The 224,593-nt window shown below is 73.4% G+C and carries 212 protein-coding genes, 1 tRNA gene and 1 riboswitch (1 of these 214 cut by a window edge); of the genes, 144 read left to right on the top strand and 69 right to left on the bottom strand.

Translation table 11 applies throughout. The features are described from left to right. The 7 genes from AC4BGE_RS05760 to AC4BGE_RS05730 all read left to right on the top strand — a co-directional run. Positions 1-159, top strand: the final stretch of a protein-coding gene (locus AC4BGE_RS05760) for a type II secretion system F family protein (protein ID WP_490574644.1). Its footprint begins 603 nt before the window's first position; the window shows 159 of its 762 coding nt (coding positions 604-762); its start codon lies beyond the left edge, outside the window; the stop codon is at positions 157-159. 133 nt (positions 160-292) lie between these two features. Beyond that, on the top strand, positions 293-1,666 hold the full coding sequence (locus AC4BGE_RS05755; protein WP_490574643.1) for a condensation domain-containing protein: 1,374 nt from the start codon (positions 293-295) through the stop codon (positions 1,664-1,666). Between the two features lie 20 nt (positions 1,667-1,686). Then, positions 1,687-2,061: a DUF1330 domain-containing protein gene (locus tag AC4BGE_RS05750; RefSeq protein ID WP_490574642.1), complete on the top strand. Its 375-nt coding sequence runs from the start codon at positions 1,687-1,689 to the stop codon at positions 2,059-2,061. Positions 2,062-2,224: 163 nt separating this feature from the next. Then, a complete protein-coding gene (locus tag AC4BGE_RS05745; protein WP_490574641.1) occupies positions 2,225-2,446 on the top strand; it encodes a DUF4244 domain-containing protein in 222 nt (73 codons plus the stop codon). After that, positions 2,443-2,826 carry a TadE family type IV pilus minor pilin gene (locus tag AC4BGE_RS05740; protein WP_490574640.1) on the top strand — a complete coding sequence of 128 codons (384 nt, stop codon included), beginning with the start codon at positions 2,443-2,445 and terminating at the stop codon, positions 2,824-2,826. Before AC4BGE_RS05745 ends, AC4BGE_RS05740 begins: the two co-directional genes overlap by 4 nt. Beyond that, positions 2,823-3,191, top strand: a complete 369-nt coding sequence (locus AC4BGE_RS05735) for an Rv3654c family TadE-like protein (RefSeq protein ID WP_490570524.1) — start codon at positions 2,823-2,825, stop codon at positions 3,189-3,191. The genes AC4BGE_RS05740 and AC4BGE_RS05735 overlap by 4 nt, the downstream gene beginning before the upstream one ends. 75 nt (positions 3,192-3,266) lie before the next feature. Then, positions 3,267-3,611: a hypothetical protein gene (locus tag AC4BGE_RS05730; RefSeq protein ID WP_490574639.1), complete on the top strand. Its 345-nt coding sequence runs from the start codon at positions 3,267-3,269 to the stop codon at positions 3,609-3,611. Between the two features lie 27 nt (positions 3,612-3,638). Here the strand turns inward: AC4BGE_RS05730 and AC4BGE_RS05725 are convergent, their stop codons facing one another. Further along, positions 3,639-4,022 (bottom strand): hypothetical protein, encoded by a 384-nt coding sequence (locus tag AC4BGE_RS05725; RefSeq protein WP_490570522.1) that lies wholly within the window; start codon positions 4,020-4,022, stop codon positions 3,639-3,641. 10 nt (positions 4,023-4,032) lie between these two features. Then, a complete protein-coding gene (locus tag AC4BGE_RS05720; RefSeq protein WP_490574638.1) occupies positions 4,033-6,381 on the bottom strand; it encodes a DEAD/DEAH box helicase in 2,349 nt (782 codons plus the stop codon). Positions 6,382-6,504: 123 nt separating this feature from the next. Here AC4BGE_RS05720 and AC4BGE_RS05715 point away from each other — a divergent pair, with 123 nt between their 5' ends. The 3 genes from AC4BGE_RS05715 to AC4BGE_RS05705 all read left to right on the top strand — a co-directional run bounded on the left by AC4BGE_RS05715 (position 6,505) and on the right by AC4BGE_RS05705 (position 10,000). Further along, the gene (locus AC4BGE_RS05715) at positions 6,505-6,840 is read left to right on the top strand and encodes an STAS domain-containing protein (RefSeq protein ID WP_490570520.1); all 336 of its coding nucleotides are present in this window, start codon (positions 6,505-6,507) and stop codon (positions 6,838-6,840) included. A gap of 176 nt (positions 6,841-7,016) precedes the next feature. Then, positions 7,017-9,344 carry a sodium-translocating pyrophosphatase gene (locus AC4BGE_RS05710; RefSeq protein ID WP_490570519.1) on the top strand — a complete coding sequence of 776 codons (2,328 nt, stop codon included), beginning with the start codon at positions 7,017-7,019 and terminating at the stop codon, positions 9,342-9,344. A gap of 113 nt (positions 9,345-9,457) precedes the next feature. Next, positions 9,458-10,000, top strand: coding sequence for a hypothetical protein (locus AC4BGE_RS05705; RefSeq protein WP_490574637.1), 543 nt, complete (start codon positions 9,458-9,460; stop codon positions 9,998-10,000). A gap of 26 nt (positions 10,001-10,026) precedes the next feature. Here AC4BGE_RS05705 and AC4BGE_RS05700 read toward each other — a convergent pair whose 3' ends face one another. Continuing rightward, complete coding sequence (locus AC4BGE_RS05700; RefSeq protein ID WP_490570517.1) at positions 10,027-10,206, bottom strand: DUF1059 domain-containing protein; 180 nt, start codon at positions 10,204-10,206, stop codon at positions 10,027-10,029. Positions 10,207-10,234: 28 nt separating this feature from the next. After that, a complete protein-coding gene (locus AC4BGE_RS05695) occupies positions 10,235-11,131 on the bottom strand; it encodes a sensor histidine kinase (RefSeq protein WP_490574636.1) in 897 nt (298 codons plus the stop codon). Positions 11,132-11,214: 83 nt separating this feature from the next. Between AC4BGE_RS05695 and AC4BGE_RS05690 the strand changes: the two genes are divergently transcribed. After that, positions 11,215-12,705 (top strand): DUF7059 domain-containing protein, encoded by a 1,491-nt coding sequence (locus tag AC4BGE_RS05690; protein ID WP_490570515.1) that lies wholly within the window; start codon positions 11,215-11,217, stop codon positions 12,703-12,705. A gap of 60 nt (positions 12,706-12,765) precedes the next feature. On the opposite strand, the gene AC4BGE_RS05685 is transcribed toward AC4BGE_RS05690, so the two are convergent. Further along, a complete protein-coding gene (locus AC4BGE_RS05685) occupies positions 12,766-14,562 on the bottom strand; it encodes a carboxypeptidase-like regulatory domain-containing protein (protein ID WP_490574635.1) in 1,797 nt (598 codons plus the stop codon). Positions 14,563-14,760: 198 nt separating this feature from the next. Between AC4BGE_RS05685 and topA the strand changes: the two genes are divergently transcribed. Then, the gene (topA, locus tag AC4BGE_RS05680) at positions 14,761-17,499 is read left to right on the top strand and encodes a type I DNA topoisomerase (protein WP_490570513.1); all 2,739 of its coding nucleotides are present in this window, start codon (positions 14,761-14,763) and stop codon (positions 17,497-17,499) included. A 37-nt stretch (positions 17,500-17,536) separates the two neighbouring features. On the opposite strand, the gene AC4BGE_RS05675 is transcribed toward topA, so the two are convergent. Then, positions 17,537-20,050, bottom strand: coding sequence for a purple acid phosphatase family protein (locus AC4BGE_RS05675; RefSeq protein WP_490574634.1), 2,514 nt, complete (start codon positions 20,048-20,050; stop codon positions 17,537-17,539). A gap of 247 nt (positions 20,051-20,297) precedes the next feature. Between AC4BGE_RS05675 and AC4BGE_RS05670 the strand changes: the two genes are divergently transcribed. Further along, the gene (locus AC4BGE_RS05670) at positions 20,298-20,918 is read left to right on the top strand and encodes a hypothetical protein (RefSeq protein WP_490570511.1); all 621 of its coding nucleotides are present in this window, start codon (positions 20,298-20,300) and stop codon (positions 20,916-20,918) included. Here AC4BGE_RS05670 and AC4BGE_RS05665 read toward each other — a convergent pair. Beyond that, positions 20,888-21,511 (bottom strand): class I SAM-dependent methyltransferase, encoded by a 624-nt coding sequence (locus tag AC4BGE_RS05665; protein WP_490570510.1) that lies wholly within the window; start codon positions 21,509-21,511, stop codon positions 20,888-20,890. The two genes, AC4BGE_RS05670 and AC4BGE_RS05665, sit on opposite strands and share 31 nt — an antisense overlap. A 63-nt stretch (positions 21,512-21,574) precedes the next feature. On the opposite strand from AC4BGE_RS05665, the gene tmk reads away from it, so the two are divergent. Genes tmk through AC4BGE_RS05650 form a run of 3 tightly spaced genes read left to right on the top strand, consistent with a single transcriptional unit; the run spans position 21,575 to position 24,989 of the window. Then, the gene (gene tmk / locus AC4BGE_RS05660) at positions 21,575-22,249 is read left to right on the top strand and encodes a dTMP kinase (RefSeq protein ID WP_490574633.1); all 675 of its coding nucleotides are present in this window, start codon (positions 21,575-21,577) and stop codon (positions 22,247-22,249) included. After that, positions 22,246-23,418 (top strand): DNA polymerase III subunit delta', encoded by a 1,173-nt coding sequence (locus AC4BGE_RS05655; RefSeq protein ID WP_490570508.1) that lies wholly within the window; start codon positions 22,246-22,248, stop codon positions 23,416-23,418. The genes tmk and AC4BGE_RS05655 overlap by 4 nt, the downstream gene beginning before the upstream one ends. Beyond that, positions 23,415-24,989 (top strand): alpha/beta hydrolase, encoded by a 1,575-nt coding sequence (locus AC4BGE_RS05650; RefSeq protein WP_490570507.1) that lies wholly within the window; start codon positions 23,415-23,417, stop codon positions 24,987-24,989. Before AC4BGE_RS05655 ends, AC4BGE_RS05650 begins: the two co-directional genes overlap by 4 nt. 97 nt (positions 24,990-25,086) lie before the next feature. Here the strand turns inward: AC4BGE_RS05650 and AC4BGE_RS05645 are convergent, their stop codons facing one another. After that, positions 25,087-26,028: a TauD/TfdA dioxygenase family protein gene (locus AC4BGE_RS05645; protein WP_489965818.1), complete on the bottom strand. Its 942-nt coding sequence runs from the start codon at positions 26,026-26,028 to the stop codon at positions 25,087-25,089. Between the two features lie 216 nt (positions 26,029-26,244). Between AC4BGE_RS05645 and AC4BGE_RS05640 the strand changes: the two genes are divergently transcribed. From AC4BGE_RS05640 to AC4BGE_RS05600, 9 genes are all read left to right on the top strand, one after another. Continuing rightward, on the top strand, positions 26,245-27,411 hold the full coding sequence (locus tag AC4BGE_RS05640; RefSeq protein ID WP_490570506.1) for an ROK family transcriptional regulator: 1,167 nt from the start codon (positions 26,245-26,247) through the stop codon (positions 27,409-27,411). Positions 27,412-27,479: 68 nt separating this feature from the next. Next, a complete protein-coding gene (locus AC4BGE_RS05635) occupies positions 27,480-29,051 on the top strand; it encodes an ABC transporter substrate-binding protein (RefSeq protein ID WP_490574632.1) in 1,572 nt (523 codons plus the stop codon). Continuing rightward, a complete protein-coding gene (locus tag AC4BGE_RS05630) occupies positions 29,051-30,010 on the top strand; it encodes an ABC transporter permease (protein WP_490574631.1) in 960 nt (319 codons plus the stop codon). The genes AC4BGE_RS05635 and AC4BGE_RS05630 overlap by 1 nt, the downstream gene beginning before the upstream one ends. Next, the gene (locus AC4BGE_RS05625; RefSeq protein ID WP_489965822.1) at positions 30,007-30,810 is read left to right on the top strand and encodes an ABC transporter permease; all 804 of its coding nucleotides are present in this window, start codon (positions 30,007-30,009) and stop codon (positions 30,808-30,810) included. The genes AC4BGE_RS05630 and AC4BGE_RS05625 overlap by 4 nt, the downstream gene beginning before the upstream one ends. After that, positions 30,803-32,479 (top strand): dipeptide ABC transporter ATP-binding protein, encoded by a 1,677-nt coding sequence (locus tag AC4BGE_RS05620; RefSeq protein ID WP_490574630.1) that lies wholly within the window; start codon positions 30,803-30,805, stop codon positions 32,477-32,479. The genes AC4BGE_RS05625 and AC4BGE_RS05620 overlap by 8 nt, the downstream gene beginning before the upstream one ends. A 41-nt stretch (positions 32,480-32,520) precedes the next feature. Further along, complete coding sequence (locus AC4BGE_RS05615; RefSeq protein ID WP_490574629.1) at positions 32,521-33,450, top strand: formylglycine-generating enzyme family protein; 930 nt, start codon at positions 32,521-32,523, stop codon at positions 33,448-33,450. 12 nt (positions 33,451-33,462) lie between these two features. Further along, positions 33,463-35,808 carry an arylsulfatase gene (locus tag AC4BGE_RS05610; protein WP_490574628.1) on the top strand — a complete coding sequence of 782 codons (2,346 nt, stop codon included), beginning with the start codon at positions 33,463-33,465 and terminating at the stop codon, positions 35,806-35,808. Positions 35,809-35,926: 118 nt separating this feature from the next. Beyond that, positions 35,927-35,999: transfer RNA gene (locus tag AC4BGE_RS05605), tRNA-Thr, on the top strand. 174 nt (positions 36,000-36,173) lie between these two features. Beyond that, positions 36,174-36,680 (top strand): hypothetical protein, encoded by a 507-nt coding sequence (locus tag AC4BGE_RS05600; RefSeq protein ID WP_490574627.1) that lies wholly within the window; start codon positions 36,174-36,176, stop codon positions 36,678-36,680. 23 nt (positions 36,681-36,703) lie between these two features. On the opposite strand, the gene AC4BGE_RS05595 is transcribed toward AC4BGE_RS05600, so the two are convergent. Continuing rightward, positions 36,704-37,294 carry a hypothetical protein gene (locus AC4BGE_RS05595; protein WP_490570498.1) on the bottom strand — a complete coding sequence of 197 codons (591 nt, stop codon included), beginning with the start codon at positions 37,292-37,294 and terminating at the stop codon, positions 36,704-36,706. A gap of 175 nt (positions 37,295-37,469) precedes the next feature. Here AC4BGE_RS05595 and AC4BGE_RS05590 point away from each other — a divergent pair, with 175 nt between their 5' ends. Together AC4BGE_RS05590 and AC4BGE_RS05585 are read left to right on the top strand one after the other, a co-directional pair. Next, positions 37,470-38,006 carry a PepSY domain-containing protein gene (locus AC4BGE_RS05590; RefSeq protein ID WP_490574626.1) on the top strand — a complete coding sequence of 179 codons (537 nt, stop codon included), beginning with the start codon at positions 37,470-37,472 and terminating at the stop codon, positions 38,004-38,006. Positions 38,007-38,043: 37 nt separating this feature from the next. Then, positions 38,044-39,624 (top strand): DUF222 domain-containing protein, encoded by a 1,581-nt coding sequence (locus tag AC4BGE_RS05585; protein ID WP_490574625.1) that lies wholly within the window; start codon positions 38,044-38,046, stop codon positions 39,622-39,624. Here AC4BGE_RS05585 and mftF read toward each other — a convergent pair. The 7 genes from mftF to mftA are packed head-to-tail and all read right to left on the bottom strand — an operon-like array spanning position 39,561 to position 45,456. Beyond that, entirely contained in the window at positions 39,561-41,051 is a 1,491-nt protein-coding gene (mftF, locus tag AC4BGE_RS05580; RefSeq protein ID WP_490574624.1) for a mycofactocin biosynthesis glycosyltransferase MftF, read from the bottom strand. The two genes, AC4BGE_RS05585 and mftF, sit on opposite strands and share 64 nt — an antisense overlap. Further along, entirely contained in the window at positions 41,048-41,812 is a 765-nt protein-coding gene (locus AC4BGE_RS05575; protein ID WP_490570493.1) for a mycofactocin-coupled SDR family oxidoreductase, read from the bottom strand. Before AC4BGE_RS05575 ends, mftF begins: the two co-directional genes overlap by 4 nt. Next, positions 41,809-42,495 (bottom strand): mycofactocin biosynthesis peptidyl-dipeptidase MftE, encoded by a 687-nt coding sequence (gene mftE / locus AC4BGE_RS05570; RefSeq protein ID WP_490574623.1) that lies wholly within the window; start codon positions 42,493-42,495, stop codon positions 41,809-41,811. The genes AC4BGE_RS05575 and mftE overlap by 4 nt, the downstream gene beginning before the upstream one ends. A gap of 2 nt (positions 42,496-42,497) precedes the next feature. After that, complete coding sequence (gene mftD, locus AC4BGE_RS05565; protein WP_490574622.1) at positions 42,498-43,802, bottom strand: pre-mycofactocin synthase MftD; 1,305 nt, start codon at positions 43,800-43,802, stop codon at positions 42,498-42,500. Between the two features lie 15 nt (positions 43,803-43,817). Next, positions 43,818-45,086 (bottom strand): mycofactocin radical SAM maturase, encoded by a 1,269-nt coding sequence (mftC, locus tag AC4BGE_RS05560; RefSeq protein WP_490574621.1) that lies wholly within the window; start codon positions 45,084-45,086, stop codon positions 43,818-43,820. Next, positions 45,083-45,355 carry a mycofactocin biosynthesis chaperone MftB gene (gene mftB / locus AC4BGE_RS05555; RefSeq protein WP_490574620.1) on the bottom strand — a complete coding sequence of 91 codons (273 nt, stop codon included), beginning with the start codon at positions 45,353-45,355 and terminating at the stop codon, positions 45,083-45,085. The genes mftC and mftB overlap by 4 nt, the downstream gene beginning before the upstream one ends. Then, positions 45,355-45,456 (bottom strand): mycofactocin precursor MftA, encoded by a 102-nt coding sequence (mftA, locus tag AC4BGE_RS05550; protein WP_490570488.1) that lies wholly within the window; start codon positions 45,454-45,456, stop codon positions 45,355-45,357. Before mftA ends, mftB begins: the two co-directional genes overlap by 1 nt. Positions 45,457-45,538: 82 nt before the next feature. On the opposite strand from mftA, the gene mftR reads away from it, so the two are divergent. The 3 genes from mftR to AC4BGE_RS05535 all read left to right on the top strand — a co-directional run bounded on the left by mftR (position 45,539) and on the right by AC4BGE_RS05535 (position 48,965). Further along, positions 45,539-46,126: a mycofactocin system transcriptional regulator MftR gene (gene mftR / locus AC4BGE_RS05545; protein ID WP_490570487.1), complete on the top strand. Its 588-nt coding sequence runs from the start codon at positions 45,539-45,541 to the stop codon at positions 46,124-46,126. A gap of 177 nt (positions 46,127-46,303) precedes the next feature. Continuing rightward, on the top strand, positions 46,304-47,425 hold the full coding sequence (locus AC4BGE_RS05540) for an NDMA-dependent alcohol dehydrogenase (RefSeq protein WP_490574619.1): 1,122 nt from the start codon (positions 46,304-46,306) through the stop codon (positions 47,423-47,425). A 94-nt stretch (positions 47,426-47,519) separates the two neighbouring features. Further along, complete coding sequence (locus AC4BGE_RS05535; protein ID WP_490574618.1) at positions 47,520-48,965, top strand: aldehyde dehydrogenase; 1,446 nt, start codon at positions 47,520-47,522, stop codon at positions 48,963-48,965. Positions 48,966-48,968: 3 nt separating this feature from the next. On the opposite strand, the gene AC4BGE_RS05530 is transcribed toward AC4BGE_RS05535, so the two are convergent. Then, a complete protein-coding gene (locus AC4BGE_RS05530) occupies positions 48,969-49,571 on the bottom strand; it encodes a hypothetical protein (protein WP_490574617.1) in 603 nt (200 codons plus the stop codon). A gap of 112 nt (positions 49,572-49,683) precedes the next feature. On the opposite strand from AC4BGE_RS05530, the gene AC4BGE_RS05525 reads away from it, so the two are divergent. Next, positions 49,684-51,060, top strand: a complete 1,377-nt coding sequence (locus tag AC4BGE_RS05525; protein ID WP_490570483.1) for a GntP family permease — start codon at positions 49,684-49,686, stop codon at positions 51,058-51,060. Between the two features lie 24 nt (positions 51,061-51,084). Here the strand turns inward: AC4BGE_RS05525 and AC4BGE_RS05520 are convergent, their stop codons facing one another. The 8 genes from AC4BGE_RS05520 to AC4BGE_RS05485 all read right to left on the bottom strand — a co-directional run bounded on the left by AC4BGE_RS05520 (position 51,085) and on the right by AC4BGE_RS05485 (position 59,103). Then, a complete protein-coding gene (locus tag AC4BGE_RS05520; RefSeq protein ID WP_490574616.1) occupies positions 51,085-51,780 on the bottom strand; it encodes an Rv1352/Rv1906c domain-containing protein in 696 nt (231 codons plus the stop codon). Positions 51,781-51,903: 123 nt separating this feature from the next. Further along, the gene (locus AC4BGE_RS05515) at positions 51,904-52,419 is read right to left on the bottom strand and encodes a DUF1360 domain-containing protein (RefSeq protein ID WP_490574615.1); all 516 of its coding nucleotides are present in this window, start codon (positions 52,417-52,419) and stop codon (positions 51,904-51,906) included. A gap of 75 nt (positions 52,420-52,494) precedes the next feature. Next, positions 52,495-53,745 carry a dipeptidase gene (locus AC4BGE_RS05510; protein WP_490570480.1) on the bottom strand — a complete coding sequence of 417 codons (1,251 nt, stop codon included), beginning with the start codon at positions 53,743-53,745 and terminating at the stop codon, positions 52,495-52,497. 28 nt (positions 53,746-53,773) lie between these two features. Further along, complete coding sequence (locus tag AC4BGE_RS05505) at positions 53,774-55,621, bottom strand: N-acyl-D-amino-acid deacylase family protein (RefSeq protein ID WP_490574614.1); 1,848 nt, start codon at positions 55,619-55,621, stop codon at positions 53,774-53,776. A gap of 60 nt (positions 55,622-55,681) precedes the next feature. Continuing rightward, on the bottom strand, positions 55,682-56,479 hold the full coding sequence (locus tag AC4BGE_RS05500; protein WP_490574613.1) for a UbiA family prenyltransferase: 798 nt from the start codon (positions 56,477-56,479) through the stop codon (positions 55,682-55,684). After that, positions 56,476-57,501: an NAD(P)/FAD-dependent oxidoreductase gene (locus tag AC4BGE_RS05495; protein WP_490574612.1), complete on the bottom strand. Its 1,026-nt coding sequence runs from the start codon at positions 57,499-57,501 to the stop codon at positions 56,476-56,478. The genes AC4BGE_RS05500 and AC4BGE_RS05495 overlap by 4 nt, the downstream gene beginning before the upstream one ends. After that, positions 57,494-58,042, bottom strand: a complete 549-nt coding sequence (locus tag AC4BGE_RS05490; RefSeq protein WP_490570476.1) for an isoprenylcysteine carboxyl methyltransferase family protein — start codon at positions 58,040-58,042, stop codon at positions 57,494-57,496. The genes AC4BGE_RS05495 and AC4BGE_RS05490 overlap by 8 nt, the downstream gene beginning before the upstream one ends. Next, positions 58,039-59,103 (bottom strand): type III polyketide synthase, encoded by a 1,065-nt coding sequence (locus AC4BGE_RS05485; protein WP_490574611.1) that lies wholly within the window; start codon positions 59,101-59,103, stop codon positions 58,039-58,041. The genes AC4BGE_RS05490 and AC4BGE_RS05485 overlap by 4 nt, the downstream gene beginning before the upstream one ends. Positions 59,104-59,226: 123 nt before the next feature. On the opposite strand from AC4BGE_RS05485, the gene AC4BGE_RS05480 reads away from it, so the two are divergent. Further along, the gene (locus AC4BGE_RS05480) at positions 59,227-60,408 is read left to right on the top strand and encodes a PAS domain-containing sensor histidine kinase (protein ID WP_490574610.1); all 1,182 of its coding nucleotides are present in this window, start codon (positions 59,227-59,229) and stop codon (positions 60,406-60,408) included. A gap of 19 nt (positions 60,409-60,427) precedes the next feature. Here AC4BGE_RS05480 and AC4BGE_RS05475 read toward each other — a convergent pair whose 3' ends face one another. Genes AC4BGE_RS05475 through AC4BGE_RS05465 form a run of 3 tightly spaced genes read right to left on the bottom strand, consistent with a single transcriptional unit; the run spans position 60,428 to position 62,792 of the window. Next, positions 60,428-60,700 carry a hypothetical protein gene (locus AC4BGE_RS05475; protein WP_490570473.1) on the bottom strand — a complete coding sequence of 91 codons (273 nt, stop codon included), beginning with the start codon at positions 60,698-60,700 and terminating at the stop codon, positions 60,428-60,430. Between the two features lie 9 nt (positions 60,701-60,709). Further along, on the bottom strand, positions 60,710-62,122 hold the full coding sequence (locus tag AC4BGE_RS05470; RefSeq protein ID WP_490574609.1) for a sensor histidine kinase: 1,413 nt from the start codon (positions 62,120-62,122) through the stop codon (positions 60,710-60,712). Then, on the bottom strand, positions 62,115-62,792 hold the full coding sequence (locus tag AC4BGE_RS05465) for a response regulator transcription factor (RefSeq protein WP_490570471.1): 678 nt from the start codon (positions 62,790-62,792) through the stop codon (positions 62,115-62,117). Before AC4BGE_RS05465 ends, AC4BGE_RS05470 begins: the two co-directional genes overlap by 8 nt. Before the next feature lie 145 nt (positions 62,793-62,937). On the opposite strand from AC4BGE_RS05465, the gene AC4BGE_RS05460 reads away from it, so the two are divergent. Further along, entirely contained in the window at positions 62,938-63,945 is a 1,008-nt protein-coding gene (locus tag AC4BGE_RS05460; RefSeq protein ID WP_490574608.1) for a hypothetical protein, read from the top strand. A gap of 34 nt (positions 63,946-63,979) precedes the next feature. Here the strand turns inward: AC4BGE_RS05460 and AC4BGE_RS05455 are convergent, their stop codons facing one another. Further along, on the bottom strand, positions 63,980-64,159 hold the full coding sequence (locus AC4BGE_RS05455; RefSeq protein ID WP_490570469.1) for a hypothetical protein: 180 nt from the start codon (positions 64,157-64,159) through the stop codon (positions 63,980-63,982). A 100-nt stretch (positions 64,160-64,259) separates the two neighbouring features. Between AC4BGE_RS05455 and AC4BGE_RS05450 the strand changes: the two genes are divergently transcribed. Further along, on the top strand, positions 64,260-64,637 hold the full coding sequence (locus AC4BGE_RS05450) for a hypothetical protein (protein WP_490570468.1): 378 nt from the start codon (positions 64,260-64,262) through the stop codon (positions 64,635-64,637). A 101-nt stretch (positions 64,638-64,738) separates the two neighbouring features. Next, entirely contained in the window at positions 64,739-65,746 is a 1,008-nt protein-coding gene (locus AC4BGE_RS05445) for a hypothetical protein (RefSeq protein ID WP_490574607.1), read from the top strand. Between the two features lie 37 nt (positions 65,747-65,783). Here AC4BGE_RS05445 and AC4BGE_RS05440 read toward each other — a convergent pair whose 3' ends face one another. Both AC4BGE_RS05440 and AC4BGE_RS05435 read right to left on the bottom strand, forming a co-directional pair. Further along, positions 65,784-68,315: a GAF domain-containing SpoIIE family protein phosphatase gene (locus tag AC4BGE_RS05440; protein WP_490574606.1), complete on the bottom strand. Its 2,532-nt coding sequence runs from the start codon at positions 68,313-68,315 to the stop codon at positions 65,784-65,786. A gap of 91 nt (positions 68,316-68,406) precedes the next feature. Then, the gene (locus tag AC4BGE_RS05435) at positions 68,407-69,024 is read right to left on the bottom strand and encodes a DedA family protein (RefSeq protein WP_490574605.1); all 618 of its coding nucleotides are present in this window, start codon (positions 69,022-69,024) and stop codon (positions 68,407-68,409) included. 113 nt (positions 69,025-69,137) lie between these two features. Between AC4BGE_RS05435 and AC4BGE_RS05430 the strand changes: the two genes are divergently transcribed. From AC4BGE_RS05430 to treY, 3 genes are all read left to right on the top strand, one after another. After that, entirely contained in the window at positions 69,138-71,282 is a 2,145-nt protein-coding gene (locus tag AC4BGE_RS05430; protein WP_490574604.1) for a PP2C family protein-serine/threonine phosphatase, read from the top strand. A gap of 121 nt (positions 71,283-71,403) precedes the next feature. Continuing rightward, on the top strand, positions 71,404-73,578 hold the full coding sequence (gene glgX, locus AC4BGE_RS05425) for a glycogen debranching protein GlgX (RefSeq protein ID WP_490575072.1): 2,175 nt from the start codon (positions 71,404-71,406) through the stop codon (positions 73,576-73,578). Then, a complete protein-coding gene (gene treY, locus AC4BGE_RS05420; protein WP_490574603.1) occupies positions 73,575-77,780 on the top strand; it encodes a malto-oligosyltrehalose synthase in 4,206 nt (1,401 codons plus the stop codon). The genes glgX and treY overlap by 4 nt, the downstream gene beginning before the upstream one ends. Positions 77,781-77,790: 10 nt before the next feature. On the opposite strand, the gene AC4BGE_RS05415 is transcribed toward treY, so the two are convergent. From AC4BGE_RS05415 to AC4BGE_RS05405, 3 genes are all read right to left on the bottom strand, one after another. Further along, the gene (locus AC4BGE_RS05415) at positions 77,791-79,110 is read right to left on the bottom strand and encodes a hypothetical protein (RefSeq protein ID WP_490574602.1); all 1,320 of its coding nucleotides are present in this window, start codon (positions 79,108-79,110) and stop codon (positions 77,791-77,793) included. Further along, entirely contained in the window at positions 79,107-79,682 is a 576-nt protein-coding gene (locus tag AC4BGE_RS05410) for a SigE family RNA polymerase sigma factor (protein ID WP_490574601.1), read from the bottom strand. The genes AC4BGE_RS05415 and AC4BGE_RS05410 overlap by 4 nt, the downstream gene beginning before the upstream one ends. 73 nt (positions 79,683-79,755) lie before the next feature. Next, a complete protein-coding gene (locus tag AC4BGE_RS05405) occupies positions 79,756-79,941 on the bottom strand; it encodes a hypothetical protein (protein ID WP_490574600.1) in 186 nt (61 codons plus the stop codon). Between the two features lie 38 nt (positions 79,942-79,979). Here AC4BGE_RS05405 and ppk2 point away from each other — a divergent pair, with 38 nt between their 5' ends. Beyond that, entirely contained in the window at positions 79,980-80,876 is an 897-nt protein-coding gene (ppk2, locus tag AC4BGE_RS05400; protein WP_490570459.1) for a polyphosphate kinase 2, read from the top strand. A gap of 26 nt (positions 80,877-80,902) precedes the next feature. On the opposite strand, the gene AC4BGE_RS05395 is transcribed toward ppk2, so the two are convergent. Next, positions 80,903-81,097 carry a hypothetical protein gene (locus AC4BGE_RS05395; RefSeq protein WP_490570458.1) on the bottom strand — a complete coding sequence of 65 codons (195 nt, stop codon included), beginning with the start codon at positions 81,095-81,097 and terminating at the stop codon, positions 80,903-80,905. Between the two features lie 112 nt (positions 81,098-81,209). Here AC4BGE_RS05395 and AC4BGE_RS05390 point away from each other — a divergent pair, with 112 nt between their 5' ends. The 3 genes from AC4BGE_RS05390 (at position 81,210) to AC4BGE_RS05380 (ending at position 83,611) form a co-directional block, all read left to right on the top strand. Next, complete coding sequence (locus tag AC4BGE_RS05390) at positions 81,210-82,319, top strand: serine hydrolase domain-containing protein (protein WP_490574599.1); 1,110 nt, start codon at positions 81,210-81,212, stop codon at positions 82,317-82,319. Then, positions 82,312-82,854, top strand: coding sequence for a flavin reductase family protein (locus tag AC4BGE_RS05385; RefSeq protein WP_490570456.1), 543 nt, complete (start codon positions 82,312-82,314; stop codon positions 82,852-82,854). Before AC4BGE_RS05390 ends, AC4BGE_RS05385 begins: the two co-directional genes overlap by 8 nt. 67 nt (positions 82,855-82,921) lie before the next feature. Then, a complete protein-coding gene (locus AC4BGE_RS05380; protein WP_490570455.1) occupies positions 82,922-83,611 on the top strand; it encodes a response regulator transcription factor in 690 nt (229 codons plus the stop codon). 32 nt (positions 83,612-83,643) lie between these two features. On the opposite strand, the gene AC4BGE_RS05375 is transcribed toward AC4BGE_RS05380, so the two are convergent. The 4 genes from AC4BGE_RS05375 to AC4BGE_RS05360 form a co-directional block, all read right to left on the bottom strand. Then, entirely contained in the window at positions 83,644-85,683 is a 2,040-nt protein-coding gene (locus tag AC4BGE_RS05375; RefSeq protein ID WP_490574598.1) for a DUF7507 domain-containing protein, read from the bottom strand. Between the two features lie 97 nt (positions 85,684-85,780). Next, a complete protein-coding gene (locus tag AC4BGE_RS05370) occupies positions 85,781-86,173 on the bottom strand; it encodes a hypothetical protein (RefSeq protein ID WP_490574597.1) in 393 nt (130 codons plus the stop codon). A 15-nt stretch (positions 86,174-86,188) separates the two neighbouring features. After that, positions 86,189-86,563, bottom strand: coding sequence for an RAD1 family protein (locus AC4BGE_RS05365; RefSeq protein WP_490574596.1), 375 nt, complete (start codon positions 86,561-86,563; stop codon positions 86,189-86,191). A gap of 99 nt (positions 86,564-86,662) precedes the next feature. After that, complete coding sequence (locus AC4BGE_RS05360; protein WP_490574595.1) at positions 86,663-87,691, bottom strand: alpha/beta hydrolase; 1,029 nt, start codon at positions 87,689-87,691, stop codon at positions 86,663-86,665. Between the two features lie 104 nt (positions 87,692-87,795). Here AC4BGE_RS05360 and AC4BGE_RS05355 point away from each other — a divergent pair, with 104 nt between their 5' ends. Further along, positions 87,796-88,296: an NfeD family protein gene (locus AC4BGE_RS05355; protein WP_490570450.1), complete on the top strand. Its 501-nt coding sequence runs from the start codon at positions 87,796-87,798 to the stop codon at positions 88,294-88,296. Between the two features lie 44 nt (positions 88,297-88,340). After that, entirely contained in the window at positions 88,341-89,861 is a 1,521-nt protein-coding gene (locus tag AC4BGE_RS05350) for a flotillin family protein (protein WP_490570449.1), read from the top strand. A gap of 21 nt (positions 89,862-89,882) precedes the next feature. Here AC4BGE_RS05350 and AC4BGE_RS05345 read toward each other — a convergent pair whose 3' ends face one another. Then, positions 89,883-91,157 carry a cytochrome P450 gene (locus tag AC4BGE_RS05345; RefSeq protein WP_490574594.1) on the bottom strand — a complete coding sequence of 425 codons (1,275 nt, stop codon included), beginning with the start codon at positions 91,155-91,157 and terminating at the stop codon, positions 89,883-89,885. On the opposite strand from AC4BGE_RS05345, the gene AC4BGE_RS05340 reads away from it, so the two are divergent. From AC4BGE_RS05340 to AC4BGE_RS05315, 6 genes are all read left to right on the top strand, one after another. After that, positions 91,108-92,163 (top strand): mycofactocin-coupled SDR family oxidoreductase, encoded by a 1,056-nt coding sequence (locus AC4BGE_RS05340; RefSeq protein WP_490574593.1) that lies wholly within the window; start codon positions 91,108-91,110, stop codon positions 92,161-92,163. The two genes, AC4BGE_RS05345 and AC4BGE_RS05340, sit on opposite strands and share 50 nt — an antisense overlap. Before the next feature lie 217 nt (positions 92,164-92,380). After that, positions 92,381-93,976, top strand: coding sequence for a peptide ABC transporter substrate-binding protein (locus AC4BGE_RS05335; protein WP_490570446.1), 1,596 nt, complete (start codon positions 92,381-92,383; stop codon positions 93,974-93,976). Positions 93,977-94,074: 98 nt separating this feature from the next. Continuing rightward, positions 94,075-95,085 carry an ABC transporter permease gene (locus AC4BGE_RS05330; RefSeq protein WP_490570445.1) on the top strand — a complete coding sequence of 337 codons (1,011 nt, stop codon included), beginning with the start codon at positions 94,075-94,077 and terminating at the stop codon, positions 95,083-95,085. Next, positions 95,078-96,022, top strand: a complete 945-nt coding sequence (locus AC4BGE_RS05325; protein ID WP_490570444.1) for an ABC transporter permease — start codon at positions 95,078-95,080, stop codon at positions 96,020-96,022. Before AC4BGE_RS05330 ends, AC4BGE_RS05325 begins: the two co-directional genes overlap by 8 nt. A gap of 126 nt (positions 96,023-96,148) precedes the next feature. Continuing rightward, positions 96,149-97,084, top strand: a complete 936-nt coding sequence (locus AC4BGE_RS05320; protein WP_490570660.1) for an ABC transporter ATP-binding protein — start codon at positions 96,149-96,151, stop codon at positions 97,082-97,084. After that, entirely contained in the window at positions 97,077-98,093 is a 1,017-nt protein-coding gene (locus tag AC4BGE_RS05315; RefSeq protein WP_490570443.1) for an ABC transporter ATP-binding protein, read from the top strand. Before AC4BGE_RS05320 ends, AC4BGE_RS05315 begins: the two co-directional genes overlap by 8 nt. A gap of 18 nt (positions 98,094-98,111) precedes the next feature. Here the strand turns inward: AC4BGE_RS05315 and AC4BGE_RS05310 are convergent, their stop codons facing one another. Beyond that, positions 98,112-98,936, bottom strand: coding sequence for a helix-turn-helix domain-containing protein (locus tag AC4BGE_RS05310; RefSeq protein ID WP_490574592.1), 825 nt, complete (start codon positions 98,934-98,936; stop codon positions 98,112-98,114). 38 nt (positions 98,937-98,974) lie between these two features. Between AC4BGE_RS05310 and AC4BGE_RS05305 the strand changes: the two genes are divergently transcribed. The 4 genes from AC4BGE_RS05305 to AC4BGE_RS05290 all read left to right on the top strand — a co-directional run bounded on the left by AC4BGE_RS05305 (position 98,975) and on the right by AC4BGE_RS05290 (position 104,863). Then, entirely contained in the window at positions 98,975-99,535 is a 561-nt protein-coding gene (locus AC4BGE_RS05305; protein WP_490574591.1) for a TIGR03086 family metal-binding protein, read from the top strand. Positions 99,536-99,565: 30 nt separating this feature from the next. Next, positions 99,566-101,482 carry a penicillin-binding transpeptidase domain-containing protein gene (locus AC4BGE_RS05300; protein WP_490574590.1) on the top strand — a complete coding sequence of 639 codons (1,917 nt, stop codon included), beginning with the start codon at positions 99,566-99,568 and terminating at the stop codon, positions 101,480-101,482. A gap of 64 nt (positions 101,483-101,546) precedes the next feature. After that, entirely contained in the window at positions 101,547-102,314 is a 768-nt protein-coding gene (locus AC4BGE_RS05295; protein WP_490574589.1) for an HAD family hydrolase, read from the top strand. Further along, positions 102,311-104,863 carry a glycoside hydrolase family 65 protein gene (locus AC4BGE_RS05290; RefSeq protein WP_490574588.1) on the top strand — a complete coding sequence of 851 codons (2,553 nt, stop codon included), beginning with the start codon at positions 102,311-102,313 and terminating at the stop codon, positions 104,861-104,863. The genes AC4BGE_RS05295 and AC4BGE_RS05290 overlap by 4 nt, the downstream gene beginning before the upstream one ends. An 18-nt stretch (positions 104,864-104,881) precedes the next feature. On the opposite strand, the gene AC4BGE_RS05285 is transcribed toward AC4BGE_RS05290, so the two are convergent. After that, positions 104,882-105,832, bottom strand: a complete 951-nt coding sequence (locus AC4BGE_RS05285) for a LysR family transcriptional regulator (protein ID WP_490574587.1) — start codon at positions 105,830-105,832, stop codon at positions 104,882-104,884. 104 nt (positions 105,833-105,936) lie between these two features. Between AC4BGE_RS05285 and AC4BGE_RS05280 the strand changes: the two genes are divergently transcribed. After that, on the top strand, positions 105,937-106,131 hold the full coding sequence (locus AC4BGE_RS05280; RefSeq protein WP_490570436.1) for a hypothetical protein: 195 nt from the start codon (positions 105,937-105,939) through the stop codon (positions 106,129-106,131). On the opposite strand, the gene AC4BGE_RS05275 is transcribed toward AC4BGE_RS05280, so the two are convergent. Both AC4BGE_RS05275 and AC4BGE_RS05270 read right to left on the bottom strand, forming a co-directional pair. Continuing rightward, a complete protein-coding gene (locus tag AC4BGE_RS05275; protein ID WP_490570435.1) occupies positions 106,121-106,672 on the bottom strand; it encodes a hypothetical protein in 552 nt (183 codons plus the stop codon). The two genes, AC4BGE_RS05280 and AC4BGE_RS05275, sit on opposite strands and share 11 nt — an antisense overlap. Next, a complete protein-coding gene (locus AC4BGE_RS05270; protein WP_490574586.1) occupies positions 106,644-108,011 on the bottom strand; it encodes a hypothetical protein in 1,368 nt (455 codons plus the stop codon). The genes AC4BGE_RS05275 and AC4BGE_RS05270 overlap by 29 nt, the downstream gene beginning before the upstream one ends. 99 nt (positions 108,012-108,110) lie before the next feature. On the opposite strand from AC4BGE_RS05270, the gene AC4BGE_RS05265 reads away from it, so the two are divergent. Next, positions 108,111-109,181, top strand: coding sequence for an MBL fold metallo-hydrolase (locus AC4BGE_RS05265; RefSeq protein WP_490574585.1), 1,071 nt, complete (start codon positions 108,111-108,113; stop codon positions 109,179-109,181). Positions 109,182-109,201: 20 nt separating this feature from the next. Here the strand turns inward: AC4BGE_RS05265 and AC4BGE_RS05260 are convergent, their stop codons facing one another. Beyond that, positions 109,202-110,176: an alpha/beta hydrolase gene (locus tag AC4BGE_RS05260; RefSeq protein ID WP_490574584.1), complete on the bottom strand. Its 975-nt coding sequence runs from the start codon at positions 110,174-110,176 to the stop codon at positions 109,202-109,204. A gap of 25 nt (positions 110,177-110,201) precedes the next feature. Here AC4BGE_RS05260 and AC4BGE_RS05255 point away from each other — a divergent pair, with 25 nt between their 5' ends. The 6 genes from AC4BGE_RS05255 (at position 110,202) to AC4BGE_RS05230 (ending at position 117,786) form a co-directional block, all read left to right on the top strand. Beyond that, the gene (locus AC4BGE_RS05255) at positions 110,202-111,170 is read left to right on the top strand and encodes a sulfotransferase (protein WP_490574583.1); all 969 of its coding nucleotides are present in this window, start codon (positions 110,202-110,204) and stop codon (positions 111,168-111,170) included. 6 nt (positions 111,171-111,176) lie between these two features. Beyond that, positions 111,177-111,308, top strand: a riboswitch (TPP riboswitch). Beyond that, entirely contained in the window at positions 111,301-112,359 is a 1,059-nt protein-coding gene (locus tag AC4BGE_RS05250; protein WP_490574582.1) for a thiamine ABC transporter substrate-binding protein, read from the top strand. Its footprint overlaps the riboswitch before it by 8 nt. Positions 112,360-112,366: 7 nt before the next feature. Then, complete coding sequence (locus AC4BGE_RS05245) at positions 112,367-114,001, top strand: ABC transporter permease (protein WP_490574581.1); 1,635 nt, start codon at positions 112,367-112,369, stop codon at positions 113,999-114,001. A 1-nt stretch (position 114,002) separates the two neighbouring features. Beyond that, positions 114,003-115,034 carry an ABC transporter ATP-binding protein gene (locus tag AC4BGE_RS05240; protein ID WP_490574580.1) on the top strand — a complete coding sequence of 344 codons (1,032 nt, stop codon included), beginning with the start codon at positions 114,003-114,005 and terminating at the stop codon, positions 115,032-115,034. Positions 115,035-115,043: 9 nt separating this feature from the next. Continuing rightward, on the top strand, positions 115,044-116,120 hold the full coding sequence (locus tag AC4BGE_RS05235; RefSeq protein WP_490570427.1) for a phosphatase PAP2 family protein: 1,077 nt from the start codon (positions 115,044-115,046) through the stop codon (positions 116,118-116,120). A gap of 208 nt (positions 116,121-116,328) precedes the next feature. Continuing rightward, the gene (locus AC4BGE_RS05230) at positions 116,329-117,786 is read left to right on the top strand and encodes a C40 family peptidase (RefSeq protein WP_490574579.1); all 1,458 of its coding nucleotides are present in this window, start codon (positions 116,329-116,331) and stop codon (positions 117,784-117,786) included. Positions 117,787-117,842: 56 nt separating this feature from the next. Here AC4BGE_RS05230 and AC4BGE_RS05225 read toward each other — a convergent pair whose 3' ends face one another. Further along, complete coding sequence (locus AC4BGE_RS05225; RefSeq protein ID WP_490574578.1) at positions 117,843-118,724, bottom strand: sulfotransferase domain-containing protein; 882 nt, start codon at positions 118,722-118,724, stop codon at positions 117,843-117,845. Between the two features lie 118 nt (positions 118,725-118,842). On the opposite strand from AC4BGE_RS05225, the gene AC4BGE_RS05220 reads away from it, so the two are divergent. The 6 genes from AC4BGE_RS05220 (at position 118,843) to AC4BGE_RS05195 (ending at position 124,769) form a co-directional block, all read left to right on the top strand. Continuing rightward, positions 118,843-120,858, top strand: a complete 2,016-nt coding sequence (locus tag AC4BGE_RS05220; RefSeq protein ID WP_490570424.1) for an acyl-CoA dehydrogenase family protein — start codon at positions 118,843-118,845, stop codon at positions 120,856-120,858. Then, positions 120,855-121,472, top strand: coding sequence for a hypothetical protein (locus AC4BGE_RS05215; RefSeq protein WP_490574577.1), 618 nt, complete (start codon positions 120,855-120,857; stop codon positions 121,470-121,472). Before AC4BGE_RS05220 ends, AC4BGE_RS05215 begins: the two co-directional genes overlap by 4 nt. Positions 121,473-121,579: 107 nt before the next feature. After that, positions 121,580-121,807 carry a helix-turn-helix domain-containing protein gene (locus AC4BGE_RS05210; protein ID WP_490574576.1) on the top strand — a complete coding sequence of 76 codons (228 nt, stop codon included), beginning with the start codon at positions 121,580-121,582 and terminating at the stop codon, positions 121,805-121,807. Between the two features lie 99 nt (positions 121,808-121,906). After that, entirely contained in the window at positions 121,907-123,199 is a 1,293-nt protein-coding gene (locus AC4BGE_RS05205; protein WP_490574575.1) for an HNH endonuclease signature motif containing protein, read from the top strand. 86 nt (positions 123,200-123,285) lie between these two features. Beyond that, a complete protein-coding gene (locus tag AC4BGE_RS05200; RefSeq protein WP_490574574.1) occupies positions 123,286-123,861 on the top strand; it encodes a carboxymuconolactone decarboxylase family protein in 576 nt (191 codons plus the stop codon). After that, complete coding sequence (locus tag AC4BGE_RS05195; protein ID WP_490574573.1) at positions 123,858-124,769, top strand: RNA polymerase sigma-70 factor; 912 nt, start codon at positions 123,858-123,860, stop codon at positions 124,767-124,769. The genes AC4BGE_RS05200 and AC4BGE_RS05195 overlap by 4 nt, the downstream gene beginning before the upstream one ends. A gap of 69 nt (positions 124,770-124,838) precedes the next feature. On the opposite strand, the gene AC4BGE_RS05190 is transcribed toward AC4BGE_RS05195, so the two are convergent. Beyond that, a complete protein-coding gene (locus AC4BGE_RS05190; RefSeq protein WP_490570659.1) occupies positions 124,839-125,378 on the bottom strand; it encodes an inorganic diphosphatase in 540 nt (179 codons plus the stop codon). 157 nt (positions 125,379-125,535) lie between these two features. Here AC4BGE_RS05190 and dacB point away from each other — a divergent pair, with 157 nt between their 5' ends. From dacB to AC4BGE_RS05130, 12 genes are all read left to right on the top strand, one after another. After that, positions 125,536-127,068, top strand: a complete 1,533-nt coding sequence (gene dacB, locus AC4BGE_RS05185) for a D-alanyl-D-alanine carboxypeptidase/D-alanyl-D-alanine endopeptidase (protein ID WP_490574572.1) — start codon at positions 125,536-125,538, stop codon at positions 127,066-127,068. Between the two features lie 9 nt (positions 127,069-127,077). Then, positions 127,078-128,115, top strand: a complete 1,038-nt coding sequence (locus AC4BGE_RS05180; RefSeq protein ID WP_490574571.1) for a zinc-dependent metalloprotease — start codon at positions 127,078-127,080, stop codon at positions 128,113-128,115. 11 nt (positions 128,116-128,126) lie between these two features. Further along, complete coding sequence (tilS, locus tag AC4BGE_RS05175; protein ID WP_490574570.1) at positions 128,127-129,182, top strand: tRNA lysidine(34) synthetase TilS; 1,056 nt, start codon at positions 128,127-128,129, stop codon at positions 129,180-129,182. A gap of 10 nt (positions 129,183-129,192) precedes the next feature. Continuing rightward, the gene (hpt, locus tag AC4BGE_RS05170; protein ID WP_490570416.1) at positions 129,193-129,744 is read left to right on the top strand and encodes a hypoxanthine phosphoribosyltransferase; all 552 of its coding nucleotides are present in this window, start codon (positions 129,193-129,195) and stop codon (positions 129,742-129,744) included. Positions 129,745-129,825: 81 nt separating this feature from the next. Then, on the top strand, positions 129,826-131,892 hold the full coding sequence (ftsH, locus tag AC4BGE_RS05165) for an ATP-dependent zinc metalloprotease FtsH (protein ID WP_490574569.1): 2,067 nt from the start codon (positions 129,826-129,828) through the stop codon (positions 131,890-131,892). A 95-nt stretch (positions 131,893-131,987) separates the two neighbouring features. Next, entirely contained in the window at positions 131,988-132,506 is a 519-nt protein-coding gene (gene folE, locus AC4BGE_RS05160; protein ID WP_490570658.1) for a GTP cyclohydrolase I FolE, read from the top strand. A 32-nt stretch (positions 132,507-132,538) separates the two neighbouring features. Further along, on the top strand, positions 132,539-133,339 hold the full coding sequence (gene folP / locus AC4BGE_RS05155) for a dihydropteroate synthase (protein ID WP_490570657.1): 801 nt from the start codon (positions 132,539-132,541) through the stop codon (positions 133,337-133,339). Beyond that, a complete protein-coding gene (gene folB, locus AC4BGE_RS05150) occupies positions 133,339-133,710 on the top strand; it encodes a dihydroneopterin aldolase (RefSeq protein WP_490570414.1) in 372 nt (123 codons plus the stop codon). The genes folP and folB overlap by 1 nt, the downstream gene beginning before the upstream one ends. Next, complete coding sequence (folK, locus tag AC4BGE_RS05145) at positions 133,707-134,276, top strand: 2-amino-4-hydroxy-6-hydroxymethyldihydropteridine diphosphokinase (RefSeq protein ID WP_490570413.1); 570 nt, start codon at positions 133,707-133,709, stop codon at positions 134,274-134,276. Before folB ends, folK begins: the two co-directional genes overlap by 4 nt. Before the next feature lie 42 nt (positions 134,277-134,318). Further along, a complete protein-coding gene (locus AC4BGE_RS05140; protein WP_490574568.1) occupies positions 134,319-134,849 on the top strand; it encodes a DUF3180 domain-containing protein in 531 nt (176 codons plus the stop codon). 10 nt (positions 134,850-134,859) lie between these two features. Next, a complete protein-coding gene (locus tag AC4BGE_RS05135; protein WP_490574567.1) occupies positions 134,860-135,459 on the top strand; it encodes a hypothetical protein in 600 nt (199 codons plus the stop codon). Positions 135,460-135,564: 105 nt separating this feature from the next. Further along, positions 135,565-136,650 carry a GNAT family N-acetyltransferase gene (locus AC4BGE_RS05130; protein WP_490574566.1) on the top strand — a complete coding sequence of 362 codons (1,086 nt, stop codon included), beginning with the start codon at positions 135,565-135,567 and terminating at the stop codon, positions 136,648-136,650. Here the strand turns inward: AC4BGE_RS05130 and AC4BGE_RS05125 are convergent. Continuing rightward, the gene (locus tag AC4BGE_RS05125) at positions 136,640-137,662 is read right to left on the bottom strand and encodes an ABC transporter ATP-binding protein (protein WP_490574565.1); all 1,023 of its coding nucleotides are present in this window, start codon (positions 137,660-137,662) and stop codon (positions 136,640-136,642) included. The two genes, AC4BGE_RS05130 and AC4BGE_RS05125, sit on opposite strands and share 11 nt — an antisense overlap. On the opposite strand from AC4BGE_RS05125, the gene AC4BGE_RS05120 reads away from it, so the two are divergent. Genes AC4BGE_RS05120 through AC4BGE_RS05110 form a run of 3 tightly spaced genes read left to right on the top strand, consistent with a single transcriptional unit; the run spans position 137,661 to position 140,081 of the window. Beyond that, positions 137,661-138,377 carry an ABC transporter permease gene (locus AC4BGE_RS05120; RefSeq protein ID WP_490575071.1) on the top strand — a complete coding sequence of 239 codons (717 nt, stop codon included), beginning with the start codon at positions 137,661-137,663 and terminating at the stop codon, positions 138,375-138,377. The genes AC4BGE_RS05125 and AC4BGE_RS05120 overlap by 2 nt on opposite strands. Positions 138,378-138,387: 10 nt before the next feature. Further along, a complete protein-coding gene (locus AC4BGE_RS05115; protein WP_490570408.1) occupies positions 138,388-139,092 on the top strand; it encodes an ABC transporter permease in 705 nt (234 codons plus the stop codon). A 26-nt stretch (positions 139,093-139,118) separates the two neighbouring features. Continuing rightward, the gene (locus tag AC4BGE_RS05110) at positions 139,119-140,081 is read left to right on the top strand and encodes an ABC transporter substrate-binding protein (RefSeq protein ID WP_490570407.1); all 963 of its coding nucleotides are present in this window, start codon (positions 139,119-139,121) and stop codon (positions 140,079-140,081) included. On the opposite strand, the gene AC4BGE_RS05105 is transcribed toward AC4BGE_RS05110, so the two are convergent. After that, a complete protein-coding gene (locus tag AC4BGE_RS05105; RefSeq protein WP_490574564.1) occupies positions 140,074-141,066 on the bottom strand; it encodes a phosphatase PAP2 family protein in 993 nt (330 codons plus the stop codon). The genes AC4BGE_RS05110 and AC4BGE_RS05105 overlap by 8 nt on opposite strands. Before the next feature lie 49 nt (positions 141,067-141,115). After that, a complete protein-coding gene (locus tag AC4BGE_RS05100) occupies positions 141,116-142,264 on the bottom strand; it encodes a glycosyltransferase family 2 protein (protein WP_490570405.1) in 1,149 nt (382 codons plus the stop codon). 44 nt (positions 142,265-142,308) lie between these two features. Here AC4BGE_RS05100 and AC4BGE_RS05095 point away from each other — a divergent pair, with 44 nt between their 5' ends. The 11 genes from AC4BGE_RS05095 (at position 142,309) to AC4BGE_RS05045 (ending at position 154,275) form a co-directional block, all read left to right on the top strand. Then, a complete protein-coding gene (locus AC4BGE_RS05095; RefSeq protein WP_490574563.1) occupies positions 142,309-143,472 on the top strand; it encodes a sulfotransferase family protein in 1,164 nt (387 codons plus the stop codon). Continuing rightward, complete coding sequence (locus AC4BGE_RS05090; protein ID WP_490570403.1) at positions 143,469-144,404, top strand: hypothetical protein; 936 nt, start codon at positions 143,469-143,471, stop codon at positions 144,402-144,404. Before AC4BGE_RS05095 ends, AC4BGE_RS05090 begins: the two co-directional genes overlap by 4 nt. Before the next feature lie 217 nt (positions 144,405-144,621). Further along, positions 144,622-145,551, top strand: coding sequence for a Rossmann-like and DUF2520 domain-containing protein (locus tag AC4BGE_RS05085; RefSeq protein ID WP_490574562.1), 930 nt, complete (start codon positions 144,622-144,624; stop codon positions 145,549-145,551). Then, positions 145,548-146,465 carry a pantoate--beta-alanine ligase gene (gene panC / locus AC4BGE_RS05080; protein WP_490574561.1) on the top strand — a complete coding sequence of 306 codons (918 nt, stop codon included), beginning with the start codon at positions 145,548-145,550 and terminating at the stop codon, positions 146,463-146,465. The genes AC4BGE_RS05085 and panC overlap by 4 nt, the downstream gene beginning before the upstream one ends. Next, a complete protein-coding gene (gene panD, locus AC4BGE_RS05075; protein ID WP_490570400.1) occupies positions 146,465-146,881 on the top strand; it encodes an aspartate 1-decarboxylase in 417 nt (138 codons plus the stop codon). The genes panC and panD overlap by 1 nt, the downstream gene beginning before the upstream one ends. Positions 146,882-146,886: 5 nt before the next feature. Next, the gene (locus AC4BGE_RS05070; RefSeq protein WP_490574560.1) at positions 146,887-148,626 is read left to right on the top strand and encodes an L-aspartate oxidase; all 1,740 of its coding nucleotides are present in this window, start codon (positions 146,887-146,889) and stop codon (positions 148,624-148,626) included. Then, complete coding sequence (gene nadC, locus AC4BGE_RS05065; protein ID WP_490570398.1) at positions 148,623-149,534, top strand: carboxylating nicotinate-nucleotide diphosphorylase; 912 nt, start codon at positions 148,623-148,625, stop codon at positions 149,532-149,534. Before AC4BGE_RS05070 ends, nadC begins: the two co-directional genes overlap by 4 nt. Further along, on the top strand, positions 149,531-150,313 hold the full coding sequence (locus AC4BGE_RS05060) for a type III pantothenate kinase (protein ID WP_490574559.1): 783 nt from the start codon (positions 149,531-149,533) through the stop codon (positions 150,311-150,313). Before nadC ends, AC4BGE_RS05060 begins: the two co-directional genes overlap by 4 nt. Positions 150,314-150,463: 150 nt before the next feature. Then, positions 150,464-150,805 carry a histone-like nucleoid-structuring protein Lsr2 gene (locus AC4BGE_RS05055; protein WP_490570396.1) on the top strand — a complete coding sequence of 114 codons (342 nt, stop codon included), beginning with the start codon at positions 150,464-150,466 and terminating at the stop codon, positions 150,803-150,805. Positions 150,806-150,997: 192 nt separating this feature from the next. Next, the gene (locus AC4BGE_RS05050; protein WP_490574558.1) at positions 150,998-153,571 is read left to right on the top strand and encodes an ATP-dependent Clp protease ATP-binding subunit; all 2,574 of its coding nucleotides are present in this window, start codon (positions 150,998-151,000) and stop codon (positions 153,569-153,571) included. Between the two features lie 443 nt (positions 153,572-154,014). After that, on the top strand, positions 154,015-154,275 hold the full coding sequence (locus AC4BGE_RS05045) for a hypothetical protein (RefSeq protein WP_490574557.1): 261 nt from the start codon (positions 154,015-154,017) through the stop codon (positions 154,273-154,275). 30 nt (positions 154,276-154,305) lie between these two features. Here the strand turns inward: AC4BGE_RS05045 and AC4BGE_RS05040 are convergent, their stop codons facing one another. Together AC4BGE_RS05040 and AC4BGE_RS05035 are read right to left on the bottom strand one after the other, a co-directional pair. Next, complete coding sequence (locus tag AC4BGE_RS05040; RefSeq protein ID WP_490575070.1) at positions 154,306-155,163, bottom strand: HhH-GPD family protein; 858 nt, start codon at positions 155,161-155,163, stop codon at positions 154,306-154,308. 43 nt (positions 155,164-155,206) lie between these two features. Beyond that, positions 155,207-155,929 (bottom strand): AIM24 family protein, encoded by a 723-nt coding sequence (locus AC4BGE_RS05035; protein ID WP_490574556.1) that lies wholly within the window; start codon positions 155,927-155,929, stop codon positions 155,207-155,209. Positions 155,930-156,013: 84 nt separating this feature from the next. Here AC4BGE_RS05035 and AC4BGE_RS05030 point away from each other — a divergent pair, with 84 nt between their 5' ends. Next, entirely contained in the window at positions 156,014-156,859 is an 846-nt protein-coding gene (locus AC4BGE_RS05030; protein WP_490574555.1) for a hypothetical protein, read from the top strand. Positions 156,860-156,886: 27 nt separating this feature from the next. Here AC4BGE_RS05030 and disA read toward each other — a convergent pair whose 3' ends face one another. Continuing rightward, on the bottom strand, positions 156,887-157,981 hold the full coding sequence (disA, locus tag AC4BGE_RS05025; RefSeq protein WP_490570654.1) for a DNA integrity scanning diadenylate cyclase DisA: 1,095 nt from the start codon (positions 157,979-157,981) through the stop codon (positions 156,887-156,889). A gap of 46 nt (positions 157,982-158,027) precedes the next feature. Further along, a complete protein-coding gene (gene radA / locus AC4BGE_RS05020) occupies positions 158,028-159,449 on the bottom strand; it encodes a DNA repair protein RadA (RefSeq protein WP_490570392.1) in 1,422 nt (473 codons plus the stop codon). Positions 159,450-159,595: 146 nt separating this feature from the next. On the opposite strand from radA, the gene AC4BGE_RS05015 reads away from it, so the two are divergent. Beyond that, positions 159,596-160,606, top strand: coding sequence for a LacI family DNA-binding transcriptional regulator (locus AC4BGE_RS05015; protein ID WP_490570391.1), 1,011 nt, complete (start codon positions 159,596-159,598; stop codon positions 160,604-160,606). Positions 160,607-160,639: 33 nt separating this feature from the next. Here AC4BGE_RS05015 and AC4BGE_RS05010 read toward each other — a convergent pair whose 3' ends face one another. From AC4BGE_RS05010 to AC4BGE_RS05000, 3 genes are all read right to left on the bottom strand, one after another. Further along, complete coding sequence (locus tag AC4BGE_RS05010) at positions 160,640-161,299, bottom strand: class I SAM-dependent methyltransferase (protein WP_490574554.1); 660 nt, start codon at positions 161,297-161,299, stop codon at positions 160,640-160,642. 83 nt (positions 161,300-161,382) lie between these two features. Beyond that, positions 161,383-162,018: a VOC family protein gene (locus AC4BGE_RS05005; protein WP_490574553.1), complete on the bottom strand. Its 636-nt coding sequence runs from the start codon at positions 162,016-162,018 to the stop codon at positions 161,383-161,385. 112 nt (positions 162,019-162,130) lie between these two features. Continuing rightward, positions 162,131-162,907 (bottom strand): DUF3109 family protein, encoded by a 777-nt coding sequence (locus AC4BGE_RS05000; protein WP_490574552.1) that lies wholly within the window; start codon positions 162,905-162,907, stop codon positions 162,131-162,133. 40 nt (positions 162,908-162,947) lie between these two features. On the opposite strand from AC4BGE_RS05000, the gene AC4BGE_RS04995 reads away from it, so the two are divergent. The 6 genes from AC4BGE_RS04995 (at position 162,948) to proC (ending at position 167,994) form a co-directional block, all read left to right on the top strand. Continuing rightward, on the top strand, positions 162,948-163,880 hold the full coding sequence (locus AC4BGE_RS04995) for a Ppx/GppA family phosphatase (RefSeq protein WP_490574551.1): 933 nt from the start codon (positions 162,948-162,950) through the stop codon (positions 163,878-163,880). A gap of 10 nt (positions 163,881-163,890) precedes the next feature. Beyond that, positions 163,891-164,700, top strand: a complete 810-nt coding sequence (locus AC4BGE_RS04990) for a sugar phosphate isomerase/epimerase family protein (RefSeq protein WP_490570386.1) — start codon at positions 163,891-163,893, stop codon at positions 164,698-164,700. Between the two features lie 65 nt (positions 164,701-164,765). Continuing rightward, positions 164,766-165,473, top strand: coding sequence for an ABC transporter ATP-binding protein (locus AC4BGE_RS04985; RefSeq protein WP_490570385.1), 708 nt, complete (start codon positions 164,766-164,768; stop codon positions 165,471-165,473). Next, positions 165,470-166,207: an ABC transporter permease gene (locus tag AC4BGE_RS04980; RefSeq protein ID WP_490574550.1), complete on the top strand. Its 738-nt coding sequence runs from the start codon at positions 165,470-165,472 to the stop codon at positions 166,205-166,207. Before AC4BGE_RS04985 ends, AC4BGE_RS04980 begins: the two co-directional genes overlap by 4 nt. Before the next feature lie 10 nt (positions 166,208-166,217). Continuing rightward, the gene (locus AC4BGE_RS04975; RefSeq protein WP_490574549.1) at positions 166,218-167,165 is read left to right on the top strand and encodes a proline dehydrogenase family protein; all 948 of its coding nucleotides are present in this window, start codon (positions 166,218-166,220) and stop codon (positions 167,163-167,165) included. Positions 167,166-167,181: 16 nt separating this feature from the next. After that, on the top strand, positions 167,182-167,994 hold the full coding sequence (proC, locus tag AC4BGE_RS04970) for a pyrroline-5-carboxylate reductase (RefSeq protein WP_490570382.1): 813 nt from the start codon (positions 167,182-167,184) through the stop codon (positions 167,992-167,994). Between the two features lie 22 nt (positions 167,995-168,016). On the opposite strand, the gene AC4BGE_RS04965 is transcribed toward proC, so the two are convergent. Beyond that, positions 168,017-168,526 (bottom strand): YflT domain-containing protein, encoded by a 510-nt coding sequence (locus tag AC4BGE_RS04965; RefSeq protein WP_490570381.1) that lies wholly within the window; start codon positions 168,524-168,526, stop codon positions 168,017-168,019. Between the two features lie 342 nt (positions 168,527-168,868). On the opposite strand from AC4BGE_RS04965, the gene AC4BGE_RS04960 reads away from it, so the two are divergent. From AC4BGE_RS04960 to AC4BGE_RS04940, 5 genes are all read left to right on the top strand, one after another. Beyond that, entirely contained in the window at positions 168,869-170,056 is a 1,188-nt protein-coding gene (locus tag AC4BGE_RS04960) for an acetoin utilization protein AcuC (protein WP_490570380.1), read from the top strand. A 179-nt stretch (positions 170,057-170,235) separates the two neighbouring features. Beyond that, complete coding sequence (locus AC4BGE_RS04955; RefSeq protein WP_490570379.1) at positions 170,236-170,436, top strand: helix-turn-helix domain-containing protein; 201 nt, start codon at positions 170,236-170,238, stop codon at positions 170,434-170,436. Between the two features lie 148 nt (positions 170,437-170,584). Continuing rightward, positions 170,585-170,686 (top strand): 30S ribosomal protein bS22, encoded by a 102-nt coding sequence (locus AC4BGE_RS04950; protein ID WP_008356322.1) that lies wholly within the window; start codon positions 170,585-170,587, stop codon positions 170,684-170,686. Between the two features lie 15 nt (positions 170,687-170,701). Continuing rightward, a complete protein-coding gene (locus tag AC4BGE_RS04945; RefSeq protein ID WP_490574548.1) occupies positions 170,702-171,697 on the top strand; it encodes an NAD-dependent epimerase/dehydratase family protein in 996 nt (331 codons plus the stop codon). Continuing rightward, positions 171,690-172,832, top strand: a complete 1,143-nt coding sequence (locus tag AC4BGE_RS04940) for a lysophospholipid acyltransferase family protein (RefSeq protein WP_490574547.1) — start codon at positions 171,690-171,692, stop codon at positions 172,830-172,832. The genes AC4BGE_RS04945 and AC4BGE_RS04940 overlap by 8 nt, the downstream gene beginning before the upstream one ends. 5 nt (positions 172,833-172,837) lie before the next feature. Here the strand turns inward: AC4BGE_RS04940 and AC4BGE_RS04935 are convergent, their stop codons facing one another. The 3 genes from AC4BGE_RS04935 to AC4BGE_RS04925 all read right to left on the bottom strand — a co-directional run bounded on the left by AC4BGE_RS04935 (position 172,838) and on the right by AC4BGE_RS04925 (position 176,138). Then, entirely contained in the window at positions 172,838-174,232 is a 1,395-nt protein-coding gene (locus tag AC4BGE_RS04935; RefSeq protein WP_490574546.1) for a DUF5667 domain-containing protein, read from the bottom strand. Positions 174,233-174,368: 136 nt separating this feature from the next. Beyond that, the gene (locus AC4BGE_RS04930; protein ID WP_490574545.1) at positions 174,369-175,163 is read right to left on the bottom strand and encodes a sigma-70 family RNA polymerase sigma factor; all 795 of its coding nucleotides are present in this window, start codon (positions 175,161-175,163) and stop codon (positions 174,369-174,371) included. 87 nt (positions 175,164-175,250) lie between these two features. Further along, positions 175,251-176,138, bottom strand: a complete 888-nt coding sequence (locus AC4BGE_RS04925; RefSeq protein ID WP_490574544.1) for an HAD family hydrolase — start codon at positions 176,136-176,138, stop codon at positions 175,251-175,253. A 52-nt stretch (positions 176,139-176,190) separates the two neighbouring features. Here AC4BGE_RS04925 and AC4BGE_RS04920 point away from each other — a divergent pair, with 52 nt between their 5' ends. The 7 genes from AC4BGE_RS04920 (at position 176,191) to hemB (ending at position 183,921) form a co-directional block, all read left to right on the top strand. Next, positions 176,191-177,834: a class I adenylate-forming enzyme family protein gene (locus tag AC4BGE_RS04920; protein ID WP_490574543.1), complete on the top strand. Its 1,644-nt coding sequence runs from the start codon at positions 176,191-176,193 to the stop codon at positions 177,832-177,834. 5 nt (positions 177,835-177,839) lie between these two features. Beyond that, entirely contained in the window at positions 177,840-178,106 is a 267-nt protein-coding gene (locus tag AC4BGE_RS04915; RefSeq protein ID WP_490574542.1) for a glutaredoxin family protein, read from the top strand. Between the two features lie 148 nt (positions 178,107-178,254). Continuing rightward, positions 178,255-178,968, top strand: a complete 714-nt coding sequence (locus AC4BGE_RS04910) for a redox-sensing transcriptional repressor Rex (protein WP_490574541.1) — start codon at positions 178,255-178,257, stop codon at positions 178,966-178,968. Then, a complete protein-coding gene (locus tag AC4BGE_RS04905) occupies positions 178,965-180,275 on the top strand; it encodes a glutamyl-tRNA reductase (protein WP_490574540.1) in 1,311 nt (436 codons plus the stop codon). Before AC4BGE_RS04910 ends, AC4BGE_RS04905 begins: the two co-directional genes overlap by 4 nt. Further along, positions 180,272-181,225, top strand: a complete 954-nt coding sequence (gene hemC / locus AC4BGE_RS04900) for a hydroxymethylbilane synthase (protein ID WP_490570369.1) — start codon at positions 180,272-180,274, stop codon at positions 181,223-181,225. The genes AC4BGE_RS04905 and hemC overlap by 4 nt, the downstream gene beginning before the upstream one ends. Then, positions 181,222-182,880 (top strand): bifunctional uroporphyrinogen-III C-methyltransferase/uroporphyrinogen-III synthase, encoded by a 1,659-nt coding sequence (locus tag AC4BGE_RS04895; protein WP_490570368.1) that lies wholly within the window; start codon positions 181,222-181,224, stop codon positions 182,878-182,880. The genes hemC and AC4BGE_RS04895 overlap by 4 nt, the downstream gene beginning before the upstream one ends. Before the next feature lie 75 nt (positions 182,881-182,955). Beyond that, the gene (gene hemB / locus AC4BGE_RS04890; protein ID WP_490570653.1) at positions 182,956-183,921 is read left to right on the top strand and encodes a porphobilinogen synthase; all 966 of its coding nucleotides are present in this window, start codon (positions 182,956-182,958) and stop codon (positions 183,919-183,921) included. A 3-nt stretch (positions 183,922-183,924) separates the two neighbouring features. On the opposite strand, the gene AC4BGE_RS04885 is transcribed toward hemB, so the two are convergent. Continuing rightward, positions 183,925-185,376 (bottom strand): lytic transglycosylase domain-containing protein, encoded by a 1,452-nt coding sequence (locus tag AC4BGE_RS04885; protein WP_490574539.1) that lies wholly within the window; start codon positions 185,374-185,376, stop codon positions 183,925-183,927. Positions 185,377-185,504: 128 nt separating this feature from the next. On the opposite strand from AC4BGE_RS04885, the gene hemL reads away from it, so the two are divergent. The 6 genes from hemL to ccsB are packed head-to-tail and all read left to right on the top strand — an operon-like array spanning position 185,505 to position 191,501. After that, complete coding sequence (gene hemL / locus AC4BGE_RS04880; protein ID WP_490574538.1) at positions 185,505-186,824, top strand: glutamate-1-semialdehyde 2,1-aminomutase; 1,320 nt, start codon at positions 185,505-185,507, stop codon at positions 186,822-186,824. After that, positions 186,821-187,498 carry a histidine phosphatase family protein gene (locus AC4BGE_RS04875; protein WP_490574537.1) on the top strand — a complete coding sequence of 226 codons (678 nt, stop codon included), beginning with the start codon at positions 186,821-186,823 and terminating at the stop codon, positions 187,496-187,498. The genes hemL and AC4BGE_RS04875 overlap by 4 nt, the downstream gene beginning before the upstream one ends. A gap of 2 nt (positions 187,499-187,500) precedes the next feature. Then, positions 187,501-188,109, top strand: coding sequence for a TlpA disulfide reductase family protein (locus tag AC4BGE_RS04870; RefSeq protein WP_490570364.1), 609 nt, complete (start codon positions 187,501-187,503; stop codon positions 188,107-188,109). Next, entirely contained in the window at positions 188,102-188,863 is a 762-nt protein-coding gene (locus AC4BGE_RS04865) for a cytochrome c biogenesis CcdA family protein (protein ID WP_490570363.1), read from the top strand. The genes AC4BGE_RS04870 and AC4BGE_RS04865 overlap by 8 nt, the downstream gene beginning before the upstream one ends. Continuing rightward, positions 188,860-190,458 carry a cytochrome c biogenesis protein ResB gene (gene resB / locus AC4BGE_RS04860; protein ID WP_490570362.1) on the top strand — a complete coding sequence of 533 codons (1,599 nt, stop codon included), beginning with the start codon at positions 188,860-188,862 and terminating at the stop codon, positions 190,456-190,458. The genes AC4BGE_RS04865 and resB overlap by 4 nt, the downstream gene beginning before the upstream one ends. Continuing rightward, complete coding sequence (gene ccsB / locus AC4BGE_RS04855; RefSeq protein ID WP_490570361.1) at positions 190,455-191,501, top strand: c-type cytochrome biogenesis protein CcsB; 1,047 nt, start codon at positions 190,455-190,457, stop codon at positions 191,499-191,501. The genes resB and ccsB overlap by 4 nt, the downstream gene beginning before the upstream one ends. Here the strand turns inward: ccsB and AC4BGE_RS04850 are convergent. Next, positions 191,474-191,686 carry a hypothetical protein gene (locus tag AC4BGE_RS04850; RefSeq protein ID WP_490570360.1) on the bottom strand — a complete coding sequence of 71 codons (213 nt, stop codon included), beginning with the start codon at positions 191,684-191,686 and terminating at the stop codon, positions 191,474-191,476. The two genes, ccsB and AC4BGE_RS04850, sit on opposite strands and share 28 nt — an antisense overlap. 46 nt (positions 191,687-191,732) lie before the next feature. On the opposite strand from AC4BGE_RS04850, the gene AC4BGE_RS04845 reads away from it, so the two are divergent. Next, positions 191,733-191,993 (top strand): DUF4229 domain-containing protein, encoded by a 261-nt coding sequence (locus tag AC4BGE_RS04845; RefSeq protein WP_490570359.1) that lies wholly within the window; start codon positions 191,733-191,735, stop codon positions 191,991-191,993. A 20-nt stretch (positions 191,994-192,013) separates the two neighbouring features. Next, the gene (locus AC4BGE_RS04840) at positions 192,014-193,273 is read left to right on the top strand and encodes a GNAT family N-acetyltransferase (RefSeq protein WP_490574536.1); all 1,260 of its coding nucleotides are present in this window, start codon (positions 192,014-192,016) and stop codon (positions 193,271-193,273) included. Between the two features lie 4 nt (positions 193,274-193,277). On the opposite strand, the gene AC4BGE_RS04835 is transcribed toward AC4BGE_RS04840, so the two are convergent. From AC4BGE_RS04835 to AC4BGE_RS04825, 3 genes are read right to left on the bottom strand one after another with little or no spacing between them, the layout of a single operon-like run. Beyond that, a complete protein-coding gene (locus tag AC4BGE_RS04835; protein WP_490574535.1) occupies positions 193,278-194,147 on the bottom strand; it encodes a 1,4-dihydroxy-2-naphthoate polyprenyltransferase in 870 nt (289 codons plus the stop codon). Next, positions 194,144-194,974 (bottom strand): acyl-CoA thioesterase domain-containing protein, encoded by an 831-nt coding sequence (locus AC4BGE_RS04830; protein WP_490570356.1) that lies wholly within the window; start codon positions 194,972-194,974, stop codon positions 194,144-194,146. Before AC4BGE_RS04830 ends, AC4BGE_RS04835 begins: the two co-directional genes overlap by 4 nt. 22 nt (positions 194,975-194,996) lie before the next feature. Next, on the bottom strand, positions 194,997-196,328 hold the full coding sequence (locus AC4BGE_RS04825) for an MFS transporter (protein ID WP_490574534.1): 1,332 nt from the start codon (positions 196,326-196,328) through the stop codon (positions 194,997-194,999). A 148-nt stretch (positions 196,329-196,476) separates the two neighbouring features. On the opposite strand from AC4BGE_RS04825, the gene AC4BGE_RS04820 reads away from it, so the two are divergent. Genes AC4BGE_RS04820 through menD form a run of 4 tightly spaced genes read left to right on the top strand, consistent with a single transcriptional unit; the run spans position 196,477 to position 201,876 of the window. Then, positions 196,477-198,213 carry a M28 family metallopeptidase gene (locus AC4BGE_RS04820; RefSeq protein WP_490574533.1) on the top strand — a complete coding sequence of 579 codons (1,737 nt, stop codon included), beginning with the start codon at positions 196,477-196,479 and terminating at the stop codon, positions 198,211-198,213. A 47-nt stretch (positions 198,214-198,260) separates the two neighbouring features. Beyond that, positions 198,261-199,304: an AMP-binding protein gene (locus AC4BGE_RS04815; RefSeq protein WP_490574532.1), complete on the top strand. Its 1,044-nt coding sequence runs from the start codon at positions 198,261-198,263 to the stop codon at positions 199,302-199,304. Next, positions 199,301-200,254: an o-succinylbenzoate synthase gene (locus tag AC4BGE_RS04810; RefSeq protein ID WP_490570352.1), complete on the top strand. Its 954-nt coding sequence runs from the start codon at positions 199,301-199,303 to the stop codon at positions 200,252-200,254. Before AC4BGE_RS04815 ends, AC4BGE_RS04810 begins: the two co-directional genes overlap by 4 nt. Further along, the gene (menD, locus tag AC4BGE_RS04805) at positions 200,251-201,876 is read left to right on the top strand and encodes a 2-succinyl-5-enolpyruvyl-6-hydroxy-3-cyclohexene-1-carboxylic-acid synthase (RefSeq protein ID WP_490574531.1); all 1,626 of its coding nucleotides are present in this window, start codon (positions 200,251-200,253) and stop codon (positions 201,874-201,876) included. Before AC4BGE_RS04810 ends, menD begins: the two co-directional genes overlap by 4 nt. 83 nt (positions 201,877-201,959) lie before the next feature. Here menD and AC4BGE_RS04800 read toward each other — a convergent pair whose 3' ends face one another. After that, the gene (locus AC4BGE_RS04800) at positions 201,960-203,192 is read right to left on the bottom strand and encodes a glycoside hydrolase family 16 protein (RefSeq protein ID WP_490574530.1); all 1,233 of its coding nucleotides are present in this window, start codon (positions 203,190-203,192) and stop codon (positions 201,960-201,962) included. 144 nt (positions 203,193-203,336) lie between these two features. On the opposite strand from AC4BGE_RS04800, the gene AC4BGE_RS04795 reads away from it, so the two are divergent. Then, on the top strand, positions 203,337-203,978 hold the full coding sequence (locus AC4BGE_RS04795) for an MBL fold metallo-hydrolase (RefSeq protein WP_490570349.1): 642 nt from the start codon (positions 203,337-203,339) through the stop codon (positions 203,976-203,978). Positions 203,979-203,992: 14 nt separating this feature from the next. On the opposite strand, the gene AC4BGE_RS04790 is transcribed toward AC4BGE_RS04795, so the two are convergent. After that, positions 203,993-205,282: an isochorismate synthase gene (locus tag AC4BGE_RS04790; RefSeq protein ID WP_490574529.1), complete on the bottom strand. Its 1,290-nt coding sequence runs from the start codon at positions 205,280-205,282 to the stop codon at positions 203,993-203,995. A gap of 73 nt (positions 205,283-205,355) precedes the next feature. Between AC4BGE_RS04790 and AC4BGE_RS04785 the strand changes: the two genes are divergently transcribed. The 16 genes from AC4BGE_RS04785 to AC4BGE_RS04710 all read left to right on the top strand — a co-directional run bounded on the left by AC4BGE_RS04785 (position 205,356) and on the right by AC4BGE_RS04710 (position 222,918). Then, entirely contained in the window at positions 205,356-206,045 is a 690-nt protein-coding gene (locus tag AC4BGE_RS04785; RefSeq protein WP_490570347.1) for a demethylmenaquinone methyltransferase, read from the top strand. 217 nt (positions 206,046-206,262) lie between these two features. Beyond that, entirely contained in the window at positions 206,263-206,622 is a 360-nt protein-coding gene (locus AC4BGE_RS04780) for an NADH-quinone oxidoreductase subunit A (protein ID WP_489964370.1), read from the top strand. Positions 206,623-206,634: 12 nt separating this feature from the next. Continuing rightward, entirely contained in the window at positions 206,635-207,189 is a 555-nt protein-coding gene (locus AC4BGE_RS04775; protein WP_490570346.1) for a NuoB/complex I 20 kDa subunit family protein, read from the top strand. Further along, a complete protein-coding gene (locus AC4BGE_RS04770; protein ID WP_490574528.1) occupies positions 207,186-207,977 on the top strand; it encodes an NADH-quinone oxidoreductase subunit C in 792 nt (263 codons plus the stop codon). The genes AC4BGE_RS04775 and AC4BGE_RS04770 overlap by 4 nt, the downstream gene beginning before the upstream one ends. Continuing rightward, positions 207,977-209,323 (top strand): NADH-quinone oxidoreductase subunit D, encoded by a 1,347-nt coding sequence (locus AC4BGE_RS04765; RefSeq protein ID WP_490570344.1) that lies wholly within the window; start codon positions 207,977-207,979, stop codon positions 209,321-209,323. Before AC4BGE_RS04770 ends, AC4BGE_RS04765 begins: the two co-directional genes overlap by 1 nt. Beyond that, a complete protein-coding gene (nuoE, locus tag AC4BGE_RS04760) occupies positions 209,320-209,997 on the top strand; it encodes an NADH-quinone oxidoreductase subunit NuoE (RefSeq protein ID WP_490570343.1) in 678 nt (225 codons plus the stop codon). The genes AC4BGE_RS04765 and nuoE overlap by 4 nt, the downstream gene beginning before the upstream one ends. Continuing rightward, positions 209,994-211,313 carry an NADH-quinone oxidoreductase subunit NuoF gene (nuoF, locus tag AC4BGE_RS04755; protein ID WP_490570342.1) on the top strand — a complete coding sequence of 440 codons (1,320 nt, stop codon included), beginning with the start codon at positions 209,994-209,996 and terminating at the stop codon, positions 211,311-211,313. Before nuoE ends, nuoF begins: the two co-directional genes overlap by 4 nt. After that, entirely contained in the window at positions 211,310-213,766 is a 2,457-nt protein-coding gene (locus AC4BGE_RS04750; protein WP_490570341.1) for an NADH-quinone oxidoreductase subunit G, read from the top strand. The genes nuoF and AC4BGE_RS04750 overlap by 4 nt, the downstream gene beginning before the upstream one ends. Before the next feature lie 23 nt (positions 213,767-213,789). Continuing rightward, positions 213,790-215,148, top strand: coding sequence for an NADH-quinone oxidoreductase subunit NuoH (gene nuoH / locus AC4BGE_RS04745; RefSeq protein WP_490575069.1), 1,359 nt, complete (start codon positions 213,790-213,792; stop codon positions 215,146-215,148). Beyond that, positions 215,148-215,735, top strand: coding sequence for an NADH-quinone oxidoreductase subunit NuoI (gene nuoI, locus AC4BGE_RS04740; RefSeq protein ID WP_490570340.1), 588 nt, complete (start codon positions 215,148-215,150; stop codon positions 215,733-215,735). Before nuoH ends, nuoI begins: the two co-directional genes overlap by 1 nt. Next, positions 215,732-216,547: an NADH-quinone oxidoreductase subunit J gene (locus AC4BGE_RS04735; protein WP_490574527.1), complete on the top strand. Its 816-nt coding sequence runs from the start codon at positions 215,732-215,734 to the stop codon at positions 216,545-216,547. The genes nuoI and AC4BGE_RS04735 overlap by 4 nt, the downstream gene beginning before the upstream one ends. Continuing rightward, positions 216,544-216,843, top strand: coding sequence for an NADH-quinone oxidoreductase subunit NuoK (nuoK, locus tag AC4BGE_RS04730; protein ID WP_490570338.1), 300 nt, complete (start codon positions 216,544-216,546; stop codon positions 216,841-216,843). Before AC4BGE_RS04735 ends, nuoK begins: the two co-directional genes overlap by 4 nt. 13 nt (positions 216,844-216,856) lie before the next feature. Continuing rightward, positions 216,857-218,800, top strand: coding sequence for an NADH-quinone oxidoreductase subunit L (nuoL, locus tag AC4BGE_RS04725; protein ID WP_490570337.1), 1,944 nt, complete (start codon positions 216,857-216,859; stop codon positions 218,798-218,800). Then, entirely contained in the window at positions 218,797-220,314 is a 1,518-nt protein-coding gene (locus tag AC4BGE_RS04720; protein WP_490570336.1) for an NADH-quinone oxidoreductase subunit M, read from the top strand. Before nuoL ends, AC4BGE_RS04720 begins: the two co-directional genes overlap by 4 nt. Beyond that, complete coding sequence (gene nuoN, locus AC4BGE_RS04715) at positions 220,307-221,914, top strand: NADH-quinone oxidoreductase subunit NuoN (RefSeq protein WP_490570335.1); 1,608 nt, start codon at positions 220,307-220,309, stop codon at positions 221,912-221,914. Before AC4BGE_RS04720 ends, nuoN begins: the two co-directional genes overlap by 8 nt. Before the next feature lie 26 nt (positions 221,915-221,940). Next, positions 221,941-222,918 carry a polyprenyl synthetase family protein gene (locus AC4BGE_RS04710; RefSeq protein ID WP_490570651.1) on the top strand — a complete coding sequence of 326 codons (978 nt, stop codon included), beginning with the start codon at positions 221,941-221,943 and terminating at the stop codon, positions 222,916-222,918. Positions 222,919-222,953: 35 nt separating this feature from the next. On the opposite strand, the gene rarD is transcribed toward AC4BGE_RS04710, so the two are convergent. Next, positions 222,954-223,862, bottom strand: a complete 909-nt coding sequence (gene rarD / locus AC4BGE_RS04705; protein WP_490570334.1) for an EamA family transporter RarD — start codon at positions 223,860-223,862, stop codon at positions 222,954-222,956. Between the two features lie 114 nt (positions 223,863-223,976). Here rarD and AC4BGE_RS04700 point away from each other — a divergent pair, with 114 nt between their 5' ends. Continuing rightward, on the top strand, positions 223,977-224,363 hold the full coding sequence (locus AC4BGE_RS04700) for a hypothetical protein (protein ID WP_490570333.1): 387 nt from the start codon (positions 223,977-223,979) through the stop codon (positions 224,361-224,363). Positions 224,364-224,593: the final 230 nt, after the last annotated feature.

The following is a 224,593-nucleotide window of genomic DNA, read 5'->3' as shown; positions in this document are numbered from 1 at the left end:
CAGCTCGCCGGGCAGTCGCGCGCCGCCACCGAGGACCGAGCACGGGCGGTGGGCGTCCGGGCCGCGCTGCCCCTCGGGCTGTGCCTGCTGCCGGCCTTCCTGCTGCTGGGCATCGTTCCGGTGGTGGCTGGGCTGGCGGCACAGCTCGGGGCCGGCTGAGCCGACGAGCCTTGACAGGATCGCCCTCGCCCGCGAGCGTGTGACTCCTCGCCGGCACGGTCGGGCGTGCGGGGGTGGCGAGGACCCAGCAGGGAGGGCCGGGTTGCGTACGACGAACTTGGGAGCCGCACACGTGCGTCCCGGCAGGGTGACGGCCTGGGTGCCGACGGGGCGCTGCCTCGAGGCCCAGCGGGCCAGCCCTGCGGACCCGCGCCCGCTCACCGTCGACCAGCACCACCACCTCCTCGCCGCGCTCGGCCATCCGGGGGCGGACGCCGCCGAGGCGCCGTGGATCGGGTTCTCCTGCCGCCTGGAGAACGCCGGGCCCGAGCCCCTCGCCGCCGCCCTGGCCAGCTTCTTCGACCGGCACGAGAGCCTGCGCTGCGACTACGAGCGCGACGCCGGGCACTTCACCCGGCGCCTGCTTCGCGCCGGCGAGGTCGAGTTCGAGCCGCTCTCCTTCGGGGTGGCGCCCGACCACCACAGCGCCCACGCGTGCGTGACCGAGCACCTCTCGGCCAGTGCGCAGCCCCACGTGTGGCCGCGCGCCGGCTTCGTGACCGTCGAGGACGAGGGGCACGTGACCCTCTTCGCCGCCTTCGACCACGTCACCTTCGACCTGGCCTCGATGCACGCGGCCGTCGACGAGATCCCGGTCCTGCACCGTGCCTACGTCGGCGGAGACGGTCCCGACCCCGCGCTCGCCGCCCCGGTCAGCCACCTCGACCACGCCGCCGCGGAGCAGGAGCGGCTGGCCGGCATCACCCCCGACGACCCGAGGCTCGAGCCGTGGCGCGAGCTCCTCGAGGACGGCGGCCTGCCGGGGCTGCCCCCCTCCTCCGGCGTGGGCCGCACCGACCTCCACGCGCACGAGCTGGTCTCGATGCCACTGGCCACCCGGAGCGAGACGACCGAGCTCGAGGAGCTCCTCGCCCCCTGGGACGTCACCTTGGAGAGCGCCGTCCTGGCGCTGGTGCTCCGCGCCGTCGCCGCCCAGGAGGGGCCGGCCCCCCACCTGGTCTCCACGCTGCTCGCCGTCCCCGGCCGCACCCCGCAGCAGCGGGGCGCGATCGGGTGGTTCGCCCAGACCGTCCCGCTGCGCTTCGAGGTCGACCCGGGCGGCGCGCTGTCCGACCTGGCCGCCGCGGTCGAGGAGCGGCGGCGCCGGGTCGGTGCCGAGCCGGTGCCCGCCCCCGTGGTCAGCCAGGTCCTCGGTGTCCCCGTGCGCCCGAGCCTGGTGCTGGCCTTCGTGGACCACCGCAGCGGCCCCGGGGTGGCGGCGTGGAAGGCCAGCCGGGCGCACGGCTTCCTCGGCCACGTCCCGGCCGGCGACCAGCTCCACATGTGGATCACCTGCCTGCCCGAGGGCACCTTCCTGGAGGCCCGGCACCCGGCCACGTCGGAGTGCGGCGCCTGGGTCGCCACCTTGGCCGTCACCATCCGCCGGGCGGTGCTGGCCGAGCTGGACCCACGACCCGTCTTCGCCTCGGCCCCCGTGTCGCGGTGAGAGAAGCAGGAGGGGACGAGATGGAGGTCGAGCCGTCGCAGCCGGACCTCGACGACTTCCTGGCCGACGCGCCGGACGAGCCGTTCGTGATGCTCAACCTGCTGCGGTACGCACCCGACGGGCGCGGCCTCTACGGGGAGTACCTGCGCCGTGCGTCCCCGTTCGTCGAGGCGGTCGGGGCCCGGGTCCTCTACTTCGGCAAGGGCGAGGAGCCGCTGGTCGGCGAGGAGCACTGGGACAGCATCATGCTGGTCTGGTACCCCTCGCCGCGGGCGTTCCTCTCGATGGTCGCCCGGCCGGGGTACGCCGAGGTCGCGGGCCTGCGGAAACGGGCCCTGGCGGCCGCGGTGCTCCAGCCCTCGCGTCCGGTCGGGCTGCGGCCCGACCCCGCCTGAGGCACGACACCCCGCACGCCGCCGCACGACCGCTGGTGCTCCACAGGGGCGTCCGACGCGCCCTTCTGCACAGCGGCTGGCCGGCGCGGCGCCCGCCCTTCCTCCATCCCGCGAGGCTCCTCGGGACGGTCGCGACGGGCGGCCGCGAGAGGGAGGAGTCACCATGGAGACAGACGTGCCGGAGGCCGCGCAGGCGGACGAGAGGGCGACCGAGACGGTGGGGAAGCGCGACGAGCGGGGGATCACCACCGCGGAGTACGCCGTGGGCACAGCGGCGGGTGCCGGCCTCGCCGGCCTGCTCTACAAGCTGCTCACCGGGGGCTTCGGCGACAACCTGCTCAAGACCCTCTTCGACCACGTGCTCGAGCTGCTGGGCATCGGGTGAGAGGGGCGGCTCGCCGTCCCCGGCCCCGGCGGACCCAGCGCGGCGCGGTCACCGCCGAGCTGGCGCTGGGCATCCCGGTGCTGATGGCGCTGGTCCTGGTGCTGGTCTGGATGGTCGCGCTCGGCGCCGCCCAGGTGCGCGTGGTCGACGCCGCGCGCGAGACGGCGCGGGCGCTGGCCCGCGGCGAGACCCGGCCCGAGGCCCTCGCGCTGGGACGGCGGGTCGCGCCCCCGGGCGCCCGGTTCGAGATCCGGGACGAGGCCGAGGTGGTCGTGGTCAGCGTCCGGGCCGAGGCCGCCGCGCCGCCCGGGCTGCTCGGTGCCGTCCCGCGGCCCGAGGTGGCGGCCGAGGCCGTCGCGGCCTGGGAGGAGCCGCCGTGAGCCGACCGGCGCCGCGCCGCGACGAGCGCGGCGCCGCCACCGTGCTGGTGGTGGCGATGAGCGGCGTGCTCCTCCTGGTCGCCCTCGCCGTCGCCGGGGTGGCCGGGCTTGTCGGCACTCACCGGATGGCGCAGTCGGCCGCCGACCTGGCCGCCCTGGCCGGAGCGGCGGAGGCGTTGCGCGGCGGGGACGGCTGCGCCAGGGCCACCGAGCTGGCCAGCGCCAACGGCGCCACGCTGGTCGACTGCCGGGCGGAGGCCGCGTGGGTGCAGGTCGAGGTGGAGGTGGCGCCGCCGACGGCCCTGGGCCTGGCCGACCGGCTCTCGGCCCGGGCCCGGGCGGGGCCGGTCGGCCTGGCGCAGTGACCCGGCCCGGGCGCGAGCGAAAGGTGAGTGCGCATGCTCATGCCGACCACTCGCGGACGGCGGAGGGTGGTGGGGGTGAACTCTCTGCTGCTGGCTCTCCTCAGGGTCCCGGGACCCCTGGTCACCGGCTTCTTCGCCACGATCGGGATCTGGGGGCTGGGCTTCGGTGTGATGACCGACTGCACCAACGAGTACAGCTGCTCCACCCACACCTGTGACCCGTGCCTGGCCGCGAACGTCCTCCTCCTCTCGAGCTGGGCCGTGCAGGGGTTCCTCTTCGTGCTCGCCGTCGGTCTGTGGCTGCCGGCGCTCGCGAGACGACTTGAGCGGCGCACCCTCGCGCTGCTCGCACTGGCTGTCCCGCTGGTCTCGCTCCTCGTGTTCGCGAGCACGGCGTGGGTGACCCGCCTGTCGTACTGACTGGTGCTGACTCGTCCTGACGGGGACCTAGGCGGGAGGGCGCCCGGGGTCGCCGGGCGGGCCCGGGTCGTTCCGGTCGCCGTAGCTCCCCGCGTCACCCACGTCGCCGTGGTCCGGGTGCGAGCCGTGGTCGCCTCGGCCCCCGTGGCTCTCGGCGTTCGCCCGGTCGAGCTTGGCGTTGAGCTTCTGGAGCTCCCGTCGCTCGCGGCGCGAGGCGATGCTGCGCTTGGTCCCCCACTTGAGGATGGTGAGGCCCCACAGCACGCAGACCCCCGCGGCGAAGCCGACCAGGAAGATCGAGAGCGCCGGGAGGTCCATCCCGAGGAGCTCGGCGGTCCCCTCGCTGACGAAGAGCGCGGCCAGGATCGCGATCCCGCCGACCACGATGAGGACGAGCCCGAGAGCGACCATGCAGGTCACGCTACCGGGCGGCGTGCTCCAGGAGTAGGTCGAGAAGGCGGGTCGCGCCGGACTTGTCGAGCGGGTTGTTCTGGTTGCCGCACTTGGGGGACTGGATGCACGAGGGGCAGCCCTCGTCGCACTCGCAGGCGGCGATCGTGTCGCGGGTGGCGGTGAGCCACTGCCGGGCGGCCCGGTAGCCCCGCTCGGAGAACCCCGCCCCGCCCGGGTGCCCGTCGTGGACGAAGACGGTGAGCACCCCGGTGTCGGGGTGCCTGGCCGTGGAGACACCGCCGATGTCCCAGCGGTCGCAGGTCGCGAAGAGCGGGAGCAGGCCGATCGAGCAGTGCTCGGCGGCGTGGGCGCTGCCGGGCAGGTCGGCGGCGTCGAGGCCGGCGCTCGCCAGCACGTGGTCGGGGACCTGCCACCACACGGCGGTGGTCCTCAGGTCCCGCGGGGGGAGGTCGAGCGGCTCCTCGGCGATCACCTCGCCGCCGGGCTGGCGGCGCTTGAGGTAGGAGACCACCTGGTGGGTGACCTCGACCTCCCCGAAGGAGAGGCGGCAGTCGCCCCAGCGCTCGTGCTCGCGCTCGGCGACGATGGTGATCTCGGTGGTCTCCCGCGCCGAGGTCGACCAGTCGACGTCGGCCCGCTCCATGGTGGCGACCCGGTCCTCGAGGTCGAGCTCGCCGACCAGCCAGGACTCGCCCCGGTGCAGGTAGACCGCGCCGGGGTGCGCCGTCTGGTGGGCGCTGGAGGCGTCGACGGTGCCCACGACGCGGCCGCTGGACCCCTCGATCAGAGAGAACGCCGCACCGCCGCTGCTGCGGATGTCGGTGAGGTCGCTGGGCCTGGTCCGGTCGGTCCAGTACCAGCCGCGCGGCCGGCGGCGCAGCAGGCCCGCCTCGGTGAGCCCGTCGACCGCCTCGCGGGCGGTCGGGCCGAAGAGCGGGAGGTCGGCCTCGGTGAGCGGTGCCTCGTGGGCGGCCGCGCACAGGTGGGGGGCCAGCACGTAGTGGTTGTCAGGATCGAAGACCGTCGCCTCGACGGGCGCGCCGAGCAGGCTCTCGGGGTGGGCCACCAGGTAGGTGTCGAGCGGGTCGTCGCGGGCCACCAGCACAGCCAGCGCGTCCTGGCCCTCCCGCCCGGCCCGGCCGATCTGCTGCCACATCGCCGCCCGGGTGCCGGGGAAGCCGGCCAGCAGCACGGCGTCCAGCCCGCTGATGTCGATGCCCAGCTCGAGGGCGTTGGTCGCGGCGAGCCCGGTGAGCCGGCCCGCCCGCAGCGCCGCCTCCAGGGCGCGGCGCTCCTCGGGGAGGTAGCCACCGCGGTAGGCGGCGACCCGCCCGGCCAGCTCGGGGTCGACCTCGGCCAGCAGCTCGGCGGCGCGCACCGCCACCTGCTCGACGCCCCGCCGGGAGCGGACGAACGCCAGGGTCGAGACGCCCTCGACGACCAGGTCGGCGAGGAGGTCGGCGGTCTCCGAGGACGCCGCCCGGCGCACCGGGGCGCCGTTCTCCCCGGCGAAGGAGGTCAGGGGCGGCTCCCAGAGCCCGACGCAGAGCTCGCCGCGGGGCGAGTGATCGGCGGTCAGGGGGAGCACGTCCAGGCCGGTGAGCCGGCCCGCGGCCTCCGCCGGCTCGGCCACGGTCGCGGAGAGCAGCACGAAGGTCGGGGATGAGCCGTAGAGGGCGCAGACCCGGCGCAGGCGGCGCAGCACCTGGGCGACGTGGGCGCCGAAGACCCCGCGGTAGTGGTGGCACTCGTCGACCACCACCACCTGGAGCCCGGCCAGGAACCTCGCCCACCGGCTGTGCCCGGGGAGCAGCGAGCGGTGCAGCATGTCGGGATTGGTGAGCAGGTACTCGGCGTGGTCGCGGGCCCAGTCGCGCTGCTCCCGGCTGCTGTCGCCGTCGTGGGTGGTGGCCCGCACGCCCGTGCGGAGCTCCTGCAGGCCGGCGAGCTGGTCGTGGGCCAGCGCCTTGGTGGGCGCCAGGTAGAGGACCCCGGCGCCCCGCTCGTCGCGGGGGCCGCGGCGTTCGAGGAGGCTGGTGAGCGCGGGCAGCTGGTAGGCCAGCGACTTGCCCGAGGCGGTGCCGGTGGCCAGGACGACGTGCTGACCGGCGCGGACCGCGTCGGCGGCGACCACCTGGTGGCGCCACGGCGCGCCGATGCCCCGGCGCTCGAAGGCCTCGCGGACCACGGGGTGGGACCACTGCGGCCACGGCTCGTGCACGGCGGGCCGGGCGGGCAGCACCCGGACGTGACGCAGCCGCTCCTCGCGGCCGGGGAGGTGCCCGAGGCGAGCGAGCAGCTCGCTCGTGCGGGAGGAGGTGGCGGTCGACGGGGTGGCCGACGTGGTGGGGGGCACGTCCCCAAGTCTGACAAGGAAGACCGACAGAACCCGAAAGCGTGGTTTGATATCTTCCGCAGACAGCACGGGAGCGTCCTGCTCCCCGTGCCTGAACCCCGCGGAAAGGCCGAGGAACACGACGTGGACCTGACTCTTGTGACACGCGACGTCGACGGCAAGACCGTTGTCGCTGTCGGGGGCGAGATCGACGTCTACACGGCCCCCAAGCTGCGCGACAAGATCACCGAGCTCGTCGGCGCCGGTGTCTACGACCTCGTCATCGACCTGGCCGACGTGGAGTTCCTCGACTCGACCGGTCTCGGCGTCCTGGTCGGCGGGCTCAAGAAGGTCCGGGCCCACGACGGCTCGCTCGCCCTGGTCTGCAACCAGGACCGCCTGCTGAAGATCTTCCGGATCACCGGCCTGGCCAAGGTCTTCGCGATCCACGAGGACCAGACCAGCGCCCTCGCCGGCTGACCAGCCGCCTCCAGCTCCTCCAGGGGCCCGTACGCCGACGGCGTACGGGCCCCTGTGACGTGCGCCAGATCCCGTGCCGGCATGAGATCCGGGCGTTCAGGGGTGGCGTGGTGCGGGTCACATCTGCGTAGACTCCGCCTCGGTTGGACTCATCCGCACGACCCAGGAGGCCGTTCATGCTCGGGATCCTTCCCACCGTCGTGGAACCGGAGCTTTCGGGGAGCAACCTCGCCCTGGTCGTCGTCGTCCTCGTGATCGCGCTCGGCGCGCTCGTGATGGCGGCGGTCTTCCGGTCCCAGGTGATGGCTGCCTCCGATGGCACCGGCAACATGAAGACGATCGCCCAGGCCGTGCAGGAGGGCGCCAACGCCTATCTGGCGCGCCAGTTCCGCACGCTCGCCCTCTTCGCCGCCATCGCCTTCTTCGTGCTGCTGGCGCTGCCGGCCGACGACCTGTCCGTCCGGATCGGGCGCTCGATCTTCTTCCTGCTGGGGGCGGGGTTCTCCGCGGCGATCGGCTACCTGGGCATGTCCCTGGCGGTGCGGGCCAACGTCCGGGTGGCCGCGGCCGCCCAGAACGAGGGCCGCGACCCGGCCATGCGGATCGGCTTCCGCACCGGCGCCTTCGTGGGCATGGCCACCGTGGGCCTGGGCCTGCTCGGGGCCAGCGTGGTGGTGCTGATCTTCCGCGACGAGGCCGCCCACGTGCTGGAGGGCTTCGGCTTCGGGGCCGCCCTGCTCGCGATGTTCATGCGCGTCGGCGGCGGCATCTTCACCAAGGCCGCCGACGTGGGTGCCGACCTGGTCGGCAAGGTCGAGCAGGGGATCCCCGAGGACGACCCGCGCAACGCGGCCACCATCGCCGACAACGTGGGCGACAACGTGGGCGACTGCGCCGGGATGGCCGCCGACCTCTTCGAGTCCTACGCCGTGACCCTGGTCGCCGCGCTCATCCTCGGCTCGCAGGCCTTCGGCGACAAGGGTCTGGTCTACCCGCTGCTGATCCCGGCCGTGGGCGTCCTGACCGCCGTCCTGGGGGTCTTCCTGACCAGGCCGCGGGCGCAGGAGAACGGCCTGACGACCATCAACCGGGCCTTCTACGTCTCCGCCGCCGTCGGCGCCGTCGGCTCGGTGGCGCTCTCCTACCTCTACCTGCCGGGCAGCTTCGCGGAGTTCGGCCCGGCCTTCGCCCTGCTGGACGGCGACCCGCGGCTGATCGCCTCGGCCGCCGTCGTCATCGGCATCGTGATGTCGGCCGGGATCCTGGCTCTCACCGGCTACTACACCGGCACCGAGTACCGCCCCGTCAAGGACGTCGGGAAGACCTCGCTGACGGGCGCCGCCACGGTGATCCTCTCGGGCCTCTCGGTGGGCTTCGAGTCCGCGGTCTACACCACGCTGGTCATCAGCAGCGCCGTCTTCGGCGCCTACCTGCTGGGCGGCGCCTCGCTGACGGTCTCGCTCTTCGCCGTCGCCCTCGCCGGCTGCGGGCTGCTGACCACGGTCGGGGTGATCGTCGCGATGGACACCTTCGGGCCGGTCTCCGACAACGCCCAGGGCATCGCGGAGATGTCGGGCGACGTCAGCGAGGAGGGGGCGCAGATCCTCACCGAGCTCGACGCCGTCGGCAACACCACCAAGGCCATCACCAAGGGGATCGCGATCGCCACCGCGGTGCTCGCGGCCACCGCGCTCTTCGGCTCCTACGCCACCTCGGTCTTCGAGGCGCTGGCCGACTCCGGCTCCGACGAGGTGCTCCGCTTCGAGGTCTTCAACCCGGCGGTCCTGGTCGGCGTGCTCCTCGGGGCGGCCGTGGTCTTCCTCTTCTCCGGCCTGGCCATCAACGCCGTCGGCCGGGCCGCCGGCGCGGTGGTCTTCGAGGTGCGCCGGCAGTTCCGCGACATCCCCGGGATCATGGAGGGGACCACGCGCCCGGAGTACGGCAAGGTCGTCGACATCGTCACCCGCGACTCCCTGCGCGAGCTGGTCGCGCCGGGCCTGCTCGCGGTGCTGGCGCCGGTGGCCGTCGGCTTCGGGCTCGGCGTCACCGCGCTGGCCGGCTTCCTGGCCGGCGCGATCGGCGCGGGCACCCTGATGGCGGTCTTCCTGGCCAACGCCGGCGGGGCGTGGGACAACGCCAAGAAGCTCGTCGAGGACGGTCACCACGGCGGCAAGGGCTCCGACGCCCACGCCGCCACGGTCATCGGCGACACCGTCGGCGACCCCTTCAAGGACACCGCCGGTCCCGCGATCAACCCGCTGATCAAGGTGATGAACCTGGTCTCGCTGCTGATCGCCGGTGCGGTCGTGTCGCTGAGCGTGGGCGAGGACCAGAACGACGTGCTGCGGGTCGCCATCGCCCTGGCGGCTGTCGCGATCATCGTCGTGGCGATCTGGGTCTCCAAGCAGCGCGAGGTGGCGATCAACGACGACGGGGACGACGGCGGGTCCTCCTCGATGGAGCCCGGGCGGCGTACCCGGCCCAACATCGGGCCCAGCGCGTGATCATCAATCGGAGCGATGCCACCGGCGGGGCGGCTCCCCTATAGTCGCCGCAGTCCACGACAGGTCACCGCAGCCGGGCGCGATGCGCGCCCTCATCGAAGGGCAGTTCCCGCATGCGTCGTCTCACCCCGTTCCTCCTCGCCGCCCTCCTCGCGCTGCCGCTCACCGCGTGTGGCGGCGAGGACTCCGAGGGTGGCGACGAGGAGGCCTACGTCGACGCGCTGGCCACCGAGATGGCCGGGAAGTCCTCGCCGATGGACGGCGAGCAGGCCCGCTGCTTCAGTGAGGGGTTCATCGACGTGGTCGGACTCGACCGGGTGAAGCAGGCGGGCAGCCCCAGCGAGTTCGCGGCCCAGTCCAACGGCCTGGAGTTCACCTCGGTCGAGCTCAAGGACGACGAGGCGCAGACGATCTACGACAACTTCGGCGAGTGCGGCGTCGACCTGCGCGACACCTTCCTGACCCAGATGGACGCCGACACCACAGTGCCGGAGGCGGCCAAGCAGTGCATCAAGGACGCCCTCGACGAGGAGGTGCTCCGCGGCTTCTTCGTCACCTCCATGGTCGAGGGCCAGGAGGCCGCCGCGTCCAACCCCACGCTGCTGAGCTCCCTGATGGCGTGCGTGCCCGAGACCGAGAGCCCCGCCGCCGGCTGAGGGTCGTCGGCCGTCGCCGGCCGGGGTCAGGCGGTGGAGACGATCCGGCTCTCCACCGCCTGCACCACCTCGGGGGTGAGCTCGGTGATGCCGTGGTCGGCGGCGGCGTGTGCGGCCACCTTGGCCAGCAGCACGTCGCGGTCGGTCTCCTCGAAGCGCGACGCGCACCCGGGCATCACGTCGCCGCAGGCCAGCTTGAAGGTCATGGGTTCTCCTGGTGGTCGGTCGGCCGTCTCACGGTGAGACGGCGGTGGTGAGCAGGGGGGCGGGGCCGGCGGCGGGCACCCGCACCCACAGGACGGCCCGGTGGTCGTCCTGCTCGACGCCGAGGGTGCCGCCGTGCGCCACGGTGAGCGCCCGGGCCAGGTAGAGCCCGATGGTGACCCCGGAGGCGTCGTCGTTGAGGTCGAAGGGGTCGAAGAGGGCCTGCAGCACGGCCGGGTCGATGGGGTCGGCGTCGCGGACCACGCGCAGCTCCACCCACGGCTCGGCGACGACCACCTCCCACCGCAGGGTGCGGGGCGCCGGCTGCGAGCCGCCCGCCTCCCACAGGTCGCGCAGCACCCGCCGGAAGAGCGTGGGGTCCACCAGCACCGCGGGACCGGTCGCCCCGTCCGCGGCGAGGCCGGCAGGGAGGCCGGGCAGGCCGTCGGCGCCGGCGAGGTCTGCGAGCAGCCGGCCTACGGGCACCCGGCGGGGCTCGGGCCGCAGCAGGCCCAGGGAGGCGGCGGCGAGGAGCTCCACGTCGCGGATCCGCTCGGTGAGCCGCCCCAGGGCCTGGTCCAGCTTGTCGACGGTGCGCGCCACCGGCGGTTCCAGCTCCTCGTCGGCCAGCAGCCCGACCCAGCCCCGGGCCACCGTCAGCGGGGTCCGCAGCTCGTGGGCGAAGGCGGCGAGGAAGCGGTCGCGCTGCTGCGCGGCCCCGGGCTCCGGGCGGTTGGTGACCGTGGCGGTGCCGGAGGCGACGAACCCGCGCACCCAGCGCGTCAGCACCGCGCGGTCCACCCCGTGGCGGTGGGCGACCTCGCCCGGCTGGGCGCCGCCGAGCACCTCGAGCACGGCGGTGACGCGCAGATCGACGGAGGGCTCCTCGAGACCGCCGTCGAGGAGCTGGAGGTCGAGGGTGGTCATGTGGGTCCCCATCGGCCCCGCGCGCGCGTTGCTGAGCCTTTGCCGCGTCCGAGTCCGTCGTGGCCTCTGCGAGGATGAGCGCCATGTCCGACCAGCTCGCCGCCCTCGCCCGGGAGCTGCGCTCCCACGTCATCGCCGCCGGCTTCACCTACGACGCCGTCGCCGAGCTCCTCGGCCCACAGGCCCACGCCGCCCTCGGCCGCAACGAGACGACGCCGGGGGTCCGGGCCACCCGGGGCGGCTCGCCGCTCGAGACGCTGACCCGGCTCTTCCTGCTGCAGGTGCCGGTCAGCGCCGAGCACGCCGAGCAGGCGCTGCCCGGCCTCCTGGACCGGCTCGCCGCCCAGGGGCTGGTGGAGCGCTCGGTGGGCGAGGTGGCGGCCCGCCTCGACGTGCGTCCCTATGCCACCGACGACCCGGACCTGCCGGACCTGTGGGTGGTCAGCGACCTCACCCCCGGCCTGGACGGCAGCCAGACCCGGGTGGGCCCCGACCACGTGCTGGGGATCAGCCCCGCCTCGACCTCGCTGGCGCAGATGACGCTGCGCGAGCCCGTCGGCAGCTCGCTGGACCTCGGCACCGGCTGCGGGGTGCAGGCCCTGCACCTGGCCGCCCACAGCCGGCGGGTGGTCGCGACCGACGTCAACCAGCGGGCGCTGTGGATGACCCGGTTCAACATGGCGCTCAACGACGTGGCCGGCGTCGAGGTCCGCGACGGCTCGTTCTTCGAGCCGGTCGCGGGCGAGACCTTCGACCTGATCGCCACCAACCCGCCGTTCGTCATCTCCCCGGCGACCGGCGAGCGGCTGGTCTACCGCGACTCGGGGCTGCCCGGCGACCGGGTGGTCGAGCACATCGTCCGGAGCGCCCCGGGCCTGCTCAACGACGGCGGCTGGTGCCAGGTGCTGGCCAACTGGGTGATCGCCCGCGACCGCTCCTGGTCGGAGCGCCTCGAGGAGTGGATCCCGGCGGGCACCGACGCCCTGGTCGTGCAGCGGGAGGTGCTGGACCCGGCGGCGTACGTCGAGCTGTGGCTCAAGGACGCCGGTCACCACGGCGGCCCCGACTACGTGCGCCGCTACGACACCTGGCTCAGCTGGTTCGACGAGCAGCAGGTCGAGGGCGTGGGCTTCGGCTGGATCAACCTGCGCAAGGGCGGCCCGACCGCCGGCACGGCCCGCGAGCTGCTGGAGTGGCCGTACGAGGTGGAGCAGCCGATCGCGCCCGCCACCGCCCGCTGGGCCCGCGCCCGCGACCTGCTGCACCGCACCCCGGACCTGACCGGGCTGCGGCTGGTCGCCCCGGTCGACGTGGTGCAGGAGACGCACGGACAGCCGGGCGCCGAGGACCCCGAGACGATCGTGCTGCGCCAGCAGCGGGGGCTGCGCCGGGCCCGCAAGGTCGACACGGTGGAGGCGGCGCTGGTCGGTGCCTGCGACGGCGAGCTCGAGGTGGGGCAGATCCTCGACGCGATCGCCTCGCTGCTGGGTTCCGACCCGGCCCGGCTGCGGTCCACCCACCTGGCGGCGGTCGCCGAGCTGGTCGCCGAGGGCTTCTTGGAGGAGGCCCACTGACGGACGGGTCCCGCGCAGCCACCCTCCCCGATGGCGGCGCGGGACCCAGCTCGGGGGTCGTCAGACCTTCGTCGGCTTCGAGACCGCGCTCGCGGTCTGCGGGTTCCCCCCGAAGAGGGCCTGCAGCCTCGTCGCGCGCTTGCTCGAGCCCCGCAGCGCACGGAGCTTCGCCGCCTTGACCATCAGCGTGACCCGCGTGGTCCGAGCGCCGACCGTCTTCTTGGCGAGGACCTTCTTGCCCGCCTTGAGGGTGACCAGACCGGCGCTCGACCCGCCGGCGGAGACCTTGAGGACCACGACGACGGCGACCTTCTTGCGGGTCGACCTCGACTTGTCGACCTTGAGCCGCACCTGGGACGACGCGAGTGCGGGTGGCGCGGGCGCCGGCGCGGGCGCCGGCGTGGGCACGGGCGTCGGCGTGGGCACGGGCGTGGGCACGGGCGCCGGCGTGGGCACGGGCGTGGGCACGGGCGTCGGCGTGGGAGTCGGGACGGGCGTGGGCGTCGGGTCGGGCGTCGCCGTGGGCACCCCGGCGACGAGCCGGCCGAGGACGACCGGTGCCTGCCCCACCGTCACGCTGTGCGGCCCCACGCCGGTCTCGGGGAGCTCGCTGCCCCCGCCGAGGAAGAGCGGAGCGGCACCGGCCTGGACGAACTCCAGCGTGACCGTCGACTCCCGCGGGAGCCGGACCCGGAAGGTGCCGTCGGGGCCGGTGGTCGCCGTGGCGCCGGTGGGCGAGTAGAACGGGTCGTCCCAGCGGTGCACCACCACGGTGACACCGGGGCGGGGCGTCCCGTCGGCCGCCAGCAGGGTGCCGCTGGCCGTCAGCGGGGCGAGGAGGACGTCGTCGCGGGTGATCTCGGCGAGCGGGTCCGGGACGACGAAGACGCCGGGGGAGCTCGGGGAGGTCGGTTCGGCCCCGCCGAGCCAGCCGGAGTCCGCCAGGTCGGCGACGTCGTCGGTGACGAAGCGCAGCGTGTGCGGTCCGGGGGAGGCCAGCTCGACCGCGTACTCGCCGCCGTTGCGGGAGCGGTCGGTGCCGACCAGCCTGAACTCGCCGGCCGTGGCGTCCCAGCGGTGGAGCTCGACGTCGACCCGGTCGAGCGGCTCGGGCTCGGTGGCTCCGGGGGCGCGGACGACCCCGCGCACGTGCGGCGCCGAGCGCAGCGCCAGGACGGGCGCGGTGACCGTGCCGGAGACGGGCAGCGGGGCGCTCGTCGCCGGGTCGCGGGTGCCGCCGAGGTAGGCGTTGCGGTGGCCGGCGGCCGAGGCGCCGATCGTGTAGGTCAGGCCGGGGCCGTACTTCACGTCGTCGAACCGGTAGACCCCCTGGGCGTCCGTGGTGGTCGCGGCGACGACCTCGTGGCCGGAGTACGGCGCGGCGTCGCCCACCAGGCGCACCAGCTCGACCTCGGCGTCGGGCAGGACGGGACCGTTCTCGGTGCGGACCGTCCCGGTGACGGTGCCGTAGGCGTACCGGGTGAGCGTGACCGTGGGCACGGTGACCGTCTGGTCGGCCGCCACCGGGTAGGTGGTGGGCAGCGTGAGCGTCGCGAAGACGTCGCTCTCCTCGGCGAAGGTGAGGGTGTAGGGGCCGCCCGCGGTGACGTCGACCTCCCAGCGGCCGTCGGGGTCGGTGTCGAACGGGTAGTCGCCCTGGGCGGAGCGCGCGACCCCGTCGACCGAGCCGGTCTCCCCGCCGCCGGCGGCGCTGACCCGGCCCGACAGGAGCCCCCACTCCGGGTCGTCGGCGGCCTGGGCCAGCGAGGGCACGACGAGGACGGTCAGCAGGGCGAGGAGCACTCCCAGGAGGGCCCTCGGGGCGCGGCGGCGCGGCGTCGATGACACGGGTCTCACCGGCGCACTTTGACAGAACCGGAGCCGCGGAGGCCCGTGTGGCGCCCTGATTCCCCCAAATCGGGGACGCCGCCCGCGCGCCGACGCGGCCCACGCGGGGGACGGCGTGAGCGGCGTTGATGAGATGTCGCGCTACCGTGTCGGCTCTGAGCCTCGCGTGAGTCCCACGTGCGGTCCCTCGAGCAAGGAAAACAAGAAGTGGCGCACAAGCTGGTCATCGTGGAGTCCCCGACCAAGGCCCAGAAGATCGGTGGGTACCTCGGCAAGGGCTATGTGGTCGAGTCGTCCATCGGCCACATCCGCGACCTGCCCCAGAGTGCCGCCGACACCCCGGCCACGATCAAGGACAAGCCGTGGGGCCGGCTCGGGGTCGACGTGGAGCACGGCTTCGAGCCCTACTACGTCGTCCCGCGGGACAAGAAGAGCCACATCACCAAGCTGAAGAAGCTGCTCAAGGACGCCGACGAGCTCTTCCTCGCCACCGATGAGGACCGCGAGGGCGAGGCGATCGCCTGGCACCTGCTCGACGAGCTGAAGCCCAAGGGCATCCCGGTGCGCCGGATGGTCTTCCACGAGATCACCAAGCCCGCGATCCTGGCGGCCGCGGAGAACCCCCGCGAGATCGACATGGACCTGGTGGAGGCCCAGGAGGCGCGCCGCATCCTGGACCGTCTCTACGGCTACGAGGTCTCCCCGGTGCTGTGGAAGAAGGTCATGTCCGGCCTCTCCGCCGGCCGGGTGCAGTCGGTGGCCACCCGCCTGGTCGTCGACCGCGAGCGCGAGCGGATGAAGTTCCGCGTCGCCTCCTACTGGGACCTCGAGGGCACCTTCGACGGCGGCGCCGAGGCCGACCCGCGGATGTTCCCCGCCAAGCTGCACTCGGTCGACGGCAAGCGGGTCGCCCGCGGCTCGGACTTCACCCAGGTCGGGGAGCTCAAGTCCCCCGACTCGGTCGCCCACCTGGACCGAAAGGCCGCGGAGGGTCTCGTCGAGGCCCTCTACGACACCTCCTTCGAGGTCCGCTCGGTCGAGTCCAAGCCCTACAAGCGCTCGCCGTACGCCCCCTTCCGCACCACCACGATGCAGCAGGAGGCCGGCCGCAAGCTGGGGATGAGCGCGTCGGTGGCCATGTCGGTGGCCCAGCGTCTCTACGAGAACGGCTTCATCACCTACATGCGTACCGACTCCACCACGCTCTCCAGCGCGGCGGTCGGAGCGGCGCGTGACCAGGTCCGCGAGCTCTACGGCGCGGAGTACCTGCCCGACGCCCCTCGTACCTACGCCTCCAAGGTCAAGAACGCCCAGGAGGCGCACGAGGCGATCCGCCCGGCCGGCGACACCTTCCGCACCCCCGCCCAGACGGGGCTCAAGGGCGACCAGTTCCGGCTCTACGAGCTGATCTGGATGCGCACCGTCGCCTCCCAGATGAAGGACGCGGTCGGCCAGTCGGTCTCGGTCCGCCTCGGTGGGACCGCCTCCGACGGCCGCGACGTGGTCTTCGGCGCCTCGGGCCGGGTGATCACCTTCCACGGCTTCCTGAAGGCCTACGTCGAGGGGCTCGACGACAGCTCCAAGCAGCGCGACGACCAGGAGACCCGCCTCCCCGAGCTGGTGCAGGGGGCCGCGGTCAGCGCCGCGTCGATCTCCGCGGCCGGCCACGAGACCAAGCCGCCGGCCCGCTACACCGAGGCGACCCTGATCAAGGAGCTGGAGGACCGCGAGATCGGTCGCCCCTCCACCTACGCCTCGATCCTGGGGACCATCCAGAACCGCGGCTACGTCTACAAGAAGGGCACGGCGCTGGTGCCCGCCTGGATCGCCTTCTCGGTGATCCGGCTGATGGAGGAGCACTTCCCCCGCCACATCTCCTACGAGTTCACCGCCGACATGGAGGACACCCTCGACGAGATCGCGGCCGGGCGTCGCGACCGCGTCACCGAGCTCGGCGAGTTCTACTACGGTTCCGACAAGGTCACCGGCCTCCACCCGCTGGTCACCGGGCTGGGCGACATCGACGCCCGCGAGCTCGCGACGTTCCCGGTGGGCGGGGAGGACTCCGGCATCCACCTGCGGGTGGGGCGCTACGGGCCCTACATCGAGGAGGTCCCGGGTCCGGACGACGACGGGACCGCGCCGGCCAAGCGGGCCAACGTGCCCGACGACCTGCCGCCCGACGAGCTGACCCTGGCCAAGGCCAAGGAGCTCCTCGCCAACCCGGCGGGCGAGGAGATCGAGCTCGGTGTCCACCCCGAGACCGGCCTGAGGGTGGTGGCCAAGAACGGTCGCTACGGCCCCTACGTCACCGAGGTGCTCCCCGAGGACGCGCCCAAGAGCGCCAAGCCGCGCACCGGCTCGCTCTTCAAGTCGATGTCCCTCGACACGGTCACCCTCGACCAGGCCGTCCAGCTGCTCAGCCTGCCGCGCGTGGTCGGGGTGGACGCCGAGGGCGTGGAGATCACCGCCCAGAACGGCCGCTACGGCCCCTACCTGAAGAAGGGCACCGACTCCCGGACGATCGACTCCGAGGAGAAGCTGCTCACCATCACCCTGGACGAGGCGCTGGCCATCTACGCCCAGCCCAAGGCTCGGGGTCGCGGCGCGGCCACCGCACCGCTCAAGGAGCTCGGCAACGACCCCGTCTCGGGTCAGCCGATCGTGGTCAAGGCCGGCCGCTTCGGCGAGTACGTGACCGACGGCGAGTACAACGCCACCCTGCGCAAGGACGACACGGTCGAGGACATCACCCTCGAGCGCGCGGCCGAGCTGCTGGAGGAGCGGCGCGCCAAGGGTCCGGCCAAGAAGGGTGCCAAGAAGGGCGCGAAGAAGTCGCCCGCCAAGAAGGCTCCCGCGAAGAAGGCGGCCGCGAAGAAGTCCACGGCCAAGAAGACGGCGGCGAAGAAGACGACGGCGAAGAAGGCCGCCGCCAAGAAGGCCTGAGCCGCGGCGTCGCCCCAGCGGGCGACGCCGCGCCGGCTCACCGCCGGACCTTGAGCCTCACGACCGCACGGGCCCGCGCGTAGGAACCCGTGTCGTGCGGGAGGAGCACGACGACCAGCCGGGCCGTCCCGGTGCCGGAGGGGACGAGCCGGGGCCGGACCTTGCCCAGGGAGACCTTGGTCCGGCCGGTGGCGGTGACCCGCACGGTGCGGTAGACCTTCTTCCGGCCCAGCCGCAGGGTGACCCGGGCGGTGCCCGAGGTGGAGGCCTGCAGCCAGGCCACCCCCCGTCGTCCGACGCGGAGCCGGGCGCCGGCGACGCGGACGCGGGCCCGCTGCTTGCCGGCGCCAGCTGGTCCCGGGGGCCGGGTCTCCGGGGGCCGGGTCTCCGGGGTCCGCGGGCCCGGGGGCGTCGGCGCCACGGCCGGGACCGTCGGCGTCGGGGTCGGTGCGGCGGGTTCCGGCGGCCGGGTGCCCGTCTCGACCACGCGCTTGGTCCCGTCGGCGGCCTTGTGGATGGTGAACGAGTCGAGCACCTCGCCGACCACCAGGGGCCGCGCGGGCACGGTGTAGGCCCCGGGCGCGGTCTCGGCCAGGAACGAGCGGTAGACCAGGGCGTCCTCGGAGACCGTGACCACCTGGTAGGTGGTCACCCGGGCGCCGACGAGGACCTGGGTGGCGCCGTTCGCGGTCCACACGTTCCGGGCCGGGGCCTCGAGGTTGTAGTGCCGGTCGCCGGAGTTGCTCACCACGTAGACCGGGCCGTCGGTGACCCCGGGATCCGCGGTGCGGTCCTCGTCGAGGTAGCCCCGCGCGTAGGCGTGGTCGTGGCCCATCTGCACCAGGTCGACGTCGTGGCGCTGGAGGACGGGCAGCCAGTGCTTGCGCAGCAGCGGCTCGTCGCGCCCCGCCGTGGCGGAGAGCACCGGCTGGTGGAAGGTGACGACGTTCCACCGCGCGGGGGAGGCGCCCAGCACGTGGTCGAGCCACGCCGCCTGGTACTCCACCCACAGCTCGGCCATCCGGGGCTCGGGGCAGTCGTCCCCCGCGCAGGAGGGCAGCGCCGCCGGGGTCAGGAACTGCAGGTCGCGGGTGGCGTTGACGGTGACGAAGCGGACGTCCTGGTAGTCGGTGAAGTAGATCGTCTCGTGCGCCAGGTCGCGCCAGTGGTCGAAGAGCGCGCGGTGCTGGCGGGCAGCCTCGCCGTCGCCCACCGCGCGGGCCTCGAGCGCGCCGATGGTGCCGCTGTCGGGGTGGTTGGCGGGGTACTCGAAGTGCGCCTTCCACGAGCGGAGCAGCCGGTCCCCGGCGTACTCGTGGTTGCCCGGGGCGGCCAGCACGTTGGTGCCGGCCGCGGAGCGCGCCATGGCGCGGAACCAGCTGTCCCACAGGTGGTCGTGGTTGCCGACGTCGACGAGGTCGCCGGCGTGCACCGAGCCGATGGAGTCGGGCGCGCTCGCCTCGGCCATCTCCACCACCCGCGGCCAGGTGGTGTCCAGCCCGGTCTGGGCGTCCCCGTAGTAGACGTACTCGAGGTCGGGGTCGTCGGGATCGGCGGTGGTGAAGGCGGCCCAGGACGACCAGACGGGCGCCACGCCCACCCGGTAGCGGTACGTCGTGCCGGGCGCGAGGTCGCTCAGGGTGGCGGTGAAGTGACGGCGGGCCTGGTTGGGTGCCGGCCCGCGGCTGCTCGCCGCCACGGTGCGCACCGCGCCGCCGGCCGCCGGCTGGAGCTCGACCTGGCCGGTCGTGTCCTCGGCGGTGGCCGCGAGCCAGGTGACGTGCTGGGAGGTCGCCGGCGTCGCGGTGGGCGTCAGCACGACCCGGCTCGGCGCCGGCTCCGTGGGTGCCGGGGGCGGGGCCGGGACGGGAGCGAGCCGGTCCAGGGACCACCAGATGTCGGAGCTGTCGGGGCGGCCCTGGTGGAGCGCGACGGCCAAGGTGTTGGTGCCGACGCGGAGGTCCTGGGAGGCGAGGGTGAAGTCGAGGTCGCCGCCGACACCGTCGTCGAACGCGAGGTTCGGCGTGCCCGGCTCCACCAGGTGCCGCACCACCTCGCGGCCGTTGAGGTAGATCAGGGCCGCGTCGTCGACGTAGGCGTCACCGACCAGGTCGCGGCCGGAGGCGAGCAGCTCGGGAGTCACCTCGAAGGTGGTTCGGAAGAAGTAGGTGCGCACGTTGCTGAGGGCACCTGTGGGGCGGATCGGCAGCTGGGTGACGGCGACCCGGCCCTGGTCGAACGCCGGCGTCTCGCCCTGGCTGCCCAGGCGACGGCCGCCGAACCCGCCCTGGCCCGACGCCCAGCGGCTGTCGTCGTAGCCCGGGGTGGTCCACACCCGCGGGTCGGCCGGCGTGCCCGGGTCGGTGTCGTCGGCCAGGTAGCGCCAGGTGGTGGCGGGACCCACCAGCGGACCGGTCGCCTGCGCGGCGTCGCGCGGACCCTGCGTCGGGACGGCGACCGATCCCGCGGCGAGCAGGGTGGCCAGGGCGGTGAGCAGGGCGGTGAGCAGCCCCCGAAGACGGCCGCGGCTCCTGCTCGACAGCGATGTCATGGCTCCCCCGACGTCGTCGCCGCGACCACCCCCCGTGGTCGCGCGCTGGGGACAGTCAACCCCAGACCGGCCCCGACTGCCCGGTCGTCTTGCCCCGGGGAAGGGGCAGAAGGACCCCTTGATCCCCTGGCGGATCGGGCGCACGCTGGATGGAGGAGGAACGCCCATGACCATGTCGCAGACACCTGACAGCTTCCCGATCTTGTCCCGAGGCCGCCACCGAACGCCGCGATCGGGCGCGTGCTTCATGGAGATGGCCTCCGTGCTGGCCGGTGAGCGGTGGAGTGACCATCCGGCCTGCACCGACCCGCTCCTGGCCGAGCTCGCCCGGCTCGTCAACGACAACATCAGCGACGGGGAGCGCTCCGCGCTCGCGGTGATGGTGCCGTCGGTGGTGGGGCTGCGGGGCGGACCGCGCACCGAGGTCGAGGTCGCGGCGGCGGCGGCGATCCACGCCCTTCCCCTCTCGCCGCAGTCGGTGCAGCGTGCCCTGGCCGCCGGCCTGCTCTCGGTGCAGCGGCTGCTGGAGGTGATCGGCGACCCCGAGCCGGGTCGCGGCACCACCAGGGCCGAGATCGAGGAGGTGCTGCGCGAGGTCCCCGGCGAGGCCGGGTGGGCCCGGCGCTTCGCCCAGGGCAGGCCGGTCTCGGAGAAGGTCTTCCACAAGCGGGTCGCGCCCACCCTGGTCCGGGCCGCGGTCCGGGGGGTGCGGGGTGAGAACGCCGACAGCGACCAGCGTCTGCGCTCGCTCCTGGAGGCTGCCATCGCGGCGGCCGTCCGGAGCCTGCCCCCGGTGCCCGAGCCGGGCCCGTTGCCCGGCCTGACCCGGCCCGGAGGTCAGCTGCGGGCGGAGCCCAGGAAGCCGTAGCCCCACGGGCGCGCGGCCGCGGGGCCGGAGACCAGGTAGCGCTGCTCGAGCGCGACCGGTTCGAAGCCCGCGGCCGCGAGCAGTGCCGGCAGGTCGTGGGTGAGCCGGCAGCCGCCGCAGACGCAGCCCTGGAGGCCGTTGAGCCGGTGCTGCCACCGGGCCACCGCGGTGTCGGGGGAGAGACCGTGCTCGAGGAAGGCGAGGGTGCCGCCGGGCCGTAGCGCTCGGCGTACCTCGGCCAGCGCCCGCGCCGGGTCGGGGATGGTGCACAGCGAGAAGGTCACCAGCGCGGAGTCGTAGGCCTCGTCCCCGGTGTCGAGGGCCTGGCCGTCGACGCCGATCCGCTCGACCGGGACACCTGCGGCCGCCCGCCGGGCCGACGAGCGGGACCACCCCAGGTCCGAGGGCTCGACGGCGTCGACCGAGGTGACCGCGGCCGGCAGGTGCGGCAGGTTGAGGCCGGAGCCGAACCCGATCTCCAGCACCCGCCCGGTCAGCGGGGCGCACACCTGCGTGCGCAGCTCCCCGATCTCCGGCGCTGCCAGGGTGGCGTCGGTCAGCCGCGGCACCACGTGGTCGGTCCACCAGCTCATCGGCCCAGGCTAGTCCCGTCGCGCCCCGTCGCGCCCCGTCGCGCCCCGCGTAGGGTGGGGCAGGTGAGCGCGCCCGTCCCACCCGTGTACGCCGACACCGGTCTCTTCGTCTGCTTCGAGGGCGGCGAGGGCGCCGGCAAGTCGACCCAGTCGCGGGCGCTGAAGGCATGGCTGGAGGAACGGGGGCACACCGTCGTGCTCACCTTCGAGCCCGGCGACACCGCGGTCGGGCAGCGGCTGCGGCGGATCGTCCTCGACCCGGCCACCGGGGAGCTGTCGGACCGCACCGAGGCGTTGCTCTACGCCGCCGACAAGGCCGAGCACGTCGACACCGTGGTCCTCCCGGCGCTGGCGCGCGGCGAGGTCGTGATCACCGACCGGTACGTCGACTCCGCGCTCGCCTACCAGGGTGCCGGGCGGGCGCTGAGCGCTGCCGAGGTGGAGCCGGTGATGCGCTGGGCCACCGGCGGGCTGCGCCCCCACCTGACCGTCGTCCTCGACCTCGAGCCCGCGGCGGGCCTGGAGCGCTTCACCGAGCGCGACCGGATGGAGGGGGAGTCGCTCGACTTCCACCAGCGGGTGCGCGAGGCGTTCCTCGCGATGGCCGCCGAGGATCCCGCTCGCTACCTCGTCCTGGACGCGCGCGCCCCCGTCGAGGAGATCGCCGCCGCCGTCCGGAGCCGGCTCGCCCCGCTGCTGGACCCGGTCACGACGTCCGCCCCGGCGGTGGCCGAGTGACCGCCACCCGGCTGCCCGCCGCCGGCGTCTGGGACACCCTGGTCGGCCAGCGCCACGTCGTGGAGACCCTCGGCCGGGCGGCGCTCGGCGACGGGATGACCCATGCCTGGCTCTTCACCGGCCCGCCCGGGTCGGGCCGCTCCAACGCGGCCATGGCCTTCGCGGCCGCGCTCCAGTGCGAGCGCGCCGGCTGCGGCGAGTGCCACGCCTGCCGCACGGTGCTGGGGCGGACCCACGCCGACGTCACCCTGGTCCGCACCGAGAAGCTCTCCATCGGCGTCGACGAGGTCCGCGATCTGGTCCGCAAGTCGGCGCTCGCCCCCAACGGCAGCCGGTGGCAGGTGATGATCGTCGAGGACGCCGACCGGCTCACCGACCAGGCGTGCAACGCGCTGCTCAAGGCGATCGAGGAGCCGACGGCACGCACCGTGTGGCTGCTCTGCGCCCCGTCGGCCGAGGACGTGCTGGTGACCATCCGGTCCCGCTGCCGCCTGGTCACGCTGACCACCCCGTCGGCCGCGGCGGTGGCCGACTTCCTGGTCCGCACCGAGGGGGTCGGCGAGCCCCTGGCCGCGCACGCCGCCCGCGCCAGCCAGGGTCACATCGGCCGGGCCCGGGCGCTGGCCCGTGACGAGGAGACCCGCAACCGACGGGCCGAGGTGGTCCGCCTCCCGGCGCGGCTGACGTCGCTGGGCTCGTGCATGAACGCCGCGTCCAACCTGCTCGAGGTGGCCAAGGCCGAGGCCGAGTCCCAGACCGCCGCGCTGGACGCGCGGGAGAAGTCCGAGCTGGACAGGTCGTACGGGGTGGAGGGCCGCGGCAAGCGCCCACGGGAGTACGCCCCCGCGCTGCGCGACCTGGAGAAGGGGCAGAAGACCCGGGCCAAGCGCCGGCTCCTCGACGTCGTCGACCGCGGCCTGATGGATCTCGTCTCGGTCTACCGGGACGCCATCGCGCTCAAGCTGGGCGCCCCGGGCAGCCTGGTCAACGAGGAGATCCGGGCCGACGTCGCCACCCTGGCGCGCAGGTCGACCCCGGAGGAGAACCTGCGCCGGATCGAGGCGATCTTCGTGGCCCGGGAGCAGATGCTGGAGTTCAACGTGCCACCGGTGATGGCGCTCGAGTCGATGATGGTCGCGCTGCGGCTGGAAGGCGGTACCGGTCGGTGAAGCGTGTGGTGGCGGCGGTGTTGGCGCTGGTGCTGGTCCTCGGGGCGGTCGCGGTGGGAGCTGCCCTGCTCCTGGACGACGGCGACGGGAGGGCCGGGCGCGACGACACCCAGACGACGCGGGTCCCCGAGCGCCCCCTCAAGACCGGCGGCGCCCCGTCCCAGGACGCCACGAAGGCGCCGGAGGAGGACCTCCAGCCGTTCTACTCCCAGGAGGTCGACTGGTCCGACTGCGGGCAGGGCTACGAGTGCGGCTGGCTCAAGGTGCCGCAGGACTACGACGAGCCCGACGGCAAGCAGCTCGACCTCGCGCTCCTCAAGGTGCTGGCCGACGCGCCCGACCGGCGGGTCGGGTCGCTGGTGGTCAACCCCGGCGGACCGGGCGCCCCCGGCACCCAGTACGCCGCCCAGGCCTCTCTGGTCTTCCGTGCCCCGCTGCTGGACCACTTCGACATCGTCGGCTTCGACCCCCGCGGCACCGGCCGCAGCAACCCGGTGGACTGCCTCACCGACTCCGAGCTCGACGACTACCTGGCCGGTGACCCCGACCCCGACACCCCCGCCGAGGCGGCGGAGCTGATGGAGTGGACCGAGCGGTTCGGCCGTGGCTGCGCCGAGCGGAGCGGCGACCTGGCCGACCACGTCTCCACCGTGGAGGCCGCCAAGGACATGGACGTCCTGCGGGCCACCCTCGGGGAGGAGCAGCTGGACTACTTCGGCGCCTCCTACGGCACCAAGCTGGGCGCCACCTACGCCGAGCTCTTCCCCGACCGGGTGGGCCACTTCGTGCTCGACGGTGCGGTCGACGTCTCCTTGGACGCTCGCGGGCTGAGCCTGGGCCAGGCCCGGGGCTTCGAGACCGCGCTCAGGGCCTACGTGCAGGACTGCGTCGACAGCGGGGACTGCTTCCTCGGCGACTCGGTCGAGGAGGGGCTGGCCGCGATCAGGCAGCTCATCGACCGGGTGGACAAGAAGCCCCTGCCCGCCGGCGACCGGGAGCTCAAGGTCGGCAACGCCTTCTACGGCATCGTCGCCCCCCTCTACAACCGCGACTACTGGGTGCTGCTGACCCGGGCGCTGGAGCAGGCGATGAAGGGCGACGGCACCAGGCTGCTGGAGCTGGCCGACCTCTACGCCTCCCGCGGGCCCGACGGCTACCTGGACAACTCCTCGGAGGCGATCTACGCGATCAACTGCCTCGACGACCCGTCCTCGGTCCCGGCGTCGAAGGTCCCCGACGAGTACGCCGCCTTCGAGGAGGCCTCGCCCACCTTCGGCCGGATCTTCGCCTGGGGCCTCGTCGGTTGTGACGGCTTCTCGGGGGAGGCGGCCGAGCCGCTCGAGATCGACGGCGAGGGAGCGGCGCCGATCCTGGTCACCGGCACCACGCGGGATCCCGCGACGCCGTACGAGTGGGCCGAGGCGCTCGCCGAGCAGCTGGGCTCCGCGATCCTGGTGACCCGCGACGGCGACGGCCACACCGCCTACAACGCCGGCAACTCCTGCGTCGACGAGGTGATCGAGTCCTACCTGATCGACGGCGTCGTCCCCGACGGTGAGGTCACCTGCTGAGCCGCTGAGCCGCCGGGAGCCGCCCTGACGCGGCACAGCCGGCCGGGTCCGTGGGGACCCGGCCGGCTGAGCGAGGTGGTGAGCGACGTGCGTGACGTCAGCTCACCAGCGCACCGATGTCGGAGAACGACGCGGCGTCGCCCTTCAGCGGGATGCTGGAACGGCCGTCGATCCCGACCGGGATGTCGCCCGCGACGGTGATCCGGCGCACCTCGCGAGGCTGGGTGTCGAAGTCGGCCACCGCGTAGTGCTGGGTGGCGCGGTTGTCCCACATCGCCACGTCACCGGGCTGCCAGCTCCACCGGATGGTGTTCTCGAGCTTGGTGACGCGGTCCTGGAGCAGGTTGAAGAGGATCGCGGACTCCTTCTGGTTGAGGCCGACGAACTTCTTCACGAAGTGGCCCAGCAGCAGGGTGCGCTCGCCGGTCTCGGGGTGGACCCGCACCACCGGGTGCTCGGTCTCGAAGGTGGTCGAGGCGAACTGGCTGCGGGTGAAGGACTTGTGCGACTCCTCGACCGACTCGGGGGACTCCGCGGAGTGGGCGTAGTCGTAGTCGTTGCTGTGCAGGGCCCACAGGTTGTCGACCAGGGCGCGCAGCGAGGCCGGCAGCGACTCGTAGGCCACGGCCGTGTTGGCCCACACCGTGTTGCCGCCGTACTCCGGGATGGTGACGCCGCGCAGGATGCTGATCGCCGGGATGCGGTCGACGAAGGTCACGTCGGTGTGCCAGCTGTTGGCGGCCATGCCCTTGTTGGCGGTGAGGGTGAAGATCCGCGCGCTGCCGGTGTTGACCGTCGGGTGCGCGGTGGTCAGGCTGCCGAGCTGCTCGGCGAAGGCGATGTGCCCCTCGTCGTCGAGGTGGTCCTGACCGCGGAAGAAGACGACCTTGTGGGTGAGGAGGGCGGCTCGGATCTGGCGGATCGTGTCGTCGCCGAGGTCGGCGCCGAGCCGGACGCCGTCGATGCGGGCACCGATGTTGCCGCCGAGCTGCTGGACCGCGAGGGCGGTCTCGTGGCGTCGGTCGAGGCTGATGGTCATGGGAAGTCCTCCGTGCGTGGGTCGACCGGCGTCGGGTGACGGCCGGGAGGACCCCCACGATCCGGTGCGGGGAAGCCGCTCTCAACGGTTCGCGACACCGTGGCCCTAACTGCGTGTCGGGGTTGAGACGACGGCCGATCGAGGCCACTGTCTGTCATTCTCGATCAACTTAATCGACTTTAATCCCGGGCTCCTTCGCCCGCTCCAGGAGTGCAGATGACCCCACAGTCCCCGACCATCGTGGTCACCCGCGGCCGCTTCGGCTCGGCCGCGGGCCGCGTGCTCGAGCAGGTCAGGGGCCGGGGCCGCGCGACGCGCGAGGAGCTGGCCGGCCCGACGGGCCTGAGTGGCCGCACCGTGGCCCGCACGGTCAGCGCCCTGGTCGAGGGTGGACTGCTCCGCGAGCGACCCGACAAGGTGCAGGCCGGGTCGATCGGGCGGCCGAGCACCCCGGTGGAGATCGACCGCGCGGTCTACGTGGCCGTCGGCGTGCACGTCGGCGCCCGGCTCCTCACCGTGGCGCTGGGGGACCCGTCCGGGCAGGTGGTGGTGAGTCGCACGAAGGAGAAGCTGCCCACCGACCCGCTCGATCTCGACTGGATCGGGCACGAGCTGGTCGAGATGCTCCGGGCCCACCCGGGCCGCCGGCCACTGGTCGCGGGAGTGGTGGCCCCCTGGCAGGCGGTGGGCCTGGACGAGCGGGCGACCGGGGCGGCGCTGGGCGACGCGCTGGGCCTGCAGGTGACCACCAGCGAGCACATCGCCGCCGTGGCCGCCGCGGAGTTCATCCACCGCCGCCACGGCACCCAGGGGGTCACCACCTACTTCTACGCCCGCAACACCACCGGCGTCGCCGTGGCCCTGGACAAGGGCGGCCAGACCGAGGTCTCGCGGGCCGCGCGCCTGACCCACTTCCCGACTCGCTCCGGCGCACCCTGCTCGTGCGGACGGACCGGCTGCCTGGAGGCCAGCGTCAGCGACCACGCGCTGGCCGTGGCCGCCCACCGGGACGGGCTGGTCGACGAGCCGCTGATCGCGCGGGTCTACGCGGCCGCCGACGGGGTCCCCGCCGTCCGCGCGCTGCTCTGCGCCCGGGCCAGGCTGCTGGGCGAGACCGCGGCCCTGGTCCGCGACATGGTCGACCCGGACCGGATGATCCTCGTCGGCCAGGCGTTCACCGACTTCCCCGGCGTCCTCGACGAGGTGGTGGCCGCCTTCGACGCGACGACCACCCTGCCGCCGCTCGATCTCTCCTTCACCCGCTTCGGCGCCGGCATCCAGGCCCTCGCCGCCTGCACGATCGCGCTCGCGCCGGTCTACGACGACCCGTTCGACGTGCTGCCCGCCGGACCCAGGACCAAGACCCGCCCGACGTCCGCCTGAGCGCCTGGCCGCTCGCTCCGCTCCACCCCGCGCACCACTCCCGCTCCCTGACCCGAAAGGCAACGCCCGTGTCCGCAACGCGTCCTCGCTCCTTCTTCCCCAGGCTGGCCTCCGCTGCCGCCGCGTCGGTGCTCCTGCTCGCCGGCTGCTCCTCGGCCGTCGGGGAGAAGTCCCCCTCGGGCTCCTCCGGCGACCCGGTGGCCGGCGGCACCCTGCGGGTCGCCGCGGCCACCGACCACGTCCCCGCCTCCGTCTTCGGCCAGTCCAGCGACGTCGGCAACACCCTGATCGGCCTGACCTACGACTCGCTGGTCGAGTACCCGCACGACAGCCTCGACGCCCAGCCGTCGCTGGCCACCTCCTGGGAGGTGGCCGAGGACGGCCGGTCGATCACGCTGCAGCTGCGCGACGACGTGACCTTCCACGACGGCCGTCCCTTCACCTCCGAGGACGTGCGGTTCAGCATCGAGACCTTCGCCGACCCGGCCTGGGCGGTCCAGGTCCAGCGGACCGCCGCCGCGGTGACCGGCTTCGACACCTCCGACCCGCACGCCATCACGTTGGAGTTCGCCCACCCGCTGAGCAACATCCTCGACCTGCTCGACATCGTCCCGATCGTCGACGCCGAGACCTTCGACGGTCTCAAGGAGGCCGAGGTCTACAACGGCACCGGCCCCTTCGAGTTCACCGGCTGGACCCCAGGGTCGGCGATGACCTTCGAGCGCAACGAGGAGTACTGGAAGGGGGCACCCAAGCTCGACGCCGTCGACGTCTCGGTCGTCCCCGACGCCCAGGCCAGGGTCGCCGGCCTCCGCTCCGGCCAGTACGACCTGGCGACCGGCGTCACCCCGCGCGACGTGGAGACACTCAGCAAGGACCCGAAGTTCCAGATCAGCAGGTTCGAGGGCGCCACCAACCAGCAGTACATCGGGTTCCAGCTCAAGAACAAGGACCTCCAGGACGTCAGGCTGCGCCGGGCCGTGGCCTACGCGGTGGACCGCGAGCGCATCGTCCAGGACGTCTACCGCGGCGCCGCGGTCCCCCAGGGGCTCCCGTGGTCGCCGGCCTCCCCGGCGTACGACGAAGAGGCGGGCCTGCACTACGCCCGCGACCTGGACAAGGCGAAGGCGCTGGTCGCCGAGATCGGCGAGGTGCCCACCCTGCCCCTGCAGTTCGCCGCCGGCGACCCGACCGCCGAGGCGATCGCCCAGATCGTGCAGGCCGACCTCGGCGAGGCCGGCATCGAGGTCGAGCTGAAGCCCACCGAGTTCGCCTCGATGTACAAGCAGCTCGTCGGCGCCCAGTTCGAGGGCATGTGGATCTTCAGCCACACCTACGCCCAGTACACGCCGGCCACGCTGACGGTCAGCGCGTTCCCCTTCAACGCCGCCCACAACGCCTCCAACTTCGAGGACGCGCGCTACCGCGCCGACTCCGACGCCTCCTGGAAGGTCGCCGACCCGACCTCGGCCGAGGCCGGGGAGCTCTTCGAGAAGGTCAACGACCACATCGTGGAGAACGTCTGGCTCACCGACCTGGTCACCTACTACCCCCAGCTGGTCTCCACCAGCGCGGTGCACGGCATCGACTACAGCAAGCGCACCGAGCTCCTCCTCGACGAGGCGTGGAAGGAGCAGTGATGCTGCGCTACGTCCTGGGGAGGCTCCCCTCCGCGCTCGGCCTGCTCGCCGCGGCCTCGCTGCTGATCTTCTGGCTGATGCGGCTGGTGCCCGGCGACCCCGTCGACACGCTGGCCGGGCCCGACGCCTCGCCCGAGGCCCGGGCGGCGATCCGCGCCGACCTCGGGCTGGACCAGTCGTTCCTCACCCAGTACCTCTCCTGGATCTCCGACGTGCTCACCTTCGACCTCGGCCGTTCCTTCGTGGTCGGCGGGCAGGTCAGCGACCTGCTCGCCGACGGGGCCACCAACACGGTGGTCCTCACCCTGACCGCCCTCGCCCTGGCGGTCGGCGCGGCCACGGCGACCGCGGTGGTCGCGGTGGTCGCGGAGCGCCGGTGGCTCGACGCCACCCTGGCCGGGATCAACACCGTGGCGCTGGCGATGCCGACCTTCGCCACCGGGCTGCTGCTGGTGCTGGTCTTCGCGGTCCTGGTGCCGGTGCTGCCCTCGGGCGGCACCCCGCCGGACGGCTTCATCGCCCGGCCCGACATCGCCGTGCAGTACCTGCTGCTGCCCGCGACCTGCCTCGCCGTCCCGGTCTGGGCCGGGCTGACGAGGTTCCTCACCGAGTCGCTGCGCTCACAGCTGCGTCAGCCCTACGTCACCACCGCGCGCGCGGTGGGCATCGGGCACGCCAGGATCGTGCTCACCCAGGCCCTGCCCAACGCGCTGCCGTCGGCCGTCACGGTGCTGGGCATCCAGTTCGGCACCCTGCTGGGCGGGGCGGTGCTGGTGGAGGCGATCTTCACCTGGCCGGGCCTCGGCCGGCTGGTCGAGGAGGCGATCTCCGGGCGCGACTACCCGGTGGTGCAGGTCCTGCTGCTGCTCTCGGTGACGATCTTCGTGGTGACCCAGCTGGTCACCGACGTCGTCCACGCGTGGCTCGACCCGCGGATCCGGATCGGCGGCACGGCATGAGGGCCGCGCTGCGGACCCCCAAGGGGATCGCCGGGCTGGTGCTGGTGGGCTCGATCGTGCTGCTCGGGCTGCTGGGTCCGCTGCTGGCGCCGTACTCCCCGACCCAGCAGGTACCGGGCGCCAACCTGGTGGGCCCCTCGGCGGCGCACTGGCTGGGCACCGACGACGTCAACCGCGACGTCCTCTCCCGGACGCTGGCAGGCATCCGGGTCGACCTGCTGGTGGTCTTCGTCGCCGTCCCCGCCGGCGCCACCCTCGGCATGCTCCTGGGCCTGGTCACCAGCTGGTGGAGGGTCACCGACGTGCTCACCCAGCGCCTCTTCGACCTGGTGCTGGCCTTCCCGACGCTGATCCTGGCCATCGCGCTGGCCGCGGTCATCGGGCCCGGGGTGGCGACCATCGCGGTGGTGATCGTGGCCATCGAGGTGCCGGTCTTCGGCCGGCTGGTGCGGACCTCCCTGCGCACCGTCAGGGAGATGCCGTACGTCGAGGCGGCGCAGGTGGTCGGCGCCCGCCCGTGGTGGCTGCTGCGCCGTCACGTGCTGCCCAACTCGCTGGAGCCGCTCACGGTCCAGCTCGCGCTCTCGATGTCGGTGGCGGTCTTCATCGAGGGAGCGATGAGCTTCCTCGGCATCGGCGTCAAGGCCCCGCACCCCTCGCTTGGGTCGCTGATCAAGGACGGCACGCGACTGATGTACGACGCCCCGTTCCTCTCCCTCGGCCCCCTCCTCGTGGTCGTGCTCCTCGTCCTCGGGCTGCTCCTGGTGGCCCAGTCACTCTCGGAGGCCCACCGTGCCTGAGACGCTGCTCACCGTCGAGCACCTCGCCATCTCCTTCGCCCACCCGCGGCCGGCCGTCAACGACGTCTCGCTGCACGTCGACCCGGGCGAGGTGCTCGCCCTGGTCGGGGAGTCCGGCTCCGGCAAGTCGATGACCGCCCGGGCGGTGCTCGGTCTGCTGCCGCCGGGGGCCCGCGCCACCGGGTCGATCCGGTTCCGCGGCGAGGAGCTCCTCGGGCTCGACGAGGCCGGGCTCTCCGGCTTCCGCGGGAAGCGGATCGCGATGGTCTTCCAGGAGCCGCAGACCGCCCTCAACCCGGTGCGCACCGTGGGCTGGCAGCTCCGTGAGGCGTTGCGGGCGCACGGGCGCCTGTCGCGGGTCCAAGCCCGGAGCCGGGCCGTGGAGCTGCTCACCCAGGTCGAGATCCCCGACCCCGAGGAGCGGCTCGGCTACTACCCCCACCAGCTCTCCGGGGGGCAGAAGCAGCGGGTGGTGCTGGCCCTCGCCCTGGCCAACGAGCCGGAGCTGCTGCTCGCCGACGAGCCCACCACCGCGCTGGACGTGACCGTCCAGGCGGAGATCCTGGCGCTGCTGCGCCGCATCCGCGACCGGACGGGGACCAGCATCCTGCTGATCACCCACAACATGGGGGTGGTCGCGGAGATCGCCGACCGGGTCGTGGTGCTGCGTCAGGGTGACGTGGTGGAGGAGGGGAGCACCCGTCAGCTCTTCGCCTCCCCGGAGCACCCCTACACCCGCCAGCTGCTCGCCTCGGTGCTCCGGCTCCCCGACGCGGGCGACGTGGTCCACTCCGTCCCGGACCCGGACCCGGACCCGGACCCGGACCCGGGGCCGGCGACCGGCCTCCCGGCCCTGCGGTTCGAGCACGTGCACGTGCGCTACGGCTCGTCGCGCCGGGGCCGCGCCTTCCCGGCGGTCAACGGCGTCAGCCTCGAGCTGCCGCCCGGCCGGGTGCTGGGGCTGGTGGGCGAGTCCGGCTCGGGCAAGACCACCCTGGGCCGGCTGGCCGCGGGTCTGGTCCCGCTCGCCGAGGGCCGCGTCGAGGTGGCCGGCGAGGACCTCTTCGCCCTCGGCGCGCGCCGCCGGCGCGAGCTCCGGCGCGACCTGGCCTTCGTGCACCAGGACCCCGAGGCCTCCCTCGACCCGAGGATGTCGGTGGGCGCCAGCGTCCGGGAGCCGCTCGACATCCATGGCGTCGGCACTGCGCAGGAGCGCCGTCGACGGGTGGCGGAGCTGCTCGAGGCGGTCCGGCTCGCCCCGGATCTCGCCGACCGCCGGCCGCGGGCGCTCTCGGGCGGCCAGCGGCAGCGGGTGGCCCTGGCCCGGGCCCTGGTGCTCCGCCCGAGGCTGCTGATCGCCGACGAGCCGACCAGTGCGCTGGACGTCTCGGTCCAGGCCGACGTGCTGGAGCTCTTCCGCGCGCTGCAGCAGCAGCTGGGCTTCGCCTGTGTCTTCATCAGCCACGACCTGGCCGTGGTCAACAAGGTCGCCGACGACGTCGCGGTGCTCCGCCGGGGCGAGGTCGTGGAGTCCGGGCCGGTCGCCGAGGTCTTCGCCCGGCCGCAGCACGACTACACCCGCCGGCTGCTGGCGGCCGTGCCGGTGCCGGACCCGGCGGCCCGGACCGACGGCTGGCAGGCCGTCCCGACGGTCGAGGTCGCGTCGTGACCTGCTGCTCGGGCGGGGTGGGGGGTGCGCCCCCCGCGGGGGTGGCGGGCGCGTACCGGCCCTCGCCGCAGGAGGCCGTCCGCAGCGGGCAGGTCCGGATCGCCGGCGGCACCTTCGCGATGGGCGACGCGTCCGGCGAGGGCGACCCGGCCGACGGCGAACGCCCGGTCCACCAGGTCCGGGTGGCGCCGTACTGGATCGACGAGACGGCCGTGACCAACGCGGCCTTCGCCCGGTTCGTCCGGGAGACGGGCCACGTCACCGAGGCCGAGGAGCTCGGCGTCTCGGCGGTCTTCCACCTCGCCGTCGACGCGCACCCGCGCGACGTGCTCCACCCGGTGGTGGGGCTGCCCTGGTGGTGGGCGGTGCGCGGCGCCGACTGGCGTCATCCCGCCGGGCGCGGCTCCTCGGCCGCCGACCTGCCCCACCACCCCGTCGTGCACGTGACGTGGCGCGACGCCGACGCCTACTGCCGGTGGGCCGGCACGCGGCTGCCGACGGAGGCGGAGTGGGAGCACGCGGCCCGCGGCGGCCTCGACGGCGCCCGCTATCCCTGGGGCGACGAGCTGCTCGACCACGGGGCCTGGCGGCTCAACATCTGGCAGGGCGACTTCCCGCTGCACAACACGGCCGAGGACGGTCACCTCACCACCGCGCCGGTGCGCTCCTTCCGGCCCAACGGCCACGGGCTGTGGAACACCGTGGGCAACGTCTGGGAGTGGTGCGCCGACTGGTTCTCGCCCACCGAGTACGCCGAGCGCGCCCTGGCCGGTCCGGAGCCCGTCGGCGACCCGCGGGGCCCCGGCCGCGGGACCCAGCGCGTGATGCGCGGCGGCTCCTACCTCTGCCACGACTCCTACTGCCGCCGCTACCGGGTGGCGGCCCGCTCCAGCAGCACCCCCGACTCGGCCTCGGCCAACGTCGGCTTCCGCTGCGCCAACGACGACCTGCCCGACCGCCGCGACGACTGAGAGAAGACCGAGATGACCCGCTCGCACCTGCCCTTCCACCAGCCCCGCCCGCCCTTCGAGGCGGCCGAGGCGCTCGCCGACCAGGCCGAGCAGCTGCCCGCCCAGCCCCGGCTCGAGGCGCCCGAGGGCGCCCCGAACGTGTTGGTGGTCCTCCTCGACGACATGGGCTTCGGCGCCTCCTCGGCGTTCGGCGGCCCGTGCGCGATGCCGACGGCCGACCAGCTCGCCGCGGAGGGGCTGCGCTACTCGCGGTTCCACACCACCGCGCTCTGCTCGCCGACCCGGGCCGCCCTGATGACCGGCCGCAACCACCACGCGGTCGGGATGGGCACCGTGGTCGAGATCAGCAACGGCACCCCCGGCTACGACGCCACCCGACCGCTGAGCGCCGGCACCCTGGCCCAGGCGCTGAGCGGCAACGGCTACGCCACCGGCGCCTTCGGCAAGTGGCACCAGACGCCGACCTGGGAGCAGACCCCCACCGGGCCCTTCGACCGGTGGCCGACGCGGGAGGGCTTCGACCGGTTCTACGGGTTCCTCGGCGGCGAGGCCAGCCAGTTCGAGCCGACCCTGGTGGAGGGGACGACGTTCGTCGAGGCGCCGCGGACCGCCGCGGAGGGCTACCACCTGTCGGAGGACCTGGTGGACCAGGCGATCGGCTGGATCGACGACGTCCGGGCTCACGGCGGGGGCAGGCCGTGGTTCACCTACCTGGCCTTCGGCGCCACCCACTCGCCGTTCCACCTGCCCGAGGAGTGGCGGGGCCGCAACCGCGGCGACTTCTCCCACGGCTGGGACCGGCAGCGGGAGCTGACCCTGGCGCGGCAGAAGGAGCTCGGGGTGGTGCCGCCGGACGCCGAGCTTGCGCCCTGGACGCCGGGCGTACCGCACTGGGACGAGCTCGACGAGACCCAGCGGCTGGTCGCGGAGCGGTTGATGGAGACCTACGCGGCGTTCGCCGAGCACACCGACGTCCAGGTGGGGCGGCTGCTCGACCACCTGCGTGCGGCCGGCGAGCTGGAGAACACGGTGGTCCTCTACATCCTCGGCGACAACGGGGCGTCGGCCGAGGGTGGGCTGGAGGGGACCCTCAACGAGACGATGCGCTTCAACGGGATCGAGGACTCCGCCGAGCGGATCGCCGAGCAGCTCGACCTGATCGGCGGGCCGGAGTCGTTCGTCCACTACCCGGCCGGGTGGGCGGTGGCGATGGACACGCCGTACCAGTGGACCAAGCAGGTGGCCTCCCACTACGGAGGGACCCGCAACGGGCTGATCGTGCACTGGCCGCAGGGGATCGCCGACCGCGGCGGGGTCCGGGACCAGTGGCACCACGTGATCGACGTCTTCCCGACGATCCTCGAGCTGGCCGGAGTGCCCCACCCCGAGACCGTCGACGGGGTGCGGCAGGACCCGGTCGACGGGGTCTCCTTCGTCTACTCGCTCAACGACGCGGCCGCGCCGGAGCGGCACGTCACGCAGTACTTCGAGATGTTCGGCAACCGCGGGATCTACCACGAGGGGTGGACCGCGGTGACCAAGCACCGGACGCCGTGGGCGCTGGCCGAGTCCCCGGTGCCGCTGGCCGAGGACCGGTGGGAGCTCTACGACACCACCACCGACTGGACCCAGGCCCGCGACCTGGCCGCCGAGCACCCCGAGCGGCTCGCGGAGCTGCAGGAGCTCTTCCTCGCCGAGGCGCGGCGCAACAACGTGCTGCCGATCGACGACCAATCGCTGCGCCGGCTCGACAGCGACGGGGAGGCCGTGACGGTCGGCCACCGCCCGCCGCCGCCGCGCCGGCTGACGTTGCGGGCGGGCGCGGGCAACCTCCGCGAGGACGCCGTCCCGCCGCTGAAGAACGGCTCGTGGTCGATCACGGCCCGGTTCGCCGACGAGACCGGGAAGGCGGAGGGGGTGCTGGTCGCGCAGGGCAGCCGGTTCGCCGGGTGGTCCTTCTACGTGCGCGACGGCTTCCTCACCTTCACCTACGCCTGGCTGGGCGCCGAGGAGACGGTCATCCGCTCCCGGGGCCCGGTCTGCGAGGGTGCGCACACTGCGCAGGTGCGCTTCACGTATGACGGCGGCGGTCCCGGCCGGGGCGGCGACCTGGTGCTGGTGCTCGACGGCCAGGAGGTGGGCTCGGGCCGGATCGAGCGGACGATCTCGTCCTTCTTCTCGATGGACCAGACCCTCAACGTCGGCGTCGACCGCGGGACCCCGGTGACCGACGACTACGGTCCGGGCCGCGGGTTCTGCTACGGCGGCACGATCCGCGACGTGACCCTGGTGGCGGGCGACGACCACCAGCCGCTGAGCGAGTCCGAGGAGCTGAGGGCGACGCTGGTCGTGCACTGAATCCCGGGCGCAACCGGTCCCGGGGACTGCCCGGTGGGCGGTTTTCGCCGCCGGGCGCCGGTGTCCGTATACTTCCCCGGGTTGCCCGGCCACGCCCTCGTGGACAGCCGGGCGGCACGCCGCCTTAGCTCAGTCGGTAGAGCGAATCACTCGTAATGATTAGGTCATCGGTTCGATTCCGATAGGCGGCTCAGATCGGAACCGCAGGTCGGGGGAGCAGTCCCCGGTGCCTGCGGTTCCTGCTTTCTCACGGCACTCTCACGCCGCAGCCGTCCGGCCGGCGCGCACGCGATCGCTCCCGGGAAAAATGGGTACAACCGCTCCGATCGATCTCGGAACTCCGACCGACCTTGGAACAGAGGCCCATGAAGAAGCTCGCCGTCCTTCTCGCCGCCCCGCTCGTCCTTGCCACGATCTCCCTCGGCCCAGGTGCCCACGCCGCGACCGGCAGCATCAAGGACAAGTCCGGCGACGCTCCCGCCAAGCTCGACCTGACCCGTCTCAAGGTCTCCCACACCGCCACGGAGCTGGTGATCACCGCGAAGGTGCGCGGGCTCCGCAAGAAGGACACCCAGTTCTACGGCTACTACGTCTACGGCGCGACGACCTCGTCGGCCGGCACCAGCCACCGGGCCCGGAACGGCACGGTCGAGGAGGAGTGGTACCTGCGCCGCAGCGACGGCATCCTGGTCCCGACCGAGTGTGCGGCGACCACGACGTGGAACATCAAGCGCAGCACCATCCGCACCACGATCCCGCGCTCCTGCGTGCCCGAGGCCGGAACGCTGCGGGTGAAGGCCTCCACGGGGCCGGGCACGAGGAACGGCGACGTCTCCGACGTCACCAGGAAGGTCAAGGTCGCCCAGGACTGACGACGCGAGGTCGCGCCGTTGACTCAGTCGCAGTTGTCGCAGGTGCCCATCGAGGCGAGCACGTGGTTGCACTTGGGGCAGACCGGCAGCACGCGCTCGGCCAGCGCGTTCTTGCGCTCCCGGGTGCGGCTGGCGGCGAGCCGGGGAGTCAGCTGCGCCCGGCCGCCGTCGGCGGGAAGACCGGTGGCCTCCAGCAGCTGGTAGCAGGCGAGCCGCTCGCGGGACGCGTGGCTGTCGGGGTCGGCGGGGGTCTCGCCGCTCTGCGCCAGCACGATCTGGGCGTAGGAGGGCACCACGCCACCCTGGGCGTTGACCACCAGCGAGGGGAGGAGGGGCTCGTCGTTCGCCGCGCACTCCTCGGCCACCAGAGCCAGCACGTCGCCGATCCAGTAGTGAGCAGCCTGGGTGGTCGTCACTCCCGAGCGCTCCTGGACCGCAGCGGCCAGGTCCTTCGAGGTGATCACCGCGTTGTACTTGCCGGCCACCTCGAGCAGCACCTCGCGGGCTGACTCCGCCCAGATCGGCTTCGGCTCCGCGACGTCCTCCATCTCGGTCTCGGTGAGCGTCTCCGCGTCGAGCTGGCTGTCGTGGTCGAGGGTGTTGCGGTCGGTCATAAGGCCTTGCTCTCTGGGTCTTCGGTCTGCTGGCTTGGAGGCGGTGGAGCAGGGGCCACCCCCCCGACGGTACCGGCTGGTAGCGCTGAACGCGCCTTCAGGGACGTTCAGGCAGGGTTCAGCACGCCTACCGCACAGTCGGCCACATCCGATTCACGATCCGAGAGGCATCTCCATGAAGATCTCCAAGCTCCGCACCAAGCGCGTCCTGATCCCGTCGGTCGCCGTGGTCGCCGTCCTCGCCGTCGGCGGCGTGGCGCTGGCCAGCACCGCCGGGGCCGACGAGCTCCGGGGCAGCGACCGCGACCGCGCCTCCACCGCCGCGCTGGAGGCGGCGGGCGGTGGCACCGTCACCGACGCCGAGACCAGCGACGACCCGGGCGAGGCCTACGAGGTCGAGGTCAGGCTCGAGGACGGCACCGAGGTCGACGTCGCGCTCGACGAGGACCTGGCCGTCGTCAGCAAGAAGACCGACGACGACCGCACCGAGGGCACCGACGACGGCGACGACCGGGTCGTGGACAACGCCGACCGCGACTCCGCCGAGCGGGCCGCGACCGAGGCCGTCGGCGGCGGCACCGTGACCGACGTCGAAGCCAGCGACGACCGCGGCGTCGCCTTCGAGGTGGAGGTCGTCGAGGACGACGGCACTGAGTGGGACGTCGACCTCGACGACTCCTTCGAGGTGGTCGGCAAGACCGCCGACCGCTGAGTAGCTGCGACCGGCCAGATGCCGGGCAGGAATGTCGGTGGTCGCTGGTTGGCTGGTGGTCATGGAGCTGGGGGGCGTGATGCTGGAGGAGCTGTCCGCAGGGCAGCTCCTCCAGTACGCCGACCGCGTGGCGCGGGTGCGCCGCGAGTGCGAGGTCGAGGAGCTGCGGATCGCGGTGCAGCACGCGGTCCTCAACAACCCCGAGACGCTCGATCCGGAGCTGGCCCGGCTGCCCGGGCGTGAGAAGGCTCGGCGGTACGGCGGCCTCGGCACGCCGCAGGTCGCGGAGCTCTGCTGCGCAACCCTGGCCGCCCGGTTGGGGATCTCGCCGTGGGCAGGAGCCTCGCTGATCGCCGACGCGCTGGACATCACGATCCGCCTCCCCAGGTTGTGGCGCAGGGTCCAGGCCCTCGAGGTGCGCGCCTCCTACGCCCGGCACGTCGCACGACGCACCCGGGAGCTCGATTGCGACCAGGCCCGGTACGTCGACTCCCGGGTCGCGGAGTCGGCCGACGGCCGGATCCCGTGGTCCCGTTTCGAGGTGCTGGTCGACGGCGCGGTGGCCGCCGCGGATCCGGTCGCGACGGCAGAGCGGGAGCGCGCGGCCGCCGAGCACCAGTTCGCCCGGCCGACGCGGTCCACCGACGCCGGCATGCGCGGGTTCTACGTGCGCGGCCCGTTCCACGTCATCACCCTGCTCGACGCGCGGGTGGCGTGGCTGGCCGACGTGCTCGCCGCCCTGGGCGACGCCGACCCGGTCGACCACCGGCGGGTCAAGGCGATCGCGGTGCTGGCCAACCCGCACCTGGCCGTCGAGCTGATCGCCGCCTTCCAGGCCCGGAAGGACCGGCCCGCGGATCCACCCGAGGCCGCAGACCCGGAGAAGGCGGAGCCTGCCGCGGCGGGCTCGGAGGCAGTGGGCCCGGACGCACGCTCCGGTGCCGCACCGGTCCTCGACTGGGGCCGGGTGCTGCCCAGGGTCACCGTCACGGTCCACACCTACGCTCCGGCCTGCTCGTGCGACGAGCAGTCGACCGGGATCGTCCGCATGCCCGACCACGGCCCGGTGACCGCCGGGTGGGTGCGTCGCTGGCTGGGGGAGGCCCGGTTCACCATCGCCCCCGTCCTCGACATCGCCGGGCAGGCCCCGGTCGACTCCTACGAGATCCCGGAGCGGCATCGCCGGGCGGTCGAGGTGATGAGCCCGGCAGACGTCTTCCCCTTCGCCTCCTCGGTCCGCCCCGGCTCGCACCAGATCGACCACACCGAGCCCTACGACCACGCAGAGCGTCACGGCAGGCCCCCGCCGGGCCAGTCCCGGATCGGCAACTACGGGCCGTTGAGTCCCTTCACCCACCGGGTCAAGACCCATGGCGGGTGGACTCTCCGCCAGCCCTTCCCGGGGATCTACCTCTGGCGCGATCCGCACGGTGCCCTCTACCTGGTCGACCACACCGGCACCCGTCGCCTCCGCGACGGCACCCGACAGCCGCCCGGGCCACCACGGGCCCCGCGCACCCCACGTACTCGCCCACACACCCGCCCGCGGGTCGACTACTTCCTGGGGACCCCGGCGGAGGAGGAGCTCGTGCGGGCGGCGGCGCGCGACGTCGCCTGACCGGTCCGGCCGGGCCGCCGCGCCCGCAGTGCCCCGAGCGACCTGGCGCGCAGCGCCCCCCACCAGAGCCCGGCACCGTATGCCGCGTCGTCCAGGCGGCGTCCGACCACCAGCGCCGGCAGGTCGAGCTCGGCGTCCAGGTGCTCGGTGAGCGCCACGACGGTGTCGACCACCACGGCGGTGGCGGCGGCCCGGCGGACCGGGGGCAGCACGCAGGCCGCGACCGCCGCGGCGGGCCACCAGTGCCGCAGCAGCAGGGAGGACTCCTGCCGCACCGCCCAGCCGAGCCCGCGGAGCGCCAGGACTCCCGCGACCGACGCCCGGGCGCCGCGTGGCACGTCGGCGGGCAGCGCCCGGCCCACGGAGACGGCGGCGTGGGCCAGGGCGGCACCGGCGACCGGCAGTGACCACCGGCGTCGCAGCAGCAGCGCCGCCCCGGCGACGGCCAGGGTGGGGGAGAGGACGGCGGGCGCGACGTGGGCGCCGTGCCGCTGGGCCAGCAGCGCCCCGCCCGACCCGTAGAGCACCTTGCGCCCCAGCCACCCCCGCACCGTGGGTCGCACGTCGTGGCGCACCGTCACCGCGGGCTCGTAGCGCACCCGGTGCCCGCCGTCGACGAGCCGCCACACGAGGTCGACGTCCTCGCCGACCCGCAGGTCGGTGTCGAAGCCGCTGCCCAGTGCCGTGGTGCGACCGACCAGGCAGGCGCTGGGCAGCCAGGCCACGCCGGCGCCCGGGCGCACCGAGTAGGGCGTGCGGCCCAGGCTGAGCGAGGAGGCCGCGGCGTCGTAGCGCTCGAACCAGCGCGGTCGGGAGCGCCGGACGTGGCCGACGACCCGGGGGCCGACCAGCGAGACGGACGGGTCGTGGAGGTGGCGGGTGAGCTCCAGCAGCGCCTCCGCGGGTGCCTCCACGTCGGAGTCGACCAGTGCGACCACCGGCGTGGTGACCCGGGCCAGGCCGGCGTTGCGGGCGCCCGCGGGCCCCAGGTTGGTCTCCAGGGCCACGACCGTGGCGCCGTGGCGGGCGGCGACCGCCGCGACGGCGGCCGGGTCGTGGGAGGCGTCGTCGACCACCACGACCGGCAGCGGGCGCAGGGCCGCCAGGCAGCGGTCCAGCTGCGCGGGGCGGTCGCGCACGGGCACCACCACCGTGACCTCCGAGGGTGGCAGCGGCGGCGTCGTGCCCAGCACCGGCCGGGCCAGGTTGGTGGCGAGCAGCCGCTCGGCGACGTGGGCGCTGGCCGCGTCAGCGACGACCAGCCGTCGTCGCTCCAGGTGGGTGCGCGCGGCTTCGGAGAGGCCCATCGCGGTGAGCGGGGAGCCGCCGACCAGGAAGCGCCCGCCGTCCAGCAGCCGCACCGCCGGGTCGAGCTCGACGGTGAAGCCGGCGGGCAGCCGACCGGCCGGGGCGGGCGCGGTGCTCACGCCCCGAAGCCGCCGTCCGCGTGCAGCACGGTGCCGTTGACGACGCCCCCGGCGGGGGAGGCGCAGAAGGCGATCGCCGCGGCGATCTCGGCCGGGTCCAGGACGCGACGGTTGAGCTGGTGGGCGGCCAGCTCGTCGGTCGGGACGTCGTAGAGGGTGGCGGTGGTGCGGAGCATGGCGGTGTCGGTGGAGCCGGGGGAGACGGCGCTGGCCGTGACCCCGGTGCCGACCAGGTCGGCCGCGAGGCCCTTCACCAGGCCCACCACGGCGTGCTTGGTCGCGTTGTAGGCGGCGAGATGGAACAGGCCGTGGGTGGCGGCCGCGGAGGCGACGGCGACGAAGCGGCAGGTGCCGGGGTCGGGGCCGGCGAGCATCGCGGGAACGGCGGCGGCCGCGGTGTTCCACACGCCCTTGGTCACCACCGCCCAGAGGTCGTCGAGGACCGTCTCGGGGGTCTCCCACAGCGGCTGCCCGCCCAGGATGATCCCCGCCGCCGCGACGGCGACGTCGAGGTGACCCCACGCCTGCACGGCCTCGTCGACCGCGGCCGCGAGGCCAGCCCGGTCGCGGACGTCGACGACCCGGCAGAGCACCCGGTCACCGTGCTCGGCGGCGAGCACCGCCAGGTCGTCGCGGGTGGCCAGCGGCGGCCCCTCGCAGGAGTCCACCGCCATCACCCGGTAGCCGTCGGCCACCAGTCGCGCCACCGTGGCGGCGCCGATGCCGCGCGCCGCCCCGGTGACCAGGGCCGTCCGGCTCACGACGGGGCCGGGGCCGCGCGCCGGAGGCGGGAGACGACGTCGCCGACCATCGTCTCGAGCACCGCGGCACCCTCGGCCGCCGAGGCGCCGGCGGGGTCGCCGAGCACCCCGTTGGCCGAGACCGCGGCGATGCCGCCGGCCATCAGCGCGGGCAGGATCTCGGCGAGCGGGCGGCAGTCGCCGGCCTCGGCGAGCTCGAGCCGCACCGCCTCGGGCGCGAGGTGGAGCAGCAGCGAGGTCTCGGTGCGCCCGGCGTGCAGGTCGACGTCCTCGGTCGCGCACGCCACCCAGGCCACGTCGTGGCCCTCGGCGACGAGCTGGTCGACCGCGGAGCGCAGCGCGCCCAGGTTGCCGCCGTGGCCGTTGACCAGCACGACCCGGTCGGCCCAGGTGCGCAGCGAGCGGACCAGCTCGACCACCACGAGCCGGAGCGCCTCGGTGCCGATCGAAACCGTGCCGGGGAAGGACTGGTGCTCCCCGCTGGAGCCGTAGGCCAGCGGCGGCGCCACCCAGACCCCGGCCGCCGGGCCGCCGAGGCGCTCGGCGGCGGCCTCGGCGACGGCGACGGCGATCATCGTGTCGGTCTCCAGCGGCAGGTGCGGCCCGTGCTGCTCGATCGAGCCCACCGGCACCAGCACCAGGCCGGCCCCGGCCGTCTCGGCGGAGGTCGCCCGGGCCAGCACGCTCAGCCCTGGGTGCGCTCGGCCGCGGGCAGGCCCACCGGACGGGTCTGGCCCACCGGACGGGTCTGGCCCACCGGACGGGTCTGGCCCAGCGCGCGGTGGAAGCCCTCGGGCACCAGCAGGTGGTCCGGGGTCAGCTCGTCGAGGGAGGAGACGCCCATCCCGAGCAGCGCGGAGTCGATGCCGGAGCGCAGCACGTCGAGCACGTTGCCGACCCCCTGCTCGCCGTTGGCCGCGAGGCCCCACAGGTAGGCGCGGCCGATCATCACCGCGCGGGCCCCCAGGGCCACCGCCTTGACCACGTCGGAGCCGCGGCGGATGCCGCCGTCCATGACCACGTCGAGGTCGGCGCCGACGGCGTCGCTGATCGGCTTCACCATCCGGATCGCGGCCGGGGTGCCGTCCAGGTTGTTGCCGCCGTGGTTGGAGACCGAGATCGCCGCCGCGCCGAGGTCGCGGGCCCGCAGGGCGTCGTCGATCCGGCAGACGCCCTTGAGCATGAAGGGCTTGCCGCCGCTGATCTGCGACCACTGCTCGCGCATCCAGGCCACGTCCTCCCAGGAGGGGGGCGGGGTGGTCATCCACTCGTAGTAGGCGCCGAAGAAGGTCGGGGCCTCCCCGCCGGGCGGGGCCAGGTTGGGCGCGGTCAGGTCGGGGATCTGGCCGGTGCGGCCGAACTGCCACAGCCAGCGCGGCCTGGTGGCGACCTGCGGCGCCAGCCGCACCATCGTCTTGAGGTCGACCTTCTCCGGGATCTCCGGGCTGCCCCAGTCGCGGCCCATGGAGAAGGACCAGTCGAGGGTGGCGATCAGGCCGACCGCGCCGGCGGCGTGGGCGCGCTGCATCCGCTGGACCACCACGTCGCGGTCGCCGGTCCAGTACATCTGGAAGAAGGTGGTGGCGCCGGTGGCGGTCACCTCCTCCACCGACTTGGAGGCGAAGTTGGACAGGCCCATCACGGTGCCGCGGGAGGCCGCGGCCCGCGCGACGGCCACCTCGCCGTCGGGGTGGACGGCCTGGACGCCGGTGGGGCTGATCAGCACCGGGAGGGAGATCTCCTGGCCCATCACCGAGGTGGTCATCTCGCGCACGGCCTGGAGGCCCGCCACGTGGGGCGCCAGGCCGATCTCGGCGAAGGCGGCCTGGTTGTCGCCGACCGTCTGGCCACGCTCGGAGCCGGCGACCAGGGCGCCGTAGACGGGCGCCGGGAGCCGCTTGCGGGCGCGCTCCTGCGCGACCGCGACGGACTCGAACCAGGGGTTCTGCTTCCAGGGGTTCTGCAGCCACTCGGGCTTCTTGGGCGCCATCGTCAGGGGTCCTCGTCAGTTGGTGGGAACGGCGAAGCCGGCCAGCGGGTTCTCGGCGCACGCCGAGACCGGGGGAGCGCTGGGCGCGGGCTGGTCCAGGCCGGGGCGGCGGCTGAGGGTGAGCATCACCGGCTGGTTGCGGGTCGGGTTGGCCTTGGAGTGGTCCTGGCTCGCGGCCGGGACGGTGCGCTCGCCGGCGAGCGCGGTCTCGCCGTAGCCCTGGACGCACTCGGGGTCGGGGCCGTCGAGCGGCAGCCCGGTGAAGAACTTCGCGGCCATGCAGCCGCCGCGGCAGGCGTCGAAGAACGCGCACGACGAGCACGCCCCGCCGGTCTGCGGGGAGCGCAGCTCGGTGAAGAGCGCGGACTCCTGCCAGACCCGCTTGAAGCCGCCCTCGTCGAGGAGGTTGCCGGCCAGGAAGTTGTCGTGGATGGCGAAGGGGCAGGCGTAGACGTCGCCGATGGGGTCGATCAGGCAGACCACCCGCCCGGCGCCGCAGAGGTTGAGGCCGGGCAGCGCCTCGCCGAAGGCGGCCAGGTGGAAGAACGAGTCGCCGGTCAGCACGCCCTCGCCGTGGGCCATCAGCCAGTCGTAGAGCTCGCGCTGCTGCTCGGGGAGCGGGTGGAGCTCGTCCCACACGTCGGCGCCGCGGCCGCTGGGGCGCAGCCGGGTCAGGCGCAGGGTGGCGCCGAAGCGGTCGGCCAGCGCCTTGAACTCGTCGAGCTGGCCGATGTTCTGCCGGGTGCACACGACGCTGATCTTGGCGTCGGAGAAGCCCGCCTCCTGGAGGTTCGCCAGCGCGGTCAGCGCGGTGTCGTAGGAGCCGGGGCCGCGCACGTAGTCGTTGACCTCGGCGGTGGCGCCGTCCAGGGAGATCTGCACGTCGACGTAGCCGTTGCAGGCCGGGGAGGCGAGGAAGGCCGCCCGCTCGGGGGTGAGCCGGACGCCGTTGGTGGAGAACTTCACCCCCACCTGGTGGTCGACGGCGTACTGCAGGAGGTGCCAGAAGTCGGGGCGGATGGTGGGCTCGCCGCCGCCGATGTTGACGTAGAAGACCTGCATCCGCTGGAGCTCGTCGATCACCGCCTCGCACTGCTCGGTGGTGAGCTCGCGCGGGTCGCGGCGGCCGCTGCTGGACAGGCAGTGGGCGCACTCCAGGTTGCAGGCGTAGGTGAGCTCCCAGGTCAGGCAGATCGGCGCGTCGAGACCGAGCTCGAACTGCTCGACCAGCGTGCCGTTGACGGGTCGGGCCGGGGCGCTGGGTCGTTCAGGGGCGATGGTCACGCGGCCACTCCTTCGCGGGGGCGGATCATGTCGGTGCGGGCGAGGCCGGCCAGCGCGTCGGCGTACGCCGGGTGCTGGCTCTCGGGGACGCCGGCGGCGACCAGCGCCGAGCGGACGTCGGGCTGCTCGCCCAGGGCCCGGACCACTGCCACCAGCTCGGGCCGCTTGAGGAACGTGAGCTTGCGGTTGCCGAAGTGGTAGGCCAGCGCACCGAAGGGCTCGGGGCGCAGCGCCACCGCCGGCGACAGGGTCCAGGCCTCGTCGAGCATCAGTAGACGCCGCACATGCCGTCGATGGAGACCTCTTCGATCAGGCTCTCGGCGGTGAGGGTGTCGTCGGTCTGGGGGGCGGTGGTGTTCTCGGGGTTCATGGCGGGTCCTTCCCAGGAAATGTGACGTGGACCTCAACAATAAGTGCACTCGTGGTCAAAAGGGAAGGCCTACATTTCACCCGTGTCCAGGAGAGCGAACGTCGGCCGGCCCGAGGTGACGAGCCACGCCGCCATCGAGCAGGCGGCGTTCGAGCTCTTCCGCGAGCGCGGCTTCGAGGCGACCACGCTGGAGGCCATCGCGGGAGCGGTGGGCGTCGGGCGGCGCACCCTGTTCAACTACTACCCGTCCAAGAACGACATCCCCTGGGGGCGGTTCGACCTGACCCTCGAGGGCTTCCGCCGGCTCCTGGCCGAGTCGCCCGAGGGGCTCGGAGTCCACGAGGCCGTCGGCCGGGCGATCGTCGAGTTCAACCGGTTCCCCGACGACGCCACGCCGCCGCACATCGAGCGGATGCGGCTGATCCTGGAGACGCCCGCGCTCCAGGCCCACTCCGCGCTGCGGTACGCCGAGTGGCGCCGGGTGATCGCGGAGTTCGCCGCCGAGCGGCTCGGGGTGGACGCCGACGCGCTGGAGCCGCGGCTGCTGGGTCACGTCGGCCTGGCGCTCGCGCTGACGGCCTACGAGCTCTGGCTCGACGACCCCGCGCGCGAGGTCACCGACCTGCTGGAGCAGGGGATGGCCGCGCTCGCGGACCACTTCGCTCGCTGACCCGCTCTCGGATCGCCCTGGGGATCGCCCCTCCGGCCCCGCCGGTCACTCGTGTCCCGCGCGTCCTGGTCGGGCTGGCGATCGACGTGCCTGCCCCTTGTTTTTCCTCGTCCCAGTGGGCAAGATCATATGCATCAATCGAATCAATCGATTGAGACCTCGGGACTGGGAGTACGGATGAAGATTCAGGGCGCACTGCTGTGGGAGCCGGGCACGAGCTCGGGATGGACGGTCGAGGAGATCGAGCTGGACCCGCCCAAGCGCGGTGAGGCCACCGTCAAGCTCGCCGCCTCCGGAATCTGCCACAGCGACGACCACCTGGACACCGGCGACATCCCCCTCGACTGGGCGCCGGTCCTCGGCGGCCACGAGGGCGCCGGCGTGGTGACCGAGCTCGGCGAGGGCGTGGAGGGCATGGAGGTCGGCGACCACGTCGTCCTCTCCTTCCTGCCCAGCTGCGGCAAGTGCCCGATGTGCATCAGCGGCCGGGCCAACATGTGCGACCTGGGCGCGGGCGTCCTGGCCGGCACCTCCCCCGACGGCACCCACCGCATCCACGCCCGCGGCAAGGGCATCGGCGCGATGTCCTACCTCGGCACCTTCGCCCCCTACGTGACCGTGCCGACCAACGCGCTGGTCAGGATCGACAAGGACATCCCGCTGAAGTCCGCCGCGCTGATCGGCTGCGGCGTGCCCACCGGCTGGGGCTCCTCGGTCCGCGCCGCCGACATGCAGCTCGGCGACACGGTGGTCGTGATCGGCACCGGCGGCGTCGGCATGAACGCCGTGCAGGGGGCCCGCCAGAAGGGCGCGAGGAACCTGGTCGCGGTCGAGCCGGTCGAGTTCAAGCGCGACCTCGCCAAGCAGCTCGGCGCGACCCACAGCGCCGCCGACTTCGCCGAGGCGGCCGAGCTCGTCTCCGGCATGACGAACGGCCAGGGCGCCGACGTCGTGATCATCACCGTCGGGGTGCTGACCCCGGAGATCCTCCAGCCCGCCCAGGAGATGACCAGGCGCGGCGGCACCATCGTGGTCACCTCCGCGGCGCCGGTCACCCAGCGCGACATCCAGCTCGACCTCTACACCTTCGCCATGTCGGGCAAGCGGATCCAGGGCACGCTCTACGGCACCACCAACGCGCAGATCGACATCCCGCTGATCGCGGACCTCTACCGCCGCGGCGAGCACAAGCTCGACGAGCTGATCACCAAGGAGTACAAGCTCGAGGAGATCAACACCGCCTTCGCGGACATGCGCGAGGGCCGCAACGTCCGCGGCGTCATCGTCTACGACGACTGAGCCGGCGGCGGCCACCCCGCCACCCCACCCTCCGGCACCCCAGACCCAGACCCAGACCCCCAGACCCCCAGACCCCAGAGATAAGAGGAAGTCCATGAGCGAGGGCAACATCAGGAGCTTCGACAAGCTCTTCATCGGCGGCCAGTGGGTCCAGCCCAGCACCGACCGCACCATCGAGGTCGTCTCGCCGATCACCGAGGAGGTGATCGCGACCGTCCCCGAGGCCGCCGAGGCCGACATGGACAAGGCGGTCGCCGCCGCCCGCCGGGCGTTCGACGAGGGCCCCTGGCCCCGGATGTCGCCCGCCGAGCGGGCCGAGGTCCTCGCGCGGGTCGGCAAGGAGGTCGAGAACCGGCTGCCGGAGATGATCGAGTCGTTCACCGCCGAGATCGGGGCTCCGGCGGCCATCAGCGAGGCCTTCCACGGCAACGCGATCAAGATGTGGGGCGACGCCGCCACCCTCCACGAGCGCTTCGAGTTCGAGGAGGAGCGCACCTGGGCCGACGGGCACGGCAAGCTGGTCCGCGAGCCGGTCGGCGTCGTCGCGGTCATCATCCCGTGGAACGGCCCGGTCGCCACCGCCTCGCTCAAGATCGGCCCGGCGCTCGCGGCCGGCTGCACCGTGGTGCTCAAGCCGGCCCCGGAGGGCCCGGTCAGCACCCTGATCCTGGCCGAGGCGCTGGAGGCGGCGGGCCTGCCCGAGGGCGTCATCAGCCTGCTCCCCGGCGGTCGCGAGGTCGGGGAGTACCTGGTCAAGCACAAGGACGTGGACAAGATCTCGTTCACCGGCAGCACCGCCGCCGGACGCCGGATCATGAGCCTCGCCGGGGACCGCATCGCCCGGGTCACCCTGGAGCTCGGCGGCAAGTCGGCCGGCATCATCGCCGACGACATCCCGCTCGACCAGGTCCTCCCGACGCTGGCCTTCGCCGGCATCGGCTCCTCGGGCCAGGTCTGCGCCGCGATCACCCGGATCGTGGTGCCGCGGCACCGGCAGGACGAGGTCGTGGAGGCGCTCAAGGGCATCTTCGAGAGCGTCAAGGTCGGCGACCCCCGCGAGGCCGACACCGTGATCGGCCCGCTGGCCGCCGAGCGGCAGCGCGAGCGGGTCGAGGGCTACATCCAGATCGGCGTCGAGGAGGGTGCCCGCCTGGTCACCGGCGGCGAGCGACCGAAGGATCTCGACCGCGGCTGGTACGTGCCGCCGACGATCTTCGCCGACGTGCGCAACGACATGCGGATCGCGCAGGAGGAGATCTTCGGGCCGGTGGTCTGCGTGATCCCCTTCGACACGGTCGAGGAGGCGATCCAGATCGCCAACGACTCCGACTACGGACTCTCCGGGGCCGTCTACGCCTCCGACGTGGAGCTCGCCGAGAGCATCGCCCGACGGGTGCGCACCGGGCAGATCTCGGTCAACACCTGGGGGATGTGCGTCGTGCAGCCCTTCGGCGGCTACAAGCAGTCGGGGCTCGGCCGCGAGGGCAACGTCGAGGGCCTGAGCGCCTTCCTCGAGACCAAGCTCATCCAGTACGCCTGAGAGTCAGGGCCGGCGCGCGGCCCGGAGGCCCAGCACCACGCCCCAGCCGATCACCCCGAGGAGGACGCAGAGTCCACCCGCGGAGGCGAGGAGCAGGGCGAGCACGGTGGCCCCCGGGCTGCCGGCCTGCGTCGCCGTGCCGTCCAGGACGCGCTCCGCCTCTCGTGTCGCGACCACCCACAGCACGAAGGCCGCGGCGAGCTGCAGGAGGATCCCGCCGGCGACGGCCAGGTTGAGGATCCGCTGCGCCCGTTCGGCGTCGGTGGGCGACTCCGGTCCCTCGGGCGCCGCGACCGGTCCGCCGGCCCGCTCCACCGCGCGCACGATCTGCGGCCCGTGGGCGGCCGTGACCAGGCCCAGCCTGGTCATCGTCGGCGAGTGGGCGGCGCGGAGGCCGAGCGTCCCACCCTCGGCCACCACCCGGCGCAGCTCGGCCCAGCGGAAGACCCGCTCGGTCTCCAGGCCGTAGACGCAGAGCGCGCCCTCCCGCACCGCCAGGACGTGCGGCTGCCCGTCCAGGACCACCGGCCAGGTGTCGGTGGTCTGCCCCGTCGCCGCGACGCGACGGCGCAGCTCCTCGCTCACGTCCAGCTCGTCGATCTCCATCGGCGCAGGATGGCAGACCCAGGCGGGCGTCGTGGCGTCTTTCGGCTACGGCGCGTCTCACGGCCGCCGCGTCGCAGTGATCTGCGTCTCACCGACGTGCCACACTGACCGGGTGATCGCCTTGCACACCGCCGTCGCGATCGTCCTGGCGATCGGCCTGATCATCCGCTTCAAGGTCGACCCGGTGATCTCGCTGATCATCGCCTCGCTCTACCTCGGCCTCGCCTCCGGCGTGGGAGTCACCGGGACGATCGAGGCGATCACCCTCGGGTTCGGCGAGATTATGGCCGAGGTCGGCCTGCTCATCGGGTTCGGCGTGCTGATCGGCGCGCTGCTGCAGGTCAACGGCACCTTCCAGCGCCTGGTCGACGTCCTGGTCCGGGTCGTGGGCGCCACCCGGCTGCCCTACACCCTCTCCACCCTGCTCTCCACCGTGCTGCCGTCGATCTACGTCGACGTGCAGGTGGTGCTGGCCGCGCCCGTGGCCCGCTCGGCCGCGCCGCGGCTGGGCCGGATCGGGCTGCCGCTGCTCGCCTCGGCCCTGGGCGCCGGCATCTTCGCCGGCTACGTCTTCGTGATCCCCGGCCTGGCGGCGATCTCGATCGCCGGCCTCCTCGACGTCTCGCTCGGCACCTGGCTGCTCTTCGGCATCGTGATCGGGCCGCTGACGGCGGTCCTGACCTCGCTGGTGATGCGGGTGGTGCTGAGCCGCGGCTTCTGGAAGCCCGAGACCGACGAGGAGCTCCACCAGGCGCTGGCCGAGCGGGAGGCCGCCGCGGAGGCGGCCGCGGAGGAGGAGGCGGACACCGAAGGTGAGGCGGGTGGCGCCCGACGGCTGCCGCTGCTCGTGCTGCTGCTGCCGATCCTGGTGCCGTTGGCGATGATCGCCTTCGGGGCCTTCGCCGACCTGCTCGACTTCTCCACGCCGTTCATCGAGTTCCTCGGCAACGCCAACTTCGCGCTCTTCGTCGGGCTCGTCGGGGCCTACGCGCTCTCCCGCGGCACGGCCGGGCTCGACCGCACCCGCGAGGCCCTGGACGACGGCTTCCAGACCACCGGCGAGATCCTGCTGGTGACCGGGGTCGGCGGCTCGCTCGGCGCGGTGATCGGCGCGACGGACCTCGACGAGGTCCTCGAGGGGTTCTTCACCGCCGACACCGGCGCCCCGGTGATCCTGAGCATCCTGCTGGCCTGGTTCGTCGCCGCGCTGCTCCACCTGGCCATCGGGTCGGTCTCGGTGGCGGCGATCGCCGCGGCCGGGATCATCGGGCCGATCGTCGGCTCGCTCGACGTCGCCCCGGTCGCAGTCGGCCTCGCCATCGCCTCGGGGGCGATGTTCGCGCTCCAGGTCAACAGCAACTTCTTCTGGATGTTCAAGGCCCTGCTCGGCCTCTCCACCAAGGGCGCGCTCAAGACGCTGACCCTGGCCACCTCGGTGGCCTCGGTGGTCTCCCTGCCGATGGTGCTGGCGGTCTCCCTCTTCGCCTGAGCGGTGCTGCCCGGCGCCGCCGGGTCAGGGCTGGAGCGACCAGTCGCCGCAGCCGGAGGTCTCCAGGAAGCGCCCGGCGTCCAGGGTGACCGTGGCCTCGTCGCCACCGGTGACCGACCCCTCGAGGAGGGTCTCGCCACCGATCTCGGCCCACCGCACGGCCCACGTGCAGCTGTCGCTGCCCCCCGACGAGCGGTAGGTCCCGGGGCGGAGGTCGACGCCGACCTGGAAGACGCCGTCGCCGACGACGCGGTCGGCCGGGCCGGACTGCTCGGCCAGCGTCTCCTCGGCGGCCGTGACCGCCTGCTCGCGCCGTTCGAGGCCCTTGGCCCGCGTGGTGAGCGCCTTCTGCTTCCTGGTCAGCCTGCGCTCGGCCTTGGCGAGCTTCTTCTGCTCCTCCTCGAGCGCCTCCTCGCGGCTGCTCAGGTCCTCCTCGAGCGAGCTCAGCTCGGCCGCGCGGACCTGCCGGCCGGAGTCCGAGTCGCCGAGCAGGTCGCCGGCGCCGGCGGCGAAGCCCGCCGCCCCGGCCGCCAGGGCCGCGACGAGGCCGACCGCCCAGAGACGGCCCGCGCCCCCCTGCCGCTCCTCGGTCTCGGACGCCGCGGTGCCGACCGTGGCGACCGGCTCGTCACGCTCCGCCTCGTAGGTCGGCAGCGGCTTCGGCTCGACCTCGAAGCGTCCGTTGGCGACGTCTCTCCAGCTGGGCGGCGTGTCGGTCATGGCAGTGGTCGCGTCCTTGGTCGTGTGGTGCGTCGAGGCTCACCCCGAGGGCTCGTGCACGACAGTGAAGCGTGGGCGGGGTGCCCCGTGGGCCGGAACCGGCAAAGTGGACGCGGCCGGCACTCAGTCGTCGCGCAGGCGCGCGTAGGCGTGCTGGAGGAAGTCGGAGACCGAGACCACCACCATCACCCCGGCCCATGCCCGGCTCGCCCGGGGCGCGAAGGTCAGGCCGGCGACGTACGCCGTGCTGACCCAGACCCCGAGGCAGAACGGGCAGGTGAGCAGCTCGCCGACGGTGTGGCGGATCGGGCCGTCGTCGGTGGGGTGCTCGAGGTGCTCACCGGAGCCCGCGGGTGCCTCGAAGCGCACGAAGGGCGCCCGCAGCGGACTGGCCACCGAGGACCGGGAGACGAGCCGGGTGAACTTGTGGGTGGCGACGCCGCCGAGCAGCAGGTCCTGGACGCCGTAGCTCTCCGGCACCTGCCCCGGCCGCGCTCTCGCCACCGCCGTGGTCAGCGCGACGATCGCGGAGTAGGAGAGCAGGCTGCCGGCGAAGCCCGCCAGGTTGACCTCCCGCTCGGGGTCGTAGGCGCGGGGCGTCGACATCAGCCCGGTGAGGGCGGAGGGGACGAGCTTCATGGTGCTCCTCGGGGCGCGGTGCGGTGAGGGCCCTTGCGTACCCAGCCGCGAGGCCCTTCACCCGTCAGCGCGGCGTCAGTCGGGGAGCACCTCGCCCAGCACCCGCAGCGTGTTGCCGCCCATGATCGCGGCGACGTCGGCCTCGCTGTGGCCCCGGTCCCGCAGCTCCTGGGTGATCACCGCGATCTCGCTGACGTCCCAGGCGACCGTGGTGGCGCCGTCGTAGTCGCTGCCCAGGGCGGCGGTCTCGAGGCCGCCGACCTCGATGACGTGCTCCAGGGCGTCCACGACGGCCTCGGGCGTGGGGTCGCAGATCGCGGCGTCCCAGTAGCCGATGCCGACGACCCCGCCGGTGGCGGCGACCGCCTTGATCTGCTCGTCGCTGAGGTTGCGGTTGACCCCGCAGGTCGCCTGCACGCCGCCGTGGCTGGAGACCAGGGGTCGCGTCGCCGTCTCGAGGATCTCCGCGACAGCGGGCGCACTGGCGTGGGCGATGTCGACGACGATGCCGAGCCGCTCCATCTCGGCCAGCACCTCGCGGCCCAGGTCGGTGAGCCCGCCCTTCTCCTCCCCGTGCATCGAGCCGGAGGTCTCGTTGTCGAAGAAGTGGGTGAAGCCGGCCATCCGGACGCCCGCGTCGAAGAGCCGCTGCAGGTTGGCCGGGTCACCCTCGAGGTTGTGCAGCCCCTCGACCGAGAAGAGGGCGCCGGTGACCTGCTCGCCGTTCCCGCGGGCCGCGAGGAGCTCCTCGAGGTCGCCCCGGGTGCGGATGGTGCGGAGCCTGCCCTGCGACTCCTCGGCCGCGCGGTCCAGCTTGTCGGCGTGGTAGAGCGAGCGCTCGAGCAGCGACGTCCAGGTCCGCGGCGGCTGTGCCTGGGCCAGCGTCAGCAGCGTGATGTTGTCGGTCTCGTCGGTGTTGGAGTCGTAGTTCTGCTTCTTCGGCGACTTCGAGACCGAGGAGAAGACCTGGAGGGCGACGTTGCCCTCCTCCAGGCGGGGCAGGTCCAGGTGGCCGCGGTCGCCCCGCTCGAGCAGGTCGCGGTCCCACATCAGGGTGTCGGAGTGCATGTCGACGATGGTCAGCCGGTCGTGCAGCGCCCTGGTCTCCTCGGTGACCGCCGGCAGGTCGGCGTCGGTGAGCTGGTTGAGGGAGTTCTCCACGATCCGCGGGGCGAGGGTGAAGAAGCCGACCGCGGCGAGGACCAGCACCACGACGAGCCCCAGCGCGGTGCGGCGCACCCACCGGCGCCTCCTGCGCGGCCGCGCCGCGGGGGTGCCGGGCGAGTCGGGCGAGTCGGGCGCGGAGTCGGTGCTGGAGCGGGTCACGGGACGCAGCGTAGGGGGTGAGGGCGGCTCATGCCCCGCGGCTCACGGGGTGCGCCGTCCGAGCGGCCACCGGAGCCCGGTCGACCGCGCCCGCCCGCAGGAACCGGCCGGTCCGCTCGCGGTCCACCAGGTCGGTGGGCGTGCCGTGGCGGAACACCGTGCGCCCGCCCACCATCACCAGCGGCACCGCCGCGTCGTTGCGGTTGACCATCCGCGAGAGCCCGCCGTACTGCTCGCAGGGCTCCTCGGCGTAGGCCTCGACCGTCTCGTCGAGACGGGCGGGGTCGACCAGCATCAGGTCGGCCCGGTCGCCCACCCGCAGGTGACCGGCGTCGATCGCGTACCAGTCGGCCAGCTCGCCGGTCATCCGGTGCACCGCCCGCTCCACGGTGAGGAACGGCGAGCCCGCCCGCTCGGCGTCCTGGACGTGCTTGAGCAGGCGCAGCCCGAAGTTGTAGAACGCCATGTTGCGCAGGTGGGCCCCGGCGTCGGAGAACCCCATCTGCACGCCCTTCTCGGCCGCGATCTTGCGCAGCACCTCGGGCCGGTGACCGGAGATGGTGGTCCGCCAGCGCACCGCGGTGCCGTGCTCGACGACCAGGTCGAGGAAGGCGTCGACCGGGTGCTGGCCGCCGCGCTCGACGCCGACCTGGCCGAACGACTTGCCGACCACGTCCGCGTCGGGGCAGGCGGTGATCTCGGCGTCGAAGAAGTCGCGGTGCCACACCCGCGGGGAGTACTTCGACTCGTAGTCCTTGCGGAACGCCGCCCGGTAGGCCGGGTCGCGCATGAGCTCGTCGCGGGCGATCCTCTCGCTCAGGTGGAGCGCGGCCGCCCCCGCGCCGAACTCCTCGAAGATGACCAGGTCGATGCCGTCGGCATAGACCTCGAACGGCACCGGGAGGTGCTGCCAGCGGAAGTCGCCGCCCAGGCGGTTGACCACCGCGGCGAGCCCGCGCATCAGGTGGATGACGAACGGGATCGCCTTGAGGTCGGCCGCCGAGAGCAGGCTGGTGCGCAGCGGCCGGCGGCCGAGGGCCCGCAGGCCGATCGAGTGCAGTGCCTGCACCACGACGGTGTGCGGGTGGGAGGCGTCCGGGCCGGCCTGGAGCACCCGGTCGCGGCGGCGCAGGATCGACCGGAGCCGGCGCATCTCGCGGCTCCTGGCGAAGGTCGAGGGCAGGGTGCGGGAGCGGCACAGGTCGCCGTCGAGCTTGTCGAAGAGCAGCTGCTGGGCCGACATCCCCACGAAGCCGGCGTCCAGCGCGGAGGCGAGCATCTCCTCCATCCGGCGCTGCTCGGCCGGGCTCGGGCGCTCCTCGGCGCGGGTGGCGCGGTCCAGGCCCATGGTGGCGGTCCGGATGTCGGAGTGACCGAGGAACGCCGCCAGGTTGGGGCCGAGCGCCAAGCCCTCCAGCGCCTCGACGTAGCCGGCCGCGTCGCGCCAGGACCTCGCATCCTGCAGGTGGTCGATGACGTGCTGGCGGGGGATCGCCTCGACCCGGCCGAAGAGGTCGCCGGCGTCCACGCTGTCGACGTGCACGGTGGAGAGGGAGCAGGAGCCGATCAGGACGGTGGTCACGCCGTGGCGCAGCGACTCGCGCAGCGAGGGCCCGCGCAGCACCTCCACGTCGTAGTGGGTGTGGATGTCGATCATCCCGGGCATCAGCCAGCGCCCGGCGGCCTCCACCACCTCGGGGCAGCCGGTGGTGTCGAGCGGGTCGGCCGAGACGGCGGCGACCAGCCCGTCGCGCAGCCCCACGTCGCGCACGCCCGACGGGCCGCCGGTCCCGTCGAACCAGCGGGCCCGGCGGATCACCGTGTCGAACGGCGGCGCGGCGCCGGACGCGACGGGGCTGGATGTGGCGTGGGTCACGTCGGAGGTCATGGGTCATGGAAGCGCCGGCCGGCGCCCCTGTCAAACGAGCCGCCGGGCTCAGCGGGCCGCGACCACCAGGACCGCGTCGACCAGCGCGATCGCCACCGCCGCCCGGAAGGGGGTGCGGCCGCGCGCGAGCACCGCCACCGCCCCCAGCACGAGGACCACCACCAGGGCCGCCACGACCAGCGGTCGCGGCGCGGACGAGGCGCCGACGGCGACCACCACCGAGGCGGCGACCAGCACCGCGGCGGCGGCCAGGGTCGACCGGCGGGCGCCCAGCCGGTGCGGCAGCCCGTGGACGCCGGTGGCGGCGTCGTCGGCGAGGTCGGGGACGGCGTTGACCACGTGGGCGCCGACCCCCAGCATCGCGGCCGCCGCCGGCACCCACCACGGCGGCAGCGCGGGCTCCGCGCCGGCCAGGGCCACGAAGACGGTCAGGCCGCCGAAGGCCGCGGCATAGGGAAGCCAGGAGAGGACGCTCGACTTCAGGCCCAGGTTGTAGGCCCAGGCCGCCGCCACGCACCCCAGGTGCACCAGCCCCGCCGCCCAGCCGCAGGCCAGCGACAGCACCACGGTGGCCAGCACCGCCGCCGCACAGGCGGCCCGGGTGAGCCGCACGTCGAGCTCGCCGGTGGCCAGGGGCTTGTCGCGCCGCCCGACCGCCAGGTCGCGGCGCCGGTCGACCAGGTCGTTGGACCACCCCACGCTCAGCTGGCCCGTGAGCACCGCGGCGGTGACCAGCGCGACGCGCCCGGGCCCCAGGCCCCCCGCGACCGCCAGCGCCGCCGCCAGCACGGTGACCGCCAGGGCCGGCCCCGGATGGGTGGCCCGGGCCAGGGCGGCGGCGCTCACACCGGCCTCGCCAGCTGGTCGACCGCGGCCCCGAAGAGACCGGGCAGCCGGCCGGCGACCGGCACGATGGCCCGGCGGGCCGTCCGCGAGCGGGTGGCGGCGAGCAGGCCCCGGGTCAGCAGGTCGTGGCGCCGGCCCAGCCGCCGGGCCCTCGTGTCGTAGCCGGCCGGGTCGCCGGCCACCACCGCCCGGACCGCCGCCTCCGCCTGGGCCGCTCCCAGGGCGATGCCCTCGCCGGTGAGGGCGTCGACGTAGCCGGCCGCGTCGCCCACCAGCAGCACCCGCCCACGGGAGCGCGCCCGCGCCCGCTGGCGCAGCGGGCCCGCCCCCCGGACCGGACCCCCCGGGTGGCCCCCCACCCGGTCCAGCAGCGCGGGGAAGGCGGCCAGCAGCTCCTCGAAGGGGAGGCGCCGGGCGCTGAGCACCGCGACGCCGATCTCGCCGGGGCTCACCGGGGTCACGTAGGCCTCGGCCTGCGCCGACCAGTGCACCTCGACGAAGTCGGTCCAGGGCGCGACCTGGAAGTGGCGGCGCAGGCCGTAGCGGCGCGGGCCGCGCGGGCGCTCCTCGAGGCCGACCAGGCGCCGCACCGGCGAGTGCAGGCCGTCGGCGGCGACCAGGAAGCGGGCGGGCTCCCCGTCGACGTGCAGGTGGTCGCCGGTCTCGAGGACCTCGCGCACGGCCGCGTGCTGCACCTCGACGCCGGCCTCGGCGACGCGCTCGCCCAGGGCGGCGTGGAGCCGGGTGCGCCGTACCCCCAGACCCGGGCCGTGCCGGAACGGCGCCTCGGCGGCGTGCCCGTGGCCGTCGAGGTAGCGGATCCCGGCCAGCGGCTGGCCCTCCAGCCGCACCCCGAGGTCGCCGAGCCGGGCCACCGCGCCGGGCATCAGGCCCTCGCCGCAGGCCTTGTCGACCACCCCGGCCCGGGGCTCACGGACCACCACGTCGAGCCCGGCGCGGGCGGCGTACAAGGCGGTGGCCAGGCCGATCGGCCCGCCGCCGGCGACGACCAGGTCACGCATCACGCGGGGTCCTGGGGGAGCGGGCCGGCAGCGTGGCCAGCGCCTCCTCCTCCACCCGGATCCGGACCCGGAGCAGGACGGCGTCGGCGAGGGTGAAGACCAGCGCGGTGATCCAGCAGCCGTGCACCAGGGGCAGGGCGACCCCCTCCACGACCACGGCCACGTAGTTGGGGTGGGAGAGCCGGCGGTAGGGGCCGGAGGTCACCGGCGGCAGCCCGGGCACCACGATCACCCGGGTGTTCCAGCGGCGGCCGAGGGTGGCGATGCACCACCAGCGCAGCGCCTGGGCCGCGACGACCAGCGCCAGCATCGACCAGGCCAGGGGCGCCGGGACGTCGGGCCGGCGCCAGAACGCCTCCACCAGCATCGCCACCAGGAAGCCGGTGTGCAGGAGCACCATCACCGGGTAGTGACCTCGGCCGCTCTCCACGCCGCCGTGGGCGAAGCTCCACGCGGCGTTGCGCCGGGTCACCACCATCTCGGCGAGCCGCTCCAGGGCCACCAGCAGCACCAGGACCACGAAGGCCGTCAGCGAGGTCACGGGCGAGGGTCCTCGGGCGCCCGCAGCAGCACCAGCTCGGAGCAGAAGCCCGGTCCCATGGCCATCAGCATGCCGAAGGAACCCGGCTCGGGGGGCCGCTCGCGCAGGGTGTCGGCGAAGACGTGGAGCACCGAGGCCGAGGAGAGGTTCCCGATCCGGCGCAGCGAGTCGGTGGTCAGCGCCAGGTCGTGGTCGGTCAGCTCGAGGGTGTCGCGCAGCGCCTCGATCACCTTGGGCCCGCCGGGGTGGCAGACCCAGAAGCCGACGTCGTCCCGGGTGAGTCCGTGGCCGGCGAGGAAGCCGTCGACGTCGTCGCGGACGTAGCGGCCGACGATCGCGGGGACCTGCGCGTCGAGCACGATCCGCAGACCGGTGCTGCCGACGTCGAAGCCCATGGTGCGCTCGGAGCCGGGATAGAGCCGGCTGCGGCTGTCGACCACCCGGACCGCTCCGCTGCGCGACGCCCCGGCGCCGACCAGCGCCGCGGCGCCGTCGCCGAAGAGGCCGCTGGCCACCAGGTTGGCCACCGAGACGTCGTCGCGCTGCACCGTCAGCGAGCAGAGCTCCACCGCGACCAGCGCGGCCACCTCGTCGGGGTGGCCGACCAGGTAGTCGTGGAGGCGGGCGGTGCCGGCCGCCCCCGCCACGCAGCCGAGCCCCACCAGCGGGAGCCGCTTCACGTCGGGGCGCAGCCCGACCACCGCGGCGATCCGGGCCTCCAGCGACGGGACGGCCAGCCCCGTCACCGTCGCGGAGACGATCAGGTCGACGTCGCTCGGCGCCAGGCCCGCAGCCGCCAGCGCCTCCTGCAGGGCCCGTGCGCCCAGGGCGACGGAGTGCTCGAGGAAGAGGTCGTTGGCCTCGTCGAACGAGGAGAGCTCCGCGTACTGCTCCAGCGGCAGCACGAGGTGGCGCTGCTCGACGCCGGCGTTCGCGTGCAGGGCCCGCATCTTGCGCTCGTCCAGGGCGCCGCGTGCCACCACCCTGGCCATCGCGTCGGTGATCTCGCGCTGGCGGTGACGGTGCGGAGGCAGGGCGCCCGCGACTGAGAGGATCTCCATGGTCGCCCACCGGTACCCGGTTGCGGCCCCGGTCAGTCCGGCCCATCTCGGGGATACCTGTCCCGGAGCCCGGTGCCCTGACTTAGGGTCGGACGCGACGGGGCACCTTTTCGGGAGGGTCGCATGGAGCAGCGCCGGCAGCCGGGACCGGTCGTGGGGCAGCAGAGCCTCCGCTCGTGGGCGGGGTTCTCCTGTGCCGAGGACCGGGAGCGCTACCGGTCCCTGTTCACCCACACCCCCCACGCCGCGTTCGCGCTCGACCTCGAGGGCCGCTACCAGGCGGTCAACCGGGTGAGCAGCGAGCTGACCGGCTACACCGAGGACGAGTTCCTCGCGATGGGTTTCGAGCGGCTCGTCGCCCCCGCCGACCTCGACCGGGTGGTGGAGGCCTTCGGCCGGGTCGTCGACCGGCACCCCTCCACCGTGGAGTGCGAGCTGCTCCGCAAGGACGGCACCACGGTCGAGGTGGTGATCACCGGGGTGCCGGTGATCGTCCACGACGAGGTGGTCGGGGTCCACGGCATCGTCGAGGACGTCACCGCGCCCAAGGGCGCGCTGCGCGAGCTGGAGCAGGCCCGCAAGGACGCCGAGGACGCCAACACCGCCAAGTCGCTCTTCCTGGCCAACGTGAGCCACGAGCTGCGCACGCCGCTGGCCGCCACGATCGCCGCGCTGGAGATGCTCGAGGACGTCGAGATGGCGGCCCCCGGCCCGATGCTGCTCGGCACCGCCCAGCGCTCCGGCGAGCGGCTGCTCCGGCTGGTCGACGACCTGCTCGACTACATCAGCCTGGCCACCGGGAGCGCCGAGCTGAGCAGCGAGCCCTTCGACCCGCGCGAGATGCTGGAGCGCCTGCACGCGCAGGTCGCCCCGGAGGCCGAGCGGCGCGGACTGACGGTCTCGGTGGAGGTGGACCCGGCCGTCCCGCAGACCCTGATCGGCGACCCGCCGAAGCTCGCGCAGATGGCCGACATCCTGCTGGAGAACGCCGTGAAGTTCACCGACGAGGGCGAGGTGCGGGTGCGGCTCGGCCTGGTGGATCCCGGCCCGGAGCGGGTCGCGCTGTGCCTGGAGGTCGCCGACACCGGCATCGGGATCAGCCGCGAGCGGCAGGCCACCCTCTTCGACCCGTTCATCCAGGGGGACGGGTCGATGACCCGGCGGCACGGCGGCACCGGCCTGGGGCTGGCGGTCTTCCGGGAGCTGGTCGGGCTGTACGCCGGCAGCTACCGGCTGACCAGCGCGCCGGGCGAGGGCACGACGGTGGCCGTCACCCTCGCGCTGGCGCGGCCCCCGCAGGCCTGAGGCGGACGGTCGGGCGGGCTCAGCGACCGGAGCCGCGCAGCCGCCGGACCCCGTCGCGGACGACGGCGACCAGGAGCCACCCGCCGTAGAGGGCGACGAGAACCGCGGCGAGCACCCCGCCCACCACCAGGCCGTCCATGCCGGCCACCAGGTAGCCGATCCACGCGCCCAGCAGCACCGGCAACGAGACCAGCACCACCCCTCGGGCGTCGTCCCAGAGGTCCTGCACGCCCTGGCGCAGGAAGCCGGGGTGCTCGGGGAGGGGCGCGCGACCGTCGTCCGGGGTGCTCACGCAGCGAGGCTAACGGCTGGCGGGGAGGTGCACCACGAGCCGCGCCCCTCCGGCCGGGGACTCCTGGACGCCGACCCGCCCTCCGTGCGCCTCCACGGTCGAGCGGACGATGGCCAGGCCCAGGCCGCTCCCGCCGTCGTCGCGGGCCCGGGCCTCGTCGAGCCGGACGAACCGCTCGAAGACGTGCTCGCGCTCGCCCTCCGGGATGCCGGCCCCGTCGTCGTCGACGACCAGCACCGCCTCGGTCGGGGCGGCTCGCAGCGAGACCCGGACCGTGCTGCGGGCGTGCCGGACGGCGTTGTCGAGGAGGTTGCGCACCACCTGACCGAGCCCCACCGGGTCGCCGAGCACCCGGGCCGGCTCCACCCCGGAGGCGTCGACTCGCAGGTCGTCGCGGCGCACGGCGCGGGTGGCCGTCAGGACGAGGTCGTCGAGGTCGACCTCGCGACGGGGCACGACGGCGCCCGCGTCGGCGCGGGTGAGCAGGAGCAGCTGCTCGACCAGACGCTGCATCCGCAGCGACTCCTCGAGCACCGCCTCCGCCAGCTCGCCCTCGGCCAGCGCCCCGGGGTGTGCCGTGGCCACCTCCGCGGTCTGCCGGATGCCGGCGAGCGGGGAGCGCAGCTCGTGGGAGGCGTCGGCGACGAACTGCCGCTGCCGGTCCTGGGAGGCCTGGAGGCGGGCCAGCATCTGGTTCATGGTGCGGGCCAGCCGGTGCACCTCGTCGCGCGACCCGGGCTCGGGCACCCGGCGGTCCAGGCGGTCCCCGGTGATCTGCTCCACCTCGCGACGGATGCGCTCGACCGGCGCCAGGGCGCGCCCGACCACCACCCAGGTCACCCCGGCGACCACCAGGAGCACCAGCGGGAGGCCCACGGCCAGCGGCGGGAGCAGGGCGGTGATCGAGTCGTCGACCTCCTCCAGCGAGACGGCCGCGACCACGGTGCCCGGCTCGTCGCCGGAGAGGTCGGCCTCCTCGGCGACGACCAGGTGGTCGTGCTCGGCGCCCGGCAGCCGGACCCGGCTCCGGTCCTCGGCGGGGAGGGCGGGCAGTCCGGGCGGCGAGGAGCGCAGCACCCGTCCCCGGGCGTCGAGCACCTGCCACAGCACGGCCCCGTCGTCGAGCGCGTCCTCCACCGCGTCGTCGGCCTCGTCTTCGTCGGCCTCGTCTTCGTCGCGCTCGTCCGAGCGGCCGTCGTCCCGTCGCGGGAGCTCGGCGGGGAGGTCGCCGGAGTCGACCTGCTCGGCGACGGCGGTGGCGCGCTGCTCCGCGGTGCGCTCCGCGCCCTCGAGCAACGACCCGCGGACCATGGCGACCAGCGCCGCGGCACCGGCCAGCAGGGCGAGCGCCACCACCACCGTGGCGGCGGCCGTGGTGCGCAGCCGCACCGAGGACCGGGCGGCCCGCCCCCGCTCAGCCACCGTTGCTCGCCAGCCGGTAGCCGGCGCCGCGCAGCGTCTCGATGGCCGCGCGACCGAAGGGCCGGTCGATCTTGTTGCGCAGGTGGCGCACGTAGACCTCGACGATGTTGGGGTCGCCCTCGAAGTCGACGTCCCAGACCGAGTCCAGGATCCGGGTCTTGGAGAGCACGTCGCCCTTGTGCCGCACCAGGAGCTCGAGCAGGGAGAACTCCCGGGAGGTCAGCTCGAGCTCGGTGTCGCCGCGCCACGCGCGCCGGGCCGCAGGATCGAGCCGCAGGTCGCCGGCCTCGAGGAGGGTGGGCCGCTCCCGCGCGCCCCGGCGGATCACGGCGCGCAGCCGCGCCACCAGCACCGGGAAGGAGAACGGCTTGGTCAGGTAGTCGTCGGCGCCGGTGTCCAGCCCCTCGACCTGGTCCCACTCGCCGTCCTTGGCGGTCAGCATCAGCACCGGCGTCCAGTTGCCCTCGGCGCGCAGGGTCTCGCAGACCTTGTAGCCGTTGATCCCGGGGAGCATCAGGTCGAGCAGGATCGCGTCGTAGTCGTGCTCGCGCGCCAGCCAGAGCCCGTCGGTGCCGTCACCGGCCACGTCGACCGCGAAGCCCTCCGCCTGGAGACCCACTTGCAGCGAGCGCGCCAGTCGCTTCTCGTCCTCGACGACGAGCACCCGCATCCCACTCTCCCGCCTGGCGGTCCGGACCTGACCTTCGTCATTGTGCGCCCGCCGGCTGAATGCGCGCTGAACGCGGGGCCGGCGAGGGGTACCCTGCCTGCGGCCGCACGGTGGGGAGGCGCGGCCCGCGCCGGAGGGGGATGCGATGACCAGGACACGAGCAGCGACGACGTGGCGGGGAAGCCTGATCGGCGTCCTCCTGACCGCCTGGCTGGCGGCCCTGCCAGCGCCTTCCGCCGGTGCCGCCGACCGGCCCATGCTGTCCGCGGTAGGCGTGCAGGTCACCTCGCCCGGGCACCTGCAGGTGCGGGTCGCCGGCACCGTCTTCGACCCCGAGCCGGTCGGCGGCCCCACCGAGGTGCACATCTACGTCCACTACCTGGACGCGAAGGGCGAGGTCACGGGCTCGTCGAGGCACGTGGCTCACCCCGACGCCCAGATGCAGGTCGACGTCACGGTGAAGGCGGACCGGGGCGGTGACGTGATCGTCGACGTCTGGGCCGTCGACCCGCGGCCGGACGGCCAGGGCTTCTACCTGTTCACCACCCGGGACAGGGTGCCGCCCTTCCAGGTGATGATCGACACCAGGCCGCCGGTCACCACCATCACCTCGGGTCCCGCCCCGGTGGTCGAGGTGGAGGCCGGGACGACCCGCTCGGTCCCGTTCACCTTCACCGCCGACGAGCCGGGCGCCACCTTCACCTGCGCCCTCGACGCAGGCGGGTGGGCGCCGTGCGCGAGCCCCGCCACGGTGCAGGTCGGCGTCGGCAGCCATGTCTTCAGCGTGCGCGCCAAGGACCCCGCCGGGGTGCAGGGCGAGCCGGTCTCGCACGCCTTCAGCGTGGTGCCCGCGACCGCGCCGCCGGCGCCCCCGGGCCCGCCCCCGGGCGCAGGGGTCTCGGTCAAGGCCAAGGCGGTCAAGAAGAAGTCCCGGCTGCAGGTCCGGGTCACCCCGGGCAGCGCCGAGGTCGACTACGCCTTCGTGGTGCAGCGAAAGGCCGGCAAGAAGTGGAAGCGCGTGAAGCGCTCCACCACCCGCGGCGCGAAGGAGCAGCAGCTGCTCGACCTGCGCAAGGGGCGCTACCGGGTGCTGGTCCCGGCCCAGCACGGGATGGCCGCGGCCCGCAGCAAGGTCGTGCGCCTGCGCCGCTGAGGCCGCTGGGGGCCCTTGAGGGCCGCTGAGTCGCTCAGTCCGCGGGCACCAGGAAGTAGGTGCCCAGCAGGTAGAGGGCGATCAGGGCGGCGAACAGGGCGACGGTCACCAGCAGCGGCTTCCACGGTCCCTTGCGGGGCCCGTTGAGCGGCTGGTCCGTGCTCGGCCTGCTCCGCTCCTCGTGCTGGTCGCCGATGTCGTCGCTCTCGCGCATGTCGTCCGTCCACCCTTCCCGCGCGGGCTCTCCGCGCCGACGCCGACGTACCCGGTCTGCCACGACTCCATCCGTTCGGGTCAGCGGGCATGCTGGAGGCATGCGATTCACCGAGCACGAGCTCACCACCGCACTGACCACGGCGGCCAAGGCCGTGGTGGCCGCCCGCCGCAAGGACGTCCGCAAGGGCCGCACCACGGCCGACGAGGTGTGGGAGTCGATGGACCGTTACGCCCGCTACCAGGTCCTCGAGGGGCTCGGCGACCAGCTGCTGCCCGTCCTCGCGGCGCTCCCCGACGTGGAGGTGGCGCCCGGCGAGCGGCCCGCCTTCACCGACGCCCAGGTGCTGGCGGCCGTCGAGGAGCAGCTCGGGGACGAGGGGGGCAGGCTGCGGCGCCGGGTGGTGGTGGCCGCCCGGGTGGCCCTGGTCAAGCAGGCGCTCTCCGGCCTCCCGCCGCGCCACGCCGTCCCCGAGTGAGTCCACCCCCGCCTCGCGTCGCGCCGCCGGGAGACGGGGAGCGGTAGCCTGCCGCCGGCACCGGCACACCGACGAGTCGGCGCCCGACGGAGGGGGAGCCGATGAGGGGAAGAGGTCGCCGGGTCGCCCGGGCCATCACGGGCGCGGTGCTGCTGTCCGCGGGGCTGGTCCTCGTGCCGGCGCCGTCCGCCGTCGCGGCCGTGCCGGTCGTGAGCGACGGGCCGATGCAGATCACCTCCCCCCAGGACCGCAGGATCCGGGTGACGGGCCGGGTGGTGGACCCCGACGTCGCGGGACCGGTGAGCCTGATGATCTGGGTGCTCGACGACACCCCGGAGCCGGAGGCGTTCAAGACCGACGTGCTCGGCAACCTCGACGTCGTGGTGGAGTCGGACCGGGGCGGCGACGTGGCGGTGGACGTCTACGCGTTCGACCGGCACCCCGACGGGTCGTTCGTGCTGGACGCCGAAGGGCGCCTGGTCACCGAGCAGATCGTGGTCAAGCGCCGGGTCAACGTGGCGCTCGACACCGTCCCTCCGGCCACCACCATCACCTCGGCCCCGGCCGCACGGCTCGAGGTGGAGGCGGGGGCGACGCGCTCGGTGGCCTTCACCTTCGTCGCCGGCGAGGCGGGCTCCACCTTCACCTGCAGCCTGGACGGCGGCGCCTGGGTGGCCTGCTCCAGCCCGGCCACCGTCGCCGTCGCCACCGGCGCCCACGTGTTCCGGGTGCGGGCCAAGGACCCGGCCGGCAACCAGGGGGAGCCGGCGGTCCACGCCTTCGACGTGGTCCCGGCGGTCCAGCCCCCGGTTCCCGGGGTCGTCGAGCCGCCCGCCCCCGTCCCGGTCCCGGTCTCGGTCTCGGCGACCGCGGTGCGGAAGAAGTCGCGGCTGCGGGTCCGGGTGACCCCCGGCAGCGCCGAGGTCGACTACGCCTTCGTGGTGCAGCGCAAGGCCGGCAAGAAGTGGAGGCGCGTGAAGCGCTCCACCACCCGCGGGGCGAAGGGGCAGCGGGTGCTGAACCTGTCGAGGGGCCGCTACCGGGTGGTGGTGCCGGCCCAGCACGGGATGGCCGAGGGACTCAGCAAGGTCGTCCGGCTGCGCCGCTGAGCGCGGGTGCGCAGGCAGGTGGGAGGGCGCCGGCCGCTCAGGCAGGCGTCCGGGTGACGCGGACGGCGACCAGGGCGACGTCGTCCTCGGCGTGCTGGGGCAGCAACCGCCTGAGCAGGCCGTCGAGGAGCGTGGCGAGGTCCGGCGCCGTCGTCACCAGCTCGGCGACCACCTCGCGCAGCTCCTCGATGCCGTCGTCGAGGTCCTGCCCGCGCCGCTCCACCAGCCCGTCGGTGTAGAGGAGCAGCAGGGCGCCGGGCGGCAGCAGGTAGGCGTGGTCGTCCCGCTCGAAGTCGGCGTCCAGGCCGAGCAGCAGGTCGGGCTGGACCGAGCCCAGGACCTCGACGAGGTAGCTGCCCTCGTCGGTGGGCAGCAGGACCAGGGCGGGCGGGTGGCCAGCGTTGGACCAGTGCAGGGGCAGGGAGCCGTCCGGGCCGGGGGTGCCGAGACTGGCCACGATCGCGGTCGCGGTGCTCTCGACGCTCAGGGCCTCCATCGCCCGGTCCACGCTGCGCAGCACCTCGGCGGGGGTGCCCTGGCTGGTGACGGCGATGCCGCGCAGCAGGCCGCGGACCTGGCCCATCGCCCCCGCGGCCTCGACGTCGTGGCCGACCACGTCGCCGATCACGACCATGAGGTCGTCGTCGTCGGGCCGCACGAAGGCGTCGTACCAGTCACCGCCGACCTGGGCGGCCTCCGCGGCGGGGGCGTAGCGCACCGCCACCTCGACCCGGTCCGAGCGCGGCGGGTCGGTCAGCAGGCTGCGCTGCAGCCCCTCGGCCATGTCGCGCTGGGCGGAGTAGGCGCGGGCGTTGTCCAGGGCCAGCGCGGCCCGCCCGGCGACGTCGTCGAGCATCTCCAGCGTCTGGGGGGTGAACGGCTCGCGGTCGGCGCTGCGGCCCACGGTGAGCAGGCCGATGACGCGGCCGCGGCGGACCATCGGCACGAAGGCGGCCTGCTCGGGGTCGAGCTCGCGGTAGCGGTCGACCGCCGGCCCCGGAGCCATCCGGGCGGTGACGGTCTCGCGCGCCCGTTCGGCGACCAGGGTGGTGCGGCTCTTGAGGGCGCGGGCCTGGAAGGAGTCCTCCAGCAGGGCCGGGATCCGGGCCCGGGCGTAGTGCTCCAGGGCCTCGCGCATGGCCGGGTCGCGGTGCCACCAGCCGAGGTCGCGCAGGTTGCGCCGCCAGTCCTGGCCCTCCAACGGCTCCGGGCCGTCGGCGACGGTGACGATGCACCAGTCGCCCTTCTCGGGGACCAGCACCTTGGCCAGGGCGGCCACGCCGCGCTCGGGGTCCAGGGTGCGGGTGAGGGCGGAGGTCACCTCGGCGAGCAGCCGGGCCCGGGTGGCGCTGTGGGCCAGCTCCTGCTGGACCCGGCGCCGCTCGGTGATGTCGAGGAAGTAGACCGAGAGCCCGTCCGGGGAGGGCCAGGCCCGCACCTCGTACCAGGCGTCGAGCGGGGGCGGGTAGTAGGCCTCGAACTCCTCCGGCCGACCGGTGTCGGCCGCCCGGCGGTAGCGGGTCTCGAAGTCGGTGCCGAGGGCGTCGGGGAACAGCTCCCAGATCACGCCGCCGGTCAGGCGCGAGGTGACCGCGCCGAGCATCCGCTCCGCCTCGGGGTTGACGAAGGTGAAGCGCCAGTCGGTGTCGAGGTGGAAGAAGGCCGCCGGCATCGCCTCGAGGATGCGGGCCACCCGGGCGTCGCTGTCGCGGACCAGCGTGGAGTCGAAGGCCGCGCCGACGAGCCGGGCCGCGGCACCGTCCTGGCCGACCAGGACGTTGCCCCGGGAGGTGACCCAGCGCACCGTGCCGTCGTCCTGGACGATGCGGTAGTCGGCGGCGAACTGCCCGCAGGTCGCGATGGCGTCGGTGAGCAGCGTCCCGACCCGGTCGCGGTCCTCCGGGTGCACCCACTCCTGGAAGGCCTCGATCGTGCCGCCGAAGGACTCCTGGTCGGTGGCGAAGAGGTTGAGGAGGCGGTCGTCCCAGCGCAGCCGGCCCGAGCGCAGGTCCCAGTCCCAGGCGCCGACCTCGGCGGCGTCGACCGCCAGTTGCCAGACCAGCCGGTCGTCCTGGTGGCTGGTGGCCAGCGCCGCGAGGCGCAGCTCGGCCGACATCGTCTCGGCGAGCAGCTCGAGCATGGCCACCTCGTGCTGCTGCCACTCGCGCGGTGAGGTGTCGAGGACGCAGAGCGCCCCGACGGTGTGGCCGTCGGCGACCAGCGGGACGCCCAGGTAGGCGCCCACGTCGCCCGCGACCACCGGGGGCAGGTCGTTGACCCGGTCGTCGTGCGCGGCGTCGGAGACGACCAGGGGACCGTCCGTGCGCAGGGTGACCGCGCAGAGGGCGTCCTCGGAGGGCCGCTTCATCAGCTGGCGGTGCGGGCTGCGGCCGAGACCGGCCATCACCGTGGTGAGGTCGGGCAGCAGCGTGACCTGCGCACGGGTGGCGCGGAGCATGGCAGCAGACAGCTCGACGAGGCGCTCGACCCGGTCGGTCCCGCTGTCCCCGGCCGGGGCCGAGACGAGATCGACGAAGGTCGAGGACTGCGCAGGCGTCGTCTCAGGCATCAGGGCTTCCTCCGGGGCTCGGCACAGTCTCACACGCCGGAGCCGAGAATCCGCCCTGACTGCGCAACCAGCTCCGAGCCGGTCGGCAGGCTCACCAGCGGCGGCGACCCCGGCGGCCTCGGACGCGCCGGACCAGGAGCCAGCCGAGCGCCAGCACCAGGACCCCGAGCAGCACCCGGGAGGCCCCGCCGACGTAGCCCTCCACCAGGTGCCACTGCTCACCGAGCTCGTACCCGGCGCCGATGAGCAGCGCGTTCCAGGCCAGCGACCCGAGGGCGGTGAGGGCCACGAACGCGGGCAGGGGCATCCGGTCGACGCCCGCCGGCACCGAGACCAGGCTCCGCACCCCCGGCACCAGGCGGCCCAGGAGCACCGCGGCCCGGCCGTGCCGGGCGAACCAGTCGATGGCCCGCTCGACCTCGTGCCGACCGACCAGCGGGAGCCTGTCGGCCAGCTCGAGCACCCGCTGGACCCCCCAGGCCGCACCGGCCCAGTAGAGGAGGAGGGCGCCGAGCACCGAGCCGGCGGTGGCCCAGAGCACCGCGGCGACCAGCCCGTAGTGGCCCAGGCTCGCGGTGTAGCCGGCCAGCGGGAGCACCACCTCCGAGGGCACCGGCGGGAAGACGGTCTCCAGCGCGGTGGCCAGGCCGACGCCGGGAGCTCCGACGGCTCGCATGATCGCCACCAACCAGTCGAGTACGCCGTCCATCGGCGCGGTCGTACCCCGCGTCGGGACCCGCGACTCCCGCCCGGAGTGCGACGGGGCTCACGTCTGTGTGCGAACCGCCACGCGGAGGGCGTCCTGCTCGGTACCCTTCGGCCGTGCCGCCACCCCCTCATCGCGCCGGCGAGACGGTGCGTGCCGTCGCCGGGCGACAGCACCTGCTGCTGGTGGCCGGCTCACGCGCCGAGTCCTACGCCCTCGACGACGTGCCCGGCCCGCGCTGTGACGATGACGACGTGGAGCGGGCGCTGGCCGAGCACCCGGACGTCGACCTCGTGGTCGTCGGGTCAGCGGTGGCCCGGCCGGCGGCGCTGGTCCGGCTGGTGGGGCGGCTGGCCCCCCGCGTGCCGGTGGTGCTGATCGTCTCCCCGAGCCGCGAGATCGCGGTGCGCTACGAGCTCTCAGCCCTGGACTCGCCGCCGCGCGAGACGACGGTGGTGACCGGGATCGACGGGCTCCGGCAGGCGGTCACCACCGGGCTGGCCCGGGTGCGGACGCGGCGTGCCCCCGGCCCCCTGGTGGCGACCCTCGGCCCCGCGACCGCCGCGCCCGCGGCGCCCGCCGTCGACCTCGGGTCCCTGCTCGACCAGGCGCCGGTGGGCGTCGTGCTCTGCGAGCCCGACGGCCGGCTTCGCGGCTGGAACCGCCGCGCGGCGGTGCTGCTGGAGCTGCCCGGGCACGGTGCCGGACCCGGCCTCGACGTGGTGCTGGCCGACGCGCTGCCGCTGCTGCGGGCGGTCACCGAGCCCGACGGCGGGGAGGACCCGGTCGAGCTCGGGCTGGTGGCCGTCACCCCCGGCGGACGCCACCTGGAGGTGACCGCGGTGGCGACCGAGGCGGTGGCCGGCCGGTACGCGGTGCTGCTGCTGCTGGTCGACGTCACCGACCAGCGGCGTGCCGAGCGCGAGCGGCGGCGGCTCAGCGCCCAGGTCGACCTGCTGGGCCGCACCTCCGAGGCGCTGGTGAGCAGCCTGGACATCGACGAGGGGCTGGAGCAGCTGGCCGCCGTCCTGGTGCCGGAGTTCGCCGACTGGGTGAGCATCCAGCTCGCCGACGAGCTCGGGGACCTCAGCCTGGTCACCGTCCGGCACCGCGACCCCGCCCTGGAGGCCACGGTCGCGGAGGTCGAGCGGCTCCAGGCCGACCGTGCCTCCGACGAGGCCCCGAGCCGGCGCGTGGTCCGTGGCGCCGGCCCGCTGCTGCTCACCCAGATCGACGAGGAGGAGCTGACCCGGTCGGTGGACGACGAGACGCTGCGCGCCCACTTCCGCACCCTCGGCGTCTCCAGCCTGATCGCGGTGCCGCTGCCCGGCCGCGACGGCATCCTCGGCTCGCTGGTGCTGGTGCGCGACGAGTCGCGCGGGGCGTTCCGCCGCTCCCACCTCTCGGTCGCGGTGGAGGCGGGACGCCGGGCCGGCATCGCCTTGGACAACGCCCGGCTCTACGCCCGCCAGCACGAGCTCGCCGGCGAGCTGCAGCGCAGCCTGCTCACCGCGCCCCCGCAGGTCTCCCACGGCCGGATCGCGGTGCGCTACGTGGCGGCCGCGCACGAGGCCCAGGTCGGGGGCGACTGGTACGACGCCTTCGCCCAGCCCGACGGGGCCACGGTGCTGGTGGTCGGCGACGTCATCGGCCACGACCGGCGGGCCGCGGCCGGGATGAGCCAGATCCGCGGGCTGCTCCGGGGCATCGGCTACACCACCGGCGAGGGCCCGGCCGGCCTGCTCGCCCGCGCCGACCAGGCGATGGCGGGGCTGGCGATCGAGGCGATGGCCACCGCGCTGGTGGTCCGCCTGGAGCCGCTCCCGGCCGTCCGGCCCGCCGAGCTGGAGCTCTCCTGGTCCAGCGCCGGGCATCCGCCGCTGCTGGTGCTCACCCCCGACGGCGAGGTGCGGGTGCTGGTGGACGACGGTGGCGAGGACGACGTCGACCCGGGTCCGGACCTGCTCCTGGGGCTCGACCCGCAGACCCCGCGGAGTGCCTCCCGGGCCCGGGTGCCGGACGGCTCGATCCTGCTCCTGTACTCCGACGGGCTGGTGGAGCGCCGCGGCGAGGACCTCGACGAGGGCATCGCGCGGCTCGCCGACGCGCTCTCGCTGGGCCCGGACGAGGAGTCCCTGGAGGGCCTGTGCGACCGGGTCCTCGAGCAGCTGCTGCCGGTGGAGCCGGAGGACGACGTGGCGCTGGTGGCGATGCGCCTGGTCGCCGGGGAGAACGCCGTCGACGGGGTCGCCGGCGTGTGACGTGACCGTGGGTGTGTGGCCCCCGGACGGTGGGTACCACCCGGTTGGAACGTTCAACATGCATCACGTCACCGCCTCGGTCCTCGCGCTCGAGGCACCCCTCGACCCCAGGAGCGCGCACGTGCAGGTCTGGCCCGGATCCGCCTACCCCTTGGGGGCGACCTACGACGGGAGCGGCACCAACTTCGCGCTCTTCAGCGAGGTCGCCGAGCGCGTCGAGCTCTGTCTCTTCGACCTCGACGACGACGGCAACCGCGTCGAGACCCGGGTGGAGGTCACCGAGGTCGACGCCCACGTCTGGCACTGCTACCTGCCGCTGGTCCAGCCCGGCCAGCGCTACGGCTACCGGGTGCACGGGCCCTACGACCCCGCCAACGGCCTGCGCTGCAACCCCAACAAGCTGCTGCTCGACCCCTACGCCAAGGCCACCGACGGGGAGATCGAGTGGGACCAGGCGCTCTTCGGCTACGACTTCGGCGACGAGGACAGCCGCAACGACGACGACTCCGCGCCCTTCATGACCCTGGGCGTGGTGATCAACCCGTTCTTCGACTGGGAGGGCGACCGGCAGCTGCGGGTGCCCTACAACGAGTCGGTGATCTACGAGGCCCACGTCAAGGGGCTCACCCAGCTCCATCCCGACGTGCCGGAGGAGCAGCGCGGCAGCTACGCCGGGCTGGCGCACCCCGCGGTCACCGACCACCTGACCAAGCTCGGGGTGACCGCGATCGAGCTGATGCCGGTCCACCAGTTCGTCCAGGACTCCACCCTCCTGGAGAAGGGCCTGCGCAACTACTGGGGCTACAACACCCTCGGCTTCTTCGCCCCGCACGCCGAGTACGCCGCCAACCGCGACGCCGGCCACCAGGTGCAGGAGTTCAAGGCGATGGTCAAGGCGATGCACTCCGCGGGCATCGAGGTCATCCTCGACGTGGTCTACAACCACACCGCGGAGGGCAACCACCTCGGCCCGACGCTGAGCATGAAGGGCATCGACAACCCGGCCTACTACCGCACCGTCGACGACGACAAGCGCTACTACATGGACTACACCGGCACCGGGAACTCCCTCAACGCCGGCAACCCCCACTCGCTCCAGCTGATCATGGACTCGCTGCGCTACTGGGTCACCGAGATGCACGTCGACGGCTTCCGCTTCGACCTCGCCTCGGCGCTGGCCCGGGAGTTCTACGACGTGGACCGGCTGGCCACCTTCTTCGAGCTCGTCCAGCAGGACCCGGTGGTCAGCCAGGTCAAGCTGATCGCCGAGCCGTGGGACGTCGGCCCCGGCGGCTACCAGGTCGGCAACTTCCCGCCGCAGTGGACCGAGTGGAACGGCAAGTACCGCGACACCGTGCGCGACTTCTGGCGCGGCGAGCCGGCCCTGGGCGAGTTCGCCTCCCGGCTGGCCGGTTCCTCCGACCTCTACGAGCACTCCGGCCGCCGGCCCTTCGCCAGCATCAACTTCGTCACCGCCCACGACGGGTTCACCCTGCGCGACCTGGTCTCCTACAACGAGAAGCACAACGAGGCCAACGGCGAGGACAACAACGACGGCGAGAGCCACAACCGGTCGCAGAACTTCGGCGTCGAGGGCCCCACCGACGACATCGAGGTGCTGGCGATGCGCGCCCGCGCGCAGCGCAACTTCCTCGCCACCCTGCTGCTGAGCCAGGGCGTGCCGATGATCGCGCACGGCGACGAGATCGGCCGCACCCAGGAGGGCAACAACAACACCTACGCCCAGGACTCCGAGATCTCCTGGGTCAACTGGGAGCGCGCCGACTGGCCGCTCGCCGAGTTCACCGCCGCGGTGGCCCGGCTGCGCCGCGAGCACCCGACCTTCCGCCGCCGGCGCTTCTTCACCGGAGACACCGTCCGCACCGGCGACGGCGAGCGGCTCAACGACATCGTGTGGCTGCACCCCGACGGGGAGCCGATGCAGGACGGTCAGTGGACCGAGGAGGGCGCCCAGGTGATCGGCATGTACCTCAACGGCCACGGGATCCCCGGGCTGGACACCACCGGCACCCCGTTCGTCGACGACCACTTCCTCCTCTACTTCAACGCCGGGGAGGCGCCGGTCGACCTGGTGCTGCCCGCCGAGGAGTACGCCGCCTCGTGGGAGGCGGTCGTCGACACCGCCGCGGCCGAGATCTCCCGGACCCCGCTCAAGCCCGGCGAGGGGCTGACCCTGGAGGGCCGCAGCGTGCTGGTGCTGCGCCAGTACGACACCCCGGAGGCGGAGCCGGAGACCTCGGTCGCCGCCTCCCTGATGGCGATGGCCGAGCAGTGAGCGCCCCGGACCCGGGACGCCGCGTCCCGCGCAGCACCTACCGTCTCCAGGTCACCGAGGAGTTCGACCTCCTCGAGGCGGCCCGTGCCCTGGCCTACCTGCACGAGCTCGGCGTCGACTGGGTCTACCTCTCCCCGCTGCTGGCCTCGGAGTCGGGCAGCAGCCACGGCTACGACGTGGCCGACCACCGCGCGATCGACCCCTCGCGGGGGCGCGCCTCGGGGCTGGCCGCCCTGGCGGCGGAGGCACAGCGTCTGGGGATGGGGGTGCTGGTCGACATCGTGCCCAACCACGTCGGCATCGCCAGCCCCTGGCAGAACGAGTGGTGGTGGCACGTGCTCACCCACGGGGCGGAGTCGCCGTACGCCGGCGCCTTTGACATCGACTGGGACGCCGGCGGCGGCCGGCTGCTGATCCCGGTGGTCGGCGACGACGACCTTGTCGAGGTCGACGGGGTGACCCGGATCAAGAACCTGAGCGTGCTGGCCGGCGAGCTGCACTACCACGGCCACCGCTTCCCGCTGGCTCCCGAGAGCGTGCAGGCGCTGGGCCCGCACGAGGCCGACGCCGACGAGGTGCACGCCCGGCAGCACTACGAGCTGGTCAGCTGGCGCCGCGCCGACACCGACCTCAACTACCGCCGCTTCTTCGCGGTCAACACCCTCGCCGCGCTGCGGGTCGAGGAGCCGGAGTGGTTCGAGCGCTCGCACGCCGAGATCCGGCGCTGGTTCGACGAGGGGCTGGTGCAGGGGCTGCGCGTCGACCACCCCGACGGCCTGCGGGAGCCGGCCGGCTACCTCGAGGACCTCGCCGAGCTGACCGGCGACGGCTACGTGCTGGTCGAGAAGATCCTGCACCCCGGCGAGGAGCTGCCCGCCTCCTGGCGCACCGACGGCACCACCGGCTACGACGTGCTGGCGCTGGTCGACCGGGTCTTCGTCGACCCGGCCGGCGAGGAGCCGCTGGACGCCCTGGAGGCCCGGCTGCGCGGGGCCCGGGTCGACTGGCGCGCGATGGTGCACGACTCCAAGCGGGCGATCGCCGACGGGATCCTCCAGGCCGAGGTGCGCCGGATCTCCCGGGAGGTCGCCCACGTGCTCGCCGCGCAGGAGCAGCGCGTCCCCGAGCCCGCCGAGCTGGCCGACGCGGTCGCCGAGCTCCTGGCCTGCTTCCCGGTCTACCGGTCCTACCTGCCGGAGGGGCACGCCCACCTCGAGCGGGCGCTCGCCGAGGCCCGCCGGCACCGCCCCGACCTGATCGCGGTGCTCGACGTGGTCGGCCCGGTGCTGGCCGACGGCGCCGCCGACCCGGCGCTGCGGTTCCAGCAGACCAGCGGCATGGTGATGGCCAAGGGCGTCGAGGACACCGCGTTCTACCGCTGGGCCCGGCTGACCTCCCTCAACGAGGTCGGCGCCGACCCCGCGATCTTCGCCGTCGCCCCGGGCGACCTGCACGAGGCGATGACCCGGCGGCAGGCCGACTGGCCGCACGCGATGACCGCGGCCTCCACCCACGACACCAAGCGCGGTGAGGACACCCGCGCCCGGATCACCGTGCTCGCCGAGATCCCCGAGCAGTGGGCGGCCGCCCTGGACCGCCTCCTCGAGCTGGTGCCGGTGCCCGACGCGGGGTTCGCCAACCTGCTCTGGCAGGCGATCGTCGGCGCCTGGCCCTCCGCGCTGGAGGAGCCGGTGCAGCCCTACCGGGAGCGGCTCCACGGCTACGCGGAGAAGGCGATGCGCGAGGCCGCCCAGGGGACCACCTGGACCGCGCCCGACGAGGAGTTCGAGGCGGCGATCCACCGGTGCGTCGACGCCGTCTTCGACCGCCCGGAGGTCTACGCGGTGGTCGCCGAGCTGGTGGAGGCGCTGTCGGCTCCCGGATGGGTCAACTCGCTGGGCGCCAAGCTGGTCGGGCTCACCGTGCCCGGCGTCCCCGACGTCTACCAGGGCAGCGAGCTGTGGGAGCAGAGCCTGGTCGACCCCGACAACAGGCGTCCCGTCGACTTCTCGCGCCGGATCGGGCTGCTGGAGAAGCTCCGGCTGGGCGAGCGCCCCCACGTGCACGCCCACGCCGACGACGACGGCGCCGCCAAGCTGCTGGTGACCCACGTGGCCCTGACCGCCCGCCGCGACCACCCCGAGTGGTTCGAGGGCTACCGGCCGCTCACCGCGCACGGGCCGGCGGCCGACCACGTGCTGGCGTTCTCCCGGGGTGCCGACGGGCCCGGCGCGATCACCGTGGCGACCCGGCTGCCCGTCGGCCTGGTGCGCGCCGGCGGCTGGGGCGAGACGGCGTTGGAGCTCCCGCCCGGCCAGTACGTCGACCTCCTCACCGACCGCCGGGTCCGTCCGGACAGCGACGGCTTGGTCGAGGTGGCCCACCTGCTCGCCGACTACCCGGTGGCCCTGCTGGTCCCCGACACCTCACGCGGCCGCGGTCGCTTCGACGTCTGGGCCCCGCACGCGGAGTCGCTCGAGCTCGTCGTCGGCCCCGAGGGGTCGCGCCGCACGGTGGAGATGGAGCGGTCCACCGGTGGCGAGCACGACGGCTGGTGGCACCCGGTGGGGCCCGAGCCCCTCGGCGAGGTCGACTACGGCTACCGGATCGACGGCGGCGACCACCTGGTCTTCGACCCCCGGGCCCGGCGGCTGCCCCACGGGGTGCACGGCCCGGCACGCACCGACGACCCCGCGGCGTACGCCTGGCAGGACGACGGCTGGACCGGCCGGCAGCTCGCCGGCTCGGTGATCTACGAGCTCCACGTCGGCACCTTCACCCCCGAGGGCACCCTGGACGCCGCGATCGGCCGGCTCGACCACCTCAAGGAGATCGGGGTCGACCTGGTCGAGCTGCTCCCGGTCAACGGCTTCAACGGCACCCACAACTGGGGCTACGACGGCGTGGCCTGGTTCACCGTGCACGAGGCCTACGGCGGCCCCGCGGCCTACCGCCGCTTCGTCGACGCCTGCCACGCCGCGGGCCTGGGTGTGATCCAGGACGTCGTCTACAACCACCTCGGCCCGTCGGGCAACTACCTGCCCCTCTTCGGCCCCTACCTGTCCAGCGAGGGGCGCAGCACCTGGGGCGAGCACCTCAACCTCGACGGCGAGGGCAGCGGCGAGGTCCGGGCGCTGATCCTGGACAACGTGCGGATGTGGCTGGAGGACTTCCACGTCGACGGCCTGCGGCTCGACGCCGTGCACGCGCTGCCCGACTCCTCCGACACCCACCTGCTGGAGGAGATGGCGGTGCTGACCGCGCGGCTCTCGGCCCGGCAGCGGCGTCCGCTCACGCTGATCGCCGAGTCGGACCTCAACGACCCGCGGCTGATCACGCCGCGCGAGGGGGGCGGCTACGGCCTGGACGCGCAGTGGAGCGACGACTTCCACCACGCCGTCCACGTGGCGCTGACGGGGGAGACGACCGGCTACTACGCCGACTTCGCCCCGCTCTCGGCGCTGGCCAAGGTCTGCGAGCGCGGGTTCTTCCACGACGGCACCTGGTCGTCGTTCCGGGGCCGCGAGCACGGCCGCCCGGTCGACGTCGAGCACATGCCCGGCTGGCGGCTGGTGGTCTGCAACCAGAACCACGACCAGGTGGGCAACCGGGCGGCCGGAGACCGGCTCACCGCCCACCTGGACGACGACCAGCTCGCCGTCGCCGCCCTGCTCACGCTCGCCGGTCCGTTCACCCCGATGCTGTTCCAGGGGGAGGAGTGGGCGGCCTCCACGCCGTTCGCCTTCTTCACCTCCCACCCCGAGCCGGAGCTGGGGCGGGCCGTCTCGGAGGGCCGGGTCAAGGAGTTCGAGCGGATGGACTGGGACGTCTCGACCGTCCCGGACCCTCAGGACCCGCAGACCTTCCTGGCCTCCAAGCTGGACTGGTCGCAGGCCGAGGCGGGACGGCACGCCGTGCTGCTGGAGGTCTACCGGTCGCTGGCGGCGCTGCGCCGCGAGCTGCCCGACCTGACCGACCCCGACCTGCGCCGCACCTCGTGCGAGTACGACGAGGACGCGCGGTGGTTCGTGATGTCGCGGGGCGAGGTGGCGGTGGCGGTCAACTTCTCCGACGAGCCCGTCACCGTCGACCTCGGGGGCGACCACGTGGTCCGCTGGGCGACCCCCGCGGGAGCGAGCGCCGTCCCCGGCGGGGTGGAGCTCCCGGCCCACGCCGGCGCGGTGCTGCTGCCCCTGGACTGAGCCTCGCCGGTCACCGGGCGGAGTGCTGGGACTCGGGCAGGAACGGAGGCTCCTGCTCCTCGCCCATCACCTGCCCGGTGACGCGCTCCAGCGCCCCGTCGCGGGAGAACCGGACCAGCTGCCAGCCCCCGACCTGGAAGACCGGGGCGAGCAGGTGCTCCTCGTCCTCCCACTCGGCGTGGGGGAGCAGGCCCATCCGGTCGGTGGTCGCGCTCCGCTCCCACAGCAGCGTCCGGGTGGGCAGGTCGTAGAGGGCCATCGTGTGGTGGCCCGCGCCGTCACCCTCGGACTCCCAGGCGAGCAGGGTGCGGCCGTCGGCGGAGAAGGAGTCGAAGGTGTGCTCGCAGGTGGTCAGCTGCGAGCGGCTGAGCGACTCGTCGGGGCCGTCGCCGCGGACCTCTGAGCAGAGCCGCCCGTCCTCGCCGGGGCCCACGGTGCCGGCGGCGTAGTCGAGGCTGCCGGGGTCCTCGCGGTCCCCGACGGTGATCGAGTCGGCGTGCCGCTGGAAGTCGGCGGTGGTGCCCTCCACCGGGGCCGCCTCGTCCATGCTCATGGTGAAGGCCCCGGCGAAGCCGCCGGCTGCGTCGGTGGCCTCGACCCAGGCGACGCAGCCGAAGTCCATCGACCCGGCCGCGAAGCAGTCGGTGCCGTTGAGGTCGGTCACGGTGAGGACGGCGGCGAACGGCAGCTCGCCGAGCACCCGCGGCTCCTCGACCCCGGCCGCGATCACCTGCACCTCCCCCTCGGCGTTGCCCCAGGCGACCTGGGAGTGCGCCTCGTCGACGGCGAAGCCGCCGGTGTTCCGGTGCACCTGCCGGGTGGTGCCGGCCGAGTCGGTGATCTCGACGTACCGCTCGCCCTCGTCGTCGCGGGTCAGGACGACGTAGCGCCCGTCCTCGAGGTCGGTGTAGCGCACCGGGGTGTGCTCCAGCTCGAGCACGGTCTCGTTGCCGCCCGGCTCCACCACGACCGGGGCCCGGTCGCTGAGGTCGAGGTAGCCGATCGCCGGGTCCGGCCCCAGGGGCAGGTCGCGGAAGTCCAGGGAGCCGTCGCCGGGCAGGGCGTGCTCCGGCGTCGGCGCGGGGGACCAGGTGGCCGGCGAGCCCGTCGGCGCCTCGGAGGTGCGGTCGAGGGCCGGGCCCAGCGCGACCGCCCCCGGGATGGCGACCGCGGCCACCGCGGCGGCCGCCGCCGCGCCGACCCCGCGCCGGCGCCGCTCGATCCGGCGGGCCCGGAGCCTGACGCCCGCGAGGTCGAGGGAGGAGCCGGCGACCCCGCCCTCGGCCCGGCGGCTCAGGGCGGCCCGGAGCTCCTGCTCGAAGTCCCTCATCGTCCCTCCTCCTGCTCTCCGAGGGTCGTCGGATGCTCCGCGGCCCGTTCTCGCAGGGTGGCCAGCGCCCGACTCGCCTGGGACTTCACGGTCCCGGCACTGATCCCGAGCGTGGCGGCGATCTCCGCCTCCGAGAGGTCCTCGTAGTAGCGCAGCACGATCACCGCGCGCTGCCTCGGCGGCAGCGACTCCACGAAGTGCCACAGGGCGGTGCCCCGCTGGTCGTCGTACTCGTCGAGCACCGCCGTCTCCGGCACCACGTCGGAGCTGCGCTCGAGCCGCTTCCACGCCCGGCGCCACAGGGAGTTGTGCTCGTTGACCACGATCCGCCGCACGTAGCCGTCCAGGGACTCCCGGTCGCGCACCTTGTCCCAGAAGAGGTAGAGCTTGGCGAAGGCGCTCTGCACCAGGTCCTCGGCGCTGGCCAGGTCGCTGGTCAGGAGGTAGGCGGTGCGCAGCAGGGAGGGCTGACGTGCCCGCATGTAGGCCGAGAAGTCGACGTCCCGCGTCGACCCCCGCTCATCTGTGCTCAGGCCCACCGAGCCCCCCGATGCCGTCATGGTGCCGTCCACGCTCCCCTCCTCATTCTTGCGTAGAGGACGCAGAAAGGCCCTGCGCGGTTGCAGGGCTCTTCTGACGCGCGGGTCAGAAGGCGAGGAACCACCAGCCGGCGAGCACGAAGACGAGGAATCCGACCGTGACCATGGTGGTCTCGTCGAGGCCCAGGCCGGCCAGCGCCACGGCGAGGCCGGCCGCCCCGACCACCCCCATGGTCCGGTCCGCGGACCACCGGCGGCGGGGGTCGGCCGGGTCCGGCAGCTCGGGTGTCACACGCGTCAGCGTAGGGGTGTTCCGGGTACACAGGGTCCATGCCGCAACACATGGACCTCCGCCACTACATCGACAGCCTCCGCGAGGGCGGCTACACCGTCCGCGACGACCAGGGCGAGGACCCGATGCTGATCGGGCCCGACGGGGAGGCGGTCGACACCTGGCGGGAGAACTACCCCTACGACGAGCTGATGACCCGGGAGGACTACGAGGTCGAGAAGTACCTGCTCCAGATCGAGCTGCTCAAGCTCCAGTACTGGGTGCAGGACACCGGGCGCCGGCTCGTGGTCGTCTTCGAGGGCCGCGACGCGGCGGGCAAGGGCGGCACCATCAAGCGGTTCACCGAGCACCTCAACCCCCGCGCCGCCCGGGTGGTCGCGCTCAACCGGCCGACCACCACCGAGCAGGGCCAGTGGTACTTCCAGCGCTACGTCACCCACCTGCCGACCGCCGGCGAGATCGTGCTCTTCGACCGCTCCTGGTACAACCGCGCCGGGGTCGAGCGGGTGATGGGGTTCTGCACCGACGACGAGTACGACGTCTTCATGCGGCAGGCGCCCCTCTTCGAGCGGATGCTCAACGAGTCCGGCGTGCAGGTCACCAAGCTCTGGTTCTCCGTGACCCAGCAGGAGCAGCGGACCAGGTTCGCGATCCGCCAGCTCGACCCGGTGCGGCGCTGGAAGCTCTCACCGATGGACCTGGAGAGCCTGGACCGGTGGAAGGCCTACACCGAGGCGAAGGAGCAGATGTTCCTGCGCACCGACGTCGACGAGGCCCCCTGGCACTCCATCAAGAGCAACGACAAGAAGCGAGGGCGGATCGCCGCGATGCGGCTCTTCCTGAGCCTCTTCGACTACGAGGGCAAGGACGAGCAGATCGTCCTGGCTCCCGACCCCGAGCTGGTCAGGCGCGGCCGGGACGCGGTGGGCGACTGACCTGCGACCGGCCTGCCGGGGGTGGGTCAGGAGAGGCCCCGGCGGGTGGGCGCCATCAGCCAGCCGACGCCCAGGACCGCCCACACCAGGAGCATCCCGGCGACCGCCCCGGGGGTGGTCTCGCCGGTCTCGGCCCACAGTCCCAGCACGAAGGCGGTGAAGCCGGCCGCCACCACGCAGGCCAGGTTGAGGGCGAGGGTCTCGAGTCGTTCGTCGCTCACCCCTCCAGGGTGCAGGACGAACCGTCACCTCGTGGTGGGTTCGGTCGAAGACGTCGACACAAGCCGTGTCCAGGACCTCCCGGCCCGTGGCCCCGCCGCGTAATGTGCGCTCATGAGATCGCGCACGACTCCGGCCCGGGCGGTGGCCGGGCTGGTCGCCGTCGTCGTCCTGTGCGCCACGGCGTCCGCCTCCGCGGTGCCCGTCGCGGACGGGCCCGCCCCCCACAGCCCCGCCGGCCCCGCCGGCGGCGCGGAAGGTGCCGGCGGCGCGGGGCGCACGCTCGTCGCGGAGGCCCGGGCGGCGGGCTCGCACTGCGTCACCGTGGTGCGCCGCGGCCGCACGGTCCTCTCCCGCGACCTCGCGCCCGAGGAGGCCACCACGCCGGCCTGGTCGATCACCAAGTCGGTGACCGCGCTCCTGGTCGGCATCGCCCAGGACCGGGGGATGCTGCGGCTCGACGACCGGGTCTCGAAGTACGTCCCGCAGTGGCGGCGTACGCCGTCGCGGACGATCACCGTCCGTCACCTGCTGTCCAACACCTCGGGCCGCGAGTGGGCCTTCGAGACCGACTACCAGAAGATGATCGCCGCGCGGAACAAGACGCGCTTCTCGATCCGGCTCTCCCAGCAGCACCCGCCGGGGACGACCTGGTTCTACAACAACTCCGCGATCCAGGTGCTCGAGGAGGTGCTGCGCAAGGCCACCGGGCGACCCGTGGACCGGTTCGCCCACCAGACGCTGCTGGGGCCGCTGAAGATGCGCGACAGCACGCTGCTGCGCGACCCCTCGGGGAACATGATGGTCTTCGCCGGGCTGCTCACCACCTGCTCCGACCTGGCGCGGCTCGGGGTGATGCTGGCCGACGGCGGAAAGTACCGCGGGTGCCGGATCGTCTCCAGGAGCTTCCTGCGCGAGGCCACCCAGCGGCCCAGCTCCGAGCTCAACGCCGGCTACGGGCTGCTCTTCTGGATCAACGAGCCCGGGCCGCTGCTGCCGCCGCTGCCGGCCGACACCGCCGAGGTGCCGCAGGGCCCGATGGCGCCCGCCGCCGACGACGACGCCTACTGGGCGATCGGACTGGGCCAGCAGATCCTGCACGTCTCGCCCTCCCGCAAGGTGGTGGCCGTCCGGCTCGGCACGGAGCCGCCGCCCGAGGCGCCGCTGACCGTCGCGCGCTTCACCGAGCTGGCCCTCGCCGCGGCCGGGGGCAGCCGTGGCTGACCAGGACGACTTCTCCGCGATCGTGTCGTCGCTCGACACCCCGCTCATCGTGGTGACCACCGGCTACGAGACCGACGGGGTGCCCGAGCGGGGCGGCTGCCTGGTCGGCTTCCACACCCAGTCCAGCATCGGGCCCGAGCGCTACTGCGTGTGGCTCTCCAAGGCCAACCACACCGCCCGGGTCGCCCAGCGCTCCAGCCACCTGGCGCTGCACTTCCTCACCGACGCCGACCTGGCGCTGGCCGAGCTCTTCGGGACGCGCACCGGCGACCGGGAGGACAAGTTCGCGGGCCTGCGCACCGAGCCGGGCCCCGGCTCGGTGCCGGTGCTGCTCGACTGCCCGCACCGCCTGGTGGTCCGGCGCACGAGCCTGCTCGACGAGGGCGGCGACCACCTGTGCCTGGTCACCGAGCCGGTCTCGGTCAGCAGCGGCGGGGCGTTCACCCCGCTGCGGCTCTCCGACGTCTCCCACCTGACGCCGGGCCACGAGGCCCAGGAGCGGCACGTACCGCCCTCGGAGCGCGCGGCCGACTGAGCGGTGCCTCGCCTTCCGCGCGTCTGTGGCGGGGTGCCAGGGCCGGCGGCGCTGCTACCGTCGTGAGGTGGTGCAGGTGCTCATCATCGAGGACGACGACCGGATCCGCCCGCAGCTGGTGCGTTCGCTCGGAGAGCTCGGCCACGCCGTCTCCTCGACCACCTCGGGCATGGCCGGCCTGGGTCTGGCCGTGGCGCACCCCCCCGACGTGGTCGTCCTCGAGCTCGACCTGGCCGAGGTCGACGGCCACCAGGTGCTGACGATGCTGCGGGCCGTCAGCGACGTCCCGGTGATCGTCGCCTCCGACCGCGACGACGAGGCCTCGGTGGTGGCCTGCCTCGACGCCGGCGCCGACGACTACGTGGTCCGGCCCTGCTCCGTCGGCGAGCTCGGCGCCAGGATCCGGGCGGTGCTGCGCCGGGCCCGCGACAGCGCGCCGGACCCGGTCCGGCTGCTGCACGTGGGCGGGCTGGACATCGACGTCCCCGGGCGCCGGGCCAGCCTCGACGGGCAGGTCGTCGACCTCACGCCGCGCGAGTTCGACCTGCTCAAGCACCTGGCCGAGCACGCGGGCGAGGTGGTGAGCAAGGTGAGCCTCCTGCACGACGTGTGGCACCAGGCGTGGGGCGGCTCGGAGAAGACCGTCGACGTCCACATCTCCTGGCTCCGGCGCAAGCTCGGGGAGAGCGCGGACCACCCGCGCTACCTGCACACGGTGCGCGGGGTCGGCGTCCGGCTCGACGCGCCGCAGGCCTGAGCCCACCCGGCGACACCGCTGTGCGCGGTCGGTCAGTTCCGCAGCGCCACGGCACCGCCGCCGAGCACGGCCATCATGGCCAGGGCGAGCCCGAGGCTCAGGGGTGTGCCGTCCTCCTGCGGCTCGCGCGGTCCCGCGGCCGGGGTCGGGCGCTCGCCGGGGGTCGCCTCCGGGGGCGCCGGCGACGGGGTGGGGCCAGGGGCGGCCTGCTCCCGGGGGCCGAGGTCGGGGACGGCGACCCGCAGCACGGTCCGGGACTCCACCCGCGACCCGTCCGGCGCCCGGGCCACGACCCGGGCCCGGACCTCGACGTGGCCGCGCGCCCGGTCCGCGGGGGTGGGGGTGAGCAGCGCGGAGGCGCCGACCCGCCGGCCGGCCCCCAGGACCCCGGGGTGCCGGCGCCAGCCCCCGTCCAGCGAGGGGTGGCGCTGCCCGGCGCGGACCCGCACCGAGGAGAGCGGGACGTCGCCGGTGTTGCGCACCACCCAGGAGAGGCGGACCCGCTCCCCTCGGCGCTTCGCGTTCAGCCGTACGCCGATCTCGGGGTCGTCCGTCGCCTCCGGGGTGGCCCCGGGGACCTCGCCGGGCGTGGACTCCGGTGTGGGCTCAGGTGTGGGCCCAAGCGTGGGCTCAGGGGTGGGTTCCGTGGTCGGAGCCGGCGTGGGCAGCGGCCCGGTCGTGACCGTGTCGGTCACGGTCACCGACGAGCCGGCCGCCGCGACCACCACGCTCCGCGGCGCGTCGGTGGAGACCTGCACGGCGCCCGTGCCGGTCTCGCCGGCGGTGGAGGTGACCACGCAGGTCGCGCCGACGCGGGCCGCGGGACGGGTGAAGGTCTGGGTGGTGGTCGCGCCCGCCGGGACGTCGAACGTCGTGGTCGGGTCGTCGCCGCAGTCGACGGCGAGCCGGCTCTCGGGCTGGGTCCCGACGGCGTCGCCCGCGAAGGCCTGGTGCACGGTCAGGTCCGCGACCGGGTGGAAGCCGGCGGTCGCGGCCGCGGTGGCGTCGAGGTCGGCCGCCTGCGCGAGGACCAGCGGGGCGGCCGCGCCGGCCTGCCCGTCGTGAGTCCCCGCGACGGGCAGGTAGACCGCGCCGGCCTCGACGCTCACCTGGGTGCGTGCGCCGAGCACCGCCTCGCCCGGGCCACCGGCGTCCCGGGCCAGCCAGACGGGTGTGCCGGGCTCGGCGGTGTGCGGGCTGGCCAGGGCCAGCGTCGCGGCCTCGTCGGCGTAGAGCGTGTGGCCGGGCGGCGCGGTCAGGGTCACCGCGGGGCTGCCCGACTCCGCGGTGAAGGGACCCGCCGGGCTCCCGGGGGCGACCAGGTCGTGGGTGGGGTCGAGCGTCAGGTCGGGCGCACCCGGCTCGGGTGCCGGGCCGCCTGAGGTGTCCTCGCTCGGGTCGGGGGTCTGGGCGGCTTCGACGATCGAGGCGGTCGCCGCCCGCAGGGGCGCCATCTCGGGGGTGCGGTCGAGGACGAAGCCGTCGGTGAACCACCAGATGGCCGCCTGGACCGCCGCGGCCCGCTCGTCGTCGTCGCCCAGCCCGGCCGGCTCGCCCGGGAGCTGGGGGTGGTGACCGTCCAGGACCCGGGAGACCTGGGCGAGGTTGGCCACGCCCGAGGCGTCCCGGTCAGCGGCCCGGTAGCCGGTCGCGGGGGTGAGGTGGCCACCGACGGCGAGGGAGTAGGTCTGGGCCGTCAGCGCGGGGTCGGAGACCGACGCGGCCTGCACCAGGCCGGCGGGGGCGGTCAGCGGGGAGTGGCCGGCCGGGTCGGAGACGGGGTACGGCGCTGCCGCGTCGGGGGGCGTGGGCACCGACGGCACCGAGCCGCTCAGGGTGACGGCGCCCGGCGTGCCGGTGAGCTCGAGGTCGGTGAGGGCCCGCGGGTCGGCGGGGGTCGTGGCGCCGCCGGCCGGGAGCGCGGCGCAGAGCAGTGCGGCCAGGGTCGCCACCGAGGCGAGCGCACCGGTGCGGCGCAGCCGGGCGCCCGGCCGCCGGCGGACGCTGCGAGCGGGGGGACCCGCGGGTCCGGGGTGCATGACGTGGACGGGTCGTTGTCGTCTCGGGTCCACCGCACGAGGATGCCGCAGCCGGCGGCGCCCCCGAGCCCGAACACGGGAATTGACTACCGGTGCCGGTGCACCGGCTCGGTGCGGGTGCCGTCCGGGGTCAGGGCGTGCGCACCCGGGCCCGGCACGACTGGGAGCCGTCGGCCCGCTTGGCGGTGAACCTGAACGTGTCCTGGCCGCGGCGGCCGCGCAGGTAGCGCTCCAGGTCGATCTCGCCCTCCCGGTCCGCGACGAGGCTGACCTGGGTCACCCGCCTGCCGTTGTGCCGCAGCGCCACCCGCCACCGGGTGCCCGCACCGACCCGGTCGAGCTCGACGGTGACGTCGTAGCCGCGGCCCTCCCAGTCGACGGAGAAGTCGTAGCTGCCGTCTCCGCAGGCACCCCGGCGCTCGACGTCGGCCTGGGCGGGTGCCACGGCTCCGAGGACCGCGGTGAGCGGCAGGGCCAGCAGGGCGGTGGCCGCGAAGGGGGCGAGGCGTCGGGTGAGGATCATCGTCGGTGCTCCTGGTCATCCGTTGATCGAGGCGACGCAGGGCTCGCCTTCCGAGGGGGTGGCCGTGACGACGAAGTCCTTGGGCTGGTCGTCGCGGGCGAGCGCGTCGATCTCGAGCTCCGCGCCGCCGTCGGTGGCACGCTCCCCCTCGAGCAGGGGCTGCCCGTCCTGCTCGATGACGACGTCCCAGGTCTCGTTGGGGGAGTCGGTCTGGAGCTCGAAGGTGATCTCGAGCCCCTGGTCCTCCTCCTCGAGGGTGAGCTCGTAGGCGTGCCCGTCGCACTCGCCGGTGGTCGTCGAGCTGTCGTCGCCCCCCCAGATCAGCCAGGCGCCGAGGGCGACGGCGGCGATCAGCACGATGACTGCGACCGCCAGCACTGCATTCCTCATGTCAGCTCCCGAGTCCGTGCGAGGTCGTCTGGCCGCCAGCCTCGCCCGCCGCTCGCTAAGCGCGAAGTAGTGCCCCGCTAAGGGGAGGCAAAGGGGGCTTCAAGGGCGACCGAGCCCGTGGCTCGCCAGCCAGCGGTCCACCACGTCGTAGGCCCGCTGCCGCGGCTCGGCGAGGGAGAGGAAGACGTCGTGGCGGGCGTCGGGGATGGGCACGATCGTCGTCTCGTTGCCCAGGCAGCCCGCCCACTTGGCGATCTGCTGCACGTCGAGCACCAGGTCGGCCCGGTCGCACTCGGGGCTCCACCGGCGGGCGAACTTCGACTTGTCCGAGCGGAGCACCAGGGCCGGGACGCCGACGTCGAGACCGCGGTGCAGCCGGGCGTGACCGCGGCGCACCGCCGCCACCCAGCCGAGGGTCACCGCGTCGCCGAGGATGGGCTTGAGCGCCACGTCGTAGTCCCACTCGCCCTGGCCGCCCCCGGAGACGTGCAGCGAGGCGCCGTAGGCCGAGGTGACCCCCAGCTTGAGCTCGCGCATCGGCTGCGCCCTGGCGAGCCCCCGCAGCGCCATGGTCACCGGGCCGCGCAGCACCGCGTTGGCCTGCGGCGTGGCCCCGCCCTGCAGGTCGAACCAGGGGCTGTTGAGCACCAGGCCGGCGACCGGGTGGACCCGACCCGCGCGGCGGCGGCGGTCCAGCCACAGCGGCGTGATCAGCCCTCCGGTGGAGTGGGCCACCACCACCACCGGCGCCGACCCGGTCTCGGCCCGGATCCGCTCGAGGGCGAGCTCGAGCTCGCGGTCGTAGAGGGCGAGGTCGCTGACGAAGTGCGGGGTCTGGTCCGGCTTGCGGGCCCGGCCGGACTTGCGCAGGTCCAGCCCGTAGAAGGCCAGACCGCGGGCGGCGGCGAAGTCGGCCAGCTCGGTCTGGAAGAAGTAGTCGGAGAAGCCGTGCACGTAGAGGACGGCGCCGCCGACCCGCTCGTCCTCGCGGACGGTGCGGCGCACCAGCACCGCCTCGATCGGCCCTTGGCCGTCCGGGTCGTCGCCGAGGTCGAACCTGAGCTGCTGGTAGCCCGGGCCCAGCAGGTCGGGCTGCCAGTCCGTGCTCCGCGTCGTGCCCTGCGTCATCGCGCACCTTTCGTGCCTCACGCTCCTCGCCCGCCGACGGCGTCGCGGGGCGTCCGTGACATGCTAGGCGCGCCGCAGGGGGCGGCGGGCGGGGGAGACGCGCAGTGACGACCTTCTTGGTGATCGGAGTCGTGGGCCTGGCCCTCCTCGCGGTCTCGCTGGTCGTGGGCGACCTCTTCGACGGCGCCCTCGACGCACTCGCCGGCGACGCCTTCTCCAGCGCGGTGATCGGCGCCTTCGTCTCGGCCTTCGGGTTCGGCGCCGCCGCCGTCCAGCCCGCGCTCGGCACCGTGCTGGCGCTGCCCGTCGGCGTGGTCACCGGGGTCGCGTTCGGCTGGTTCGCCTGGTGGCTCACCCGGCTGCTGGGCGAGGGCAGCAGCGACGCCACCCCCTCGATCGACGACACGATCGGCCGGGACGGGCGGGTCGTCACGTCGGTGCCGGGCGACGGCTTCGGTGTCGTCGACATCCTGGTCGGCGGCCACGTGCTCCGTCTCAACGCCCGCGCCGAGCAGCCGATCGAGCCCGGCACCCCGGTCCACGTCACCGGCGTCCTGTCGCCCACCGCGGTCACCGTCGCGCCGGTGTGGCCCGAGCTTCCCTGACCGCACTCCACCCGCACGCCACCCGCACTCCCGAGGAGAACACCATGGAACCGTCCACCCCCGTCGTCGCCATCGCGGGGCTCGTCCTCCTGGTGGTACTCCTGGTGCTGCTGGTCACCAGCCGCTACAAGGTGGCCGGGCCCAACCAGGCGTTCATCGTCACCGGCCGCAAGGGCAAGGCGGTGCTCAACCCGGAGACGGGCGCGCTCAGCACCGACCTGTCGGGCCAGAAGGTGATCCTGGGCGGCGGCGTCTTCGTCATCCCCTTCGTCCAGCGGCTCGGCACCCTCGACCTCTCCTCGCGGCGCATCTCGGTGCAGATCCGCGGCGCGGTCTCCGGCCAGGGCATCAAGCTCAACGTCGAGGGCGTGGCGATCGTCAAGGTGGGCGGCAACGCCGACCAGATCCGGCTCGCGGCGCAGCGGTTCCTCAGCCAGCAGCAGGAGGTGGAGGCGTTCACCCAGGAGGTGCTGGCGGGTGCGCTCCGCTCCATCGTCGGCGGTCTCACCGTCGAGCAGATCATCCGCGACCGGGCCGCCTTCGCCCAGCGGGTGGCCGACGAGTCGGAGAACTCGCTCACCGGCCAGGGGCTGATCCTCGACACCTTCCAGATCCAGGACGTCACCGACGACGGCACCTACCTCGCCGACCTCGGGCGTCCCGAGGCGGCGAGGATCCAGCAGGCGGCCTCGATCGCGGAGGCCAACGCCCGTCAGGCGGCCGAGCAGGCGCGGATCGCCGCCGAGCAGGAGATCGCGGTCTCCACCCGGACCCTGGCCCTCAAGCAGGCCGAGATCAAGGCCGAGACCGACGCCGCCGCGGCCACCGCGGCCGCCTCCGGCCCGCTGGCCCAGGCCGACCGCGACCAGGCCATCCTGCTCGAGCAGGAGAAGGTCGCCGTCCGGCAGGCGGCGCTGACCGAGCGCAACCTGGAGACCGAGGTGCGCAAGCCCGCCGACGCCGCCCGCTACAAGGTGGAGCAGGAGGCCGAGGCGCAGCGCAACGCCGAGATCGCCGCGGCCGAGGCGCGCAAGGCCGCCACCATCGCCGCCGCCCAGGCCGAGGCCGAGAAGGCCCGGCTCAACGGCGAGGCCGAGAAGTCCCGTCGTACGGCGCTGGCCGAGGCCGAGGCGATCGAGGGCGCCCGGCGCGGTGAGGCCGAGAAGGCCCGCCGCGTCGCCGAGGCCGACGCCACCCGCGCCGAGGGCGAGGCCACCGCGGCCGCCACCCTGGCCGTCGGGCAGGCCGAGGCCGAGGCGATGGACAAGCGGGCCGAGGCGTTCGCGCACTACAACGACGCGGCGGTGCTGCAGATGCTGATCGAGGTGCTCCCGGCGATCGCCCGCGAGGTCGCCGCCCCGATGTCCAACATCGACCAGCTGACCGTGATCTCCACCGACGGTGCCGGTGCCCTGCCCCGTCAGGTCAACGACAACGTGGTGCAGACCCTCAACATGCTCAAGACCTCCACCGGACTCGACCTGGAGTCGCTGATCAAGAGCTCGATCGGCAAGGCGGCGCAGGGCTCCGGCCTCGACGTGGAGCCGGTCGACGGCCGCGGCTGACCCCGCCGGCCCCGTCGCCCCTCACCGGGTGACGGGGTCGAACTCGAGGAGCAGCTCGGGGATGCCGCGGGAGTAGAGGCCCACCTCCCGCGGCTCGAACCCCTCGGCGAACCGCAGGTTCTCCATGTGGTCGAGCACCAGCTCGAGCGCGATGCGCATCTCGGTCTGGGCGAGCAGCGAGCCCACGCAGAAGTGACGGCCGAGGATGAACTGCACGTGGTTGGCCGCCCCGCTGAACGCCTTGGCCACGTCCAGGTCCTCGCGGAAGATGTCGAACCGGTCGGGGTCGGCGAACTGCCGGTCGTCCCGGTTGGCCGAGGCGAGCATCATGATGCAGGTCGAGCCCGCCGGGATGGTCGTGCCGTGCAGCTCCACGTCCTCCTCGGTCTGGCGCATGATCATGTGCACCGGACCCGAGTGACGCAGGGTCTCGGCGATCGCGTTGTCGACCAGGGAGCGGTCCCGGCGCACCGCCTCGAGCTGGTCGGGGTTCTGGATCAGGTTGCGGACCATGCTGGCCACCGCCTTGTCGGTGGTCTCGCCGCCGGCCACCAGGAGCAGGCTGACGAACGCCTTGATCTCCTCGTCCGACATCTGCTGGCCCTCGACCTCGGCCCGGCAGAGGCGGGAGAGCAGGTCCTCGCCGTCGCCGGTGCGCCGCTCCTGGATGATCGGCAGCATGTAGTCGCGCAGCTCGTGGCGGGTCGCCTCCGCCGCGGCCGCGATCTCCGGGTCGCCCGCGAGGTTGTTGAGGCTGGCCATGATCGACTCGTACCAGCGGTGGAAGCGGGCGTGGTCGCTCTTGGGCAGGCCGAGCATGTCGACCATCACGTTGATCGGGAACCAGGTGGAGAAGTCGGCGACGAAGTCCGTCCGGCCGCTGCCCGCGACGCTGTCCATCAGCTCGCTGCCGGCGCGCTGCACCACCTCCTCCATCAGTCCCATCGCGTTCTCGGTGATCACCGGCATGAACCTCTCCAGGCCCTTGCCCCGGAAGAACGGGTTGAGCAGGGCCCGGTGCCGGGAGTGCTCGGTGCCCTCCATCTGCAAGATGGTGCGGCCGTGCAGCGGCTCGAGCTGCCACTCGTAGTTGCGGCTGGAGAACGACGGGCTCCGGAAGGCGCCGGCCACGTCCTCGAACCGGCTCAGCAGCCAGCTCTGGGTGGCTTCGTGGTGGAGCACCGGGTACTGGTCGCGGAGCACCCGCTGGAAGGGGTAGGGGTCGGCCAGGTACTCCGGCGACAAGATGTCGGGCGCGTCGGCGGTCGCGCCGCTCGCCTCGGTCGTGGACGTCATGGTGGCCTCCGAGAGTGGTGCAAGTAGTCAACTCTGCGAACCATACGCATCTATGACCTGCGTCACAATGCCCTCACGGCTCAGCGTCCGCACTCCGACCTTGACGGGGACTGTTGTGGCGTGGATCATATTAATCCCAATCATGCGCATAGAATGGAGTCTCCTCATGGCAGGACGCCTGGCAGGCAAGGTCGCATTCATCACGGGTGCCGCACGTGGTCAGGGCCGCAATCACGCGATCCGGATGGCCGAGCAGGGGGCCGACATCATCGCGGTCGACATCTGCGAGCAGATCGACACGGTGACTCCCTTCTACCCGCTCGCCACCGAGGACGAGCTGCAGGAGACGGTGAAGGCCGTCGAGGCCACGGGTCAGCGCATCGTGGCGCGCAAGGCCGACGTCCGCGACCTCGACGGTCTCCAGAAGGCGTTCGACGAGGGCGTGGACGAGCTCGGCCGCATCGACATCGTGCTGGCCAACGCCGGGATCGCGACCTACGGCAAGTCGTGGGAGCTGACCTCGGAGATGTGGCGCGACATGATCGACGTCAACCTCACCGGTGTCTTCCACACCGCGAAGGTCGCGGTGCCCCGCCTCATCGAGCAGGGCGAGGGCGGCTCCATGGTCTTCACCAGCTCGATCGGCGGACTCAAGGGGATCCAGCACGTGGCGCACTACGTGAGCGCCAAGCACGGCATCGTCGGCCTGATGCGCACGATGTCCAACGAGCTCGCGCCCTACAACATCCGGGTCAACACGGTGCACCCGACCAACGTCGCCACCATCATGATCCAGAACCCCGGGACCTACTCGATGTTCGTGCCCGACGACCCCGAGCCCACCGAGGAGAAGGCCATCCCCGGCATGGTGGGTCTCAACTCGCTGGACGTGCCCTGGATCGAGTCCGACGACGTCAGCAACGCCCTCATCTACCTCACCAGCGACGAGGGCCGCTACGTCACCGGCGTCACCCTGCCCGTCGACGCGGGCGCCTTCACCAAGTAGGACGCGGCCTCCCCGGCGCAGCGGGTCGACGACCGGTCAACGACTGTCAACCACCCGTCAACGAGTCGCTCCGGCATCGGTGCAGTCACAAGTCGATAACACCCTCTCGTCCTTTCGGCGGATCGGTGACATGGTGACCGCGCGGGACGAAATCGTCCTGACCGTGCGCCGGGGACGGCGTTCTAGATGGAGGACTTTTATGCGAAGGACAGCAAGGGTGAGGCTCGCGGCGACCGTCGCGGCACTCGGCATGCTCACCGCCGCCTGCGGCGGATCGGACTCCGACGACAGCTCGGACAGCAGCTCGGACGCCGGCTCGGCCGGCGGCGACCTGCGGATCTACAGCTCCGAGCCCGCGTTCCTGGTGCCCAGCGCCGCGGACGACGAGCCCTCGATCCTCGTGGTGCGCCAGATGTACCGCGGCCTGGTCAAGTACGACCAGGAGGGTGCTCCCCAGCTGGACGTCGCGGAGTCCATCGAGAGCGACGACAACAAGACCTGGACGGTCACGCTGAAGGACGGCTACACCTTCACCAACGGTGAGCCCGTCGACGCCGACTCGTTCCTGCGCTCGTGGAACTACGCCGCGAACATCAACAACACGCAGAACAACTCCTACTTCATGAGCCGCATCGCCGGCTTCGACGAGCTGCAGAAGAAGAACGCTCCCAAGGACGCGACCTTCTCCGGCCTCAAGAAGGTCGACGACCTCACCTTCACCATCGAGCTGACCGAGCCCTTCTCGGGCTTCGAGTCGGTCCTGGGCTACTCCGGGTTCTTCCCGATGGCCCAGGAGTGCGTCGACGACTGGGACGCCTGCAACAAGCAGCCCATCGGCAACGGTCCCTACAAGATCGACGGCGAGTGGGAGAACAACGTCCAGATCAAGCTGACCCGCAACGAGGACTACGCGGGTGAGGACAAGGGCAAGCCCGACACCCTCACCTACCGCATCTTCGACTCGGTCGACGCCGCCTACGCCGCCTTCGAGGGTGGCGAGCTCGACGTGATGTACACCGTGCCGCCGAACAAGATCGCCGAGCTCGAGCAGAACCTCGGCGACCGGCTGCTCAAGGAGCCCAGCTCCAGCTTCACCTACCTCGGCCTGCCGAACTACGACAAGCGGTTCCAGGACCCGAAGGTGCGCCAGGCGCTCTCCATGGCGATCGACCGCCAGGCGATCATCGACGCCATCTTCGACGGCTCGCTCTCCCCGGCGACCGGCTTCGTGGCTCCGAACTTCGACGGCGCCCGCGAGGGCATCTGCGAGTACTGCGAGTACGACGTGGACGCCGCCAAGGCGCTCTACGAGGAGTCCGAGGGCATCGACGGCCCGGTGGAGCTGTGGGCCAACGGTGGCGCGGGTCACGAGGAGTGGCTGCAGGCCATCGGTGACGGCTGGAAGAGCGCGTTCGGCATCGACTACAAGCTCAAGGTCGACGTGACCGACTTCGGTCAGTACCTCGCCATCGCCGACAACCAGGAGTTCACCGGCCCGTACCGCCTCGGCTGGGGCCCGGACTACCCGGTGATGGAGACCTACCTGGCTCCGCTCTACACGACCGGTGCTCCGAGCAACAACTCCGGCTACGCCAACGAGGAGTTCGACCAGCTCATCGCCGACGGTGACAGCGCCGACTCGCTGGAGGACGCCATCCCGTTCTACCAGCAGGCCGAGGACCTCCTCGTCGAGGACATGCCCGTCATCCCGATGTGGTGGGGCTTGACGACGGTCGTCTGGAGCGAGAACGTGGCTGAGATGGTTCACAACCCGATCACGGACGTGGACTACGGCCAGATCTCGATGAACTAGCAAGTCCGTACCATCACGCCGGCCCCGATGGCGGCGGCGGCTTCCCTCACGGGAGGTCGCCGCCGTCTCGTGGTCGGCCTCCTCAGGAGGACCCCCGCGTGGGACGCTACGTCGTACGGCGCCTGCTCCAGTTCATCCCTACTGTCCTGGGCGCCATCTTTCTTCTGCACTACCTGACCTCGCTGGGCATCCAGCTCACCGGCAACCCGGCCCGCGCCATCTTCGGCGACCGACGGCCGAGTGAGGCCCAGCTCGAGGCGATGTCGGAGTCCCTCGGACTCGGCGACGAGTGCCTGACCCGGGTCGGCGACCCGTGCTTCGGGCTCTACCTCGACCGCCTCAGCGGCATCTTCCTCCACTTCGACCTGGGCATGAACTTCACCCGGCGCCCGGTCACCGACATCATCGCCGACGGTCTCTCCTACACCGTGAAGATCGTGATCATCGCGATCCTCTTCCAGATCGTCGTCGGCATCACCGCCGGTGTGCTGGCCGGTCTGCGCTCCGGGAACTTCATCGACTACCTGGTGAAGATCAGCACCGTGCTGGTCATCTCCGTGCCGGTCTTCGTCCTGGGCTTCCTGGTCCGCGACGTGTTCCTGGTCAACGTCGGCAACTGGTTCCGCGAGAGCGGCGACTGGCCGGACTGGTTCGCCTACGGCGTGATGAGTCCGGTCTTCAAACCGGACTACCCGTGGGCCAGCCTGATCATCCCGGGCCTCGTGCTCGGCTCGATCTCGCTCGCCACCACGGCCCGCCTGACCCGGACCAGCATCCTGGAGAACGTCCGCGCCGACTACGTGCGCACCGCCCGGGCCAAGGGTCTGTCGGAGAGCCGCGTCATCGGCGTCCACACCCTGCGCAACTCCCTGATCCCGGTGATCACCTACATCGGCATCGACTTCGGCGGCCTGATGGGCGGCGCGGTGGTGACCGAGGGCATCTTCGGGGTGCCCGGGATCGGGCGCGAGATCTTCCGCGCCATCCAGCAGCAGCAGCCGTCGGTCGTCGTGGGCATCGTGACCGCGCTGGTGCTCGTCTTCCTGGTGGTCAACCTCCTGGTGGACATCCTGTACGCCGTTCTCGATCCGAGGATCCGTTATGACTGACCCGTCGTCCATGGCCACCGGTGCCACCGGCACCACGTCCCCCACCGCCGGCGACGGCGCCGAGGGAGTGGTCGAGGCCGCCAGCACCGGCAAGCCCACCAGCTTGTGGGGCGACGCCCGCAAGCGCCTGGTCCGAAGCCCGATCTTCATGCTCTCGGTGGTCTACCTGCTCGTGGTGACCTCGATGGCGGTCTTCCCCAAGCTCTGGACCAGCCAGGACCCGTTCAACTGCTCGATCAGCCTCTCCCGGCAGCCTCCGACCTCGGGCCACCCGTTCGGCTACAACCTGCTGGGCTGCGACTACTACGCCCACGCGATCTACGGGGCGCGTCCGTCGCTGGCCATCGCGGTGCTCGCGACCGCGGCGGTGGTCCTGCTCGGCGGCGTGATCGGCCTGCTCTCGGGCTTCTTCGGCGGATGGCTGGACGCGATCATGTCGCGGGTCACCGACATCTTCTTGTCGCTGCCGTTCCTGCTCGGGGCCCTGGTGATCCTGGCCATGGTGAGCTCGCGCAACATCTGGACCGTGGCGCTGGCCCTCATCGTGCTGGGGTGGACCACGATCGCCCGGATCATGCGGGGCAGCGTGATCGAGGCGAGGAACCTCGACTACGTGCAGGCGGCGCGGGCCCTGGGGGCGACGAACTCCCGGATCATGTTCCGGCACATCCTGCCCAACACCATCGCCCCGGTGCTGGTCTACGCCACGATCATGCTCGGCAGCTTCGTCGCCGCCGAGGCCACGCTCACCTTCCTCGGCGTGGGGCTCCAGCCTCCCGCCGCCTCGTGGGGAGTGATGATCAACATGCACCAGGTCTACTTCGACACCGACCCCTGGCTCCTGCTCTTCCCGGTGGGTCTCCTGGTGGGCACCGTCCTTTCGTTCATCCTCGCGGGCGACGCTCTGCGCGACGCCCTCGACCCGAAGCTCCAGTGAGGGCCGATGTCTGAACCCACAACCGAGGTGCTGAGCCAGGAAGGCTCGGTGGCTCCCACCCCGAGGTCCGGCCGCGAGGCCCCTCCGCTCGAGGTCAAGGACCTGCACGTCGAGTTCCGCACCCGGATGGGCGTCGCGCACGTGGTCAACGGCGTCAGCTTCCGGGTGGACGCCGGGGAGACCCTGGCCATCCTGGGCGAGTCCGGCTCCGGCAAGAGCGTCACCGCCCAGGCGGTGATGGGGATCCTCGAGACCCCGCCGGCCGCGATCACCGGCGGGCAGGTGCTCTACCGGGGCACCGACCTGCTCACCCTGCCGGAGTCGGAGCGCCGCGAGTACCGGGCCCAGAAGATCTCGATGATCTTCCAGGACGCCCTCTCCGCGCTCAACCCGGTCTTCACCGTCGGCTACCAGCTCGCCGAGCTCTTCCGCAAGCACCGGGGCATGTCCCGCAAGGACGCCAAGGCCCGGGCCGTGGAGATGCTCGACCTGGTCAGGATCCCGGCGGCCAAGCAGCGCGTCTCGGACTTCCCCCACCAGTTCTCCGGCGGCATGCGGCAGCGCGTGATGATCGCGATGGCGCTGGCGCTCGACCCGGAGGTGCTGATCGCCGACGAGCCGACCACCGCGCTCGACGTCACCGTCCAGGCACAGATCATGAAGCTGCTCGCGGAGATCCGCGAGGAGCGCAACATGGCGCTGGTCCTGATCACCCACGACATGGGCGTGGTGGCCGACGTGGCCGACCAGATCGCGGTCATGTACGCCGGCCGGATCATCGAGCACGCGCCCGTCTACGACATCTACGCGCGTCCCTCGCACCCGTACACCAAGGGGCTGCTGGAGTCGATCCCCCGACTGGACCGCAAGGGACAGGACCTCGCGGTGATCGGCGGGCTCCCGCCCGTGCTCACCGACATCCCGCCGGGCTGCCCGTTCAACCCCCGCTGCCGCTACGCCCGGGACGTGTGCCGTCAGGACCCGCCGCCGCCGGACTACGTCGTCGCGGCCCAGCACACCAGCGCCTGCCACTTCTGGAAGGAGGTCCGTGAAGGTGAGTGAGATCGTCCTCGAGACCCACGACCTCGTCAAGCACTTCCCGCTGACCCAGGGGATCGTCCTGCGCCGCCAGGTCGGCGCCGTCAAGGCCGTCGACGGCGTCAACATCGAGCTGCGCCGCGGCGAGACCCTCGGCATCGTCGGCGAGTCCGGCTGCGGCAAGTCGACCCTGGCCAAGCTGCTGACCGGCCTGGAGACCCCGACGTCGGGCTCGATCTCCGTGCACGGCACCGACCTGTCCACGCTCTCGCCACATCAGGTCCGCAAGGCCCGGCGTGACATCCAGCTGGTGATGCAGGACCCCTACACCTCGCTGAACCCGCGGATGACGGTCGGCGACATCATCGGCGAGCCCTTCGACATCCACTCCGACGTGGTGCCCAAGGGGAGCCGGCGCGGCAAGGTCCAGGAGCTGATCGACCTGGTCGGGCTCAACCCCGACCACATCAACCGCTACCCGCACCAGTTCTCCGGCGGCCAGCGGCAGCGCATCGGGATCGCCCGCGCGCTGGCGCTGCGCCCCTCGATCATCGTCTGCGACGAGCCGGTGAGCGCGCTCGACGTCTCCGTCCAGGCCCAGGTGATGAACCTGCTGGAGCGGCTCCAGGGCGAGCTGGACCTCTCCTACATCTTCATCGCCCACGACCTCTCGGTGGTGCGCCACATCGCCGACCGGGTCGGGGTGATGTACCTGGGCCAGGTGATGGAGATCGGCAGCGACACCGACATCTACGAGCACCCGACGCACCCCTACACCCAGGCGCTGCTCTCCGCGGTGCCGGTGCCGGACCCGACGCTGCGCGGGCTCCGCGACGAGATCGTGCTGGAGGGCGACGTGCCCTCGCCGGCCGACCCGCCGTCGGGCTGCCCGTTCCGCACCCGGTGCTGGAAGGCGCAGGACATCTGCGCCGAGGAGCGTCCGCCCCTGATCGACCGCCCGGCGCACCCGCACCCGAGCGCCTGTCACTTCGCCGAGCAGCGCGACGTGGTCAACGCGACCGCGGACGACTGACCCGCACGCCCGGCGGCCTCACTCAGAGGTCTGCCGGGCGGCGAACGCGCCGGGGGTCATGCCGGTGACGTCCGCGAAGTCCCGGATGAAGTGCGACTGGTCGGCGTAGCCGAGGGTCGCGGCCACCTCAGCCTGCCCGGCGTCGCCGCGGCGCAGCAGCTCGGAGGCCTCCTGGAGCCGGCGACGCTGGATCAGCCACTTGGGCGAGAGGCCGACCCGGCGCCGCACCAGCCGCTGCAGCGTCCGCTCGGTGAGGCCGAACGCCTCGCACACCTGGGCCACCCGGAGCACGTCGCGGTGCTCCTCGACGAAGGCGACCACCCGGTTGACCAGCTCGCCCTCGGCGTCGATCGGCTGCAGCGGCTCCAGCAGGTCGGCGTACGCCGCGACCGCAGCGGCGTGCGCGTCCGGATCGTGCGGGGCGGCCTGCATCGCCGCCCGAACCCGGGAGACGGTCGCGGCCGCGCCCGGGACCGCCTCGGCGAGCTCGGTGTGGCGGTCGGCGTGCTCGGTGGCGGGTGCTCCGGTGAGCAGCAGCCCGGCCGCGGGCGTGAGCATCACGCCGGCCGCCCACCCGTCGCCGCGCAGCGTGGTGCGGCTCAGGCCGGGGGTCACGCCGTAGAACCGGGCGTACTCGGCGGTGACCACCATCAGGCTGACCGGGTACTGCAGCACCCGCTGCTCCGCCTCCTCGCCCGGGGGCACCGACCAGACCGGGAACCAGAAGCGCCGCACCAGCCCCTCGAGACCGGTGGGCGGTCCGAGTTGGTGGATGGCGTGCGAGGAGTCCGCGGGGTCACGGAGGTGGGCCCGCTCGATCTCGTCGAGCCTGTCGGGTTTCATCAAGCGCCATCCTGCCGTGCCTGGCTAGCGTGGCTGCCATGAACGAGACCTCGACGAGCACCGCCGCCGCCTACCAGTCCGCCCTCGCCCCGCTCACCGCGGTGGTCCGCGGCATCGCCCCCGACGCCTGGGAGGCGCCCTCCCCCTGCGAGGGGTGGACGGCCCGCGACGTGCTGACCCACGTCATCGGCACCCAGCGCGACTTCTTCGACCGGCTCGGGCTCGGCCTCGGGCCCGTCCCCGACCCGGCGGACCCGGCCGCCGCCTGGCAGGCGCACGTCGACCAGGTGGCGCCCCTGGTCGCCGACGACGCGGCGATGGCCGGCGAGTTCGCCGGGCACGACGGGCCCAGCACCGTCGGTGCCACCTTCGCCCGGTTCTACGTCTTCGACATGCTGGTCCACCGCTGGGACCTCGCGGTCGCCACCGGCGCGGAGGGCTGGCTCACCGACGACGAGCTGGACCGGATCGAGGCGTCGGCGGACAGCTTCGGGGAGGCGCTGCACAGCGAGGGGGTCTGCGCCCCGGCCGTGGCGGCGCCGGAGGGGGCGGACCGGCAGACCCGGGTGCTGGCGCGGCTCGGCCGCGTCGCCGTCTGAAGGCGGGCGCGGTCCGGCAGGATTCGGACCATGCCCCGCACGCGCCTCGTCGTCCTGTCCCTCCTCTGCTGCCTGCTGGCCTCGGGGTGCGGTCTCTTCGGCGGTGACGAGGAGGAGACCGGCCCCCGGGCGGCCGCGGAGCAGCTCGCGGCGGCGGCGGGGGAGCTCACCCTCGACGGGCTGGCACTGACCGAGGAGCTCGAGGGCGATCCGTTGGCCGACCTGGCCGAGCCGTTGGCCGAGCACCCGGTGAGCGTCGAGCTCCTCGAGGTGGAGGAGACGGCCGTCCCCGAGGACGGCTCCGACGACGACTCCGCCCCGGCGAGGGCCGTCGTCCGCCTGGGCTGGTCGTGGGAGGTGGACGGCGACTTCTGGGACTACGAGTCCAGCGCCGAGCTGGTCAGGACCGGCGAGGAGTGGCAGGTGGAGTGGGCGCCCACCCTGCTCCACCCCGAGCTCGCCGAGGGGTACCAGCTGGTGCTGAGCGAGCCGGCCCCACCGCGCGGCCGGGTGCTCGGCGCCGGCGGTCAGCCCCTCGTCGTCGACCGCCCGGTGCTGCGCTACGGGATCAACAAGGCGAAGGTCTCGCCCCGCGGGGCGCGGGAAGGCGCCCGCCGGTTGGCCGAGCTCTTCGACCTCGACGTCGCCGCCTACCTGAAGAAGGTGAAGGCCTACGGTCCGGAGGCGTTCGTCGAGGCGATCGTGCTGCGCGCCGAGGACGCCGTCGACCAGGTCCCGCCCGGCTACGTCGAGATCCCGGGGGTCGGCGTCCTCCAGGGCGAGCTGCCGCTGGCGCCCACCCGTGACTTCGCCGCCGAGCTGCTGGGGCGGGTCGGCCCCGCCACCGCGGAGATCATCGAGGGGTCCGACGGCAGGGTCCGCGAGGGCGACGACGTCGGTCTCTCCGGGCTCCAGCTGCGGTACGACGCGCAGCTCTTCGGCTCGCGCGGCCTCACCGTCGCTGCGGTGCCGGTCGACGGCGGCGGAGGGGAGGCGGTGACGCTGCACCAGCGCGAGCCGCAGCCCGGCGCCGACCTGGAGACCACGCTGGACCCCGTGCTCCAGGAGCGCGCCGAGGCCCTCCTCGAGCCGATCGTGGGGCACGCCTCGGCCGCCGTGGCGATCCAGCCCTCCACCGGTCATGTGCTGGCCGCCGCCACCGGGCCCGGCAGCGACCTCAACGCCGCGACCTACGGGCAGTACGCACCCGGTTCCACCTTCAAGGTGGTCACCGCCCTGGCCCTGCTGCGGGCCGGCACGGCGACCGACGACGTGCTCGCCTGTCCGGCGACCACGGTGGTGGACGGGCGGAGGTTCAAGAACTACGACGACTACCCGGCCGACCGCCTGGGGCGCACGACGCTGCGCACCGCCTTCGCCCACAGCTGCAACACCGCGATGATCGACGCCCGCGCCCGGCTGGCTCCCGGCGGGCTCGCCGCCGCGGCCGCCTCGCTGGGCCTCGGGGTCGACCACGACCTGGGCTTCCCCGCCTACTTCGGCCAGGTGCCGGAGCCCGAGGGGGAGACCGAGCGGGCGGCCGCCATGATCGGCCAGGGCAGGGTGCTGGCCAGCCCGATGACGATGGCCGCGGTCGCCGCCTCCGTGTCGGCCGGCCGCACGGTGCTGCCGGTGCTCCTGCCGGGTCAGCCGGCGGCCGAGCCGACGGGGGAGCCGCTGACCGAGAGCGAGGCCCAGCAGCTCCGCGGGCTGATGCGCGCGGTGGTCACCGAGGGCTCGGGACGCGGCCTGGCCGACCTGCCGGGCGCCGTCGGCGCCAAGACCGGCACGGCGGAGTTCGGCTCGCCCGGTGCGGACGGGGAGCTCGCCACCCACGCCTGGATGATCGGCTACCGCGACGACCTCGCCGTCGCCGTCTTCGTGGAGCGCGGCGAGTCGGGCTCCGGCACCGCGGGCCCCGTCCTCGAGGCGATGCTGAGGCGGTAGACGTCACACCGGACGAGGCGCCACCGGCTGTGGTCCCCGCCACCGCGGCCCCTAGTGTGGAAGCGTGAGCAGAGCACTGGAGACCGTGGCCTGGGACGACTACGACGCCGTCCTGTTCGACCTCGACGGGGTGGTCACCCCGACCGCCGAGGTCCACATGAGGGCGTGGGCCGAGATGTTCAACGACTTCCTCGCCGCGCCGGGAGCACCCGGCGGCGGTGACCGCGCGCCCTACACCGACGCCGACTACTTCGCCCACGTGGACGGCAAGCCCCGCTACGACGGGGTGCGCGACTTCCTGGCCTCCCGCGGCATCGAGCTGCCCGAGGGCACCGACGAGGACCCCGCCGACGCGGCCACCGTCCGCGGTCTGGGGAACCGCAAGAACGAGGCGTTCAACGACGTCCTGGAGCGCGACGGGGTGGTGGCCTACCCGGGGTCGGTCGACCTCCTCGACCACCTGCGCGACCTCGGCGTCCCGCTGGCGGTGGTCTCGTCCTCCCGCAACGCCCCCGCGGTGGTCGCCGCAGCCGGCCTGACCGACCGCTTCCGCACCGTGGTCTCGGGCGCGGTCGCCACCGAGCGCGGGCTGCCGGGCAAGCCGGCACCTGACACCTTCCTCTACGCCGCCGAGCTGCTCGACGCCGCCCCGGAGCGTGCCGTGGTGCTCGAGGATGCCGTCTCGGGCGTGCGGGCCGGGGCCGCCGGAGGCTTCGGCCTGGTGATCGGGGTCGACCGGGGAGCCGGCCACGACGCCCTGGCCGAGGCCGGCGCCGACCTGGTCGTCGGCGACCTCGACGAGCTGGTCCCCGCGACGGAGGGCGCGCGATGAGCCGCAGCCGTCGCGCCCGCGCGCTGCGCCCCCTGGACCGCCACCGCTTCCCCGCCGATCCGTGGCGGCTGGTCGAGACCGACTTCACCGGCGAGCACCTGGGCACCACCGAGACCCTCTTCGCCGTCGCCAACGGCTACCTCGGCATGCGGGGCAACCCGGAGGAGGGGCGTGAGGCCGGCGAGCACGGCACCTACCTCAACGGCTTCCACGAGACGTGGCCGATCCGCCACGCCGAGGCCGCCTTCGGCTTCGCCCGCACCGGCCAGACCATCGTCAACGTCCCGGACGCCAAGCTGGTCAAGCTCTACGTCGACGACGAGCCGCTGATGCTTGGCACCTCCGAGCTGGAGAGCTACGAGCGCGAGCTCGACTTCGCGGCCGGGCTGCTGCGCCGTTCGCTGGTCTGGCGCACCCCGTCGGGCAAGCGGGTCAAGGTCGACTCGACCCGGATGGTCTCGATGACCGAGCGACACCTGGCGATCATCACCTTCGAGGTCACCATGCTGACCGGTGACGCGGCCCTGGTGATCTCCTCCCAGCTGCTCAACCGGCAGGACGGCCGGGACGAGTACTACCAGGTCCGGTCGACCGACGAGTCGATGGACCCCCGCAAGGCCGGGGCCTTCGAGGGGCGCGTGCTCCAGCCCTGCCACCACTCCGCCCGGGACGGCCGGCTGACCCTGGGCTACCGGTGCACCCACTCGGGAATGACCATGGCGGTCTCCGCCGAGCACCGCTTCACCTCCACCGACCACTGCGAGCTGCGCAGCCGCAGCGAGGACGACCTCGCCAAGCAGGTCTACCGGATCGAGGCGACCGAGGGCACCACCACCCGGCTGGAGAAGATCGTCACCTACCACTCTTCGCGGGGAGTGCCGGTCCGTGAGCTCCTGGACCGGTGCGAGCGGACCCTGGACCGTGCCGCGCGGCACGACGTCGCCCACTACCAGGCGCTGCAGCGCGAGTGGTACGACGACTTCTGGGCCGCCTCCGACGTGCAGGTCGGAGCCACCCCGGAGATCCAGCAGGCCATCCGCTTCAACCTCTTCATGCTCGCCCAGGCCAGCGGCCGTGCCGACGGCCAGGGGATCGCCGCCAAGGGGGTGACCGGGTCGGGCTACGAGGGGCACTACTTCTGGGACACCGAGATCTACGTGCTCCCGTTCCTCGTCTACACCCAGCCCCGGCTGGCCCGCAACGCGCTGCACTTCCGTCGCCGGATGCTGCCCGCCGCCCGGGCCCGGGCCGCGGAGATGGCCCAGAGCGGGGCGCTCTTCCCGTGGCGCACCATCAACGGTGAGGAGGCCTCGGCCTACTACGCCGCGGGCAGCGCGCAGATGCACATCAACGGCGACGTCGTGCACGCGGTGATGAAGTACGTCGCGGCCACCAACGACATCGACTTCCTGCGCCAGGACGGCGTCGACCTGCTGGTGGAGACCGCCCGGATGTGGCGAGACCTGGGGTTCTGGCGCGGCAACGGCGGCGAGCCGACGTTCCACATCCACGGGGTGACCGGGCCGGACGAGTACACCACCGTGGTCAACAACAACCTCTTCACCAACGTGATGGCGCGGGCCAACCTCGAGGCCGCCGTCCGGGTGCTGGAGCGGCTCCGCGAGGTCGACCCCCGCACCTACGCCCGGGTGGCCGCCCGGCTCGGGCTCACCCCCGACGAGCCGGCCGAGTGGGCCCGGTGCGCGGAGCGGATGACGGTGCCGTTCGACGCGGGCCTGGGCATCCACCCCCAGGACGACTACTTCCTGGACCGCGAGGTGTGGGACCTCTCCCGGACGCCGGAGGAGCTTCGCCCGCTGATGCTCCACTACCACCCCCTGGTGATCTACCGCTTCCAGGTGCTCAAGCAGGCCGACGTGGTGCTGGCCCTCTTCCTCCAGGGCGACCGCTTCACCCCCGAGGAGAAGAAGGCCGACTTCGAGTACTACGACCCGATCACCACGGGCGACTCCACCCTCTCGGCCGTGGTCCAGTCGATCATCGCGGCGGAGGTCGGCTACCACGAGGCCGCCATGGACTACTTCCTCCAGGCCCTGCACACCGACCTCGGCGACCTGCACGCCAACACCGTGGACGGCATGCACATCGCCTCGGCGGGCGGCGTCTGGTCGACGCTCGTCCAGGGCTTCGGCGGGATGCGCGACTACCAGCGCCGGCTCACCTTCGACCCGCGGCTGCCCGCCAGCTGGAGCCGGCTGCTCTTCCACCTGACCTGGATGGGGAACCGGCTGCGGGTGGAGCTGACCCAGCACCGGATCTGCTTCGAGCTGGTCGAGGGCGACGGCCCGGTCGAGCTCGAGGTGCGCGGGGAGAAGCACACGGTGGCGGCGGGACCGCCGGTGGAGGTCGCCCTGGACCACCAGGGTCCGCGGATCGACGGCCTGCTGGGCGACAAGCCGCAGACGGGCGGCGTCCGGGCCGACGGCACCAAGATCACCGCCGGGGTGCCGGACCCGAGCGTGTACGACCTGTCCGACACCTCCGCCACCACGGTGGCCGGCAGCGACCCGGACGCCGACCAGCCCTAGCGCGGCCGGCGGCGCCGTTCACCGGGTGCCGGTCACCGGGTGACCGCGCGGCGTCAGCGGCTCGGTGAGGGACTGGATCCGGCGGGTCGCCAGCTCGATCATCAGCCGGGTCGCGGGCGAGAGCGTCGCCCCCTTGCGGTGCGCGATCGCCAGGGTGTCCCACTGCCGGGGGCGCAGCGAGACCCACCCCGCGTCCGGGGCGAGCCGAGGCACTAGGGCCTCGGCGACCCCGCGCTGGACGACGGTGTCCACGTGTCCCATGCCGACCAGCTCGACGGCGGTCTCCACGTCCTCGACCTCGATCCGGGTCCGGGGGTTGGCCCCCACCTCGTGGAGCATCTGACGCAGCAGGGTGCGGGCGGAGTCGACCCCTCGCCAGGTGGTCTCGGCCAGCACCAGCGAGGCCTGGGAGAGGCGCAGCGCGGTCACCGGCGCCTCCAGCCGGCCCGGGTCGGCACTGACGTAGACCAGCTCGTCGCGCGCCACCGGCGTCACCTCCAGACCTTCGCTGCTCACCGCGGGGACCGCGATCATCGCCGCCTCCAGCCGCCCTCGGCGCAGCTCGTCCTGGACGTCGCTGGAGTTCTGGCCGATGAGCTCGACCCGGACCCCGGGGTGGCGGGAGACGAAGTCGGCGACCAGGTCGGCGCCGCCGTAGAGGCGGGCGGTGCCGAACATGCCGAACCGGATGGTGCCTGTCTCCAGGGAGACCGAGCTCTCCACCGCCCGCCTGGCGTCGTCCGCGGCGGCCAGCACCCGCTCGGCGTGCGGGCGCAGCTCCTCGCCGGCGTCGGTGGGCAGCACCCCGCGGCCGACGCGGTGGAAGAGCGGGGCGCCGAGGGTGCGCTCCAGGGCCCGCAGCTGCTCGGAGACCGAGGGTTGGGCGTAGCCGAGCTCCTCGGCCGCGGCGGTGATCGAGCCCTGCTCGTAGACGGCCAGGAAGCAGGTGAGCTGGTGCATCGAGAGCATAGGGAAGTCCTTTGGATGCCAGAGACAGCACAGGCTACCCCTATGAGACCCGGCGACGGAGAATAGCGGTGAACCCGTCTGCCGACCGCCTCGAGGAGGTACCCATGCTGTTCACCCACCACTGCTCCGCGTGCGACAAGGTGCAGCTGATCTTCCCGAGCCTCGGTCACGCCGTCCGGGAGACCCCCGCCGGGCCCGAGCTGGCCTTCACCTGCTGGTGCGGCGCCGAGCAGCGCCACGTCCTGAGCGACGACCTGGACGGCCTGGCCGCGCGCGGCGAGGTCGAGCTCATCGCCTGACGTGCCACAGGCCGTCGCTCCCCGAGGGGGTCGACCTGGCCAGGTGGGCGCGCACGCCCTGGTGCGGCACCCACGGCTGTGACCGGGTGGGTGGGTAGACCTCCACCCGCTCGAGCACCGTGCTCCAGTCCGGGTCCGTGGCGACCCGGGCCGCGACCAGTGCCCCGGCCATCGACTCCTCGAGCACCCACAGGTGGTCGAACTCGCGGCGGGTGTCGGACCACAGGGAGTCCCAGCTGCGCCGCTGGGCGTAGGCCGCGCCGTGCAGCTTGGCCTTCACCTGGTTGAGGGCCAGCTCGAAGCGACGGCTCTGCTGGACGAACCCCCGGGAGATCCCGTCGCCGTCCTCCAGCTGGTGGCGCACCGGCGGCACCAGGACCGCGAGGACGGCGGCGTTGTGCCGGGAGGTGGCGGTCAGGAACCGGTCGATGACGGGGTAGCCGTCACGGGGCTCCTTCGCCGTGTGGGCGACCTCCGCCCGGGCCAGCCGGTCCTCGAGGACGCGGTGGCTCTCACGTAGGTGGGGGAGGAGGGTGTCCATGTGAGGTCTTTTCTGTGACGCCGGCCACAGGGGTTTCCTCAAGTGTGCGCTCGCCCTGGGTGGAGGACAAGACGGTCCCTTCTCCCCGGGCCACAGGTCCCGGAGCCTGTCCGCGGCCGGCCCGCCACCCGGCCACGGCGGCCACCAGCGCCGCCAGCGCCAGCAGGGAGAGGCTCCCCGGCACCACCGCCACCCCGAGGGTCGCCGCGAGCTCGCCGCGGCCGCGCTCGCCCCAGACCTGACCCTGCGCGCTGCCCGAGCCGGAGACCCGGGTGGCCAGCCCCAGGAGGGGCACCGCCACCGCGAGCAGGCCCAGCCAGCGCAGCAGGTCGCCGGGGACCGCGCCCGGGTGGGCGGAGGTGCGCACCACTCGCCGCGCCGAGAGCCACAGCACGACGACGGTGAGCGGGACGGCGGCCCACAGCCCCGGCTCCAGCTGCGTCCAGTGGCCGAGGCGCTCGTGGAAGCTGCCGATGGCCACGTCGAGGTCGCCCGAGGCGGTGCCGTCGACCGTGCGGCCGGCGGGGCCGAGCGCGCCGAGCGCCAGCACGGCCCAGCCCCAGTTGGCCACCAGGGCCAGCAGCAGCCCGATCCCGCTGGCCGTCTCCAGGTCGCCGGTGAGGTCGCCGGCGGCGTTCTGCTCACCGCCCGCCAGCATCAGCAGCCCGGCGAGCCCGGCCGCCGGGAGGAGCAGGACCAGCGTCACCAGGCCGCGCAGCGGAGCCCGCAGCCGGTCGCCCCAGCCGGCCACCCGGGGAGACCAGCCGTCGCGGCGCAGCAGCGCGACCGCGGCGAGCACCGCGAAGGTGACCGCGAAGGTGCCCAGCGGGGCCTGCCAGGCCACCACCCGCGCCTGCCCGTCGACCTGGTCGGCGTCGCCCTCGGCGATCCAGCCCAGCGCCACCAGGATGCCGCCGGAGCCGCTGCGCGAGGCGAGGCCCACGGCCAGCACCACGGCCGCCAGCAGGCATGCGGCCCGGGCCGCGTCGACCAGCGCCGGGAGGCCCCCGGCGGCGTCGCGCGTCGTACGCCGGAAGGAGAGGGCCGCGGTGGCGGTCGCGAGCAGCGTCAGGGTGGCCGGCACCACCCGGGCGCTGCCCTCGGCGGTGCCGGAGACGACCACGAAGCTGCCGCTCATCCACCCCTCGACGCCCGCGCCGAAGGCTCCGGTGACCAGGGCCCCCGCGGTGGTGAGCAGCTGGCCGGTCGACATCGACTCGGTGGCGATCAGCCAGGCCAGCAGCAGCGCCGCCGCCAGCGTCACCACCGAGGTGACCGCGGCCACCCGCGCGGCGCGGCGCCACGAGGCGAGCTGGCCGGCGGAGCGGGCGTCAGACATGCCTGACAGGGTGCCCCACCCTCCGCCGTGCCGTCCGGAGAAACCCACACCCTGAGACCCTGACCCACCGACCGACCACGGACGCCCCCTAGATTGGGGATGGTGCAGACACCCGCCTCGACCGCCGCCGCCGTCTCCCCCGACTCCGGGGAGCACTGGACCGCAGAAGGGGCCTGGCCGGTGGCCCCCGGCGTCTTCCGCATCCCCCTGCCCCTGCCGAACGACGGGCTCCGCGCGATCAACGTCTATGCGATCGAGACGCCCGACGGCCTGACCCTGGTCGACGGCGGCTGGGCGCTCGAGGCGTCCCGGGAGGTCCTGGACCGCTCGCTGAAGGCGATCGACCGCACGGTCGCCGACATCGGCTCCTTCCTGGTCACCCACGTGCACCGCGACCACTACACCCAGGCGGTCGCGCTGCGCGCCGAGACAGGTGCTCGGATCAGCCTCGGGCTCGCCGAGCGGCCGTCGCTGGAGGCCATCCGGGTCGGGTGGCGCGAGGACCCGCACGTGGCGCTGCTGGCCCGGGCCGGCGCCCCGGACCTCGCCCGCCGGTGGGACGAGCTGAACACCGGCCCGACCGAGAACCTCGGGGTGTGGGCCGATCCCGACACCTGGCTGGACCGCGACCTGACCCTGAGCGTGGGGGAGCGGACCCTGGACGCGGTGCACACCCCCGGTCACACCCAGGGCCACTACGTCTTCGCCGAGCGGGACGCCGGGCTGCTGTTCGCCGGCGACCACGTGCTCCCGACGATCACCCCCTCCATCGGCTTCGAGGGCGTCCCGCCGGAGCAGCCGTTGGGCGACTTCCTCGCCTCGCTGGCCAAGGTGCGGGGGCTGCCCGACCTGCGGCTGCTGCCCGCCCACGGCCCCGTCGCCGGCTCCACCCACGCCCGCGTCGACGAGCTGCTCGCCCACCACGAGGAGCGGCTGGCGCTGTGCCGGGCCGCCTTCGGCGCCGCGGCGGAGCTCACCGCCCACGACGTCGCCGGCCGGCTGCCGTGGACCCGCCACGCGCACGCCTTCGCGACGCTGGACGTCTTCAACTCCGCGCTGGCCACGATGGAGACCAAGGCCCACCTCGAGCTGCTGGTGGTCCGCGGCGAGCTCTCCCGGCACGAGGTGGACGGCACCGAGGTCTACCGGGTCCTGCCCCCGCGGGTCTGAGCGGTCCGGTCAGGCGCCGGTCAGGCGCCGGTCAGGAAGGACCCCACCTGGGCGGTCGCCCGCCGGGCCTCCGGGACCAGCGGCAGCAGCGGGTAGACGTGGAGCAGCCCCGGCTCCTCCACGGTGGTCAGCTCCCAGCCGGCCTGCGCGCCGCGCCGGGCCAGCAGCCGGCAGCCGGGCGCCAGGGTGTCGCGGGTGCCGTAGAGCAGCAGGGCCGGCGGCAGGCCGGCCAGGGAGCCGAGCGCGGGCGAGACCTCGGGCCGGGTCAGGTCCTCCTCGCCGCCCGCCCACCACCGGGCGTAGGCGCGGGTCTTGCCCACGAAGAGCCACGGGTCGTCCCGGCTGGCCAGCGCGGTCTCCTCCGGCGTGGTGTCGGCCAGGTCGACCCAGGGGGAGACGAGGACCAGCCGGGCGGCCACGGGCCCTCCGGCGTCGCGCATCGCCTGCGCCACCGCCAGCGCGTAGCCGCCGCCCGCGGAGTCGCCGCCCAGCACCAGCTCGCCCCCGGTCGCGGCGGCCTCCCGCGCCCAGCGGGTCGCCAGGGCGGTGGTCGCCGCGAACGAGTCGCGCCAGGTGTGCCGGGGCGCCAGCGGGTAGTCGGGCAGCACCAGCCGGGCCCCGGTGGTCGCGGCGAGCCGGCACAGCCACCGCAGGTGGAAGGGGTCCAGCGGGTGGGCGTAGCCGCCGCCGTGCAGGTGGAGCAGCGTCGGCCGGCCGGCCGCGTGGTCGGGCCGGCGCGGCGTCACCACCCAGGTCGGGTAGCCGGCCGAGTCGTCGCGGGCCACACGGAAGCGCCGGTCGAAGCGCGGCACCAGCATGGTCGGCAGCGCCGGGCTGCGGTCCCGGTGGCGGCGCTCGACGGAGGCCCGCTCCTGCTCGGCGTCGACGAGCTCGCCGGTACGCCGCACCCGGGGCAGCGCCCAGGCCAGCAGCCGGTGCCGGCGGCTGGGGCCGGGGCCTGGACGGAAGAGCTCGGAGTGCGGGACGCGGGTCACGGTCGCACCCTAGGCTCAGGCCACCATGACCGAGCCGTCCAGCACGCCGTCCGAGGGTCCCGCGGCAGCCGTGCCGGACCCGCTGGTGCTCTACCTCGCCGGCTGGGGCCGCAGCGGCTCGACGCTGCTGGAGCGGCTGCTGGGAGAGCTCGACGGGGTGACCCTGCTCGGTGAGGTGGTCCACCTCTGGGAGCGCGGTGTGCGCCGCGACGAGCTGTGCGCCTGCGGCGCGGCGTTCTCGGCCTGCCCGTTCTGGACCGCGGTCGGGGAGCGGGCCTTCGGCGGCTGGGGGCGGGTCGACGTCGACCGGGTGGCCCACCTCAAGGAGCAGGTCGACCGGCAGCGCCGGCTGCCGAGCACGCTGCGCCGCCACCCGTCGCCGGCCACCCGCCGCGCGGTGCTCGACTACGCCGGGCACTACCGCGCCGTCTACGCTGCCGCGCGCGAGGTGGCGGGGGGCGCCCGGGTCCTGGTGGACTCCAGCAAGGAGATCCCCACCGCCGTGACCCTCAGCCACCTGCCCGACCTGGACCTGCGGGTGCTGCACGTGCTCCGCGACCCGCGCGGGGTGGCGTACTCCTGGGCCAAGACCGTGGCCCGCCCGGAGGCGGGCGGCGAGCCGATGCCCCGCTTCTCCCCGGCCCGGAGCACCGCCTTGTGGGTCTCGGGCAACCTGACCGTGCAGGCCCTCCCCTGGCGGGGCGCCCCGCTGGCCCGGCTGCGCTACGAGGACCTGGTCGCCGACCCGGCCGGGGCGGTGGCCGCGAGCTGGCAGGCCCTCGGGCTGCCGGGCAGCCCCGCCCTCCCGCTGCTCGGGCCGCACGAGGTCGAGCTGGGGCCCTGCCACTCGGTGGCGGGAAACCCGATGCGCTTCCGGACCGGCCGCACCGAGCTGCGGGCCGACGAGGAGTGGCGCAGCGAGATGACGGCGCGCGACAGGCGCCTGGTGACCGCCCTGTCCTGGCCGGTGCTGCGCCGCTTCGGCTACCGGTAGTATCGCCGGACCAGACAGGGGAGCACCCGGTGTCGCGACGCGTCGACGACATCCATGTGCTGAGAGTGCGGAGAGAGCCGCAGACCCTCCGAACCTGCACCGGTTAGCACCGGCGAAGGGAGTCAGAGAAGTGAAGACCCATGCCCTCCTCGCGTCCGTGGCGGTGCTGAGCGCGGTCACGGCCGGCTGCAGCGCCCTCGGCGACGACAACGACGACACCGCCGGCGCGGACGAGCGTGACCGGGTCATCCTGGTCACCCACGAGTCCTTCCAGCTGCCCGAGGAGCTGATCGAGGAGTTCAGCGAGCGGCACGACCTCGACCTGATCGTCCGGGCCTCCGGCGACGCCGGCTCCCTGAGCGCCAAGCTCGGGCTGACCAAGGAGAACCCGCTCGGGGACGCCGCCTTCGGCATCGACAACACCTTCGCCTCCCGCGTGCTCGCCGAGGGTGTCTTCGCCCCCTTCGAGGCCCCGCTGCCGGCCGGCGCCGAGGAGTTCGCGCTGCCCGAGGGGGCCGACCGGCTCACCCCGGTCGACGTGGGCCACGTCTGTGTCAACGTCGACGACACCTGGTTCGCCGAGCGGGACGTGAAGCCGCCGCGGACGCTGGCGGACCTCGCCGAGCCGGCGTACCAGGACCTGATGGTGGTGCCGGCCGCCTCGACCTCCTCGGTCGGGATGTCCTTCCTGCTCGCCACCGTGGCGGCCTACGGCGACGAGTGGCCCGTCTACTGGCAGTCGCTGGTCGACAACGGCGTCAAGATCGTCGACGGCTGGAGCGACGCCTACTACACCGACTTCACCCAGGGCGGCGAGGACGGCACCCGCCCGATCGTGCTCTCCTACGACTCCTCCCCGGCGTTCACCGTCCCCGAGGGGAAGAACCGCTCCACCACCAGCGCGCTGCTCGACACCTGTTTCCGCCAGGTCGAGTACGCCGGGGTGCTGGCGGGCGCGTCCAACCCCGAGGGGGCCGAGGTGCTGGTGGAGTTCCTGGTCGGCCGGTCGGTGCAGGAGGCGCTGCCGGAGTCGATGTACGTCTTCCCGGTCGACGCCTCCGTGGAGCTGCCCGAGGCCTGGGCCGCCCACGCCGTCCAGCCCGACGAGCCGTTCACCGTGGCGCCCGAGGAGATCGCGGCCAACCGCGAGCGGTGGCTCCAGGAGTGGACCGAGCTCACCACCCGGTGACCGGGTCGTGACCCGTCGGCTGCTGGCGCTGGCCGCCCTCTCCGCCGGACCGCTGCTGGTGCTCGGCGTCTTCTTCGTGCTGCCGGTGACCGGAATGGTGGCCCGCGGGTTCTGGGTCGACGGCGCCTTCGACCCCGGCGGGGTGCTCGAGGTGCTCCGCCGGCCCCGGGTGCTGCGGGTGCTCTCCTTCACCGTGGGCTCGGCACTGGCCGGGACGCTGCTCTCGCTGGTGCTCGGGCTGCCGGCCGCCTACGCGCTGAGCCGGCTCGCCCTGCCGGGGCGCCGGGTGGTCCGCGCCGCGCTGCTGGTGCCGTTCGTGCTCCCCACCGTGGTGGTCGGCGTCGCCTTCCGGGAGCTGCTCGGGGAGTCCGGCCCGCTCGGCTTCCTCGGGCTCGACGGCACGCCGGTGGCGATCGTGCTGGGCCTGGCCTTCTTCAACTCCGCCGTCGTGGTGCGCGGGGTGGGGGCGGCGTGGGAGTCCCTCGACCCGCGCCCGGCCGAGGCCGCTGCGGCCCTCGGTGCCCCCCCGTGGCAGGTGCTGCGCACGGTCACCCTGCCCGCCCTGCGGCCGGCCATCGTCTCCTCGGCGTCGGTGGTCTTCCTCTTCTGCGCGACCGCGTTCGGCATCGTGCTCACCCTCGGCGGGGTCCGCTACGCCACCGTGGAGACCGAGATCTACCTCCTGACCACCACCCTCTTCGACCTGCGGGCGGCGGCCGCCCTCTCGCTCGTCCAGCTGGCGGTGGTGGCCGGGTTGCTCCTGGTGACCGGCCGGCTCCGCGCGACCACGGCCGCGGTCGCCCGGCGTACCGCCCGCGCCCGGCGCCCGGGTCGCCACGACGTCTGGGCGCTGGCGATGACCGGTCTGCTGCTGGCCTTCGTCGCCGCCCCGCTGGTCACCCTGGTGCTGGGCTCGCTGCGGGTCGGCGGCGCCTGGAGCCTGGGCAACTACCGCGCCCTGGGTGGGCGTGGCGACGACGGGGCGCTGCTGGTCCCGGTGACCGAGGCGCTGGTCAACTCGCTGCGGATCGCGGTGGACGCCACCTGGATGGCGCTGCTCCTCGGGCTGCTGCTGGCGGTGCTGGTCACCCGGCGCTCCCAGACCCGCACCGAGCGCCGGCTGAGGTCGGGGATGGACGCCCTCTTCATGCTGCCGTTGGGGGTCTCCGCGGTCACCCTGGGCTTCGGCTTCCTCATCACCCTCGACCGGCCGCCGGTCGACCTGCGCGACTCGGCGCTGCTGGTGCCGATCGCCCAGGCGCTGGTGGCCCTGCCCCTGGTGCTGCGCACGCTGGTCCCGGTGCTCGCCGGTGTCGACGACCGGCTGCGGCAGGCGGCCGCCTCGATGGGTGCCGGACCGGTGCGCACCTGGGTCACCGTCGACCTTCCGGTGGTGTGGAAGCCGCTGCTGGCGGCCACCGGGTTCGCCTTCGCGGCGTCGCTGGGCGAGTTCGGGGCTACCTCGTTCCTGGCCCGCGACGACCGCCCGACGGTGCCGGTGGTGATCTTCCGGCTGATCGGCCACCCCGGGCAGATGAACTACGGGATGGCCCTGGCCGCCTCCGTGGTGCTGGCGGCCACCACCGCGCTGGTGATGCTGGCCGTGGAGCGGCTGCGGGTGCCGAGCGTGGGAGCCTTCTGACATGGCCGGCGACCAGCAGGGGCTGCAGCTCGAGGGCGTCGAGGTGCGCTACGACGGCGTGCCCGCCGTGGTCGACGTCGACCTGGAGCTCCCACCGGGCGAGGTGCTCGCCGTGCTCGGCCCCTCGGGCTGCGGCAAGTCGACGCTGCTGCGCGCGGTCGCCGGCCTGGAGCCGGTCACCGCCGGCACGGTCCGCTTCGGCGGCGAGGACCTGGGCGGGCGCCCCACCCACCGGCGCGGCTTCGCGCTGATGTTCCAGGACGGCCAGCTCTTCGCCCACCTCGACGTGGCGCGCAACGTCGGCTACGCGCTGCGCCTGGCGCGGCGTCCCCGGGCCGAGGTCGCCCGCCGGGTGGCTGAGCTCCTGGCGCTGGTGGGGCTGGAGGGCTACGGCGCGCGGATGCCGGCGACGCTCTCGGGTGGCGAGCGGCAGCGGGTGGCGCTGGCCCGGGCCCTGGCCGTGCGGCCGCGGCTGCTGCTCCTCGACGAGCCGCTCTCCGCCCTGGACGCCGCGCTGCGCGAGTCGCTGGCCCAGGACCTCCGCGCGATCCTCACGGCTGCGCGGACCACGGCGGTGATGGTCACCCACGACCACGAGGAGGCGTTCACGGTCGCCGACCGCTTGGCGGTGATGTTCCGCGGCCGGGTCGTGCAGGAGGGGCCCATCGGCGCGGTGTGGTCGGCACCCGCCACCCCCGAGACCGCGGTCTTCCTGGGCTACGCCACGGTGCTCACCGGCGCCGCGGCGCACCGGCTGGCCGACGCGGCCGGCCTGCCCCGCGGCGGGGGGCTCGCACTGCGCCGCTCGGCGCTGCGGGTGGCGGCCGACGGCCGGCTGGAGGGGACCGTGACGCTGGCCGCGGCGACCCCGGAGCTGCTCCGGCTCCAGGTCGAGGTGCCGGGCCTGGGGGCGCTGCACGCGGTGGCCCCCCGCGACCTGGGCGTCGCGGTCGGGGACCGGGTGCGCCTCGGTGTCGACGCGAGCCGGCTCGCGCCGGTGCCCGTCCGGGCGCAGCTGCCCGGAACTCTCTAGGATGCGGGGGTGTACCGCCGCGCCCACGTCCTCCTCATCGGAGTCGCGGCCACCATGGGGCTCCTGGCCCTGGTGGCCTCGATCTCCTTGGACCGACCGCTCGTGGACCCCGAGGGGTTCCTGGGCCCGGCCGCCGTCCGCCTGCCGCTGCTGGTCGGGGCGGCGCTGCTGGTCGACATGCTTCCCCGCTACTTCTGGGAGGGCATGGGACACCCTCGCGCCGGCTGGGAGGCGATGAAGAAGCGGTGGCACACCCACTGGAACCGGGAGCGCCTCACCCTCGTGGTGCTCGGCATCGTCTGCTTCTACCTCACCTACGTCAGCTACCGGAACCTCAAGTCGTTCCTGCCGTTCATCATGGGCGACACGAAGTACGACCGCGAGCTCCACGTGCTCGACCGGGCGATGTTCGGCGGCACCGAGCCGGCCGAGGTGCTGCACACGGTCTTCGGCACCAGCTTCAGTGCGTTCTTCCTCTCCACCATCTACCTCTGGTTCCTGCCGCTGGTGCCGATCGGCGTCGCGGTCTTCCTGGTCTGGTCGCGCAACATCACCTTCGGCTACTGGTTCGCCAACTCCCAGGTGCTGATCTGGACGCTGGGGACGGCCTCCTACTACGCGCTGCCCACCCTCGGCCCCGGCTTCCGCTACCCCTGGCTCTACGCCGACCTCCCCGACACCGGCACCAGTGCGTTGATGGAGTCGCTCTTCTACGTGCGCAAGGGGGTGATCCACGACGGGATCGAGGGTGCGGTGCAGTCGGTGGCTGGGTTCGCCAGCCTGCACACCGGCGTCACCCTGCTGGTCGCGCTGATGATCCAGTACACGATGCGCAGCCGCACCCTCAAGATCGTCTTCTGGGTCAACTTCGCGGTGACCGTCGTGGCCACCCTCTACTTCGGCTGGCACTACGTGGCCGACGACATCGCCGGGGTCGCGATCGCGCTGGTCTCCTTCTACGCCGGGGGCCTGGCCGCGGGGCAGAAGTTCACCAAGAGGGGCCTGCTCCTCAACTCGTCCTCGACGTCGTCGCGGGAGACGGTGGACCTGCCGGACGAGGTCGCGGAGCGAATTACACCAGTGTAGTTCGTCAAGGCGACACGCCGGTGTGGCGAAGAAAACTTGAGATTTGTGTTTCCAATGTGACGAAAGCGCACTACCGTGCCTGATGTGTCTCGGGCGGTGGGGAAGCCGCCCGAGGCGCAGCCGACTCGGTGACCCGCCGAGCGGCTGAGCTCCAGGCAGGTCCGGGCGGGCCCACGCAGGCCCCGCCGACCTAGGCGAGGGGAACACCGTGCGCAGGCGACGGCACCACCGCACCCGTGCGCGGCGACAGGTGCCCCTGACCGGTGCCCTGCTGGTGCTGCTCCTGGCGGCGACTCCCGCCGGGGCGACCGACGAGCCCGTGCCGTCCGCCGACGAGGTGGCGGCCGCCGAGCGGGCCACCGACACGGCCGCCCGCGGCGTCGCCGCGGTCCGGGCCGAGCTGGCGCTGGCCGGCCACGCGCTCGACGAGTCGGCGATCCGGGCGGCCCAGGCCGCGGAGACCGCCAACCGCACCGCCTGGGAGCTGACCCAGGCCGAGGCCGCTGCCGAAGCCGCCCGGGTCGCCGCCGCCGCCGCGACCGACGACCTGGCCCGGCAGCAGGAGGCGTACGGCGCGACCCTGGTCCGCTCCTACGAGACGGTCCCGCAGGTGGCGGGGCTGGCCGCCATGGTGGAGGCCGACGGGATCACCGACTACGTGGAGCGCTCGGTCACCACCGCCAACGCCGTCGAGGCGATGGAGGGCTCCTACGACCGCTTCCGGGCGTCCGCGACCTTGGCCGAGGTCGCGGTCACGGGCGCCGAGGACGCCGAGCGGCGCGCCGCCGAGCTCGCCGAGGAGGCGCGGCTGAGCCGGGAGTCGGCGGAGTCCGCCGCCGCCGTGGCCGCCGCCGAGGCGCAGCAGATCGCGGCGCGCAAGGCCGAGCTGGTGGCCGAGCTCGCCACCCTCCAGGGCATCAGCGTGCGGCTCGCCGAGCGGCGTCAGACCCGGCTGGAGCAGCGCGCGGCCGAGGCCGCCGCCCGGGCCGAGGAGCAGCGACGCCGCGAGGAGGCGGCGCAGGCGCGCCGCGCCGAGCGGGAGGCGGAGAAGCAGCGCGCCACCCCGACGCCGGCGCCCACCCCGACGTCCGCGCCGACGCCCACCCCGACCCGCACGCCCACGCCGGCGCCCACCCCGACCCGCAGGCCCGCGCCCACCCCGGCGTCCACGCCGGAGCCCACCCGGACCGCCACACCGACTCCGACAGCCACCCCGACCCCGACCCCGACGCCGACCCCGACGCCGACGCCGACCCCGACGCCGCCCCCGACGCCCGCTGCGCCGCCCACCCCGGCCCCCGCCTCGGGCGCCCCGGCCGCGATCGCCTTCGCCACCGCCCAGCTCGGCGACCCCTACCGCTGGGGTGCTGCCGGCCCCGACGCCTGGGACTGCTCCGGCCTGACCGCGATGGCCTGGGCGGCCGGGGGAGTGGCGCTGCCCCACTACTCCGCGGGTCAGTACGCCGCGTCCACGCCGGTCCGGCCCGCCCAGCTGGCGCCGGGCGACCTGGTCTTCTGGGGCTCGTCGTCGAGCCCGTCCTCGATCTACCACGTGGCGCTCTACGTCGGCGACGGGATGATCGTGCACGCGCCGCGCACCGGCCGGCCCGTGGTCAGGGAGTCGATGTACTACTGGCGCACGCCCAACTTCTACGCGCGCCCCTAGCGTCGCGGGTGCCTAGGGCCGAGCGCCCCTAGCGCGGTGCGGCCCCGGGCGGGCGGTCAGGCCGGGGCGACGCGGGTGGCGAAGCGCGCCGCCAGCTCGCCGGGGTCGAGATCGCCGGCCAGGATCCGCGCCGTGGGCCAGTGCGAGGTGTCGATCCCGGTGAGCCGGGCGAAGAGCGCGAGGTCGTCGGCATAGAGCCGGGCCAGGCCGTCGAGGTCCTCGGCGGTCGGCGCCGTCCCGGGCACCAGCTCGGCCCCGGCGTACCGGTTGCGCAGCGGCGGCCGCTGCTCGAAGCGGGGCAGTCCCAGGTGGTCGGTGACCCGGTCGAGGACCGTGTCGTAGTCGGCCAGCATCTGCCGGAACTCCAGCAGCAGCCACTGGTCCCGGTCGAAGACCTCGAAGCCGTGGGCGAGCTGGGCGCCGTAGAAGCCGCGGGCGATCCCCGAGAGGTGCTTGTAGCGCATCGGCCGCACCCCCTCGGGCAGGCTGGTGGGGAAGGTGGTGGGCCGGAACTCGGTGAGGAAGCCCGGCCAGTCGGGCCAGTCGGGGTGCCGGGTGCGCAGCATCGTCCAGTGCGAGAAGAGCCGCTCCAGCGGGTCGCGGAAGATCGCGATCAGCGGCATGTCCGGCTTGTAGGCCGCCATCCGCTCCAGCGCCTGGGGCCACATCAGGTAGACGGGGGTCGAGTCGCCCACCATCCGGTGGATCCGGGCCCGCTTCGGCGCGGTGTAGTCACGCTCGTAGTCGGGGTGCGCCCAGTCGTACTCCTCGTCGTTGAAGAAGTGCGCCTCCTTGCGCGGGGGGCGGCAGACCAGGGGGTGCTGGCTGATCGTGCCCGACAGGGTGGAGGTGCCGGACTTCTGGGCCCCGACGATCGAGAAGTTGTAGCCCAGCCGACCGAACGGGGTCTCCTCGGGCTCGGGACGGGGGGGAGTCACGGGGCTGAGGCTACCGACCGTCTCCGGTGCGGGCGCAGTGCGCCACCCGGTGCCGTGGCGGTACAGACCACTCCCGCCCCACGAATCCCTCTGCCTACTCGCGGGTACCGTCGGGGACATGACAGCCCAGAGCCTCTCCCCCGCCCAGGCCGCTGCCGCCGAGGAATCCGTCCAGGACAAGGGATACCGCCAGCCGGTCGTCGACGTCGAGGCGCTGACCCGCCTGCTGGACGGTAGGTACGGCGAGGTGCGCCAGCTCGTCCGCGACAACCTGGTCGACCACGCCGGCCTGCTCGCCGAGGCCGAGGAGCTGGACAGCGAAGCGTTCCGCGAGCGGGTCAAGGACGTCGTCCTCGAGCTCGCGGCCACGGGGCAGACCGGGATGGGACTGCCGCAGGAGTACGGCGGAGGCGGCGACGTCGGGGCCTCCATCGCCGCCTTCGAGACCCTCGCGCTCGGCGACCTCTCGGTGCTGGTCAAGGTCGGCGTGCAGTTCGGCCTCTTCGGCGGGGCGATCCTCCAGCTCGGCACGCAGGAGCACCACGAGCGCTGGATGGCCGACATCATCAGCGGGCGGCTGATGGGCTCCTTCGCGATGACCGAGACCGGGCACGGCTCCAACGTGCAGGCGCTGGGCACCGTCGCGGTCTACGACCCCGAGACGGCCGAGTTCGTGATCACCACCCCCGACGAGGCCTCCCGCAAGGACTACATCGGCAACGCCGCCCGGCACGCCGAGCTGGCCGTGGTCTTCGCCCAGCTCGAGGTGGCCGGCGAGCGGCACGGCGTGCACGCCTTCGTCGTCCCCGTCCGGGTCGACGGCGAGCCCGCTCCCGGCGTCCGGATCGAGGACTGCGGCGCCAAGATGGGGCTCAACGGCGTCGACAACGGACGCTTCTGGTTCGACGGCGTCCGGGTACCCCGCGCCAACCTGCTCAACAAGTTCGCCGAGGTCAGCGAGGACGGCGTCTACAGCAGCCCGATCGAGAGCCCCGGCCGGCGCTTCTTCACCATGCTGGGCACCCTCGTGCAGGGTCGCGTCTCGGTCGGCGGTGCGGCGATCAACGCGGCCAAGGTGGCGCTGGCCATCGCCGTGAAGTACGCCGACAAGCGGCGCCAGTTCGAGGCCGCCGACCCCGACAGCGAGCAGCTCCTCCTCGACTACGGCATGCACCAGCGCCGGCTGCTGCCGCTGCTCGCGGAGAACTACGCCATGCACTTCGCCCAGGAGGTGGTCGCCGGCCAGCTCCACGACGTCTTCTCCGGCATCACCGACGACCCGGAGACCCGGCGGCTGCTGGAGTCGCGGGCCGCGGGCACCAAGGCCTACGGCACCTGGCACGCCACCCGCACCATCCAGGAGTGCCGCGAGGCCTGCGGCGGTGCGGGCTACCTGTCGACCAACCGGTTCCACGCCCTCAAGGCCGACACCGACGTCTTCACCACCTTCGAGGGCGACAACCACGTCCTGCTCCAGCTGGTCGCCAAGGGCCTGCTCACCGACTACGCCGGCGAGTTCGAGGAGATGGACCAGTTCGGGATGGTCCGCTTCGTCACCGGCCTCGCCGTCGAGACGGTGCTGGAGAAGAGCGCGGTCCACAAGCTGCTCGAGCGGATCAAGGACGTGCTGCCCGGCGGTGACGAGTGGGACCAGGAGGCCGGCCTGCTCGACCCCAACTACCAGCTGGCGATGCTCCGCTTCCGCGAGGAGCACATGCTCGGCGGGGTGGCCCGGCGCCTCAAGGCGGGGGTCGACGGGGGCGGCAACCCCGGCGAGGTCTTCTCCCGCGTCCAGGACCACGTGATCGCCACCGCCCGCGCCCACGTGGAGCGGCTGGTCCTCGAGGCGTTCGTGACCAAGGCCGCCGAGCTGCCCGAGGGTGACAACAAGGTCGCGCTCAACCTGCTCTGCGACCTCTACGCCCTCTCCCGCATCGAGGCCGACCGGGCCTGGTTCATGGAGCACGGCCGGCTCTCCATCGCCCGGAGCAAGGCGATCACCCGCGAGGTCACCAGCCTGTGCCGCAAGATCCGTCCGATCGCGGTCGACCTGGTCGACGCCTTCGGCATCCCGCGCGTCCTGCTGCGCTCCGAGGAGCTGCTGGCCGACGAGGCCGTGGGGGTCGACCGATGACCTTCGGCGGGCTGCCCGTCCGGTGGGAGCCGGAGGGCCCGAGCCGGGGGCTGGCGCTGGTCCTGCCGGGGCGCGCCTACGCCCCCAGCGCGCCGCTGCTGGAGTTCGCCCGCCGTGCGCTGCTGCAGCACGGCTTCACCGTGCGGCAGGTCTGGTGGGACACCACGGCGATGACCCCGGCCGACAACGACGCGCCCGAGGCCTGGGTGCGGCGGCACGTCGAGGAGGCGCTGGTCGAGGAAGGGCTGGCCGAGGAAGGAGTGGCCGGAGCGGGGGACGGCCGGGTGCTCGTGGTCGGCAAGTCGCTCGGCACCTTCGCCGCGTCGTACGCCGCGGAGCGCGGCCTCGACGCCCTCTGGCTCACCCCGCTGCTGACGCGGCCGGAGGTGGCGGAGGCGATCGCCTCCAACACCGGGCGACAGCTGCTGGTCGGAGGGCTGGCCGACGAGGCCTGGGACGCCGACGTGGCGGCCGAGCTGGTGCGCAGCGGTCACGACGTCCTGGAGATCCCGGGGGCGGACCACTCGATGAGCACCCGGGACGCGGTGCGGTCGGCGGAGATCCAGTACGCCGTGGCCGAGGCGACGGAGCTCTTCCTGCGCCGACTGGACTGACCGCCCCTGCCATCCGCCATCATTTCGCAGATCCGGGTGAGGGACACACCCAGGGTGGACTCAAGGGGTTGTTGCAACTCCTATCGATCCAGTAGCGGTTGCGGTCCATGCCAGGAGCACGGTTGACGGTCGAGCAGCGACGGACGATCGAGAGGTCGTATCGGATCGGGTTGTCGCAGGGGCAGATCGCCTCGATCGTGGGGGTGCACAAGTCGACGATCTGCCGTGAGCTGGCCAGGAGCTTCTCAGCGCCGGGGGCCCGGTCCCCCAGGCGCGCTACGCAGGCACACTCCAGGACAGGCACTCAACAAGACGCTCGTTGCATCAGCCCATGAGTCCACCACCCCAGTAAGCCGGGAAAGTGGCCGGCTAGTTATCGCACATGCTATCGAATACAGTCCAGAACTGTCGGTGGTCTTCCGTAGGTTGTGGGTATGAGCCGGCCGGTGACCCCCGAGGAGACGCACCCCGTCCTGGGCTGCGCGGCGGTGATCGAGGCGGCGCTCAGCGAGGTGGCCGTCCTGGATCCGGTCTTCATGAGCGTCGCCGCGAAGCGCGAGGCGCTGGTGGTCCTGGACCGGTTGGTGTCCAGGGTGACCGCACTCCAGACCCGGGTCGTCGCGGCCTCCGAGGACGTCGCGGCCGCTGAAGGTCACCGCGACGTCGCGTCCTGGCTCCTTCACCGGACCCGCCGCGACCGGCACCACCACCGTCGGCTCCTACGCCTCGCCCGGGCCTGCGACGAGCGGTGGCACGACCTCGGCGCCGCCCTGGAGACGGGTGCGGTCAACACCGACCAGGGACAGGTGATCGCCCGGGCGCTGGACGACCTCGACCGCGTGCTCGGCGACCTCGCCGCCGACCCCCGGATCAGTCCGGCCCTCACGCCCGATCGTCGGGCCGAGGTGCTGTCCCTGGCCCAGGAGCACCTGCTACGGGAGGCCGCGACCTTCGGGCCGCGTGACCTGGCCCGGATCGGCGCGAAGATCCTCCACGTCATCGCCCCGCACCTCGACGAGGATGCTGAGGGCAAGAAACTGGCCGACGAGGATCGCCACGCCCGACGCGTCACGACCCTGTCCACCCAGAGCCTCGGCGACGGGACCACGCTGGTCAAGGCCCGCGTCCCGGACCACGTCGCGGCCCGGCTGGTCACCACCTTGGAGGCGTTCACCAACCCGCGTGGAGGAGCGAGCGACGGCACCGGGGAGCGGCTGCCCTACGACCTGCGGCTCGGCCAGGCCTTCTGCTCCCTGCTCGAGGGGCTCGACCCCGGCCGGCTGCCGATCCACGGCGGGAACGCCACCCAGCTCGTCATCACGATGCAGCTCCCGGACCTTCTCGAGGGCCTGGGTGCGGGCACCCTGGCCGACGGGCAGGCGATCAGTGCCGGTCAGGTGCGCCGGCTCGCCTGCACCGCCGACCTGGTCCCCGCCGTCCTCGGCACCCGGTCCGAGCCCCTCGACCTCGCCCGCACCGCCCGACTCTTCTCCCCGGGCCAACGCAAGGCCCTCGCCCTGCGCGACCGGCACTGCCGAGCCGAGGGGTGCACCATCCCCGCCACCTGGTGCGAGGCCCACCACCTCACTCCCTGGATCCGGTGGGGCCCCACGGACCTCGACAACGGACTCCTGCTCTGTTCGCACCACCATCACCGCATCCACGACGACCGCTACCTGACCAAGCGCCTCCCCAACGGCGATATCCGCTATGCCCGACGCAGATAGCCGTCGACCTGTCACAGATCGACCGTGGGCGGTGTCTCCATGTCGACAGCCCGGCACCGGCAGGGTGCTCAGCAGATGGAGGAGAGATGTCCAGCAGCTTCCGGATCCCGCAGGCCCGACCCGACGGCGCCTACGGCGCGGTGATGACCCGTATCGCTCGGCGGATGTGGGGCAAGGTGCCCGACAGCGCCTACGTGCTCTGGCACAACCGGGCGGTGACGAGGACGATCTTCGGTTTCGAGCGCAAGGTCGCGTCGTGGTCGGCGCTCGACGCCCACCTCAAGACCTATGCGGTGATGGCCTCCGCGGGCAGCATCGGCTGCTCCTGGTGCCTCGACTTCGGCTACTTCATGGCCCGCGAGGACGGTCTCGACCTGGCGAAGGTCCGCGAGGTGCCGCGCTGGCGGGAGTCCGAGGTCTTCTCCTCGCTCGAGCGCGACGTGATGGCCTACGCCGAGGCGATGACGGTCACCCCGCCGACCGTGACCGACGAGATGGTCGCCGGTCTGGGCCGGGCGCTGGGGCACGCGGCGGTCGTGGAGCTGACGATGATGGTCGCGGTGGAGAACCAGCGCTCCCGGTTCAACTCCGCGATGGGACTGGCGAGCCAGGGCTATTCCGACGTCTGCGAGCTGCCGCTCGCCGTACCCTCGACCGCGTGAGCGACACCGGACGGGGGAGCGCAGGGCAGGGGAGCGTGGCAGGCGCCACCGACGACTTCGTCCGGCACCGCAGCCTGCTCTTCACCGTGGCCTACGAGATGCTGGGCTCCGCCGTCGACGCCGAGGACGTGCTGCAGGAGACGTGGCTGCGCTGGGCCGAGGTCGACCACGAGCAGGTCCGCGACCCGCGGGCCTACCTGGTGCGCACCACCGCCCGGCAGGCGCTCAACCGGCTGCGCGCGGTGTCACGGCGTCGCGAGGAGTACGTCGGACCCTGGCTGCCGGAGCCGCTGCTCACCGCCCCCGACGTAGCCGACGACGTGGTGCTGGCCGAGGGCGTCTCGACCGCGATGCTGCTGGTGCTGGAGACCCTGCCCCCGGCCGAGCGGGCGGTCTTCGTGCTGCGCGAGGTCTTCGACCTGCCGCACGACGAGATCGCCCGGGCTCTGGGGCGCAGCTCCGCGGCCGTGCGCCAGCTCGCCCACCGGGCGCGCGAGCACGTGGCCGCGCGCCGGCCGCGGGCCCGGGTCGACCCCGAGGAGGCGCGGGAGGTGATCGAGCGGTTCCGGGTCGCCACCGAGACCGGTGACCTCCAGCAGCTGCTCGACGTCCTCTCCCCGGACGTGGTGCTCACCACCGACGGCGGCGGGCAGGTGCACGCCGCGCTGCGCCCGATCGTGGGGGTGGAGAAGGTGCTGCGCTTCCTCACCGGCGTCCGGCCGGAGTCGGCGGTGCTGGAGCCGATCTGGCTCAACGGCGCGCCGGCGATGCGGTTCGTCCTCGACGGGGTGCCCGACGGGATCGCCACCATGCTGGTCGAGGGCGGGCGGGTGACCGCGCTCTACCTGGTGCGCAACCCGGAGAAGCTGCGGGCGCTCGAGGTCGAGGCGGCGCTCTCCCGGAGATGACAGAACCGGGTGCGCCGCGCGGGAGATCCCGTGCTGCGCACCCGGCTCAGGGCCCGGAGGGGGCCGGTGTCAGGAGTTCTTCTCGCCCAGGCTGTCGTCGGCGAGGTTGGCCACGTCGTCGCCGTGGCCCTCGGTCTTGAAGCGCTCGAAGGAGGCGTGCACCTCGGCGATCGCCTCGTCCTTGCCGACCCACTCGGCGCCCTCGACCGACTTGCCGGGCTCCAGGTCCTTGTAGACCTCGAAGAAGTGCTGGATCTCGAGCCGGTCGAACTTCGACACGTCGCCGATGTCCTGCAGGTGCTCCATGCGCGGGTCGTGCGTGGGCACGCACAGCACCTTGTCGTCGCCGCCGGCCTCGTCGGTCATCCGGAACATGCCGATCGCCCGGCAGGCGATCAGGCAGCCCGGGAAGGTCGGGGCGCCGAGGATCACGAGCGCGTCCAGCGGGTCGCCGTCCTGGCCCAGGGTGTTCTCGATGTAGCCGTAGTCGGCCGGGTAGGCGGTCGAGGTGAAGAGCATCCGGTCCAGACGGAGCCGCCCGGAGTGGTGGTCGACCTCGTACTTGTTGCGCTCGCCCTTGGGGATCTCGACCAGCACGTCGAACTCCAGCACGGATTTCACCTCGTCATCTCTACGTCAGCGGTTGTGGGCCACGGCGACCAGCTTCACCTGCCGGCGGTGACAACCGCCAGGGGAGTCCCCGGGACGTGACGGGGGTGATTGTCGCGCACAATGGGCGCGCACACACACTCGGGAGGAGGTAGCCGTGACGCGACGTGACGCAGGCCACACGTCGCCGACGCGTCCGCGAGGCCCCGGCAAGGTCGCCCACTGGCTGCCGACCCTGCTGGTCCTGGTCCTCCTGGGCGGCGCCGCCGCGGCCTGGCAGCAGGGCTGGGGAGCGACCCACCTGGGCTGGGGGAGTGAGCCGGAGCGGGGTCCGGAGGCCCGGACGGCGCTGGCCCTGCCCGCCCCGGCGGACCCGCTGCCGGTGGCCGAGCCGGCGACGCCGGCGCCGCTCGACCCGGCCGCGGTGCGCGCGGCGATCGGCGACGGGCTGCGCGACGACGCCCTGGGCGACCACGTGGTGGCCGCGGTCGCCGACCTGGCGGGGGGTGAGCCGGTGCTGACCCGGGGGCGAGGTCGGGTGCTGCCGGCCTCGACGACCAAGCTGCTCACCGGCGTGGCCGCGCTCGAGGTGATGCCTCCCGAGACCCGCTTCCGGACCCGGGTCGTCGAGGGCGCCAAGGACGGCCAGGTGGTGCTCGTCGGGGGTGGCGACCCGCTGCTCGCCGCGGAACCGGACCCGGCCGCCGCGTCCGAGGGGTCGGCCGGACCCGCACGGGCCGACGTCGTCACCCTCGCCGGGCTGGTCGCCGAGGAGCTCGTGGCCGGCCGGCAGGCCAGGGCCGAGCCGGACGCGGGTGCGGGTGCGCCCAAGGTGCGGGTCCGCTACGACACCAGCCTCTTCACCGGAGGGCAGGAGAGTGCCCACTGGCGCCCCGACTACGTCCGCGACGGCATCGTCTCGCCGATCGTCCCCCTGTGGGTCGACTCCGGCCGTGACGACTCGGGGTGGGGCCGGGTGGCCGACCCGGCCCGGGTGGCCGCCGAGAGGTTCGCCGACGCGCTGCGCGCCGCCGGGGTGCGGGTGGTCGGCGAGCCCCGGCCCGCCGTCGCCCCGCCGGGAGCCGCCGAGCTGGCCGCGGTCGAGTCGGCCCCGCTGGACCAGCTGGTGGCCCGGATGATCGAGGTCAGCGACAACGAGACCGCGGAGGTGCTCGCCCACCACGTCGGGCTGGTCACCTCGGGGGTCGGCAGCTTCGAGGCCGGTGCCGCCGGGACGACGCAGGCCCTGGCCGACCTGGGCCTCGACGTCTCCGGTGACCGGATCCACGACGGCTCCGGCCTCTCCCGGGCCAACCGGATCTCGGCGCGCACCCTGCTGGAGGTGGTGCGGCTGGCCGCCTCGCCCCAGCACCCCCGGCTGCGTGCCGTGGTCGAGGGGCTCCCGGTGGCCGGCTTCAGCGGGTCGCTGGCGCTCCGCTTCGGCGAGGGCGCGCCGCAGGGGCCCGGCCGGGTCCGCGCCAAGACCGGCACCCTCACCGGGGTGCACTCGCTGGCCGGCCTGGTGGTCGACCTGCAGGGCAACGCCATGGCCTTCGTGCTGGCCGCCGACCGGGTGCCGGCCGACCGGAGCCTGGACGCCCGCGAGGCGCTGGACGCCGTGGCCGCCTCGCTGGCCGCCTGCTCCTGCGGGCCTCCCGAGGCCCCTGCCCCGTCGGGGGGCGGCGGCTAGGGTCGGCCCATGACGTCACAGGGCATGGTCGACTGGGAGCTCGCGGCACGCATCGGCGCACGTGCCGCCGGCGCCGGCCCGGAGGTGAGCGCGGCCGAGGCGGCCGACGCCGTCGCCGAGCTGCGTGCCGGGGCCGAGCGCTCCACCGGCCTGGTCTCGGAGTTCACCGGGCTGGAGGCCGCCTGGGGTGAGGCCCCGGTGCTCGTCGTCGACCGGGCCGGCTGGGTGCAGGCCAACGCCGACAGCTTCGCCCGGATCATCGACCCCCTCGCCGACCGTCTCGCCGCCCGCAAGGGCGCTCCGCGGGGGATCGCCCAGGCCGTCGGCTCCCGGGTGACCGCGGCCGAGGTCGGGGGGCTGCTCGGCTTCCTCGGCGGCAAGGTGCTCGGCCAGTTCGACCCGTTCCACGAGCCCGCCGGCCGGTTGCTGCTGGTGGCCCCCAACGTCGTCCACGTGGAGCGCGAGATCGAGGCCGACCCCCACGACTTCCGCCTGTGGGTCTGCCTGCACGAGGAGACCCACCGGGTGCAGTTCACCGCGGTCCCGTGGATGCGCGAGCACCTCTTCTCCCTGATGGACCAGCTCGTGGGCTCCGTGCGGCCCGACGAGATGGCCGACGACCTCCTGGCCCGGGTCTCCGAGGTGGTCCGCGGCGCCAAGGAGGGCAGGAGCCTGCTGGAGCTGGTCGGCTCCCCCGAGCAGCGCCGGCTGATCGACCAGGTGACCGGGGTGATGTCCCTGCTCGAGGGGCACGCCGACGTGGTGATGGACGGCGTCGGCCCCGAGGTCATCGCGTCGGTCGCCGCGATCCGCCGCCGCTTCGACCAGCGGCGCGGCGGCGTGGGCACCCTGGACCGGCTGCTGCGCCGGCTGATGGGGCTCGACGCCAAGATGGCGCAGTACCGCGACGGCGCCGTCTTCGTGCGCACGGTGGTGGACCTGGTCGGGATGGACGGCTTCAACGCGGTCTGGGACGAGCCGGGCAACCTGCCGTCCAAGGCGGAGATCCACGAACCCGGCGCCTGGGTGGCCCGGGTGCACGGCTGAGGCGGCCGGTCGTGGTGGGTCCCGACCCCGCGGTGGCGGCCACCCGGGTGGCGGTCCGGCGCACCCTCGCCGCGCTGCCGGACGACGCGCCCACCGTCCTCGTCGCCTGCAGCGGCGGTGCGGACTCGCTGGCCCTGCTCGCCGCCTGTGTCTTCGAGGCCCGCGAGCGACCGGGCAGCCGCCCGGTGCGGGTGGTGGGGGTGACCGTCGACCACGGCCTGCAGCCGGGGTCGGAGGAGCAGGCGGCCCGGGTGGTGGCCCAGATGGAGGCCCTCGGTGTCGCCGAGACCTTCAGCGCCCGGGTCCGGGTGAGCGCGCTCGGCCGGGGCCCGGAGGCGGCGGCCCGGGAGGCGCGCTACGCGGTGCTCGGCGAGGTGGCCTCGCGCACCGGTGCCGCAGTCGTGCTCCTGGGCCACACCCTGGACGACCAGGCCGAGACCGTGCTGCTGGGCCTGACCCGGGGGAGCGGGGGCCGGTCGATCGCCGGCATGCGGGGCGTCCTGGAGCGGGACGGGACGACCTACGCCCGGCCGCTGCTCGACCTGAGGCGGGCGCAGACCGAGCGGGCCTGCGTGGCCCAGGGCCTCGACTTCTGGACCGACCCCCACAACGCCGACCCGCGGTTCCTGCGCTCCCGGGTCCGCCACGACGTGCTCCCGGTGCTGGAGCGCGAGCTGGGCCCGGGGGTCGCGGAGACGCTGGCCCGGACCGCCGAGTCGCTGCGCGTCGACCTGGAGGGCCTCGACGACCTGGCCGAGGCCGCCCTCGCCGAGGCGTCGCCCCCTGGGGGGGGCGCTGCGGGTGGCCTCTCGGTCCGGGCGCTCGCGTCGCAGCCCTCCGCCGTGCGCCGCCGGGTGCTGCGGCTGGCCGCCCTGGGTGCGGGCGCCCTCGGCGGCGAGCTCGCGCACGCCCACGTGCTCGCCCTGGAGGAGCTGGTGACGCGCTGGCGCGGGCAGCGCGGGGTCGAGCTGCCCGGCCACGTGCGCGCCGTGCGCCGCCGCGACCCGTCGCAGGGCGACCGGGTGTACTTCGAGCGGACCCGCGGCACCGGGGACGGCGCGGGTTAGGGTTCTCGGCATGGAGACCACCGATGTGGAGAACGACCTGGTCAACGTGCTCTTCACCGAGGAGGCGATCCAGGCCCGGCTCGCCGAGATGGCGGAGCAGATCGCGGCCGACTACGAGGGCCGCGAGATCCTGATGGTCGGCGTGCTGCGCGGCGCGGTGATGGTGATGGCCGACCTGGCCCGCGCCCTCCCGGTGCACGTGGAGATGGACTGGATGGCCATCAGCTCCTACGGCGCCGGCACCAAGTCGAGCGGGGTCGTGCGGATCCTCAAGGACCTCGACACCGACATCAGCGGCCGCGACGTGCTGATCGTCGACGAGATCATCGACACCGGCCTCACCCTGAGCTGGCTGGTCAACAGCCTGAGCACCCGCAACCCCGCCTCGATCGAGATCGCGACGCTGCTCCGCAAGCCGGAGGCGATGTCGATGCCGGTGGAGCCGAAGTACGTCGGGTGGGACATCCCCAACGAGTTCGTCGTGGGCTACGGCCTCGACTACCGCGAGCGGTATCGCAACCTGCGCGACATCGGCACCCTCGCCCCGCACGTCTACTCCTGAGCCGTCCCTGGGGGCGGCTGGGGCTCGGCGGGTAACGTCTTCCTTCGAACCCGTCCGTCGTCCTGATCGCGAAAGAAGCCTGTGAAGCGCATTTTCAAGGGTCCCTGGCTGTGGATGGTCATCGCCGCCCTCGGTGTCCTGCTGGCCATCCAGCTCTTCGCGCCCAACGACGGGTACGACGAGATCACCACGTCGGAGATGAACGCCTACATCGCCGACGGCAAGGTCGACGAGATGACCTTCGTCGACGGCGACCAGGAGATGCGCGCCACCCTCGACAAGGGTGCCCGCGAGGGCTCGGACAAGGTCGTGGCCTTCTGGCTCAACGGCACCCAGGCCGAGATCGAGAAGGCGGTGGCCAAGGGCGTCGACGACGGCACCATCTCCGAGTACACCACCGAGGTGCCCAAGCCCAGCGTCTTCGGCTCGATCCTGCTGACGCTGCTGCCCTTCGTGCTGATCGTCCTCCTCTTCGTCTTCCTGATGAACCAGGCCCAGGGCGGCGGCGGCCGCGGGGTCATGCAGTTCGCCAAGTCCAAGGCCAAGCTGATCACCAAGGACATGCCGAAGACGACGTTCACCGACGTCGCCGGCTGCGAGGAGGCCATCGAGGAGCTCGGTGAGATCAAGGAGTTCCTCCAGGAGCCGGCGAAGTTCCAGGCGGTCGGCGCCAAGATCCCCAAGGGCGTGCTGCTCTACGGCCCGCCCGGCACCGGCAAGACCCTGCTGGCCCGCGCGGTGGCCGGCGAGGCGGGCGTCCCGTTCTACTCGATCTCGGGCTCCGACTTCGTCGAGATGTTCGTCGGCGTCGGCGCCTCCCGGGTCCGCGACCTGTTCGAGCAGGCCAAGGAGAACGCGCCGGCCATCGTCTTCATCGACGAGATCGACGCCGTCGGCCGCCACCGCGGCGCCGGCATGGGCGGCGGTCACGACGAGCGCGAGCAGACCCTCAACCAGCTGCTGGTCGAGATGGACGGCTTCGACGTCCGCGGCGGCGTCATCCTGATCGCCGCGACCAACCGCCCCGACGTGCTCGACCCGGCGCTGCTGCGCCCGGGCCGCTTCGACCGCCAGATCCAGGTCGACGCCCCGGACCTGCACGGCCGTCACCAGATCCTCAAGGTGCACTCGCGCGGCAAGCCGATGGCCGACGACATCGACCTGCTCAGCGTGGCCCGCCGTACCCCCGGCTTCACCGGTGCCGACCTGGCCAACGTGCTCAACGAGGCCGCGCTGCTGACCGCCCGCTCCAACCAGAAGCTGATCACCGACGAGAACCTCGACGAGGCCATCGACCGGGTGATCGCGGGCCCGCAGCGCCGGACCCGCCTGATGAGCGAGAAGGAGAAGCTCATCACCGCCTACCACGAGGGCGGTCACGCCCTGGTGGCCGCGGCGCTGCCCGGCACCGACCCGGTGCACAAGGTGACGATCCTGCCGCGCGGCCGCGCCCTGGGCTACACGATGGTGCTGCCCGACGAGGACAAGTACTCCACCACCCGCAGCGAGATGCTCGACAAGCTGGCCTACATGCTCGGCGGGCGCGCGGCCGAGGAGATGGTCTTCCACGACCCGACCACCGGCGCCGGCAACGACATCGAGAAGGCCACCAACCTGGCCCGCGCGATGGTCACCCAGTACGGCATGACCGAGCGGCTCGGCGCGATCAAGCTCGGCGAGACCCAGGGCGAGCCGTTCCTGGGCCGCGACATGGGCCACCAGCGCAACTACTCCGAGGAGGTCGCCGCGGCGGTCGACGAGGAGACCAAGAACCTGCTGGCCACCGCCCACCAGGAGGCCTTCGACATCCTCGTGGAGAACCGCGACGTCCTCGACGCGCTGGTCCTGGAGCTGATGGACAAGGAGACCCTGGACAAGGCCCAGATCGCCCGGATCTTCGAGGCGCTGCGGCTGCGGCCCCGCCGTCCCGCGTGGACCGGCAGCCCCGACCGCACGCCGTCGGACATCCCGCCGGTCGAGATCCCGCAGGCGATCCGCGACCGCGCCAAGGCCAACGGCACCGTCGCCGAGGAGGAGTCGGAGGCCAACGTCATCCTCACCCCGCCCGGCAGCGGCGGCGACGTGCACGGCGCGATGCCGCCCACCGGCCAGACCCCCACCCCGCCGAGCCCCGGGACGGGCGCGTGACCGACCCGATCGGTCTGGCGGCGCGCGACCCGCGCTCCGTGCCCGAGTTCGACCACGCCCGCGCGGAGGCGGCGGTGCGCGAGCTGCTCGCCGCGATGGGCGAGGACGTCGACCGCGAGGGCCTGCGCGAGACGCCGGCCCGCGTCGCCCGCGCCTACGCCGAGCTCACCTGCGGCCTGCGCCAGCAGCCCAGCGACGTCCTGACCACCACCTTCGACCTGGGCCACGACGAGATGGTGCTGGTCCGCGACATCGAGCTGTGGTCGATGTGCGAGCACCACCTGGTGCCCTTCACCGGGGTGGCCCACGTGGGCTACATCCCGGCCGAGACCGGGAAGATCACCGGCCTGTCCAAGCTGGCCCGGCTGGTCGACGTCTACGCCAAGCGCCCGCAGGTCCAGGAGCGCCTCACCACCCAGATCGCCGACGCGATGACCGAGATCCTCGAGGCGCGGGGGGTGATCGTGGTGATCGAGGCCGAGCACCTGTGCATGACCATGCGCGGGGTGCGCAAGGCCGGCGCCCGCACCATCACCTCCGCGGTCCGCGGCATCATGCACAACGCGGCCACCCGCAGTGAGGCGATGGCCCTGATCCGCTCCGGCACCCGGTGACCCGCCCGGAGCCCGACGGCCGCCCGCTGGTGATGGGCATCGTCAACGTCACCCCGGACTCCTTCTCCGACGGCGGCCGCTGGGCCGACCGGGACTCAGCGGTCGCCCGCGGCCGCGAGCTGCGCGCCCAGGGGGCGGACCTGCTCGACATCGGGGGGGAGTCGACCCGGCCCGGGGCCACCCGGCCGCTGGTCGCCGAGGAGCTGGACCGGGTGGTCCCGGTGATCGCCGACCTCGCCGCGGACGGCGCGGTGGTCTCGGTCGACACCATGCGCGCCGAGGTCGCCGCCGCCGCGATCGCGGCGGGCGCCCGGATCGTCAACGACGTCAGCGGCGGGCTGGCCGACCCGCGGATGCTCGCGGTGGTCGCCGACTCCGAGGCCACCTACGTGGCGATGCACTGGCGCGCCCACGCCACCCACATGGACTCCTTCGCCCGCTACCAGGACGGCGTGGTGGCCGGCGTGCGCGACGAGCTCGCCGCCCGGCTCGAGGCCACCCGGGCCGCCGGCCTGCCCGACGAGCGGCTCGTCCTCGACCCGGGGCTCGGCTTCGCCAAGACCTCCGAGCAGAACTGGGAGCTGCTGCGCGGCCTCGACGAGATCGCCGGGCTCGGGCTGCCGCTGCTGGTCGGCGCCTCCCGCAAGCGCTTCCTGGGCACCCTGCTGGCCGACGCCGAGGGCATCCCGCGGCCCGTCGCGGAGCGCGAGCACGCCGGGGCGGCCCTGTCGCTGCTCCTGGCCCAGCGGGGGGTCTGGGGTCTGCGCGTCCACGAGGTCCGTGCGACCCTCGACGCCTTGGCGGTCTGGCAGCGACTGGGAGGGGGAGCCTGATGAGCGACGAGCTGACCATCTCGGGCCTGGAGTGCTGGGGGCACCACGGCGTCTTCGACTTCGAGCGCCGTGAGGGGCAGAGGTTCGTGGTCGACCTGACGCTGGGCCTGGACACCTCGACCGCGGCGCGGACCGACGACTTGCAGGACACCGTCGACTACGGGAGCCTCGTGGCGCGCGTCAAGCACGCGGTGGAGAACGACCCCGTGGACCTGATCGAGCGCCTCGCACAGCGCCTCGCTGACGTGGCCCTGGAGCAGGACCGTGTTGAATGGGCGCGGGTGCGGTTGCACAAGCCCGACGCCCCCATCGACGCCACGTTTCGGGACGTGACGCTGACCATCACCAGAAGCAAGGGGAACCACCAGTGACCGAGACGCCCAACCCGCACATCGTCGACACGGACGCGTTGACCGGCGAGATGCACCCCATCCGCCGGGTGGTGGTGGCCCTCGGATCCAACCTGGGCGAGCGGATGGCGGCGTTGCAGGGTGCGGTGGACGCGCTGGCCGACACCCCGGACGTCTGGCTCACCAGTGTCTCCGGCGTCTACGAGACCGACCCGGTCGACGCCCCCGAGGGCTCCAAGCCCTACCTCAACGCCGTGGTGCTGCTCGACACCACGCTCCCGGCCCACCGGCTGATGGAGCGGGCCCTGGCCATCGAGATCGCCTTCGACCGCGAGCGCAGCGACATCCGCAACGCGCCGCGCACCCTCGACGTCGACCTGATCCAGGTCGGCGACCGGCGGGCCGACGACGAGCTGCTCCGGCTGCCGCACCCCCGGGCCCACGAGCGCGGCTTCGTGCTCAAGCCGTGGCACGACCTCGAGCCCGACGCGGTGCTGCTCGACAGCGGTCCCATCGCCGACCTGCTGGAGAAGGTCGACCTCTCCGGCGTCCGGCGGCGCGACGACCTGACCCTCGAGATGAGCTGACGGCACCGGCCCGCCGGTCGCCCGTCGACACCTCCCGGTGAGATGACCTCCCTGCCCCCGGACAGCCCCGACCCCGACTCCCCGGAGTCCGGGGAGGAGCCGCCGGGCGGGGTGTCGCCGGCGCACCTGCGGCCGCTCGGCCCCGGACCGATCGCCGGTGCCACGGTGCTGGGCCTCTTCGGGGGGTGGCTGTGGCACCCGGTGGCCGAGCGGGTCTCCGGGACCGCGCCCGTCCTGTCCTGGACCCAGGGCCTGCTGCTCTTCTTCGTCGCCGCCATCCTGGTGGCGGTGGCGCTGGTGACCTGGCGCGCGGTCCACGTGCGGCGGGAGCGGCTCGTGGCCCGCCAGATGGTCAACCGGCTGGTGCTGGCCCGCGCGTGCATCCTGGTGGGTGCCCTGGTGGGCGGGATCTACACCGGCTACCTGATCTCCTGGCTGGGCTCCCCGGCCGAGCTGGCCGACGAGCGGATCCGGCACGCGGCGGTCGCCGCGGTGGGTGGCGCGGCGGTCGTCGTGACGGGCAAGTTGCTCGAACGCGCGTGTCGCGTCCCCAAAGACAACCCTCACCTCTAGCCTGAGGGTCATGACTTCCCCGTCTGCTCGTTCCAGCGCCCGCCGACGTCAGCGCAGCACGCGCCTGACCGTCGCCTCCGGCCTGCTGTTGCTCGCGACCGCCCTCGTCCTCGGGTCGATCGCCACTGGCCAGTTCGTGCTGGTCCTCTGCGGAGCCCTCTCCGCCCTCGTCCTCGGTGCCGCCGCCACCCGGATCACCTACTCCGAGCTGGTGCAGGCCCGCCGCGACGCCGCCATGGACAGGGCGCAGCAGGCCCAGGCCTACCGCGACATCACCGCCCGGCGTACGGCGGAGAGCGCCGCCTTCGCCGCGGACATGTCCACCCGCATCGCGCAGCGCGAGGAGACCATCGGTCAGCTCGAGAGCGAGCTCGGCAAGGCGCTGGAGCGCGCGGCCACCGCGACGCTGAAGATGAACACCGAGGCCCGCCGGGCCGACGTGGCCGAGCTGGAGGGCCTCAAGCTGAGCGAGGTGCTCGAGCAGTCCGAGGCCCGCGCGGCCGAGGCGATCGTCCGGGTCGCCGAGCTGGAGGCCGAGCTCGACGCGCTCCGCGCCGAGCTGGAGGCCTGGCAGGCCGCGGCCAACCAGGCCGCCTACAAGCGCGCCTGAGACCCGCGCCACCCGGTCCCCCGCGGCCGGTGACCTCCCCGCGGGAGGCCGCCGGACGCGGGGGACTGTCACGTCACGGTCATGGAGTGAGGAAGAATCACACGCGTGATCCCCGACGACAACAGGTTCGAGAGCGATCCAGACGCGGCCCTCCCCGACGACCCCGGGCTACCCGAGGGGTGGACCGCCGAGCCTCCTGACGGCACCTCCGCCGCCGACGTGGGCCGGCTGACCTGGCTGCTGCGCGAGCACGAGCGCGCCGGCCGCGGCTGGGCCGGCGCCACCGAGCAGGACGTGCTGGTGGAGGTCTCCCCGCCCGCCCTGGCGATGCGGGAGAACCTGGTGGTCCGGGACGCCGCTGGCCTGATCCGCGCCTGGGCGAGCGTCCACGACCGCTCCCTGGGGCGGATGCTCCTGGTGCACGTGGTGGACCGGACGCTCCCGGAGGTGGAGGCGCGGCGCAGCGCGCGGGTCCTCTTCGAGTGGGCCGAGAGCCAGGCCCGGGCGGTGGGGGCCGCACGCGGCCTCGAGGTGCAGCAGATCGACACCGGCACCTTCGCCGACGACGAGCGCCAGCACGCGATGCTGAGCGACCGCGGGTTCGAGCGGGTGCGCACCTGGTGGCAGATGACCCGCCCGGTGACCTCCGAGGAGGCCGAGCTGGTCGACGACCCGGAGCTGTGGGAGGACGGCGGGGTCCGCTTCCGCTCCGTCGGTCGCCAGGGTGACGGGATGCCCGACGAGGCCGACCTGCGCGCCGTGCACGACGTCCTCGAGGGCGCCTTCACCGACCACTTCAACTCCTCCGAGGAGACCTTCGAGGAGTTCGTGCACCGGCTGCGCGAGGACCCCGGCCACCGCTGGGACCACTGGTGGCTGGCCGAGCTGCTCGACGGCGAGACCCCCCAGCCCTGCGGCGCGCTGGTCGGCACCGTCTCGGAGTCGCTCCGGGGACCCGACGGCTCCTACGTCTCCTACCTCGGGGTGCTGGAGTCGGCCCGCGGCCGCGGGGTGGCCAAGGGGCTGCTGCGCACGGTGATCGCCGACGCGGCCTCGCGCGGCCGGGACCGGGTCGGGCTCGAGGTCGACGCCGACTCCTCGACCGGGGCCGACGGGCTCTACGTCTCCATGGGGTGGGGCACCACCTACGTCACCGAGTCATGGCACAAGGACGTGCCGGTCAGCGACTGAGCGAGGCCCGCAGCTGGGCGTGCACGCCCGCCGGGGTCAGCACGCCCAGGAAGCGCGGGCCGCGGCGCACGCCGATCATCGACTTGTCCTCGCGCAGCATCAGGGCCAGCGCCTCCTCCAGGGTGGAGTCGATGTCGATCGCCGAGCCCAGCTGACCGGCGGTGACGCCCTCGAGGGGCTCGAGACGGGACTCGTCGATCCGGGTGACCGCGAGGCGGCGCAGACCGCTGGTGGCGCCGACGAAGTCGGCCACGAAGTCGTCGGCGGGGTGGGCCAGCAGCTCCTGCGGGGTGCCGTACTGGGCCAGCCGACCGCCGTCGGCGAAGATCGCGACCCGGTCGCCCATCCGCACCGCCTCGTCGATGTCGTGGGTGACCATGACGACCGTCTTGCCCAGGTCGCGCTGGAGGCGGAGGAACTCGTCCTGGAGCCGGGTCCGCACCACCGGGTCGACCGCGCCGAAGGGCTCGTCCATCAGCAGCACCGGGGGGTCGGCGGCCAGGGCCCGCGCCACCCCGACGCGCTGGCGCTGCCCGCCGGAGAGCTGGTGGGGGTAGCGCTGGCCGTAGAGGTCGGGGTCGAGGCCGACCGTCACCAGCAGCTCGCGGGCCCGCTCCCGGGCGCTGGCCCTGGACTCGCCGTGGAGCAGCGGCACGGTCATCACGTTGGCCTCGACCCGCTGGTGGGGGAAGAGCCCCACCTGCTGGATGACGTAGCCGATGTTGCGCCGCAGGGCGTGCGGGTCGATCCCGGTGACGTCCTGGCCGTCGAGCAGGATCCGGCCGGTGGTCGGCTCGATCAGCCGGTTGATCATCTTCAGCGTCGTGGACTTGCCGCAGCCCGAGGGGCCGACCAGGCAGACCAGCTCGCCGCGGGCCACCTGCAGGTCGAGCTCGCGCACGGCGACGGAGCCGTCGTCGTACGTCTTGCCGAGACCGACCAGCTCCAGCATCGGCAGCTCGCCCGTGGTCTCCCCGGCCCTCGACCCGGTAGCGTCCATGCCCGTGACCATGCCCGTGACCCTACTGGTGTCAGCGGGGGCCGCGCCTCAGGCGGCCGTCGAGCCGAGCTGCTACAGCCGGCTCCGCAACGAGTGGCTCTGCGCCGACTACCTGGTCGACCGGCGCGAGGAGATCCTCTCCGCCCTCGGCTCCCACGTCGCGCTGACGCTCTCGGCGGTCCTGCTCGGCCTGCTGCTCGCGTTCCCGCTGGCCCTGCTGGCCCGCCGGGTGCCGCGGCTGGAGGGGGCGGTCACCGGGCTCTCCACCGGTCTCTACACCGTCCCGTCGCTGGCGCTCTTCCCGCTGCTGGTGCCCTTCACCGGCCTGACCGCGACCACCGTGGTGATCGGCCTGGCGCTCTACGCGCTCACCATCCTGGTCCGGGCCCTCATCGACGGCCTCGCCGCGGTGCCCGAGGAGGTCCGGGAGGCCGCCCGGGGGCTGGGCTACAGCCCCACCCGCCAGCTGCTGCGGGTGGAGCTGCCGCTGGCCCTGCCGGTGCTGATGGCGGGCATCCGGGTCGCCTCGGTCTCCACCGTCGCCCTGACCACGGTGGGGGCGCTGGTCTCCCACGGCGGGCTGGGCAACCTGCTGCTCACCGGGGTGGCGGAGTCGTTCCGCGCCCAGGTGCTGACCGCGGCGGTGCTCTGCGTGGCGCTGGCGGTGCTCCTCGACGGCCTGCTGGTGCTGCTCCAGCGCGCGCTGACCCCGTGGGCCCGAGCATGAGGGGGCGGCGGTGAGCGTCTTCGCCGACATGTGGCACTACCTGACCGACCCCGACAGCTGGCGGGGGCCGGGCGCGATGCTCGAGCTGCTCTGGCAGCAGCTGCTGCTGACCGGTACGGCGCTGGCGGCGGCGATGCTCCTCGGCCTCCCGCTGGCGCTGTGGCTCGGGCACCTGGGCCGGGGCGGCTTCGTGGCGATCAACCTCTCCGCGGTCGGCCGGGCGGTCCCGACCTTCGCCCTGCTGGCGATCCTGGTCGCGGCGCAGTGGCCGGGCAGCGCCTCGCTGGGGCCCTACGGCCGCGCCGGGGCGGCCACCCTGATCGCCCTGACCCTCTTCGCGCTGCCGCCGCTGATCACCGGCGCCTACGTCGCCCTCACCCAGGTGCCGCCGGAGGTGAAGGAGGCGGCCCGCGGGATGGGCATGACCGGCCGGCAGCAGTTCTGGCGGGTCGAGCTGCCCCTGGCCCTGCCGCTGGTGGTGGCCGGGATCCGGCTCGCGCTGGTCCAGGTGTGGGCGACCGCCACCATCGCCGCCCTGGTCGCCGGGCCCGGCCTGGGCCGCGTCATCACCGACGGGTTCTACCGCAACGACTACGGCCAGGGCCTGGCCGGAGCGGTGGTGGTCGCGCTGGTGGCCCTGGCGTTGGAGATCGCCGCCGGACGGGTACAGCGAAGTGCGGCCCGGCGGGCCCAGCTCGCGCCGGCCGGCCGATGACCGCCCCACCACCCCCGGAGACGACCATGGACCGACACCCCTTCCCGACCACCAGGCGACGGGTCGCGGCCGCGACGGCGCTCGCCGGTCTCCTCCTGCTGGGCGGCTGCGCCGGCGACGACCTCGCCGCCGACGGCGACGGCGAGGCCGAGCGGGAGGGCGGCGGCACCGTCACCCTGGCCAGCCAGAACTTCCCCGAGGCCGCCCTGGTCACCGCGATGTACGAGAAGGTCCTCGACGACGCCGGCTACGACGTCACCACCCGGCTGGTCGGCACCCGCTCGGTCTACATGGCGGAGTTCCCCGGCGACGTCGACGTCGTCCCGGAGTACGTCGCCGGCATCTCCGACTACCTCAACACCGCCGCCTCCGGTGCCGACGCCAAGCCGATCACCACCAACGACCCCACCGAGTCGATCGAGGCGGCGGGCCAGTTGCTGGACGAGGCCGGGATCACCCTCCTCGCCCCGTCGGAGGCCACCTCCCAGAACGCCTACTTCATCACCGCCGAGCGGGCCGAGGCCGACGGCATCACCGCCCTCTCCGACCTCGAGGGCGAGCAGACCGTGCTGGCCGCGGCCCCCGACTGCGAGGGCCGCGACGACTGCGAGAAGGGCCTCCGGGAGGTCTACGGCATCAAGATCGCCGAGCTCCTGCCGCTGGGCTACGGCAGCCCCGAGACCTACAAGGCCGTCGCCGACGGCGAGGCCGACCTCGGCCAGACCGGCACCCTGGACGGCACCCTGGAGGAGCAGGGCCTGGTCCTGCTGGAGGACGACCTGGGCATCCAGCCGGCGCAGAACCTGGTCCCCGCCGTCTCGGCCGACTTCCTGGCCGCCAACCCCGAGGTCGCCGGGATGCTCGAGGACCTGATGGCCGCTCTCGACAACGAGACGCTGGCCGGCCTGATCCAGCAGGTCTCGGTCGACCGGGCCAAGCCCGCCGACGTGGCCGAGCAGTTCCTCCAGGAGGAGGGCCTGCTCAGCTGAGAGCCGGTGCCTGGTCGGGTGACTCGCGGTGCGCCCGCCGGCGCTCCCAGACCGAGCAGCCCCACAGCACCAGCACCGCCGCGAGCCAGCCGGCGAGCACGTCGACCACGTAGTGCTCGGCGTAGTAGACCAGCGCGAACGCCATCACCAGCGGGTAGGCGACCAGCAGCAGCCGGACCGCGGCGTTGCTGCGGGAGAAGGCGTACAGGGCGACGAAGGCCGCGACGCCCGCGTGCAGCGAGGGCATCGCGGCCACCGGGTTGCCGGCCGCGGAGAAGGTGTCGTGGAAGTTGCCGGGGCCCAGGTCGTACCAGCCGCGCCCGGTGATCCGGGCGATGTCGTCGCTCAGGTAGCCGTGGTGCGAGGCCAACCACGGCGGGGACATCGGGTAGGCGATGTAGATCACCAGGGCCAGGATGTTGAGCGAGAGGTAGCGGCGCATGAACCGCACCCACGCGCGCCGGCGGCTCGCCCACAGGATCGCGGCGGTGATGGGCGCGACGAAGAAGTGGGAGTAGTAGACGGTCGTCAGCACCACGTCGTACCAGGCGCGAGGCGCCGTCCGCTCGCACGGGACGCCGCACAGCTGGGCCTGCAGCCACTCGGTGGGCAGCACGCCGCCGAAGAGCGCCCGGTCGGCCGCGATGGGCTCGGTCACGTGCACCGTGACGAGGCCGAGGTCGTCGGCCAGGCCGCGGCTGAAGAGGTAGAAGGTGAGCACCGCCAGGGGCAGCGACCAGTCGCGCAGGAAGGCCAGGTGGGAGCGCCACGGCGCCTGGATGTTCCAGGCGATGAGGGCGAGCCAGATCCAGGTGAAGGCCTGGTAGACAGACTTGGGCAGCTCCACCAGCTCGATCCACGCCGCCAGTGCGACGGTGTAGGCCGCGAGGGCGAGCACCCGCGCCCGGTGCGAGGTCACCGGGGTGGGGCCACCGCCGGGCTCGTCGGCCTCCGCCGCGGGCTCACGCGAGGCCGTGTCGGTCACCGGGTGCCCCGGGAGGCGCGGTCGTGCACAGACCTACGGTAGGTCCCCCTCACCGTTCGTGCGACCTGATCTCCAGGGCGACGTCGGGGACGCTGGCCGGCCGGATCACCTCGGCCGGGATCGCCAGCCGCTCGCCGCTGGCGGTGGTGGGGGCCGGGCCCACGAGCGAGGCGGACCAGGTCATCAGGGCCTCGGCGTCCTCGCGGCGGCCCCGCTCGACCAGGAAGCCGCACACCCGGTGCACCGGCGGCAGGCCCGAGTGGGCCAGGGAGCGCTCGCCCCACAGCTCGCGGACCCCGTCGCGCAGCAGCTGCCACCAGGCGTCGGAGCAGCCCGGGATCAGCTGGAAGTAGCGCCACATGTCGCCCGGCATCACCCGGTCGACGAAGACCTGCGTCACGCGGGGGTCGCCGTGCTCGCGCACCGACGCCAGGGCCATCCGCTTGGTTGCCCACCGGTCGACGAGGTCCGCCACCGAGCTGCGCTGCTGGGTGATGGAGGTGCCGTCGGTGCGCACCCGCCACTGGTAGACCGGCTCGGAGAGGATGTCGAAGGACCCGGCGAGGTAGGCGCGCGTCGTCGTCGGCTGGTCCTCGTAGTGGATCCGCTCGGGCCAGGCCAGCCCGGCCGACTCCCAGAAGGAGCGACGGTAGAGCTTGTTCCAGGCGAAGACGTCGCCCAGGATCTCGGGGTGGTCCGCGATCCGCGCACCCGAGCGCGGCGGATGGTGCAGACGCCGCATCCACGGCGGCTCGTGCAGGCCGGCCCCCTCGGGCGGCGGTGCCTCCCAGCGCAGCACCGAGCCCACCGCGAAGTCGGATCCGCTGGCCTCCAGCGAGGCGACCAGCCGGCGCAGCGCGTCGGGGGGCAGCAGGTCGTCGGAGTCGAGGAAGGCCAGGTGCTCGACAGGGGTCCCGGTGTCGGCGAGCAGCGCGGCCACCCCGGCGTTGCGGGCCGCGCCCAGGCCGCCGTTGGGCGTGTGCAGCACCCGGATGCGGGAGTCGCGGGCGGCGTACTGCTCGGCGACCTCGCCGCTGCGGTCGGGAGAGCCGTCGTCGACGACCACGGCGCGCCACGCGGTGTGCTCCTGGGCCAGCAGGCTCTCCAGCGACTCCGGCAGCCACTGCTCGACGCAGTAGGCCGGGACCACCACGCCCACCACGGGTCCCTGTCGGCGCAGACGAAGTGACCACCTCATGGGGCGAGAGTATCCAGCGTCCCCCTCGGATAGGCTCACCGACCGTGACTGGAGCAGAGACCGGCAGCGCGAACGGCACACCCGCGCAGCGCCGCGCGCGTGCCATCGACGAGCTCAACCCCGAGGGCGTTCCGCGCAAGGTCCTCTTCGTCGCCGGCGCGGGGCGCAGCGGCACCAGCACGCTGGCGGGGATCCTCAGCCTGCTGGGCATGCACGTGCCCAAGCCCGAGGTGGAGGCCGACGCGTCCAACCCCAAGGGCTTCGGCGAGCCCAAGTGGGCGGTGGAGACCCACGACGCCTGGCTGCGCGAGGTCGACGTCCAGGTCAGCGACTCCCGCCCCAGCGCCTGGTTCGAGACCGGGCGGATCTCCAGCCGGGAGCCTGCCCGCATCCGCGTCTCGGACTGGCTCGAGACCCACTTCGCCGAGCACCCCGAGCTGGTGGTCAAGGACCCGCGGCTCAGCTGGTTCCTCGGCCTGTGGCGGGTCGCGGCGATCCGCACCGGGGCGACCCCGGTCTTCGCGACCATGCTCCGCCCGCCCGCCGAGGTGGTGGGGAGCAAGCAGAAGTACTACGCCAACAAGCTCGGCTCGGCCCACCTGGCCGCGAGCTGGCTCAACATGCTGCTGCACACCGAGAAGGCGACCCGCGAGTCGCTCAGCGGCTCCCACGTGGGCGGCGGGCGCGTCTTCGTGCGCTACGAGGACCTGCTCAGCGACTGGGTGCGGACCACGATGGCGCTGGGCCGGCGGCTCGACGTGCAGTCGGTGATCCACACCCGCAGCGACCAGATCCGCGAGGTGCACCGCTTCATCGACCCCAGCCTGCGCCGGGTCACCACCTCCCTCGACGACCTCGGCCTGCCGCCGCGCCTGCACGAGCTGGTCGCCGAGACCTGGTCGGAGCTCAACAAGCTGGCCGACGAGGGCGGAGACACGCCCGCGGCCCACGCCACCCTCGACCAGCTCCGGGCCGCCTACACCGCCCTCTACGAGGAGTCCGAGGCGATCTCCCGGTCCTCGGTGGTGGCCGCCCGTCTCGCGCAGGCCCGACAGGACGCCCAGGCGCACGACCTCGTCGTCCCGCGGGCCGGGCTCGCCGACCTGGTGCCGCACGAGGTCCGGGCCAAGATCCCGCCGTCGGTGCGCCGCGGCGTGCGCAAGGCGCTGGGTCGCGAGCGCGACGGGCATCCCGAGGCGCAGGGATGATCCCCATCGGCCAGGGCGACGGCATCGCCAACCTCGAGGGTCACACCGACTTCGACATCACCTGGCCCTGGCGGCGGCCCGGCGGGCTGCGCCGCGGCGCCACCGCGGTGCTGCGGGTCAAGGACGAGGCGCCCGGCCTGCGGTTCGTGCTGCCCCCGCTGCTGCGCGCGGTCGACCACGTGCTGCTGGTCGACAACAACTCCACCGACGGCACCCCGCAGGAGGCGCTGCGGGTGGTGGAGGAGACCGGCCACACCGACCGGTTCACCCTGGCCCACTACCCCTTCGACGTGGCCCGGGCGGGGGCCGAGCACCTCGCGGTGCCCGAGCGCTCGGTGCACTCGCTGGCCTACTTCTACAACTGGTGCTTCTCCCACGTGCGGACCAGCTACAGCTGGAAGTGGGACGGCGACATGGTGCTCACCACCGAGGGGGAGGTCTCGATGGGCGACCTGTCCTGGCAGGTCGGCGCCACCGACGCGGTGATCCGCTTCCCCCGCCACGGCCTCTACGTCGAGTCCGAGCGGCGCGCCTTCCTCGACCTCGGGCTGCGCAACATCGAGGAGTGGGGCTTCCCGATGGGCCCCGACTACGTCTACACCAAGGCGCCGGAGTGGGAGATCCGCACCACTCCCGACCACTTCGAGATGTTCGCCCTCCCGCAGGGGCTGTGCGTGGAGCTGAAGTGGCTCGACGGCGACGAGTTCGCGCACTGGACCGACCCGCAGTCGTTCGCCACCAGCCTGCGCAACCGGCGCAAGCGCCGCGAGTGGACCGTCTGGAACGCCCTCCAGGAGGGGACGGTGCCCGAGGGCGTGGTCGAGATCGTCGCCCCCGACGGGGTCCACGTGGTCGACCACGTCACCCACGACTGGCTGCCGCGCGCCCCTCGGCCCTTCGTCGTCGACGACCCCGCCCACGCCGTCGGCTGACCGCCCGCGCGCCGCGGACCGCCCGGAGCTGGGCCCGGAGGTGGGCCCGGAGGTGGGCTGCGGGTGGGCCAGGTCACACGCCGACCTGTTCACACGCGTGTAACAGCGACGTAGTCTCGTGTTCGCACGATCCACAGAGCCACATCGTCTGGTACCCGTACCGGCTCCCCCGCCCCGGCGGAGGAGTGGTCGGCGGGACTGAAGCGAGAGGTCCCTCATGACTGCCGCACCCCTCCGGGTGGGCGTGGTCGGCGCTGGCCGCGTCGGCGCCGTCCTCTCTGCCGCGCTGCGCTCCGCCGGCCACCGCGTGGTCGCCGCCGCCGCAGAGTCCGACGCCTCGCGGCACCGCCTCGAGACGCTGCTGCCGGGCGTCCCGGCCCGCAAGCCGAGTGCCGTCGCGCGCTCCTGCGACCTGCTGCTCCTCACCGTGCCCGACGACATGCTCGGCAACGTCGTCTCGATGCTCGCCGCCAGCGGATCCCTGCGGAAGGGCCAGTACGTCGTGCACACCTCGGGCCGTCACGGCCTCGCGGTGCTCGCCGACGCGGCCGCGGTGGGTGCCCGTCCGGTGGCGCTGCACCCCGCGATGACCTTCACCGGGACCGAGGTCGACCTGCCCCGGCTGGCCGGCTGCGTCTTCGGTGTCACCGCCGGTCCGCAGGAGCGCGGCCTGGTCGAGAGCCTGGTCGCCGACCTGGGCGCCCGGCGGGTCTGGGTCCCGGAGGAGAAGCGCACGCTCTACCACGCCGGCCTCGCCCACGGCTCCAACCACCTGGTCACCCTGGTGACCGAGGCGATGGAGATGCTGGCCGCCTCGGGGGCCGACGACCCGGCGGCGATCCTGCGCCCGCTGCTCTCCGCGGCCCTGGACAACTCCCTGGCCCACGGCGACGCGGCCCTGACCGGCCCCATCGTGCGCGGCGACGTGCAGACGGTGGCCGCGCACCTGGTCGACCTGCAGGCCAACGCCCCGCAGACCGTGCCGTCCTACGTCGCGCTGGGCCGCGCCACGCTCGGCCGGGTGGTGACCGACGGCCGGGTGCTGCCGATCCGCGCCGCCCGCATCCTCGAGCTGCTGGACGCGGCCGCCCGGGGCGTCGCGGTGACCGGCCTGCTGCGCACCGACGAGGGTCGCCCGGCCCGATGAACGACATCCGTCTCGCGCACAGTCGCGAGGAGCTCGGCGGGGCGCTCGACCGGCCCGCCTCGACGCGCCGCGTCGCCCTGGTGCCGACGATGGGCGCCCTCCACGAGGGGCACGCCAGCCTGATCCGCGAGGCGCGGCTTCGGGCGGGCGAGCAGGGCCGGGTGGTGGTGAGCATCTTCGTCAACCCGCTCCAGTTCGCCCCCGGCGAGGATCTCGACCGCTACCCGCGCACCCTCGAGGCCGACCTGGCGCTGTGCGCCGCCGAGGGTGCCGACGTGGTCTTCGCCCCGAGCGCCGAGGAGGTCTACCCCGGCGGGGTGCGCCCCGGCCACACCGACGAGCTGATCACCGTCGACCCGGGGCCGCTGGCCCTGGAGCTGGAGGGGGTCAGCCGGCCCACCCACTTCCGCGGGGTGCTCACCGTGGTCGCCAAGCTCTTCGGCCTGGTCCGCCCCGACGTCGCGGTCTTCGGCGAGAAGGACTACCAGCAGCTGGTGCTGGTGCGCCAGATGGCCGCCAACCTCTGCATGGGCGTGGAGGTGGTCGGTGCGCCCACCGTGCGCGAGCCCGACGGGCTCGCGCTGAGCAGCCGCAACCGCTACCTCGACCCCGAGCAGCGCTTCCGCGCCGCCGCGCTGCACCGGGTGCTGGTGGCGGCCGAGGAGGGTGCCCCGTGGGGGCCGGACGTCGCCCTGGAGGCCGCCCGCGCCGAGCTGCGGGAGTCCCACGGGGTCGACCTGGACTACCTCGAGCTGCGTACCCCCGAGCTCGCCCCCCTGACCGCCGTGCTGCCCGAGAGCACCCCGGCCCGGATCCTGATCGCCGCGCGGGTGGGCACCACGCGGCTGATCGACAACCTGCCCCTGACCCTCGGTCCCCGCCGAGAGCCGCGCGCCACCGAAGGAGAACGCTGATGCTGCGCACCATGATGAAGAGCAAGATCCACCGGGCCACCGTGACCCAGGCCGACCTGCACTACGTGGGCTCGGTCACCGTCGACGAGGACCTGCTCGACGCGGCCGACCTGCTGGCCGGCGAGCTCGTCCACATCGTCGACGTGACCAACGGCGCCCGCCTGGAGACCTACACGATCGCCGGTGAGCGGGGCTCGGGCGTGATCGGCATCAACGGCGCCGCCGCCCGGCTCGTCCACCCCGGCGACATCGTCATCCTGATCGGCTACGGCCAGATGGAGACCGCGGAGGCCAAGGAGTACCAGCCGGCGGTCGTCTTCGTCGACGCCGAGAACAAGATCCTCGCCACCGGCTTCGACCCGGCCGAGACCTTCGGCGACCCCTCGCTGAAGCGCGGCGACCTGATCGGCCGCTGAGGTAGGTGGCCCCGCACCTGCAGGCTCCCCGGATCCCGGCGCGGCTGGTCGCTCCCGCGCCGGGATGGACCACGCGCGCCGACGTGGTGGTCGTGGGCTCGGGGATCGCCGGCCTGACCGCGGCGCTGCGCATCGACGCGGCCGCCCCCGGGCTCAAGGTCCTGGTGGTCACCAAGGACGTCCTGCACGCCGGGTCGACCCAGTGGGCCCAGGGTGGGATCGCCGCGGCCCTCGGCCCCGGCGACACCCCCGACCAGCACGAGCGCGACACCCTGGTCGCGGGCGCGGGCGCCTGCGACGTGGAGGCGGTCAGGGCGCTGGTCACCGAGGGGCCGGCCGCGGTGCACGAGCTCATCGCGCTGGGCACCGAGTTCGACCACCACCCCGACGGCGAGCTGAGCCTGACCCGCGAGGGGGGACACCTGCGCGACCGGATCGCCCACGCCGGGGGTGACGCCACCGGCGCGGAGATCCAGCGCGCGCTGATCGCCGCCGTCGAGCGGGCCCCGCAGATCGAGGTGGTGCAGCACGCGCTCGCCGTCGACCTGCTCCGCGCCGCGGACGGCGGCGTCGCCGGGCTGACCCTGCACGTGCTCGGTGAGGGTCAGCGCGACGGGGTCGGCGCGGTCCACGCCCGCGCGGTGGTGCTGGCCAGCGGCGGCCTCGGCCAGGTCTTCTCCCAGTCCACCAACCCGGCGGTGGCGACCGGCGACGGCATGGCGCTGGCGATTCGGGCCGGTGCGGCGGTGCGCGACCTGGAGTTCGTGCAGTTCCACCCGACCGTGATGTACCTCGGCCCCGACTCCCAGGGCCAGCAGCCGCTGATCTCCGAGGCCGTCCGCGGCGAGGGCGCCGTCCTGGTCGACTGGGAGGGCCGGCGGGTGATGGAGGGCGTCCACGAGCTCGGCGACCTGGCGCCCCGCGACGTGGTGGCCAAGGCCCTCACCCGCCGGATGCTGGAGACCGGGCGGCCGCACATGTGGCTGGACGCCCGCCACCTGGGCGCGGAGTTCTGGGGGCGCCGCTTCCCGACCATCCTCAGCGTCTGCCGCGCCCACGGGGTGGACCCGGTGACCGCGCTGGTCCCGGTCTCGCCCGCCCAGCACTACGCCTCCGGCGGCGTGGCCACCGACCTGGACGGCCGCACCAGCGTCCCCGGGCTCTACGCGACCGGTGAGGTCGCCTGCTCCGGGGTGCACGGGGCCAACCGCCTGGCCTCCAACTCGCTGCTCGAGGGCCTGGTCTTCTCCCGGCGGATCGCCGAGGTCCTGCCCGGTGAGCTGCGGCCCTGGGCGGAGCCGGCCGTCGGTCCCGACGACCCGCGGGCCGAGGACACCTGGCTGGTGCCGGGGGCGGCCCGGCGCCGGCTCCAGGAGCTGATGACCCGCCACGTCGGGGTGCTGCGCCACGACACCGGCCTGCGCGAGGCGCTCGCCGCGCTGGCCACCCTGGGGCAGGCCGGCGCCCGGGAGCCCGCCGAGCCGGGCGTCGCCGCGTGGGAGACGACCAACCTGCTCACGGTGAGCGCCGCGCTGTGCGCCGCCGCGCTGCTGCGCACCGAGACCCGCGGCTCGCACTGGCGCGAGGACTTCCCCGAGCGCGACCCGCGGGTCGCCGGCCACGTCGACGCCTGGCTGGCGGACGGTGCGGTCGAGGCCCGCTGGACCCCGTCGCCGTCGACCGACCCCACCGACGCCAACACCAGTACCGGCCCGTCCACCGTCGCGTCAGGGAGCCCCGCATGAGTCCGTCGTACGCCGCACTTCCCGACGACCTCGCCGGCGAGCTCTGGGTCGCCGGGCTCGACCCCGAGGCGGTGCGCCGGCTGATCCTGGCCGGCCTCGAGGAGGACCTGCCCGACGGCGGGGTCGACACCACCAGCTTCGCCACCATCGGGGCCACCCAGCAGGGCGCCGCCGGCTTCCACGCCCGCGAGCCCGGCGTGGTCGCCGGCCTGGCGGTGGCGGCGGCGGTCTTCGCGGTGGTGATGGGCGAGGAGGTGCAGGTCACCGACCGGCTGCCGGACGGCGCCCGGGTTGCCCCCGGGGACAGGGTGATGACCGTCAGCGGGCCCACCCGCGGGCTGCTCACCGCGGAGCGGACGGCGCTCAACTTCGCCAGCCACCTCTCCGGGGTGGCGACCGGCACCGCGCGCTGGGTGGAGGCGCTCCAGGGCACCCGCGCCCGGGTGCTCGACACCCGCAAGACGCTGCCGGGCTGGCGGGCGCTGCAGAAGTACGCCGTGCGCTGCGGGGGCGGGGTCAACCACCGGTTCAGCCTCACCGACATGGCGATGGTCAAGGACAACCACGTGGTGGCCGCGGGCGGGGTGGTCAAGGCCCTGGAGGCGGTCCGGGAGGCCTTCCCGGGACTGCCGGTGGAGGTGGAGGTCACCGACCTCGACCAGCTCGCCCAGCTGCTGGACGCCGGCTGCGACCGGGTGCTGCTCGACAACATGGACACCGCGACGATGGCCGAGGCGGTACGGCTGCGCGACCAGCACCCCGGCGGTGCCGCGGTCGAGCTGGAGGCCTCCGGCGGGCTCACCCTGGGGCGCGCCCGGGAGGTCGCCGAGACCGGGGTGGACTACATCTCGGTGGGGGCGCTGACCCACTCGGTGACGGTCTTCGACCTCGGGATGGACCTGGCATGAACGTGCTGCTGGCGGCCGACATCGGCAACAGCAGCACGGTGCTCGGCCTGCTGGTGGGCGAGGAGGTGGTGGCCCACTGGCGGGTGGCCACCGACGAGCGGCGCACCAGCGACGAGTGGGCGGTGCTGGTGCGCGAGCTGCTGGCCGGCAGCGAGCACGGCGCGCGCCTGTCGGGAATCGCGGTCTGCGCGACCGTTCCGGCGGTGCTGGCCGAATGGCGGGAAATGCTCGCGACCTATTTCTCCGGGCTTTCCTCGGTCATCGTCGAGCCCGGCGTCCGCACCGGAATCCCGGTGCTGATGGACAATCCGCGCGAGGTGGGCGCCGACCGCGTCGTCAATGCACTGGCCGCCGCCCGTATCCACGGCGGCCCGGCCATCGTCGTCGACTTCGGTACCGCCACCACCTTCGACGTGGTCAACGACCAGGGCGCCTACGTGGGCGGCGCCATCTCGCCCGGTATCGAGATCTCCCTGGAGGCGCTCGGCCGCCGCGGCGCCCAGCTGCGCAAGGTCGAGCTCAAGCGGCCCCGCCAGGTGATCGCCAAGAACACGGTGGAGGCGCTCCAGTCGGGCATGCTCTTCGGCGTGGCGGCGCAGGTCGAGGGGATGGTCGCCCGGATGGTGGCCGAGCTCGGCGCCGATCCGGCGCAGGTGCAGGTGGTGGCCACCGGGCACCTGGCGCCCCTGGTGGTGGAGGAGTGCGACTGCTTCACCGCGCACGAGCCGTGGCTCACGATCCAGGGCCTGCGGATGGTCCACGAACGCAATTGCCAGTAACTGCGGCGACGAGGGTTAATTCACACCGCGGACGTCCAGCGCAATCCCCAAAAAGGCACGTCGCTCCTCTTTTCTCGGGGGAATTGTCGCGGCGATATTGCGTGTGGCAAGGTGGAGGGGTTGCTCCGACCAGTAGAAGGAATTAATCCCATGGCTCAAAAGGTGAACATCGTGCTGGTCGACGACCTCGACGGCAGCGAGGCGACCGAGACGGTCAGCTTCGCCCTGGACGGCACCTCCTACGAGATCGACCTCAACGACGAGAACGCCGCGGCGCTGCGCGAGGCGCTGAGCGGCTACGTCGGGCACGCCCGCAAGGCGTCCGGTGGTCGCCGCGGCGGCGCCCGTCGCTCCTCCGGCTCGGCCGGCGGGTCCGCCGGCGGCCCGAGCGCGGCCGACGTCCGGGCCTGGGCCCGCGACAACGGCTTCGAGCTCTCCGAGCGGGGCCGGGTGCCCGCCGAGGTGCGCCGGGCCTACGACGCCGCGCACTGAGCGCCCCAGGTTGACCGGCCCGGCGCCTGTTCGCTCTGAGCGGACCGCGTGGGGTCGGTCACCGGGAACACGTAGGCTGTCGGAAGAGTTGGAACTCGTGTCCGCTGCCCCGCTGCTCCGACCCCGGTCGGCCCGCCGCGAGGCGGACCCACGACGTACCACCTGTGCACACTGCTGAGAATCGAGGCGCACATGTTCGAGCGGTTCACCGACCGAGCCCGACGAGTTGTCGTGCTGGCCCAGGAAGAGGCCCGCATGCTCTCCCACAACTACATCGGCACCGAGCACATCCTGCTCGGGCTGATCCACGAGGGCGAGGGTGTCGCGGCCAAGGCGCTCGAGTCCCTCGACATCTCGCTGGAGGCCGTGCGCGCCCAGGTCGAGGAGATCATCGGCCAGGGCCAGCAGGCCCCGTCCGGTCACATTCCCTTCACCCCGCGTGCCAAGAAGGTGCTCGAGCTCTCGCTGCGCGAGGCGCTGCAGCTCGGCCACTCCTACATCGGCACCGAGCACATCCTGCTCGGCCTGATCCGGGAGGGTGAGGGCGTCGCCGCCCAGGTGCTGCAGAAGCTGGGCGCCGACCTCAACCGGGTCCGCCAGCAGGTCATCCAGCTGCTCTCCGGCTTCCAGGGCAAGGAGGCCGCCGGCGCGGCCGCCGGCCCGGGTGCCAGCGGCAGCGAGGCTCCGTCCTCCTCGCTGGTCCTCGACCAGTTCGGCCGCAACCTGACCCAGGCGGCCCGCGAGGGCAAGCTCGACCCGGTGATCGGGCGCGAGCAGGAGATCGAGCGGGTCATGCAGATCCTCTCCCGCCGCACGAAGAACAACCCGGTGCTGATCGGCGAGCCCGGCGTCGGCAAGACGACGATCGTCGAGGGCCTGGCCCAGGACATCGTCAAGGGCAACGTCCCGGAGACGCTCAAGGACAAGCAGATCTACACCCTCGACCTCGGTGCGCTGGTGGCGGGCAGCCGCTACCGCGGCGACTTCGAGGAGCGCCTCAAGAAGGTGCTCAAGGAGATCCGCACCCGCGGCGACATCGTGCTCTTCATCGACGAGATCCACACCCTGGTGGGTGCGGGTGCCGCCGAGGGCGCGATCGACGCCGCCAGCATCCTCAAGCCGATGCTGGCGCGCGGCGAGCTGCAGACCATCGGGGCCACCACCCTCGACGAGTACCGCAAGTACCTCGAGAAGGACGCCGCGCTCGAGCGCCGCTTCCAGCCGATCCAGGTCGCCGAGCCGTCGATCGCGCACACCATCGAGATGCTCAAGGGGCTGCGCGACCGCTACGAGGCGCACCACCGGGTCACCATCACCGACGAGGCCCTGGTCTCCGCCGCGACGCTGGCCGACCGCTACATCTCCGACCGCTTCCTCCCGGACAAGGCGATCGACCTGATCGACGAGGCGGGCTCCCGCCTGCGGATCCGCCGGATGACGGCGCCGCCGGACCTGCGCGCCTACGACGAGCAGATCGGCGAGGTCCGCCAGCGCAAGGAGGCGGCCATCGACGGGCAGGACTTCGAGGCCGCGGCCCGCCTGCGCGACGAGGAGAAGCAGCTCATCGCCAAGAAGACCGAGCGCGAGAAGCAGTGGCGCGCGGGCGACATGGACGAGATCGCCGAGGTCGACGAGGAGCTGATCGCCGAGGTGCTGGCGGTCGCGACCGGCATCCCGATCGTCAAGCTCTCCGAGGCCGAGTCGACGCGCCTGCTCAACATGGAGGAGGAGCTCCACAAGCGGGTCATCGGGCAGGAGGAGGCCGTCAAGGCGCTCTCCCGCGCCATCCGGCGTACCCGTGCCGGCCTGAAGGACCCGAAGCGTCCCGGTGGGTCGTTCATCTTCGCCGGGCCCTCGGGCGTCGGCAAGACGTGGCTCTCCAAGACGCTGGCCGACTTCCTCTTCGGTGACGAGGACTCGCTGATCCAGCTCGACATGAGCGAGTTCTCCGAGAAGCACACCGTCTCGCGGCTCTTCGGCTCGCCTCCCGGCTACGTCGGCTACGAGGAGGGTGGCCAGCTGACCGAGAAGGTGCGGCGCAAGCCGTTCTCGGTCGTCCTCTTCGACGAGGTCGAGAAGGCGCACCCCGACATCTTCAACTCGCTGCTCCAGATCCTGGAGGAGGGTCGCCTGACCGACTCCCAGGGCCGGGTGGTCGACTTCAAGAACACCGTCATCATCATGACGACCAACCTCGGCACCCGGGACATCGCCAAGTCGGTCAACCTGGGCTTCGCCCAGGTCGGCGACGCGGCCGGCTCCTACGACCGGATGAAGAGCAAGGTCGCCGACGAGCTCAAGCAGCACTTCCGGCCCGAGTTCCTCAACCGCGTCGACGAGATCATCGTCTTCCCGCCGCTCTCGCAGCAGCAGATCGTGTCGATGGTCGACAACATGATCGCCGCCGTCGAGCTGCGTCTGCGCGACCGGGACATGCAGCTGGAGCTCACCCCGGCCGCCAAGCAGCTGCTCGCAGTCCGGGGCTTCGACCCGGTGCTCGGCGCCCGGCCGCTGCGCCGCACGGTGCAGCGCGAGATCGAGGACACGCTCGCCGAGAAGATGCTCTTCGGCGAGGTCGGCCCCGGCCAGATCATCCTGGTCGACGTCGAGGGGGAGGGTCCGTCCGCGACCTTCACCTTCCAGGGCCAGAAGGTCGACAAGCTGCCCGACATGCCGCCGCTGGAGACCGTCGACACCGGGGTCGCCCCGGTCGAGGGTCCGGACGACTCCGCCGGCCCGGTGGACGTCCCCCGCGCGGAGGACTGAGACAGCTGCACCCCGACGCCCCGGTCACCTCTGGTGACCGGGGCGTCGTGCGTCTGACCGGGGGTGTCCCCGAGCTGTCTGGCCGAGCCTCCAGCGTGTGGCTCGGTGATGGACCCGTCGGGCGTTGGTGGCCTGGTGCTCTGGACGTCGAGGGCTTCGCCTTGGACGCGGTTCGTCGCGCACGCGACGCGGTCGCCGACCTCTGTTCGCACCGTGGGTCCTCCCGCGAGGTCTCGACGACGCCCGAGCTCGTGGCGGCGTCGTTCGCTGCGATCGAGCACCTGCGCGTCGGCGGGCGCGCGCCGGAGGGCTGGGTGCCGGCTCAAGTGGGCGGCGAAGCAGTCGCCCGCCCCGTGAGCATGGACCCGGGTGATCGACCCCTGCCATGCTGGTGACTCGTTCATCGTCCGGGGCGGGCGCACTGGGCAGGCAGAGGAGAGAGCATGCTCGGGACCATCCTCGTCGCCCTGGCGATCCCGGTGGCGATGGTCGGCACGACGCTGCTCTGGGGTCAGGACCCCTCGCTCGTGCGGGTGGTGGTCGCCACCTTCCTCGGTATCGTCGTCGCGGCCGTGCTGTGGATGCTGGTCTCCGGCGTCGCGGCGCTGCCCGACAGCACCTCGGTGCTGACCGCCTTGGCCCTCGAGCTGATCGTCCTCAGCGCGGCGGTGGCGGCGCGCGGCAAGCGCCGAGCCGGCTCCTGAGTCGCGCGGGGCGTCACCGCGCGGTCCCGCTCACGGCAGGGAGAACGACCGGTCCTCGTAGGAGACCAGGAGCCCGTCGGCCGCCAGGCCGGCCAGGCACCGCTCGCGCTGGACCGCGTCGGGCCAGACGGCGTCGATGCGGTGCCGGTGCACCGGGCCGTCGGCCTCGCGCAGCACCGCCATGATCCGGCCCCGGCACTGCCGGTCGGTGCCGTCCCAGGCCTGGCCGCGCCGCGGCGGCCCGTCGTACGCCGGGTAGCCGGCCGCGCGCCAGGCGCACAGGTCCGCCACCGGGCAGTCGCCGCAGCGGGGGGCGCGAGCGGTGCAGACCAGGGCGCCCAGCTCCATCACGGCCACCGACCAGGTGGCGGCGGTGGGCGGGTCCGCAGGGAGCAGCTCGGCGGCGTCGCGCCGCTCGTGGGCGCGGACCGCGTCGGGCGGGAGCTCCACGGCCCGCAGCACCCGGTGGTGGACCCGCCGCACGTTGGTGTCGAGCACCGCGACCCGGCGGCCGAACGCGAAGGCGGCGACCGCCGCCGCGGTGTAGTCGCCGACCCCCGGCAGGGCCCGCAGCGCCTCGGGGGAGGAGGGCACCTGGCCGTCGTGGTCGGCGAGGATCGCGGTGGCGGCGGCGTGCAGGCGCAGGGCGCGGCGCGGGTAGCCCAGTCGGCCCCACGCCCGCAGAGCCTCCCCGACGGGCTCCGCGGCCAGCGCCGCGGGCGTGGGCCAGCGCGCCAGCCAGGCGTCGTGGACCGGCAGCACCCGGGCCACCGGCGTCTGCTGCAGCATGAACTCCGAGACCATCACCGACCATGCCGACGCCTCGGGCCGCCGCCAGGGCAGGTCCCGGGCGTTCTCGTCGTACCACTCCAGCAGCGGCTCGGTCAGCGACCCCGGAACCGCCCCGCCCCCGGCGCCCGCCGCAGCCGGCTCAGCCCTTGAGGACGTCACCGAAGAACCCGCCCGTGCTCGTGTCGCAGGAGCCGTCGTCGGGCTGCTGCGTCGGGCCCGCGGCCGGTTGGACCACGACGAAGCCGGGCCCGTGGAAGGCGTACTGCGCGGACTCGCCATCGCCGCGGCGCGTCGGGCGGGAGGGGGTGGCGCCCTGCAGCACCGGCTGCAGCCCGGCCGACCAGCAGACGGCGGCATGGACGTCGACCTGGGTCGGCTCCCGGCTGCAGTCGAGGACCACTGGCGTGCCGTGGCAGGTCACGGCCACCCGGCCCTGACCCCGCAGCAGGGCGGTGAAGGCACCGGCGGCCGGCAGCCCCAGGCCTCTGGCGGGGTGGACGTCGTAGTCGAGGGCGGACTCGAAGGCCAGGAGGCTGGTGCCGGAGACGGTGAGGGCGTCCTCCGGGCCCTCCAGGTCGACGAGGAAGACGTGGCGGCCGGAGTGGGCGAAGAAGGCCTGCCCGCTCCCGGAGACGGTCATCAGCGGGGTGTCGTCGCTGGTGACGATCCGCCGCAGCAGCCTGCTCACGGACCCGATGGACCGGTGCTCGCACGTCACCTGCCCCTGGGAGGCGACCATCGAGCCCTTCGCCGCGACGACCGGGGCGCCCAGGGTCGCCCGCAGGAGGGAGCCGTTCTGCAGCGCCAGCGCCTCCGGTGAGGGGACCTCCTCGTGGACGCGGGAGAAGAGATCACCACGCATGCGCGGAAGCCTAGACGCAGGCCGTCGCCCGGGGCACGGTGTGGCACCCACCACTCGGCGCCTCGGCTCGATAGCGTGCTGGCCATGTCTGCGCTGACCGCACCCAAGGGGCCGCTGCCCGCCCGGGTGTACTGGTTCCGTCGGATCCTGGTGCTCTCGACCGTCCTGGTGCTGCTGCTCGGTGCGGTGCGGCTCTTCGGCGGCGGCGGCGAGGAGCCGCCCGAGGCCGACCAGCAGGCCGCGCCCGCCGCGGCCGAGGTGGTGCCCGAGGCCGAGGAGACGCCGCAAGCGCCCGCCGAGGAGACGACGGGGAAGAAGAAGGGTCGTGGCCAGCAGGCGCCCGCGCCGGAGGCGAGCGCCGAGCCGGCGCCGGAGCCCACCCCCGAGCCGCCGCCGCTGCCCGCGCCGACCGGTCCGTGCGTCAACAGTGACGTGACGGTCACGCCCGTGGTCGGCGCGCCGCGCGCCGACGGCAAGGTCGACATGGTGCTGCTGCTGCGCACCCTGACCACCCCGGCGTGCACCTGGCAGGTCTCGGCCGAGACGGTGACGGTCAAGATCAGCTCGGGCAGCGACGACTACTGGTTCAGCAGCCACTGCCCCCAGGCGCTCCCGGCGCAGGACGTCGTGCTCTACCAGGGCACCGACACCACGGTCCCCTTCCTGTGGAGCGGTCGCCGCTCGGACCCGGAGTGCTCGCGGGCCACCGACTGGGCCCAGCCCGGCTTCTACCACGTCAAGGCCGCCGCCTTCGAGGGCGAGCCCACCGAGGTGCAGTTCGAGCGCACCCGAGCCTCGATCACCGCGACCCGGGCACCCGAGCCGGAGCCCGCTCCCGCGAAGAAGAAGAAGAAGAACAAGCCCGCCGGTCAGGCGACGCCGCCGGCCCCGAAGCCCTCGGGCGCGGTGGAGCCCACGCCGGCCGGCTGACGACCGGGGCCCCTCGGGCGCGGGACGTCAGACGTAGCGTTCGAGGATGCTCGACTCGGCGAGCCGGGAGAGCCCCTCGCGCACGCTGCGCGCCCGCAGGTCGCCGACGCCGTCGACGACCTGGAGGTCGTCGATGCCCGCCGAGAGGAGCTGCTGGAGCCCGCCGAAGTGCTCGACCAGGCGGTCGACGACCGGGCTGGGCAGCCGGGGCACCTTGGCCAGCAGACGGTAGCCCCGGGGCGCCACGGCGCCGTCGAGGTGGTCGCCGGTGGTGAGGCTGAGGGCCTTGGCCACGGCGGCGGGGTCGACCAGCTCGGTGGGGGAGAGCAGGCCGAGGTTGTCCAGCAGGGCCTCGGGAGAGGCGGTCGTCCCGCTCGGCAGGTAGTCGCGGATGACCAGCTCGCGGTCGGCGTCGACCCCGGTGATCAGCTCCTCGAGCTGGAGCGAGAGCAGCCGGCCGTCGGTGCCGAGCTCGAGCACGTAGTCCTCGATCTCGCGGGCGATGCGGGTGACCATCTCGAGCCGCTGGGCCACCACGGCGACGTCGCGCACGGTGACGAGGTCCTCGATCTCCAGCGCGGAGAGGGTCGAGGAGACCTCGTCGAGCCGGAGCTTGTAGCGCTCCAAGGTCGCCAGGGCCTGGTTGGCCCGGGAGAGGATCTGTCCGGAGTCCTCCAGGACGTAGCGGGTCTCGCCGACGTAGACGGCGATGATCTGCATCGACTGGGAGACCGAGATGACCGGGAACCCGGTCTGCCGGGCGACGCGGTCGGCGGTGCGGTGCCGGGTGCCGGTCTCCTCGGAGAAGATGGTGTGGTCGGGCATCAGGTGGACGGCGGCGCGGTGGATCCGCGTGACGTCCTTGTCGACGATGATGGCGCCGTCCATCTTGGCCAGCTCGCGCAGGCCGGTGGCGGTGAACGGGACGTCGAGGGTGAAGCCGCCGCTGGCGATCGAGTCGACCAGCTTGTCGTGGCCCAGCACGATCAGAGCCCCGGTGCGGCCGCGCAGGATCCGCTCGAGCCCGTCGCGCAGGTGGGTGCCAGGAGCGATCGTGGCCAGGGTCGCCCGCAGGCGCAGGCTCTCGTCACTGCGCTCGATGCCGACCAAGGCGCCCTCCATCACGGACCACACGACGAAACGCCGAGTGGCTGCAGCGCTCCGCGCGTCAGTCTATGGGACGAAGCGCAGTGGCGCGGGTCCTGGTGAGCCTCAGCAGCCCCAGAGCGGTGGCGACGTCTCCCACGTCGAGCACCTGCATGCCGTCGATCGTCCACGACTCGGGAGACCGAGGCCCCGGCGGCGCGTTGCGCTCGCTGGGCACCACGGCGACCTTGAACCCCAGCCGGGCGGCCTCCGAGAGCCGCTGGGGGAGGTCGCGCACCCGGCGCAGCTCGCCGGCCAGGCCGATCTCGCCCATCGCCACCACCCCGGTGGGGGCCGGGATGCCGAAGGTGGCGCCGGCCAGGGCGACGGCGATGGCCAGGTCGCTGGCGGGCTCGTGGATCCGCGCGCCGCCGACGGTGGAGACGAAGACGTCCATGTTGTGCAGCCGGATCTGGCAGTGCTGCTGGAGCACCGCCAGCACCATCGAGACCCGCGAGGAGTCGACGCCGGAGGTGGTGCGGCGTGGGCGCTCCGCGGGCGTGGGCGCGACCAGCGCCTGCACCTCGGCCAGCAGCGGACGGCGTCCTTCCATGGTGACCGCCACGCAGGTCCCCGGGACCTGCTTGGAGTGGTGCTCCACGAAGAGGCCGGTGGGGTCGGTGACCGCCCGGATGCCCTGGGCGGAGAGGTCGAAGCAGCCCACCTCGTCGACCGGGCCGAACCGGTTCTTCATGGCACGGACCATCCGGAACCGCGAGTTGCGGTCGCCCTCGAAGTGGAGCACGACGTCGACGAGGTGCTCCAGCACCCGCGGCCCGGCGATGGAGCCGTCCTTGGTGACGTGGCCGACGATCACCGTGGTGATGTTGCGGGTCTTGGCGACACGGATCAGGGCGGCGGCGACCTCCTTGACCTGGGTGACGCCACCGGGGACCCCCTCGATCCCCGAGGCGCCGATGGTCTGGATCGAGTCGACCACCAGCAGCGTGGGCTTGACCTGCTCGATGTGGCTGAGCACGGCGCCGAGGTCGGTCTCGGCGGCGAGGTAGAGCTCGTCGTGGACCGCGTCGGTCCGGTCGGCGCGCAGCCGCACCTGGGAGGCGGACTCCTCACCGGTGATGTAGAGGGTGCGGTGCCGGTGGCGCGCGGTCTGGGCGGCCACCTCGAGGAGCAGGGTGGACTTGCCGACCCCCGGCTCGCCGGCGAGCAGGATGGCCGCCCCCGGCACCAGCCCGCCGCCGAGCACCCGGTCGAGCTCGGCCACCCCGCTGGAGCGGAACGCGGACTCCTCCACCGAGACCTGGCCGATCGGCACCGCGGCGGTGGTGACGGCGCTGGCCTGGGTGCGCCCCACCGGGGCGGCGGCCGCCTCCGCGACCGACCCCCAGGCCTGGCACTCGCCGCAGCGCCCCACCCACTTGCCTGTCTCCCACCCGCACTCGGAGCAGCGGTAGGCGGGGCGGGTCCGGGCCTGTTTGCTCATGGCGCAGACGGTAGGCCACAGCGCCGACAGGCCCGAAAGTGCGGACAGCGCAGCAGGGACGCCGGGGCGGCGCATGCGCCTATGCTCTCGTTGGAACGATCAAGGGCCGGCCCGAGCCGGTCCGCGGCGGTCGGAGGGGAGGCACGGTGGCGGTCAACCCACCCACGCTGGCCGACGTGGCGGAGCGCGCCGGGGTCTCGCGGCAGACGGTCTCCAACGCGGTCAACAGCCCGCACCTGCTGCGTCCCGACACCCTGCTCCGGGTCCAGGCGGCGATCGCCGAGCTCGGCTACTCGCCCAACCGCGCCGCACGCAGCCTGCGCACCCGCGCCTCGCACCTCGTCGGCCTGCGGTTCACCCCCGCCCAGGAGGGCACCGCCAACGCGCTGATGGACCGCTTCGTGCACAAGCTGGTCGCCACCTCCGCGCTCGCGGGCTACCACGTGCTCCTCTTCTCCGACGACGACACCGAGCCGCTCTCGGCCTACGACCACCTGCTGCGCTCCACCGCGGTGGACGCCTTCATCGTCACCGACACCTATCTCGGCGCCCCGCAGGCCGCCTACCTGACGCAGCAGCGCGCGCCGTTCGTGGCCTTCGGCCGGCCGTGGCAGGACCCGCACGCCGCCCACTCCTGGGTCGACGTCGACGGGGCCGCCGGGGCGCAGCTGGCCACCGACCACCTGCTGGAGCGCGGCCACACCCGGATCGGCTGGATCGGCTGGCGCAAGGACTCCTTCATCGGCGAGGACCGCCGCGCGGGCTGGGTGCGGGCGATGCGCCGCCGGGGCCTGGCCACCACCGGGCTCGCCTCCCGGGTCGATGACACGGTGGCCAGCGGACGCGAGGCCGCCGCCGTGCTCCTCGACGACGCCGGGCCCACCGCGTTCGTCTGCGCCTCCGACACCCTGGCGGTGGGGGTGCTCCAGCTGCTCTTCGACCGGGGGATGGTCGCGGGCCGCGACCTCGCCGTGGTCGGCTTCGACGACTCCCAGGTCGCCCAGGTGGTGCCGCGGGGCCTCACCTCGGTGCGCCAGCCGCTGGAGGAGGTGGCGGTCGAGGTGGTCAAGGCGCTGCAGCGGCTGATGACCTCGCCCCTGCTCGAGCCGACCGGGGTGCTGCTCCTGCCCACCCTGGCGGTCCGGGGCTCCAGCTGAGGGGCGCGGCCTCTCGGGCCCGGTGGGAGCGCCCTAGTAGGAGCGCCAGAACAGGTTGACCGCGTAGTCGACCTCGAGACCCTCGCCGGAGGCCCGGTCGTGTGCCGCCCAGTGCTCGGCCAGCGCCGCCTCGGCGGCGGCGGGCGGCAGCTCGATGCGCACCACCGCGTCGAGGTCGTCGGCGGAGCCGAACCGGAGCGAGGTGAGCACCGGCTCGCGGTTCCAGCCGTGCCGCGACCAGAAACGCTCCACCTCGTCGGGGTCGATCCCGGGGTAGCCGCGCCGGAACCAGCCGCCGAAGGTCGACCGGGTGCCGTCGTTGTCGAGCACGAACGCCGTGCCGCCGCGGCGTACCACCCGGTCGAGCTCGGCGAGGCCCGGCTCGCAGCCGGGCCCGAAGAAGTAGGCCCACCGCGCCTGCACCACGTCGACCGAGGCGTCGGGCAGCGGCAGCTCCTGCGCGCTGCCGGCGAGCACGCTCACGTGGGGGACCCGCCGGGCGCGCCGCCGGGCGAGCGAGACCAGGGGAGGGTGCGGCTCCACGCCGATCACCGAGGCGGCCTCCTCGGCCCACCGGCCCAGGTGGAAGCCGGAGCCGCACCCGACGTCGAGGAAGGTGCGGCCGCGCCAGCCCGCGACCCGGGCCATCGCCGCCTCGACCAGCCGGTCGGGGTCGAAGGCGTGGTTCTCCACCTCGTAGGTGGAGGTGTGGTGCCAGATGTTGGGGCTCGGCGTGGCGCCGTACCGCCGGAGGGGTCGGGTGATGACCGCCTCCGTCAGATGCGGACCAGGCCGGTGGGGGTCAGGACGTTGACCGCCATCAGGCCGGGGGTGCCGTTGGGCGCGACCCAGTCGACCTTGACGTCCTCGAGCGGCGCCTCGACCGACTCCCCGAGCCACTCGCTGACCCGCTGCGGGTCACCGGCGATCTCCAGGCAGGCCAGCGAGCACGAGCCGTCGGCGCCCGAGCTCGGGTGCAGGTCGGGGGTGAGCCACTTGATGAAGAACGGCAGCTGCGGGTCCGCGATGAGTCCGTTGATCCCGATCTGGAGCCAGCGCAGCTCGGTGCCGTCGGGGCGGTGCCGGTTGCCCGGCGCGGCCTCGCGGCCCAGGCGCTCCTCGACGGACTCGAGGTCGTCGGTGGCCACCACCCAGCCGAGCCAGCCGCCGCCGTTGGCGGAGCGGGCCTTGACCGCCTGGCCGAAGGGGGCCTTGTCGGAGGCGGGGTGGTCCAGGGCCTCGACGATCTCGAGGTAGGTCCCGCCGGCGAGCGGCAGGATCATGTTGCGGGTGCCGAAACGTGGATGCACGCCGCCATCGAGGAACTCACGACCCAGTAGCCCCCCGATGCGCGCAGCCGTCGCGGCCAGACCATCGGGTCCGGCGGCGTACGAGATGTGGTCCAGGCGCATGTCAAGCATTGTGGCGCGTCCGCCACCGGCGTGTTCACCGGGGTGCTGGTCTCTTGACATCGAGGGTTCCGCTGGGCGGCGGCGGCGGACGGACCCGCGGGTGACGCCGGTCTCAGTGCGGGTCGGCGGGGTGCAGTGCCAGGGCCGAGCGGGAGCGCAGGTGGGCCTCGCAGTGTCGTGCCAGCTCGTCGTAGGCCTCGCGGCCCATCAGCTCCACCAGCTCGGCCGCGCTGGTCAGGTAGAGCGGCTCCGGCGCCACGTGGGCCTCGGTGTTGCCCGAGCAGTACCAGTCGAGGTCGTGCCCGCCCGGGCCCCACCCGCGCCGGTCGTACTCACTGATCGAGACCTCGGTGTAGGAGGTGCCGTCGGGGCGCTCCACGGTGCGGTAGGTACGCCGGATCGGCAGCTGCCAGCACACGTCGGGCTTGGTCTCCAGCGGGTTGCGCCCCTGGGCCAGCGCGAGCCCGTGCAGCGCGCAGCCCGCGCCCCCCGCGCCGGTGTGCGGCGCGAAGTCGCTGCGGTTGTGGAAGACGCAGGCCTGCTGGCCGTCGACGGTCAGCGTCGCGGTCTTTCGCCCGCCCTCCTCGTCGGTCTCGCGCCAGTCGCTCCTGCGCACCTTGCGGCCGGGGTGGAACTGCCACAGCTCGGGGGTCAGCTGGTCGACGAAGGCCGCCACCCTGCGCTCGTCGTCGGCGTCGCTGAAGTGCGCTCCCAGCGTGCAGCAGCCGGTGTCGGGGGCGTCGGCGTAGATGCCCTGGCAGCCCTGGCCGAAGATGCAGGTGTAGGCGGAGGTGAGCCAGGTCAGGTCGCAGCGGAAGACCTGGTCGGGGTCGGCGGGGTCCGCGAACTCGACGTACGCGCGGGGGAAGACGAGGTCGACTTCTGGCACAGGAGGAACCCTACGTCGCTTCGCCGGGTACGTTGGAGGCATGCGGCTCGGCGTCCTCGACATCGGCTCCAACACCGGCCATCTGCTGGTGGTGGACGCGCACGGCGGCGCCGCCCCGCTCGCGGCCTTCAGCCACAAGGAGCCGCTCCGCCTCGCCGAGCACCTCGACGCCGACGACGCGATCAGCCCGGCGGGCATCGCGGCGCTGACCGAGTTCACCCGGCACGCGATCGACTTCGCCGAGGAGAAGGGCTGCGAGGAGATCCTGGCCTTCGCCACCTCGGCGGTCCGCGAGGCGGTCAACACCGACGCGGTGCTCGGCGCCGTCGAGGAGGCCACCGGCACCCGGATCGGCGTCCTCTCCGGAGAGGAGGAGGCCCGGCTGACCTTCCTGGCCGTGCGCCGCTGGTTCGGCTGGTCGGCCGGCCGACTGGCGGTCTTCGACATCGGCGGCGGCTCGCTGGAGATCGCCGGCGGCCCCGACGAGGCACCGGACGTCGCCTGGTCGCTGCCGCTGGGTGCGGCCCGGCTCGCCCGGGACCACTTCGCCCACGGCGTGGAGGAGGTGGGCGTGCGCGAGCTGCGCCGCTGGATCCGCACCGAGATCGCCCGCGACGCCGGCGGGCTGCTGCGCGGCGGCGCCCCGCACCGCGCGGCGGCCACCTCCAAGACCTTCCGCTCCCTGGCGCGCATCTGCGGCGCCGCCCCCTCCGCCCAGGGTCACCTGGTGCCCCGGGTGCTGCGCCGCGACGACCTGGCCCAGTGGCTGCCCAAGCTGATCTCGGCCCCGCCCCCCGAGGTGGCGCAGCTGCCCGGCGTCTCGGTGGGCCGCGCCCACCAGATCCTCCCCGGGGCGCTGGTCGCCGAGGCCGTGATGGACATCTTCGACCTGGCCGAGCTGGAGATCTGTCCGTGGGCGCTGCGCGAGGGCATGATCCTGGAGCGCCTCGACCGCCTCTCGGTGCTGGACTGAGGGCCGCCACGTGACCGTGTCGATCGGGCTCTCCTCCGCGTCGGTCTTCCCCGAGTCGACCGCCCACGCGTTCTCCTACGCGGCGGCGCTGGGCTACGACGCGGTCGAGGTGATGGTCGGGATGGACGCGATCTCCCAGCAGACGGCCGCGGTGCGCCAGCTCTCCGAGCACCACGGCATCGGGGTCTGCGCCGTGCATGCGCCCTGCCTGCTCTGGACCCAGCGGGTCTGGGGGCTGGAGCCGTGGGGCAAGCTCGAGCGCTCCGCCCGGATGGCCCAGGCGCTGGGCGCCCCGGTGGTCGTCGTCCACCCGCCCTTCCGCTGGCAGAAGGAGTACGCGACCGGGTTCGAGGACGGGATCGCGGCCCTGGAGGCCTCGACCGGGATCGACTTCGCGGTGGAGAACATGTATCCCTGGCGCACCGGCGCCCGCCGGCGGGCCCGCCGCCCCCGGGCCGTGGAGATGTACATGCCGCACTGGGACGTCTCCCTGGGCGACTACGCGCACACCACCTTGGACCTCTCCCACGCGGCGACCTCCCACTCCGACGTCGTCGACATGGCGATGCGGATGGGGGAGCGGTTGCGGCACGTCCACCTCACCGACGGAGGGGGGAGCGCCAAGGACGAGCACCTGGTGCCGGGGCGCGGGACGACCCGGGCCGACGAGCTGCTCCGGCTGCTCGCCGAGCGGGAGTTCGACGGCTCCGTGGTGCTGGAGATCAACACCCGGCGCTGCAGCTCGGTCGAGGAGCGGGTCGCCGACCTGACCGAGTCGCTCGCCTTCGCCCGCCAGCACCTGGCGGTCCCGACCCGCTGAGTCCGCCCCGCCCTTGACACCCCCGCTGGTGTCCGCGAGCGTCGGATGGGAGAGGGGCTGCGGTGATGGAGCACGTGGTGGAGGTGCGCGACCTGACCGTGGTGCGCGGCGGCCGGCAGGTCTTCGACGCCCTCTCCCTCGACGTGGGGCGCGGCGTCACCGGTCTGCTGGGGCCCAGCGGCTGCGGCAAGACCACGCTGATGCGCTGCCTGGTCGGCGCCCAGCAGGTCCGCTCCGGCACGGTCGAGGTGCTGGGCCTGCCCGCCGGCAGCCCGGCGCTGCGGGACCGGGTCGGCTACGTCACCCAGTCCGCCAGCGTCTACGACGACCTGACGGTCGCCGAGAACCTCCGCTTCTTCGCCCGGGTGCTGGGCGTCGGCCGGTCGGAGGCCGACGAGGTGCTGGCCGCCGTCGACCTCGCCGACCTGCGGGGCCGGGTCGTGGGCCGGCTCTCCGGTGGCCAGCGCAGCCGGGTCAGCCTGGCCGTGGCACTGCTGGGCAGCCCCGACCTGCTGGTCCTCGACGAGCCCACCGTGGGGCTCGACCCGGTGCTGCGGCGCGACCTGTGGGCGCTCTTCCACCGGCTGGCCGAGGGTGGTGCGGCGGTGCTGGTCTCCAGCCACGTGATGGACGAGGCCGAGCGCTGCGACCGGCTGCTGCTGATGCGCGAGGGCCGGGTGATCGCCGAGGGCAGCCCGGAGCAGGTGCGCTCGCGCACCGGTGCCGCCGACGTGGAGCAGGCGTTCCTGGCGATCGTCGAGGGCCGGGCATGAGGCCGCGGACGACGCTGGCGGTGGCCGGCCGGGTGCTCACCCAGGTCCGCCGCGACCGCCGGACGCTGGCCATGCTGCTGGTCCTGCCCTGCGCCCTGGTGACGCTGCTGTGGTGGATCTACGACGACGTGCCGGGCCAGGTCTTCGAGCGGATCGGTCCCGCGCTGCTGGCGATCTTCCCGTTCTTCGTGATGTTCCTGGTGACCAGCGTGACCACGCTGCGCGAACGCACCAGCGGCACCCTGGAGCGGCTGCTCACGATGCCGATGGGGCGGCTGGACTTCCTGCTGGGCTACGCGCTGGCCTTCGGCCTGCTCGCGGCCGTGCAGTCGGTGCTGACCGTGGCGGTCAGCGTGTGGGGCCTGGACCTGTCGGTGCGCGGGCCGCTGTGGCTCTTCGCCGTGGTCGCGGTCTGCGACGCCGTGCTGGGCACCGCGATGGGGCTGTGCGTGAGCGCCTTCGCGCGCACCGAGTTCCAGGCCGTGCAGTTCATGCCCGCGGTGGTGATCCCGCAGATCCTGCTGTGCGGGCTGCTGGTGCCCCGGGACCGGCTGCCGCGGGTGCTGGAGGCGGTCGGCGACGTGCTCCCGCTCTCCTTCGCGGTGGACGCGATCGACCAGCTCAGCCGCAGCGAGGCCACCGCGGAGGTCTGGCAGGAGCTGGCGGTGATCGCGGTCTACGCCCTGGTCTTCCTCTCCCTCGGGGCGCTCACCCTGTCTCGGCGCACCCCGTAGCCTGGGCGGCATGTCCCTGCTCCGCCAGCCCATCCTGATGCTCTCCCGCTCCGGGCGGGTCAAGGAGATGATCAGCACCCTGCCCGTCTCCTCCCGGGTGGTCGCCACCTACGTGCCGGGTGAGACGACCGAGTCCGCGGTCGGTGCGACCGCCGAGCTGGTGGGGTCCGGTCTCGCCGTCAGCCTGGACTACCTCGGCGAGGACACCACCGACCGCCGGCAGGCCGAGCTCACCGTCGCGGCCTACGTCGAGCTGCTCGAGCAGCTCTCCGCCCGGGCCCTGGGGCGCCGCGCGGAGGTCAGCGTCAAGCTCAGCGCGATCGGCCAGGCGCTGCCCGAGGAGGACGGCGTCTCCGGGCAGGCGGTCGCCCTGGCGGGCGCGCGGACCATCTGCCTGGCCGCCCGCAACGCCGGCACCACGGTGACCTTGGACATGGAGGACCACACCACCACCGACGCGACCCTGAAGATCCTCCGCGAGCTGCGCAAGGACTTCCCCGAGACCGGGGCGGTGCTGCAGTCGGCCCTGCGGCGCACCGAGGACGACTGCCGGGCGCTGGCCCACGAGGGGTCGCGGGTGCGGCTGTGCAAGGGCGCCTACCTCGAGCCCGACGACGTGGCCCACCAGGAGCGCGCCGAGATCGACAAGGCCTACGTGCGCTGCCTCAACATCCTGCTGGCCGGCTACGGCTACCCGATGATCGCCACCCACGACCCGCGGATGATCCAGATCGCGGCGTCGCTGGCCAGCCGCCACGGCCGCGCCCAGGGCACCTACGAGTTCCAGATGCTCTACGGCATCCGCCCCGAGGAGCAGCGGCGGCTCGCGGCGGCGGGCGAGACGGTGCGGGTCTACGTGCCCTACGGCCAGGAGTGGTACGGCTACCTGATGCGCCGCCTCGCCGAGAAGCCCGGCAACGTGTCGCTGTTCCTCAAGTCGCTGGTCCGCAAGGACTAGCGGCACAATGGGCGCCATGGCGACCACGAAGCAGACCGCGATCCTCGGCGCCGGCGTGATGGGCGAGACGCTCCTGTCCGGACTCGTCCGGGCCGGTCGTCGCGTGGACACCCTCCTGGTGGGGGAGAAGCGGGCCGAGCGCGCCACCGAGCTCGAGGAGCGGTACGGCGTGACCGTGCTCGGCAACCGTGAGGCGGCGGCCGAGGCCGACACCGTCGCCCTGGTCGTCAAGCCGCAGGACATGGCCGACCTGCTCGCCGAGATCACTCCCGTGCTGCGCCCGGGGCAGCTGCTGGTCTCGCTGGCCGCCGGGATCACCACCGCCTGGATCGAGGCGCGGGTGCCGGCCGAGGTCGCGGTGGTCCGGGTGATGCCCAACACCCCTGCGCTGGTCGACGAGGGGATGGCCGCCATCTCGCCCGGCTCGCACTGCGACGAGCAGCACCTGGCCGAGGCGGAGGCGCTGATGGACTCCTGCGGCAAGGTGATGCGGGTGCCGGAGAAGCAGATGGACGCGGTGACCGCGATCTCCGGGTCCGGTCCCGCCTACGTCTTCTTCGTCATCGAGTCGATGATCGAGGCGGGCGTCCACCTCGGGCTCCCGCGGGCCACCGCGACCGAGCTCGCGGTGCAGACCCTGGTGGGGTCGGCCATCATGCTGCGCGAGACGGGCACCCATCCGACGGTGCTGCGCGAGCAGGTCACCTCCCCGGCCGGCACCACCGCGGCGGCGCTGCGCGAGCTGGAGATCCACAGGGTGCGCGCGGCGTTCCTCGCCGCCATGGAGGCGGCGCGCGACCGCTCCCGCGAGCTGGCCGCGGGCGCCTGAGCCGCTCCGGCGGGCGGCCGTCTCAGGCGAACGGGTCGGGCAGCAGCCCGGGCGTGGCGGCCAGGATCTCGCGGGCCCGCTCGCGGTGCTTGTGCTCGACCAGCACCTCGTAGCGGGTGGCGACCACCGCCTGGACCGAGGAGAAGTCGCGTCGCCCCCGGGTGGCCGCGTAGCCGGCCAGGCCCCAGATCAGGCCGAAGACCGCGCCGAAGAACGCGGCCGCGACCAGCATCGCCAACCAGCCGCCGCCCTCGACGAAGAGCCCGAGCAGCAGGCCGAGGAAGAGGCCCAGCCACAGGCCCGAGAGCAGCCCGGCCACGGCCACCCGGCCCCAGGTCAGGCGCCCGGTGATCCGCTCGACCTGCTTGAGGTCGGTCCCGACGATCATGCAGTTCTCCACCGGGAACTCCTGGTCGGAGAGGTGGTCGACCGCCTTCTGGGCCTGGGCGTAGGTGTCGTAGACCGCCAGGGACTGGGGGAACTCGAGCGCCAGCACCCGGGCGCTCGCGGGGTTCATCGAGGTTCCGGACATCTTCTCAGTCTGCCCCCAGCGCGGTGACCTGCACAGAGGTGTGTTCTTCATTCCTTCACTTGCGCAAGTTTTCATGTTCAGAAGTCGCCGAACGGATCTGGCCGGGCGACGGGACGCGACCGTCTCCCGCCCGAGGAGAGGGGAGGCCGATGGCGCCCACCACGAGCACGACGACAGCACGACGACAGCACGACGACCTGGTCACCTGGAGCTCGGAGGGGCCTGACGAGGTCTCGCGCACCGGGTCGGTGACCCGCGGCTCGACCCGGCGACCTCGACGCGCGCGAACGCGGCGCAGCGGAACTTGGGTGGAGGGCGCGCCGCGGGAGTAGCGTGCCGTCCATGAGGGAGTGTCACGGGCCGGCCAGTGTCGTGTTCGACAAGACGCTGGCCGAGTACGACTTCGGCCAGCAGCACCCGATGTCGCCGCTGCGCGTCGAGCTGACGATGCGTCTGGCCGAGGAGCTCGGGGTGATGGAGCGGGGTCTGCAGGTGGTGCCGGCGCCGATGGCCGACCTCGACCTCATCGCCTCGGTCCACTCCGAGTCACTGATCGAGGCGGTCCAGCGGGTCGGCTCGACGCCGGGCCTGGTGGACGAGAAGCACGGCCTCGGCACCGAGGACAACCCGGTGTTCCGGGACATGCACCACGCGTCGGCCCACGTGGTCGGGGCCAGCGTCGAGGCGTTCCGCCAGGTCTGGAGCGGCGAGTCGCTGCACAGTGCCAGCGTGGTCGGAGGCCTCCACCACGCGATGCCCGACCGGGCCAGCGGCTTCTGCATCTACAACGACGTGGCGGTGGGCATCCGCTGGCTGCTCGACCAGGGGGCGGAGCGGGTCGCCTACGTCGACGTCGACGCCCATCACGGCGACGGCGTGGAGAAGGTCTTCTGGGACGACCCGCGGGTGCTCACCATCTCCCTGCACGAGACGGGGCAGATGCTCTTCCCCGGGACGGGCTTCCCGGCCGACCTGGGTGGGCCCGAGGCGGCCGGCACCGCGGTCAACGTCGCCCTGCCGCCCGGCACCGCGGACGCCGGCTGGCTGCGCGCCTTCCATGCCGTGGTCCCCGAGCTGTTGCGCGAGTTCGACCCGCAGGTCCTGGTCACCCAGCACGGGTGCGACTCCCACATGGAGGACCCCCTCACCCACCTGATGCTGAGCGTCGACGGCCAGCGGGCGACCTACCTGGCGCTGCACGACCTGGCCCACGACGTGGCCGACGGCCGATGGGTGGTCACCGGCGGTGGCGGCTACGCGATCTCGTCGGTGGTGCCGCGGGCCTGGAGCCACCTGCTCGCCATCGTCGGCGGCCAGCCGCTGGACCCCGCCCTGGAGACCCCGGAGGCGTGGCGCGACCACGTCTCCACGGTGCTCGGCACGGGCGCCCCGCACCGGATGACGGACGGCCGCACCCCGGCCTACCGGGACTGGCGCGACGGCTACGACCCGGAGACGTGGCTGGACCGGGCGATCCACGCCACCCGGATGGAGGCCTTTCCCCTGCACGGCCTGGACCCGTACGCCTGAATCACCTCGTCAAGAAGGGCAATCGGGCGGAAATCAACGCGACACGCCGCCAAAGGAAAGTTTCACTAGTCATTCCCTTCCCCACGGGTCACAGGAAGCCCTATTCTCACGGAAACGCCACACGTCTGTGACGCCGGTGGGGAAGCCGGCGCCGTGGGGCAGAAGGATCAGGTGCACAGATGGCCAACCCCTCGGACAGGTCCGACGTCAAGTTCCTCACGATCGCCGAGGTGGCCGCCATGATGCGGGTCTCCAAGATGACCGTGTACCGGCTGGTTCACAACGGGGATCTCCCCGCGGTGCGGGTCGGGCGCTCCTTCCGGGTGACCGAGGACGACGTCGACGAATACCTGCGCAAGAGCTTCTTCAACGCCGGTTGAGCACGGCACCGCCGGCCCGCGTCGCGGGTCGGCGGCCCGGGTACTGCCCAACGGGTGGCACCCGATTCTGCCCGGCTGGTGCGGGCAAGTAGGCTGACACACCGGTCCGGCGAATCGCCGAGGACGTGAAGACGTTGAAAGGTTTCCTGTGGGTTCTGTCATCAAGAAGCGGCGCAAGCGTATGGCCAAGAAGAAGCACCGCAAGCTCCTGAAGAAGACGCGCGTGCAGCGTCGCAAGCTCGGCAAGTAAGCACACACCGCGGTCATGGGGAGGGTCGCGCTGGTCACCGGGGTCTCCCGGGATGTGGGCCGCCGCTTCGCGCGCGCAGCCGCTGCCGACCCCTCCATCGATCGTGTGATCGGCGTCGACGTCGTCCCCCCGCGGGGCGACATCGGTGAGGTCTCCTTCATCCGGGCCGACATCCGCAACCCGGTCATCGCCAAGGTGATCGCTCGCGAGAACGTCGACACGGTGGTGCACATGAGCGTCATCGCGACGCCGGCCGGCAACGGCGGGCGGACGGCGATGAAGGAGATCAACGTCATCGGCTCGATGCAGCTGCTGGCGGCCTGCCAGCGCGCTCCGGGCGTCAGGAACCTGATCGTCAAGTCGAGCACCGCCGTCTACGGGGCCAGCAACCGCGACCCCGCGATGTTCACCGAGGACATGGCGGCGAAGCGGATGCCGCGGGCCGGCTACGCCCAGGACGTCTCCGAGGTGGAGGGCTACGTCCGCGGGTTCGCCCGCCGCCGTCCCGACGTCCGGGTCACCATGCTGCGCTGCGCCAACGTGATCGGCGCCAACGTGGTCAGCCCGATGACCTCGTTCTTCCGGATGCCGGTGGTCCCGATGGTCCTCGGGTTCGACCCGCGCCTGCAGTTCCTGCACGAGGACGACCTCTACGACGTGCTGCTGCACGCGACGACCGGTGACCAGGTCCACGGCACCTTCAACGTCGCCGGTGACGGCGTCGTCATGCTCTCCCAGGCGATCCGCCGCCTCGGCAAGCTGCCGCTCCCGCTGCCGGCCATGTCGCTGGGGCGGGTCGAGGCGCTGCTCCGCTCGGCCCGGCTCGCCGACCCGTCCGCCGAGCACCGGACGCTGCTCACCTACGGGCGCGGGGTCGACACCACCCGGATGCGGGAGGAGCTGGGCTTCTCACCCCGCTTCACGACCCCCGAGGCGTTCGACGACTTCTGTCGCAGCCTCGACCACGACGTCGTGCTCGACCCCGCACCCGCAGGAGGTCCCCGTGCCTGAGGCAGAGATCATCCCGCTGGGCACCGGCGGGCGTCCCGGGCGCGGAAGCGGGCGGAGCAAGCCGTCCGCGGCCGCGCGCGACCTCGCCGGCGGAACCCGCAGCCAGGCGGCGCCGAAGCCGCGCAAGGCGCGCAAGGCCCCGGCCTCGCCGGCCGACGCGAGCCCCCGGGAGACCGAGGCAGCTGCCGCGGCGCCGCAGGCGCGCAGCCCCTTCACCACCGCGGAGCGCGAGCCCACCGGCGGGATCCCGGTCGGCGACTGGCTGGCGGCGCTCGAGACGGGCGCGCGCGAGGTCTTCGGCGAGGACTGGGAGCGGCGGCTGGCGGAGCTGCTCGCCTTCCTGCGTCGCCGGCTGGAGGGCCACTACCTCGTGGACGACTTCGGCTTCGACCCCGAGCTGACCGAGCGCCTGCTGCTGGCCGTGCTCCGGCCGATCGCGGAGAAGTGGTTCCGCATCGAGGTGCGCGGGGTGGAGAACATCCCCGCCGAGGGCGGCGCCCTGGTGGTCTCCAACCACTCCGGCACCATCCCGGTGGACGGCCTGATGACGATGGTCTCGGTCCACGACCACACCGGCCGGTTCCTGCGTCCTCTCGGCGCGGACCTGGTCTTCCGTCTCCCGGTGGTCGCCGCCCTGGCCCGCCGCTCGGGCGCGACCCTGGCGTGCCAGGCCGACGCCGAGCGGATGCTCACCCAGGGCGAGCTGGTGGCGGTCTGGCCCGAGGGCTTCAAGGGCATCGGGAAGCCGTTCTCGGAGCGGTACAAGCTGCAGCGTTTCGGTCGGGGCGGCTTCGTCTCGGCGGCCCTGCGCACCGGCGTCCCGATCGTGCCCCTGTCGGTGGTGGGCGCGGAGGAGATCTACCCGATCGTCGGCAACCTCTCCACGCTGGCGCGACTCCTCAACCTGCCCTACCTGCCGGTCACCCCGTTCTTCCCGCTGCTCGGGCCGCTGGGCCTGGTGCCCCTGCCCTCCAAGTGGCTGCTGGAGTTCGGGGAGCCGATCCGCACCGACGCCTACGACGAGGCGGAGGCCGAGGACCCGATGCTGGTCTTCAACCTCACCGACCAGGTCCGCGAGACGATCCAGCAGACCCTCTTCGCGCTGCTGAAGGAGCGGAGCTCGGTCTTCTTCTGACCCCTTCAGGGGGTCGGGCGCGGCGGGCGCGTGGGGCCGTTGAGGACCCCCGAGAGCAGCCGCCGGACGCCGTCGGTGGTCTCCTCGACCGCCTCGCCGACGGGGGTGCCGAGCAGGTTCCCGGTGACCTCGCCGAGGACCTCGCCCAGGCCCCCGACCACGCCGGTGGACGGCGTCCCTCCCGGGGCCGGGGTGCCTCCTCCCACGAGCGTCTCGGTCAGTCCTTCCAGCACGGTCGTGCTGGTGGGCTGGGGCGGGGACGGGGCGGTGTCCTGGGGCGGTCCGGGCGCGGTCGAGGGCTGCGGCTTCGGGGTGGCGGTCGGGGTGGGTGCCGGCGTGGGCGGAGCCGTGGCCCGGGGGCCGGCGGGGTCGGGCGGCGACTCGCCCGGAGGCGTCCGCTCCGCGGGCGTCGTGGGGGTGGGGGTCGGCGTGCCCAGGGGTGTGCCCGGCGCCGGGAGCGGGGCACCGCGCTCGACCCCGCTGCCGGGCCCGGGACCCAGGGCGCGGGGCGCCGGGTCGGTCGCCGGCCCGTCGTCACCCGGGGTGCCGGGAGTCCCCGGCGCCGGGCCGTCGGCGAGGAACCGGGGGACGCTGATGCTGCCGGCGTCGCCGCAGTCGGGGCAGAGCGCCACGGCCCGGTCGTCGAGGGTGAGGAGAGCGGCGGCGGCCGCCTCCAGCTCGTCGAGCGCGTCGGTGGGCACCACCGGCGCGAGGGCCTCGAGCCGGGGCATCGCCGCGGCGGCGAAGTCGCGCAGCGCGAGCACCGAGGCGCGCCGGCCGGAGGACTCGAAGTCGGCCAGGAGCAGGTCGCCGGCCTCCTCGGCCTGGTCGGTGAAGGACTCCAGGGTGGGGCCGACCTCGCGGCGGCTGCCGGCGTCGTCGCGGGTGGCGAGCTCCTGGAGCTCGTCGAGGCGGGAGCCGGCGCGGGAGAGGAGCAGCATGCCCTTGTCGTGGTCGCCGGTGGCGATCTCCTCGCGGGCCGACTCCAGGGCCGACTTCACCGGGTAGAGGAGGTCGCCGGGGAGAGCGGCCTGGGAGGCGACGCCCACCGACCCGCTGGCCACCAGGAAGGCGGCGGTGCCCAGCGTGGCCGCCACCCGGCGGTCGCGCCGGACGCGGCGCGGGTCGCGCGCGTGCTCCGGACCGGCCGGGGCACCTCCGGGGGTCGTGGCGGGTGCGTGCTGCGGCGCGAGCACGGTCGCCGCCTCGGCCATCAGCCGCTCCCGCAGGTCCACGACGAACGCGGGTCGCGGTGCCGTCTCGGGCGCCGCCGTGAGCTGGGCCGCGACCGCCAGCACCCGGGCGTGGCGCTGCCTCGCGCGGGCGCCCACGCCCGCGGCGCCCTGCAGCAGGGCGTCGAGCTCGTCGGCGCGACGGCGCGAGGCGGACGGCGGGATCATGGGAGGCTTCCTGGGTGCTGGCCGCCGGCCGCCGACGGCAGCCGGTCCACCCGGAGCAACGAGCCGGGGCGGGCGGAGGTTACGGCGAGGCACCCGGCGGGCGACAGGGCCGCCGAGGGGGCCGATGACAGGGCGCTCACGGTTCCGTCACCCCCTCGGGCAGCCGGGCGGCGAGGTTGCGCAGGCCGCGGAGCTGGAGCTGCTTGACCGCGCCGGTGGAGCGCCCCAGGGCCTCGGCGGTCTCGGCGAGGCTCATCCCCTGCAGGAAGCGCAGCGCCAGGCAGTCGCGCTGGTCGTCGGCGAGCGTGCGCAGCGTCTCGAGCAGCACCTCGTGGGTCAGCCGCGAGACCACCAGGTCCTCCGGGCTGCCGGGGGCGGTACCGCCGGCCACCCCCGGCCGGTCCTCGTGGCTGCCGAGGTCGTCGGTGCTGGTCTCGAGCCGGGTGCGTCCGGCCTTGAAGTGGTCGGTGGCCAGGTTGCGGGCGATGGTCGTCAGCCAGGCGCCGAAGTCCTTGCCCTGCCAGCGGAAGTCGCGCATCGCCCGGAGTGCCCGGAAGAAGGTCTCCGAGGTCAGGTCCTCGGCCACCGTCACCGACCCGGTGCGGTGGAGCAGGAAGCGGTGGACGGCCCGGTGGTAGTGGTCGAAGAGGAGCCCGAACGCCTCGGCGTCGCCGGTGCGGGCCAGCTCGACCAGCGCGATCAGCCGGTCGCGGTCGGCCGCGGAGGACTCGCTCGACGTGGCGAGGTCGCCGTCGTCGGGCCCGCCGGCGGGGCGGGGGACCGGCACCGGGGCGCCGTGGAACCGGGCCGACCCGGCCCCGGCGGGGGCCACGGACTCGGCGAGCAGGAGGCCGGCGCCCGGGTGGAGCACCTCCAGCACGGCGCGGCGCAGGGCGTCGAGACCCCGCGCGGCGTCGTCGCTCCCGAGCATGCCCAACCTCCCCGTCAGACGTGGTCCACGAGGCTACGGAGCGCGACGGCCTTTGGGCAAGGGGGAGGACCCGTCCCTGGACTCGGATCAGTCGCGGTGGCGGCCGCGGACGGCCAGCCCGGCGGCGACGCCACCGGCGGAGGCGCCCAGGGCGGCGCCGGTGAGCAGGCCGATCCGGGCGGCCTTGCGTCCGGTGCGGTAGTCGCGGACCCGCCAGCCGTGGGCCCGGGCGTGCGAGCGCAGCGCGGGGTCCGGGTTGATCGCCACCGGGTCGCCGACCAGCGAGAGCATCGGCAGGTCGTTGATGGAGTCGGAGTAGGCGGAGCAGCGGGACAGGTCGAGGTCCTCGCGCTCCGCGATGGCCCGGATCGCCTCGGCCTTGGCGGGGCCGTGCAGGAGGTCGCCCACCAGGCGGCCGGTGTAGACCCCGTCCTGGTGCTCCGCGACGGTGCCCAGGGCGCCGGTGAGCCCGAGCCGCCGGGCGATGATCGAGGCGATCTCGATCGGGGCCGCGGTGACCAGCCAGACCCGCTGGCCCTGGTCGAGGTGCATCTGGGCCAGGGCGCGGGTGCCGGGCCAGATGCGGTGGGCCATCACCTCGTCGAAGATCTCCTCGCCCAGCTCCTCGAGCTCGGCGACGGTGTGCCCGGCGATGAACCCGAGCGCGGAGTTGCGGGCGTCCTCGATGTGCTCGGGGTCCTCCTTGCCCACGACCCGGAACCAGGCCTGCTTGTACATCGCCCCGGCGATGTCGCGGGTGGTGAAGAACTTGCGCTTGTAGAGGCCCTTGGCCAGGTGGAAGATGCTGGCGCCCTGCATGACGGTGTTGTCCACGTCGAAGAAGGCGGCGCTGCCCGGGTCGGCCGGGGTGGCGAGAGCGACCTCGACCTCCGCGGTGGCCGCGGCGGCCTCCCCGGCGAGCGTCGAGCGACGTCGCAGGTCCGACGGGGTTCGGTGCTGTCCGGGGTGGGTCACCCGATCAGCGTAGTAGGACACGGAGGGGGCAGGTTGTGGAAAGATCTTCGACATGCCGCGCTCCCCGCACGTAGCCGACCTGGTGGTGTCCGCCGCCGCCGAGTGTCCAGACCGGCTGGCACTGGTCGAGGTGGGTGGGCGGAGCCTCACCTGGGCCCAGCTGGACGACGAGGTGCAGCGCGTGGCCGCCGGTCTCGGCCGCCTGGGGCTGGTCGCCGGCATGCGCGTGATGATCGTGCTGGGCAACCGGCTGGAGTTCGTCACCTGCTATCTCGGCTCGCTCGCGGCGCAGGTCGTCGCGGTGCCGGTCAACCCCGGCTCCACCCCCTACGAGCTCGTCCGGTTGCTGGCCGACTCCGGCTCCCGCCTGGTGGTCGCCGACGGCGACACCGCCCCCGCGGTCCGGGAGGCGTTCGAGATGCTGCGTGCCGCCCAGGACGGGCGCCCCGTCCCCGACGCCGAGCTCGAGGACGACCTGCTGGAGCGCGCCCGCGACCCCCGCCTGGTGGTGATCGGCGACGTCGACGGGGCGGACGGGGGCAGCTATGCCCAGCTCGTCGCCGAGCCCGGGGAGGCCCCGCCGCCCCTGCAGGACCCCGAGAAGCTCGCCGTGCTGCTCTACACCAGCGGCGCCTCGGGCCGTCCGCGCGGCGCCATGCTCACCCACCGGGCGCTGATGGCCAACATCGAGCAGGTGGCGGCGGTGCGGCCGGAGATGATGCACGGCGACGACGTGGTGCTCGGGGTGCTCCCGCTCTTCCACGTCTACGGCCTCAACGCCGTGCTGGGCAGCGTGCTGCGGCACCGCGCCAAGCTGATCCTGGTCGACCGGTTCGAGCCCGAGTCGACCCTCGACGTGATCGACGACGAGGCCGTCTCGGTGGTCCCGGTCGCCCCGCCGGTCTTCGCCCACTGGCTGCCCGTCGAGGGGCTGCGCGACCGCCTGGGGCCGGTGCGGCTGATGCTGTCCGGCTCCGCGCCCCTGGCCGCCGAGGTGATGGACAGGTTCGCGGAGGCCGCGGGCGTCGAGGTGCACCAGGGCTACGGGCTGACCGAGGCGGCCCCGGTGGTCACCTCGACCCTGTGCAGCAGGAGCCGGGCCACCCCGGGCCGGGCCGGCGGGTCCAGGCACACCGGGTCGGTCGGCGCGGCGCTGCCCGGCATCGGGCTGCGCCTGGTCGACGAGCACACCGGACACCTCGAGGGCGACGACCCGGGCGAGATCCAGATCCGGGGCGACAACCTCTTCTCCGGCTACTGGCCCGACGGCTCGGGCGGGCCGGACGCCGAGGGCTGGTTCGACACCGGCGACGTGGGCTACCTCGACGGCGACGGCGACCTCTACCTGGTCGACCGGGTCCGCGAGCTGGTGATCGTCTCGGGCTTCAACGTCTACCCCTCCGAGGTCGAGGACGTCATCCGCGACGTCGAGGGCGTCGCGGAGGTCGCGGTGATCGGCGCCGACGACGAGTCGACGGGCGAGGCCGTGGTCGCCTACGTGGTCGCCCGCGACGGCGCCGACCCGCAGCAGGTCGAGGACGCCGTCCGGGCCCGGACCGGCAGCCACCTGGCCCGCTTCAAGCAGCCCGCCCGGATCGAGGTCGTCGCGGAGCTGCCGCGGACCGCCACCGGCAAGATCCAGAAGGGGCGGCTGCGCGGCATCGAGCGCCGCCGTCGCCTCGGTCTGCTGGAGTGACGCCGGTGGGCGGGCTCGAGGAGACCCGGGACCTGGCCCGGGTGGTCGTCTACAGCCGGGAGGGGTGCCACCTCTGCGAGGAGGCGGTGGCCGTGGTGCGCCGCGTCTGCGCGGAGACCGGCGACACCTGGACCGAGGTCGACATCGACGAGGACGACGAGCTGCTGGACCGCTTCACCGAGGAGGTGCCGGTCACCTTCGTCGACGGTCGCCAGCACGACTTCTGGCGGGTCGAGGAGTCCAGGCTCCGCGCGGCCCTGACCCGCGGCTGATCGCGGGGGGGTGGGACTCCTCACTCCACGCCGTCGCGGCCGGAGGGGATTTTGTTCTCGCGTTCACAAACTCCTACAGTGAGGAGCGCCGAGCGATGCCGGACCCGGACCCGACCGGGCCGTCGTTCTGGCTGGAAAGAAGAAGCCAGTGACTGCACGGACTTCGGCCGAGGCGGCCAGGGAGATCCCTGAGGCGACGGTGGCTCGGCTCCCGGTCTACCTGCGCGCCCTGACCAGCCTCTCCGAGGCCGGTACCCTGACCTGCTCGAGCGAGGAGCTGGCCGCGGCGGCCGGCGTCAACAGCGCCAAGCTGCGCAAGGACCTCTCCTACCTGGGCAGCTACGGCACCCGCGGGGTGGGCTACGACGTGGAGTACCTGCGCTACCAGATCGCCCGCGAGATCGGGGTGACCCAGGACTGGCCGGTCGTCATCGTCGGCATCGGCAACCTCGGCCACGCACTCGCCAACTACTCCGGCTTCCGCAGCCGCGGCTTCCGGGTGGTCGCCCTGCTCGACGCCGACCCGACACGGCACGGCGAGAAGGTCGCCGGCGTCCCGGTGCGCCCCTTCGACGACCTCGAGGCGATCGTGCGCGAGGACTCCGTGGCGATCGGCGTGGTCGCCACCCCGGCGCCCGCCGCCCAGGACGTCGCCGACCGGATGGTCGCGGCCGGGATCACCAGCATCCTCAACTTCGCGCCCGGGGTGCTGTCGGTGCCCGAGGGCGTCGACGTACGCAAGGTCGACCTCTCCATCGAGCTCCAGATCCTGGCCTACCACGAGCAGCGCAAGGCCCAGCACGGGCGCCCGGACGGTGCGGCCCCCGCCGGCCTGCCCGCGGTCGAGGGGAGTGCGTCATGAGCGTGCTGGTGGTGGGCATCTCCCACAAGTCCGCCCCGATGGCCGTCCTGGAGCGGCTGGCCCTGGACGGCGACGGCGTCGTCAAGCTGATCACCGACGTCTCCGGCTGCGAGCACGTCGCGGAGGCCACGGCCATCTCCACCTGCAACCGCCTCGAGGTCTACGCCGACGTCGACCGCTTCCACGGCAGCGTCGAGGAGCTCTCCCGGCTCCTGGTCGACCGGGCCGGCAGCAGCACCGAATCGCTGCTGCCCCACCTCTACGTGCACTACGACGACGGCGCGGTCTCCCACCTCTTCCACGTGGCGGCCGGACTCGACTCGATGGTGCTCGGCGAGGGCCAGATCCTGGGTCAGACGCGGGAGGCCCTGCGGGTCGGCCAGGAGCTCGGCACCGTCGGCTCCTCCCTCAACCTGCTCTTCCAGCAGGCGCTGCGGGTCGGCAAGCGCTCCCACGCCGAGACCGGGATCGACTCCGCCGCGCCGTCGCTGGTGACCGCCGCGCTGGAGCACACCACCGAGCCGCACGGCGGCCTGCGCGGCCGCAAGGTCGTCGTCCTCGGAGCCGGTTCGATGGCCGCCCTGGCCACCGCCACCGTCACCCGGATGGGGGCCGGCGAGGTCGTGGTGGCCAACCGCTCCCTGGAGAACGCCGAGCGTCTGGCCGAGGAGTACGCCGCCACCGCGCTGCCGCTGGCCCGCCTCGACTCGGCCCTGGCCGACGCCGACGTGCTGATCACCTGCACCGGGGCCACCGGGATCCTGGTCAGCGCCACCATGCTGGCCGCGGCCCGCGGCGCGCGCACCGAGCGCCTCGACATCATCGACCTGGCGCTGCCCCACGACGTCGACCCGGACGTCTCCGAGCTGCCCGGGGTGGCCCTGACCGGCCTGGCCGAGCTCGCGGCCGTGCTCGACGACAGCGACGCCGCCCGCGACGTCGCCGGGGTGCGCAAGATCGTGGCCGAGGAGGTCTCGGCGTTCCTCAGCGCCCGCCGCCAGGCCAGCGTGACGCCGACCGTGGTGGCCCTGCGGACCATGGCGACCGGCGTGGTGGAGAGCGAGATGGACCGCCTCGCGGCCCGGCTGCCCGACCTCGACGACGAGGTCCGGGCCGAGGTGCGGCGCACCGTGCACCGGGTCGCCGAGAAGCTGCTGCACCAGCCCACCACCCGGGTCAAGGAGCTGACCGGCGAGGCCGAGCCGGTCTCCTACGCCGAGGCGCTCGCCGAGCTCTTCGCCCTCGACCCCAAGGCGGTCACCGCGGTCACCCGCGGCATCGTGCCCGACGAGGGGGAGACGCGATGAGCCCCCGACCCCTGAGGCTCGGCACCCGGGCCTCCGCCCTGGCCACGACCCAGTCGGGCCACGTCGCGGAGATGGTGCGCCGGCTCGGTCGCGAGGTCGAGCTGGTCGAGGTGACCACCCACGGCGACGTGAGCCGCGCCCCGCTCGCCTCGATGGGCGGCACCGGCGTCTTCGTCAGCGCCCTGCGTGACGCCCTGCTGGCCGACCAGGTGGACCTCGCCGTCCACTCCCTCAAGGACCTGCCGACCTATCCGCACCCCGGCATCACGCTGGCGGCCGTGCCCGGGCGGGAGGACCCGCGCGACGTCGTCGTCGCCCGTGACGGCCTGACCCTGGGCGAGCTGCCGGTGGGCAGCCGCGTCGGCACCGGGTCGCCCCGGCGAGCCGCCCAGCTGGCCGCGCTCGGGCTGGGACTGGAGATCGTGGACATCCGGGGCAACGTCGGCACCCGGATCGCCAAGGTCACCGGCGGCGAGCTCGACGCGATCCTGCTGGCCCGCGCCGGGCTGGCCCGGCTGGGGCGCCTCGACGAGGTGACCGAGGTGCTCGACCCGATCCAGATGCTCCCGGCCCCCGGGCAGGGTGCGCTGGCCATCGAGTGCCGGACCGACGACCAGGAGCTGACCGCCGTCCTGGGCGAGCTCGACGACCCGCGCGCCCGCGCGGCCGTCGAGGCGGAGCGGGCCGTGCTGGCCACGCTCGAGGCCGGGTGCAGTGCGCCGCTGGGCGCGCTGGCCGAGGTGGTCGAGGGAGACACGGGGGAGGAGCTGTGGCTCAGGGCGGTGGCCCTGTCCATGGATGGGGGCCTGTCGGTGCGCATGAGCGCCACCGGCCGGCCGGAGGAGGCAGCGGGCGTCGGCGCCCGCCTGGCGAGCGAGATGCTCGCCGATGGCGCCAAGGACCTGATGGAAGCACCGCACGAAGCAGCAGTGAGGAAGCAGCACCCATGACCCGAGGCAACACCCCCGCCACCACGTCCACCCCCACCGGCTGGGTCTCCTTCGTCGGCAGTGGCCCCGGCGACCCTGGCCTGCTGACGGTCCGTGCCGTCGAGCTGATCAAGGAGGCGGAGGTGATCCTCACCGAGGCCCCCGAGCACGAGGACCTGGTCCGCACCGTCCTCGGCCTGCCGGCCCGCGTCCCGGGGGAGGAGGCGGAGCCCATCGAGGGCGCGCCCGTCCTGGTCGACGGCGGCTTCGGCGAGGACGGCCAGCCGCTGACCCACGCCAACCGGGCCCGGGTGGTGGTCAAGCACGGCAAGAAGCACCGCGTGGTGCGGCTGATGACCGGCGACCCCTTCCTCTACGCCTCCGGGCCCGAGGAGGCCCAGGCGTGCGTCAAGGCCGGGGTGGGCTTCGACATCGTGCCCGGCGTCTCCTCGGTGCAGGCGGTCCCGGCCTACGCCGGCATCCCGCTCACCGACAAGACCCACCGCGAGGTGGCCGTGGTCACCTGCGGCGGCAACATCGACTGGTCGCAGTACGCCGACGGCCGCACCCTGGTGCTGCTCTCGGGCGTCGGCACCCTCGCCGAGACCGCGGCGGCGCTCCAGGCCGCCGGTCGCTCGCCGCAGACCCCGGTCGCGGTGACCCGGGTCGGCACCACCACCGAGCAGGCGACGCTCATCTCCACCCTCGCCGACGTGGCCGCCGACGTGCGGGCCGCCCGGGTGGCCCCGCCGGCCATCATCGTGATCGGCGACGTGGTCAACCTGCGCGAGACCCTGTCGTGGTTCGAGACCAAGCCGCTCTTCGGCTGGCGGGTCCTGGTGCCGCGCACCAAGGAGCAGGCCGGCTCGCTCTCCCAGCGGATCCGCGCCTTCGGGGGCGTGCCCGAGGAGGTGCCGACCATCTCGGTGGAGCCGCCGCGCAACCCGCTCCAGATGGACAAGGCCGTCCGCGGCCTGGTGGAGGGCCGCTACGAGTGGATCGCCTTCACCTCGGTCAACGCCGTCAAGGCGGTCCGGGAGAAGTTCGAGGAGTACGGCCTCGACGCCCGGGCCTTCTCGGGGCTCAAGATCGCCGCGGTGGGCGACAAGACCGCCGAGGCCATCGCCGCCTGGGGCCTGCGGGCCGACCTGGTCCCGGTCGGGGAGCAGTCGGCGGCCGGCCTGCTGGCCGAGTGGCCGCCGTACGACGAGCTGCTGGACCCGATCAACCGGGTCTTCCTGCCGCGTGCCGACATCGCCACCGAGACCCTGGTCGCCGGGCTGGTCGAGCTGGGCTGGGAGTGCGACGACGTCACCGCCTACCGCACGGTGCGGGCCACGCCCCCGCCGGCGCCCACCCGCGACGCGATCAAGAGCGGCAAGTTCGACGCGGTCGTCTTCACCTCCTCCTCGACCGTGCGCAACCTGGTCGGGATCGCGGGCAAGCCGCACCCCTCGACGGTGATCGCGGTCATCGGGCCGGCCACCGCCAAGACGGCCGAGGAGCACGGGCTGCGGGTCGACGTGATGGCCCCCAGGCCCGACGTCGAGGTGCTGGTCGAGGCCCTCGCCGACTTCGGTGCCTCCCGCCGGCTGGCCCTGGTGGAGGCCGGGCAGCCGGTCACCAAGCCGTCGGACCGCAAGGCGTCCGGCCGGCGCAAGGTCGGGTCGAAGTAGGTGCCGGCCGCGGGTCCGGCCGACGAGGCCGCGGGGTCGTCCGGGGAGGTCGGCCCCGGGGCCGTCACCGGCCCGCTGGTGCGTCCCCGGCGGCTGCGGACCACCCCAGCGCTGCGCCGGATGGTCGCGGAGGTGGCCGTCCAGCCGCGCCAGCTGGTGCTGCCGCTCTTCGTCCGTGAGGGCATCGACGTGCCCCAGCCCATCTCCTCGATGCCCGGGGTCGTGCAGCACACCCGCGACTCGCTCCGGGCGGCGGCGGCCGAGGCGGCCGAGCTCGGCCTGGGCGGGGTGATGCTGTTCGGCGTCCCCGCGAGGAAGGACGCGCTGGGGTCGGGTGCCGTGGACCCCACCGGCATCCTCAACCTGGCCATCACCGACGTGGTCGCGGAGGTCGGCGACACGCTGACCGTGATGAGCGACCTGTGCCTGGATGAGTTCACCGACCACGGGCACTGCGGCCTGCTCACCTCCGACGGGCAGGTCGACAACGACCGGACCCTGGCGGCCTACGCGCAGATGGCGCTCGCCCAGGCCGACGCCGGCGTCGACATGGTGGGCCCCAGCGGGATGATGGACGGCCAGGTCGCCACGATCCGCACCGCGCTGGACGCCAGGGAGCACACCGACGTCTCGATCCTGGCCTACTCCGCGAAGTACGCCTCCGCCTTCTACGGGCCCTTCCGCGAGGCGGTCGACTCCACCCTCGAGGGTGACCGCCGGACCTACCAGCAGGATCCGGCCAACGCGGTCGAGGGCGTCCGCGAGGCGCTGCTCGACGTCGAGCAGGGGGCCGACCTGGTGATGGTGAAGCCCGCGCTGGCCTACCTCGACGTGGTCCGCCGGGTGCGCGACGCCGTCGACGTGCCGGTGGCGGCCTACAACATCTCCGGCGAGTACTCGATGGTCGAGGCGGCGGCCGCCCACGGGTGGATCGACCGCGAGGCGGCGATCATGGAGACGCTCACCTCGATCCGCCGGGCGGGCGCCGACGTCATCCTGACCTACTGGGCCGCCGAGGCCGCGCGGATCCTCTCCCGCTGACGGCTAGGGGGTAGGGGCCGGCGGTTCGGTGGGCGGCAGCAGCCACTGCGCCAGGCAGTCGCGGAGCGGCTCGGTGTCCTCCGCCGCCACCCCGGCCTCGAAGCAGAGCGCCGCGGCGGTCAGCAGCGCCGTGCTCCAGGCCACGTCGGCGGCGAGGTCGTCGGGCACCGGCAGGCCCTCGGGCACCGGGAGCGTCGCCGGGTCGAGGTCGGGCAGCGGCCCGACGGGCAGCGGCAGCACCGGGAGCTGGTAGGGGCCCGGTGGTGTCGGGGCCGGCGCCGGTGTCGGGGTGGGTGTCGGGGCGGGTGTCGGCGTCGGCTCGGCCGGCGGTGTCCCCGGGGGCTGGGCCTGGGGGGCCTGCGGGTCCTGGGGGGTCTGCGGGTCCTGGGGCGGCCACAGGCCCGGGTCCTCCGGGGGAGTGGGCGCCGGGGGACGGGGCTTGGGGGGAGCGGGAGTCGGCACCTCCGGCGGCCGTGCCGGGCGCTCGCCGGGCGGCGCAGAGACGGGGCCCAGCGCCTTCAGGGAGGCCTCCGGCCGCTCCCGCGGCTCGCCCGCGGGTGTCCCGGGCCCGCCGGCGGCGCGGTCGCCCGGCTGCGGTGCGGGGCCCTGAGCGCCGGGTCCGCCGGTCATCCGGCTGTCGGCCTGGAGGAGAGGGGTGTCGAGCGGGACCTGCCCGGCCCCCGCGCGGTAGGCGTCGGCCACCTCCATCACCAGGCGCACATAGCTGGCCGAGCGGTTGTAGCGCAGCAGGGCGGCCCGGAGCGTGCCGGGGTCCAGGAGCGACCCCGGCCCCGAGCAGAGGTGGACGGCGCTGGCCAGCGCGGCGTCGTCGAGGTCCTGGGGGTCGCGCACGCCGTCCGCGTCGCCGTCCACCGCCACCGCCGACCAGGTGGAGGGGATGAACTGCATGGGCCCGACGGCGCGGTCGAACCGGTCGTCGCCGTCCAGCCGGCCGCGGTCGGTGTCGGGGATCCGGGCGGTCCCCCGGCTCCCGTCGAGGGCGATGCCGACCACCCCGGGGGTGGAGCGGCCGTCCGCGTCCAGCAGGTTGCCGCCGTAGCGGCCGTGGTCGGACTCGACCCGGCCGATCGCGGCCAGCACCGGCCAGGTGAGGTCGCAGCCACCGTCCGCGCTCCGCATCACCGCCTCGGCGAGCTGGTAGGCCGCGAGCGCGGCCGCCGGGATCCCGCCGAGGCTCGACGCGGCCGCGGCGGCGTCGAGGCCGCCGTGCAGCGGCCGCGGGACAGGGTCGGTCTCCGTGCTGCGGATCACCTCCGGCACGACCACCGCGGGCGCCGCGGCCAGGGCGTCCGGTGCGGCGGACCGGCCCGCCCGTACGTCGGTGTCGTCGGCCCCCGAGAGCGGGTCCAGCCACGCCGTCCAGCCGAGCGTCAGGGCCGCCAGCGGCAGCGCCGCGAACGTCCTGTGCCAAGTGCGGAAGCGGGTCTCCGCCATGTCATGTCCCCTGCCCGAGCCGATTGCTCCTCGATCATGCCTCCGCTCCGTGGACCGGGGGAACCCCCGGGTGCCCGGGTTCTCCCCTGCATTTCGGCCCCCTTGGAGCGGTGCGCGACAATGAGGCCGTGACATCCCCCAACCCGGTCTCGGCCGCCCTCTTCGCGCGCGCCAACGCGGTGACGCCCGGTGGGGTGAACTCACCGGTCCGCGCCTTCAACGCCGTCGGCGGGACCCCCCGCTTCATGCGCTCCGCGACCGGGGCGTGGCTCACCGACGTCGACGGGCGCGACTACGTCGACCTGGTCTGCTCCTGGGGCCCGATGCTGCTCGGCCACGCCCACCCCGAGGTCGTCGAGGCGGTGCAGGCGGCCGTGGCTCGCGGCACCTCCTTCGGCACCCCGACCGAGCCCGAGGTGGAGCTGGTCGAGGAGATCGTGCGGCGCACGCCGGTCGACCGGGTGCGCCTGGTCTCCAGCGGCACCGAGGCGACCATGTCGGCGATCCGGCTGGCCCGCGGCTTCACCGGCCGCGACGTGGTCGTGAAGTTCGCCGGCTGCTACCACGGGCACGTCGACTCGCTGCTGGCCGAGGCCGGCTCGGGAGTCGCCACCTTCGCCCTGCCGGGCACCCCGGGCGTCCCCGTCTCGGCCACCGACCTCACCTTGGTGCTGCCCTACAACGATCGGGCCGCGGTCACCGCGGCCTTCGCCGAGCACGGCCCGCGTATCGCGGCGTTGATCACCGAGGCCACCCCCGGCAACATGGGCGTGGTGCCCCCCGAGCCCGGCTTCAACGCCTTCCTGGCGCAGACCTGCCGCGAGGCGGGGGCCCTGTTCATCTCCGACGAGGTGATGACCGGCTTCCGGGCCACCGCCAGGGGTGGGTGGGGCCTGGACGGCGCGCACGAGGGCTGGACGCCCGACCTGATGACCTTCGGCAAGGTGATGGGCGGCGGCTTCCCCGCCGCCGCGTTCGGCGGACGCGCCGACGTGATGGCCCACCTCGCGCCGCAGGGCCCCGTCTACCAGGCCGGGACCCTCTCGGGGAATCCGGTCGCGACCACCGCGGGGCTGGCCACGCTGCGGCTGGCCACCGACGAGGTGTACGCCGCCCTGGACGCCACCGCGACGACGATCCGCGAGGGCGCCGAGAAGGCGCTCGCCGAGGCCGGGGTCGCCCACGTGGTGCAGTCGGCCGGCACCATGTTCTCGGTCTTCTTCACCGACTCCCCGGTGCGTGACTTCGCCGGCGCCTCGCGCACCGACACGACCGCCTACGCCGCGTTCTTCCACGCCATGCTGGAGGCGGGTGTCTACCTGCCGCCCTCGGCCTACGAGTGCTGGTTCGTCTCCGCCGCCCACGACGACCGGGCCGTCCAGCACGTGCTCGACGCCCTGCCCGGCGCCGCCCGCGCCGCGGCCGCCGCCCAGGAGGACCCGCGATGACCGACAAGACCATGGTGCACCTGCTGCGACACGGCGAGGTGTACAACCCCGAGGGCATCCTCTACGGCCGCCGCGACGGCTTCCACCTCTCCGAGCTCGGCCAGCGGATGGCCGAGCGGGTGGCCTCCGTGGTCGGCGGGCGCGACATCGTGCACCTGCGCACCTCGCCGCTGGAGCGGGCCCGGGAGACGGCGGCGCCGTTGCTCGCCGCCCGCGGCCTCGAGCCGGTCGTCGACCCGCGGGTCATCGAGTCGACCAACCGCTTCGAGGGCGTCAGCTTCGGGCAGGGCGCCAAGACCCTGCTCAAGCGCCCCGACCTGTGGCGCTACCTCTACAACCCGTTCAAGCCCTCGTGGGGCGAGCCCTACGAGGACATGGTGGCCCGGATGATGGCGGCGGTCTACGACGCCCGCGACGACGCCCGGGGGCACGAGGCCGTGATCGTCTCCCACCAGCTGCCGATCTGGACGACCCGCCTGGCCGCCGAGGGCCGCTCCTTCGTCCACGACCCGCGCAGCCGCGAGTGCACGCTGTGCTCGCTGACCACCCTGCACTTCGAGGACGACCGGCTGGTCCGGCTCTCCTACTCCGAGCCGGCCGGCGACCTGATCCCCACCAAGGACAAGAAGGCCCCCTTCTCGGCAGGTGGCGCGCCCGCGGAGAAGCGACCCTGACCGTGCTCCCCCCCGCTTCCGTCCGGCCCGCTCGGGGCCGGGCCGCCCTGCTGGCCGCCGTGGCGGCCCTCTGCCTGCTGCTGGCCGGCTGCTCCAGCCTCTCCGGGACCGGCGACAAGGGCTACGTCGCCGGCGACGGCCGGATCCGCACCGTCGACCCGGAGCAGCGCCAGGAGCCGGTCGAGCTCGCCGGGGAGGACCTGCACGGCGAGGCCCTTGACCTCGCCGACCTGCGCGGCCGGGTGGTGGTGGTCAACGTCTGGTGGTCGGGCTGCCCGCCGTGCCGCAAGGAGATGCCGATGCTGGTGGAGGCGGCCGAGGAGACGGCCGAGCACGCCAGCTTCGTGGGGATCAACATCCGCGACAGCGACACCGCGCAGGCCCAGGGCTTCGCCCGCAACTTCGGGGTGGAGTACCCCTCCTTCTTCTCCCCCGACGGCAAGGCGCTGCTGCCCTTCAGCGGCACCATCCCGCCCAGCGCGATCCCCTCGACGGTGGTGCTGGACGCCGAGGGGCGGGTGGCCGCGGCCATCATCGGGGAGGTCCCCTCGACCCTGACCCTGGTCGGACTCGTCGAGGACGTCGCGCAGGAGAGCGGCACCGATGGCTGAGTGGTTCGAGCAGCAGGCGGCGGCCGGGTCCCTGGCCCTGGCCATCCCGGTGGCGCTGGTGGCCGGGCTGGTCTCCTTCTTCTCCCCGTGCGTGATCCCGCTGCTGCCGGGCTACCTCTCCTACGCCACCGGCCTCTCCGGGGCCGACCTGGCCACCGGGGAGGCGGAGCGCCGGCGGGGCCGGATGCTGCTGGGCTCGCTGCTCTTCGTGCTGGGCTTCACCGCCGTCTTCGTCGCCCTCGGCGCGCTGTCGGGCGCGCTGGGGGAGTGGCTGGTCGACTGGGAGCGGCAGATCACCGTGGTGCTGGGGCTGCTGACCATCGTGCTCGGCCTCGCCTTCGCCGGTCTGCTGCCCTGGTTCCAGCGGGACTGGCGCATCCACAAGGTGCCGGCCGTCGGCCTGGCGGCGGCGCCCTTCCTCGGCGTCCTGTTCGGTCTCGGCTGGACCCCGTGCATCGGCCCGACCCTCGGGGTGATCCTCAACCTCTCCTACCAGGAGGGCAGCGCCGGTCGCGGCGCCCTGCTCTCCGCGGTCTACTCGCTCGGTCTCGGGGTGCCCTTCGTCCTGGCCGGGCTCGCCTACGGCCGCGCGATGCGCGCCTTCTCCTTCTTCCGGCGTCACCAGGTCTGGGTGATGCGGGCCGGCGGCCTGATGCTGGTCGCCGTCGGCGTGGCGCTGGTGACCGGCTGGTGGGCGGAGATGGTGACCTGGGTCCAGGTCAACCTGGTGAGCGGCTACGAGGTGAGCGTGTGAGCGAGAGGCAGGAGCGCAGGCCCGGCGAGCTCGGGGCCCGAGAGCTGGGGCGCTGGACGTGGCGGCAGCTGACCTCGATGCGCACCGCGCTGGTCCTGCTGCTGCTGCTCGCCCTGGCCGCGGTGCCGGGGTCGGTGGTGCCGCAGGAGGACATCGACGCCCTCAAGGCCTCGCAGTGGAAGGAGTCCCACGAGACCCTGACGCCGATCTACGAGAAGCTCGGGCTCTTCAACGTCTACGAGACGCCGTGGTTCGCCGCCATCTACCTGCTGCTGATGGTCTCGCTGGTCGGCTGCATCATCCCCCGCACGGTGGTCTACGCGAAGGCCCTGCGGGCCCGGCCGCCGCGGGCGCCGCGCAACCTGACCAGACTGCCGGACCACACGACCTACGAGACCGACCAGACGCCCGCGCAGGTGCACGCCCGCGCCCGCGAGGTGCTCAAGCGCCGCCGCTACCGGGTCGAGGTCGCGCCGGAGGCCGCCGAGGACCAGTGGGTCGCGGCCGAGCGGGGCTACCTGCGCGAGGCCGGCAACCTGGTCTTCCACCTCTCGATCCTGGTGGTGCTCGTCGGCTTCGCGATGGGCAGCCTGCTGGGCTACAAGGGCGGCGCCATCGTGGTGGTCGGCAACGGCTTCAGCAACAACATCACCCAGTACGACGACTTCGTGCCGGGCAGCCTCTTCCAGCAGGAGTGGATGGAGCCCTTCGCCTTCGACGTCACCGACTTCGACGTCGAGTGGCTCACCGAGGGCCCGGCGGCCGGGCAGGCGCGCAAGTTCGTCTCCCACCTGACCTACACCGAGGAGCCGGGCGGCGCCGAGCACGAGTACGACCTGCGGGTCAACCACCCGCTCACCATCGGCGGCACCGACATCTTCCTGATCGGCCACGGCTACGCCCCCGTGATCACCGTCCGCGACGGCAACGGCGACGTCGCCTACTCCGGGCCCACCATCTTCCTGCCCACCGACGCCTCCTTCCGCTCCTTCGGCGTGGTCAAGGCCGCCGACGCCCGGCCGGAGTCGCTCGGGCTCCAGGGCGAGCTCTACCCGACGTTCGGGTTCCAGGGCGGCGAGGACGGCGTCGGCCCCTACTCGGCCTTCGGCGACGCGGTCGACCCGCTGGTCTCGCTGACCGTGTGGAAGGGCGACCTCGGCCTCGACGACGGCGGCTCCCAGTCGGTCTACGTGCTCGACACCAGCCAGGCCGAGGAGGTCACCAAGAAGGACGGCTCGATGTTCCGCCTCGACCTGCGGCCGGGCGAGAGCGCCGAGCTGCCCGACGGGCTCGGCACCGTCAGCTTCGACGGCATCGAGCGGTGGAACCGGATCCAGATCAGCCGGACGCCGGGCAAGCTGGTCGCGCTGACCGGGGTCAGCCTGGCCCTGCTCGGCCTGATCGGCTCCCTCTACATCAGGCCCCGACGGGTCTGGGTGCGGGCCCGGCGCACCGGCAGCGGGCCCGACGCGGTCACCCTGGTGGAGATCGCCGGGCTCGACCGTGCGGGCGGCGGCGACGTGGCCGCGGAGCTCGCCGAGGTGAGGACAGGCATCATGGACCAAGCAGCATCGACCAAGGAGCAGCAGGCGTGAGCGACGCACAGTGGGAGACCCTCAGCAACCAGGCGATCGCCGCGGCCGGGGTGGTCTACTTCCTCGCCCTGCTCAGCCACCTGGTGGAGTGGACGGCCCTGCGCAAGATCCCGGCCACCGTGGTGCCGGAGACGGGCCGCACCGCGCTCTTCGGCCGCCTCGGCTTGCTGCTGACCGTGATCGCCACCGGGGCGCACTTCGTGGCCCTCGTGGGCCGCGGGATGGCCGCGGACCCCAACCGGGTGCCCTGGGGCAACATGTACGAGTTCACCCTCTCGGGCGCCTTCTTCGTCTCGCTCCTCTACCTGGTGCTCTACCGCCGGTTCTCGCTCTCCTGGATGGCGCCGATCGTGGTCGCCTTCGTGCTGGCCACCTCGATGACCGCCGTGGTCTGGCTCTACGACCCGGTGGCCCCCCTCAGCGAGGCGCTCTACTCGCCCTGGCTGGTCATCCACGTGGTCTCCGCCGTGATCGCCACCGGCGCCTTCACCCTGGGCGGCATCACCTCGGTCCTCTTCCTGCTCAAGGCCCGTCAGGAGCGGCGTACGGCGGAGCGCACGCCCGTCGCGGTGGGAGCGGGCGTCGGCGCGGGGTCCGTCGACGGGCCCGAGACCGGCGGCGAGCAGGCCACGGTGCGCGGCACCGGCTACCTGTCGCGGGTCCCCGACACCGCCACGCTGGACCGCATCTCCTACCGGATGCACGCCTTCGGCTTCCCGGTGTGGACGTTCGCGGTGCTGATCACCGGCCCCATCTGGGCGCACGAGGCCTGGAGCTCCTACTGGAGCTGGGACCCCAAGGAGGTGTGGGCCTTCATCACCTGGGTGGTCTACGCCGCCTACCTGCACGCCCGGACCACGGCCGGCTGGAAGGGGCGCAACGCCGCCATCCTGGCCCTGGTCGGCCTGGCCACCCTGTGGTTCAACTTCATCGGGATCAACTTCTTCTCCACCACCTCCCAGCACTCCTACGCGGAGGGTGCGCCGGCGATCGTGCAGGCGTGGGAGCAGCCGGCTCAGCCGGCTTCCGGCTCGTCCTTCTGACGGCGGCGCCGCTCCCGCTCGAGGTTGCGCAGGAAGTCGGGATCGTCGTCGGGACCCACCACCCGCGGCGGCTCCCGGCGCGGCCTCGGCCCGGGGCGGGCGGCGCGGCCTCGCCTCTCCAGCACCCGGGTCACCGCATAGATCGCGAGTGCGACGAGGAGCACGATGAGCAGGATCTTCAGCACGTCACCAAATGTAGGCGGTGGGTGGGCAGCGACCTACAGTTGAGGTGTGAAGCCGTTCCTCGTCTACAACGCACTCCGTCTTGCCCTCCTCCTCGGCTCGCTGGTGGTCGTCGTGGGGGTCTGGTCCCTCTTCGCCGACCAGGTGCCGCTCCTGTGGGCGGCGGTCGTGGCCCTGGTGATCTCCGGCATCTCCTCGTGGTTCCTGCTGGCCAAGCCGCGGGAGGCCGCGGCCCTGTGGATCGAGCAGCGGGCGTCGCGGGCCAGCGCCGCCTTCGAGGCTCGCCGCGCCAGCGATGACGTCGACTGACCCGGCGTAGCCTGCCGTCCATGGACCTCGACTTCGCAACCCTTGACCCGCACGACGAGACGCCCGCGAACGTCGCCCGGCTCAAGGGCTGGTCCAACGCGGTCGCCCGGGGCTTCCACAAGTCGCGGCTGGGGGACCAGCCGTACGGCGTCTGGCTCGACGCCACCCGCGACCTGGCCCCCCGGATGCGTGGGGCCTGGGTGCCCGAGGGCGAGTTCGGCGCCGGGCCGATGCCGGTGGCCACCTTCGTCTCCTTCGCCGGCGAGCTCAGCACCGGCTGCACGCAGCTGCCGCTGCACATGATCACCGACGTCACGGTCAGCCCGGCCCACCGTCGCCAGGGACTGCTGCGCCTGCTGATCACCGAGGACCTGCGCCACGCGGTCGAGCAGGGCCGGCCGGTTGCCGCCCTCACCGTGTCGGAGGGGTCGATCTACGGCCGGTTCGGCTTCGGGCCCGCCACCTGGCGGGCCGAGGTGGAGGTCGACACCTCCCGCTTCGCGATGCACGGACCGGTGCCCGCCGGGCGCTGCGAGATGGTGGAGCCGGCCGAGATGTGGCCGCTCCAGCAGGAGCTCTTCGGGGCCTGGCACCGGACGGTGCGCGGCTCGATCTCGCGCCCCGCCTTCTACGGACCGATGAACCGGGGCGAGTGGGACTGGGAGAAGCAGGCGCCGGACCTGACCCTGCGCGGCGCGGTGCACCTCGACGCGGACGGGCGCCCTGACGGCTTCCTGCTCTACCGGCACCTCGGGTGGGACCGGCCCTTCACCGCCCAGGTCCAGGACCTGGTGGGCACGACCCCGGCTGCCGAGCTCGCGCTGTGGCAGTTCCTCGCCGACCTCGACCTGACCCAGCGGGTCAAGGCGCGCGCCCCGGTCGTGGACCCGTTGACCTGGGCGCTGACGGACCCGCAGTGCCGTCGGGTCACCGAGGTCGGCGACCACATCTGGGTGCGGGTGCTGGACGTCCCGGCCGCCCTGGAGGGACGCCCGTGGTTCGGTGACGGCGACGTGGTGCTGGGGATCGAGGACGCCCTCGACCACGCCGCGGGCAGCTGGCGGGTCGAGGTCCGCGACGGGCAGGCCTCGGTCACCCGCACCGAGGAGCCACCGGCGGTGAGGATGGACGTCAGCACCCTCTCGGGGATGTACCTGGGCGGTGTGGGGGTGCCCACCCTGGCGGCGGCGGGCCGGATCCTCGGGGAGGACGAGCCGGTCGCGCGCTGGGCCGCGATGGCCGACGGCGGTCCGGCGCCCTACTCGCGCACCTCGTTCTGACCCCTCAGCGGACCAGCAGCAGGACCACCACGAGCCCGGCCCACCAGAGCTGGGCGGTGCCGGTCTGTGCCAGCACCGGGATCAGGGCCGGTCCGCGTGCCCCACCGAGCACGGTGCGCACCGCCGGGAACAGCTGCACCACGAAGGCCAGCGCGCCGACGACCAGCCAGTGGGTCGAGGCAGCGACGGCCACCACCGCGACGGCCGCGGCGGCGACCAGCAGCACGTAGAGGTAGCGGGTCCGCTCCTCGCCCAGCCGGACGGCCAACGTCAGCTTGCCGGCCTCGCGGTCGGTGGGGATGTCGCGCAGGTTGTTGGTGACCAGGATGGCGCAGGCCAGCGAGCCGATGCCGATACCGGCGTAGAGCGCCGGCCACTCCCAGCTCCGCGTCTGCACGAACGTCGTGCCGATCACCGCGACCAGGCCGAAGAAGACGAAGACCATCACCTCGCCCAGGCCCAGGTAGCCGTAGGGCTTCTTGCCGCCGGTGTAGAACCAGGCGGCCACCAGGCAGACCACCCCGACCGCGACCAGCCACCAGGCGGTGGTGGCGGCCAGCACCAGGCCGGCCGCGGCAGCGACGCCGAAGGCCGCGAACGCCGCCCGCTTCACCGCGCCGGGGGACGCGGTGCCCGAGCCGACCAGGCGCATCGGCCCGACCCGGTCCTCGTCGGTGCCGCGGATCCCGTCGGAGTAGTCGTTGGCGTAGTTGACCCCGACCTGGAGCGCCAGGCTGACCACCAGGGCGAGCAGCGCCTTCCACCAGACCAGCCCGTCGGCGTACGCCGCCACCCCGGTGCCCGCCAGCACCGGTGCGACCGCGGCGGGCAGGGTGCGGGGCCGGGCCCCGGCGACCCAGTCGGCGGCGCTCACCGGCGCGGACCCCGCTGGTAGGACATGCCGTCGGAGAGGTCGACGGTGCGCCGGCTGTTGGCCAGCGCGGTGACGGTGGCGACGCCGAACGGGCCCTGCCGGTCGTAGACGGTGGCCGAGCCGACGGCGATCCCGTCGCTGGCGTGGTGGTCGGTGGCCAGCAGGCCGATCTGCACCCCGGCGGGCGGCCGCGCGATCGAGAGCGTGATGTCGGTGTTGATGTACTGCACGCCCTCGGTGCCCCAGTTGGTGACCAGGCTGGTGGCGTCGGCGATGCTCGCCGCGGAGACGAACGGGGAGGGCCGCTCACCGAGCACCACCGGCAGGCCGGTCTGCCAGGTCTGCTTGCGCGAGGCGTTCTGGTGCTGGCCGAAGTCCTGGGACCAGCCGGCCTCGCTGTGGAAGAAGGGGATGTGCGGGGTGTCGTCGTCCGGGGCGATCTCCAGCGGTGGCGGCGACGGGACGTCGTCGGGGGACCAGACCTCGCCGCTCGGCACCTCGGTGCGGCGCAGCAGCACCGCGCTGGCCCGGGCCACCGCCTCGCCGTCCTGGCGCATCACCGCGTCCACCAGCAGCAGTCGCGGCCCCTCGCGGACCACCTGCGTCTCCAGCTCGCAGGGCTCCATGCTCGCGGCCTTGAAGAGGTCGACGGTGTAGCGCGCCGGCACCAGCTCGGGACGCCCGGCGGTCAGGCCGCGCGCCTCGATCGCACGCCCCAGGGCCCCGCTGACCGCCAGCCCGTGCATCTGGTCGTCGCGCCACATGCTGCGCGCGAGGTCGAGGGGGACGAGTCGGTCGCCGTCGAGGCGGAAGAAGGCCAGATCCACCAGAGGATTGAAGCAGGCGCCCCTAGGGAGTCATCGACGGGCCGGGCGGCACCACGGCCGCCGGCTGCTCGGCGACGGGATCGTGGAGCTCCGGGGTCGACGACGGCGGGGGACCGTGCTTGACCAGCCACCGCTCCGCCATCCGGACCGCGGGGTGGGTCCCGACCCCCGCCGCGGCGACGATCGCCGCGATCACCAGCCAGCCGCCGGCCCCCCAGCTCATCACCAGGAACGTGTAGAGCGCCGGCGCCCAGACCCTGCCCAGGGTGCCGGTCAGCTCGGCGGCGCCCTGGTACTCGCCGCGCCGGCGCGGGTCCATCAGGTCTGCCTCGAAGGCCCAGCTGGCGGCCGAGAGGTAGAGCTCGGCCCCGGTGACCGTGACGTGACCGAGCCAGATCAGGGCGATGGTCACCCACCCGACGGTCTCGTGCGTGGCGAGGGTGATCAGGCAGCAGAGGAGGAAGAAGGTGGTGGAGATGCGCACCGCCCGCAGGCCGGTGGTGACGTCCCTGACCCCCCGCGAGGCCGCCATCGGCAAGAAGATGCACATCACGGTGTTGGTGCCGAAGAGGAGGGCGAGCAGCACCCGGGGTGCGTCGGTCTCCTCGATCACCCACAGCGGGATCACGATGTTGAGGAGGACCTGGTTGGTCCACATCACCCCGCCGAAGAAGGTCACCGCCAGCCAGCCGGGGTTGCGCAGGGGGCCGGGCCCGGGGAGCCTCACCCGGCGCTCCTCGGGGGTCCGGTCGTCGTGCGAGGCGTTGGGGAGACGCAGGATGAAGACGGTGTTGACGGCGAAGGCCAGCGTGGTGAGCCACGGCAGCAGCAGGAGCAGGTCGTTGGAGTCGAAGGCGAGCGCGACGGCCGCGACCAGCGCGCCGAGGGTGAAGCCGAGGTTGAGGGCGGAGTACATGTAGGCACGCGAGGTCACCCGCTCCGCGGGCGGGAGCACGTCGATCGTGTATGCGCCGTGCGCCGCACCGCCCAGCGCCCCGAGCACCTCCACCGCCACGGCCATCACGAGGTAGCCGGCGAAGCTGTCGATGAAGGGCCAGGCGGTGAAGACCGCGGCCTGGCCGGCGGCGCTCAGCGCCCACATCCGCTTCGGCCCGAAGCGGTCGACGAGCTTGCCCATCGGCAGGGCCACGACGAACCCGGCCATCCCCGCCAGGGTGAGGCCCAGGCCGACCTGGGCCGCGCTGAGACCGACCAGCTGGGTGAAGAAGACCATCGAGCCGGTCATGAAGGTGCCCTCGCCGAGGGCGAAGAGGAGGTTCTGGACGGCGAGGCGGCCGGCGAGGGGCGACGGCGGTCGCAGGGACCGGAAGGGCCGCAGGAACGTGGTGGGCATCGGCGCCAAGTGTGGACCGTGGTGCCACCGGTGTCGCCTGCTTTTTCTCCGCGCCGTGCCGTGGCTCTTGACACACGGCCGCGCCGACGCTCAGATATCGCTCACGCGGCGGCCAACCTGCTGCGACCTCTCGGGAAAGGTTGACCCTATGAACGACCCCTCGCGGCTGCGCCCCTCCTGGCGCCGCCAGGCCGGGCTGGCCACCGCCGCCCTGGTCACCGCTGCTCTGGCCGGCACCGCCCTCACCGCGCCGGCGACCGCCGGACCGGAGCGCGACGCCGGCAAGCAGCAGTCCAAGCCCAAGGACAAGCCCCAGCCCCAGGACAAGGGCCAGGGGCACGGGAAGGGGCACGGGAAGGGACACGGGAAGCACAAGCACCCCGGCAAGGACAAGGGCAAGGGTCACGACAAGACCTCGAAGGCGCTGCAGAAGGCGGTCACCCTGGCGGGGGTCCGCGACCACCTGGAGGCCTTCCAGGAGATCGCCGACGCCAACGGCGGCAACCGCGCCTCCGGCACCCCGGGCTACGCCGCCTCCCGCGACTACGTCGTGCGCACGCTGCGCCAGGCCGGCTACCGGCCGCAGGTGCAGAAGTTCGACTTCGCGTTCTTCCGCGAGACCGCGCCGAGCAGCTTCGCCCAGGTCACGCCCACGGCGACGACCTACGAGGACGGCGTGGACTACGCGTTGATGGACTACTCCGGCTCCGGCGACGTCACCGCGCCGGTGCAGGCGGTCGACCTCAACCTGGGCGGCACCTCCACCAGCGGCTGTGAGGACACCGACTTCGCCGGGTTCACCGCCGGCAACATCGCGCTCGTCCGGCGCGGCACCTGCGCGTTCGGCGAGAAGGTGGTCAACGCCCAGGAGGCCGGCGCGGCCGGCGTCGTCCTGATGAACACCGGCACCCCCGGGGCGACCGACGCGTTCGCCGGCACCCTCGGCGGTCCGGTCGGCACCGTCCCGTCCGTCGGCGCCAGCTACGCCGTCGGCCTGTCGCTGGCCGAGGGGGCGACCGTCACCCTGTCGGCGAGCACCGAGTCGGAGATCCGGCCCACCTGGAACGTCGTCGCCGAGACCCGCGAGGGCCGCAGCGACAACGTGGTGATGGCCGGGGCCCACCTCGACTCCGTGGTGGAGGGCCCGGGCATCAACGACAACGGCAGCGGCAGCGCCGGCCTGCTCGAGGTCGCCGTCCAGCTCGCCAAGCAGAAGACGAAGCCGAACAACCAGGTGCGCTTCGCCTGGTGGGGCGCGGAGGAGAAGGGCCTGCTCGGCGCGGAGCACTACGTGGCCGACCTGGTCGAGAACGACCCGGACACCCTCGAGGAGATCGCGCTCTACCTCAACTTCGACATGATCGGCTCTCCCAACTACGCGCTGTTCGTCTATGACGGCGACAACTCCGCGGCCTTCCCCGACGGCGCGGTCGGCCCCGAGGGCTCGGACTCGATCGAGGCGCTCTTCCACGAGCACTTCGAGGACGCCGGGCTGGAGTCGGCGGAGACCGCCTTCTCCGGGCGCAGCGACTACGGGCCGTTCATCGCGGAGGGCATCGCCTCCGGCGGCCTCTTCACCGGCGCCGAAGGGGTCAAGACCCCCGAGCTCGCGGCCGCCTTCGGCGGCACCGCGGGGGTGGCCTTCGACGAGTGCTACCACCAGGAGTGCGACGACCTGGACAACGTGAGCGACGAGGCCCTGGACGCCAACTCCGACGCGATCGCGCACGCGGTGCACACCTACGCGCAGTCCACCTGGACGGTCAACGGCGTGGGACCGCGGCCCCGCGGCTCGGTGGGCGGCGCAACGGCGAGCCCGCGCTCGGGTCTCACCGCCCCGCACGACGGCGGCCACGACCACGCGCACGACCTGCCCGTGCACTGAGGGGCCGCTCTGCTCGACCCTGACGGGGAGGGGGATAGCGTGCGGGGGTGACCCGCACGTCCCCCTCCCCGTTGGTGCCTTCGGCCGATCCGGCGCTGGCCGTCGACCAGCTGGCCCGGTGGCTGGCCGACCCGGCGCCACCGCAGCTGGAGCTGGCGACCTCGGGCTCCAGCGGACAGCCGAAGCGGGTGCTGCTCTCCCGCGACGCGGTGCTCGCCTCCGCCCGGGCCAGCGCCCGGCGCCTGGGCGGCGAGGGCCGGTGGGCGCTGGTGCTGCCGTCGGGCTACGTGGCCGGGGTGCAGGTGATCGTCCGCTCGCTGCTGGCCGGCCACCCGCCCGTGCTGGGCGCGTGGGCCGACGAGGCCGGGCCGGCGGCGTACACCTCCGTGGTGCCGACCCAGCTGCACCGGATGGTCCGCAGCCCCGAGGACGCCGAGGCGCTGGCCGCGATGCGGGCGGTGCTGGTCGGGGGTGCCGGCCTGGACCCGCGGCTGCGCGAGGAGGCCGACCGGGCGGGCATCGGGGTGGTGACCACCTACGGCGCCTCGGAGACCGCCGGCGGCTGCGTCTACGACGGCCTCCCGCTCGACGGGGTGGCGCTCTCCCTGGGGACCGACGGCCGGATCCGGCTCGGCGGTCCCACGCTCTTCGACGGCTACGCCGACGACCCCGTGCTCACCGCCGAGACCCTGGTCGACGGCTGGTACCGCACCGCCGACGCCGGGAGGCTCGACCACGACGGGCGGCTGCAGGTCCTCGGCCGGCTCGATGACGTGGTGGTCTCCGGCGGGGTCAACGTGCCGCTGCCCGCAGTCGCGGCCCGGCTGCGGGAGCACCCGGCGGTGGAGCAGGCCGAGGTGCTCGGCGTGCCCGACCCGGAGTGGGGTCAGCGGGTGGTGGCCTGGGTGCGGACGGCCCCGGGTGCCGAGGTGACGCTGGCCGGGCTGCGCGACTGGGTGGGTGCCCGCCACCCCCGCTCCTGGGCCCCGCGCCAGCTGGTGCCGGTGACCTCGTGGCCCCTGCTCGACAACGGCAAGGTGGACCGGCAGCGGCTCCGCGCCGCGGTGACCGGTGAGGAGGAGCGGGCATGAGGCTGCACGTCTACTCGGTCCCGTTGCGCACCCGGTTCCGCGGCATCACGGTGCGCGAGGGCGTCCTGCTGGAGGGTGAGGCGGGGTGGGGGGAGTGGAGCCCGTTCCTGGAGTACCCGCCCGCGGTGGCCGAACCCTGGCTGCGCTGCGCCCGCGAGGCCGCCGCCGGCGACTGGCCGGAGCCGGTCCGCGCCGGCGTCCCGGTCAACGTGACGGTCCCCGCGGTGGGACCGGAGCCGGCCCACCGGATCGTGCTGGCCGGCGGGTGCACCACCGCCAAGGTCAAGGTCGCCGAGCCGGGACAGTCGCTGGCCGACGACCAGGCGCGCGTCGAGGCGGTCCGCGACGCGCTCGGCCCCGGCGGCCGGATCCGGATCGACGTCAACGGGCTGTGGAGCGTGGAGGAGGCGGTGGCCCGGATCCCGCTGCTGGACCGGGCCGCGGGCGGGCTGGAGTACGTCGAGCAGCCGTGCGCCGAGGTCGAGGAGCTGGCCGCCGTGCGCCGCCGGGTCTGCGTGCCGATCGCCGCGGACGAGTCGATCCGCCGCGCCGAGGACCCCTACCGGGTGCGCGACCTGGAGGCCGCCGACGTCGCGGTCCTCAAGGTGCAGCCGCTGGGCGGGGTCAGGGCCTGCCTGCGGATCGCCGAGGAGATCGGGCTGCCGGTGGTCGTCTCCTCGGCGCTGGAGAGCAGTGTGGGCATCGCGGCCGGGGTCGCCCTGGCGGCGGCGCTGCCCACCCTGGAGCACGCCTGCGGGCTGGCCACCGTCCAGCTGCTCACCGACGACGTGGTCACCGAGCCGCTGCTGCCGCGCGACGGGATGCTCCCGGTGGGGCCGGTGCGGATCGACGAGGCGGCGCTGACCCGGCTGGCCGCGCCGCCGGACCGGGTGGCCGCCTGGCGGGAGCGTCTCGCCGCGGTCGAGGCGCTCCAGGAGGAGGCACCGTGAACAGCTCCACCGCCCTGGCCCGGGCCGTGGTCGCGACGCTGGTCGAGGCGGGCATGGTCGAGGCCGTGCTCAGCCCGGGCAGCCGCAACGCCCCGCTCGCCTTCGCCCTGCACGACGCCGGGGCGGCCGGCCTGCTCCGGCTGCACACCCGGATCGACGAGCGCAGCGCCGCGTTCACCGCCCTCGGCCTGGCCAAGTCCTCGGGCCGCCCGGTCGCGGTGGTGTGCACGTCGGGGACCGCCGTGGCCAACCTCGCCCCCGCCGTCCTGGAGGCCCGGCACGCCGGTGTCCGGCTGGTCGCGGTCACCGCCGACCGGCCGCTGCGCCTGCGCGGCACCAGCGCCAACCAGACCACCGACCAGGTGGGGCTGCTGCCCGGAGCCCCGGTGCTGGACCTCGCCGACGGCGCGCTGCTGCCGACCGTCCGGGACCTGCTCGGCACGCAGCTCGCCCGGGAGCGCCCCGGGCCGGTCCACCTCAACGTGCAGCTCGACGAGCCGCTGCTCCCCGAGGACCGGTGGGCGCCCGACCTGGCCGCCGGGCAGCCGCCGGCCGAGCACGCCTGGCGGGCGCTGGCGGAGGTGGCCGAGCCGATCCCGCTGGGTCCGCGGACCGTGGTGGTGGCAGGGGACGACGCCGGGCCGCCCGCCCGGGTGCTGGCCGAGCAGGCCGGCTGGCCGCTGCTCGCCGAGCCCAGCTCGGGCTCGCGGACCGGCACCCACGCCCTGCGCACCTACCGGCTCCTGCTCGACTCGCCCCTGGGCGCCGAGATCGAGCGGGTGGTGGTCTTCGGGCACCCGACGCTGTCGCGCCCGGTCACCCGCCTGCTGGCCCGCGACGACGTCGAGGTCTGGGACGTCGACCCGGACGCGCGGTGGCAGCGGCGGCCCTTCGCGGTCGCCCGGTCCGCGCCGGCCCTGCGGGTCGAGGGGCCGGACGAGGCGCACGCGTCGTGGCTGGCGCGGTGGTGGACCGCCGACGCCGAGACCGGGCGCCGCCTCGACGCGCTGCTGGCCGCGGAGCCCGACCTCACGCCCTACGAGGTGGCCGGCGCCGTCGCCCGCGCCGTCGCGCCCGGGGGGCTGCTGTGGGTGGGGGCCTCCAGCCCGATCCGCGACCTGGACCTGATGGTGCCCCGCTGGCAGGTGGGTGCCCGCCGCAAGGTGCTGGCCAACCGCGGCCTCGCCGGCATCGACGGGGTGGTGAGCAGCGCCGTCGGGGCCGCGCTGACGCGGCGGCCGGGCTCGCGCAACCTCGCCCTGCTGGGCGACGTGACGTTCCTGCACGACGCCGGGGGACTGGTGCTGGGCCCGCGCGAGGAGCGCCCGGACCTGACGCTGGTGGTGGTCAACGACGACGGCGGCTCGATCTTCACCATGCTCGAGCAGGGCGCCGAGACCTACGCCGACCGCTTCGAGCAGCTCTTCGGCACCCCGCACGGCGTCGACCTCGCCGCCTGGTGCGCCGCGACCCGCACCCCGCACTGGCGGGTGGAGTCGGCGGCCGAGCTCGACCACGCCCTGGCCCAGCCCGCCGGGGGGATCGAGGTGGTCGAGGCGCGGGTGCGCCGCGACAACCGTCGCGCGCTCGACGCCTCGATCCGCGCCCTCGGACCCGGCTGAGACGGCCGACGCGCCGCACCCCCGAGGGGATGCGGCGCGCCGGACGGTGCTGGTCGACCCGGGTGGCCCGGGTCAGCCCTGGATCAGCTGGTCTCCCAGATCCGGATCCAGTCGACGTACATGTGCTGGGGCAGCTTCTTCTCGTTGCCCAGCTGGTTGAGCTCGTAGTCGGAGCTCAGCAGCGACAGGATCGGGTACTGCGGCTGCCCGGAGACGCCGCGGTTGCTGCGCCAGGTCTCCTGGCCGTCGATCCGGAAGATGTAGTGCTCCGGGGTCCACTCGACGGAGAAGACGTGGTAGGCCTTGAACCAGTCGTCGTTCTTCTTGGCGGTGTACTGCTTGACGTTCTTGAGCCAGTTGCCGGTCTTGACCCGCTGGCCACCCTTGCCCCAGTGGTAGGTGAAGCTGGTCAGGCCCATCGAGTCCTTGGGGCCGGAGCCCTTGCCGAAGTGCTCGATGATGTCGATCTCGGCACCCGAGAGCTTCGGGTCGGTGGAGCCCACGACGTGCTCGGCGGGCTGCATCCAGAAGGAGCTGTGCTGGCCGCGCGCCTTGGGGAACTTCATCCGGGCGGCGGCGACGCCGTACTTGAAGCTGTAGCTGTTCTCGGTGGAGATGTGGCCGTTGAGGCGGTAGTCGAACTTGCCGACGACCTTGCCGCCGCGCTTGGCGGCGCACTTGTCGCTGCGCGCGGGGTCCTTGATCACGCTGAGCCGGACGGTGCCCTTGCCCACGCTCACGGCCTCCGGGCCGCCGCGGGAGCAGAGGCGGTTGCCCTCGGGGTTGTAGTCGGGGATCCGGTGGGTCCAGGCCTCGCTGAGGCTGCTGCCGTCGAACCCGTCGGTGAAGTTGGGGTTGAGCCACGGCGCGGTGCTGTCCGAGTTGGAGGTCGCCTTGCCCAGCTTGACGCGGTACTCCAGCGGCTGGCCGCCGCGGCTCGCGGCCGCGAGGATCTGGGTCTTGCCGCTCTTGTCGGTCTTGCCCTTGCCGGCCTTCTTCCAGGACGAGCCGCTCTTGACCTGGAGGACGACCTTCTTGTTCCGAGCGGCCTTGCCCGGCTTGGCGCTGACCTCGACGACCGCCTTGGCGGAGTCGGGGCTCGAGGGCCGCTTGCCGTACTGCGCGATCTGGGGCAGCACGTTGATGCTCACCTTGGCCTTGCGCTGCTTCTTGCGCGCCAGCAGGTCGACGGTGGCGGTGCTGCTCAGGTCGGTGGCGGCGGGCTTGTCAGCCGCGCTCGCCTGGGTGGAGACGAGGGCCGCGGCGGGCAGCAGCAGGGCTGCGGCACCGGCGGCGATGAGACGACGTCCAGACATGTAGATCCTGTTCGGGCGAGTTGAGTGTGGTCGAGTGCCGCCCCCTTCGGCGACGACGGGGGCCACGGTAACGGGTGGGACTCGGAATCCTGTTCTCCGCACCGCCTCTGGTGCCGCCCCGGGCACCTTCCTAGGCTGCGGGGTGTGCGGATCACGAAGTACGGCCATGCCTGTGTCCGGGTGGAGCACCGCTCCACCGTCCTGGTGCTCGACCCCGGGGCATTCACCGGCGTCGAGGCGGTCGCCGGCGCCGACGTGGTGCTGGTGACCCACGAGCATCCCGACCACCTCCACCTCGACCACCTGCGCGCCTGCACGGCCGAGCTGGTCACGATCGAGGCGGTCGCCGCCCGGATCCGGGAGGAGGCGCCCGACCTCGTCGACCGGCTCCGGGTGGTCGCCCCGGGCGACGTGGCGGACCTGGGGGTCCCGGTCCGGGTGGTGGGGGAGAAGCACGCCGTGATCCACGCCGAGCTGCCGCACGTGGACAACTCCGGCTTCCTGCTCGACCTCGACGGCACCCGGGTCTACCACCCCGGCGACGCGCTCACCGCGCCCGGCGAGCAGGTCGACCTGCTGCTCGCCCCGGCCAGCGCGCCGTGGCTCAAGGTGGGGGAGGCGATCGACTTCGTGCGCGCGGTGGGCGCGCCCCGCAACCTGGCCATCCACGACGCGATCTACTCCGAGGCCGGGCTGGGCGTCGTCGACGCTCACATGGCGCGCCTCAACGGGCCGCGCGGCCTGGCCTGGACCCGGCTGGCCGTCGGGGAGGACCTCGACCTCTGAGCCGCTCGGGCGGGTCAGCCCAGCGAGTCGCGGACCGGCACGAACTTGGCCTGCGCCTCGGCGAGCTCCGCCTCTGGGTCGGAGTCGGCCACGATCCCGCAGCCCGCGAAGAGCCGCACCACGTCGCCCTCCACGCTGGCCGAGCGGAGCCCGATGCCCCACTCCCCGTCCCCGGAGGAGTCGATCCAGCCGACGGGACCGGCGTACCTGCCACGGTCCATCTGCTCGATCTCGGAGATCAGCGCGGTGGCCACCGGGGTCGGCGTCCCGCCGACGGCCGCGGAGGGGTGGAGCGACTCGGCGAGCTGGAGGGAGGAGACGGTCTCGGCGTCGTGGACCACGCCGTTCACGTCGCTGGCCAGGTGCATCACGTTGGGCAGGTGGAGGACGAAGGGCGCCTCGGGCACGTTCATCGACGAGCAGTGCGGCTCGAGGGCGTCGGCGACCGACCGCACGGCGTACTCGTGCTCCTCGAGGTCCTTGGAGCTGCGGGCCAGGGTTGCGGCCAGGGCGAGGTCCCGGTCGTCGTCACCGGTACGGCGGATGGTGCCGGCCAGCACCCGGGAGGTGACCAGGCCGCGCTCGCGGCGCACCAGCATCTCGGGGGTGGCGCCGAAGAAGCCGTCCACGTGGAAGGTCCAGCACATCGGGTACTGCTCGGCCAGCCGGGCCAGCGGCCAGCGCACGTCGACCGGCTCGGCCGAGGTGGCGAGCAGGTCGCGGGCCAGCACCACCTTCTCCAGGTCGCCGCGCTGGATGCGGGCCACCGCGTCGGCGACCACCGTCATCCACTGGTCGCCGTTGAGCGCGCCGTCGGCGAACTGCACGGTGCTCGGGGCCCGCGGGGGCGGTGCCGGGGCGGCGAGCAGGTCGTGCGGGTCGGGGGCGCAGGCGGCGTCGCCGGCGGTGACCGTGGTGCACCAGGTGGTGGCGCCGCGCCGTCCGACGATGACCGAGGGCACCACCAGGACCGAGTCGCCGGGCTCGTCGGCGAAGGCGAAGGAGCCGAACGCGACCAGGCCGCTGCCGGGCTCCTGCACGGCGTCGTGCACCCGGGCGCGGGCGACCTGCTCGGACCACCACTTGTCGGCGTCGTGGAAGCGGGTGGCCCCGCGGGTGCGGACCAGGGCGGCCACGCCCCAGCCCACGAGACCCTCGTCCTTGCGCAGCCAGGTGACGGGCCGGTGGTCGGGGAGCACGGCCAGCAGGTCGTCCACCTCGGAGGGGTCGATCGCCGTGGTCCTGACGACCAGTGGCTCACCGGTGGCAGGTCCTGACGCAGGTGTGGCCGCGCGGTTGTTCACCCCGCGAGACTACCGCCGGGCCGGGTGGCGGCCCCCGGCGACCGGGGTGGCAACCGCTGCGTAGGCTCCACCTGTGGCCCGTGCAGAACTCGACAAGCAGCCCTCGGACGTCCAGCGCATGTTCGACGCCGTCGCGCGTCGCTACGACGTGACCAACGACGTCCTCTCCCTCGGCCAGGACAGGCGGTGGCGCCGCGACGTGCTGGCCGCGGTGGGGCCCCGGCCCGGTGAGCGGGTCCTCGACCTGGCGGCCGGCACCGGGACCTCCAGCGTGCCCTTCGCCGAGGCCGGCGCCAGGGTGGTGCCGTGCGACTTCTCCCTCGGCATGCTCCGCGTCGGCAAGCAGGCCAGGCCGCACCTGCCGTTCACCGCCGGGGACGGCACCCGACTGCCCTTCGCCGACGCCTCCTTCGACGCGGTCACGATCTCCTTCGGCCTGCGCAACATCGTCGACCCCCTCGCCGGCCTGCGCGAGATGCGCCGGGTGACCAGGCCCGGCGGCCGGCTGGTGGTCTGCGAGTTCAGCCACCCCACGTGGGCCCCGCTGCGCACCGTCTACCTGGAGTACCTGATGAAGGCGCTGCCCACGATCGCGCGCGGCGTCTCCTCCAGCCCGGACGCCTACGTCTACCTGGCCGAATCGATCCGCGCCTGGCCCGACCAGGCGGGGCTGGCGGAGCTGATCGGACGGGCCGGCTGGCTCAGCCCCCAGTGGCGCAACCTCAGCGGCGGCATCGTCGCCCTGCACCGCGCCACGGCCTGAGCCGAGCCCGCCGACCCGCGGGGGCATTTATGCAAGGCTCCGCGGTGGAAAATGCCCAGGTCAGTGCGGGAGTCGCCGGGCGGACCCCCGGCGTGACGTAGCGCGCAGGGCGACCTAGACTGGCCCGCGCGGCCATTCGTGAAGACTTTCACAATCGCACGACGGTGACTCGGGTCTCCCTCAGGTGGTCGTTCCAAGGAAGGAGTGCGCAGGGGTAATGGAGCTCTACACGCCGGTTCTGTTCCTGGCCGCCATCGCGGCCGGCTTCGCCGTCCTGTCGATCGGGCTGAGCTCGGTCCTCGGGCCCAAGCGCTACAACCGGGTCAAGGTCGACTCCTACGAGTGCGGCATCGAGCCGACGCCCCAGCCCGTGGGCGGGGGCCGCTTCCCGGTGAAGTACTACACGATCGCGATGACCTTCATCGTCTTCGACGTCGAGATCATGTTCCTCGTGCCGTGGGCGGTCTACTTCGACCAGCTGAGCTGGTTCGGCCTGGCGGCCGTCGCGCTCTTCCTGCTCAACGTGACCATCGTCTACGCCTACGAGTGGCGTCGCGGCGGACTGGACTGGGACTGAGGACCAACTGACATGAGTATCGAGGACAAGCTCCCGAGCGGAGTCATGCTCACCACGGTCGAGGGACTCGCCGGGTGGATGCGCAAGTCGTCGTTCTGGCCGGCCACCTTCGGCCTGGCCTGCTGCGCCATCGAGATGATGACCAGCGGCGGCCCGAAGTACGACCTGGGCCGGTTCGGCATGGAGGTCTTCCGGGCCAGCCCCCGCCAGGCCGACCTGATGATCGTCGCGGGCCGGGTGAGCCAGAAGATGGCCCCGGTGCTGCGCCAGATCTACGACCAGATGCCCGAGCCCAAGTGGGTGCTGGCGATGGGCGTGTGTGCCAGCTCCGGCGGCATGTTCAACAACTACGCGATCGTCCAGGGCGTCGACCACGTGGTGCCGGTCGACATGTACCTGCCCGGCTGCCCGCCCCGTCCCGAGATGCTGATCGACGCGATCCTCAAGCTCCAGGACAAGGTGCAGCACACCAAGATGGGCAAGCACCGCCTCGCCGAGATCGAGGAGCAGGAGAACGCCGCGCTGCGCGCGCTTCCCACCTCCCAGATGCGGGGGCTGCTGCGGTGAGCGGCGACAAGAAGGAGTTCGGCTCCGACGACAACGTGCGGGTCACCCGGGACACCCCGGACACCCGGGCCCGCGAGGACGAGGTCAACGCCCCGGGCGAGGGCGGCGAGCTGCTGCCGTCGGGCGCCACCGAGGAGCGTGCGGTCGGCGTGCGCCACGGCATGTTCGGCACCGCCGGCACCGGCGACACCAGCGGCTTCGGCGGACTGGTCGCCCCGACGGTCTTCCCGGGCGCCACCCAGCGGCCCTTCGGCGGCTGGTTCGACGAGGTGGCCGACGTGCTCGACCAGCGCCTGCGCGAGGGCGGCCTGGAGCACGCGACCGAGCGGGTCGTCGTCCACCGCGGCGAGATCACCTTCCACGTCCGCCGCGAGGACCTCCTCGCGGTGGTGCAGCTGATGCGCGACGAGGAGCGGCTCCGGTTCGAGCTGCTCGCCTCGGTCTCCGGCGTGAACTACCCGGGGGACGCCGGCCGCGAGCTGCACGTCGTCTACCACCTGCTCTCGATGACCCACAACCGCCGGGTGCGGCTGGAGGTCTCGGTGCCCGATGCCGACCCGCACCTGCCCTCGGTCGTCGGGGTCTACCCGACCGCCGACTGGCAGGAGCGCGAGGCCTGGGACATGTTCGGGATCGTCTTCGACGGCCACCCGGCGCTGACCCGCATCCTCATGCCCGACGACTGGCCGGGCCACCCCCAGCGCAAGGACTACCCCCTGGGGGGCATCCCGGTGGAATACAAGGGCGGGTCCGTCCCGCCGCCGGACCAGCGGAGGTCCTACAACTGATGGCAACCACAGACCAGAACGACCTCTACGCGCAGGGCGCGGAGACCAGCCAGGGACGCGTCTTCACCGTCACCGGCCAGGACTGGGACACGATCGCGGAGGGCCTCGGCGACGGGGTCGAGGAGCGGATCGTCGTCAACATGGGGCCGCAGCACCCGTCCACCCACGGCGTGCTCCGGCTGATCCTCGAGCTCGAGGGCGAGACGGTGACCGAGGCCCGCTGCGGCGTCGGCTACCTGCACACCGGCATCGAGAAGAACATGGAGTACCGCTCCTGGGTGCAGGGCGTGACCTTCTGCACCCGGATGGACTACCTCTCCCCGTTCTACAACGAGGCGACCTACTGCTTCGGGGTCGAGCGGCTGCTGGGCATCGAGGACGACATCCCCGAGAAGGCCCAGGTCATGCGGGTCCTGCTGATGGAGCTCAACCGCATCTCCTCGCACCTGGTCGCGGTCGCCACTGGCGGCATGGAGATCGGCGCACTGACGGTGATGACCATCGGCTTCCGCGAGCGCGAGCTCGTGCTCGACCTCTTCGAGACGATCACCGGCCTGCGGATGAACCACGCGTTCATCCGGCCCGGCGGCGTCGCCCAGGACCTCCCCGCGGGTGCGCTGGACGACATCCGGGCGTTCATCGCCCTGATGAAGAAGCGCCTGCCCGAGTACGCCGACTTCTGCAACGCCAACCCCATCTTCCGGGGGCGGCTCGAGGGCGTCGGCGAGCTGGACCTGGCCGGCTGCCTCGCGCTCGGCATCACCGGGCCGCCGCTGCGCGCCACCGGCTACGCCTGGGACCTGCGCAAGACCCAGCCGTACTCCGGCTACGAGGACTACGACTTCGACGTCCAGACCTGGGACACCGCCGACTCCTACGGCCGCTTCCGGGTCCGGCTCAACGAGATGTGGGAGTCCCTGCGGATCGTCGAGCAGTGCGCCGACCGGCTGGCCAAGCTCGACGGCGCCCCGGTGATGGTCGGCGACCGCAAGATCGCCTGGCCCAGCCAGCTGGCGATCGGCAGCGACGGCATGGGCAACAGCCTCGACCACATCCGGCACATCATGGGTGAGTCGATGGAGGCCCTGATCCACCACTTCAAGCTGGTCACCGAGGGCTTCCGGGTCCCGCCGGGCCAGGCCTACGTGCCGGTGGAGAGCCCCCGCGGCGAGCTCGGGGCCCACGTGGTCTCCGACGGCGGCACCCGCCCCTTCCGGGCGCACTTCCGGGACCCGTCGTTCGTCAACCTGCAAGGCACCAGCGTGATGTCCGAGGGCGGCATGGTCTCGGACGTGATCGTGGCGATCGCCTCGATCGACCCCGTGATGGGAGGAGTGGACCGATGACCGAGCCGATCGACGCCAAGACGATCGCCGAGCTGCGCGAGATCGCGGCCCGCTACCCCCAGCCCCGCTCGGGGCTGCTCCCGATGCTCCACCTGGTCCAGTCGGCCCAGGGCCGGATCACCCCCGAGGGCATCGAGGCGTGCGCGGAGGTGCTGGGCATCACCGCCGCCGAGGTCAGCGGCGTGGCGACCTTCTACACGATGTACAAGCGCCGTCCGGTCGGCGACTACCACGTCGGCGTCTGCACCAACACGCTGTGCGCGGTGATGGGCGGCGACCAGATCTTCGAGCGGCTCAAGGACCACCTCGACGTCGGCAACGACGAGACCGCCGAGCGCCGCGAGGGCGACACCGCGACGGTCTCGCTGGAGCACATCGAGTGCAACGCGGCCTGCGACTTCGCACCGGTGATGACGGTCAACTGGGAGTTCATGGACAACCAGACCCCGGAGTCGGCCGTCGACCTGGTCGACGACCTGCGGGCCGGCCGCGAGGTGCACTCCACCCGGGGCCCGAAGATCTGCACCTGGCGCGAGGCAGAGCGCGTGCTGGCCGGCTTCAACGACGGTCTGGCCGACGAGGGCCCGTCGGCCGGGCCGGCGTCCCTGGCGGGCCGCGAGCTCGCCCGGGAGAACGGCTGGACCGCTCCCGAAGTGAAGGCGGACGAGAAGTGAGCGACCCCATCGACACCCTGACCCCGGTCCTGACCTCCAACTGGGGCGACGAGCGCTCCTGGACCCTGGAGGCCTACGAGGGCCAGGGCGGCTACCGCGCGCTCGCCAAGGCGCTGACGATGACCCCCGACGAGATCATCGGCGCGGTCAAGGACTCCGGCCTGCGCGGTCGCGGCGGCGCCGGCTTCCCGACCGGCATGAAGTGGGGCTTCATCCCCCAGGACAACCCGAAGCCGAAGTACCTCGTGGTCAACGCCGACGAGTCGGAGCCGGGCACCTGCAAGGACATCCCGCTGATGATGGCGAGTCCGCACACGCTGATCGAGGGCGTGATCATCAGCGCCTACGCGATCCGGGCCAACCACGCCTTCATCTACGTGCGTGGCGAGGTGCTCCACGTGATCCGCCGCCTCCAGCGCGCCGTGCAGGAGGCCTACCTGGCCGGACACCTCGGCAAGGACGTCCACGGCTCGGGCTACGACCTCGAGCTGGTGGTGCACGCGGGCGCCGGCGCCTACATCTGCGGCGAGGAGACCGCCCTCCTCGACTCGCTGGAGGGCCGCCGCGGCCAGCCCCGGCTGCGGCCGCCGTTCCCGGCGGTGGCCGGGCTCTACGCCAGCCCCACGGTGATCAACAACGTGGAGTCGATCGCCTCGGTGCCCAGCATCGTGGCCAACGGCCCCGAGTGGTTCTCCGCGATGGGCACCGAGCGCTCCAAGGGCTTCGGCATCTTCAGCCTCTCGGGCCACGTGACCCGCCCGGGGCAGTACGAGGCCCCGCTGGGCATCACCCTGCGCCGGCTGATCGAGATGGCCGGCGGCATGCGCCACGGCCACGCGCTGAAGTTCTGGACCCCCGGCGGCTCCTCCACGCCGCTGCTGACCGACGAGCACCTCGACGTCCCGCTCGACTTCGAGGGGGTCGGCGGCGCCGGCTCCATGCTCGGCACCCGCGCACTGCAGATCTTCGACGAGACCGTCTGCGTGGTCCGGGCCACCCTGCGGTGGCTGGAGTTCTACAAGCACGAGTCGTGCGGCAAGTGCACGCCGTGCCGCGAGGGCACCTGGTGGCTGGTGCAGGTCCTGGCCCGCCTCGAGAAGGGGCAGGGCACCGAGGCCGACCTCGACCAGCTCCTGGACCAGTGCGACAACATCCTGGGCCGCTCGTTCTGCGCGCTGGCCGACGGTGCCGTCAGCCCGGTCCAGTCCTCGATCCAGTACTTCCGGGACGAGTACGTCGCCCACCTCACCCACGGCGGCTGCCCGTTCGACCCCCATGCCTCCACCGTCTTCGCACCCGCAGGAGCGCACGCATGACCCAGGTCTCCACCGAGCTGGTCAACCTCACCATCGACGGCGTCGCCGTCAGCGTCCCGCCCGGCACCCTGGTGATCCGCGCCGCGGAGCAGATCGGCGTGCAGATCCCGAGGTTCTGCGACCACCCGCTGCTCGCCCCGGCCGGCGCCTGCCGCCAGTGCCTGGTCGAGGTGGCGATGCCCGGGCCCGACGGCTCGATGCGCCAGATGCAGGGCCCTCCCGGCCGGATGAAGCCGCAGGCCTCCTGCACGCTGCCCGTCGCCGAGGGCATGGAGGTGCGCACCCAGCTCACCTCGCCCGAGATCGACAAGGCGCAGCAGGGCGTGATGGAGCAGCTGCTCATCAACCACCCGCTGGACTGCCCCGTCTGCGACAAGGGCGGCGAGTGCCCCCTGCAGAACCAGGCGATGTCCAACGGTCGCGGCGAGTCGCGCTTCTCCGCCCAGGGCGGCGTCAAGCGGACCTTCCCCAAGCCGATCAACATCTCCGCGCAGGTGCTGCTCGACCGTGAGCGCTGCATCCTCTGTGCCCGGTGCACCCGCTTCTCCGCGGAGATCGCCGGCGACCCGTTCATCGCGCTGATCGAGCGCGGGGCCCTCCAGCAGGTGGGCATCTACGAGCGGGAGCCCTTCGAGAGCTACTTCTCCGGCAACACCATCCAGATCTGCCCGGTGGGCGCGCTCACCAGCGCCGACTACCGCTTCCGCTCCCGCCCCTTCGACCTCGTCTCCGCCCCCGGCGTGGCCGAGCACGACGCCTGCGGCGCGGCCATCCGGATCGACCACCGTCGCGGCAAGGTGATGCGCCGCCTCGCCGGCAACGACCCGGAGGTCAACGAGGAGTGGATCACCGACAAGGACCGCTTCGCGTTCCACTACGCCCGCCAGGACGACCGGCTCACCTACCCGCAGGTGCGTGACCGGGTCGAGGACGGCGGCACCGGCGAGCTGCGCCCCGCCTCGTGGCCGGAGGCCTTCGCGGTCGCCGCCCGCGGCCTCGCGGCGGCCGGCGGCTCCGCCGTGCTGACCGGTGGTCGCGTCACCGCCGAGGACGCCTACGCCTACGCCAAGTTCGCGCGGGTGGCGCTCGGCACCCACGACATCGACTTCCGCGCCCGGCCGCACAGCGCCGAGGAGGCCTCCTTCCTGGCCTCCGAGGTGGTGCTGAGCAGCCACGAGGCCCAGGGAGTGACCTACTCCGACCTGGAGAGCGCCTCGGTCGTCGTGCTCGCGGGCCTCGAGCCCGAGGACGAGGCCGGCACCCTCTTCCTCCGCCTCCGCAAGGCGGTCAAGCGGCACGGCACCCGGGTGGTCTCCCTGGCGCCGTACACCTCCCGCGGGCTGGCCAAGCTGGACGGGCGCCTGGTGCGCACCGTCCCGGGCACCGAGCCCGAGGCCCTGCGCGAGCTGGCCTCCGACGGCGAGGTCGCCCTCGACGGCGGCGGCATCATCCTGGTGGGCGAGCGGCTCGCCGCCACCCACGGGGCCCTCACCGCGGCGGTCGAGCTGGCCCGCACCACCGGTGCGCGGCTGGCCTGGGTCCCGCGGCGCGCGGGTGACCGCGGCGCGCTCGAGGCGGGCTGCCTGCCCACCCTGCTCCCGGGCGGTCGCCCGGTGGGTGACGCGGGTGCCCGGGTCGACGTGGCCACCGCCTGGGGCGTGGAGTCCCTCCCGACGGCGCCCGGCCGCGACGGCGACGCCATCGTGGCGGCGCTGCTCTCCGGCGAGCTCGGCGGCCTGGTCGTCGGCGGCGTGGACCCCGACGACACCTCCGACCCGGCGGCCTTCCGCCGGGCGCTGGAGCAGGCTCGCTTCGTGGTGCAGCTGGAGCTGCGCGCCACCGACGTGAGCCGGCACGCCGACGTGGTCTTCCCGGTGGCCCCGGTCACCGACAAGGCCGGCACCTTCGTCACCTGGGACGGCCGGACCCGCTCCTTCGACGCGGTCTTCGCCAACCCCGGCTCGCTGCCCGACCTGAGGGTGCTGTCCGGGATCGCCGAGGAGCTCGGCGCCCCGCTCGGCTTCCGCACGGTCCAGGAGGTGCGCCGCGAGATGGCCGCACTCGGGCCCTGGGACGGCCCGCGCCCGGCGCTCGAGGCCGGCAAGGCGCCCAAGCAGCCCCGGCCCAAGGCCGGCTCCATGGTGCTGGCCAGCTGGAAGCAGATGGTCGACCTCGGCTCGATGCAGGACGGCGAGGGGCACTACCGCGCCACCGGCCGCCGCGCCGTGGCCCGCATCTCGGCGGCCGACCACGACCGGATCTTCGGGATGATCGAGAACCCCGACGCCCGGGTGGAGGTCACCGGTGACCGGGGCAGCCTCACGCTGCCCGTCGAGGTGGCCGACCTGCCCGAGGGCGTCGTCTGGCTGCCCGCCCGCTCGTGCGGGCGCGGGGTGCTGGCGGACGTCGCCTCGCCCGGGAGCCAGGTCACCGTGAAGGGAGCAGCCGAATGAGTGCCCACCTGAGTGCGCTGAGCATGCTGGCGGACGCCTCGACCCAGGTCGAGGGATCCGGCGGCCTCGACGCCTTCGGCCAGGACCCCTGGTGGCTGGTCCTGGTCAAGGCCGTGCTGATCTTCCTGGTCCTGGTGCTGCTGACCCTGTTCAACATCTGGTTCGAGCGCCGCGTCGTCGGCCGGATGCAGCACCGGATCGGCCCCAACGTCAACGGACCCTTCGGCCTGCTGCAGTCGCTGGCCGACGGCACCAAGCTGATGTTCAAGGAAGACATCTTCCCCAAGGCGGCCGACAAGGTCGTCTACTTCGCCGCGCCCTTCATCGCGGTGATCCCGGCCTTCGTGACGTGGTCGGTGATCCCGTTCGGGCCGGAGGTGAAGGTCCCCTTCAGCGACATCACCACCCCGCTGCAGCTCACCGACATGCCGGTCGCCGTCCTCTTCCTGCTCGGCATCGCCTCGATCGGCATCTACGGCATCGTGCTGGCCGGCTGGTCCTCGGGGTCGACCTACTCGCTGCTCGGCGGCCTGCGCTCGAGCGCGCAGATGATCTCCTACGAGATCGCGATGGGTCTGGCCCTGGTGGCGGTCTTCATCTACGCCGGCACCATGTCGACCTCGGAGATCGTGGCCGCGCAGGCCGGCGGTCACGTGGAGCTCTTCGGCGCCGAGGTCCCGGTGCCCGGATGGTTCGGGCTGATCCTGCTGCCCTCGTTCGTGGTCTATGTGATCGCGATGGTCGGTGAGACCAACCGCGCCCCCTTCGACCTCCCCGAGGCCGAGGGCGAGCTGGTGGGTGGCTTCCACACCGAGTACTCCGCGATGAAGTTCGCGATGTTCTTCCTCGCCGAGTACATCAACATGGCGACCGTCTCGGCGATCGCGACCACCCTCTTCCTGGGCGGCTGGCGCGCGCCGTTCCCGTTCTCGATGTGGGACGGCGCCAACGAGGGCTACTGGCCGGTGCTGTGGTTCTTCGGCAAGATGTTCATCTTCATCTTCATGTTCATCTGGCTGCGCGGCTCGCTGCCCCGCCTGCGCTACGACCAGTTCATGGCGTTCGGCTGGAAGGTGCTCATCCCGATCTCGCTGGCCTGGATCATCGCGGTCGCCGCGATCCGGCTGGCGGCCGGGCCCGACGGCATCGACCGCAACTACCTGCTGATCGGCTTCGCCGTGGCGGTGGTGCTGCTCTCGGCGGCGCTGCTGATCCCCGGTGGCGGCGACGACGCCGAGGAGGCGCCGGAGACCGACGAGCAGGACGCCTTCGCCGGCGGCTTCCCCGTCCCGCCGATGCCCGCGGGGGGTGCCGTGCGTGGCGCCGCCGCCCCGCTGACCTTCCCGACCCGCACGACCGACCACGCTGGTGAGGAGAGCTGATGACCACCCCGAAGCCCCGTGCTGAGAGGGCAGAGTCCGAGAAGGGGTCCAAGACCCTCAAGGAGCAGCTCTGGGACCCCGTCGCGGGATTCGGCGTCACCTTCCGGACGATGTTCCGCAAGGTGGTCACCGAGCAGTACCCGTTCGACAAGCAGCCGACCGCGCCGCGCTTCCACGGCCGGCACCAGCTCAACCGCTGGCCCGACGGCCTGGAGAAGTGCATCGGCTGCGAGCTGTGCGCCTGGGCCTGCCCGGCCGACGCGATCTACGTCGAGGGCGCGTCCAACTCCGACGCCGAGGGCGGGGAGCGCTTCAGCCCCGGTGAGCGCTACGGCCGGGTCTACCAGATCAACTACCTGCGCTGCATCCTCTGCGGCCTGTGCATCGAGGCCTGCCCCACCCGGGCGCTCACGATGACCAACGAGTACGAGCTGGCCGACACCACCCGCGAGTCGCTGATCTACGAGAAGAGCGACCTGCTGGCCCCGCTGCTGCCCGGCATGGAGCAGCCACCGCACCCGATGCTCCTCGGCGACGACGAGGGCGACTACTACCGCGGCAGCTTCAAGAAGGAGGGAGACCAGTGACCGCCTTCTGGATCCTCGCCCCGGTGATGGTGCTGGCCGCGCTGGGTGTGCTCTTCGTGCGCAAGGCCGTGCACGCGGCCCTGCTGCTCGCCGTGGTGATGATGAGCCTCTCGGTGCTCTACCTGGTGCTCGAGGCGCCCTTCCTGTTCGCCGTGCAGATCATCGTCTACACCGGCGCGATCCTGATGCTCTTCCTCTTCGTGGTGATGCTGGTCGGCGTCGACGCGAGCGACTCGGTGGTGGAGACCATCCGCGGGCAGCGGCTGGCCGCCACCCTGTTCGGCCTGGTGCTGGGCGCCGTCATGGTGCTCGCCGTGGCCCAGCTCTCGCTCGGTGCCGCCACCGGGATGGGCGCGGCGAACGCCGACGGCAACGTCGAGGGGATCGCCTCGCTCCTGTTCAGCCGCTACGTGTTCGCCTTCGAGGCGATCGCGGCGCTGCTGATCACCGCCGCGCTGGGCGCCATGGTGCTGGCCCACCGCGAGCGGCTGACCCCCAAGCAGGGGCAGGCCGACATGGCCGCGCAGCGGATGCGCGACTACGCCGAGTCCGGCAAGCACCCGGGCCCGCTGCCGGCCCCGGGCGTCTACGCCCGCCACAACGCGGTGGACACCCCCGCCCTGCTGCCCGACGGCTCGATCTCGGAGATCTCCGTCTCCCGGGTGATGCAGGCCCGGGGCGTGGTCCGCTCCGGTCCGGCGCTGGCCGAAGACATCGATCCCATCGCGCGCCAGCTCGGCGTCCCTGACAAGGCGCCGGAGACCGGCGGCAAGGACTCGGGCGTCGCGAACACCGAGGAGGACCAGGCATGAGCCTCACCCCCTTCATCGTCCTCTCGGCGATCCTCTTCACCATCGGTGCGGTGGGCGTGCTGGTCCGGCGCAACGCGCTGGTCGTCTTCATGTGCGTCGAGCTGATGCTCAACGCCTGCAACCTGGCACTGGTGACCTTCGCCAAGCAGCACGGCAACCTCGACGGCCAGATCGCCGCCTTCTTCGTGATGGTGGTGGCCGCGGCCGAGGTCGTGGTCGGGCTCGCCATCATCATGACCATCTTCCGGACTCGTCGCTCGGCCTCGGTCGACGACGCGAGCCTGCTGAAGTACTGACGAGGTCGCTGACATGTCAATCTCCCTTGCTGACGCACACATCCCGGTCGTCGACCCCGGCCCCGCCGATGGTGTGCTGTCCCTCCTCTGGCTGATCATCGCCCTGCCGCTGGCCGGCGCGGTGGTGCTGCTCCTCGGCGGTGCCCTGGCGCGCGGCGCCATGGACCGCTGGGGCCACTGGCTCGGCACCGCCACCGTGGGCGGCTCCTTCGTGCTGAGCCTGCTGGCGTTCCTCGCCCTGCTCGGCCGCGACGAGGCCGACCGCCAGGTCGGCCAGGAGCTCTACACCTGGTTCGAGTCCGGTGGGCTCAAGGTCGGGCTGGACCTCCTCTACGACCCGCTGACCGCGCTCTTCCTGCTGCTGATCACCGGTGTGGGCACCCTGATCCACGTCTACTCCATCGGCTACATGGAGCACGACCCGCGCCGTCGCCGGTTCTTCGGCTACCTCAACCTCTTCGTCGCGGCGATGCTGGTGCTGGTCATGTCGGCCAACTTCCTCGGCATCTTCCTGGGCTGGGAGGGCGTCGGCCTGGCGTCCTACCTGCTGATCGGCTTCTGGCAGCACAAGCCGTCGGCGGCCGCCGCGGCCAAGAAGGCCTTCGTCATCAACCGCGTCGGTGACATCGGGCTCTCGCTCGCCATCGCGCTGATGTTCGCCACCTTCGGGTCCACCGACTTCTCGGTGATCAGCGCGGTCAGCTCCGAGGCGAGCCAGGGCACGCTCAACGCGATCGGCCTCCTGCTGCTGCTCGGGGCCTGCGGCAAGTCCGCCCAGGTGCCGCTGCAGGCGTGGCTGCTCGACGCGATGGAGGGCCCGACCCCGGTCTCGGCCCTCATCCACGCCGCGACCATGGTCACCGCCGGCGTCTACCTGGTGGTCCGCTCCAACTTCATCTTCGAGCTGGCCCCGGCCGCCCAGACCGTCACCGTCATCGTCGCCACCGTCACCATCTTGTGGGGTGCGGTCCTCGGCTGCGCCAAGGACGACATCAAGAAGGCGCTCGCCGGCTCCACGATGAGCCAGATCGGCTACATGATGCTGGCCGCCGGGCTCGGCGTGGTGGGCTACGCCTTCGCGATCTTCCACCTGCTCACCCACGGCTTCTTCAAGGCCAACATGTTCCTCGGGGCCGGCTCGGTGATGCACGGGATGAACGACGACGTCGACATGCGTCACTACGGCGGCCTGCGCTCGTACATGCCGGTCACCTTCCTGACCTTCGCGATGGGCTACCTGGCGATCATCGGCTTCCCGCTCTTCTCCGGCTTCTGGTCCAAGGACAAGATCATCGAGACCGCCATCGCCGAGAACTGGGTGGTCGGCCTCTGCGCCCTGCTGGGCGCCGGCATCACCGGCTTCTACATGACCCGCCTGATGCTGATGACCTTCTTCGGCGAGAAGCGCTGGGAGGACGACGTCCACCCCCACGAGTCGCCCAAGCTGATGACCGTGCCGCTGATCGTGCTCGCGGCGCTCTCGGTCCTGGGCGGCGTGATGCTGCTCGGCGACTGGATCGTCGACTTCCTGGCCCCCGTCACCGGGGTCGCCGCACACCACGAGCCCCCGGTGCCGCCGCTGGTGATCACCCTGATCATCGTCGCCGTGGTCGCCCTCGGGGTGGCCGCCGCCTGGTTCCTGGTCGGCAAGCAGGCGATCCCGCGGGTGGCGCCCACCGACGTCTCCCCGCTCACCCGGGCCGCCCGTGCGGACCTCTACGGCGACCAGATCAACGACGTCGCGGTGGTGGGGCCGGGCGCGGCCCTGGTCCGCGGCCTGACGACGGTCGACCGGGTCGGCGTCGACGGCGCCGTCGAGGGCGGCGCCGCCACGCTCGGCGGGTTGTCCGCGGTCGGTCGCCGCCTCCAGAACGGCTTCGTCCGCTCCTACGCCCTTTCCGTTGTCGGCGGCGTGCTGCTCGTCGTCCTGGCCCTGATGGCGGTGAACCTCGCATGAGCGAACTTCCCTGGTTGACCCTGCTGATCCTCGTCCCGCTCGTCGGGGCGCTGGTGACTGCCTTCCTGCCGAGCCGGCCCGGACAGCCGCTGGCCAAGCAGGTGGGCCTCGGCTTCGCCGCCGCCACGGCGGTCCCCGCGCTCGTGGTCGCCTCCGGGTTCGACCTCGACGGCGGCTTCCAGTTCACCGAGCAGCACGAGTGGATCGGCCTGCTGGGCGCCCACTACGCCCTCGGTGTCGACGGGCTGGGGCTGCTGATGGTGCTGCTCACCGTGGTGCTGGTGCCGCTGGTGATGCTCGCCTCCTGGCGCGACAGCGACGAGGGCTCCACCCGCGCCTTCTTCGCCTGGGTGCTGGCCCTGGAGGGCCTCTCGCTGGCGGTCTTCTCCGCCACCGACGTCTTCCTCTTCTACGTCGTCTTCGAGGCCACCCTGATCCCGGCCTACTTCCTGATCGCCGGCTACGGCCGGGCGGGACGCAGCCGGGCGGCCACCAAGTTCCTCATCTACCAGCTCGCCGGCGGACTGGTGATGCTCGCCTCGGTGATCGGCCTCTACGTCGTCTCCGCCGACGCCGGTGAGCCGTCCTACCTGCTCGGTGACCTCGCCGCGCTCGAGATCGACGAGACCACCCAGCGCTGGCTCTTCGCCGGCTTCTTCATCGCCTTCGCGATCAAGGCGCCGCTGTTCCCGGTGCACACCTGGCTGGCCGACACCACCGAGAAGGCGACCACCGGCACCTCGGTGCTCCTGGTCTGCGTGCTCGACAAGATCGGCACCTTCGGGATGCTCCGGTTCTGCCTCGGGCTGCTGCCGGACGCCTCCCAGTGGGCCACCCCGTTCGTGGTGGTGCTGGCGCTCATCTCGATCGTCTACGGCGCCCTGGTCGCGATCGGCCAGGACGACATCCTGCGCCTGATCGGTCTGACCTCGCTGTCGCACTTCGGCCTCATCGTCCTGGGCATCTTCGTCTTCTCCACCCAGGGCGCCGCGGGCGCGATCCTCTACATGGTCAACCACGGCCTGGCCACCGCCGCGCTCTTCCTGGTGGCCGGCTTCATCATCCGGCGCAGTGGCACCCCGCTGATCAGCCAGATGGGTGGCCTGGAGAAGGTTGCGCCGGTGATGGCCGGTGCGTTCCTGATCGCCGGGCTGGCCGCGCTGGGCCTGCCGGGCCTCTCGCCCTTCGTCTCGGAGATGATGGTGCTCATCGCCGCCTTCGGCTACGCCTGGTGGGCCGGGGCGGTGGCAGTCACCGCGATCGTGCTGGCCGCGATCTACATCCTGTGGACCTACCAGCGCACCATGACCGGGCCGACCCGGCCCGAGCACTCCGGCGTCACCGACCTCGACACCCGAGAGGTCGGCACCCTCGCCCCGCTGCTGCTGGCGCTGGTCCTCCTCGGATTCGTGCCGATGCCGCTGCTCGACGTGATCAACCCCAACGTCGAGGACACCCTGACCCACGTCGGGGTGACCGACGACCCGCCCACAGTGGGAGCCACAAGTGACTGACTTCGTCAAGCCGTCCCTCGACTACCTCCAGCTGACGCCCCTGCTGGTCGTCTTCGGCCTGGCCTGCGTGGGGGTCGTCGCGGAGGCGTTCGTGCCCCGGACCTACCGCTACGTCACCCAGACCTCCCTGGCCCTGGTCGGGCTGGTGGGCGCCCTGGCGTGCGTGGTGCTGATCGCCGTCGACTACTCCGGCGACCAGGCCTTCACCCACGCCGACGGTGCCGCCTACGGCCTGATCGCGGCGATGGGCACGGTGGCCGTCGACGGGCCGACGCTCTTCATCTGGGGCCTGATCCTGGTCCTGGCCATCCTCGGCACCATGCTCTTCGCCGAGCGTCGCCTCGACGGCGGCGTCTCCGCCTTCGCCGGCCAGGCCGCGGCCCTGCCCGGCACCGAGGGCGAGCGCGAGGCCTCCACCCGGGGCCTGGAGCACACCGAGATCTACCCGCTCCTCCTCTTCGCGGTCTCCGGCATGCTGCTCTTCCCGGCCGCCAACGACCTGCTCACGATGTTCGTGGCCCTGGAGATCCTCTCGCTGCCGCTCTACCTGCTCTGCGGGCTGGCGCGCCGTCGCCGGCTGCTGAGCCAGGAGGCGGCGATGAAGTACTTCCTCCTCGGTGCCTTCTCCTCGGCGTTCTTCCTCTACGGCGCGGCCCTGCTCTACGGCTTCGCCGGCTCCATGGAGCTCGCCGCGATCGGCGAGGCCGTCGCCGGGTCGACCGACAACCAGGCGGTGCTGCTGCTCGGCATCGGGCTGCTCGCGGTGGGCCTGCTCTTCAAGGTCGGCGCCGCGCCCTTCCAGGCCTGGACGCCCGACGTCTACCAGGGCGCCCCGACCCCGCTGACCGCCTTCATGGCGGCTGCCACCAAGGTCGCGGCCTTCGGCGCGCTGCTGCGCCTGCTCTACGTCGGCCTCGGCGCCGACCGCTGGTCCTGGGCTCCGATGCTCTGGGTGGTGGCGATCCTGTCGATGGTCGTCGGCACCGTCCTGGCGCTGACCCAGAACGACGTGAAGCGCCTCCTGGCCTACTCCTCGGTCGCCCACACCGGGTTCATCCTCACCGGCGTGCTCGGCCTGCAGGCGTCCACCGACCTGTCGCCGGGGGAGATCACCTCTCTCCAGGCGGTGCTCTTCTACCTCACCACCTACGGGCTGATGACCCTCGGCGCCTTCGCCGTGGTGAGCCTGGTCCGCGACTCCGGTGGCGAGACCACGCACCTGAGCCGGTGGACCGGGCTGGGCAAGGAGGCTCCCTTCGTGGCGGCCGTCTTCGCCTTCTTCCTGCTGGCGATGGCGGGCATCCCGCTGACCTCGGGCTTCATCGGCAAGTGGGCGGTCTTCTCCGTCGCCCTGGCTGCCGGTGCCTGGCCGGTGGTGATCGCCGCGGTGCTGACCAGCGCGGTCGCGGTCTACATCTACGTGCGCGTGATCGTGCTGATGTACTTCCGTGAGCCGGTGGGCGACGGTCCGTCGGTCGTCACCCCGTCGGTGCTGACCGCCTCCGCCATCGCGGTGGGTGCCGCGGCGACCCTCGTGCTGGGCGTCGTGCCGGGCCCCCTGCTCGACCTGGTGGCCAGTGCGGGAGAATTCATCAGGTGACCACTGAAGCCACCCCCGCACTCGCCCTGCCCGTCGTCGACGACGAGCTGGCGGCACGGCTGAGGGAGCGGCTCGCCGAGGTCGAGGTCGCGCTCGCCGGGCACGTGCGCGGCAGCGCCGACTTCGTGACCCAGGCCGCCGGCCACCTGCTCTCCGCGGGGGGCAAGAGGTTCCGGCCGCTCCTGGTCCTGCTGGCGGCCGAGACCGGTCCCCGGCCGTGGGCGCCCGAGGTGCTCACCGCGGCCTGCGTCGTCGAGCTGACCCACCTCGCCTCGCTCTACCACGACGACGTGATGGACGAGGCCGACCTGCGGCGCGGGGCCGACTCGGCCAACGCCCGCTGGGACAACCACGTGGCGATCCTGATCGGCGACTTCCTGTTCTCCCGGTCCTCGGAGCTGACCGCCGACCTGGGCGCGGACGCCGTGCGCATCCAGGCGCAGACCTTCTCCCGGCTGGTCCAGGGGCAGGTGCTGGAGACGGTCAGCGCCGCGCCGGGCGCCGACCCGCTCGACCACTACCTCGAGGTGGTGGCCGGCAAGACCGGCTCGCTGATCGCCACCTCCGCCCGCTACGGCGCGATGTTCGGTGGCGCCTCCGACGAGGTGGTCGCCGCGCTGACGTCCTACGGCGAGCTGGTGGGCTCGGCCTTCCAGCTCTCCGACGACATCCTCGACATCGCCTCGGAGTCCTACGAGTCGGGCAAGACCCCGGGCACCGACCTGCGCGAGGGGGTGCTCACCCTGCCCGTCCTCCTGGCCCTGCGCTCGGAGGACCCCGCCGACGCGCGGCTGCGCGAGCTGCTCGGCCAGGACCTCAGCGACGACGCGCTGCACGCCGAGACCCTCGACCTGCTGCGCCGCAACCCCGCGATGGCCCAGGCCCGTGCCTACGTCGAGAAGCAGGCCGGCGAGGCCAAGGCGCTGCTCTCCGTGCTGCCCGAGGGGCCGGCGCGACAGGCGCTCGAGGCCTTCGCCGACGTGGTCGCCGTCCGCTCGGCCTGAACGGCCGTAGGCGACCTCCCCACGCGCGGGGAGGGTCAGTGGGCCGGTCCCGCGGCGACGGTCCGGGCGAGCTGGCGGCGGTGCGAGATCATCTCCGCGCTCAGCAGCACCAGGGCGAGCCAGACCAGGCCGAAGCCGACCCAGCGGCCGGCCGGCATCTCCTCGCCGAACCACAGCACCCCGAGGGCGAACTGCAGGATCGGCGTGAGGTACTGCAGCAGGCCCAGGCCGACGAGGCTGACCCGGGTCGCGGCGGCCCCGAAGAGCACCAGCGGGACGGCGGTCACGATCCCGCTGGTGACGAAGAGGAGCGCCTGGCCGGCGCCGTGGGACCCGAACTGGGCCGAGCCGCTCAGGGTCAGCCAGCCGACGTACGCCCCGGCGATCGGGGCCAGCAGCACGGTCTCGACGGTGAGCGACTCGATCGCCCCGGCGTCGGCCTTCTTCTTGGCCAGGCCGTAGGTGCCGAAGCTGAAGGCCAGCAGCAGCGCGAGCCACGGGGGCCGCCCGTAGTCGACGGTGAGGACCACGACGGCGAGCGCGGCGACGCCCAGGGCGAGCCACTGCCGGCCCCGTAGCCGCTCGCCGAGGAGGAGGACCCCCAGCAGCACCGTGACCAGCGGGTTGATGAAGTAGCCCAGCGAGGCCTCCACCACGCGCCCGTGGTTGACGCCCCAGATGTAGCCGCCCCAGTTGACGCTGATCACCGCGGCCGCGAAGCCGAGCAGCGCGACGGTACGCCGGTCGGCGACCAGCGCGCGCAGCTGGCGGCCGCGGCCGAGCAGCAGCACCACCAGGACCATGCACACCGCGGACCACAGGACCCGGTGGGCCAGGATCTCCAGCGCCCCCGCCGGCTCGAGGAGCGGCCAGTAGAGGGGGAAGGCGCCCCAGATCACGTAGGCCGCCAGGCCGAACCCCAGACCAGCCCCCGTCCTGCTCACCGGCCCAGCCTAGGCGCCGGGTCCTCGCCGGGTATCGACACCCCCATGAGGGTCCCCGTCCTAGGATGAGCGGACCAACACTCCGTCCACACGCCACACCGGGGGTACACACACATGCGGATCTTCCGCGCACTCATCGCCACCCTGACCGCCACGCTGCTGGGGGCCACTCTGCTCGGCACCGTCCCGGCCCACGCCGACGACCGTCCGGTCCGGACGATCGAGTGGCAGACGACGCAGAAGAACTGGCGGTCCTTCCAGCTCACGGCCACCGTGCAGGACCTGATCGGTGGCAAGGCGGTCATCCAGCGCAAGACCTGCGGCAAGTGCCGGTGGAAGAAGGTCAAGAAGGTCAAGACCAACGATCTCGGCGTCCTGAAGACGCGGATCTACGCCCCGCGGACGAAGGGCAAGTGGCTCTACCGCATCCAGATCAACGCCCAGGACGGCTACGCCCGCTCGCGGAGCACCCGCATCGGCGTCATCCTGAAGAACCGCTGACGCGCCTGCCCTGAACAGCCCGAGAGCCCCACGCCATCGGCGTGGGGCTCTCGTGCTGTTGACGTGCGGAGTCTGCTCAGACCACGGTCCAGGTGTCGCCGCCGCCGATCAGCGAGGCGAGCCGGGCCTTCGGGTCCTCCTGGGCCGAGGAGCCGCCGGCGAGGGTGAGCTGTTCGCGGGCCTGGTCGTCGTAGGTGGGGCGTTCGACGGCGCGGAAGATGCCGATGGGG

Source organism: Nocardioides sp. Z50_6 (assembly GCF_058215755.1).
Note: the sequence above shows the minus strand (reverse complement) of the source record. Positions and strands in the feature narration are given on the sequence as shown.

Bases quoted from the DNA above. Each gene is read 5' to 3' on its own strand.
- AC4BGE_RS05750 (WP_490574642.1), top strand. From the start codon at position 1,687: ATGGAGGTCGAGCCGTCGCAGCCGGACCTCGACGACTTCCTGGCCGAC.
- AC4BGE_RS05745 (WP_490574641.1), top strand. From the start codon at position 2,225: ATGGAGACAGACGTGCCGGAGGCCGCGCAGGCGGACGAGAGGGCGACC.
- AC4BGE_RS05725 (WP_490570522.1), bottom strand. From the start codon at position 4,022: ATGGTCGCTCTCGGGCTCGTCCTCATCGTGGTCGGCGGGATCGCGATC.
- AC4BGE_RS05710 (WP_490570519.1), top strand. From the start codon at position 7,017: ATGCTCGGGATCCTTCCCACCGTCGTGGAACCGGAGCTTTCGGGGAGC.
- AC4BGE_RS05705 (WP_490574637.1), top strand. From the start codon at position 9,458: ATGCGTCGTCTCACCCCGTTCCTCCTCGCCGCCCTCCTCGCGCTGCCG.
- AC4BGE_RS05700 (WP_490570517.1), bottom strand. From the start codon at position 10,206: ATGACCTTCAAGCTGGCCTGCGGCGACGTGATGCCCGGGTGCGCGTCG.
- AC4BGE_RS05695 (WP_490574636.1), bottom strand. From the start codon at position 11,131: ATGACCACCCTCGACCTCCAGCTCCTCGACGGCGGTCTCGAGGAGCCC.
- AC4BGE_RS05690 (WP_490570515.1), top strand. From the start codon at position 11,215: ATGTCCGACCAGCTCGCCGCCCTCGCCCGGGAGCTGCGCTCCCACGTC.
- AC4BGE_RS05675 (WP_490574634.1), bottom strand. From the start codon at position 20,050: ATGACATCGCTGTCGAGCAGGAGCCGCGGCCGTCTTCGGGGGCTGCTC.
- AC4BGE_RS05670 (WP_490570511.1), top strand. From the start codon at position 20,298: ATGGAGATGGCCTCCGTGCTGGCCGGTGAGCGGTGGAGTGACCATCCG.
- AC4BGE_RS05665 (WP_490570510.1), bottom strand. From the start codon at position 21,511: ATGAGCTGGTGGACCGACCACGTGGTGCCGCGGCTGACCGACGCCACC.
- AC4BGE_RS05645 (WP_489965818.1), bottom strand. From the start codon at position 26,028: ATGACCATCAGCCTCGACCGACGCCACGAGACCGCCCTCGCGGTCCAG.
- AC4BGE_RS05640 (WP_490570506.1), top strand. From the start codon at position 26,245: ATGACCCCACAGTCCCCGACCATCGTGGTCACCCGCGGCCGCTTCGGC.
- AC4BGE_RS05630 (WP_490574631.1), top strand. From the start codon at position 29,051: ATGCTGCGCTACGTCCTGGGGAGGCTCCCCTCCGCGCTCGGCCTGCTC.
- AC4BGE_RS05625 (WP_489965822.1), top strand. From the start codon at position 30,007: ATGAGGGCCGCGCTGCGGACCCCCAAGGGGATCGCCGGGCTGGTGCTG.
- AC4BGE_RS05610 (WP_490574628.1), top strand. From the start codon at position 33,463: ATGACCCGCTCGCACCTGCCCTTCCACCAGCCCCGCCCGCCCTTCGAG.
- AC4BGE_RS05600 (WP_490574627.1), top strand. From the start codon at position 36,174: ATGAAGAAGCTCGCCGTCCTTCTCGCCGCCCCGCTCGTCCTTGCCACG.
- AC4BGE_RS05595 (WP_490570498.1), bottom strand. From the start codon at position 37,294: ATGACCGACCGCAACACCCTCGACCACGACAGCCAGCTCGACGCGGAG.
- AC4BGE_RS05590 (WP_490574626.1), top strand. From the start codon at position 37,470: ATGAAGATCTCCAAGCTCCGCACCAAGCGCGTCCTGATCCCGTCGGTC.
- mftD (WP_490574622.1), bottom strand. From the start codon at position 43,802: ATGGCGCCCAAGAAGCCCGAGTGGCTGCAGAACCCCTGGAAGCAGAAC.
- mftB (WP_490574620.1), bottom strand. From the start codon at position 45,355: ATGCTCGACGAGGCCTGGACCCTGTCGCCGGCGGTGGCGCTGCGCCCC.
- mftA (WP_490570488.1), bottom strand. From the start codon at position 45,456: ATGAACCCCGAGAACACCACCGCCCCCCAGACCGACGACACCCTCACC.
- AC4BGE_RS05540 (WP_490574619.1), top strand. From the start codon at position 46,304: ATGAAGATTCAGGGCGCACTGCTGTGGGAGCCGGGCACGAGCTCGGGA.
- AC4BGE_RS05535 (WP_490574618.1), top strand. From the start codon at position 47,520: ATGAGCGAGGGCAACATCAGGAGCTTCGACAAGCTCTTCATCGGCGGC.
- AC4BGE_RS05530 (WP_490574617.1), bottom strand. From the start codon at position 49,571: ATGGAGATCGACGAGCTGGACGTGAGCGAGGAGCTGCGCCGTCGCGTC.
- AC4BGE_RS05520 (WP_490574616.1), bottom strand. From the start codon at position 51,780: ATGACCGACACGCCGCCCAGCTGGAGAGACGTCGCCAACGGACGCTTC.
- AC4BGE_RS05515 (WP_490574615.1), bottom strand. From the start codon at position 52,419: ATGAAGCTCGTCCCCTCCGCCCTCACCGGGCTGATGTCGACGCCCCGC.
- AC4BGE_RS05495 (WP_490574612.1), bottom strand. From the start codon at position 57,501: ATGCGTGACCTGGTCGTCGCCGGCGGCGGGCCGATCGGCCTGGCCACC.
- AC4BGE_RS05485 (WP_490574611.1), bottom strand. From the start codon at position 59,103: ATGGAGATCCTCTCAGTCGCGGGCGCCCTGCCTCCGCACCGTCACCGC.
- AC4BGE_RS05480 (WP_490574610.1), top strand. From the start codon at position 59,227: ATGGAGCAGCGCCGGCAGCCGGGACCGGTCGTGGGGCAGCAGAGCCTC.
- AC4BGE_RS05465 (WP_490570471.1), bottom strand. From the start codon at position 62,792: ATGCGGGTGCTCGTCGTCGAGGACGAGAAGCGACTGGCGCGCTCGCTG.
- AC4BGE_RS05460 (WP_490574608.1), top strand. From the start codon at position 62,938: ATGACCAGGACACGAGCAGCGACGACGTGGCGGGGAAGCCTGATCGGC.
- AC4BGE_RS05455 (WP_490570469.1), bottom strand. From the start codon at position 64,159: ATGCGCGAGAGCGACGACATCGGCGACCAGCACGAGGAGCGGAGCAGG.
- AC4BGE_RS05450 (WP_490570468.1), top strand. From the start codon at position 64,260: ATGCGATTCACCGAGCACGAGCTCACCACCGCACTGACCACGGCGGCC.
- AC4BGE_RS05445 (WP_490574607.1), top strand. From the start codon at position 64,739: ATGAGGGGAAGAGGTCGCCGGGTCGCCCGGGCCATCACGGGCGCGGTG.
- AC4BGE_RS05440 (WP_490574606.1), bottom strand. From the start codon at position 68,315: ATGCCTGAGACGACGCCTGCGCAGTCCTCGACCTTCGTCGATCTCGTC.
- AC4BGE_RS05435 (WP_490574605.1), bottom strand. From the start codon at position 69,024: ATGGACGGCGTACTCGACTGGTTGGTGGCGATCATGCGAGCCGTCGGA.
- AC4BGE_RS05415 (WP_490574602.1), bottom strand. From the start codon at position 79,110: ATGAGGGACTTCGAGCAGGAGCTCCGGGCCGCCCTGAGCCGCCGGGCC.
- ppk2 (WP_490570459.1), top strand. From the start codon at position 79,980: ATGCCGCAACACATGGACCTCCGCCACTACATCGACAGCCTCCGCGAG.
- AC4BGE_RS05390 (WP_490574599.1), top strand. From the start codon at position 81,210: ATGAGATCGCGCACGACTCCGGCCCGGGCGGTGGCCGGGCTGGTCGCC.
- AC4BGE_RS05370 (WP_490574597.1), bottom strand. From the start codon at position 86,173: ATGATCCTCACCCGACGCCTCGCCCCCTTCGCGGCCACCGCCCTGCTG.
- AC4BGE_RS05365 (WP_490574596.1), bottom strand. From the start codon at position 86,563: ATGAGGAATGCAGTGCTGGCGGTCGCAGTCATCGTGCTGATCGCCGCC.
- AC4BGE_RS05360 (WP_490574595.1), bottom strand. From the start codon at position 87,691: ATGACGCAGGGCACGACGCGGAGCACGGACTGGCAGCCCGACCTGCTG.
- AC4BGE_RS05350 (WP_490570449.1), top strand. From the start codon at position 88,341: ATGGAACCGTCCACCCCCGTCGTCGCCATCGCGGGGCTCGTCCTCCTG.
- AC4BGE_RS05340 (WP_490574593.1), top strand. From the start codon at position 91,108: ATGTCGGGCGCGTCGGCGGTCGCGCCGCTCGCCTCGGTCGTGGACGTC.
- AC4BGE_RS05345 (WP_490574594.1), bottom strand. From the start codon at position 91,157: ATGACGTCCACGACCGAGGCGAGCGGCGCGACCGCCGACGCGCCCGAC.
- AC4BGE_RS05325 (WP_490570444.1), top strand. From the start codon at position 95,078: ATGACTGACCCGTCGTCCATGGCCACCGGTGCCACCGGCACCACGTCC.
- AC4BGE_RS05320 (WP_490570660.1), top strand. From the start codon at position 96,149: ATGGGCGTCGCGCACGTGGTCAACGGCGTCAGCTTCCGGGTGGACGCC.
- AC4BGE_RS05310 (WP_490574592.1), bottom strand. From the start codon at position 98,936: ATGAAACCCGACAGGCTCGACGAGATCGAGCGGGCCCACCTCCGTGAC.
- AC4BGE_RS05305 (WP_490574591.1), top strand. From the start codon at position 98,975: ATGAACGAGACCTCGACGAGCACCGCCGCCGCCTACCAGTCCGCCCTC.
- AC4BGE_RS05300 (WP_490574590.1), top strand. From the start codon at position 99,566: ATGCCCCGCACGCGCCTCGTCGTCCTGTCCCTCCTCTGCTGCCTGCTG.
- AC4BGE_RS05290 (WP_490574588.1), top strand. From the start codon at position 102,311: ATGAGCCGCAGCCGTCGCGCCCGCGCGCTGCGCCCCCTGGACCGCCAC.
- AC4BGE_RS05285 (WP_490574587.1), bottom strand. From the start codon at position 105,832: ATGCTCTCGATGCACCAGCTCACCTGCTTCCTGGCCGTCTACGAGCAG.
- AC4BGE_RS05280 (WP_490570436.1), top strand. From the start codon at position 105,937: ATGCTGTTCACCCACCACTGCTCCGCGTGCGACAAGGTGCAGCTGATC.
- AC4BGE_RS05275 (WP_490570435.1), bottom strand. From the start codon at position 106,672: ATGGACACCCTCCTCCCCCACCTACGTGAGAGCCACCGCGTCCTCGAG.
- AC4BGE_RS05270 (WP_490574586.1), bottom strand. From the start codon at position 108,011: ATGTCTGACGCCCGCTCCGCCGGCCAGCTCGCCTCGTGGCGCCGCGCC.
- AC4BGE_RS05265 (WP_490574585.1), top strand. From the start codon at position 108,111: ATGGTGCAGACACCCGCCTCGACCGCCGCCGCCGTCTCCCCCGACTCC.
- AC4BGE_RS05255 (WP_490574583.1), top strand. From the start codon at position 110,202: ATGACCGAGCCGTCCAGCACGCCGTCCGAGGGTCCCGCGGCAGCCGTG.
- AC4BGE_RS05240 (WP_490574580.1), top strand. From the start codon at position 114,003: ATGGCCGGCGACCAGCAGGGGCTGCAGCTCGAGGGCGTCGAGGTGCGC.
- AC4BGE_RS05220 (WP_490570424.1), top strand. From the start codon at position 118,843: ATGACAGCCCAGAGCCTCTCCCCCGCCCAGGCCGCTGCCGCCGAGGAA.
- AC4BGE_RS05215 (WP_490574577.1), top strand. From the start codon at position 120,855: ATGACCTTCGGCGGGCTGCCCGTCCGGTGGGAGCCGGAGGGCCCGAGC.
- AC4BGE_RS05210 (WP_490574576.1), top strand. From the start codon at position 121,580: ATGCCAGGAGCACGGTTGACGGTCGAGCAGCGACGGACGATCGAGAGG.
- AC4BGE_RS05205 (WP_490574575.1), top strand. From the start codon at position 121,907: ATGAGCCGGCCGGTGACCCCCGAGGAGACGCACCCCGTCCTGGGCTGC.
- AC4BGE_RS05200 (WP_490574574.1), top strand. From the start codon at position 123,286: ATGTCCAGCAGCTTCCGGATCCCGCAGGCCCGACCCGACGGCGCCTAC.
- AC4BGE_RS05180 (WP_490574571.1), top strand. From the start codon at position 127,078: ATGACGTCACAGGGCATGGTCGACTGGGAGCTCGCGGCACGCATCGGC.
- hpt (WP_490570416.1), top strand. From the start codon at position 129,193: ATGGAGACCACCGATGTGGAGAACGACCTGGTCAACGTGCTCTTCACC.
- folE (WP_490570658.1), top strand. From the start codon at position 131,988: ATGGGCGAGGACGTCGACCGCGAGGGCCTGCGCGAGACGCCGGCCCGC.
- folP (WP_490570657.1), top strand. From the start codon at position 132,539: ATGGGCATCGTCAACGTCACCCCGGACTCCTTCTCCGACGGCGGCCGC.
- folB (WP_490570414.1), top strand. From the start codon at position 133,339: ATGAGCGACGAGCTGACCATCTCGGGCCTGGAGTGCTGGGGGCACCAC.
- AC4BGE_RS05140 (WP_490574568.1), top strand. From the start codon at position 134,319: ATGACCTCCCTGCCCCCGGACAGCCCCGACCCCGACTCCCCGGAGTCC.
- AC4BGE_RS05135 (WP_490574567.1), top strand. From the start codon at position 134,860: ATGACTTCCCCGTCTGCTCGTTCCAGCGCCCGCCGACGTCAGCGCAGC.
- AC4BGE_RS05120 (WP_490575071.1), top strand. From the start codon at position 137,661: ATGCCCGTGACCCTACTGGTGTCAGCGGGGGCCGCGCCTCAGGCGGCC.
- AC4BGE_RS05125 (WP_490574565.1), bottom strand. From the start codon at position 137,662: ATGGTCACGGGCATGGACGCTACCGGGTCGAGGGCCGGGGAGACCACG.
- AC4BGE_RS05110 (WP_490570407.1), top strand. From the start codon at position 139,119: ATGGACCGACACCCCTTCCCGACCACCAGGCGACGGGTCGCGGCCGCG.
- AC4BGE_RS05100 (WP_490570405.1), bottom strand. From the start codon at position 142,264: ATGAGGTGGTCACTTCGTCTGCGCCGACAGGGACCCGTGGTGGGCGTG.
- AC4BGE_RS05090 (WP_490570403.1), top strand. From the start codon at position 143,469: ATGATCCCCATCGGCCAGGGCGACGGCATCGCCAACCTCGAGGGTCAC.
- AC4BGE_RS05085 (WP_490574562.1), top strand. From the start codon at position 144,622: ATGACTGCCGCACCCCTCCGGGTGGGCGTGGTCGGCGCTGGCCGCGTC.
- panC (WP_490574561.1), top strand. From the start codon at position 145,548: ATGAACGACATCCGTCTCGCGCACAGTCGCGAGGAGCTCGGCGGGGCG.
- panD (WP_490570400.1), top strand. From the start codon at position 146,465: ATGCTGCGCACCATGATGAAGAGCAAGATCCACCGGGCCACCGTGACC.
- nadC (WP_490570398.1), top strand. From the start codon at position 148,623: ATGAGTCCGTCGTACGCCGCACTTCCCGACGACCTCGCCGGCGAGCTC.
- AC4BGE_RS05060 (WP_490574559.1), top strand. From the start codon at position 149,531: ATGAACGTGCTGCTGGCGGCCGACATCGGCAACAGCAGCACGGTGCTC.
- AC4BGE_RS05055 (WP_490570396.1), top strand. From the start codon at position 150,464: ATGGCTCAAAAGGTGAACATCGTGCTGGTCGACGACCTCGACGGCAGC.
- AC4BGE_RS05050 (WP_490574558.1), top strand. From the start codon at position 150,998: ATGTTCGAGCGGTTCACCGACCGAGCCCGACGAGTTGTCGTGCTGGCC.
- AC4BGE_RS05045 (WP_490574557.1), top strand. From the start codon at position 154,015: ATGCTCGGGACCATCCTCGTCGCCCTGGCGATCCCGGTGGCGATGGTC.
- AC4BGE_RS05035 (WP_490574556.1), bottom strand. From the start codon at position 155,929: ATGCGTGGTGATCTCTTCTCCCGCGTCCACGAGGAGGTCCCCTCACCG.
- AC4BGE_RS05030 (WP_490574555.1), top strand. From the start codon at position 156,014: ATGTCTGCGCTGACCGCACCCAAGGGGCCGCTGCCCGCCCGGGTGTAC.
- disA (WP_490570654.1), bottom strand. From the start codon at position 157,981: ATGGAGGGCGCCTTGGTCGGCATCGAGCGCAGTGACGAGAGCCTGCGC.
- radA (WP_490570392.1), bottom strand. From the start codon at position 159,449: ATGAGCAAACAGGCCCGGACCCGCCCCGCCTACCGCTGCTCCGAGTGC.
- AC4BGE_RS05005 (WP_490574553.1), bottom strand. From the start codon at position 162,018: ATGCGCCTGGACCACATCTCGTACGCCGCCGGACCCGATGGTCTGGCC.
- AC4BGE_RS04995 (WP_490574551.1), top strand. From the start codon at position 162,948: ATGCGGCTCGGCGTCCTCGACATCGGCTCCAACACCGGCCATCTGCTG.
- AC4BGE_RS04985 (WP_490570385.1), top strand. From the start codon at position 164,766: ATGGAGCACGTGGTGGAGGTGCGCGACCTGACCGTGGTGCGCGGCGGC.
- AC4BGE_RS04980 (WP_490574550.1), top strand. From the start codon at position 165,470: ATGAGGCCGCGGACGACGCTGGCGGTGGCCGGCCGGGTGCTCACCCAG.
- AC4BGE_RS04975 (WP_490574549.1), top strand. From the start codon at position 166,218: ATGTCCCTGCTCCGCCAGCCCATCCTGATGCTCTCCCGCTCCGGGCGG.
- proC (WP_490570382.1), top strand. From the start codon at position 167,182: ATGGCGACCACGAAGCAGACCGCGATCCTCGGCGCCGGCGTGATGGGC.
- AC4BGE_RS04965 (WP_490570381.1), bottom strand. From the start codon at position 168,526: ATGTCCGGAACCTCGATGAACCCCGCGAGCGCCCGGGTGCTGGCGCTC.
- AC4BGE_RS04960 (WP_490570380.1), top strand. From the start codon at position 168,869: ATGAGGGAGTGTCACGGGCCGGCCAGTGTCGTGTTCGACAAGACGCTG.
- AC4BGE_RS04955 (WP_490570379.1), top strand. From the start codon at position 170,236: ATGGCCAACCCCTCGGACAGGTCCGACGTCAAGTTCCTCACGATCGCC.
- AC4BGE_RS04945 (WP_490574548.1), top strand. From the start codon at position 170,702: ATGGGGAGGGTCGCGCTGGTCACCGGGGTCTCCCGGGATGTGGGCCGC.
- AC4BGE_RS04935 (WP_490574546.1), bottom strand. From the start codon at position 174,232: ATGATCCCGCCGTCCGCCTCGCGCCGTCGCGCCGACGAGCTCGACGCC.
- AC4BGE_RS04930 (WP_490574545.1), bottom strand. From the start codon at position 175,163: ATGCTCGGGAGCGACGACGCCGCGCGGGGTCTCGACGCCCTGCGCCGC.
- AC4BGE_RS04920 (WP_490574543.1), top strand. From the start codon at position 176,191: ATGCCGCGCTCCCCGCACGTAGCCGACCTGGTGGTGTCCGCCGCCGCC.
- AC4BGE_RS04905 (WP_490574540.1), top strand. From the start codon at position 178,965: ATGAGCGTGCTGGTGGTGGGCATCTCCCACAAGTCCGCCCCGATGGCC.
- hemC (WP_490570369.1), top strand. From the start codon at position 180,272: ATGAGCCCCCGACCCCTGAGGCTCGGCACCCGGGCCTCCGCCCTGGCC.
- AC4BGE_RS04895 (WP_490570368.1), top strand. From the start codon at position 181,222: ATGACCCGAGGCAACACCCCCGCCACCACGTCCACCCCCACCGGCTGG.
- AC4BGE_RS04885 (WP_490574539.1), bottom strand. From the start codon at position 185,376: ATGGCGGAGACCCGCTTCCGCACTTGGCACAGGACGTTCGCGGCGCTG.
- AC4BGE_RS04875 (WP_490574537.1), top strand. From the start codon at position 186,821: ATGACCGACAAGACCATGGTGCACCTGCTGCGACACGGCGAGGTGTAC.
- AC4BGE_RS04865 (WP_490570363.1), top strand. From the start codon at position 188,102: ATGGCTGAGTGGTTCGAGCAGCAGGCGGCGGCCGGGTCCCTGGCCCTG.
- AC4BGE_RS04840 (WP_490574536.1), top strand. From the start codon at position 192,014: ATGGACCTCGACTTCGCAACCCTTGACCCGCACGACGAGACGCCCGCG.
- AC4BGE_RS04825 (WP_490574534.1), bottom strand. From the start codon at position 196,328: ATGCCCACCACGTTCCTGCGGCCCTTCCGGTCCCTGCGACCGCCGTCG.
- AC4BGE_RS04820 (WP_490574533.1), top strand. From the start codon at position 196,477: ATGAACGACCCCTCGCGGCTGCGCCCCTCCTGGCGCCGCCAGGCCGGG.
- AC4BGE_RS04810 (WP_490570352.1), top strand. From the start codon at position 199,301: ATGAGGCTGCACGTCTACTCGGTCCCGTTGCGCACCCGGTTCCGCGGC.
- AC4BGE_RS04800 (WP_490574530.1), bottom strand. From the start codon at position 203,192: ATGTCTGGACGTCGTCTCATCGCCGCCGGTGCCGCAGCCCTGCTGCTG.
- AC4BGE_RS04780 (WP_489964370.1), top strand. From the start codon at position 206,263: ATGGAGCTCTACACGCCGGTTCTGTTCCTGGCCGCCATCGCGGCCGGC.
- AC4BGE_RS04775 (WP_490570346.1), top strand. From the start codon at position 206,635: ATGAGTATCGAGGACAAGCTCCCGAGCGGAGTCATGCTCACCACGGTC.
- AC4BGE_RS04765 (WP_490570344.1), top strand. From the start codon at position 207,977: ATGGCAACCACAGACCAGAACGACCTCTACGCGCAGGGCGCGGAGACC.
- nuoE (WP_490570343.1), top strand. From the start codon at position 209,320: ATGACCGAGCCGATCGACGCCAAGACGATCGCCGAGCTGCGCGAGATC.
- AC4BGE_RS04750 (WP_490570341.1), top strand. From the start codon at position 211,310: ATGACCCAGGTCTCCACCGAGCTGGTCAACCTCACCATCGACGGCGTC.
- nuoH (WP_490575069.1), top strand. From the start codon at position 213,790: ATGCTGGCGGACGCCTCGACCCAGGTCGAGGGATCCGGCGGCCTCGAC.
- nuoI (WP_490570340.1), top strand. From the start codon at position 215,148: ATGACCACCCCGAAGCCCCGTGCTGAGAGGGCAGAGTCCGAGAAGGGG.
- nuoK (WP_490570338.1), top strand. From the start codon at position 216,544: ATGAGCCTCACCCCCTTCATCGTCCTCTCGGCGATCCTCTTCACCATC.
- nuoL (WP_490570337.1), top strand. From the start codon at position 216,857: ATGTCAATCTCCCTTGCTGACGCACACATCCCGGTCGTCGACCCCGGC.
- AC4BGE_RS04720 (WP_490570336.1), top strand. From the start codon at position 218,797: ATGAGCGAACTTCCCTGGTTGACCCTGCTGATCCTCGTCCCGCTCGTC.
- AC4BGE_RS04700 (WP_490570333.1), top strand. From the start codon at position 223,977: ATGCGGATCTTCCGCGCACTCATCGCCACCCTGACCGCCACGCTGCTG.